This is a genomic window from Streptomyces sp. NPDC018964, assembly GCF_044390325.1.
In the GTDB taxonomy this organism is placed as follows: Bacteria; Actinomycetota; Actinomycetes; order Streptomycetales; family Streptomycetaceae; genus Streptomyces.
This window is the reverse complement of record NZ_JBIRYZ010000004.1, coordinates 165,783-392,488: the sequence shown is the minus strand read 5'-3', so window position 1 is coordinate 392,488 and position 226,706 is coordinate 165,783. Positions and strand designations below refer to the sequence as shown.

202 protein-coding genes, 1 pseudogene and 2 riboswitches (2 of these 205 cut by a window edge) are annotated in these 226,706 nt (G+C 72.8%); of the genes and pseudogenes, 87 read left to right on the top strand and 116 right to left on the bottom strand.

Features of this window, described 5'->3' with window-relative positions:
• The 6 genes from ACH5AO_RS09540 to ACH5AO_RS09515 all read left to right on the top strand — a co-directional run.
• Positions 1-988, top strand: partial view of an AAA family ATPase gene (locus ACH5AO_RS09540; protein ID WP_398923496.1) — the 3' portion only. The gene continues 209 nt to the left of window position 1, outside the view; only the last 988 of its 1,197 coding nucleotides appear in the window; its start codon lies beyond the left edge, outside the window; its stop codon occupies positions 986-988.
• 36 nt (positions 989-1,024) lie between these two features.
• Positions 1,025-2,662, top strand: coding sequence for a VWA domain-containing protein (locus ACH5AO_RS09535; protein WP_398923494.1), 1,638 nt, complete (start codon positions 1,025-1,027; stop codon positions 2,660-2,662).
• A gap of 154 nt (positions 2,663-2,816) precedes the next feature.
• Positions 2,817-3,893, top strand: coding sequence for a hypothetical protein (locus tag ACH5AO_RS09530; protein WP_398923492.1), 1,077 nt, complete (start codon positions 2,817-2,819; stop codon positions 3,891-3,893).
• A gap of 15 nt (positions 3,894-3,908) precedes the next feature.
• Positions 3,909-5,084, top strand: coding sequence for a toxic anion resistance protein (locus tag ACH5AO_RS09525; protein WP_398923491.1), 1,176 nt, complete (start codon positions 3,909-3,911; stop codon positions 5,082-5,084).
• A complete protein-coding gene (locus ACH5AO_RS09520; protein ID WP_398923489.1) occupies positions 5,081-6,619 on the top strand; it encodes a substrate-binding domain-containing protein in 1,539 nt (512 codons plus the stop codon). The genes ACH5AO_RS09525 and ACH5AO_RS09520 overlap by 4 nt, the downstream gene beginning before the upstream one ends.
• Positions 6,606-7,235 (top strand): hypothetical protein, encoded by a 630-nt coding sequence (locus ACH5AO_RS09515; protein WP_398923487.1) that lies wholly within the window; start codon positions 6,606-6,608, stop codon positions 7,233-7,235. Before ACH5AO_RS09520 ends, ACH5AO_RS09515 begins: the two co-directional genes overlap by 14 nt.
• Positions 7,236-7,527: 292 nt before the next feature.
• Here the strand turns inward: ACH5AO_RS09515 and ACH5AO_RS09510 are convergent, their stop codons facing one another.
• Complete coding sequence (locus tag ACH5AO_RS09510) at positions 7,528-9,348, bottom strand: phosphoenolpyruvate carboxykinase (GTP) (RefSeq protein ID WP_398923485.1); 1,821 nt, start codon at positions 9,346-9,348, stop codon at positions 7,528-7,530.
• A gap of 327 nt (positions 9,349-9,675) precedes the next feature.
• Here ACH5AO_RS09510 and ACH5AO_RS09505 point away from each other — a divergent pair, with 327 nt between their 5' ends.
• The 3 genes from ACH5AO_RS09505 (at position 9,676) to ACH5AO_RS09495 (ending at position 12,005) form a co-directional block, all read left to right on the top strand.
• On the top strand, positions 9,676-10,389 hold the full coding sequence (locus tag ACH5AO_RS09505; protein ID WP_398923483.1) for a hemolysin III family protein: 714 nt from the start codon (positions 9,676-9,678) through the stop codon (positions 10,387-10,389).
• Between the two features lie 206 nt (positions 10,390-10,595).
• A complete protein-coding gene (locus ACH5AO_RS09500; RefSeq protein ID WP_398923481.1) occupies positions 10,596-11,240 on the top strand; it encodes a TetR/AcrR family transcriptional regulator in 645 nt (214 codons plus the stop codon).
• A gap of 33 nt (positions 11,241-11,273) precedes the next feature.
• Positions 11,274-12,005 (top strand): Mut7-C RNAse domain-containing protein, encoded by a 732-nt coding sequence (locus tag ACH5AO_RS09495; RefSeq protein ID WP_398923479.1) that lies wholly within the window; start codon positions 11,274-11,276, stop codon positions 12,003-12,005.
• 383 nt (positions 12,006-12,388) lie between these two features.
• Here ACH5AO_RS09495 and ACH5AO_RS09490 read toward each other — a convergent pair whose 3' ends face one another.
• Positions 12,389-14,476: a thioredoxin domain-containing protein gene (locus ACH5AO_RS09490; protein WP_398923477.1), complete on the bottom strand. Its 2,088-nt coding sequence runs from the start codon at positions 14,474-14,476 to the stop codon at positions 12,389-12,391.
• A gap of 170 nt (positions 14,477-14,646) precedes the next feature.
• Here ACH5AO_RS09490 and ACH5AO_RS09485 point away from each other — a divergent pair, with 170 nt between their 5' ends.
• Positions 14,647-17,847: a tetratricopeptide repeat protein gene (locus ACH5AO_RS09485; RefSeq protein ID WP_398923475.1), complete on the top strand. Its 3,201-nt coding sequence runs from the start codon at positions 14,647-14,649 to the stop codon at positions 17,845-17,847.
• Positions 17,848-18,075: 228 nt separating this feature from the next.
• On the opposite strand, the gene ACH5AO_RS09480 is transcribed toward ACH5AO_RS09485, so the two are convergent.
• Both ACH5AO_RS09480 and mca read right to left on the bottom strand, forming a co-directional pair.
• Positions 18,076-18,318 (bottom strand): hypothetical protein, encoded by a 243-nt coding sequence (locus tag ACH5AO_RS09480; protein ID WP_398923473.1) that lies wholly within the window; start codon positions 18,316-18,318, stop codon positions 18,076-18,078.
• The gene (mca, locus tag ACH5AO_RS09475; RefSeq protein WP_398923471.1) at positions 18,311-19,192 is read right to left on the bottom strand and encodes a mycothiol conjugate amidase Mca; all 882 of its coding nucleotides are present in this window, start codon (positions 19,190-19,192) and stop codon (positions 18,311-18,313) included. Before mca ends, ACH5AO_RS09480 begins: the two co-directional genes overlap by 8 nt.
• A 149-nt stretch (positions 19,193-19,341) precedes the next feature.
• On the opposite strand from mca, the gene ACH5AO_RS09470 reads away from it, so the two are divergent.
• The gene (locus tag ACH5AO_RS09470) at positions 19,342-19,740 is read left to right on the top strand and encodes a DUF4307 domain-containing protein (RefSeq protein ID WP_398923469.1); all 399 of its coding nucleotides are present in this window, start codon (positions 19,342-19,344) and stop codon (positions 19,738-19,740) included.
• Between the two features lie 176 nt (positions 19,741-19,916).
• Complete coding sequence (gene greA, locus ACH5AO_RS09465; protein WP_398923468.1) at positions 19,917-20,414, top strand: transcription elongation factor GreA; 498 nt, start codon at positions 19,917-19,919, stop codon at positions 20,412-20,414.
• A gap of 55 nt (positions 20,415-20,469) precedes the next feature.
• Here the strand turns inward: greA and ACH5AO_RS09460 are convergent, their stop codons facing one another.
• The 3 genes from ACH5AO_RS09460 to ilvA form a co-directional block, all read right to left on the bottom strand.
• Positions 20,470-21,318 carry an ABC transporter permease gene (locus ACH5AO_RS09460; RefSeq protein ID WP_398923466.1) on the bottom strand — a complete coding sequence of 283 codons (849 nt, stop codon included), beginning with the start codon at positions 21,316-21,318 and terminating at the stop codon, positions 20,470-20,472.
• Complete coding sequence (locus ACH5AO_RS09455) at positions 21,315-22,307, bottom strand: ATP-binding cassette domain-containing protein (RefSeq protein WP_398923464.1); 993 nt, start codon at positions 22,305-22,307, stop codon at positions 21,315-21,317. Before ACH5AO_RS09455 ends, ACH5AO_RS09460 begins: the two co-directional genes overlap by 4 nt.
• 183 nt (positions 22,308-22,490) lie before the next feature.
• Entirely contained in the window at positions 22,491-23,720 is a 1,230-nt protein-coding gene (gene ilvA, locus ACH5AO_RS09450) for a threonine ammonia-lyase (RefSeq protein WP_398923462.1), read from the bottom strand.
• Positions 23,721-23,888: 168 nt separating this feature from the next.
• Here ilvA and ACH5AO_RS09445 point away from each other — a divergent pair, with 168 nt between their 5' ends.
• The 3 genes from ACH5AO_RS09445 (at position 23,889) to ACH5AO_RS09435 (ending at position 25,343) form a co-directional block, all read left to right on the top strand.
• The gene (locus ACH5AO_RS09445; protein WP_398923460.1) at positions 23,889-24,383 is read left to right on the top strand and encodes a MarR family winged helix-turn-helix transcriptional regulator; all 495 of its coding nucleotides are present in this window, start codon (positions 23,889-23,891) and stop codon (positions 24,381-24,383) included.
• Between the two features lie 211 nt (positions 24,384-24,594).
• Positions 24,595-25,098: a sigma factor-like helix-turn-helix DNA-binding protein gene (locus ACH5AO_RS09440; protein WP_398923458.1), complete on the top strand. Its 504-nt coding sequence runs from the start codon at positions 24,595-24,597 to the stop codon at positions 25,096-25,098.
• Positions 25,095-25,343 (top strand): hypothetical protein, encoded by a 249-nt coding sequence (locus ACH5AO_RS09435; protein WP_398923456.1) that lies wholly within the window; start codon positions 25,095-25,097, stop codon positions 25,341-25,343. The genes ACH5AO_RS09440 and ACH5AO_RS09435 overlap by 4 nt, the downstream gene beginning before the upstream one ends.
• 3 nt (positions 25,344-25,346) lie before the next feature.
• Here ACH5AO_RS09435 and ACH5AO_RS09430 read toward each other — a convergent pair whose 3' ends face one another.
• A complete protein-coding gene (locus tag ACH5AO_RS09430; RefSeq protein WP_398923454.1) occupies positions 25,347-26,504 on the bottom strand; it encodes a cystathionine gamma-synthase in 1,158 nt (385 codons plus the stop codon).
• Between the two features lie 143 nt (positions 26,505-26,647).
• Here ACH5AO_RS09430 and ACH5AO_RS09425 point away from each other — a divergent pair, with 143 nt between their 5' ends.
• Positions 26,648-27,766 (top strand): hypothetical protein, encoded by a 1,119-nt coding sequence (locus ACH5AO_RS09425; RefSeq protein ID WP_398923452.1) that lies wholly within the window; start codon positions 26,648-26,650, stop codon positions 27,764-27,766.
• A gap of 253 nt (positions 27,767-28,019) precedes the next feature.
• On the opposite strand, the gene ACH5AO_RS09420 is transcribed toward ACH5AO_RS09425, so the two are convergent.
• Complete coding sequence (locus ACH5AO_RS09420; RefSeq protein WP_398923450.1) at positions 28,020-29,063, bottom strand: NAD(P)-dependent alcohol dehydrogenase; 1,044 nt, start codon at positions 29,061-29,063, stop codon at positions 28,020-28,022.
• A 174-nt stretch (positions 29,064-29,237) separates the two neighbouring features.
• Between ACH5AO_RS09420 and ACH5AO_RS09415 the strand changes: the two genes are divergently transcribed.
• Complete coding sequence (locus ACH5AO_RS09415; protein WP_398923448.1) at positions 29,238-30,155, top strand: helix-turn-helix domain-containing protein; 918 nt, start codon at positions 29,238-29,240, stop codon at positions 30,153-30,155.
• A 494-nt stretch (positions 30,156-30,649) separates the two neighbouring features.
• Here ACH5AO_RS09415 and ACH5AO_RS09410 read toward each other — a convergent pair whose 3' ends face one another.
• The 5 genes from ACH5AO_RS09410 to ACH5AO_RS09390 all read right to left on the bottom strand — a co-directional run bounded on the left by ACH5AO_RS09410 (position 30,650) and on the right by ACH5AO_RS09390 (position 38,404).
• Complete coding sequence (locus ACH5AO_RS09410) at positions 30,650-33,973, bottom strand: S8 family peptidase (RefSeq protein WP_398923446.1); 3,324 nt, start codon at positions 33,971-33,973, stop codon at positions 30,650-30,652.
• A gap of 190 nt (positions 33,974-34,163) precedes the next feature.
• Entirely contained in the window at positions 34,164-34,856 is a 693-nt protein-coding gene (locus ACH5AO_RS09405; RefSeq protein WP_398923444.1) for an ABC transporter ATP-binding protein, read from the bottom strand.
• Positions 34,857-34,934: 78 nt separating this feature from the next.
• Positions 34,935-36,407, bottom strand: a complete 1,473-nt coding sequence (locus tag ACH5AO_RS09400; RefSeq protein ID WP_398923442.1) for an ABC transporter permease — start codon at positions 36,405-36,407, stop codon at positions 34,935-34,937.
• Positions 36,408-36,556: 149 nt separating this feature from the next.
• Complete coding sequence (locus tag ACH5AO_RS09395; protein ID WP_398923440.1) at positions 36,557-37,804, bottom strand: Ig-like domain-containing protein; 1,248 nt, start codon at positions 37,802-37,804, stop codon at positions 36,557-36,559.
• Between the two features lie 240 nt (positions 37,805-38,044).
• Positions 38,045-38,404, bottom strand: coding sequence for a hypothetical protein (locus ACH5AO_RS09390; protein WP_398923438.1), 360 nt, complete (start codon positions 38,402-38,404; stop codon positions 38,045-38,047).
• Between the two features lie 109 nt (positions 38,405-38,513).
• Here ACH5AO_RS09390 and ACH5AO_RS09385 point away from each other — a divergent pair, with 109 nt between their 5' ends.
• Positions 38,514-38,828: a hypothetical protein gene (locus tag ACH5AO_RS09385; RefSeq protein WP_398923436.1), complete on the top strand. Its 315-nt coding sequence runs from the start codon at positions 38,514-38,516 to the stop codon at positions 38,826-38,828.
• A gap of 45 nt (positions 38,829-38,873) precedes the next feature.
• Here the strand turns inward: ACH5AO_RS09385 and hutH are convergent, their stop codons facing one another.
• The 3 genes from hutH to ACH5AO_RS09370 form a co-directional block, all read right to left on the bottom strand.
• On the bottom strand, positions 38,874-40,412 hold the full coding sequence (gene hutH, locus ACH5AO_RS09380; RefSeq protein ID WP_398923645.1) for a histidine ammonia-lyase: 1,539 nt from the start codon (positions 40,410-40,412) through the stop codon (positions 38,874-38,876).
• A 75-nt stretch (positions 40,413-40,487) separates the two neighbouring features.
• The gene (locus ACH5AO_RS09375; RefSeq protein WP_398923434.1) at positions 40,488-41,636 is read right to left on the bottom strand and encodes a diguanylate cyclase domain-containing protein; all 1,149 of its coding nucleotides are present in this window, start codon (positions 41,634-41,636) and stop codon (positions 40,488-40,490) included.
• Positions 41,637-41,700: 64 nt separating this feature from the next.
• Entirely contained in the window at positions 41,701-42,501 is an 801-nt protein-coding gene (locus ACH5AO_RS09370; protein WP_398923432.1) for an enoyl-CoA hydratase/isomerase family protein, read from the bottom strand.
• A 215-nt stretch (positions 42,502-42,716) separates the two neighbouring features.
• On the opposite strand from ACH5AO_RS09370, the gene ACH5AO_RS09365 reads away from it, so the two are divergent.
• Positions 42,717-43,337, top strand: coding sequence for a hypothetical protein (locus tag ACH5AO_RS09365; protein ID WP_398923430.1), 621 nt, complete (start codon positions 42,717-42,719; stop codon positions 43,335-43,337).
• A 67-nt stretch (positions 43,338-43,404) separates the two neighbouring features.
• Here the strand turns inward: ACH5AO_RS09365 and ACH5AO_RS09360 are convergent, their stop codons facing one another.
• Both ACH5AO_RS09360 and ACH5AO_RS09355 read right to left on the bottom strand, forming a co-directional pair.
• The gene (locus ACH5AO_RS09360) at positions 43,405-44,511 is read right to left on the bottom strand and encodes an adenylate/guanylate cyclase domain-containing protein (RefSeq protein ID WP_398923428.1); all 1,107 of its coding nucleotides are present in this window, start codon (positions 44,509-44,511) and stop codon (positions 43,405-43,407) included.
• Positions 44,512-44,674: 163 nt separating this feature from the next.
• The gene (locus tag ACH5AO_RS09355; protein WP_398923426.1) at positions 44,675-45,541 is read right to left on the bottom strand and encodes a biotin--[acetyl-CoA-carboxylase] ligase; all 867 of its coding nucleotides are present in this window, start codon (positions 45,539-45,541) and stop codon (positions 44,675-44,677) included.
• A gap of 110 nt (positions 45,542-45,651) precedes the next feature.
• On the opposite strand from ACH5AO_RS09355, the gene ACH5AO_RS09350 reads away from it, so the two are divergent.
• The 4 genes from ACH5AO_RS09350 (at position 45,652) to ACH5AO_RS09335 (ending at position 48,372) form a co-directional block, all read left to right on the top strand.
• Positions 45,652-47,241, top strand: coding sequence for an acyl-CoA carboxylase subunit beta (locus ACH5AO_RS09350; RefSeq protein ID WP_398923424.1), 1,590 nt, complete (start codon positions 45,652-45,654; stop codon positions 47,239-47,241).
• 9 nt (positions 47,242-47,250) lie between these two features.
• On the top strand, positions 47,251-47,457 hold the full coding sequence (locus ACH5AO_RS09345) for an acyl-CoA carboxylase epsilon subunit (protein WP_398923422.1): 207 nt from the start codon (positions 47,251-47,253) through the stop codon (positions 47,455-47,457).
• Between the two features lie 134 nt (positions 47,458-47,591).
• On the top strand, positions 47,592-47,720 hold the full coding sequence (gene mmpB, locus ACH5AO_RS09340) for a morphogenic membrane protein MmpB (protein ID WP_398923420.1): 129 nt from the start codon (positions 47,592-47,594) through the stop codon (positions 47,718-47,720).
• A gap of 31 nt (positions 47,721-47,751) precedes the next feature.
• On the top strand, positions 47,752-48,372 hold the full coding sequence (locus ACH5AO_RS09335) for a Maf family protein (RefSeq protein ID WP_398923418.1): 621 nt from the start codon (positions 47,752-47,754) through the stop codon (positions 48,370-48,372).
• Here the strand turns inward: ACH5AO_RS09335 and ACH5AO_RS09330 are convergent.
• Positions 48,341-48,841 carry a hypothetical protein gene (locus ACH5AO_RS09330; RefSeq protein ID WP_398923416.1) on the bottom strand — a complete coding sequence of 167 codons (501 nt, stop codon included), beginning with the start codon at positions 48,839-48,841 and terminating at the stop codon, positions 48,341-48,343. The two genes, ACH5AO_RS09335 and ACH5AO_RS09330, sit on opposite strands and share 32 nt — an antisense overlap.
• 340 nt (positions 48,842-49,181) lie before the next feature.
• On the opposite strand from ACH5AO_RS09330, the gene ACH5AO_RS09325 reads away from it, so the two are divergent.
• A complete protein-coding gene (locus ACH5AO_RS09325) occupies positions 49,182-50,954 on the top strand; it encodes an acetyl/propionyl/methylcrotonyl-CoA carboxylase subunit alpha (protein WP_398923414.1) in 1,773 nt (590 codons plus the stop codon).
• 611 nt (positions 50,955-51,565) lie between these two features.
• Here ACH5AO_RS09325 and ACH5AO_RS09320 read toward each other — a convergent pair.
• Together ACH5AO_RS09320 and ACH5AO_RS09315 are read right to left on the bottom strand one after the other, a co-directional pair.
• A complete protein-coding gene (locus ACH5AO_RS09320) occupies positions 51,566-52,507 on the bottom strand; it encodes a DeoR/GlpR family DNA-binding transcription regulator (protein WP_398923412.1) in 942 nt (313 codons plus the stop codon).
• A gap of 110 nt (positions 52,508-52,617) precedes the next feature.
• Positions 52,618-54,078: an NAD(P)H-quinone dehydrogenase gene (locus tag ACH5AO_RS09315; protein ID WP_324617161.1), complete on the bottom strand. Its 1,461-nt coding sequence runs from the start codon at positions 54,076-54,078 to the stop codon at positions 52,618-52,620.
• A gap of 86 nt (positions 54,079-54,164) precedes the next feature.
• Here ACH5AO_RS09315 and ACH5AO_RS09310 point away from each other — a divergent pair, with 86 nt between their 5' ends.
• From ACH5AO_RS09310 to ACH5AO_RS09300, 3 genes are all read left to right on the top strand, one after another.
• Positions 54,165-54,605, top strand: coding sequence for a gamma-glutamylcyclotransferase (locus ACH5AO_RS09310; protein WP_398923409.1), 441 nt, complete (start codon positions 54,165-54,167; stop codon positions 54,603-54,605).
• 91 nt (positions 54,606-54,696) lie between these two features.
• Positions 54,697-55,521: a purine-nucleoside phosphorylase gene (locus ACH5AO_RS09305; RefSeq protein ID WP_398923407.1), complete on the top strand. Its 825-nt coding sequence runs from the start codon at positions 54,697-54,699 to the stop codon at positions 55,519-55,521.
• Positions 55,522-56,114: 593 nt separating this feature from the next.
• On the top strand, positions 56,115-57,776 hold the full coding sequence (locus ACH5AO_RS09300; protein ID WP_398923405.1) for a phospho-sugar mutase: 1,662 nt from the start codon (positions 56,115-56,117) through the stop codon (positions 57,774-57,776).
• Between the two features lie 596 nt (positions 57,777-58,372).
• Here ACH5AO_RS09300 and ACH5AO_RS09295 read toward each other — a convergent pair.
• Positions 58,373-59,059, bottom strand: a complete 687-nt coding sequence (locus ACH5AO_RS09295) for a PH domain-containing protein (protein ID WP_398923403.1) — start codon at positions 59,057-59,059, stop codon at positions 58,373-58,375.
• Positions 59,060-59,171: 112 nt separating this feature from the next.
• Here ACH5AO_RS09295 and deoC point away from each other — a divergent pair, with 112 nt between their 5' ends.
• The 4 genes and pseudogenes from deoC to ACH5AO_RS09275 form a co-directional block, all read left to right on the top strand.
• A complete protein-coding gene (gene deoC / locus ACH5AO_RS09290; RefSeq protein WP_398923401.1) occupies positions 59,172-60,125 on the top strand; it encodes a deoxyribose-phosphate aldolase in 954 nt (317 codons plus the stop codon).
• 5 nt (positions 60,126-60,130) lie between these two features.
• Positions 60,131-61,567 carry an aldehyde dehydrogenase family protein gene (locus ACH5AO_RS09285; RefSeq protein ID WP_398923400.1) on the top strand — a complete coding sequence of 479 codons (1,437 nt, stop codon included), beginning with the start codon at positions 60,131-60,133 and terminating at the stop codon, positions 61,565-61,567.
• The gene (locus ACH5AO_RS09280; RefSeq protein WP_398923398.1) at positions 61,560-62,450 is read left to right on the top strand and encodes an aldehyde dehydrogenase family protein; all 891 of its coding nucleotides are present in this window, start codon (positions 61,560-61,562) and stop codon (positions 62,448-62,450) included. The genes ACH5AO_RS09285 and ACH5AO_RS09280 overlap by 8 nt, the downstream gene beginning before the upstream one ends.
• Positions 62,451-62,678: 228 nt before the next feature.
• Positions 62,679-62,783: pseudogene (locus ACH5AO_RS09275) on the top strand (DUF397 domain-containing protein); the annotation flags it as partial.
• Positions 62,784-62,820: 37 nt separating this feature from the next.
• Here the strand turns inward: ACH5AO_RS09275 and ACH5AO_RS09270 are convergent.
• The gene (locus tag ACH5AO_RS09270) at positions 62,821-63,159 is read right to left on the bottom strand and encodes a hypothetical protein (RefSeq protein WP_398923396.1); all 339 of its coding nucleotides are present in this window, start codon (positions 63,157-63,159) and stop codon (positions 62,821-62,823) included.
• A 148-nt stretch (positions 63,160-63,307) separates the two neighbouring features.
• Here ACH5AO_RS09270 and ACH5AO_RS09265 point away from each other — a divergent pair, with 148 nt between their 5' ends.
• The gene (locus tag ACH5AO_RS09265; protein WP_398923394.1) at positions 63,308-63,934 is read left to right on the top strand and encodes a uridine kinase; all 627 of its coding nucleotides are present in this window, start codon (positions 63,308-63,310) and stop codon (positions 63,932-63,934) included.
• A 307-nt stretch (positions 63,935-64,241) separates the two neighbouring features.
• On the opposite strand, the gene ACH5AO_RS09260 is transcribed toward ACH5AO_RS09265, so the two are convergent.
• Complete coding sequence (locus ACH5AO_RS09260; RefSeq protein ID WP_398923392.1) at positions 64,242-64,979, bottom strand: SigE family RNA polymerase sigma factor; 738 nt, start codon at positions 64,977-64,979, stop codon at positions 64,242-64,244.
• 243 nt (positions 64,980-65,222) lie between these two features.
• Between ACH5AO_RS09260 and afsQ1 the strand changes: the two genes are divergently transcribed.
• The 5 genes from afsQ1 to ACH5AO_RS09235 all read left to right on the top strand — a co-directional run bounded on the left by afsQ1 (position 65,223) and on the right by ACH5AO_RS09235 (position 69,039).
• On the top strand, positions 65,223-65,900 hold the full coding sequence (afsQ1, locus tag ACH5AO_RS09255; RefSeq protein ID WP_389086546.1) for a two-component system response regulator AfsQ1: 678 nt from the start codon (positions 65,223-65,225) through the stop codon (positions 65,898-65,900).
• Positions 65,897-67,492 carry an ATP-binding protein gene (locus tag ACH5AO_RS09250; RefSeq protein ID WP_398923390.1) on the top strand — a complete coding sequence of 532 codons (1,596 nt, stop codon included), beginning with the start codon at positions 65,897-65,899 and terminating at the stop codon, positions 67,490-67,492. The genes afsQ1 and ACH5AO_RS09250 overlap by 4 nt, the downstream gene beginning before the upstream one ends.
• The gene (locus ACH5AO_RS09245) at positions 67,492-68,115 is read left to right on the top strand and encodes a hypothetical protein (RefSeq protein WP_398923388.1); all 624 of its coding nucleotides are present in this window, start codon (positions 67,492-67,494) and stop codon (positions 68,113-68,115) included. The genes ACH5AO_RS09250 and ACH5AO_RS09245 overlap by 1 nt, the downstream gene beginning before the upstream one ends.
• Before the next feature lie 82 nt (positions 68,116-68,197).
• Positions 68,198-68,779, top strand: coding sequence for a VanZ family protein (locus ACH5AO_RS09240; RefSeq protein WP_398923386.1), 582 nt, complete (start codon positions 68,198-68,200; stop codon positions 68,777-68,779).
• A gap of 59 nt (positions 68,780-68,838) precedes the next feature.
• Positions 68,839-69,039 (top strand): PspC domain-containing protein, encoded by a 201-nt coding sequence (locus tag ACH5AO_RS09235; RefSeq protein WP_398923384.1) that lies wholly within the window; start codon positions 68,839-68,841, stop codon positions 69,037-69,039.
• Positions 69,040-69,129: 90 nt separating this feature from the next.
• On the opposite strand, the gene ACH5AO_RS09230 is transcribed toward ACH5AO_RS09235, so the two are convergent.
• On the bottom strand, positions 69,130-69,480 hold the full coding sequence (locus tag ACH5AO_RS09230; RefSeq protein ID WP_398923382.1) for an ATP-binding protein: 351 nt from the start codon (positions 69,478-69,480) through the stop codon (positions 69,130-69,132).
• Positions 69,481-69,669: 189 nt separating this feature from the next.
• Positions 69,670-69,957, bottom strand: coding sequence for a hypothetical protein (locus ACH5AO_RS09225; RefSeq protein WP_398923380.1), 288 nt, complete (start codon positions 69,955-69,957; stop codon positions 69,670-69,672).
• 124 nt (positions 69,958-70,081) lie between these two features.
• On the opposite strand from ACH5AO_RS09225, the gene ACH5AO_RS09220 reads away from it, so the two are divergent.
• Positions 70,082-70,843 (top strand): alpha/beta hydrolase, encoded by a 762-nt coding sequence (locus ACH5AO_RS09220; RefSeq protein WP_398923378.1) that lies wholly within the window; start codon positions 70,082-70,084, stop codon positions 70,841-70,843.
• Between the two features lie 136 nt (positions 70,844-70,979).
• On the opposite strand, the gene ACH5AO_RS09215 is transcribed toward ACH5AO_RS09220, so the two are convergent.
• Positions 70,980-71,942, bottom strand: coding sequence for a LysR substrate-binding domain-containing protein (locus tag ACH5AO_RS09215; RefSeq protein ID WP_398923376.1), 963 nt, complete (start codon positions 71,940-71,942; stop codon positions 70,980-70,982).
• Positions 71,943-72,005: 63 nt separating this feature from the next.
• Here ACH5AO_RS09215 and ACH5AO_RS09210 point away from each other — a divergent pair, with 63 nt between their 5' ends.
• The gene (locus ACH5AO_RS09210; RefSeq protein WP_398923374.1) at positions 72,006-73,289 is read left to right on the top strand and encodes an MFS transporter; all 1,284 of its coding nucleotides are present in this window, start codon (positions 72,006-72,008) and stop codon (positions 73,287-73,289) included.
• Positions 73,290-73,528: 239 nt separating this feature from the next.
• Positions 73,529-74,545 carry a sigma-70 family RNA polymerase sigma factor gene (locus ACH5AO_RS09205; protein WP_398923372.1) on the top strand — a complete coding sequence of 339 codons (1,017 nt, stop codon included), beginning with the start codon at positions 73,529-73,531 and terminating at the stop codon, positions 74,543-74,545.
• Here the strand turns inward: ACH5AO_RS09205 and ACH5AO_RS09200 are convergent.
• The gene (locus tag ACH5AO_RS09200) at positions 74,429-74,839 is read right to left on the bottom strand and encodes an STAS domain-containing protein (protein ID WP_398923370.1); all 411 of its coding nucleotides are present in this window, start codon (positions 74,837-74,839) and stop codon (positions 74,429-74,431) included. The genes ACH5AO_RS09205 and ACH5AO_RS09200 overlap by 117 nt on opposite strands.
• A 127-nt stretch (positions 74,840-74,966) precedes the next feature.
• Here ACH5AO_RS09200 and ACH5AO_RS09195 point away from each other — a divergent pair, with 127 nt between their 5' ends.
• Positions 74,967-75,887: an AEC family transporter gene (locus ACH5AO_RS09195; RefSeq protein WP_398923368.1), complete on the top strand. Its 921-nt coding sequence runs from the start codon at positions 74,967-74,969 to the stop codon at positions 75,885-75,887.
• Positions 75,888-75,947: 60 nt separating this feature from the next.
• Here ACH5AO_RS09195 and ACH5AO_RS09190 read toward each other — a convergent pair whose 3' ends face one another.
• The 14 genes from ACH5AO_RS09190 to ACH5AO_RS09125 form a co-directional block, all read right to left on the bottom strand.
• A complete protein-coding gene (locus ACH5AO_RS09190; protein WP_398923643.1) occupies positions 75,948-77,225 on the bottom strand; it encodes a thymidine phosphorylase in 1,278 nt (425 codons plus the stop codon).
• Between the two features lie 100 nt (positions 77,226-77,325).
• A complete protein-coding gene (locus tag ACH5AO_RS09185) occupies positions 77,326-77,739 on the bottom strand; it encodes a cytidine deaminase (RefSeq protein WP_398923366.1) in 414 nt (137 codons plus the stop codon).
• On the bottom strand, positions 77,736-79,010 hold the full coding sequence (locus ACH5AO_RS09180; RefSeq protein WP_398923364.1) for an ABC transporter permease: 1,275 nt from the start codon (positions 79,008-79,010) through the stop codon (positions 77,736-77,738). The genes ACH5AO_RS09185 and ACH5AO_RS09180 overlap by 4 nt, the downstream gene beginning before the upstream one ends.
• On the bottom strand, positions 79,007-80,131 hold the full coding sequence (locus tag ACH5AO_RS09175; RefSeq protein WP_398923362.1) for an ABC transporter permease: 1,125 nt from the start codon (positions 80,129-80,131) through the stop codon (positions 79,007-79,009). Before ACH5AO_RS09175 ends, ACH5AO_RS09180 begins: the two co-directional genes overlap by 4 nt.
• A complete protein-coding gene (locus ACH5AO_RS09170; RefSeq protein ID WP_398923360.1) occupies positions 80,131-81,690 on the bottom strand; it encodes an ABC transporter ATP-binding protein in 1,560 nt (519 codons plus the stop codon). The genes ACH5AO_RS09175 and ACH5AO_RS09170 overlap by 1 nt, the downstream gene beginning before the upstream one ends.
• A gap of 200 nt (positions 81,691-81,890) precedes the next feature.
• Positions 81,891-82,940 carry a BMP family protein gene (locus ACH5AO_RS09165; RefSeq protein WP_398923358.1) on the bottom strand — a complete coding sequence of 350 codons (1,050 nt, stop codon included), beginning with the start codon at positions 82,938-82,940 and terminating at the stop codon, positions 81,891-81,893.
• 288 nt (positions 82,941-83,228) lie between these two features.
• The gene (locus ACH5AO_RS09160; protein WP_398923356.1) at positions 83,229-84,278 is read right to left on the bottom strand and encodes a BMP family protein; all 1,050 of its coding nucleotides are present in this window, start codon (positions 84,276-84,278) and stop codon (positions 83,229-83,231) included.
• A gap of 430 nt (positions 84,279-84,708) precedes the next feature.
• Positions 84,709-85,938, bottom strand: a complete 1,230-nt coding sequence (locus ACH5AO_RS09155; RefSeq protein WP_398923641.1) for a M20 family metallopeptidase — start codon at positions 85,936-85,938, stop codon at positions 84,709-84,711.
• Positions 85,939-86,228: 290 nt separating this feature from the next.
• Positions 86,229-86,633 (bottom strand): type II toxin-antitoxin system VapC family toxin, encoded by a 405-nt coding sequence (locus ACH5AO_RS09150; protein ID WP_398923354.1) that lies wholly within the window; start codon positions 86,631-86,633, stop codon positions 86,229-86,231.
• 9 nt (positions 86,634-86,642) lie between these two features.
• Entirely contained in the window at positions 86,643-86,840 is a 198-nt protein-coding gene (locus ACH5AO_RS09145; protein WP_398923352.1) for a hypothetical protein, read from the bottom strand.
• A 124-nt stretch (positions 86,841-86,964) separates the two neighbouring features.
• The gene (locus tag ACH5AO_RS09140; RefSeq protein ID WP_398923350.1) at positions 86,965-88,029 is read right to left on the bottom strand and encodes a hypothetical protein; all 1,065 of its coding nucleotides are present in this window, start codon (positions 88,027-88,029) and stop codon (positions 86,965-86,967) included.
• 89 nt (positions 88,030-88,118) lie between these two features.
• Positions 88,119-89,057, bottom strand: a complete 939-nt coding sequence (locus ACH5AO_RS09135) for an N-acetylneuraminate synthase family protein (protein WP_398923348.1) — start codon at positions 89,055-89,057, stop codon at positions 88,119-88,121.
• Positions 89,058-89,071: 14 nt separating this feature from the next.
• Positions 89,072-90,298: a cytidylyltransferase domain-containing protein gene (locus ACH5AO_RS09130; protein WP_398923346.1), complete on the bottom strand. Its 1,227-nt coding sequence runs from the start codon at positions 90,296-90,298 to the stop codon at positions 89,072-89,074.
• A 32-nt stretch (positions 90,299-90,330) separates the two neighbouring features.
• On the bottom strand, positions 90,331-91,671 hold the full coding sequence (locus tag ACH5AO_RS09125) for a DUF6716 putative glycosyltransferase (RefSeq protein WP_398923344.1): 1,341 nt from the start codon (positions 91,669-91,671) through the stop codon (positions 90,331-90,333).
• 199 nt (positions 91,672-91,870) lie between these two features.
• Here ACH5AO_RS09125 and ACH5AO_RS09120 point away from each other — a divergent pair, with 199 nt between their 5' ends.
• From ACH5AO_RS09120 to ACH5AO_RS09085, 8 genes are all read left to right on the top strand, one after another.
• Positions 91,871-92,857: a glycosyltransferase family 2 protein gene (locus ACH5AO_RS09120; RefSeq protein WP_398923342.1), complete on the top strand. Its 987-nt coding sequence runs from the start codon at positions 91,871-91,873 to the stop codon at positions 92,855-92,857.
• Positions 92,857-94,206, top strand: coding sequence for a polysialyltransferase family glycosyltransferase (locus ACH5AO_RS09115; protein WP_398923340.1), 1,350 nt, complete (start codon positions 92,857-92,859; stop codon positions 94,204-94,206). Before ACH5AO_RS09120 ends, ACH5AO_RS09115 begins: the two co-directional genes overlap by 1 nt.
• Positions 94,207-94,327: 121 nt before the next feature.
• Positions 94,328-95,584: a tetratricopeptide repeat protein gene (locus tag ACH5AO_RS09110; protein ID WP_398923338.1), complete on the top strand. Its 1,257-nt coding sequence runs from the start codon at positions 94,328-94,330 to the stop codon at positions 95,582-95,584.
• On the top strand, positions 95,581-97,779 hold the full coding sequence (locus ACH5AO_RS09105; protein WP_398923336.1) for a polysaccharide pyruvyl transferase family protein: 2,199 nt from the start codon (positions 95,581-95,583) through the stop codon (positions 97,777-97,779). The genes ACH5AO_RS09110 and ACH5AO_RS09105 overlap by 4 nt, the downstream gene beginning before the upstream one ends.
• A 44-nt stretch (positions 97,780-97,823) precedes the next feature.
• Complete coding sequence (locus ACH5AO_RS09100) at positions 97,824-98,789, top strand: glycosyltransferase family 2 protein (protein ID WP_398923334.1); 966 nt, start codon at positions 97,824-97,826, stop codon at positions 98,787-98,789.
• 3 nt (positions 98,790-98,792) lie between these two features.
• Positions 98,793-100,148 carry a polysialyltransferase family glycosyltransferase gene (locus ACH5AO_RS09095; RefSeq protein ID WP_398923332.1) on the top strand — a complete coding sequence of 452 codons (1,356 nt, stop codon included), beginning with the start codon at positions 98,793-98,795 and terminating at the stop codon, positions 100,146-100,148.
• A gap of 210 nt (positions 100,149-100,358) precedes the next feature.
• Entirely contained in the window at positions 100,359-101,447 is a 1,089-nt protein-coding gene (locus tag ACH5AO_RS09090) for an acyltransferase (RefSeq protein WP_398923330.1), read from the top strand.
• Positions 101,448-101,612: 165 nt separating this feature from the next.
• A complete protein-coding gene (locus ACH5AO_RS09085) occupies positions 101,613-102,539 on the top strand; it encodes a class I SAM-dependent methyltransferase (protein ID WP_398923328.1) in 927 nt (308 codons plus the stop codon).
• Between the two features lie 2 nt (positions 102,540-102,541).
• Here ACH5AO_RS09085 and ACH5AO_RS09080 read toward each other — a convergent pair whose 3' ends face one another.
• Positions 102,542-103,192 (bottom strand): TetR/AcrR family transcriptional regulator, encoded by a 651-nt coding sequence (locus tag ACH5AO_RS09080; protein WP_398923326.1) that lies wholly within the window; start codon positions 103,190-103,192, stop codon positions 102,542-102,544.
• 71 nt (positions 103,193-103,263) lie between these two features.
• Here ACH5AO_RS09080 and ACH5AO_RS09075 point away from each other — a divergent pair, with 71 nt between their 5' ends.
• Positions 103,264-104,667 carry an FAD-dependent oxidoreductase gene (locus tag ACH5AO_RS09075; RefSeq protein ID WP_398923324.1) on the top strand — a complete coding sequence of 468 codons (1,404 nt, stop codon included), beginning with the start codon at positions 103,264-103,266 and terminating at the stop codon, positions 104,665-104,667.
• A 3-nt stretch (positions 104,668-104,670) separates the two neighbouring features.
• Here the strand turns inward: ACH5AO_RS09075 and leuE are convergent, their stop codons facing one another.
• From leuE to ACH5AO_RS09060, 3 genes are all read right to left on the bottom strand, one after another.
• Entirely contained in the window at positions 104,671-105,321 is a 651-nt protein-coding gene (leuE, locus tag ACH5AO_RS09070; protein ID WP_398923322.1) for a leucine efflux protein LeuE, read from the bottom strand.
• A gap of 42 nt (positions 105,322-105,363) precedes the next feature.
• A complete protein-coding gene (locus ACH5AO_RS09065) occupies positions 105,364-105,939 on the bottom strand; it encodes a Uma2 family endonuclease (RefSeq protein WP_398923320.1) in 576 nt (191 codons plus the stop codon).
• A gap of 92 nt (positions 105,940-106,031) precedes the next feature.
• On the bottom strand, positions 106,032-107,630 hold the full coding sequence (locus ACH5AO_RS09060; RefSeq protein WP_398923318.1) for a methylmalonyl-CoA mutase: 1,599 nt from the start codon (positions 107,628-107,630) through the stop codon (positions 106,032-106,034).
• A 297-nt stretch (positions 107,631-107,927) separates the two neighbouring features.
• Here ACH5AO_RS09060 and ACH5AO_RS09055 point away from each other — a divergent pair, with 297 nt between their 5' ends.
• Positions 107,928-108,797: a L,D-transpeptidase family protein gene (locus ACH5AO_RS09055; RefSeq protein WP_398923316.1), complete on the top strand. Its 870-nt coding sequence runs from the start codon at positions 107,928-107,930 to the stop codon at positions 108,795-108,797.
• 206 nt (positions 108,798-109,003) lie between these two features.
• Here the strand turns inward: ACH5AO_RS09055 and ACH5AO_RS09050 are convergent, their stop codons facing one another.
• The 19 genes from ACH5AO_RS09050 to ACH5AO_RS08960 form a co-directional block, all read right to left on the bottom strand.
• Positions 109,004-110,125, bottom strand: a complete 1,122-nt coding sequence (locus ACH5AO_RS09050) for a hypothetical protein (RefSeq protein WP_398923314.1) — start codon at positions 110,123-110,125, stop codon at positions 109,004-109,006.
• Positions 110,125-110,799: an RNA polymerase sigma factor gene (locus tag ACH5AO_RS09045; RefSeq protein WP_398923312.1), complete on the bottom strand. Its 675-nt coding sequence runs from the start codon at positions 110,797-110,799 to the stop codon at positions 110,125-110,127. Before ACH5AO_RS09045 ends, ACH5AO_RS09050 begins: the two co-directional genes overlap by 1 nt.
• Positions 110,800-111,172: 373 nt before the next feature.
• Entirely contained in the window at positions 111,173-112,489 is a 1,317-nt protein-coding gene (locus tag ACH5AO_RS09040; RefSeq protein WP_398923310.1) for an NADase-type glycan-binding domain-containing protein, read from the bottom strand.
• Between the two features lie 603 nt (positions 112,490-113,092).
• Positions 113,093-113,656 (bottom strand): phage tail protein, encoded by a 564-nt coding sequence (locus ACH5AO_RS09035; RefSeq protein WP_398923308.1) that lies wholly within the window; start codon positions 113,654-113,656, stop codon positions 113,093-113,095.
• Positions 113,653-115,614, bottom strand: coding sequence for a putative baseplate assembly protein (locus ACH5AO_RS09030; protein WP_398923306.1), 1,962 nt, complete (start codon positions 115,612-115,614; stop codon positions 113,653-113,655). The genes ACH5AO_RS09035 and ACH5AO_RS09030 overlap by 4 nt, the downstream gene beginning before the upstream one ends.
• Positions 115,614-116,036: a GPW/gp25 family protein gene (locus tag ACH5AO_RS09025; protein WP_030229539.1), complete on the bottom strand. Its 423-nt coding sequence runs from the start codon at positions 116,034-116,036 to the stop codon at positions 115,614-115,616. Before ACH5AO_RS09025 ends, ACH5AO_RS09030 begins: the two co-directional genes overlap by 1 nt.
• On the bottom strand, positions 116,033-116,353 hold the full coding sequence (locus tag ACH5AO_RS09020) for a PAAR domain-containing protein (RefSeq protein ID WP_398923304.1): 321 nt from the start codon (positions 116,351-116,353) through the stop codon (positions 116,033-116,035). The genes ACH5AO_RS09025 and ACH5AO_RS09020 overlap by 4 nt, the downstream gene beginning before the upstream one ends.
• A gap of 43 nt (positions 116,354-116,396) precedes the next feature.
• A complete protein-coding gene (locus ACH5AO_RS09015; RefSeq protein ID WP_398923302.1) occupies positions 116,397-118,226 on the bottom strand; it encodes a VgrG-related protein in 1,830 nt (609 codons plus the stop codon).
• Positions 118,223-118,945 carry a LysM peptidoglycan-binding domain-containing protein gene (locus ACH5AO_RS09010; protein WP_030871414.1) on the bottom strand — a complete coding sequence of 241 codons (723 nt, stop codon included), beginning with the start codon at positions 118,943-118,945 and terminating at the stop codon, positions 118,223-118,225. Before ACH5AO_RS09010 ends, ACH5AO_RS09015 begins: the two co-directional genes overlap by 4 nt.
• Positions 118,946-119,026: 81 nt before the next feature.
• The gene (locus tag ACH5AO_RS09005; protein WP_398923299.1) at positions 119,027-119,452 is read right to left on the bottom strand and encodes a phage tail protein; all 426 of its coding nucleotides are present in this window, start codon (positions 119,450-119,452) and stop codon (positions 119,027-119,029) included.
• Positions 119,453-119,481: 29 nt separating this feature from the next.
• Entirely contained in the window at positions 119,482-122,703 is a 3,222-nt protein-coding gene (locus ACH5AO_RS09000) for a hypothetical protein (protein ID WP_398923298.1), read from the bottom strand.
• Between the two features lie 4 nt (positions 122,704-122,707).
• Positions 122,708-122,866: a DUF6760 family protein gene (locus ACH5AO_RS08995; RefSeq protein WP_163014002.1), complete on the bottom strand. Its 159-nt coding sequence runs from the start codon at positions 122,864-122,866 to the stop codon at positions 122,708-122,710.
• Positions 122,863-123,360 (bottom strand): hypothetical protein, encoded by a 498-nt coding sequence (locus ACH5AO_RS08990; protein WP_398923295.1) that lies wholly within the window; start codon positions 123,358-123,360, stop codon positions 122,863-122,865. Before ACH5AO_RS08990 ends, ACH5AO_RS08995 begins: the two co-directional genes overlap by 4 nt.
• Positions 123,357-123,797 carry a phage tail protein gene (locus ACH5AO_RS08985; protein WP_030829861.1) on the bottom strand — a complete coding sequence of 147 codons (441 nt, stop codon included), beginning with the start codon at positions 123,795-123,797 and terminating at the stop codon, positions 123,357-123,359. The genes ACH5AO_RS08990 and ACH5AO_RS08985 overlap by 4 nt, the downstream gene beginning before the upstream one ends.
• Positions 123,798-123,832: 35 nt before the next feature.
• On the bottom strand, positions 123,833-125,395 hold the full coding sequence (locus ACH5AO_RS08980; RefSeq protein WP_398923293.1) for a phage tail sheath family protein: 1,563 nt from the start codon (positions 125,393-125,395) through the stop codon (positions 123,833-123,835).
• Between the two features lie 558 nt (positions 125,396-125,953).
• Positions 125,954-128,050 (bottom strand): ATP-binding protein, encoded by a 2,097-nt coding sequence (locus ACH5AO_RS08975; RefSeq protein WP_398923639.1) that lies wholly within the window; start codon positions 128,048-128,050, stop codon positions 125,954-125,956.
• Between the two features lie 110 nt (positions 128,051-128,160).
• Positions 128,161-128,868: a DUF4255 domain-containing protein gene (locus ACH5AO_RS08970; protein ID WP_398923291.1), complete on the bottom strand. Its 708-nt coding sequence runs from the start codon at positions 128,866-128,868 to the stop codon at positions 128,161-128,163.
• Positions 128,865-132,089, bottom strand: coding sequence for a hypothetical protein (locus ACH5AO_RS08965; RefSeq protein WP_398923289.1), 3,225 nt, complete (start codon positions 132,087-132,089; stop codon positions 128,865-128,867). Before ACH5AO_RS08965 ends, ACH5AO_RS08970 begins: the two co-directional genes overlap by 4 nt.
• Positions 132,090-132,258: 169 nt before the next feature.
• On the bottom strand, positions 132,259-132,951 hold the full coding sequence (locus tag ACH5AO_RS08960) for a LuxR C-terminal-related transcriptional regulator (protein ID WP_398923287.1): 693 nt from the start codon (positions 132,949-132,951) through the stop codon (positions 132,259-132,261).
• A gap of 233 nt (positions 132,952-133,184) precedes the next feature.
• Here ACH5AO_RS08960 and ACH5AO_RS08955 point away from each other — a divergent pair, with 233 nt between their 5' ends.
• Positions 133,185-134,549 (top strand): hydrolytic protein, encoded by a 1,365-nt coding sequence (locus tag ACH5AO_RS08955; RefSeq protein WP_398923285.1) that lies wholly within the window; start codon positions 133,185-133,187, stop codon positions 134,547-134,549.
• 262 nt (positions 134,550-134,811) lie between these two features.
• On the opposite strand, the gene ACH5AO_RS08950 is transcribed toward ACH5AO_RS08955, so the two are convergent.
• From ACH5AO_RS08950 to ACH5AO_RS08925, 6 genes are all read right to left on the bottom strand, one after another.
• The gene (locus ACH5AO_RS08950; RefSeq protein WP_398923283.1) at positions 134,812-135,741 is read right to left on the bottom strand and encodes a hypothetical protein; all 930 of its coding nucleotides are present in this window, start codon (positions 135,739-135,741) and stop codon (positions 134,812-134,814) included.
• A gap of 237 nt (positions 135,742-135,978) precedes the next feature.
• Positions 135,979-136,596 carry an RNA polymerase sigma factor gene (locus ACH5AO_RS08945; RefSeq protein WP_398923281.1) on the bottom strand — a complete coding sequence of 206 codons (618 nt, stop codon included), beginning with the start codon at positions 136,594-136,596 and terminating at the stop codon, positions 135,979-135,981.
• A 484-nt stretch (positions 136,597-137,080) separates the two neighbouring features.
• Positions 137,081-137,473 carry a hypothetical protein gene (locus tag ACH5AO_RS08940; RefSeq protein WP_398923279.1) on the bottom strand — a complete coding sequence of 131 codons (393 nt, stop codon included), beginning with the start codon at positions 137,471-137,473 and terminating at the stop codon, positions 137,081-137,083.
• A gap of 74 nt (positions 137,474-137,547) precedes the next feature.
• Positions 137,548-138,105 carry a hypothetical protein gene (locus ACH5AO_RS08935; protein ID WP_398923277.1) on the bottom strand — a complete coding sequence of 186 codons (558 nt, stop codon included), beginning with the start codon at positions 138,103-138,105 and terminating at the stop codon, positions 137,548-137,550.
• Positions 138,106-138,212: 107 nt separating this feature from the next.
• Positions 138,213-138,719: a hypothetical protein gene (locus ACH5AO_RS08930; protein WP_398923275.1), complete on the bottom strand. Its 507-nt coding sequence runs from the start codon at positions 138,717-138,719 to the stop codon at positions 138,213-138,215.
• 118 nt (positions 138,720-138,837) lie between these two features.
• Positions 138,838-140,421: a glycoside hydrolase family 20 protein gene (locus tag ACH5AO_RS08925; protein WP_398923637.1), complete on the bottom strand. Its 1,584-nt coding sequence runs from the start codon at positions 140,419-140,421 to the stop codon at positions 138,838-138,840.
• A 215-nt stretch (positions 140,422-140,636) separates the two neighbouring features.
• Here ACH5AO_RS08925 and ACH5AO_RS08920 point away from each other — a divergent pair, with 215 nt between their 5' ends.
• The 9 genes from ACH5AO_RS08920 (at position 140,637) to ACH5AO_RS08880 (ending at position 147,547) form a co-directional block, all read left to right on the top strand.
• Positions 140,637-141,230 carry a 2-oxo-4-hydroxy-4-carboxy-5-ureidoimidazoline decarboxylase gene (locus ACH5AO_RS08920; RefSeq protein WP_398923273.1) on the top strand — a complete coding sequence of 198 codons (594 nt, stop codon included), beginning with the start codon at positions 140,637-140,639 and terminating at the stop codon, positions 141,228-141,230.
• A 277-nt stretch (positions 141,231-141,507) separates the two neighbouring features.
• A complete protein-coding gene (gene sdhC, locus ACH5AO_RS08915) occupies positions 141,508-141,888 on the top strand; it encodes a succinate dehydrogenase, cytochrome b556 subunit (RefSeq protein WP_085571045.1) in 381 nt (126 codons plus the stop codon).
• Positions 141,889-141,893: 5 nt separating this feature from the next.
• The gene (locus ACH5AO_RS08910; protein WP_398923271.1) at positions 141,894-142,376 is read left to right on the top strand and encodes a succinate dehydrogenase hydrophobic membrane anchor subunit; all 483 of its coding nucleotides are present in this window, start codon (positions 141,894-141,896) and stop codon (positions 142,374-142,376) included.
• A 19-nt stretch (positions 142,377-142,395) separates the two neighbouring features.
• Positions 142,396-144,150 (top strand): succinate dehydrogenase flavoprotein subunit, encoded by a 1,755-nt coding sequence (gene sdhA, locus ACH5AO_RS08905; protein WP_398923269.1) that lies wholly within the window; start codon positions 142,396-142,398, stop codon positions 144,148-144,150.
• Positions 144,150-144,929, top strand: a complete 780-nt coding sequence (locus tag ACH5AO_RS08900) for a succinate dehydrogenase iron-sulfur subunit (RefSeq protein ID WP_030829816.1) — start codon at positions 144,150-144,152, stop codon at positions 144,927-144,929. Before sdhA ends, ACH5AO_RS08900 begins: the two co-directional genes overlap by 1 nt.
• Positions 144,930-145,087: 158 nt before the next feature.
• The gene (locus ACH5AO_RS08895) at positions 145,088-145,699 is read left to right on the top strand and encodes a Uma2 family endonuclease (protein ID WP_398923267.1); all 612 of its coding nucleotides are present in this window, start codon (positions 145,088-145,090) and stop codon (positions 145,697-145,699) included.
• A gap of 126 nt (positions 145,700-145,825) precedes the next feature.
• Positions 145,826-146,242 carry a hypothetical protein gene (locus tag ACH5AO_RS08890; RefSeq protein ID WP_398923265.1) on the top strand — a complete coding sequence of 139 codons (417 nt, stop codon included), beginning with the start codon at positions 145,826-145,828 and terminating at the stop codon, positions 146,240-146,242.
• Positions 146,239-146,742, top strand: a complete 504-nt coding sequence (locus ACH5AO_RS08885) for a thiol-disulfide oxidoreductase DCC family protein (RefSeq protein ID WP_398923263.1) — start codon at positions 146,239-146,241, stop codon at positions 146,740-146,742. The genes ACH5AO_RS08890 and ACH5AO_RS08885 overlap by 4 nt, the downstream gene beginning before the upstream one ends.
• Positions 146,743-146,773: 31 nt before the next feature.
• A complete protein-coding gene (locus tag ACH5AO_RS08880) occupies positions 146,774-147,547 on the top strand; it encodes a TetR/AcrR family transcriptional regulator (RefSeq protein ID WP_398923261.1) in 774 nt (257 codons plus the stop codon).
• Here ACH5AO_RS08880 and ACH5AO_RS08875 read toward each other — a convergent pair.
• The gene (locus ACH5AO_RS08875; protein WP_398923635.1) at positions 147,540-149,957 is read right to left on the bottom strand and encodes an MMPL family transporter; all 2,418 of its coding nucleotides are present in this window, start codon (positions 149,955-149,957) and stop codon (positions 147,540-147,542) included. The genes ACH5AO_RS08880 and ACH5AO_RS08875 overlap by 8 nt on opposite strands.
• Before the next feature lie 162 nt (positions 149,958-150,119).
• Between ACH5AO_RS08875 and ACH5AO_RS08870 the strand changes: the two genes are divergently transcribed.
• Both ACH5AO_RS08870 and ACH5AO_RS08865 read left to right on the top strand, forming a co-directional pair.
• Complete coding sequence (locus tag ACH5AO_RS08870) at positions 150,120-150,809, top strand: response regulator transcription factor (RefSeq protein WP_398923259.1); 690 nt, start codon at positions 150,120-150,122, stop codon at positions 150,807-150,809.
• Complete coding sequence (locus ACH5AO_RS08865) at positions 150,806-152,320, top strand: sensor histidine kinase (RefSeq protein ID WP_398923257.1); 1,515 nt, start codon at positions 150,806-150,808, stop codon at positions 152,318-152,320. Before ACH5AO_RS08870 ends, ACH5AO_RS08865 begins: the two co-directional genes overlap by 4 nt.
• A 194-nt stretch (positions 152,321-152,514) precedes the next feature.
• Here the strand turns inward: ACH5AO_RS08865 and ACH5AO_RS08860 are convergent, their stop codons facing one another.
• Together ACH5AO_RS08860 and ACH5AO_RS08855 are read right to left on the bottom strand one after the other, a co-directional pair.
• Entirely contained in the window at positions 152,515-153,825 is a 1,311-nt protein-coding gene (locus tag ACH5AO_RS08860; protein ID WP_398923255.1) for a metallophosphoesterase, read from the bottom strand.
• A 24-nt stretch (positions 153,826-153,849) separates the two neighbouring features.
• Positions 153,850-154,098 carry an SCO4848 family membrane protein gene (locus ACH5AO_RS08855; RefSeq protein WP_030829790.1) on the bottom strand — a complete coding sequence of 83 codons (249 nt, stop codon included), beginning with the start codon at positions 154,096-154,098 and terminating at the stop codon, positions 153,850-153,852.
• 91 nt (positions 154,099-154,189) lie between these two features.
• Here ACH5AO_RS08855 and ACH5AO_RS08850 point away from each other — a divergent pair, with 91 nt between their 5' ends.
• Complete coding sequence (locus tag ACH5AO_RS08850; RefSeq protein ID WP_398923253.1) at positions 154,190-155,479, top strand: D-alanyl-D-alanine carboxypeptidase family protein; 1,290 nt, start codon at positions 154,190-154,192, stop codon at positions 155,477-155,479.
• Here the strand turns inward: ACH5AO_RS08850 and ACH5AO_RS08845 are convergent.
• From ACH5AO_RS08845 to ACH5AO_RS08835, 3 genes are all read right to left on the bottom strand, one after another.
• A complete protein-coding gene (locus ACH5AO_RS08845) occupies positions 155,427-156,344 on the bottom strand; it encodes a YihY/virulence factor BrkB family protein (RefSeq protein ID WP_398923251.1) in 918 nt (305 codons plus the stop codon). The two genes, ACH5AO_RS08850 and ACH5AO_RS08845, sit on opposite strands and share 53 nt — an antisense overlap.
• Before the next feature lie 102 nt (positions 156,345-156,446).
• Complete coding sequence (locus ACH5AO_RS08840) at positions 156,447-157,385, bottom strand: decaprenyl-phosphate phosphoribosyltransferase (protein ID WP_398923249.1); 939 nt, start codon at positions 157,383-157,385, stop codon at positions 156,447-156,449.
• The gene (locus ACH5AO_RS08835; RefSeq protein WP_398923633.1) at positions 157,382-157,915 is read right to left on the bottom strand and encodes a phosphatase PAP2 family protein; all 534 of its coding nucleotides are present in this window, start codon (positions 157,913-157,915) and stop codon (positions 157,382-157,384) included. Before ACH5AO_RS08835 ends, ACH5AO_RS08840 begins: the two co-directional genes overlap by 4 nt.
• Before the next feature lie 158 nt (positions 157,916-158,073).
• Here ACH5AO_RS08835 and ACH5AO_RS08830 point away from each other — a divergent pair, with 158 nt between their 5' ends.
• Together ACH5AO_RS08830 and ACH5AO_RS08825 are read left to right on the top strand one after the other, a co-directional pair.
• Positions 158,074-159,429, top strand: a complete 1,356-nt coding sequence (locus ACH5AO_RS08830; RefSeq protein ID WP_398923247.1) for an FAD-binding protein — start codon at positions 158,074-158,076, stop codon at positions 159,427-159,429.
• A 19-nt stretch (positions 159,430-159,448) separates the two neighbouring features.
• Positions 159,449-160,204, top strand: a complete 756-nt coding sequence (locus ACH5AO_RS08825; protein WP_398923245.1) for a decaprenylphospho-beta-D-erythro-pentofuranosid-2-ulose 2-reductase — start codon at positions 159,449-159,451, stop codon at positions 160,202-160,204.
• A gap of 11 nt (positions 160,205-160,215) precedes the next feature.
• Here the strand turns inward: ACH5AO_RS08825 and ACH5AO_RS08820 are convergent, their stop codons facing one another.
• The 7 genes from ACH5AO_RS08820 to ACH5AO_RS08790 all read right to left on the bottom strand — a co-directional run bounded on the left by ACH5AO_RS08820 (position 160,216) and on the right by ACH5AO_RS08790 (position 167,448).
• On the bottom strand, positions 160,216-160,794 hold the full coding sequence (locus ACH5AO_RS08820) for a 2'-5' RNA ligase family protein (protein ID WP_398923243.1): 579 nt from the start codon (positions 160,792-160,794) through the stop codon (positions 160,216-160,218).
• A 202-nt stretch (positions 160,795-160,996) separates the two neighbouring features.
• Positions 160,997-162,010 (bottom strand): tryptophan--tRNA ligase, encoded by a 1,014-nt coding sequence (gene trpS, locus ACH5AO_RS08815; protein ID WP_398923241.1) that lies wholly within the window; start codon positions 162,008-162,010, stop codon positions 160,997-160,999.
• Between the two features lie 186 nt (positions 162,011-162,196).
• Positions 162,197-163,642 carry a glycine hydroxymethyltransferase gene (locus tag ACH5AO_RS08810; RefSeq protein ID WP_398923239.1) on the bottom strand — a complete coding sequence of 482 codons (1,446 nt, stop codon included), beginning with the start codon at positions 163,640-163,642 and terminating at the stop codon, positions 162,197-162,199.
• A gap of 29 nt (positions 163,643-163,671) precedes the next feature.
• Positions 163,672-163,772, bottom strand: a riboswitch (ZMP/ZTP riboswitch).
• Between the two features lie 111 nt (positions 163,773-163,883).
• Complete coding sequence (locus ACH5AO_RS08805) at positions 163,884-165,068, bottom strand: glutathionylspermidine synthase family protein (protein ID WP_398923237.1); 1,185 nt, start codon at positions 165,066-165,068, stop codon at positions 163,884-163,886.
• Positions 165,069-165,075: 7 nt separating this feature from the next.
• The gene (locus tag ACH5AO_RS08800) at positions 165,076-165,384 is read right to left on the bottom strand and encodes a hypothetical protein (RefSeq protein WP_398923235.1); all 309 of its coding nucleotides are present in this window, start codon (positions 165,382-165,384) and stop codon (positions 165,076-165,078) included.
• A gap of 58 nt (positions 165,385-165,442) precedes the next feature.
• Positions 165,443-165,937: a hypothetical protein gene (locus ACH5AO_RS08795; RefSeq protein ID WP_398923233.1), complete on the bottom strand. Its 495-nt coding sequence runs from the start codon at positions 165,935-165,937 to the stop codon at positions 165,443-165,445.
• A gap of 125 nt (positions 165,938-166,062) precedes the next feature.
• Positions 166,063-167,448: a PLP-dependent aminotransferase family protein gene (locus ACH5AO_RS08790; protein ID WP_398923231.1), complete on the bottom strand. Its 1,386-nt coding sequence runs from the start codon at positions 167,446-167,448 to the stop codon at positions 166,063-166,065.
• 46 nt (positions 167,449-167,494) lie between these two features.
• Here ACH5AO_RS08790 and ACH5AO_RS08785 point away from each other — a divergent pair, with 46 nt between their 5' ends.
• Complete coding sequence (locus tag ACH5AO_RS08785) at positions 167,495-167,995, top strand: carboxymuconolactone decarboxylase family protein (protein WP_398923229.1); 501 nt, start codon at positions 167,495-167,497, stop codon at positions 167,993-167,995.
• Positions 167,992-168,453, top strand: coding sequence for a carboxymuconolactone decarboxylase family protein (locus ACH5AO_RS08780; protein ID WP_398923227.1), 462 nt, complete (start codon positions 167,992-167,994; stop codon positions 168,451-168,453). The genes ACH5AO_RS08785 and ACH5AO_RS08780 overlap by 4 nt, the downstream gene beginning before the upstream one ends.
• 113 nt (positions 168,454-168,566) lie before the next feature.
• Here ACH5AO_RS08780 and ACH5AO_RS08775 read toward each other — a convergent pair whose 3' ends face one another.
• The 7 genes from ACH5AO_RS08775 to ACH5AO_RS08745 form a co-directional block, all read right to left on the bottom strand.
• Positions 168,567-169,643: a hypothetical protein gene (locus ACH5AO_RS08775; protein ID WP_398923225.1), complete on the bottom strand. Its 1,077-nt coding sequence runs from the start codon at positions 169,641-169,643 to the stop codon at positions 168,567-168,569.
• Positions 169,644-169,653: 10 nt separating this feature from the next.
• On the bottom strand, positions 169,654-170,007 hold the full coding sequence (locus ACH5AO_RS08770) for a hypothetical protein (protein WP_398923223.1): 354 nt from the start codon (positions 170,005-170,007) through the stop codon (positions 169,654-169,656).
• 2 nt (positions 170,008-170,009) lie between these two features.
• Entirely contained in the window at positions 170,010-171,731 is a 1,722-nt protein-coding gene (locus tag ACH5AO_RS08765) for a hypothetical protein (RefSeq protein WP_398923221.1), read from the bottom strand.
• A gap of 302 nt (positions 171,732-172,033) precedes the next feature.
• Complete coding sequence (locus ACH5AO_RS08760; protein ID WP_398923219.1) at positions 172,034-173,023, bottom strand: malate dehydrogenase; 990 nt, start codon at positions 173,021-173,023, stop codon at positions 172,034-172,036.
• A gap of 447 nt (positions 173,024-173,470) precedes the next feature.
• Positions 173,471-174,649, bottom strand: coding sequence for a DUF2690 domain-containing protein (locus tag ACH5AO_RS08755; RefSeq protein WP_398923217.1), 1,179 nt, complete (start codon positions 174,647-174,649; stop codon positions 173,471-173,473).
• A gap of 517 nt (positions 174,650-175,166) precedes the next feature.
• A complete protein-coding gene (locus tag ACH5AO_RS08750; protein WP_398923631.1) occupies positions 175,167-175,640 on the bottom strand; it encodes a DUF3017 domain-containing protein in 474 nt (157 codons plus the stop codon).
• Positions 175,641-175,701: 61 nt separating this feature from the next.
• Positions 175,702-176,556, bottom strand: coding sequence for a bifunctional methylenetetrahydrofolate dehydrogenase/methenyltetrahydrofolate cyclohydrolase (locus ACH5AO_RS08745; RefSeq protein ID WP_217128069.1), 855 nt, complete (start codon positions 176,554-176,556; stop codon positions 175,702-175,704).
• A gap of 282 nt (positions 176,557-176,838) precedes the next feature.
• On the opposite strand from ACH5AO_RS08745, the gene ACH5AO_RS08740 reads away from it, so the two are divergent.
• Both ACH5AO_RS08740 and ACH5AO_RS08735 read left to right on the top strand, forming a co-directional pair.
• The gene (locus ACH5AO_RS08740) at positions 176,839-177,426 is read left to right on the top strand and encodes a proline-rich domain-containing protein (protein WP_398923215.1); all 588 of its coding nucleotides are present in this window, start codon (positions 176,839-176,841) and stop codon (positions 177,424-177,426) included.
• A gap of 281 nt (positions 177,427-177,707) precedes the next feature.
• Positions 177,708-178,448 (top strand): ALF repeat-containing protein, encoded by a 741-nt coding sequence (locus ACH5AO_RS08735; RefSeq protein ID WP_398923213.1) that lies wholly within the window; start codon positions 177,708-177,710, stop codon positions 178,446-178,448.
• 50 nt (positions 178,449-178,498) lie between these two features.
• Here ACH5AO_RS08735 and purH read toward each other — a convergent pair whose 3' ends face one another.
• The gene (purH, locus tag ACH5AO_RS08730; RefSeq protein WP_398923211.1) at positions 178,499-180,061 is read right to left on the bottom strand and encodes a bifunctional phosphoribosylaminoimidazolecarboxamide formyltransferase/IMP cyclohydrolase; all 1,563 of its coding nucleotides are present in this window, start codon (positions 180,059-180,061) and stop codon (positions 178,499-178,501) included.
• Positions 180,058-180,696, bottom strand: a complete 639-nt coding sequence (gene purN, locus ACH5AO_RS08725) for a phosphoribosylglycinamide formyltransferase (protein WP_398923209.1) — start codon at positions 180,694-180,696, stop codon at positions 180,058-180,060. Before purN ends, purH begins: the two co-directional genes overlap by 4 nt.
• 374 nt (positions 180,697-181,070) lie before the next feature.
• On the opposite strand from purN, the gene ACH5AO_RS08720 reads away from it, so the two are divergent.
• Entirely contained in the window at positions 181,071-181,838 is a 768-nt protein-coding gene (locus tag ACH5AO_RS08720; RefSeq protein ID WP_398923207.1) for a hypothetical protein, read from the top strand.
• Between the two features lie 10 nt (positions 181,839-181,848).
• Here the strand turns inward: ACH5AO_RS08720 and ACH5AO_RS08715 are convergent, their stop codons facing one another.
• On the bottom strand, positions 181,849-183,456 hold the full coding sequence (locus ACH5AO_RS08715; protein WP_398923205.1) for a DUF6350 family protein: 1,608 nt from the start codon (positions 183,454-183,456) through the stop codon (positions 181,849-181,851).
• A 96-nt stretch (positions 183,457-183,552) separates the two neighbouring features.
• Between ACH5AO_RS08715 and ACH5AO_RS08710 the strand changes: the two genes are divergently transcribed.
• Positions 183,553-184,704, top strand: a complete 1,152-nt coding sequence (locus ACH5AO_RS08710; RefSeq protein WP_398923203.1) for a helix-turn-helix domain-containing protein — start codon at positions 183,553-183,555, stop codon at positions 184,702-184,704.
• Positions 184,705-185,122: 418 nt separating this feature from the next.
• Here the strand turns inward: ACH5AO_RS08710 and sucD are convergent, their stop codons facing one another.
• From sucD to ACH5AO_RS08680, 6 genes are all read right to left on the bottom strand, one after another.
• A complete protein-coding gene (sucD, locus tag ACH5AO_RS08705) occupies positions 185,123-186,007 on the bottom strand; it encodes a succinate--CoA ligase subunit alpha (protein ID WP_030871259.1) in 885 nt (294 codons plus the stop codon).
• A gap of 21 nt (positions 186,008-186,028) precedes the next feature.
• Positions 186,029-187,210, bottom strand: a complete 1,182-nt coding sequence (gene sucC, locus ACH5AO_RS08700) for an ADP-forming succinate--CoA ligase subunit beta (protein WP_398923201.1) — start codon at positions 187,208-187,210, stop codon at positions 186,029-186,031.
• A gap of 599 nt (positions 187,211-187,809) precedes the next feature.
• The gene (locus ACH5AO_RS08695; RefSeq protein WP_398923199.1) at positions 187,810-188,790 is read right to left on the bottom strand and encodes a hypothetical protein; all 981 of its coding nucleotides are present in this window, start codon (positions 188,788-188,790) and stop codon (positions 187,810-187,812) included.
• A 228-nt stretch (positions 188,791-189,018) separates the two neighbouring features.
• Positions 189,019-190,200 carry a VWA domain-containing protein gene (locus tag ACH5AO_RS08690; RefSeq protein ID WP_398923197.1) on the bottom strand — a complete coding sequence of 394 codons (1,182 nt, stop codon included), beginning with the start codon at positions 190,198-190,200 and terminating at the stop codon, positions 189,019-189,021.
• Positions 190,197-192,551 carry a DUF5682 family protein gene (locus tag ACH5AO_RS08685; protein ID WP_398923195.1) on the bottom strand — a complete coding sequence of 785 codons (2,355 nt, stop codon included), beginning with the start codon at positions 192,549-192,551 and terminating at the stop codon, positions 190,197-190,199. Before ACH5AO_RS08685 ends, ACH5AO_RS08690 begins: the two co-directional genes overlap by 4 nt.
• Before the next feature lie 43 nt (positions 192,552-192,594).
• On the bottom strand, positions 192,595-193,752 hold the full coding sequence (locus ACH5AO_RS08680; protein WP_398923193.1) for an AAA family ATPase: 1,158 nt from the start codon (positions 193,750-193,752) through the stop codon (positions 192,595-192,597).
• 132 nt (positions 193,753-193,884) lie between these two features.
• Here ACH5AO_RS08680 and ACH5AO_RS08675 point away from each other — a divergent pair, with 132 nt between their 5' ends.
• Both ACH5AO_RS08675 and ACH5AO_RS08670 read left to right on the top strand, forming a co-directional pair.
• The gene (locus tag ACH5AO_RS08675; RefSeq protein WP_398923191.1) at positions 193,885-195,240 is read left to right on the top strand and encodes an SWIM zinc finger family protein; all 1,356 of its coding nucleotides are present in this window, start codon (positions 193,885-193,887) and stop codon (positions 195,238-195,240) included.
• Positions 195,241-195,352: 112 nt separating this feature from the next.
• Positions 195,353-196,981 carry a DUF5691 domain-containing protein gene (locus tag ACH5AO_RS08670; RefSeq protein ID WP_398923189.1) on the top strand — a complete coding sequence of 543 codons (1,629 nt, stop codon included), beginning with the start codon at positions 195,353-195,355 and terminating at the stop codon, positions 196,979-196,981.
• A gap of 242 nt (positions 196,982-197,223) precedes the next feature.
• On the opposite strand, the gene ACH5AO_RS08665 is transcribed toward ACH5AO_RS08670, so the two are convergent.
• Positions 197,224-197,640 carry a cobalamin B12-binding domain-containing protein gene (locus tag ACH5AO_RS08665; RefSeq protein WP_030829691.1) on the bottom strand — a complete coding sequence of 139 codons (417 nt, stop codon included), beginning with the start codon at positions 197,638-197,640 and terminating at the stop codon, positions 197,224-197,226.
• Positions 197,641-198,053: 413 nt separating this feature from the next.
• On the opposite strand from ACH5AO_RS08665, the gene ACH5AO_RS08660 reads away from it, so the two are divergent.
• Both ACH5AO_RS08660 and ACH5AO_RS08655 read left to right on the top strand, forming a co-directional pair.
• A complete protein-coding gene (locus tag ACH5AO_RS08660; RefSeq protein ID WP_398923187.1) occupies positions 198,054-198,920 on the top strand; it encodes an esterase/lipase family protein in 867 nt (288 codons plus the stop codon).
• 343 nt (positions 198,921-199,263) lie between these two features.
• On the top strand, positions 199,264-200,805 hold the full coding sequence (locus ACH5AO_RS08655) for a peptidoglycan DD-metalloendopeptidase family protein (RefSeq protein WP_398923185.1): 1,542 nt from the start codon (positions 199,264-199,266) through the stop codon (positions 200,803-200,805).
• Between the two features lie 34 nt (positions 200,806-200,839).
• On the opposite strand, the gene pcrA is transcribed toward ACH5AO_RS08655, so the two are convergent.
• Positions 200,840-203,320, bottom strand: coding sequence for a DNA helicase PcrA (gene pcrA, locus ACH5AO_RS08650; protein ID WP_398923183.1), 2,481 nt, complete (start codon positions 203,318-203,320; stop codon positions 200,840-200,842).
• Between the two features lie 240 nt (positions 203,321-203,560).
• Positions 203,561-203,732: riboswitch (cyclic di-AMP (ydaO/yuaA leader) on the top strand.
• A gap of 7 nt (positions 203,733-203,739) precedes the next feature.
• Here pcrA and ACH5AO_RS08645 point away from each other — a divergent pair.
• The 4 genes from ACH5AO_RS08645 to ACH5AO_RS08630 all read left to right on the top strand — a co-directional run bounded on the left by ACH5AO_RS08645 (position 203,740) and on the right by ACH5AO_RS08630 (position 207,529).
• Complete coding sequence (locus ACH5AO_RS08645) at positions 203,740-204,906, top strand: NlpC/P60 family protein (RefSeq protein ID WP_398923181.1); 1,167 nt, start codon at positions 203,740-203,742, stop codon at positions 204,904-204,906.
• Positions 204,907-205,154: 248 nt separating this feature from the next.
• Positions 205,155-205,964 carry an ABC transporter ATP-binding protein gene (locus tag ACH5AO_RS08640; RefSeq protein WP_398923179.1) on the top strand — a complete coding sequence of 270 codons (810 nt, stop codon included), beginning with the start codon at positions 205,155-205,157 and terminating at the stop codon, positions 205,962-205,964.
• Complete coding sequence (locus tag ACH5AO_RS08635; protein WP_398923177.1) at positions 205,961-206,722, top strand: ABC transporter permease; 762 nt, start codon at positions 205,961-205,963, stop codon at positions 206,720-206,722. Before ACH5AO_RS08640 ends, ACH5AO_RS08635 begins: the two co-directional genes overlap by 4 nt.
• Positions 206,723-206,737: 15 nt before the next feature.
• Positions 206,738-207,529: a MerR family transcriptional regulator gene (locus ACH5AO_RS08630; RefSeq protein WP_398923175.1), complete on the top strand. Its 792-nt coding sequence runs from the start codon at positions 206,738-206,740 to the stop codon at positions 207,527-207,529.
• A gap of 124 nt (positions 207,530-207,653) precedes the next feature.
• Here the strand turns inward: ACH5AO_RS08630 and ACH5AO_RS08625 are convergent, their stop codons facing one another.
• Positions 207,654-208,007, bottom strand: a complete 354-nt coding sequence (locus tag ACH5AO_RS08625; RefSeq protein ID WP_398923173.1) for a hypothetical protein — start codon at positions 208,005-208,007, stop codon at positions 207,654-207,656.
• Positions 208,008-208,362: 355 nt separating this feature from the next.
• On the opposite strand from ACH5AO_RS08625, the gene ACH5AO_RS08620 reads away from it, so the two are divergent.
• Positions 208,363-208,542, top strand: coding sequence for a hypothetical protein (locus tag ACH5AO_RS08620; protein ID WP_398923171.1), 180 nt, complete (start codon positions 208,363-208,365; stop codon positions 208,540-208,542).
• Between the two features lie 45 nt (positions 208,543-208,587).
• On the opposite strand, the gene ACH5AO_RS08615 is transcribed toward ACH5AO_RS08620, so the two are convergent.
• The 3 genes from ACH5AO_RS08615 to ACH5AO_RS08605 all read right to left on the bottom strand — a co-directional run bounded on the left by ACH5AO_RS08615 (position 208,588) and on the right by ACH5AO_RS08605 (position 210,871).
• Positions 208,588-209,565, bottom strand: a complete 978-nt coding sequence (locus ACH5AO_RS08615; RefSeq protein ID WP_398923169.1) for a MarR family transcriptional regulator — start codon at positions 209,563-209,565, stop codon at positions 208,588-208,590.
• A 242-nt stretch (positions 209,566-209,807) separates the two neighbouring features.
• Positions 209,808-210,056: a DUF397 domain-containing protein gene (locus ACH5AO_RS08610; RefSeq protein ID WP_398923167.1), complete on the bottom strand. Its 249-nt coding sequence runs from the start codon at positions 210,054-210,056 to the stop codon at positions 209,808-209,810.
• On the bottom strand, positions 210,053-210,871 hold the full coding sequence (locus ACH5AO_RS08605; protein ID WP_398923165.1) for a helix-turn-helix domain-containing protein: 819 nt from the start codon (positions 210,869-210,871) through the stop codon (positions 210,053-210,055). The genes ACH5AO_RS08610 and ACH5AO_RS08605 overlap by 4 nt, the downstream gene beginning before the upstream one ends.
• A 129-nt stretch (positions 210,872-211,000) precedes the next feature.
• Here ACH5AO_RS08605 and ACH5AO_RS08600 point away from each other — a divergent pair, with 129 nt between their 5' ends.
• Positions 211,001-211,435: an ATP-binding protein gene (locus ACH5AO_RS08600; protein WP_398923163.1), complete on the top strand. Its 435-nt coding sequence runs from the start codon at positions 211,001-211,003 to the stop codon at positions 211,433-211,435.
• A gap of 22 nt (positions 211,436-211,457) precedes the next feature.
• On the opposite strand, the gene ACH5AO_RS08595 is transcribed toward ACH5AO_RS08600, so the two are convergent.
• The gene (locus tag ACH5AO_RS08595; RefSeq protein ID WP_398923161.1) at positions 211,458-212,171 is read right to left on the bottom strand and encodes a LuxR C-terminal-related transcriptional regulator; all 714 of its coding nucleotides are present in this window, start codon (positions 212,169-212,171) and stop codon (positions 211,458-211,460) included.
• Positions 212,168-213,460 carry a PspC domain-containing protein gene (locus ACH5AO_RS08590; RefSeq protein ID WP_398923159.1) on the bottom strand — a complete coding sequence of 431 codons (1,293 nt, stop codon included), beginning with the start codon at positions 213,458-213,460 and terminating at the stop codon, positions 212,168-212,170. Before ACH5AO_RS08590 ends, ACH5AO_RS08595 begins: the two co-directional genes overlap by 4 nt.
• Positions 213,461-213,639: 179 nt before the next feature.
• Here ACH5AO_RS08590 and ACH5AO_RS08585 point away from each other — a divergent pair, with 179 nt between their 5' ends.
• Positions 213,640-214,998: a PspC domain-containing protein gene (locus ACH5AO_RS08585; RefSeq protein ID WP_398923157.1), complete on the top strand. Its 1,359-nt coding sequence runs from the start codon at positions 213,640-213,642 to the stop codon at positions 214,996-214,998.
• The gene (locus ACH5AO_RS08580) at positions 214,985-215,221 is read left to right on the top strand and encodes a hypothetical protein (RefSeq protein ID WP_398923155.1); all 237 of its coding nucleotides are present in this window, start codon (positions 214,985-214,987) and stop codon (positions 215,219-215,221) included. The genes ACH5AO_RS08585 and ACH5AO_RS08580 overlap by 14 nt, the downstream gene beginning before the upstream one ends.
• Positions 215,222-215,228: 7 nt before the next feature.
• On the opposite strand, the gene ACH5AO_RS08575 is transcribed toward ACH5AO_RS08580, so the two are convergent.
• From ACH5AO_RS08575 to ACH5AO_RS08565, 3 genes are all read right to left on the bottom strand, one after another.
• Positions 215,229-215,756 (bottom strand): DoxX family membrane protein, encoded by a 528-nt coding sequence (locus ACH5AO_RS08575; protein ID WP_398923153.1) that lies wholly within the window; start codon positions 215,754-215,756, stop codon positions 215,229-215,231.
• A 484-nt stretch (positions 215,757-216,240) separates the two neighbouring features.
• On the bottom strand, positions 216,241-217,521 hold the full coding sequence (locus ACH5AO_RS08570) for a hypothetical protein (protein WP_398923151.1): 1,281 nt from the start codon (positions 217,519-217,521) through the stop codon (positions 216,241-216,243).
• Between the two features lie 226 nt (positions 217,522-217,747).
• On the bottom strand, positions 217,748-218,542 hold the full coding sequence (locus ACH5AO_RS08565) for a class II aldolase/adducin family protein (RefSeq protein ID WP_398923149.1): 795 nt from the start codon (positions 218,540-218,542) through the stop codon (positions 217,748-217,750).
• 183 nt (positions 218,543-218,725) lie between these two features.
• Between ACH5AO_RS08565 and ACH5AO_RS08560 the strand changes: the two genes are divergently transcribed.
• Positions 218,726-219,205 carry a pyridoxamine 5'-phosphate oxidase family protein gene (locus tag ACH5AO_RS08560; RefSeq protein ID WP_398923147.1) on the top strand — a complete coding sequence of 160 codons (480 nt, stop codon included), beginning with the start codon at positions 218,726-218,728 and terminating at the stop codon, positions 219,203-219,205.
• Positions 219,206-219,218: 13 nt separating this feature from the next.
• Here the strand turns inward: ACH5AO_RS08560 and guaA are convergent, their stop codons facing one another.
• Entirely contained in the window at positions 219,219-220,799 is a 1,581-nt protein-coding gene (guaA, locus tag ACH5AO_RS08555) for a glutamine-hydrolyzing GMP synthase (RefSeq protein WP_398923145.1), read from the bottom strand.
• A 338-nt stretch (positions 220,800-221,137) separates the two neighbouring features.
• On the opposite strand from guaA, the gene ACH5AO_RS08550 reads away from it, so the two are divergent.
• A complete protein-coding gene (locus ACH5AO_RS08550) occupies positions 221,138-221,434 on the top strand; it encodes a chorismate mutase (protein WP_398923143.1) in 297 nt (98 codons plus the stop codon).
• 285 nt (positions 221,435-221,719) lie between these two features.
• Here ACH5AO_RS08550 and ACH5AO_RS08545 read toward each other — a convergent pair whose 3' ends face one another.
• Positions 221,720-223,018, bottom strand: coding sequence for a hypothetical protein (locus ACH5AO_RS08545; protein ID WP_398923141.1), 1,299 nt, complete (start codon positions 223,016-223,018; stop codon positions 221,720-221,722).
• Positions 223,019-223,190: 172 nt separating this feature from the next.
• On the opposite strand from ACH5AO_RS08545, the gene ACH5AO_RS08540 reads away from it, so the two are divergent.
• Positions 223,191-224,189 carry an LAETG motif-containing sortase-dependent surface protein gene (locus tag ACH5AO_RS08540; protein ID WP_398923629.1) on the top strand — a complete coding sequence of 333 codons (999 nt, stop codon included), beginning with the start codon at positions 223,191-223,193 and terminating at the stop codon, positions 224,187-224,189.
• An 85-nt stretch (positions 224,190-224,274) separates the two neighbouring features.
• Here ACH5AO_RS08540 and ACH5AO_RS08535 read toward each other — a convergent pair whose 3' ends face one another.
• A complete protein-coding gene (locus ACH5AO_RS08535; RefSeq protein WP_398923139.1) occupies positions 224,275-226,083 on the bottom strand; it encodes a GMC oxidoreductase in 1,809 nt (602 codons plus the stop codon).
• 75 nt (positions 226,084-226,158) lie between these two features.
• On the bottom strand, positions 226,159-226,706 hold the 3' portion of the coding sequence (locus ACH5AO_RS08530) for a succinic semialdehyde dehydrogenase (protein ID WP_398923137.1). Its footprint extends 1,066 nt past the window's final position; only the last 548 of its 1,614 coding nucleotides appear in the window; its start codon lies beyond the right edge, outside the window — the gene reads right to left on this strand; the stop codon is at positions 226,159-226,161.

The following is a 226,706-nucleotide window of genomic DNA, read 5'->3' as shown; positions in this document are numbered from 1 at the left end:
GATCCTGCTGTCGAAGTTCACCGCGCCGACGCGGATGTTCGGGCCGATCGACGTCGCCGCGCTGGCGCGGGGCGAGTACCGGCAGGTGTACGACGGGCGCGCGACGACCGCGCACATCGCGTTCATCGACGAGATCTTCAAGTGCTCCACGGCCGCGCTCAACGAGACGCTGGGCTACCTCAACGAGCGGATCTACCACCCCGAGAACGGGGGCGCCCCGATCCGCTGCCCCCTGATCGGGGCCATCACCGCGAGCAACGAGCTCCCCGACGGGGAGGACTCCGCCGCGATCTACGACCGGCTGCTGGTGCGGATCGAGGTCGGCTATCTGGAGGACCCCTCGAACTTCGCCGCGCTGGTGCGTTCCGCCGTCGGCCGCCCGGTGGCACCGGCGCCGCCGACCACCGTCGGGCTGGCCGCGTTGCAGTACGCCGTGACGGAGGCCGTCCCGGCCGTGGAGGTGCCGGACGTGATCGTGGACGCGGTGGTGACGCTGCGGGCCGCCCTGCGCCGCAAGGAACTCGTCGCCTCCGACCGGCGGTGGCGGCAGGCGGTGGGACTGCTCCAGGCGTCCGCGTACCTCGACGGGCGTACGACGGTGGCGGAGACCGACCTGTCGGTGCTGACGCACGTGCTGTGGGACTCCCCCGCCCAACGCCCGGTCGTGGAGCGGGAGGTGCTGCACCTGGTCAACCCGGACGCCAAGGAGGCGCTCGACCTGGCCGACGTCATCGAGGAGCTGGAGGCGCAGCTCGACGCGATGGCCGGGCAGTCCCGGGAGGCGCTGAGCGAGTGGGTCATCAAGAACGCCCACAACAAGCTCGCCATGGCGGGCAAGCGCCTGGAGAGGCTGCGGGAGGAGGCGGCGAACGCCGGGCGTTCCACCGCCGCCATCGACCGGGTCACCGGCCGTCAGCGCGCCGTCCGCGCCCGTGTCCTCACCGAGGCCCTCGGTATGGACGCGAGCATGGTGCGGGCCCAGCTCTGAGGCGGCACGATGGGTGACACAGACAACACGGGTCATATGGGTCACGCGGGTAGCACGGGTGACCCGTGCAGCGGACTCGGCGAGCTGGCGGGGCGCGCCGGGAAGTGGCTGGCCCTGTCCGCCGCCGCCGAGCGGCACACGGCGGCCGTGGTCGCGGGCCCGTTCGACCGGGTCGTGTGGCGGGACGTGTACGAGCGGTCGGCGGGGTTGCGCGAGCTGGCGGCGGAGCTGCGCTCCCGTCACGACCACACCACCGACCTCCTCACGGACGTGTTCCTGGCCGCGTACCAGGCGGCCCCGCGGCTGCGCGACCGTACGGAGATGGCCGCCTCCCACTCGGTCAACCACCAGGTCGTCGCCGCCCTGCTGCACTCCCCGGAGTCCGCCGGACTGCGCCGGGAGACGGCGGGCGACTCCTACGCCGCCGCGATGGCCGTACTCGCCCAGGCCTCCGCGCTGCGCGGGCTCCTGGAGCGCTGCCGGGACGCCCGGGACCGGGCCGGGCGGGCGGACAGGGCCCGGCGGGACGCCTCGGCCGCCGCGGCCGCCGTGAGCGAGGCGCTGCGGCGGGCCGCCGACGAGGCCGACGAGGACGGTGCCGTCCCCGCCCCGGCCGCCGACGCCGTACGGCGGGCGATCGGGGCCGCCGAAGCCGCCGAGGCCGGCGCCCGGCAGGAGGCCCGGACCGCCGCGCAGGCCCTCGCGGCGGCGCTCCCCGGTATCCGTGCCGCCGCCCGGGACGCGGCGGCGACGGCGGCGACCGCCGTCCGGCAGGAGGCGGCGCTGATGCGGGCGTGGGGCGTCGGCGCCGGGGAGCTGGAGCGGATGCCGTTCGACGAGCGCGCGCGGCTCGCCGAGCGGCTGCGTGCCGGACGGCTCGCCCGGTGGGCCGAACTGATCGGCCGCTTCCGGCGGATGGCCGACGGCGAGCGCGCCCGCAAGGTGGAGAACGCCACGGGTGAACTGGTCGGCGTCACCCTCGGCGACGACCTCTCCCGGGTCGTCCCCTCCGAGCTGGCGGTCCTCGGCGTGCCGGAGCTGCGCGCGGTGTTCGCCGCGCGGTACGCGGCCGGGGAGCTGATGCTGTACGACAGCCAGGGCGAGCAGACCACCGGGCAGGGCGCGATCATCGCGTGCGTGGACACCTCGCACTCCATGTACGCGGAGGGGCCCGGCGGCGTCACCCGGGAGGCGTGGTCCAAGGCGTGCGCCCTGGCCCTGCTCGACCAGGCCCGCCACGCCGGGCGTGACTTCGTCGGCGTCCTGTTCTCCGCCGCCGACAAGATCCGGGTCTTCCGCTTCCCGGGCGGCCGGCCCGCCGAGGTCGCCGACGTCCTGGACTTCGCGGAGACCTTCCTCGGCGGCGGCACCGACTTCCAGCGGCCGCTGGGTGCGGCCGTGGACGTGCTGGAGGAGGAGTTCGACGACACGGCCCGCGGACGCGGCGACATCGTGCTGATCACCGACGACGCCTGCGAGGTCACGGAGGAGTGGGTGCGCGGCTGGAACGACGCCAAGCGCCGCCTGGGCTTCCGCCTCTTCGGCGTGGCCGTCGCCACCCCGGACACCGCCACCGGGGCCGGGTCGGTCCTGGAGTCCCTGTGCGACAACCTCCGCACCGTCGAGGACCTGACGGACGTCCACACGGCCGCCGACCTGTTCCGCGTCATCTGACCCGGTTCACCACCGGGGTTGCGGGACGGGCACGCGGACCGGCCGCGGAGTAACTGCGGAGTGGCCGGTTCCCGTTGCGTACCGGTATCGCCCGGACACCGGCCGTTCACCGGCACCGCCGCGGAACGTTGGGTTCCGCAGGGATGCTCCGGACGTGAGACGAATCATGGGAATCGTCCTCGCGGTGCTGCTGGTCGGTGGCGTGGTGGCCGCCGTCGTCGCGGGCCGGGACGACGAGGAATCAGGCACGGCAACGAAGACCGTGCGCATGGTGATCGGATCGGAGAAGGCCGATTTCTTCGCCGATCCGGACGTGGTGGAGGCCCTCGCCGCCAAGGGCTACACCGTCGAGGCCGAGACCGCCGGGTCCTGGGCCATGGAAGGGCTGGACCTCGAGGGGTACGACCTCGCCTTCCCGTCCAGCCGGGCGCCCGCCGCCGAGCTGGCCGAGAAGCACGGGGTCCGGGGGATGCTCCCGCGCCCCTTCTACTCGCCCCTCGTCGTCGTGTCCCGCCGCGGGGCCGCCGAGGTGCTGGCCGCGAACGGGCTGGCCGAGCTCGACGAGGAGAACCCGGGCACGCTGAAGATGGCGGCCTACCTCGACGCGGCCGAGCGCGACCGCACCTGGCAGCAGCTCGAGGGGTCCGGGAAGTACGGGGAGCTGACCGGCACCCTCTACATCTCCAGCACCGACCCGGAGAGCTCCAACTCCGGCGCACTGTACCTGGCCGCCGCCTCCTACGTCGCCAACGGCGGCAAGGTGGTCGCGAGCGACGCCGAGGTGGAACGCACCGCTCCGCTGCTGCGCAAGCTGGTCGGCGTCCAGGGCGCCCAGCAGACCGGCACGGACGCGGCGTTCCGGGACTTCGTCAGCGGCGCCGGCAACCCGCTCGTCCTGGTCTACGAGTCCCAGGTGGCGGCGCTCCTCGACGAGCAGCAGAACGCGGACGACCTCGTCGTCCTCTACCCGGACACCACGGTCAACAGCGACCACACCGTCGTCCCGCTCACCGACGACGGCCGGGAACTGGCCGGACTCCTCGGCACCGACCCCGACTTGCGCAAGCTGGCCGTCCGGCACGGCTTCCGCCCGCAGGGCGACATGGCCGAGTTCGCGGCCGCCGCCGTGGGCCGCACCGCCTACCTCAAGCAGCGACTGACCGGCGTCCGCCAAGCGCCCGTGCCCACCTCCGCGGTGCTGCGCGAGCTGGCGCGACGGGCGCGCGGATAAGGGGGATCACACCGGATGACGAACACCGAAGGGGACTTCGTCCTCACACCGCCCGAGGCCGTCACGCCCGTGCCGCGGGAGAAGGCCGGCGGGCTCGTGCCCGTCGACGACGGCGTGCGCGCCGACATGGCGGCCAAGGCCGCCGCGTACGTCGAGGGGCTGGCCGCCCTCGATCCCCGCTCGCCCGAGTTCGCCGGCAAGGTCGGCGAGATCACCACCCTGGGCGGCGGCGAGATGCGCGCCGCCACCGCGCAGTCCAACCGCATGCTGGAACGCACCGTCCGCAGCCTGCCCGACAAGGGCCAGGACGCCCGGTCCAAGGTCGCCGGGTCGCTGGTCGAACTGCGGCGCGTGGTGGAGGACCTGGACCCGCGGGACCTGTCCGCGGGCAGGGGCCGCAAGCTCCTGTCCCGGCTGCCGGGCGGCAACAAGCTGCGCGACCACGTCGCCAAGTACGCCTCCGCGCAGGGCACCCTGAACCGGATCGTGGGCTCCCTGCGCGGCGGGCAGGACGAACTGCGCCGCGACAACGCCGCGTTGCAGACGGAGCGGGTCCGGCTGTGGGAGACCATGGGCAAGCTCCAGGAGTACGTCGTCCTGACCGAGGCCCTGGACACGGCCGTCGAGCGGCACATCGCCGGGGTCGAGGCGGCCGACTCCGCACAGGCCGACTCGCTCCGGGCCGACGTCCTCTTCCCCGTCCGGCAGAAGCACCAGGACCTGCTCACCCAGCTCGCCGTGTGCGCGCAGGGCTACCTCGCCATGGACGTCGTACGCCGCAACAACGACGAGCTGATCAAGGGCGTGGACCGGGCGGCCACCACCACCGTGTCCGCGCTGCGGATCTCCGTGATGCTGGCGTCCGCGCTGGACCACCAGAAGAAGGTGGTCGAGCAGGTCGACGCCCTGCGCGGCACCACCGAGGAGCTGATCCGGGGCAACGCGGAGATGCTGGCGACGCAGAGCGGGGAGATCCAGCGCATCGCCGCCGACCCGGCGGTCGGGGCGGAGACGCTGCGGTCGGCGTTCCAGCAGATCTACCGCACCCTCGACGCCATCGACACCTACAAGGTGCAGGCGACCGAGGCGATGGCGGTGACGGTGGAGAACCTGACCTCCGAACTCCGGCATGCCAGTGCCTACCTGGAACGCAGCCGGTCGCAGGGCGCGCTGGAAGGGGGGCTCGGATGAGACGCCGGTCCCTGGCCGCGCTGCTCGTCGCCGGAGCGGCCCTGCTGAGCGCGTGCACCGCCGCGCCGGAGGAGGAGAAGGACCCGTACGCCGCCGAGCCGGGCACCCTGCGGGTCCTGGCCTCCAGCGAGCTCAGCGACATGACGGAGGTGCTGGAACGGGTCGAGAAGGACACCGGCGTCACCGTCCGGCCGACCTGGACCGGCACCCTCGACGCCGTGGACATGCTGGCCGCGGGGAAGACGGACGGCAGGTACGACGCGGTGTGGCTGTCCTCCAACGACTACCTGCGGCTGCGCCCCGAGGCGGCGAAGAAGGTCGTCTCGGAGACGCCCGTGATGTCCAGCCCGGTCGCCATCGGCGTCCGGCCGGCCACCGTGCGGCGGCTGGGCTGGAAGCCGGAGGACGTCACCTGGTCCCAGGTCGACCGGGCCGTGCGGGAGGGGGAGCTCACCTACGGCATGACCGACCCGGCCCGTTCCAACTCCGGTTTCGCCACGCTGGTCTCGGTCGCCTCGGCGCTCTCCGGAGCCCAGTCCGCGCTCACCGACGCCGACGTGACGAAGGCGCGCCCGCGGCTGAAGGAGTTCTTCCGGGGGCAGAAGCTGACCTCGGGCTCGTCGGGCTGGCTGGCCGCCGCCTACTCCCGCCGCGGCGACATCGACGCGCTCCTCAACTACGAGTCCGTCCTGAAGGGGTTCGAGAACCTGACGGTGATCCGCCCGAAGGACGGTGTCGTCACCGCCGACTACCCGCTGTCGTCGCTCGCCGCCACGGACAAGGAGACCCGCGACGACGTGCGCCGGGTGGCCGAGGCGCTGCGCACGGACGGTGTGCAGCGGCTGATCACCGACCGCACGTTCCGCCGGCCGGTCGTCGCCTCCGTACCGCCGGCCGCCGGCCTCGACACGAGCAGACGGCGCGAACTGCCCTTCCCTGGCGACCTCTCCGTCGCCGACGGCCTGCTCGACGCCTACGAGAACGAGCTGCGCCGCCCCTCGCGGACCGTGTACGTCCTCGACACCTCCGGCTCGATGGAGGGCGAGCGCCTCAGCCGGCTGAAGCAGGCGCTGACCCGGCTCACCGGGGACTTCCGTGACCGGGAGGAGGTCACCCTGATGCCGTTCGGGTCGGCGGTGAAGAGCGTGCGCACCCACGTCGTCGAGCCGGACGACCCGCGGCGAGGTCTGGAGGCGATCCGCCGGGACACCGCGGCGCTGCGGGCCGAGGGCGAGACGGCGATCTACACGTCCCTGGAGAAGGCCTACGACCACCTCGGCACCGGCGGGGACACGTTCACCTCGATCGTGCTGATGACGGACGGCGAGAACACGGTCGGCGACGGGGCGGGCGACTTCGACTCCTTCTACCGGGAGCTGTCCGGCGACCGCCGCGACACCCCTGTCTTCCCCATCCTGTTCGGCGACTCCGACCGGGCCGAGCTGGAACACATCGCCGAACTGACCGGCGGCCGGCTGTTCGACGGGCAGGGCTCGCTCGACGGAGCGTTCGAGGAGATCCGTGGCTACCAATAGGGCGCTGGCGTACCTCGAGTCCCGCAAGAACCTGGTCGGGGGCGCGGGCGGGCTGGCGGGGCTGGTGCTGACGTTCACGGGCGTGGCGGGTCCGTACTGGCCGGTCGTGGTGGCGGGGCTGTACGGGGCCGGGGCGCTGGTCGCCCCGCCCGAGCGGCCCGCGCCGCCCGACTTCCCCGACCCGTCCGCGCAGTTGGACGAGGTGCGGGCGGACTTCGAACGGCTGCGTGACTACCTCGCGGACGTCGATCCGCCGCCCGCCGCGCGGGACCGGCTCACCGGACTGACGGAGCTGCTGGCCGCGTTGCTGGATCCCGGGTGGGCGACCGAGATCATCGCCCAGGACCCGGAGGCCGTCCACACGCTGTCGCGGGCCGTGCGGCAGGACGTGCCGGAAGCCGTCGACGCCTACGTCCGCACCCGCTGGTGGACGCGGCTGACGCCGGGGCAGACGCCTCCGGAGCAGCACCTGGTGCGTCAGCTGGAGCTGCTGCGCGCGGAGGCGGAGCGGCTGGCGCAGGGCCTGCGGGAGACGGAGGCGCGGCGACAGGAGTCGCACACGCGGTACCTGGAGGACCGGGGGCCGGTTGGGGAGGGCGGACTCGGCGGGGCGTGATGTCCGGGACCGGTGACGGTCCGGGACCGGTAAGGGTCCGGGGTTCCGCGGCGCGCCGTCGCCGTCGCCGCCGTCGCTGCCTGTGTCGCTTGCGTCGCCGGAAGGCGGGTCCGGGCCTGCCGCCGCCGTGCCCGTCGGGGCGGACGGGGACGGCGCGTGGCGGCAGGCCCGAACCCCGCACGCCGTTGTGCGGGGCCCCGCCGGTGTGTTCCGCGGCCGGTCGTGGCGTGACGATCGCTGGTCAGGGCATCCTCAAACCGAGTGGCGACCGGCCGCGGGGTCTGTGCGGGCGTCAGCCCAGGCGCTTCACCAGCGCGTGGTACTGGTCCCACAGTTCCTTGGGGGTGTGGTCGCCGAAGGTGTTCAGGTGGTCGGGGACCAGGGCGGCCTCCTCGCGCCACACCTCCTTGTCGACGGTGAGCAGGAAGTCCAGGTCGGCCTCGGAGAGGTCCAGCCCGTCGGTGTCCAGCGCGCCCTTGGCCGGCAGCACGCCGATCGGGGTCTCGACGCCCTCCGCGCGGCCCTCCAGGCGCTCCACGATCCACTTCAGGACGCGGGAGTTCTCACCGAAGCCGGGCCAGACGAACCGGCCCTCGTCGTTCTTGCGGAACCAGTTGACGTAGTAGATCCTCGGCAGCTTGGACGGGTCCTTGTCCTTGGCCACGTCGATCCAGTGCGCCATGTAGTCGCCCATGTTGTAGCCGCAGAACGGCAGCATGGCGAACGGGTCGCGGCGCAGCTCACCGACCTTGCCCTCGGCGGCGGCGGTCTTCTCGCTGGCCACGTTGGCGCCGAGGAAGACGCCGTGGTTCCAGTCGAAGGACTCCGTGACGAGGGGTACGGCGCTGGCGCGGCGCCCGCCGAAGAGGATCGCGGAGATCGGCACGCCCTTGGGGTCCTCCCACTCCGGCGCGATGATCGGGCACTGGGCGGCCGGGGTGGTGAAGCGGGCGTTGGGGTGGGCGGCGGGGGTGCCGGACTCGGGGGTCCAGTCGTTGCCCCTCCAGTCGGTGAGGTGGGCCGGGGTCTCCTCGGTCATGCCCTCCCACCACACGTCGCCGTCGTCGGTGAGGGCGACGTTGGTGAAGACGGAGTTGCCCCACAGGGTCTTCATGGCGTTGGCGTTGGTGTGCTCGCCGGTGCCGGGGGCGACGCCGAAGAAGCCGGCCTCGGGGTTGATGGCGTACAGGCGGCCGTCCTCGCCGAAGCGCATCCAGGCGATGTCGTCGCCGATCGTCTCGACCGTCCAGCCGGAGACCGTGGGCTCCAGCATGGCGAGGTTGGTCTTGCCGCAGGCGGACGGGAAGGCGGCGGCGACGTACTTGGACTCGCCGGTGGGCGGGGTGAGCTTCAGGATGAGCATGTGCTCGGCCAGCCAGCCCTCGTCGCGGGCCATGACGGAGGCGATGCGCAGGGCGTAGCACTTCTTGCCGAGCAGGGCGTTGCCGCCGTAGCCGGAGCCGTAGGACCAGATCTCGCGGTCCTCGGGGAAGTGGGAGATGTACTTGGTGCTGTTGCAGGGCCAGGGGACGTCCTCCTGGCCGGGCTCCAGCGGGGCGCCGACCGAGTGCACGGCCTTGACGAAGAAGCCGTCGGAGCCGAGCTCGTCCAGGACCGGGCGGCCCATCCGGGTCATGGTGCGCATGGAGACGGCGACGTACGCGGAGTCGGTGATCTCGACGCCGATCGCGGACAGCGGCGAGCCGAGGGGGCCCATGCAGAAGGGCACGACGTACAGGGTGCGGCCGCGCATGGAGCCGCGGAAGACGCCCTTCTCGCCCTGGAAGATCTCCCGCATCTCGGCGGGGGCCTTCCAGTGGTTGGTCGGGCCGGCGTCCTCCTCCTTCTCGGAGCAGATGAAGGTCCGGTCCTCGACGCGGGCGACGTCGGTGGGGTCGGAGGCCGCGTAGTAGGAGTTGGGGCGCTTGACCGGGTCGAGTTTGCGGAAGGTGCCCTGGGCGACGAGCTCCTCGCACAGGCGTTCGTACTCGGCCTCCGAGCCGTCGCACCAGACCACCCGGTCCGGCTGCGTCAGGTCTGCGATCTCGTCGACCCAGGAGATCAGTCCCTGGTGGGTGGTGGGGACGCCGGGTTCCGCGATGTCGCGCGCCACGATTGCTCCTAAATGAGGGTTTTTTTGTTGGGAGGCCCCGTGGGGGCTGCGACCCGGATGCCGCACGGTGGTGCGCTACGCGCTCATCCGGTGTCGACCGCACTCATTTGATCATCCGACGAGAGCGCCCATCTGTCCAGAGGGCCGCACAGGTGAGCAACGTGACGCCGGACACGGTTCTCCCAGGGGCTTTACGCGCGCGTTGGGCACACCTGACGATTTCTTTGCGTGACGCCCCGGTCGAGCAGCGTGAGATGATGGCCACTCGGCGGACCCAATCGGCCGCCGCGAGGCATAACTTACGGTTCCGTAGGTACGATGCGAGACATGACTGCGTTCGCCCCCGACGCGCCCACGGACCCGCCGGCCGACGGCCGCGGTCCGGTGGCGACCTCCCTCCCGCATCCGGTCAAGCCCAAGCTCCGCGGCTGGCTGCACCTGGGCATGTTCCCCGCCGCCCTGGTCGCCGGCCTGGCGCTCACCGCCTTCGCCGACTCGGCCCGCGGACGCCTCGCCTGCGGGGTGTACGCCCTCACGGCCTGCCTGCTGTTCGGCGTGAGTGCGCTCTACCACCGGGGCGACTGGAGCCCCCGCATGGACGGGGTGCTGCGCCGCCTCGACCACGCCAACATCTTCCTGATCATCGCGGGCACCTACACCCCGCTGACCATCCTGCTGCTGCCGCATTCCAAGGGGCAGTGGCTGCTGTGGGGCATCTGGGCGGCGGCGGCCGCCGGGATCGTCTTCCGGGTCTTCTGGGTCGGCGCCCCCCGCTGGCTCTACACGCCCTGCTACATCGCGATGGGCTGGGCGGCCGTCTTCTTCCTGCCGGACTTCATGCGCACCGGCGGCATCGCCGTACTCGTCCTGGTCGTCGTGGGCGGCCTGCTCTACAGCGTCGGCGGGGTGATCTACGGCATCAAGAAGCCCAACCCGTCACCGCGCTGGTTCGGCTTCCACGAGGTCTTCCACTCCCTCACCCTGGCCGCCTTCATCGCCCACTACATCGGCATCTCCCTGGTGGCCTACCAGCACGCGTAGCGGTTCCCCAGGACTCCCGAACCCCCGAACGGCCCCGGCCCGACGAGCCGGGGCCGCTTCCGTTTCCGTACGCCCGGAATCCCGGCGCCGGTGGGCCCTCACCGCGCCGGTCACCGCCCTGTCGGCGGCCTCGCTCCCGCCGGGCGGGCGGCGGCGGAAGCGGGTACCGCACCGGCCGTGGCCCCGCCCCCGACGGATGTCCGACAATGATCCGCATGACGGCCGCACGCTCCCGCCTCTCCCCCGCCGACCGCCCGCAGCCGGGCCTGCGGGAACGGAAGAAGATCAAAACCCGTGAGGCGATCCGCACCGCGGCCTACGGGCTGATCCGGGAGCAGGGATACGACGCCACGACGGTCGAGCAGATCGCCGACCGCGCCGAGGTGTCGCCGTCGACCGTCTTCCGCTACTTCCCGGCCAAGGAGGACATCGTCCTCACGGACGAGTACGACACGGTCCTCACGGAGGAGTTCTCGGCCCGGCCCGCCGACGAACCGTGGGCGGTCTCCCTGCGGCACGTCATGCGCAAGGCCATCGCGCTCGGGGTCGGCGAGGAGCGCGAGGTGACCCGGCTGCGGACACGGCTGCTGGCCGAGGTCCCCGCGGTGCGCTCACGGATGCTGGAGAGCATGTCGGCCACCGGCCGCATGCTCGCCCACGTCATCGCCGGGCGCACCGGCCTCGACCCCGACGGCCTGGAGGCGCGGGTCCTGTCGATAGCGCTGACCGGCGGCCTGATGGAAACCTCCCAGTACTGGGCCGAGCACGGCCACCGCGACGACCTGGCCGACCTGGTCGACCGCGCCCTGGACGTCCTCGAGAACGGTCTGTCCGCCGCCGGGAAGACCTGAGGCCATGTCCCCGCGCCATGGCATCCTGACCAGGTGAACGGTCCTGAGATCCACGTCGCGTTCGACCCCGGACTGCTGCTCTTCGTGCCCCGGGCACGGCCCACCGGCACCACCAGGGCGGCCACCGACGGTGTCTCCAGCCTCGGCCACGTCGTCGAGTCCCTCGGAGTCCCGCTGACCGAGGTCGGCGCGCTGCTCGTGGACGGCCGCGAGGTGCCGGCCGGCCACGTGCCGGCCGCGGGCGAGTCGGTGACGGTGCGGGCCGTCGAACACCCCCAGCGGGTACCGGGCGCTCCCCTGCGCTTCCTGCTCGACGTGCACCTCGGCACGCTGGCGCGCCGGCTGCGGCTGCTGGGCGTGGACACGGCGTACGAGTCCACGGACATCGGCGATCCGGCGCTGGCCGCGCGGTCGGCTGCGGAACGGCGGGTGATGCTCAGCCGGGACCGGGGACTGCTGCGGCGGCGGGAGCTGTGGGCGGGGGCGTTCGTGTACAGCACCCGGCCCGAGGAGCAACTCACGTACGTACTGGACCGGTTCCGTCCCGAGCTGCGGCCGTGGAGCCGGTGCACCGCCTGCAACGGGCTGCTGCGGCAGGTCACCAAGGACGAGGTCGCCGACCAGTTGAGGAGCGGGACGCACCGCACGTACGACGTGTTCGCCCAGTGCGCGGAGTGCGGCCGCGCGTACTGGAAGGGCGCGCACCACGAGCAACTGGTCGCGATCGTGGAACGAGCGGTCGCGTCGCAGCCGGAGCGGGGCTGACGCGGTAACGCCGCGGGGGACCCGGGGCGCGGGGCGCGGGGAACCCCGGGCCCGGAGCGGGGAAACCGCAGGCCCGGAGCACGGACCTACGGAACCGGGGCACGGACCCACGAACCCAAAGCACGGAGAACCACAGACCCAGGGCGCGGGAAACCACAGCCCCAGAGCACGGACCCACGGAACCGGGGCGCGGAGAACCGCAGGCCCAGCGCGGCCGAGCACCCTCGCGGGGGTGCTCGGCGCACCGTCGGCCGTTCCTGCCCTGCCGCGGGCTGGGCCGTCACGGTTCTCGCCGAGGGCTGCGGGCGGCGGGCGGCTGAACCGGCGGGCAGCCGGTACGACGGCCGGTACGGCGCCGGCATGACCGCCGGTACGGCGTCGGTTCAGCCGCCCAGTGCCGCCCGCAGCCGGTCGGCGTCGGTCGTCGGCGCGTCGCAGGTGAAGTTGCGGCAGACGTAGGCGGCCGGTCCGCCCTGGACCAGCGGACGGTCGGCGAGCAGCGGGAACTCGTCGCTCCCCGGCGACCCGACGGCGACCACCGCGCCGGGCGCGGAACCCAGGAGCGCCGTACGGTGCAGGGCGGCCGTGGCCGGGTCGTCGAGCGCCGGACCGACCACCGCGACCTCCCGCGGCCCGTCCAGTACGGCCTCGGCGACCGCGAGCCCCCACCCGATGAACCGCGGGACCCGCGGGCCGAGCGCCTTCACCACGCCCAGTGCCCGTTCGGCGGCGGTACGGTGCGGCTCGGAACCGGTGTGCGCGGCATAGCCCAGCAGGGCGCCCGCGGCGGCGGTCCAGCCGGACGGGGCGGCGTTGTCGGTCGGGTCCTGCGGACGCCGGATGAGCCGCTCCGCGTCGGACGCCGTGTCGTACAGGGCGCCCGACTCCGGATCGGTGAAGCGGGCGAGCACCTGGTCGAGCAGCAGTCCGGCGAACTCCAGCCACACCCCCTCCCCCGTCACCGACGCCAGCGCCAGGAAGCCCTCGGCGACATCGGCGTAGTCCTCCAGCACCCCCGCGTTGGCGCCCACCCGGCCGTCCTTGCTGGTGCGGGCGATGCGGGCCCGGTCGTCCAGGTGCAGCCGGACCAGCAGGTCACCGGCGGCGACGGCGGCCTCGACCAGGTCCGGCCGGTCGAAGTAGGCGCCGGTCTCGGCGAGCGCGGCGATCGCCAGCCCGTTCCAGGCGGCGACCACCTTGTCGTCCCGGCCGGGCGCGGGCCGCGCGGAACGCGCCGCGAGCAGCCGCTCCCTGATGCCGCCGATCCGCGCGGCGTCGAACACCTCGTCCCGCTGCGGGAGTTGCAGCACCGAGGCGCCCTCCTCGAAGGTGCCCTCCACGGTCACCCCGAAGTACCGCGCGGCGAGTTCCGCGTCCTCCTCCCCGAGGACCTCGCGCAACTGCGCGGGCGTCCAGACGTAATACGCCCCCTCGACGTGACGCCCCGTACCGCCCTCCCGTCGCCCGCCACCACCCTTCTGATGACGCCCTTCGGGCGACACCACCTCTTCGCTGTCGGCGTCCAGCGCGGACGCGAACCCTCCCTCGGGCGTGCGCAGTTCGCGCACCATGAAGTCGGCGGTGTCCAGCGCCACCCGGCGGGCGAGCTCCGAGCCGGTGGCCCGCCACAGGTGGGCGTAGACCCGGCACAGCAGGGCGTTGTCGTAGAGCATCTTCTCGAAGTGCGGCACCACCCAGTCCCGGTCCACGGAGTAGCGCGCGAAGCCGCCGCCGAGCTGGTCGTGGATCCCGCCGCGCGCCATGCGCTCACAGGTGTCCGCCGCCATCTGCAGCGCGCCCTCGGAGCCGGTGCGGGCGTGGTGGCGCAGCAGGAACTCGATCACCATGGACGGCGGGAACTTCGGCGCCCCGCCGAACCCGCCGCGCTGCGGGTCGTACTCGCGGGTCAGCCCGAGCAGCGCCTGCGCGAGCTCCTGCTCGCCGGGCAGCCGGTCGTCGCCGTAGGACAGCTCCCGCCCCGCCAGGTCCCGGGTGATCTTCCCCGCCACCTCGTCGACCTCGCCGCGCCGCTCGGCCCACGCCTGGTGGACACCCTGGAGCACCTGCCGGAAGGACGGCATGCCGTGCCGGGGGGCGGGCGGGAAGTACGTACCGAAGTAGAACGGCTCGGCGTCCGGGGTGAGGAACACGGTCATGGGCCAGCCGCCCTGCCCGGTCGCCGCCTGCACCGCCTCCATGTAGACGGCGTCCACGTCAGGGCGCTCCTCGCGGTCCACCTTGATGCTGACGAAGTGCGCGTTCATGTCGTCGGCGGTGGCCTGGTCCTCGAAGGACTCGTGCGCCATCACGTGGCACCAGTGGCAGCTCGAGTAGCCGACGCTCAGCAGCACCGGCACATCGCGCCGCCGCGCCTCGGCGAAGGCCTCCTCGGACCAGGACCACCAGTCGACGGGATTGTCGGCGTGCTGGAGGAGGTAGGGGGACGTGGCCTGCGCAAGTCGGTTCGCCATGCCCTCCATCCTCGCGCACCCGGCGGTACCTCGCGTGTCCTCCGGTCCGTCCCGCCTCCGGCCGTGCCTTCGTCACCGGCCCGCAACCGTTGATCGCCGCCCTCTCGCGCTGACGGTTCGTAAGAAGCACACTCGTGGGCAAAGGAGTCGCCGCCGGAAGGGGACATGTCATGCGGGACAGTCAACGGGCGGACGCCGAGCGGTTGTTGGTGCGGGCCGTGGAGGAGGAGGTGCGCAGATCGGGCGGGCGCACCGACGGCAGGGTGCTGCTCGCGCGGGCGCGCGGAGCGCTGGACGCGATGGTGCGGACGACGGCCGAGGAGTACGAGGCCTACACGCGCGCCCTGGACGAGGCGGAGGCCGGGCGGCTCACCTTCCGGCAGCGCTACGCCCGCGAGGGCGCCGGGACCCCGCTGCTGGTGGCCGGGGTGGCGGGGGTCGCGGCGGTGGTCGCCGACATGGCGCTGGGGACGGGCACCGGGACGGCGCTGGGCGCGGGTGTGACCGCCGGGGTCGTCGGCGCGGCGGCGACGGTGGTGAAGGTGGCGGGCACGCACGTGCCCGCCGCGCACCACCGGGCCGGTGCGGTGAGCCAGCCGGGCGGGCCGGAACAGTTGCGGCTGCAGTGGCTGACGGCGCTGGAGGTGCGGGGGATCCGGCCGTTCCTGGACCAGCAGCGGGTGCTGGCCGCGTCCGCCGGGCCGAAGCAGGCGGGGCCCCGGCTGCGCGGCACGGACAAGAGCGCGGCGGCCCGCGGGCGGAGCGTGCTGGAGCAGTCGTTCGGGCAACTGCCGGAGCCGCTGGGGCCGTTCGCGGGACGGCGGCGGGAGATGGAGCGCATCCGGCAGTGGGTGCGGGCGGCCCGCGCGACCACGGAGACCCGGCCGACGGTGGTCGTGCTGCACGGGGTGCCCGGCAGTGGCCGTACGACGCTCGCGGTGCGCGCCGCGCACGACCTGAAGGACCACTTCCGCGGGGCCTGCCTCGTCGACCTGCGCGGTGACGGCACGGGAGAGCCCCCGCTGTCCACCCGGGATGCGCTGCTGCACCTGCTGAACCGGCTCGGGGCGCCGCGCGAGCAGTTGCTGTTCCGCGAGCGGTCCTCCCCCGACCAGCAGGTCAAGCGGCTGAGCGAGCTGTACCACCAGCATCTGACCGGGATGCCGGTCACGATCGTCCTGGACGACGCCTCCGACCCGCAGCAGGTCCGCGCGCTGATCCCGGAACGGTCCGACAGCCTCGTCCTCGTCACTTCCCGCGCGCCACTCGGGCTGCCGGACGACCTGCCGGCCCGGGTGTACCAGCTGCCGGTGGAGCCGCTGGACCCCGCCGGTGCGGAGGAGCTGCTGGCGGCCGCCGCGCAGGACTCCTCGGGGCCCTACGACGCCGAGTCCACCGAGCGGGTGCGGGAGCTGTGCGGGGGGCTGCCGCTGGCGCTGCGGGCCGCCGGTGCGGCCCTGGGTCCGCGCTCGCCGCTCGCGCTCGCCACCGACCTGGACGCGTACGGGCCCGTCGAGCCGGTCGAGCGTGCCCTGTGGCTGCGCTACACCGACCTGCCGGAGACCCCGCGGCGGCTGCTGCGGCGGCTCGCCCTGGCCGGCCGGGCCTCGCTGGGCGCCGCCGCGGCCGCGGCCCTCCTCGCCACCGACGAGGCGGAGGCGACCCGGCACCTGGCCGCCCTGCACCGCGCCGGTCTGATCGACCGCGTCCGGCACAGCCGCTACCGGCTGCACGACCTCGTCCGCGCCTTCGCCCTCGCCCGCCTCCTCGACGAGGAGGACCCCGCCGAGCGCGCCGCCGCGCAGGAGCGGCTGATCGTGAACTACGCCGAGCTGGCCGACTCGGTGCTGCGGCTGGTCGACGGCAACATGTCGACCCGCTCGGACCGCTTCGGCCCGTACGGCTTCACCTCGCTGGACGAGGCGCTGCGCTGGCTGGACGACGAGTCGAGCTTCATCACGGCGGCGCTGCGGCACGCGGAGGGCGTCGACCGGCGGGCGGTGCTGAACCTGCTCGGCGCGCTGTGCGACTACTGCCTGCTGCGCGGGGACCTGTACCGGCTGGGTGAGATCAACGAGCTGGCGCAGACCGTGGACGAGGGGCTGCTGGTGCGCTCGGTGCAGTGGCGCACGGGGATCGCGGCACGGCAGCTGGGCGAGCTGGACACGGCGCGGACCACGCTGACGTCGGTGGTGGACCTGTACCGGGAGTCGCGGCACGACGCGGGCGCGGCGCGGGCGCTGACCTCGCTCGGGATCACGCTGCACCACCAGGGCAACCTGACGGAGGCGTCGGCGAGACTGCGGGAGGCGCTGGATCTGCAGGCCGCGCCCGAGCTGGCCACGGACCGCGCCTGGACGATGCACGCGCTGGCGGCGGTCGAACGGGACCGGGCCAACCTGGCCGAGGCGCTGGACCTGCTGACCGGGTCGCTGGTGCTGCACCGCGCGGGCGAGTCCGTGCACGGGCAGGCGTGGGCGCACTTCCAGCTGGGCCAGCTGAACCTGCGCAGGGGCGACGTCCCGCACGCCGAGGCCGAGCTGCGCACCGCCCTGGAGCTGTACGGCCGTACCCGTGACGCCCGCGGTGAGGCGTGGGCGCTGACCGAGCTGGCGCGGGCCCGGCTGGTCGACGGGGACGCCCCGCCGGCGGTGGAGGACCTGCGGCAAGCCGCCGCCCGGCACCGGGACAACGAGGACGTGCGCGGTGAGGCGTGGACGCTGTACTACCTGGGCCAGGCGCTGGAGGAGACCGGTGACCTGGACCGGGCGGTGCGGGAGCTGGAACGCGCCCGCACGATGTTCTCCCGGATGCGGGACGTGTACGGCCTGGCCTGCGCCCGGCACCACTCGGCGCGGGTGACCCGCGACCAGCGGGCCGCCCTGACGGGGTCGCTGCGCAACTCCGGGTTCGCCCGGCAGCTCCTGGTGGACGCGCGCGCGGACTTCCAGCGCATCGGGGTGGCGCACGGCGAGGCGTGGTCCTGCCTGGAGCTGGCGGTCGTCGACGCGGGCAACGCGCGCACCCAGCAGGCGCTGGCGCTGTGCGACGAGGCGGTGTCGCTGTTCGTGTCGTACGGCGACCGGCGCGGCGAGGACTGGGCGCGCTTCCTGCGCTGCACGCTGCTGCCGTACGCGGCGCCGGGCGGTACGGAGGTCGGTACGGCGGTGGCGCAGGAGGAGCTGTCCCGGCTGGGCCGGGCCGGCCACGCCTCGCGCGACGGGAAACTGGCCGACTACGTGGAGGCGTACCAGCTCCTCCTGGAGCGTGGCGTCAGCCTGGAGGCCGGCTGGCAGGCCTGGCGCCTGGGCATGGTCCCGGGCCGCCATGCCCGGGAGGTGATGGGCGTACCGGTGGACGGGAAGGCGTAGGGCGCGCCGGTCGCCCACCGGTGGTTGTGGGCAGTCGTTCCGCAGGGCGACGGGGGTACCTCCCATGCCTTTCGGGCCATGGGGGAGGGTGTGCACGACCACCCCGCAGCCGGCACCCGGCGTCGGTGCCGGCCGGGGGTGTCCGCGCAGCCCGGCGCTTACGAGGTGCCGCCGCGCCCACCCGTGCCGCCCCAGCGGCACGACTGCCCGCGGTCGCACCGGCCGGCGTCAGCCCCGCTTCTCCGCGGCCGTCGCCTCGGCCTTTTCGGCCCCCGGGTCCTCGGACTCGGCGAAGTCGACGCGGCCCATGTGGCGGTTCATGGACTTCATCAGGGCCCACACCGCCAGAGCCATCACCGCGAACACGACGAACCCGAGGACACCGGGGGTCACCTTGTCCTCGTCGAGTTCCTTGGCCAGAGGCACCAGGTGGGTCATTGCCAGGCTTGCGCTTGCGCTCATGTCAGGCATTGTCCCGGATGCCCGCGAAGAGGTCGTCCTCGGGGAGGGACGTATCGACGAGCGACTTCGCGAGCTCGTACTCCTCCGTCGGCCAGACCTCGCGCTGGAGGTCCATCGGCACCCGGAACCAGCCCCCGTCGGGGTCGATCTGCGTCGCGTGCGCGATCAGTGCCTTGTCACGGATCTCGAAGAAGTCGGCGCACGGCACGTGCGTGGTGAGCGTGCGCTCCTTGCGCTCGAACTCGCTCCAGCGCTTCAGCCAGTCCCCGTACGGCGACTCCAGGCCGCGGTCCAGCATCGCCTGGTGCAGCGCCTCGGTGCGGGGACGGTTGAAGCCCTGGTTGTAGTACACCTTCAGCGGCTGGTAGGCCGGGCCGTACTCGCCCTCCGGGTACTTCTCGGTGTCCGCCGCGCCCTCGAACGCCACCATCGTGATCTTGTGGGTCATGATGTGGTCGGGGTGCGGGTAGCCGCCGTTCTCGTCATAGGTGGTGATCACCTGGGGGCGGAAGGAGCGGATCTTGCGCACCAGCTCACCGGCCGCCTTGTCGACGTCCTCCAGGGCGAAGCAGCCCTCCGGCAGCGGCGGCAGCGGGTCGCCCTCGGGCAGCCCGGAGTCGACGAACCCGAGCCACTCCTGCTTCACGCCCAGGATCTCCCGGGCCTCGTCCATCTCCTTCCTGCGTACCTCGTGGATGTTCTCCTCGATGTAGGGGTCGCCCTGAAGTTTCGGGTTGAGGATGGAGCCGCGCTCCCCGCCCGTGCAGGTCACCACCAGCACGTCCACCCCCTCGGACACGTACTTCGCCATGGTGGCCGCGCCCTTGCTCGACTCGTCGTCGGGGTGGGCGTGCACGGCCATCAGTCGCAGCTGGTCAGTCAAGACTCAATCCTCAAGTCGGTCGGCGCCCTCAGTGCGGCGGCGCAGTAGCAGGCTTCTATAGTGACCGAATCGGGGGGCGAATAATTCCGGGGTTCTCCGCTCCGGGGCCTGCCCGGGAACACCGGTTCCCTCCTGCCGAGGAGACGATCATGAGTACGCCGAGCGCGCGGCTGCCCGAGGGCCGTTACGGCCGCTCCTCCGACCAGCAGGCCGACCGCACCCTCAAGGCCGTCGGCGCCGTGCTGTCGGTGCTGATGGTGGCGTTGATCGGCTGGTTCGGCTACCACCACGTCGTCCAGAACGAGATCAGCGCCGAGGTGATCGGTTTCGACGTCGCCGAGGACTCGGTGAAGGTGCACCTGGAGGTGCACAAGGACGCGGGGTCCGCCGGCTACTGCACGGTCCGCTCCCAGGCCGAGGACGGCGCCGAGGTGGGCCGCGCCGACTTCCGCTTCGACGAGGACGCCACGCGCGTCGACGAGGTCGTCACGCTCCGCACCACCTCCCGGGGCACCTCGGCCGAGCTCGTCGGCTGTCACGCGGACTGACACCACTGACACCACGGGGAATACCCGGCCACTGACCTGCGCTGACATGAGTCCGGTGGCATATGTCCTCCCCCTGCGGGCACTCAATTGTTAGGCTCGTGGTTTCGCCCATCCCTGAAGGAACATCCTTCAGAGAGGGCGATGCTTTGTATTCCCAGCACCTACGAGGAGCACCTGTGACCCAGACCAGCGAGAACGTCACCTGGCTGACCCAGGAGGCGTACAACAAGCTCAAGGACGAGCTTGCGTACCTTACTGGTCCCGCGCGCACGGAGATCGCCGCCAAGATCGCCGCAGCGCGCGAGGAGGGCGACCTGCGGGAGAACGGCGGGTACCACGCGGCCAAGGAGGAGCAGGGCAAGCAGGAGCTCCGTGTGCGCCAGCTCACCCAGCTCCTCGAGAGCGCCAAGGTCGGCGAGGCCCCGGCGGCCGACGGTGTCGTGGCGCCCGGCATGGTCGTGACGATCGCCTTCGACGGCGACGAGGACGACACCCTGTCCTTCCTGCTCGCCTCCCGCGAGTACGCGAGCGCCGACATCGAGACCTACTCACCGCAGTCCCCGCTCGGCTCGGGCGTCATCGGCCACAAGGTCGGCGAGGACGCGGAGTACGAGCTGCCGAACGGCAAGAAGGCCTCGGTGAAGATCCTGGAGGCGAAGCCGTACACCGGCTGACCCATCCCGCGAGTCCCTGACGGGCCCCCGGCACCCCGCGGTGCCGGGGGCTCCGTCATGCCGCCGAGCGGTACTTGCGCACGGCGAGCGTCCGGAAGAACGCGATGATCAGGACCGACCAGATCAACGAGGCCCAGACGGGGTGCTGCATGGGCCACGCGTCGGGTGTCCGGAAGCCCGGGGGAAGGTTGCCGAACATCTCACGGCAGGCCTGCACGGTGGCGCTGAACGGGTTCCACTCGGCGATGTGCCGGAGGAAGGACGGCATCTGGTTCGCGTCCACGAACGCGTTCGAGATGAACGTCAGTGGAAACAGCCAGATCAGGCCGCCCGAGGTCGCCGCTTCGGGAGTGCGCACGGACAGGCCGATGAGCGCGCCGATCCACGAGAACGCGTACCCGAGCAGCAGGAGCAGGCCGAATCCGACGAGCACCTTGCCGAAGTTCTCGTGCGTGCGCCAGCCGACGAGCACGGCGACCACCGCCAGCACGACGAGGGTGAGCGCCGTCTGTACCAGGTCGGCCATGGTGCGGCCGGTCAGCACCGCGCCCCGCGACATGGGCAGGGAGCGGAAGCGGTCGATGAGGCCCTTGTGCATGTCGTCGGCGATGCCCGCTCCCGCGCCCGCCGTGGCGAACGTGACGGTCTGGGCGAAGATGCCGGCCATCAGGAACTCGCGGTAGGCCTGGGTGGAGCTGGACGAGCCGACCTGGATCGAGCCGCCGAACACGTAGGTGAACAGCACCACGAACATGATGGGCTGGAACAGCCCGAAGATGAGCATCTCGGGAATCCGGGCCATGCGGATCAGATTCCTGCGGGCGACGACCAGGGAGTCCCGGATCGACCGGCCGACGGGGTTGCCGGGGGCCGTGACCCGGACGGTGTCGGTGACGGCGCTCATTTCGCGGTCTCCTTGGTGTCCTCGTCGTCCTTGGCCTCCGCGACATGGCCGGTGAGGGAGAGGAAGACGTCGTCGAGGGTGGGGCGGCGCAGGCCGATGTCGTCGATCTCGATGCCGTTGGTGTCGAGGTCGCGGATGATCTCGGCGAGGAGCTTGGCGCCGCCGGAGACCGGTGTGGTGATCTTGCGCATGTGGTCCTCGACCGTGGTGTCGCCCTGGCCGGCGCCGCGCAGGCTGTACTTGTCGAGGAGGGCGGACGCCGACCGGATGTGCTCGCGCTCGTGCACCACGACCTCGACGCGTTCGCCGCCGGTGCGGGCCTTGAGCTGGTCGGAGGTGCCCTGGGCGATGACCTTGCCGTGGTCGACGACCGCGATGTCGTGCGCGAGGTGGTCGGCCTCCTCCAGGTACTGGGTGGTGAGCAGCAGTGTCGTACCGTCGGAGACGAGCTGTTTGATCACCTCCCACAGTTGCTGGCGGTTGCGCGGGTCAAGGCCGGTGGTCGGCTCGTCCATGAACATCACGGGCGGTGAGACGACCAGGGCGGCGGCGAGGTCGAGGCGGCGGCGCATGCCCCCGGAGTAGGTCTTGGCGGTGCGGTCGGCGGCGTCCGCGAGGTGGAACTGCTCCAGCAGTTCGTCCGCGCGGGCCTTCGCCGCCTTCGCCTTCAACTGGTAGAGCTGTCCGACCATCCGCAGGTTCTCGCGGCCGGTCAGGTACTCGTCGACGGCGGCGAACTGGCCGGACAGGCCGATGGAGCGGCGTACGGCGTCGGGCTGTTTCAGCACGTCGAGGCCGGCGACGACCGCCTTGCCGCTGTCGGGCCGCAGCAGGGTGGTCAGGCAGCGGACGGTGGTGGTCTTCCCCGCGCCGTTGGGCCCGAGCAGGCCCAGGACGGTGCCCTCGGGGACCTCCAGGTCGACGCCGTCCAGTGCCCTTACGTTCCCGAAGGTCTTGACCAGACCTTCGGCATAGATGGCGCCTGGCATATGAGTCTCCACGTCATCGTGATTCTTCGGAAAGCCTAGGTTTGCGCGCTGTGGTGTGCTCGGATTTTTCGCCGGGCGCGGGCGGCGGGACGGACGGCGGCCACCCGGCGGCAGGACACACAATAACGCGATGTATCGCGTCTCACAATGGAGTCACCCGAAGGAGTGACACCCCGCCGGGCGTCAGTCCATGACCGTGTAACCCGCCTCGCGCAAAGCCCTGTTGACCTCCGCGCAGTGCTCCGGGCCCTTGGTCTCCAGGTGCAGCTCGACCTCCGCCTCCGTGAGCCCGAGCCGTGGGTCGGTCCGTACATGGCTCACGTCGAGGACGTTGGCGTCCGCCACTGACAACGCCCCCAGAAGCGAGGCGAGCGCGCCCGGCCGATCCGTCAGCCTCAGCCGTACGGCCAGGTAGCGGCCCTGCGCGGCCATGCCGTGCCGCAGCACCCGCTCCATCAGCACCGGGTCCACGTTGCCACCGGACAGCACCGCGACGACCGGCCCCTCGAAGGCCCCGGGCCGGCTCAGCAGCGCCGCGACCGGACTCGCCCCGGCCGGCTCGACGACCAGCTTGGCCCGCTCCAGGCAGAGCAGCAGCGCGGCCGACAGCTCGTCCTCGGTGACCGTGCACACCTCGTCCACCAGCTCGCCGACGATCCCGAACGGCACGTCGCCGGGCCGTCCCACCTTGATCCCGTCGGCCATCGTCGCCGGGTCGCGCACCGACACCGGGCGCCCGGCCGCCAGCGAGGGCGGGTACGCCGCCGCGCCCGCCGCCTGCACGCCGACGATCCGCACGTCGGGCCGCAGCGCCTTCACCGCGACCGCGATCCCGGCGGCCAGCCCGCCCCCGCCGACCCCGACGACGATCGTGCGCACCTCGGGGCACTGGTCCAGGATCTCCAGGCCCACCGTGCCCTGGCCCGCGATGACGTCCGGGTGGTCGAAGGGGTGGACGAACACGGCGCCCGTCTCGCGCGCGTACTCCGTCGCCGCCGCCAGCGTCTCGTCGACCACCTGGCCCCGCAGGCGCACCTCGGCGCCGTACTCCCGGGTCGCGCTGATCTTCGGCAGCGGGGCGCCCTTCGGCATGAACACCGTGGACCGCACCCCCAGCAGGGAGGACGCCAGCGCGACGCCCTGCGCATGGTTGCCGGCGCTCGCCGCGACGACGCCGGCGGCCCGCTCCTCGGGCAGCAGCCCGGCGATCCGGACGTACGCGCCGCGCAGTTTGAACGACCCCGTCCGCTGGAGGTTCTCGCACTTCAGGTGCACCGGCGCACCCACTCGCCGGGACAGGTACCGGCTGCCCTCCAGAGCGGTCGTCCGTGCCACGCCCGACAGCATCTTCCGGGCGCCGCGCACGTCGTCGAGGGTGACGGTCCGCAGGTGTTCGGCCGTGCTGTAGCTCATGGCTCCAGGATCGCAGTTCGCCGCCGGCGGCGGCCGGTGTGACCAACCCGCGGACTCGGCTTTGCGCAGCGCCGGTACGGGCCGTCGTCCGGCCGCGTACCCTGTCCCCCAATTAGCAGCCCTCCACGAAGTGAGCCCCCGGCCATGCCCACAACACCTGATATGTCGATGGACATGAGGACGGACCTGACGGCCGTCGGTGACACCGGTCTTCTCGACACGCTGCAGCACGAGGTGGCGTTGTTCGCGCGCCGTGCCGAACAGACGCGTCTGGGCGGGGTCGGCCAGGTGCGCAACTCGATGGACCGCGCCGCGTACCTGCTGCTCAACCGCCTCGACAAGGAAGGCCCGATGGGCGTCAAGGCGCTCGCCTCGAGCATGGGTATCGACTCCTCGACGGTCACCCGTCAGGTCGCCCCGCTCGTGGACACCGGCCTGGTCAAACGGACCTCGCACCCCGAGGACGGACGCGCGGTCGTGCTCCAGCTGTCCCCGCGCGGGCAGGCGCGCCTGGAGGAAGTGCGCTCCTCCCGCCGCCAGTTGATGGCCGAACTGACCCAGGACTGGGACGCGGAGGAACGTGAGGCGTTCTGCAGGCTCCTGACGCGCTTCAACGGCGCGCTGTCGGCTCGGATGTCCACCCCCGAGCGGGTCGACTCCTGACTCTCCGGGGGCTGTTTCCAGCCCCCGGACGGGCTGATAAAAGCCCCTCCGGCGTTTGAGGAGCGGGGGTCCGGGGGCAGCGCCCCCGGGACGGGAAAGGGCGGCGGGGGCGAAAAACCCGGAGCGCCGCGCGTGCACGTCCCTTGACCGGGGGACGCCCCCTGGCCTGATATGAGAGCCAAGGGCTCTCAGGGGCGGCGGGGAGGCGCGGTTGCGACGACGGCACACGTCCCAGGACGACCTCCGCGCCCGCGAGTTCGAGGCGTACGTCGCGGGCGCCGGCACCCGGCTGCTGCACACCGCGACCCTGCTCACCGCCGAGTCCCCGGACGACAACCCGCACGCGCGGCACCTGCTGACCCTGGCGCTGGCCCACACGTACGCGGGCTGGCACCGGCTGCGCGGCGGGGACCCCTACGCCCACACCCGCCGGTACCTGGCGACCCGCTTCGCGCACGACGCCTGGCACCGCCGCGGCGGACTGTTCCCCTCCCGTGCCCGCCCGGGAGGCCCGCTGGCCCGGCTCTCCCCGCAGGAACGCCTGATCCTGGTGCTGCGGCTGCACGAGGGGATCGCCGAGGAACAGACGGCAGCGCTGCTCGGCCTGTCCGCGGAGCGCGTACGGACCGTCTTCCACCGCGCGATGGCCGCCGTACTGCGCCCGCCCCCGGGACCGGCCCCCGCGGTGGGCGGCGTCGAGGCGGTGCCGTCGTGACCCGGATGAGGCGTGAGGCGGCCGTACGGCGGATGCTGGAGCAGTCACCGCCGTCCGTGCCGCCCGAGCTGCACGCGGAGGCGGCGCGCCGCGGGGCCCGCATCCTGCGCCGCAGGACGCTCGCCCGCCGCGCGATGTGGCTGCTGTTGCTGGCGGGGAGCGTGGCGTTCGTGGTGTGGGCGCTGACGGCCCGCCCCTGGGTGGAGCCGCCGCCGGAGCCGGCTCCACCGCTCGTGGGCTGGTGACCGTCAGCGTCCGAGCGCCTGCTGAAGGTCTTCGAGCAGGTCGTCGACGTTCTCGATGCCCACGGAGAGGCGCACCAGGTCGGCGGGGACCTCGAGCGCGGAACCGGCCGCGGACGCGTGCGTCATCCGCCCGGGGTGCTCGATCAGCGACTCGACACCGCCCAGGGACTCGCCGAGCGTGAACACCTTGGCCCTGTCGCAGACCTCGACGGCCGCCTCCTCGCCGCCCTCCACGCGGAAGGAGACCATGCCGCCGAAGGCACGCATCTGCTTGGCGGCGACCTCGTGGCCGGGGTGGTCGGGCAGCCCCGGGTACAGGACGCGCGTCACACGCGCGTGACGGGTGAGCATGTCGGCGACCTTCGTGGCGTTCTCGCTGTGCCGGTCCATGCGGACCGAGAGCGTCTTGGTGCCGCGCAGCACCAGCCAGGAGTCGAAGGGTCCGGCGACCGCGCCCATCGCGTTCTGGTGGAAGGCGAGCTCCTCGCCCAGCTCCGCGTCACCGGTGATCAGGGCGCCGCCGACGACGTCGGAGTGGCCGCCCATGTACTTGGTCAGGGAGTGCACGACGACGTCCGCGCCGAGCGCGAGCGGCTGCTGGAGGTAGGGCGTGGCGAAGGTGTTGTCGACGACGAGCCGGGCGCCCGCGTCCCGGGCGACCTGGGCCACGGCGGCGATGTCGGTGATGCCGAGCAGCGGGTTGGAGGGGGTCTCCACCCAGACGGCCTTGGTCTTCGGGGTGAGGGCGGCCCGCACGGCGGCCGGGTCGGAGGTGTCGGCCACCGACCACTCCACGCCCCACCGCGCGACGACCTTGGCGAAGAGGCGGAACGTGCCGCCGTAGGCGTCGTTCGGGATCACCACGTGGTCGCCGGGGCTGAGCAGCGTGCGCAACAGGCAGTCCTCGGCCGCCAGTCCGGACGCGAACGCGAGGCCGCGGCGGCCGCCCTCCAGGGCGGCGAGGTTCTCCTCCAGGGCGGTCCTGGTCGGATTGGCGCTGCGGCTGTACTCGTAGCCGCCGCGCAGGCCGCCGACGCCGTCCTGCTTGTAGGTGGACACCTGGTAGATCGGCGGGACGACCGCGCCCGTCAGGGGGTCGGCGGTGTTGCCCGCGTGGATCGCGAGCGTCTCGAAGTGCTGACTGATGTGCCTGTCGCTCATGGGCACCGAGGGTAGTGCGCGCACGGTGCGGATGGCGGACGCGGAGCGGGCGGGGCGGGTCATGGAGGCGGGCGCCGGGGGTTTTCCACAGGGTTCGGTACCGGGTTGGCCAATTGTCGGCGTGGTCTGGTTCGCTTGGTGGCATGGAGATTCTCTGGGTCCTGATCGCGCTCGTCATGCTCGGCTTCGTGGTGGTGCCGTATCTGAGGCGCGGGCGTGGGGCGATCACGCAGGTCCCCGCCGGCCACCCGGACGCGGCGGACCCGGCGGCCTACGGCTTCGCCCGCGAGGAGGAGCTGGACGTCCGCATGCCCGGCCCCGACCAGGACCTGCTGGACGTCCTGGACCTGGTGCAGCGCACCCAGGACTACCGCGCGGCGCAGCAGCTGCTGGCCGGCACGGACGCGGAGGACGAGCGGCGCTGGCAGCGCGTCCAGGCGTTCGCGGGCGCGGCCTCGCTGGAGCTGAAGCAGCGGCCCGGCGGGGTGGGCGAGGCGCCGGGCGGGCAGTGGCTGCGGGTGTGGCGGACCGAGATGCCCAAGGACGCCGGGGGAGCAGCGGTGCACGCCGAGTTCCTGGTGCAGCAGGCGTGGCGTACGGCGACGCCCGGGACGGACGAGTTCCGGATCATCATGGAGGAGGCGAAGGCGGCGTGCGGCGAGGCCGCGCTGCTGGCTCCCGGTGACCCGGTCCCGTACATCGTGGAGCTGTCGGTGGCGCGGGGACTCGGCTACTCCCAGCAGGACTTCGAGCAGCTCTGGCTGAAGATCCTGGACCGTGCCCCGGCCCACATGGGGGCGCACCTGGCCGCGCTGCACTACTGGTGCGAGAAGTGGCACGGCTCGCGGCAGCAGGCGTACGCGTTCGCGGAGGCCGCGGCGGCGCGGGCGCCCCAGGGCTCCCTCCTCGCCGCCCTGCCGCTCTTCGCGGTGTTCGAGCACCTGCCCGAGGTGAACCTGGTCGCCGGTTTCCACCGGAGCGAGACCGTCACCAAGGCGGTGCACGGCGCGCTGCACGCGGTGCACTCGGCCCGGCCCGACGACCCGATGTCGGCGCACGTGCGGCACCTGCTGGTCTTCTTCCTGGTGCGCGGCGAGCGCTGGGCGGAGGCCATGAGCCAGCTCATACACATCGACGGCCACGTGGGCGCCCTCCCCTGGACCCTCTCCCCCGACCCGGCCGCCGAGTTCGCCGTCCACCGCGCCCTGGCGGTGGCCGGCTACGAGGCGAACGGCGGCAGCCCGGCGACACTCCCGCACTGACCGTCGCGGTACGGATCCCGGCGGAGCGCCTCGTCGGCCGGCTCGTCGACCTGGCCGGTACGGGTGTCGACGTCAGCGACTTCGGCAACGGCCCCCGACCGGGCGGCCCGCACCGCACGGACGCGGCCGGCGGCTGGTTCTCCCCCTGGTGGCGCCCCGTGAGCCGCTCGTCGTCATCGTCCGGATCGTGCCCCCGTTCGCGGCACTGCGACCGGCGCGCCCCCGCGTCGGCGACGAGGGGGCGTGCCAGGCGTCAGATCGTCGCCGTGTCGATCACGAAGCGGTAGCGGACGTCGCTGTTCAGGACGCGCTCGTACGCCTCGTTGATCTCGGCCGCGCCGATCAGCTCGATCTCCGCGCCGATGCCGTGCTCGGCGCAGAAGTCCAGCATCTCCTGGGTCTCGGCGATGCCGCCGATCATCGAACCGGCGAGGGTCTTGCCGCCCCCGAGCAGCGAGAAGAGGTTGAGGGCGACCGGCTCCTCGGGAGCTCCCACGTTCGCCAGCGTGCCCTCCGTCCTCAGCAGGGACAGGTAGGCGTTGAAGTCCAGCGGGGCCGACACCGTCGACACGATCAGGTCGAAGGTGCCCCGCAGCTCCTCGAAGGTCTTCGGGTCGCTGGTGGCGTGGTAGTGGTCGGCGCCCAGCTTGAGGCCGTCGTCCTTCTTGCGCAGGGACTGCGACAGCACCGTCACCTCGGCGCCCAGCGCGTGCGCGATCTTGACGCCCATGTGGCCGAGGCCGCCCATGCCGAGGACCGCGACCTTCTTGCCGGGGCCGGCGCCCCAGCGCTTCAGCGGGGAGTACAGGGTGATGCCGGCGCACAGCAGGGGCGCGGCGACGTCGAGGGCCAGCCCGTCGGGGATGCGGACGACGTAGTTCTCGTCGACGACGATCTTCTCCGAGTAGCCGCCGTAGGTGGGCTCGCCGTTCCGGTCCACGGCGTTGTACGTGCCGACCATGCCGCTGCCGGTGCAGTACTGCTCCCGTCCGGCCCTGCAGTTGTCGCACTCCCGGCAGGAGTCGACCATGCAGCCGACGCCCACGCGGTCACCCACCTGGTACCGGGTGACGCCGGGGCCGACCTCGGACACCACACCGGCGATCTCGTGGCCGGGGACCATCGGGAAGATCGCCTCGCCCCAGCCCTCACGGGCCTGGTGGATGTCGGAGTGGCAGATGCCCGCGAACTTGATGTCGATCAGGACGTCGTGCTCGCCGACCGCGCGCCGCTCGACGGTCGTCCGCTCCAGCGGAGCCTTGGCGGCGGGTACGGCGTATGCGGCAACAGTGGTCATGCCGGAGGTTCTCCTCGTGAGGTCGTGCGCCCGGCTGCCTTCTGTCCGGCCGGGCACGGCCTCCAGCCTGCGACGACGTCCCCGGCTTACCCAGACCACGCTTCTGCCTACGTTGGCTGTGCGTACCACTGACGGGGACAGGATGCCGTGCGTACGACCGGGAATACTGGAGACATGGACGAACGGCACACCCACCCGGCCGGCCCCGCGGGCGGCGGCCTCGACCCACGGGCGGAACTCAGCGAGTTCCTGCGCACCCGGCGGGCCCGGCTGAAGCCGGAGGACGTGGGCCTGCCGGACTTCGGACGGCACCGCCGGGTGCCGGGCCTGCGCCGCGAGGAGCTGGCCCAGCTCGCCGGGGTGTCCGTGGCGTACTACACGCGCCTGGAGCAGGGCAACGGGCGGAACGTGTCGGCGGAGGTGCTGGACTCGATCGCGCGCGCCCTGCGTCTCACCGACGCCGAGCGGTCCCACCTCACGCACCTGGCGAAGCCGAGGCAGCAGCGGCGGAAGCCGGCGGCCCGGGCCCAGCAGGCCCGCCCGGCGCTGCGGCACCTGCTGGAGTCGATGGACGCGGTCCCGGCGTACGTGGTGGGCCGGCGCTCGGAGATCCTCGCCTGGAACCGGATGGCGGCGGCGGTCTTCGGGGACTGGGGCCGGCTCCCGGCGCAGGAGCGGAACTGGGCGCGGCTGGTGTTCCTGCACCCGGACCAGCGGGAGCTGTTCGTGGAGTGGGAGCAGAAGGCGTACGACATGGTCGCCTACCTCCGCATGGACGCGGGCCTCCATCCGGACGATCCGCAGCTGTCCTCGCTGGTGGGCGAGCTGTCCGTGAAGAGCGAGGAGTTCCGCAGGCTGTGGGCGGCGCACGACGTCAAGGAGAAGAGCCACGGCGTCAAGCGCGTCCGGCATCCGCTGGCCGGTGAGCTGACGCTGCTGTGGGAGTCGTTCCGCCCGGCCGGTGACGACACCGGGCAGTCGCTGGTCACGTACTTCGCGGAGCCGGGTTCGCCGTCGGCGGAGGCCCTGAGGCTGCTGTGCAGCTGGGGCACGGACGCCCGACGGGCCGGGGCGGACGCCACGGCCCCCTGAGACGGACGGCCACGACTCCCCGGGGCCGGGCGGGCCGCGACTCCCCCGGGCCTGAACACCACACCCCCCCCCTGAGACGGACCACCACACGCCCTTCGGGACGGACGGGTCACAACTCCCCCGAGCCGGAACACCACACCCCTGGGACGAACCACCACAACCCCCTGGGTCGGGCGGGCCACGGCTCTCCGGGGCCGGAACACCACAGCCCTCTGAGACGCCCCCCGGGACGGACGCATGACTCCCCCGGGCCGGACCAGCACAGCCTCCGGGACAGGCAGCCACAGCCCCCGGGCCGGGCGGTGGTCCTCGGTCCTCGGCGTCCGGGGCCTCCCGCGTCGGCCTCCGTGCCGTCGGCAGCCGGGGCCCGGCGTCACGGAGGTGGCGCCGGGCCCTTCGCCCCGCTCCGCGGGAACGGGCGTCCGCCCCGGCCCCGGAGAACGCGGAACGGCCCGCCGGAAGGGAAGTCCTCCGGCGGGCCGTCCGCTCACGGACTACTTGCCGTAGTACGCGTTGTAGATCGAGATCGTCGACTTGTTGCCCTTCTTGTCGGCGATCTTGGCGTGGAAGGAGACGGCCTTCCCCTTCGACGGGTTCTTGAAGGTGATCTTCCCCTTCGTGACCGTGGTCTTCTTCCAGGTCTTGCCGTAGTCGTAGGACACGTACACCGACAGGGACTTGAGGTTCTTGCCCTTGGCGGCGCCCTCGACGGTGACCGGGACCGTGACCTTCTTGCCGGCCGTCACCTTGCTGTCCAGCCCGGTGGCCGCCTGGAAGCGGACCGTGGAGGCGGGCAGCTGCTTGAGGTCGGCGGTCTTCTTGGAGCGGAAGGTCCAGCTCGCGTCGATCCGCGTGGAGGCGGCGGCGACCTTGGCGCTGCGCTTGACCGAGGTGGTCAGCTTGTAGGAGGCGTCCGCGGACGGGACCTTGAACTCCTTCTCGCCGAACAGCGGGTCGTCGTGCGAACCGACCTTCTTGCCGTTGCGGTAGAGGCTGGTGGTGGCCGACGTGAACACCGAGGAGCCGGGGTGGCCCTTGCCGTCGGCGAACAGCGGGACCAGCCCGGAGATGCTGTTGCCGTCACGGAAGATGCCGTAGTCGGAGGTGAGGCTCGGCCCGAAGACGGCCGTGTTCACGGTCTCCTTGTACGTCTTGCCGCCCTTGTAGCCCTTCGCGTACCCGATGACGTAGCCGGCCTCCCAGATCGGCCAGCCCTCGGCGTCGACACCGCCCTGCTGCTCGAAGTCGAGGTCCCACTTCACCCCGGACACGGTGGACAGGTGCAGCGTGCGGGTACCGGGCAGGCTCTGCGGGCTGCCGAACGAGGAGGCGCCGCTGCTCCCGGGCAACGTGCCGAAGGCGCTGACGGCACCCTTCTTGCCGCTCGCCGCGGCGCCCATGCCGACCTTCACCGTGGCGAACTCGCCGGCCTTGTAGTTCCGGGTGTACCCGGTGGCGAGGTTCTTCACCTTGGCGCCGGTGACGGCGCTGTACTGCTCCTTGGTGCCCTTGCCGAAGTGGGCGTCCCACTGCTGGTACAGCGAGCCGTCGGTGATCTGCGGGCCGAGGTGGGCGGAGCGGAAGTTGTCGTACGAGTCCAGCCACCAGCCGAAGCCGTGGGCCGAGTTCTTCGTCTCGACGGTGTAGTCGGCGGAGGCGAATCCCTGCTTGGCCGCCTTGTCCGGCACGGTGATCCTCACCGGCTTGGCCTTGCGGGCGTCCAGCGTGATCGTCGTGTCCTTGGTGACGTTCAGCTTCGGCTGGGCGAGCCAGTCGACGCCCTCGTACTCCTCCGAGGCGGGGTCGGGGTTGACGAAGACGCCGGTGTCCAGGACGTAACCGCCCTTGGGCACGCGGACGGTGACGGTGCCGTCGGCCTCGTAGGGCTGGTACCACCGGTTGGCGGCCAGGCCGGAGATGCCGGAGAGGTTGGCGACGTAGTTGGGGGCCGGCTTGCCCGCGCGGTCGAGGAACTTCAGCGTCACGTCGTACGACTCGACCTCGCGCTGCACCGCGGCCGCGGTGCGCACGGTCTGCCCGCCGCCCGTCGCGACCACGTACGCGGAGTAGGCGCCGTCGAGGGTGCCGCCGAGCCGGGTGTCGACCGTGAGGTCCACGGAGGCCCTGCCGCCCGCGGGGACGGTGACCGTGGTGGCACCGAGCTTGAAGAAGCCGGCCGGGGCCGCCTTGCCCTTGGGGCCGGTCGCCGTCGACGTCAGCTTCAGCGTGACGTCCGTCGTGCCGAGGTTGCGGTAGGTCAGCTCCTTGGTCACCGGCTTGTCGTCGGTGTGCGGCCACTGCTGGACGCCGAAGCTCAGCGACACCGGGTCGGCGATCACGGTCTGCTTGATGGCCTTGTCGACCTGGACGCGGCCCGACCCCTGTTCGAACGGCGTGTACGCGCCGCCCTTGGTGGAGCCGGTGAGCGCGCCCTTCAGCTCCGCGTAGGTCCACTCCGGGTGCTGCTGCTTGAGGATCGCCGCCGCGCCCGCGACGTGCGGGGTCGCCATCGACGTACCGGAGATGGTCATGTAGCCGGCCGGGCTCTCGCCGACCTCCTTGGCGATGTCGTTGCCCTTCGCCGAGGCGGCCGTGATGTCGACGCCGGGAGCGGTGACGTCCGGCTTGACGGCGCCGTCGCCGACACGCGGGCCGGTGGAGGAGAAGTCGGCGAGCGCGTCCTTGTCGTCGACGGCACCGACCGTGAGGGCGGCGTCCGCGCTGCCGGGCGAACCGACCGACTGCGGGCCCTCGTTGCCGGCCGCGATGGCGAACAGGACGCCCTTCTCGGCGGAGAGCTTGTTGACGGCCGCTTCCAGCGGGTCGACCTCGGCGGTGTCCATGCCGCCCAGGCTCATGTTGACGACGTCGGCGCCCTGCGCGGCCGCCCACTCCATGCCGGCGAGGATGCCGGAGTCGTCGCCGAAGCCGGAGTCGTCGAGGACCTTGCCGTTGAGGATCTTCGCGCCGGGAGCGACGCCCTTGTACTTGCCCTTGGACTGGGCGCCCGTGCCGGCCGCGATGGAGGCGACGTGGGTGCCGTGGCCGACCTTGTCGCCGGCGGTGGCCGCGGAGGTGAAGTTCTTGGACTCGGTCACCTGGCCCTTGAGGTCCGGGTGGGTGCCGTCGACGCCGGTGTCGAGGACGGCGATCTTCACGCCCTTGCCGTCGTAGCCGGCCGCCCATGCCTTCGGGGTGCCGATCTGCGCCACCGACGTGTCGAGGGAGGCCTTGCGGACCCCGTCGAGCCAGACGTGGGCGATGCCGGAGGCGGTGCGGTCGCCGTCGGTGACGGCGTCCCACAGCTCGGGCGTCTCCTCGTGCGGGGTCTGCACCGCGTCCGCGTTCAGGGACTTCAGGGTCCGGCGGACCGTGCCCGCGTCCCGGACGTCGGCCTTGGCGCTCGCCGCGGCGCCCTTGTAGCCGACGATGACCTTCAGGCCCCGCTTCTGGGAGCCGCGGGTCGTGGCCTTGTTCAGTTCGGTGACGTCGAACAGCCGCTGGTCCAGCCTGCCGCTCGCGATCAGCCGGGCGGCGTCGGCCGGCACCACCAGGGTGTGGCCGCCGGTGCGGCGGACCTGCACGGGTATGTGCTCCCGGCCCTCGGCCCGCTCCAGGCCGACCACGCGGCCCTTGGCGTCCACCGCGACCCGGTCACCCGTGATCAGCGTGATCCGGTGCTTGGCCTTCAGCGAGGACGCCTCCGTCGCCGAGGCGGCGGTCGTGCGCTCCCCCTTCGCCGACGCCGGGCCGGCCATGCCCGCCGCGAGTGCCACGGCGGTCGCCGTGGCGATCGTGGCCGCGCACGCTCTCTTCACTTGTCTGTGCAAGGTTCCCCCTAGCGAAGTCGCCGGGCGAACTCGACGTCACCCGGCCGGGGGTGGTCTCGTACGTATGCGCGCACCCCCCGGAACACGCAGTATGCCGAGGGGTGATCAAGCGCCTCAAGGGATGCCGGGAAGGGTGCGGAAGTCGCCGGGTGGCTGTAACACCACCGACGGAACTCCGTTACACGATCGTGCTCTTGGGGTTCTCCTTCACGGTGATCCGCCCCTTGCGGATCGTCGCCAGGCGCGGGGCCGCCTTCGCGATGGCCGAGTCGTGGGTGACCATGACGAAGGTCAGTCCCAGCTCCTTCCACATGCGGACGAGCACGTCCATGATCTCGTCGCGCGTCGACTCGTCGAGGTTGCCGGTGGGTTCGTCGGCGAGCAGCACCTTCGGTTCCTTCACCAGCGCCCGCGCGATGGCCACGCGCTGCTGCTGACCGCCGGACATCTCGCCGGGCAGGTGGCCCAGCCGCTCGCCCAGACCGACCGACGCCAGCGCCTCGGCGGCCTTCTCCCGGCGCTCCTTGGCCTTCACGCCGAGCGGGACGAGCGCGGTCTCGACGTTCTCCTGCGCGGTGAGCGTGGGGATCAGGTTGAACGACTGGAAGACGAAGCCGATGTTCTCGCTGCGGACCCGGGTGAGCCGGGCCTCGGGCAGCCTGGCCAGGTCGGTGCCGTCGAGGACGATCTCGCCGGAGGTGGGCCGGTCGAGGCCGCCGAGCATCTGCAGCAGCGTGGACTTGCCGCCGCCGGTGGGGCCCTGGATGACGAGCCGGTCGCCGTCGGGGATGGTCAGGTCGACCCCGTCGAGGGCGTGGACGGTCTCCTTGCCGCGCGTGTAGCGCCGGGTGACGCCTCTGAGTTCGTACATGGTTCTGCTCCTGGATCGCGTACGGGGGTGGGGCCCGTCCGCTGCGGGCGGGCCCCGGTTGCCGGTGCCGGGCGGGTGCTACTCGACGCGGCGGAACGCGTCGGCCGGCCGCAGCCGGGAGGCGCGCCAGCCGCCGAAGGCGCCGGCGACGAGGCCGCCGGCCACGGCGAGGCCGACCGCGAGGGCGACGGTGGTGAGGCTGACGGGCGCGGTGAGCGCGATGTCGAGGGTCTTGGCGGCGGTCTGCCGCCCGGGGCCGCCCGTCCCGCCACCGCCAGGTCCGCCCATGCCGCCGGCGCCACCGGTGCCGCCGCCGAGCTGGGCCTGCAGGGTGGGGCTGACGGCGGTGACGGCGTAGGCGCCCGCCAGGCCGAGCGCGATGCCGAGGGCGCCGCCGATCAGGCCCTGGACCATGGACTCGCCGACCACCTGCCGGGTTACCCGGCCGGACTTCCAGCCCAGCGCCTTGAGGGTGCCGAACTCGCGCACCCGGCGGGAGACGGCGGAGGAGGTGAGCAGGCCGGCGACGAGGAACGCCGCCACGAGGACCACGACGGACAGCCACTTACCGACGCCGGCGGCGAGCGAGGAGGCGGTGGACAGGGAGCCGGAGACGGTGTCGGCGAGGTCGGCGGAGGTCGTGACGGTCGTACCGGAGATGTTCTTCTGGATGCCGGACTTGACGCTGTCGATCCGCTGGGAGTCGGTCACCTGGACGTAGATCGTGGTGACCTTGTCCTCGGCGTCGGCGAGGGTCTGCGCCTGCTTCAGCGGCAGGTAGAGGTTGGCCGCGGCGTCCCCGCTGGTGGCGGTGGCGATGCCGATGACCTTGTACTCGGTGCCCTTGACGGTGACGGTGTCGCCGGTCTCGAGCTCCTTCTCCTTGGCGTAGGCGGAGTCGGCGACGGCGACCTTCGCGTCGGTCTCGGTCGTCTTGAAGGTGCGTCCGTCCGTGATCTCGGAGGAGGTCAGCGGGCCGAGGGCGGGCTCGGTGACGTCGGTGCCGTAGACGGAGTAGCTGTTGACGTCGAAGTTGGCGCCGCCGCCCTCGATCCGCCCCTGCGGGGAGGACTGGCCGCCGCCGGGACCGGCGCCCTGGCCGCCCTCGGCGCCCTGGCCGTCCTGCTGGAACTGGCCCCGGGTGAACTCACCGCTCACCTTCATGACTTGGAGACTCAGCCCGCCCACCGCGCCGGCGACGCCGTCCTGCTCGCCGACCTTGTCCACGGTGGAGCTCGCCAGGGTCTGGAAGCCCTGCACCATGACGCGGTCGCTGCTCTGCTCCTCGCCGGAGTCGTCGTCCTGGGCGTCGAACCGGAACCGGGGGCGTTCGCCGGTGGTCCCGGACTGGGCCTCCGCGGCCTTGGTGACCGTCATGTCCGTGCCGAGCCCGTACAGGGACTCCAGGACCTTCTCCTGCGCCTTGCTCATGCCGGAGGACACGGAGGTGACCACGACGACCAGGGCGATGCCCAGGGCGAGGCCGGAGGCGACGACGAGGGCCGCCTTTCTGCGGCGGCGCAGCTCGCGCCTCAGGTAGGTGAAGAACATGGCGGCAAGCTAGGGACGGCGGGTGATGAAGCGATAAGCGCTCCATAAGAGCCCCATGAGAAGGCCGATGCCGCCGTCCGCTCCCCGAAGGGGCGGACGGCGGCATCGGCCGGGTGGTGGGGTGGAGCGCCGCGCGTGCGCGGCCGGCGTCAGACCGCCGAGCCCGCCTTCCACTCCTCCCAGCTCATGTTCCAGCCGTTGAGGCCGTTGTCCGGGGCGATGGTCTTGTCGCCGGTGTTCTGGACGACGACCACGTCACCGATGATCGAGTTGTCGTAGAACCAGGCGCCCGGCGTGCTCGGGTCGTTCGCGCCCTTGGTGTCGGACAGGCCCACGCAGCCGTGGCTGGTGTTGACGCTGCCGAAGATGGACTTGGCGCCCCAGTAGTTGCCGTGGATGAAGGTGCCGGAGGTGGACAGGCGCATGGCGTGCGGCACGTCCTTGATGTCGTACTCGCCCTTGCCGTCGTCGTCGGTGAAGCCGACCGTCGCGCCGTTCATCCGGGTCTCCTTGAACTTCTCGGAGATCACCATCTGGCCCTCGTACGTCTTGTTCTCGGGCGCCCCGGCGGAGATCGGGATGGTGCGGACGGTCTTGCCGTCCTGCGTGACCTTCATCTGCTTGGTCTTGGCGTCGACGTACGTCACCTGGTTGCGGCCGATCTTGAAGGTGACCGTCTTCTGCTGGACGCCGACGACGCCTTCGGCGCCCTCGACACCGTCGAGCGCCAGCTTCAGCGTGACGGTGGAGTTCTCCTTCCAGTACTCGTCGGGCCGGCAGTCCATGCGGTTGGCGTTGAACCAGTGGCAGACGACCTCCTGGCCGCTGCTGCTGGTGACGGTGATGCCCTTCTGCACCTCGGCCTTGTTGGTGATGGCCTTGTCGAAGTTGATCGACACCGGCATGCCGACGCCGACGGTGGTGCCGTCGTCCGGGGTGAAGGTGCCGATGAAGCTGTTGTCCGGGGCGACCGTGGTGAACGAGGCGTTCTCGTGGGCGGCGAGGCCCGCGGCGTCCTCGGCGGTGGCCGACAGCTTGTAGGTGGTGGCGCGCTCGAGCTGGGCGCTGGGCTTCCAGCTCTTCTTGTCGGCGGATATCTCACCGTCGACGGCGGTGCCGTCGGCGGTGGTCATCTTCACCTCGGTGAGCGTGCCCTTGGCCACGGTCACGGTGGCGGAGTTGTTGATGGAGGCGTTGTTGGAGCCGTCCTTCGGCGTGATCTTGATCTGCGCCTCGGAGGACTTCTTGGCCGCCGCCTCGTCGACCTGGGCCTGCGAATCGCCCTTGCCGTCGCCCGCGGCACTGCTGTCGCCGCCTGAACACGCCGAGAGCACCAGCACTCCGCCGAGCAGGGCGGACGCGGCCGCCAGACCCCTGCGCCGCTTACCGTCCGTCATCACACGCTTCTCCATCGTTGCCGAATCCCGACCCCACGAGTCCCCGGCGCGAAGCCGAAGGAGCTCGTCCACAACCTTCAACGCTACGACCGGGTGCTCCCGTTCCCCACGGCCCGCGGGTGTGGGGCTCGCCACGTCCACCGGGGCCGGTGATGAGGGCGCCGGTCGGTGCGCCGTGGCTTGAGACGTCATCACCCGGGCGGCGGTTGCCGCCCGGGGTCACGATTTCCCCAAAACGCCTCAGCCGACCCTCCCCGCACCCTCCTCGTCGTCGCCGTAGGGCTCGCCGTCATCGTCCTCGTCGAGGTCCCACTCCGGGGAGTCGGGGTCGTAGTCGATCTCCTCGCCGCTCCAGGAGGCCTGCAGCAGCTCCACGCCCGGTACCTCGTCGATCAGGGCGAACGGATCGACGAGCTGGGCGAGGGCCTCCGCGGTGTCCTCCGTCACGGCGCTCTCGGCGTGCGCCCGTTCCTCGTCCGGCATGTCGCCGTCGTCCGCGATCCTGCGCAACGCGGCCCCGGTCACCGCCTCCTCGTCGTCGATCTCGAGGACGAGTTCCACGCGAAGCCGTACGAATCGTGATGTCTCTGGGGTGCTCATGCCCGGAGCGTACGGCTTCGGACCCCCGTCGCTTTCCCGTGACCCGCGCTGTTCACTAACATCGCCCCACACGGCCAATTCGCCAGTAACGCAAGGGGATCGATATTCCGTGTCATCCGCGCTCCGTCCGTTGCTGACCGCCACCGCCGCGGGCACCCTGCTGTGCGCCCTGTGGTTCGTCCCGTCCGCGAACGCGACCTCGAACACACCGGTGGCGGACACGGTCTCGGCAACTCCGTCGCCGCAGGTCACGGAGCAGGCGAGAGTCATGTCGACGTCCGTCGACAGTGCCGGCGAGGACGTCCGCCTCGCGGACACCGGCAGCTTCGACAGCACTCCGTACATCGTCGGCGGCACCACCTGCCTCGCCCTCGGCGCCGGCTTCATCGTCTACTCGGTCCGCCGGGAACACCTGGGTCTGTAGCCGCGCACCGGGGCCCGGCGGAACCACCGCCGGGCCCCGGCCGGTTCAGCCCAGCGGCCCGGTGACCGCCTCCACGGCCGCCACCAGCCGCCCGTCCCGCACGAACGCGTCCGCCGCGGCGAGGTCGGGGGCGAGGTGACGGTCGGGCCCGGGTCCGCCCACGCCCGCCGCCCGTACGGCCTCGACGACCGCCCGCGTGGCCGGTGCCGGGGTCAGTCCCTCGCGCAGTTCCACGGCCCGGGTGGCGGCGTACAGCTCGACGGCGAGGACCCAGGTGAGGTTGTCGACGGCCGTCCGCAGTTTCCGCGCCGCCGACCAGCCCATGGAGACGTGGTCCTCCTGCATCGCGGAGGACGGGATGGAGTCCGCCGACGCCGGTACGGCGAGCCGCTTCAACTCGCCGACCAGGGCGGCCTGCGTGTACTGGGCGATCATCAGACCGGAGTCCACGCCGGGGTCGTCGGCGAGGAAGGGCGGCAGCCCGTGGCTGCGGTTCTTGTCCAGCAGCCGGTCGGTGCGGCGCTCGGTGATGGAGGCGAGGTCGGCGACGGCGATGGCGAGGAAGTCCAGTACGTAGGCGACCGGCGCCCCGTGGAAGTTGCCGTTGGACTCCACCCGCCCGTCGGGCAGCACCACCGGATTGTCGACGGCGGCCGCGAGTTCGCGTTCGGCGACCAGCCGGGCGTGCGCCAGGGTGTCCCGGCCGGCGCCGGCGACCTGCGGGGCGCAGCGCACCGAGTAGGCGTCCTGGACGCGGGGCGCGTCGTCCTGGTGATGTCCCGTCAGCCCGGACCCCTCGAGTACGGCCAGCATGTTGGCGGCGCTGGCGGCCTGGCCGGGGTGCGGGCGGATGGCGTGCAGCTCGGGGGCGAGCACCTTGTCGGTGCCGAGCAGCGCCTCCAGGGTCAGGGCGGCCGTGACGTCGGCGGACTTGTACAGCAGGTCCAGGTCGGCGAGGGCCATGACCAGCATGCCGAGCATGCCGTCGGTGCCGTTGAGGAGGGCGAGCCCCTCCTTCTCGCGCAGTTCGACGGGCTGGATGCCGTGCTCGGCGAGCAGTTCGCCGGCCGGCCGCACGCTGCCGTCGGGGCCCTCCGCCTCCCCCTCGCCCATCAGGGCGAGGGCGCAGTGGGACAGCGGGGCGAGGTCGCCGGAGCAGCCCAGGGAGCCGTACTCGTGCACGACCGGGGTGATCCCGGCGTTCAGCACGTCGGCCATGGTCCGCGCGACCTCGGGCCGGACGCCGGTGCGTCCGGAGCAGACCGTCTTCAACCGCAGGAACATCAGGGCGCGGACGACCTCCCGCTCCACGCGGGGTCCCATGCCGGCGGCGTGCGAACGGACGATGTTGCGCTGCAGCTGGGCGCGGAGCTCGGGGCTGATGTGCCGGGTCGCCAGGGCGCCGAATCCGGTGCTCACCCCGTAGACGGGCTCCGGCTTCGCGGCCAGGGCGTCCACGATCTCGCGGGACGCGGCGAGGGCGGCCACCGCCTCCGCGGACAGTTCGACGCGGGCACCGCCGCGCGCCACGGCGAGCACGTCGGACGCGGTCGTCCCGGACGTCCCCACCACCACGGTATGCATACTCATATTCAGGAGCGTACGCACTGAATTCAATGGTGTCACCCCTGGATGCCGCCGTCACCCCTTACCGGAGCGCTACGGCGAATGCCGCCCCCGGAACCGGCGCCGCTCCCCGTCCGCCGCCCGCGACGGCTCGTCCGCGAGCCGTACGACGGGATCGCCGGGGCCCTCCCGTCCGGCCACGACGGGGTGCGCGGCGCGCTCGGCCTTGGCCCGGTACTGCGCCGCGTCGGCCAGCCGGAACAGCCGCCGGGCGGAGTGCACCGGCCCGACGGGATCCCCGGTGGACGCCACCCCGCAGGCGACACCGTCCCCGATGTCCAGTTCCACGGCCCGCCGGCACACCTCGTCGGCCGCCTTGACGACCTCGTCGGCCGGCGGCCCCACGGCCAGCAGGCAGAACTCGTCCCCGCCGAGCCGTGCCGCCAGGGCCCCCGGCAGCATGGCCCCGCACAGTGACAGCACGGTCCCGAACCGCTCGAGGAGCCGGTCGCCCACGGCGTGCCCCAGCGTGTCGTTGACCCGCTTCAGTCCGTTCACATCGCACACCACGAGGCTGACGACGGCCCCGTCGCGACGGTGCCGCTCGACGGCCTCGTCGAGCCGCGCGTCCACGGCGCGCCGGTTGGCCAGCCCGGTCAGCGAGTCCGTGTACGCCAGCCGCCGGGCCTCCTCCAACCGCTCGGTCTGCGCCAGCCCGGCGGCCACGACGGCGGCCAGGACCGTCGCGAAGTCGGCGTCGCCCCGCCCGAAGACGGGCGCGCCGACCGGCCGGGCCACGTACAGCTCGCCCCAGGCCCGCCCGTGCAGCACGACCGGCGCGACCACGCAGCACCCGCGCCCCCGCCGCCTGAGCGCGGCCACCCGCTGGTGGCGGTACCCGGCGCGGCCCGTCGGGGGCTCCTCGGCGGTCTCCACCCACGCGTCGGGCTCACCGCCCCCCGCCCACCGCTCGTGCAGGAACTCGGTGATCTCGGCGAACTGGTGCACCGGGTAGGACTCGTCCTCCGGGAACTCCTCCTCGCCCTCGGCCAGCTCGCCGACGTTCACCAGGACCCGCAGCCGCCCGAGCTCCCGCTCCCACACCGACAGGGCGGCGAAGCTCCCGCCCAGCGCCCGGCAGGCCCCGCGGGCCGCGGCCCGCCAGGCGTCCCGCGAACCGTGCGCGGCGGCCATGCCCTGGGCCAGCGCCACCACGGCCGCCAGCCGGCTCTCCTCACCCATGAACCCAGACTAGGGAGATTCACCACCAACCGGTACATCGAGGACGTGGGCGTGGGATGCTCCGCTACTCCCCGGGCCACTCCGGTCTGCGCTTCTCGTTGAAGGCGGCGACCCCCTCCGCCCGGTCCCCCGAGAACGCCACCGACCGCCAGGCGGCGTCCTCGACCTCCAGCCCGGCGGACAGGTCCAGCCCGTGCCCGAGCCGCAGCGCCCGCTTGGCCGCCCGCAGTCCCACCGGCGAGTTCCCGGCGATCCGGGACGCCAGGGCTAGGGCCTCCTCCCGGTCCCGGCCCTCCTCCACCAGCTCGTCGACGAGGCCCAGCTCCCGGGCCTCGGCGGCCTCCACCCGCCGCGCCGTGAAGATCAGCTCGGCGGCCCGCGCCGCCCCCACCCGCCGGGGCAGCAGCTGCGTACCGCCCCCGCCCGGAATCACCCCGACCGACACCTCGGGCAGCCCCACGACGGCCGTGCGGTCGGCGACGATCACGTCGCACGACAGGGCCAGCTCGAACCCGCCGCCGAGCGCGAACCCGTGCACCGCCGCCACCGTCGGCACGGGCAGCTCGAGCACCCCGGTGTACGCCCCGCGCGCCACGGGCCGCTGACGCACCAGATCGGCGTCGCTGAAGGAATTGCGCTCCTTCAGATCGGCCCCCACGCAGAACGCCCGCTCGTGCGAGGAGCTCAGCACCACCACCCGTACGTCCCGGTCCTCCCCCAGCGCCGCGCAGGCACCGGCGATGGAGCGGGCCATCCCGGTCGACACGGCGTTCATGGCCTTCGGGCGGTCGAGGACGAGCTCCGCGACACGCCCCCGCTCGTGCCGGCGCACCAGCACGAACTCCCCGAACCGTTCCTCACTCATCGACACCCTCCGGTTAACGCGGGTTAACTTCCACTCGTCCCGATCATCGCAGCCCGCGCCCACCGGGGAAAAGAGCGCGCGTACGGTTCCCTCGTCACCCCCCGTCCACCCGTTCGAGTGACATCACCCCGACTTCCCGGCCCGGCCCCTCACGGAAGCGCATAGCGTGCGCACACCGCGGCGCGTCGGGGGCGCACGCAGGGGAGGGGATCACGATGACATCGACCGTACCGATCGAGGAGCCGCCGGCAGGCACCTCCCGCCTCCGGGGCCGCCACCGCAAGCCCCGCCCCCGCAAGGCCCTGCTGGCCGCGGGAGGCCTGGCCGTGGCCGCGAGCGCCGTGACCCTGGTCCGCCTGGTCACCACCCAGGGCGACGGCACGGACGTCGGCGCGGAGGCGGGCCCGCACCCCGTCCTCCACACGGACACCGGCACACCCACCGGTTCCTCCACAGCTTCCCCCGCGAGGAGCGCGGCCGCCGGGCCCGCCCCCGAGGCGAGCCCGTCCTCCCCGACGGCCCTGGGCGGCAAGGACCGGGCCCCGCTCACCGCATCCGAACCGTCGTCCACGGCCCGGCCCCCGACGACCGTCCCGGCCACGGCGAGCGACCCGGCCACCCGGCCCCCGGCCGCCCGGCGGTCCCAGCCGCCCGCGCCCCCGTCACCGAGCCCCCCGGGAACACCCCCGCCGGCACCCCGGGACCCGGCACCGGAACGGCCGGACGGACCGGACCCCGGCCCCGGCCACGACCCCGACGCCGACCCCGGCGGCCTGTGCGTACCGATCATCGGTCTCTGCGTGGGCGGCGGCCTGGACCTCGGCGGCCGGGACTAGGACGGGACTGGAACGAGGCGGCCGGGACCAGGCCGAGACAGCCGGAACCACGCCGGGACCGCCGGGACTAGGACGAGACGGAAGCCCCGTTCCGGCGCGTGAGCAGCCAGGGCTCCACCACGCCGAGGCCGCGCACGGGCCGCTGCCACATCGGCTGGAGCGCGAACCGGTAGCCCGGCGGCTCCACGCCCTCCTTCTCCGCCGCGGCCACCGCCTCGGCCGCCGCCGCCTCGGAGGCGGGGGCGTCACCGGTGCGGATCAGCTCCTCGGCGAAGGCGCTGTCGACGAGCACGGCATCGCGCGGGGCTATGGACGTGAGCCGGGACGCCAGGTTCACGGTCGTACCGAACACATCACCCATCCGGGTGGTCACCGTGCCGAACGCCATGCCGACCCGCAGCTCCGGCATGGTCTCGTCGTTCGCCATGGTCTCGATCAGCCGCATCGCGATGTCCGCGGCGACACCGGCGTCGTCGGCGGCGTAGAGCACCTCGTCGCCCAGCGTCTTGATGAGCCGCCCGCCCCGCGCGGCGACCAGGTCGGCGGCCGTGGTCTCGAAGGCCTCGACGAGCTCGCCGAGCTCCTCCTCCTCCATCCGCCGGGTCAGCCGGGTGAACCCCACGAGGTCCGCGAAGGCGACGGCGAGCCTCCGGTCGACCATCTCCTCGTCGTCGGCGCCCTGCACGACCCGCCCGGCCGACGCGGCGAGCTGCCGCCGCCAGACGTACACGAGGAACTCCTCCAGCTCGGGCAGGAGCAGCTCGACGATCGGATACGTCACCTCGGTACGGGTCATGCCCGGCTCGGGCGGCTCGGTCAGCCCCTCCAGGAAGGAGTCGATCTGCCACTCGGCCAGCCGGGCGGTGGTCTGCCCGGTGGACCGCGCCACCTGGACCGCCATGGCCTCGCTCAGCAGGCCCGCCTCCACCAGACCGGCGAGCCGGCGCAGCGCGAGTACGTCGGCCTCGGTGAGGGCCTTGGCCTGGCCCACGTCGGCGAAACCCATCGCCCGCCAGAAGCGGGTGGCCAGCTCCATGGTGACGCCGGCGCTGCGGGCCGCCTGGAACGGTGTGTAACGGCGCTCGGCCCCCAGGATGAGCTGTTCGAGGCGCAGGGCAAGCGGATCCTCGCCGGCGCCCTGCGCGTCCGTGGAACCCGAGTCGTCGACGGTCACGCGTGCCCTTCCGATCTGCCATGGCCAGGTATCGACCGGGCTCAACTCTACGGCAGGTGTGCGCCAGCTCACTGTCGTCGGGTCGAGCCGCGGTACGGGGCGATCGGCGCCGCCCCGGAGGCCGGGACCGGGCGCGGAACCCGGCGTTCCCGCCGCCCCGGCGTCAGCGTGCGCGCAGGTGGACGATGTCGCCCGCGCCCACCGGTTCCTGCACGCCCTCCCCCGTGGCCAGCACCAACCGGCCGTCGCCGTCCACCGCGACCGCCTCCCCCACCAGCTCCCGGTCCCCGGGCAGCTCCGCCCGCACCGCCCGCCCCAGCGTCGCGCACCCCGCGGCGTACGTCTCCTGCAGTCCGCTCGGCCCCGGGTCGCCCCCCGCCGCCCGCCACCGCCCGTACCAGTCCTCCAGCGACCGCAGCACCCCCCGCAGCAGCGGGTCCCGGTCCGTGCTCACCGCCCCCGCCAGCACCAGCGATCCCGCGGTCGGCACCGGCAGCTCGTCGTCCCGGAGGCTCACGTTGATCCCGACACCGATCACCACCCCGTCGTCACCGGCCCGCTCCGCCAGGATCCCGCCGGCCTTCCGCTCCTCGCCGCCCACCGTGACCAGCAGGTCGTTGGGCCACTTCAACGCCGTGTCGACGCCCGCGACCCGTGACAGCCCGGTCGCCACCGCGACGCCGGTCAGCAACGGCAGCCAGCCCCACCGCGCCACGGGCACCTCGGCGGGCCGCAACAGCACGGAGAAGAACAGCCCCGACCGGGCCGGCGCCGTCCACCGCCGGTCGAGACGCCCGCGCGCGGCGGTCTGTTCCTCGGCGACGAGGACGACGCCCTCCTCGAGCGGCCCCCCGGCGGCCCGCGCCACCAGGTCGGAGTTGGTGGAACCGGTGCGCCGCACCACGTCCAGCTGCGTCCACAGTCCGCCCGCGCGCACCAGCCCTCGGCGCAGGCCGGCGGCGTTCAACGGCGGGCGGTCGAGGTCGGACCACCGGCTGTGGGCGGATTCGGAGTCATCTCGGGGCGTCATGCAACCCACACTAAGTGTGGGAAAGACCGCACTGCCGAACGGAGGGCCCCCCACTACTCTACGGATGAGTAACCGTCCCCCCTTTTGAGCAGGCAGGGAGCCGCATCCCGATGTCCGAGCCGGAAGAGCAGCAGCCCGACATCCACACGACCGCGGGCAAGCTCGCGGATCTCACGCGCCGTATCGAGGAGGCGACGCACGTCGGCTCCGCACGCGCCGTCGAGAAGCAGCACGCCAAGGGCAAGCTGACGGCCCGTGAGCGGATCGGCCTCCTGCTCGACGAGGGCTCCTTCGTCGAACTGGACGAGTTCGCCCGGCACCGCTCCACCCACTTCGGCCTGGAGGCCAACCGCCCCTACGGCGACGGCGTCGTCACCGGCTACGGCACCGTCGACGGCCGCCCGGTCGCCGTCTTCTCCCAGGACTTCACCGTCTTCGGCGGGGCGCTGGGCGAGACGTACGGGCAGAAGATCTGCAAGGTGATGGACTTCGCGCTGAAGACCGGCTGCCCGGTCATCGGCATCAACGACTCCGGCGGCGCCCGCATCCAGGAGGGCGTGGCCTCGCTGGGCGCGTACGGCGAGATCTTCCGCCGCAACACCCACGCCTCCGGGGTGATCCCGCAGATCAGCCTGGTCGTCGGCCCGTGCGCGGGCGGCGCGGTGTACTCCCCCGCGATCACCGACTTCACGGTCATGGTCGACCAGACGTCCCACATGTTCATCACGGGACCGGACGTCATCAAGACGGTCACCGGCGAGGACGTCGGCTTCGAGGAACTCGGCGGTGCCCGCACCCACAACACCGCCTCCGGCGTCGCCCACCACATGGCCGGTGACGAGAAGGACGCGATCGAGTACGTCAAGCAGCTCCTGTCCTACCTGCCGTCGAACAACCTCTCCGACCCCCCGGCGTTCCCGGAGGAGGCGGACCTGACGGTCACCGACGAGGACCTCGAACTCGACACGCTCGTACCGGACTCGGCGAACCAGCCCTACGACATGCACACCGTCGTCGAGCACGTCCTCGACGACGCCGAGTTCTTCGAGACCCAGCCGCTGTTCGCGCCGAACATCCTCACCGGTTACGGCCGCGTCGAGGGCCGCCCCGTCGGCGTCGTCGCCAACCAGCCGATGCAGTTCGCCGGTTGCCTGGACATCGCCGCCTCCGAGAAGGCAGCCCGCTTCGTGCGCACCTGCGACGCCTTCAACATCCCGGTGCTCACCTTCGTGGACGTCCCCGGCTTCCTGCCCGGCGTCGGCCAGGAGCACGACGGCATCATCCGCCGCGGCGCCAAACTGATCTTCGCCTACGCCGAGGCCACCGTCCCCCTCATCACGGTCATCACCCGCAAGGCGTTCGGCGGCGCGTACGACGTCATGGGCTCCAAGCACCTGGGCGCCGACCTCAACCTGGCCTGGCCGACGGCCCAGATCGCGGTGATGGGCGCGCAGGGCGCGGTCAACATCCTGCACCGCCGCACCATCGCCGGGGCGGACGACCCGGAGGAGACCCGCGCGCGGCTGATGCGGGAGTACGAGGACGCCCTGCTCAACCCCTACGTCGCGGCCGAGCGCGGCTACGTCGACGCGGTGGTCATGCCGTCCGACACCCGCCGGCACATCGTCCGCGGGCTGCGTCAGCTGCGGACGAAGCGGGAATCCCTGCCTCCGAAGAAGCACGGCAACATCCCCCTGTAAGGAGCCGACGTGATCAAGGTCGTACGGGGCAACCCCACACCGGAGGAGCTGGCCGCCGCACTGGCGGTGGTCCGGGCGCGCGCCGCGGCGGCGTCGGCCGTGCCGCCCGGCGCGCCCGCCCCCCGTGACGCGTGGTCCGACCCGTCCCGCCTCGCGACCCGGAGCGTCCCGAGCCCGGGCCCGGCGTCCTGGGCCCGCACCTACTGGCCGGGCTAGCGGCGACCGGCTCAGGGACGCGGGACCGTGCCCCTGAGCCGTTCCGCGCGCGGGCGCACGGCACGGCGGCCCCGCGTCCCCACTTGAGTACGCGTACTCAGGCATCCCGGCCGGCCAGGCCGCACGCTGGTGACATGCTGTGGTCCGACCCCGAGAACGAGCCGCCCGAGGACCTGCGGAACACGCAGGACATGCTGCGGCGGCTGGGCGTTCTCATGGCGCTGGCCATGGTGCTCGCCATGCTCGTGATCGGCGTGAGGTGAGGCATCGGGGCCATGTCGATACGCTGATCGCATGACAGATCAGCCGCGCCGCCGACTCGTGCTCGCCTCCCAGTCCCCCGCCCGGCTCGGGCTGCTCCGCCAGGCCGGGCTGGACCCCGAGGTGATCGTCAGCGGGGTCGACGAGGACGCCGTCACCGCCCCCACCCCCGCCGAACTGGCGCTCGCCCTGGCCGAGGCCAAGGCCTCCGTCGTCGCCGCGAAGCCCGAGGTCAAGGGTGCGCTGGTGATCGGCTGCGACTCGGTCCTGGAACTGGACGGCCAGGCCCTCGGCAAGCCCGCGGACCCCGAGGAGGCCACCGCGCGCTGGAAGTCCATGCGGGGCCGCGCGGGGACACTGCAGACCGGTCACTGCGTCTACGACACCCTCAGCGGCCGTTACGTCTCCGCCACCGCCTCCACCGTGGTCCGTTTCGGTGATCCCAGCGACGAGGAGATCGCCGCCTACGTGGCCTCCGGCGAACCGCTCCACGTCGCCGGGGCGTTCACCCTGGACGGCCGCTCCGCCCCGTTCATCGACGGCATCGACGGCGACCACGGCAACGTCATCGGCATCAGCCTGCCCCTGGTCCGGCGCCTCCTCGCCGACCTCGGTGTCGGCATCACGGAGCTGTGGGCGCCGCCGGAGGAGTGACCGGGGGCGTGACCGGAGAGCCGTCACCGGGAGCGGCGTCGGCCGGCCGCTCCGGGCGGCCGTCGTACGTCATCAGCAGCAGCACGATCAGCCCGAGGACGACCACCATCCAGAGGAACGCGAGCGGGCCGACCAGGCTCCACGCGACCGCGCCCAGCAGCGCGTGCGTCACCGCCGCGCTGATCAGCAGCGCCCGGCCGAGCCCGGCGGGCGACCGGTCGCGTACGGCCGCGAGCAGGGCCACCAGGCCGCACAGCGCGAAGTAGAGCCCGAAGACGATGCCGCCGGTCTTCGAGGCCGTCGACATCATGTCCGGGTCGAGCCCGGCCAGCGACATGCCCTGGCGGTCGACGACGGAGGCCAGGACCCAGTTCAGCGCCGCGACGCCGAGCGCCTCCACGAACAGGACGAGCGCCACGACCCCCGCCACCGGTCTGCGCACCACCGACCCCCACCCACTTTCGAGCACGCTTGCGGTTACCCCGAGTACGTTCGGGGCGACGCGAAGGCTACTAACCGGTAAACCTCGGCACAAGGGATCTGTGCGGGGCAAAGAATCGTTGGGCCATTCGTAGGGACTCCACAAAGAAACGGAGCGGGCCGCAGCGCGCTCTCACAGAGACCTCGACCACACAGGACGGCTAGGGTTTCCGGGAGGAGCCCTGCGTACCGAGGTGCGACAAGGGCTTTCGCGGGTCGAGCGAGCCTCGTATCACGCTCCGTGTGGGCAAGCTCACCAGTGGGGACGGGTCGAAGTGCCGTGTCGGCAGTCCCTAAACTCGGCTTGTTTCAAGGAGGGAGCCTCAATCGTGCGCAAGGTGCTCATCGCCAATCGTGGCGAAATCGCTGTCCGCGTGGCCCGGGCCTGCCGGGATGCCGGAATCGCGAGCGTTGCCGTCTACGCCGACCCGGACCGGGACGCTCTGCATGTCCGCGCGGCGGATGAGGCGTTCGCCCTGGGCGGTGACACTCCGGCCACCAGTTACCTCGACATCGACAAGGTGTTGAACGCCGCGCGCGAGTCGGGCGCGGACGCCATCCATCCGGGGTACGGCTTCCTCTCCGAGAACGCGGAGTTCGCGCAGGCGGTGCTGGACGCGGGGCTGATCTGGATCGGTCCGCCGCCGCAGGCGATCCGCGACCTGGGTGACAAGGTCGCCGCCCGGCACATCGCGCAGCGCGCGGGCGCTCCGCTGGTGGCGGGTACGCCCGATCCGGTGAGCGGTGCGGAGGAGGTCGTCGCCTTCGCCGAGGAACACGGGCTGCCGATCGCGATCAAGGCCGCCTTCGGTGGCGGCGGGCGCGGTCTGAAGGTGGCGCGGACGCTGGAGGAGGTGCCGGAGCTGTACGACTCCGCGGTGCGCGAGGCGGTCGCCGCCTTCGGTCGCGGGGAGTGCTTCGTCGAGCGCTACCTGGACAAGCCGCGGCACGTGGAGACGCAGTGCCTGGCCGACAGTCACGGCAACGTGGTCGTGGTCTCCACGCGTGACTGCTCGCTGCAGCGCCGCCACCAGAAGCTGGTGGAGGAGGCGCCGGCGCCGTTCCTGTCGGACGCCCAGATGGAGGAGCTGTACTCCGCCTCCAAGGCGATCCTGAAGGAGGCCGGCTACGTCGGCGCGGGCACGGTGGAGTTCCTCGTCGGCCTGGACGGCACGATCTCCTTCCTGGAGGTGAACACGCGTCTGCAGGTGGAGCACCCGGTGACCGAGGAGGTCGCCGGCATCGACCTGGTGCGGGAGATGTTCCGCATCGCCGACGGTGAGGAGCTGGGGTACGGCGACCCGGTGCTGCGGGGGCACTCGTTCGAGTTCCGGATCAACGGTGAGGACCCGGGGCGGAACTTCCTGCCGGCTCCCGGTACCGTCACCCGTTTCGACGCGCCGTCGGGGCCGGGTGTACGACTGGACGCGGGCGTGGAGTCGGGTTCCGTGATCGGGCCGGCGTGGGACTCGCTGCTGGCGAAGCTGATCGTGACCGGGCGCACCCGTAAGGAGGCGCTGGAGCGGGCCTCCCGTGCGCTCGAGGAGTTCCGGGTCGAGGGCATGGCCACGGCCATCCCGTTCCACCGTGCGGTGGTGCGGGACGCGGCGTTCGCGCCCGAGCTCACCGGTTCGGCCGAACCGTTCACGGTGCACACGCGGTGGATCGAGACGGAGTTCGTCAACGAGATCAAGCCGTTCGCCGCCGCGGTCGACGCGGGGGCGGAGGAGGAGGCCGACCGCGAGACGGTCGTCGTCGAGGTCGGCGGCAAGCGTCTGGAGGTCTCGCTCCCGGCCTCGCTGGGCATGTCCCTGGCCCGTACGGGGCTGGCGGCGGGCGCGAAGCCGAAGCGGCGGGCGGCGAAGAAGTCGGGCCCGGCGGTCTCGGGCGACACGCTCGCCTCCCCGATGCAGGGCACGATCGTCAAGCTCGCCGTGGAGGAGGGGCAGGAGGTCCAGGAGGGCGACCTGGTCGTCGTCCTGGAGGCCATGAAGATGGAGCAGCCCATCAACGCCCACCGGTCCGGCACGATCAAGGGCCTGAGCGCGGAGGTCGGCGCCTCCATCACGTCCGGCGCGACGATCTGCGAGATCAAGGACTGACGCATCTGCCGCTCGCGGCGCCGCTGTTCGCCCCGGTGGGGGTGAGGGTCTTGTGCCTGCGGCGCCGCTTTCGGTTCGGTGGGGGCGGGTGTAGCGCCCATGGTCGGTGGGTGGGTCGGGGCCGTGTCGGGGGTGTCCGTCCTCGGACCGGCGCGGATCACGTTTCTCGGAGGGGTGCGGGGTGCGGACGCGCCGGCCACTGCGGGCGGCCACCCCCGCCCCGCCCCCTTCCCGCCGTACGCGCCTGACGGCCGCTACTCCCGTCCTCCGCGGGCAGCCGCACGCCGCATCAGCCGCGCGGGCAGCCGTACGCCGCCCCGCCGCTCCCGCTGGCAGCCGTACCGCCGTCCCCCCGCTCCCGCTGGCAGCCGTACCGCCGGGGCGGCACGGGTGGGCGATGGGGGTACCTCCCGCTCATGGGGGTCCCCCCGCTCGAGCGGAGTCGAGAGTGGGGGAGAAGCCGAGAGTGGGGGAGGCACCCCGCCAGCGCCGGGCCGCGCGAACACTCCCCGACCCGCACCAACATGGGGCACCCATGAAACGCCGGGCTGTGAAGCCACCCCGGCCCGCAGCAAGCGCAGGGTGCCCACGAGGCACCCCCGAGCGAACCGTCAGCGCCTCCGCAGGTCCGCCACCCGAGCCCGCTCGGCCCCCTGGGCCGACTCCGCCGCCCCCAGCGGCACAGCCGTACGCAGCCCGCCGGCCCCCTGTCGCCGCGGCCCGGGGAGAGGAACGTCCCGGCGCTGGCGTCCCGCCGAACCCCCCTCACCCCCCGCCCCCGCGACAGTGATCTGCACACCCTGGTCGGCCAGCGCCTGCAACTCGGTCGACGCCCGCTCGTCGTGCCCGGCCGGCTCGTCCGTCACCAGCCGCGTGATCAGGTCCGTGGGCACCGTCTGGAACATCGTGTCCGTACCGAGCTTGGTGTGGTCCGCGAGGACCACCACCTCCGCCGCGGCCTGCACCAGTGCCCGGTCGACCGACGCCGACAGCATGTTGGACGTGGACAGCCCGCGCTCGGCGGTGAGGCCGCTCCCGGAGAGGAACGCCCGGGACACCCGCAACCCCTGCAGGGACTGCTCGGCACCACTGCCCACGAGGGCGTAGTTCGAGCCGCGGAGCGTGCCGCCGGTCATCACGACCTCCACCCGGTTGGCGTGGGCCAACGCCTGGGCGACCAGCAGGGAGTTGGTGACGACCGTCAGGCCGGGCACCCGGGCCAGCCGGCGGGCCAGCTCCTGCGTGGTGGTACCCGCGCCGACCACGATCGCCTCGCCCTCTTCCACGAGGTTCGCGGCGAGGTCGGCGATGGCGGTCTTCTCGGCGGTCGCGAGATGAGACTTCTGCGGGAAACCGGACTCTCGCGTGAAACCGCCCGGCAGTACCGCACCGCCGTGCCGGCGGTCGAGGAGTCCTTCTGCCTCCAGCGCGCGCACGTCCCGCCGTACGGTCACTTCGGAGGTCTGGACGACGCGGGCGAGCTCACGGAGCGACACGGCCCCGTTCGCTCGCACCATTTCGAGGATCAATTGGCGACGTTCTGCAGCGAACACGAAACTGACAGTAACGCCGACGACCGTCTGCTTTCAGCAGTTTGCGCTGAATAGCAGAAGTTGTTCGCACGGCCCCGCACCAAGTGGTATAGGGCCGTCGTTCCGGACCGTCAGGCCTCCGCGCCGGCCTTCCGGGTGTGCAACTGCCGTGCCACCTCGGCGATCGAGCCCGACAGCGAGGGGTAGACCGTGAAGGCGTTCGCGATCTGTTCCACCGTCAGATTGTTGTCGACCGCGATCGAGATGGGGTGGATGAGTTCCGAGGCGCGCGGCGCGACGACCACGCCGCCCACCACGATGCCGGTGCCCGGACGGCAGAAGATCTTGACGAATCCGTCGCGGATGCCCTGCATCTTCGCGCGCGGGTTGCGCAGCAGCGGCAGCTTCACCACGCGGGCGTCGATCTTGCCGGCGTCGACGTCGGCCTGGGAGTAGCCGACGGTGGCGATCTCGGGGTCGGTGAAGACGTTCGACGAGACCGTCTTCAGGTTCAGCGGGGCCACCGCGTCGCCCAGGAAGTGGTACATGGCGATGCGGCCCTGCATCGCCGCCACCGAGGCGAGCGCGAAGACGCCGGTGACGTCACCGGCGGCGTAGACGCCGGGAGCCGTGGTGCGGGAGACCTTGTCGGTCCAGATGTGGCCGGACTCGCGCAGCCGGACCCCGGCCTCCTCCAGGCCCATGCCCTCGGAGTTGGGGATGGCGCCCACGGCCATCAGGCAGTGCGAGCCGGTGATGACGCGGCCGTCGGCGAGCGTCACCTCCACCCGGTCCCCGACCCGCTTCGCGGACTGGGCCCGCGAGCGCGCCATGACGTTCATGCCACGACGGCGGAAGACGTCCTCCAGCACGGCGGCGGCGTCCGGGTCCTCGCCCGGCAGCACCCGGTCGCGCGAGGAGACGAGCGTCACCTTCGACCCGAGCGCCTGGTAGGCGCCGGCGAACTCGGCGCCCGTGACACCGGATCCGACCACGATGAGCTCCTCGGGGAGCTCGTCCAGGTCGTACACCTGGGTCCAGTTCAGGATCCGCTCGCCGTCGGGGCGGGCGTCCGGCAGCTCGCGCGGGTGGCCGCCGGTCGCGATCAGCACGGCGTCGGCGGTGAGCGTCTCCTCGGTCCCGTCCGCGGCGCGGACGACGACCTTCCGCGATCCGTCGAGCGCCTGCATGCCCTCCAGCCGGCCCCGGCCGCGCAGCACGCGCGCGCCGGCCCGGGTCACCGAGGCGGTGATGTCGTGGGACTGGGCCAGCGCGAGCCGCTTCACCCGCCGGTTGACCTTGCCGAGGTCCACGCCCACCACCCGGGCGGCCTGCTCCATGGGCGGGGTGTCGTCGGCGACGATGATGCCCAGCTCCTCGTACGAGGAGTCGAAGGTGGTCATCACCTCGGCCGTGGCGATCAGGGTCTTGGACGGCACGCAGTCGGTGAGCACCGACGCCCCGCCCAGGCCGTCGCAGTCGACGACGGTCACCTCCGCGCCGAGCTGTGCGGCGACCAGCGCCGCTTCGTATCCGCCGGGTCCGCCACCGATGATCACGATCCGAGTCACGTACTCCATTGTCCCGCACACTTCACCGTGCGACCGCCCGGGGGCCTCGGCCGTGGCCCCCCTGTTACCGGAGTGGCGCCGGTTCCGGCTGCCGTACCCTTCCCCACATGTCGCTCTACGCCGCGTACGCCGCCCATCTCGACGCGCGGCTGATGTCCCGCCGCGCCCCGCACTCGCCGCTGCGCGCCACCGGCTGGCTGAACGGGTGGAGGCTGACGTTCGGGGGCGAGCACATGGGGTGGGAGGGTGCGCTGGCCACTCTGGTCGAGGACCCGATCTCGACGGTCTTCGTCGCCCTCTACGACATCGCCCCGATGGACGAGGAGCCCCTGGACCGCTGGGAGGGCGCGGGCGACCTGGACCTCTACCGCCGCACCCGGGTGCGCGTGCACACCCTGGACGGCGAGGAGCCTGCCTGGACGTACGTCCTCAACGGTTACGAGGGCGGCCTCCCCGCGGCCCGCTACCTGGGCGAGATCGCCGACGCGGCCGAGTCCGCGGGCGCGCCCCACGACTACGTGATGGAGCTCCGCAAGCGTCCCTGCTGACGCCCCCTCGCAGGAAACGACAAGACAACGATCGCCAACCCGTCAGCCCAGACATCTACGCGCGTAGGCGAATACCGGATACCCTCTTCGCGTGAACGCTTCTCTTCTTCCGGACGACATCCAGGGCGACCCGTACGCCGCAGCCGACGCCGCCGCCGCGCGCCTGCGCGAACTCACCGGCGCCGAGACCCACGACGTCGCCCTCGTGATGGGCTCCGGCTGGGCCCCGGCCGTGGACGCCCTCGGCACGCCCGAGGCCGAGTTCCCGGTCACCGAGCTGCCCGGCTTCCCGCCGCCGGCGGTCGAGGGCCACGGCGGCAAGATCCGCTCGTACGCCATCGGTGCGAAGCGGGCCCTGGTGTTCCTGGGCCGTACGCACTACTACGAGGGACGCGGGGTCGCGGCCGTCGCCCACGGCGTCCGTACGGCCGTGGCCGCGGGGGCGAAGACGATCGTCCTGACCAACGGCTGCGGGGGCCTGCGCGCGGGCATGCGCCCCGGCCAGCCGGTCCTGATCAGCGACCACATCAACCTCACGGCGACCTCCCCGATCGTCGGCGCGAACTTCGTCGACCTGACGGACCTGTACTCGCCGCGGCTGCGGGCGCTGTGCAAGGAGGTCGACCCGACCCTGGAGGAGGGCGTGTACGCGCAGTTCCCCGGGCCGCACTACGAGACTCCGGCGGAGATCCGGATGGCCCGGGTGATCGGGGCGGACCTGGTCGGCATGTCGACGGTCCTCGAGGCCATCGCCGCGCGGGAGGCGGGGGCGGAGGTGCTGGGCATCTCCCTGGTCACCAACCTGGCCGCGGGGATGACGGGCGAACCGCTCAACCACGAGGAGGTCCTCCAGGCGGGCCGCGACTCCGCCACGCGGATGGGGTCGCTGCTGGGGCAGGTGCTCGGGCGGCTGTAGGGCGCGGGGCCGGTTCGCGCACCTGGCGCTTGCAGCGTGCCCCGCGCTGGGGTGGGTCGGGGGGTGTTCGCGCAGCCCGGCGCTTGCGGGGTGCCTCCCCCACTCTCGGCTTCTCCCCCACTCTCGACTCCGCTCGAGCGGGGGGACCCCCATGAGCGGGAGGTACCCCCATCGCCCTGGGGGTACCTCCCAGGCCCTTAAGGCACTGGGGGAGGCACGACTGCCCGCGGGAACGGCGGCATGCGGCTGACCGCGGGAGTGGCGGGGCGGTAGCGGTAGTGGCAGGCGCGTACGGCGGGAAGGGGACGGGGCGGGGGTGGCCGCCCGCAGTGGCCGGCGCGTCCGCACCCCGCACCCCTCCGAGAAACGTGATCCGCGCCGGTCCGAGGACGGACACCCCCGACACGGCCACGACCCACCCACCGACCATGGGCGCTACACCCGCCCCCACTGAACCGAAAGCGGCGCCGCAGGCACAAGACCCGCACCCCCACCGGACCGAACGCCACACCACAGGCGCAAGCCCCGCACCCCCCACCGGCCCGAACACCACGCCGCAGGCACACCCCCCGCACCCCATGAAATCCTGACCGATGACCAACGAGAGAGGCCGACCGACCGTGCAAGACGACGCCCTCATCGCACAGGCCCAGGCGTGGCTCGCCGAGGACCCCGACCCGGACACCCGCGAGGAACTCGCCCGCCTCATCGACACCGGCGACCACACCGAGATCGCCGCCCGTTTCAGCGGTACCCTCCAGTTCGGCACCGCCGGCCTCAGGGGCGAACTCGGCGCCGGCCCGATGCGCATGAACCGCTCCGTCGTCATCCGCGCGGCCGCCGGCCTCGCCGCGTACCTGAAGAAGCACGGCCACACCGACGGCCTCGTCGTCATCGGCTACGACGCCCGCCACAAGTCCCGCGACTTCGCCGAGGACACCGCCGCCGTCATGACCGGCGCAGGCCTCAGGGCAGCCGTCCTGAACCGCCCCCTCCCCACCCCCGTCCTCGCCTTCGCCATCCGGCACCTCGGCGCCGTCGCCGGAGTGGAGGTCACCGCCAGCCACAACCCGCCCCGCGACAACGGCTACAAGGTGTACCTCGGCGACGGCTCCCAGATCGTCCCCCCGGCCGACACGGAGATCGCCGCCGAGATCGAGGCCGTGGCGTCCCTCACCACGGTCCCCCGCCCCACCGAAGGCTGGGAGACCCTCGACGACACCGTCCTGGACGCCTACCTGGCCCGCACGGACGCGGTCCTGTCCAAGGACTCCCCCCGCACCGCCCGCACCGTCTACACGGCGATGCACGGCGTCGGCAAGGACGTCCTCCTCGCCGCCTTCGCACGGGCCGGCTTCCCGGAGCCCGTCCTCGTCGCCGAGCAGGCCGACCCCGACCCGGAGTTCCCGACCGTCGCGTTCCCCAACCCGGAGGAGCCCGGCGCGATGGACCTGGCCTTCGCGAAGGCCCGCGCCACCGACCCCGACCTGGTCATCGCCAACGACCCCGACGCCGACCGCTGCGCCGCGGCCGTCAAGGACGGCGCGGACTGGCGCATGCTGCGCGGCGACGAGGTCGGCGCGCTGCTCGCCGCCCACCTGGTGCGCCGCGGAGCGACCGGCACGTTCGCGGAGTCGATCGTCTCGTCGAGCCTCCTCGGCCGCATCGCCGGGAAGGCCGGCCTCCGCCACACCGAGACCCTCACCGGCTTCAAGTGGATCGCCCGCGCCGAGGGCCTGCGCTACGGCTACGAGGAGGCCCTCGGCTACTGCGTCGACCCCGACGGCGTGCGCGACAAGGACGGCATCACCGCGGCGCTCCTGATCACGGAGCTGGCGTCCACCCTCAAGGAGGAGGGCCGCACCCTCCTCGACCTGCTCGACGACCTCGCCGTCGAGCACGGCCTGCACGTCACCGACCAGCTCTCGGTCCGCGTCGAGGACCTCTCCGTCATCGCCGGCGCGATGCGCCGCCTGCGCGAGCGGCCCCCGACCCGCCTCGCCGGCCTGCCGATCACCAGCGCCGAGGATCTCACCCGCGGCACGGAGACGCTCCCGCCCACCGACGGCCTGCGCTACACCCTCGACGGCGCCCGCGTCATCGTCCGCCCCAGCGGCACGGAGCCGAAGCTGAAGTGCTACCTGGAGGTGGTCGTCCCGGTCTGCACGCACGCCGACCTCCCGGCGGCACGGGCCCGCGCGGCCGACCTGCTGGCGGCGCTGAAGCGCGACTTCGCCACCGCGGCCGGTATCTGAGAGCCGCACGGCAGACCGGCACGAGCGCACACCCCGGCGCATGCTCCGGCGTCCATCGAGGCGTACGCCGGAGCATGCGCCGGTTCACGGGGAGTTGGACCGTCGCACGCACCCCGGCCACCCCACCCCACCCCGCACCCTGAAAACGCTCAGTGAACCTTTCTCATCCTGAACAGCCCAGGTCAGCAGGACATGGACGGCTTGGACGGTGCGGCTGACGCAGCAGGTGGAGGAGCATGAGCAGCGCCTGGTCGAAGCAGCCGAGCTTCCGCCGGCGGGTACCGCGCGCGGCAATGCTCGTACAGCAGCCAGACAACATGCTCGACCAGCTCATGCGGGACGTCACAGACAGACCTCGCCCGCCGGCGCTGATCCACCCGCGCGAACGGATCGAACATCTCCGCCGCGAAGTCCTCCAGATCACCCCGGACGGCGGCCGACTCCCTCACCCGGCACACCCGGTCAGACGGACCCGCCACCGGCTGATGAACCTGACCAAGCACTACCAGGACGGGGCCCCGGAGGCACATTCCCCGAGGACGGGACGGGAAGGACCGGCGGGGGCGAACCCACTCCGCCCGGCACCACCCCCACCCTCACCCGACGGCGAACAGGACCGCCAGCAGTACCGCCCCCGCGACGGCGGGCGCCGCGATCTCGTAGGCCCACCGCACGGTCACCTCGCCCTGCGCGGCCTCGGCACCCTGCCGCCGCTCGTGCAGCTCACGCATCTCGTCCATCGCCAGGTCGCTCTCGTGCCGCCGCGGCCCCCCGGCCGGGCCCTCCGCACCCCGGCCGCCCCGACCGCCCCGACCGCCCCCGCGGGCGGCCTGCGCCGCGGCCCGCGCCTCCTGCCGGTGCGCCTTGCTGCGGGCCCGCAGCGACACCGGAAGGGCCCACAGCTGGTACTTCGCGCCGGACTCGGTGAAGACCTCGTTGGTGAAACCGGACCGCAGCGAGGCGACCCGCCCCCAGGGCAGCACGATCACGCGGAACGGGTTGCGGACGCGCAGCCGGTCGTCGTTCACGTACACGGCGGGGCGCAGCGTGTAGGCGACGACCAGCGGTACGAGGAAGAGCATCGCGGCGAGGGCCAGCCACGGGGTGCGGCCCTCTCCGGCGAACACCGCGTCGACCCCGAGCCATCCGATGACGGCGAGCAGCAGCACACCGCCGACGAGGGCCGCGGGTGAGCGGTAGATGCGGTCCTGGTACCGGGGCTCCGCGGACCCGGTCGGCTTCGTGGGCTCCGGGTCGGGCGACTGGTGCTCGGGGGAGGTCATGCTCCCGATTCTGCACGACGCCTCGGAGGACGCCGTACGCGGTGGAAGCCGTACGCGATCCCGCACGGGGCTGTACAGCCGCTACGCGCGTAGATATGCTCGTCTGGTGACCATGCCCACCACTGCACCACACGCTCTCAGCGACGTCACCGCGTCCGACGGCACGCTGCGCCGCTTCCTCCACGGGCTGCCCGGCGTCGACGCGGTCGGCCTGGAGGCGCGCGCCGCCTCCCTCGGTACCCGTTCGATCAAGACGACCGCGAAGGCGTACGCCATCGACCTCGCCATCTCGATGGTCGACCTGACGACGCTGGAAGGCGCGGACACCCCGGGCAAGGTCCGGGCGCTCGGCGCGAAGGCGGTCCGCCCCGACCCGACCGACCGCACCACGCCCGCCACGGCCGCGGTCTGCGTCTACCCCGACATGGTGGCCACGGCGAAGGAGGCCGTCGCCGGCTCCGGCGTCAAGGTCGCCTCCGTCGCCACCGCCTTCCCGGCCGGCCGCGCCCCGATCGCCGTGAAGCTGGCGGACGTCCGCGAGGCCGTCGCCGCCGGTGCGGACGAGATCGACATGGTCATCGACCGCGGGGCGTTCCTCGCGGGGAACTACGGGAAGGTGTACGACGAGATCACCGCCGTGAAGGAGGCCTGCGGGACGAGCGCCCGCCTCAAGGTCATCTTCGAGACCGGTGAGCTGTCGACGTACGACAACATCCGCCGCGCCAGCTGGCTCGGCATGCTGGCCGGGGCGGACTTCATCAAGACCTCGACCGGCAAGGTCGCCGTCAACGCGACCCCCGCGAACACCCTCCTCATGCTGGAGGCGGTCCGCGACTTCCGCGCTCAGACCGGCGTCCAGGTCGGCGTGAAGCCGGCCGGCGGCATCCGCACGTCGAAGGACGCCGTCAAGTTCCTGGTCCTGGTCAACGAGACCGCGGGCGAGGACTGGCTGGACAACCACTGGTTCCGCTTCGGCGCCTCCTCGCTGCTGAACGATCTGCTGATGCAGCGCCAGAAGCTGGCCACCGGCCGCTACTCCGGTCCCGACTACGTGACGGTGGACTGATCACCATGGCATCCGCATTCGAGTACGCACCGGCGCCCGAGTCCCGCTCGGTCGTCGACATCGCCCCGTCGTACGGCCTGTTCATCGACGGCGAGTTCACCGAGGCCGCCGACGGCAAGGTCTTCAAGACCGTCTCCCCCTCCACCGAGGAGGTCCTCTCCGAGGTCGCCGAGGCCGGTGAGGCGGACGTCGACCGCGCCGTGAAGGCCGCCCGCAAGGCCTTCGAGAAGTGGTCGGCGCTCCCGGGCTCCGAGCGCGCGAAGTACCTCTTCCGCATCGCCCGCGTCATCCAGGAACGCAGCCGCGAGCTCGCCGTCCTCGAGACCCTCGACAACGGCAAGCCGATCAGGGAGACCCGCGACGCGGACCTCCCCCTGGTGGCCGCGCACTTCTTCTACTACGCGGGCTGGGCCGACAAGCTCGACCACGCCGGCTACGGCGCGAACCCGCGGCCGCTGGGCGTCGCGGGCCAGGTCATCCCCTGGAACTTCCCGCTGCTGATGCTGGCGTGGAAGATCGCCCCGGCGCTGGCGACCGGCAACACGGTGGTCCTGAAGCCCGCCGAGACGACCCCCCTCTCCGCGCTCTTCTTCGCGGACATCTGCCGTCAGGCCGGGCTCCCCAAGGGCGTCGTCAACATCGTCACCGGCGACGGCCGCACCGGCGCCGCGCTGATCGCCCACCCCGACGTGAACAAGGTCGCCTTCACGGGCTCCACGGCCGTCGGCAAGGAGATCGCGCGCACGGTCGCGGGCACCCGCAAGAAGCTCACCCTCGAACTGGGCGGCAAGGGCGCCAACATCGTCTTCGACGACGCCCCCATCGACCAGGCCGTCGAGGGCATCGTCAATGGCATCTTCTTCAACCAGGGCCAGGTCTGCTGCGCGGGCTCCCGCCTGCTGGTCCAGGAGTCGATCCACGACGAGCTCCTCGACTCCCTCAAGCGCCGCTTGTCCACGCTCCGCCTCGGCGACCCGCTGGACAAGAACACCGACATCGGCGCGATCAACTCCGCCGAGCAGCTCGCCCGGATCACCGCGCTGGCCGACCAGGGCGAGGCGGAGGGCGCCGAGCGCTGGTCCCCGGTCTGCGAACTGCCGTCGTCCGGCTACTGGTTCGCCCCGACGCTCTTCACGAACGTCACCCAGGCGCACACGGTCGCCCGCGACGAGATCTTCGGCCCGGTGCTGTCGGTCCTCACCTTCCGCACGCCGGACGAGGCGGTCGCCAAGGCCAACAACACCCCGTACGGCCTGTCGGCGGGCATCTGGACGGAGAAGGGTTCGCGCATCCTGGCGGTCGCGAACAAGCTCCGCGCGGGCGTCGTCTGGTCCAACACGTTCAACAAGTTCGACCCGACCTCGCCGTTCGGCGGCTACAAGGAGTCGGGCTTCGGTCGCGAGGGCGGCCGCCACGGCCTGGAGGCGTACCTCGATGTCTGACGCACGACTTTCCGTACTGAAGACCTACAAGCTGTACGTCGGCGGGAAGTTCCCGCGTTCCGAGAGCGGCCGGGTGTACGAGGTGACCGACTCGAAGGGCAAGTGGCTGGCGAACGCCCCGCTCTCCTCCCGCAAGGACGCCCGTGACGCGGTGGTCGCCGCGCGCAAGGCGTTCGGCGGCTGGTCCGGCGCGACGGCGTACAACCGCGGCCAGATCCTGTACCGGATCGCGGAGATGCTGGAGGGCCGCCGCGACCAGTACGTCGCGGAGGTCGCCGACGCCGAGGGCCTGTCGAAGTCGAAGGCGGCGGCGCAGGTCGACGCGGCGATCGACCGCTGGGTCTGGTACGCGGGCTGGACCGACAAGATCGCCCAGGTGGTCGGCGGCGGCAACCCGGTCGCGGGCCCGTACTTCAACCTCTCCTCCCCCGAGCCGACGGGCGTGGTCGCCGTGCTGGCCCCCCAGGAGTCGTCCTTCCTGGGCCTGGTCTCGGTGGTGGCCCCGGTGATCGCGACGGGCAACACGGCGGTCGTGATCGCCTCGGAGAAGTCCCCCCTCCCCGCCCTCTCCCTCGGCGAGGTCCTGGCCACCTCCGACCTCCCCGGCGGAGTCGTCAACATCCTCTCCGGCCGTACGGCGGAGATCGCCACCCCGCTCGCCTCTCACCAGGACGTCAACGCGATCGACCTCGCGGGCGCCGACGAGGCGCTGGCGAAGGAGCTGGAGATCGCGGCGGCGGACAACCTCAAGCGCGTCCTTCGTCCACAGCCTGTGGACGACTGGTCGGCAACGCCCGGCACGGACCGCCTGACGGCGTTCCTGGAGACCAAGACGGTCTGGCACCCGACGGGTTCCCTGGGCGCGTCGGGCTCCGCCTACTGACCGAGTGACCCCGGCGGCTCCCGACACCGCCGGGAACTCCCCGGACAACGGCCAGACCTCCGCCCCGGCACCACGATGGGAGCGTTCCTCCAGACGCGATATCGCTCACGCGGCATTTCGCTTGGAGAAACGCTCCCACCACCGAACGGTGACGGCACGCACCGACACCATCCGGTCCACTGACCGGGGCCGCTCCGGGCGCGTGTCCAGGGCGACGACTTCCCCGGTACGGTCCCCGTTCGCGACGGCAAGAACCCGGCCGGTCCTGTGATGGTGCTGGACGGGGTGGCCTGGCGGTTCTTCGTCGACGGCGTCAAGGGCGGTTCCCTGTAGGGCGGTGACGCGGAACGCGCCCCGCCCGGGTCGGTGCTCAGTCCCTCAACAGGTCCGTCGCCCGGCCGACCCCCGGAATGCTGTCCACCGAGCGTGCCTGGGCGACCGGTCCCGTCACCTCCCGCGAGTTCACCGGCGCGAAGTCGGCGACCTGGGTGCCGGCGCCGTTGTCGAGGGGGTCGACGCCCGTACCGGCCAGGGGGTTGGGCTTGAGGTCCGCGAGCGCGCCGACGGAGCCGCGTGCGTCGTCGAGGAGCGTTCCGGAGTCCGCGGCCGACGCTGCCGACGCGCCCGCCCCGAGCGTCGCCGCGGCCGTCGCGAGGACGGTCAGGGCGCGTCGGGCGGTCGGCGCCTTGGGTGCCTTGTGTCGGGCCATCGCTCTGCCACCTGCCGCCTTCAATGGGTGATCGGACCGACGCGAAGAGTAGTCGAGGTGTGACGCGCGCTTCAAAGCCGTACCGCGGGGCGTACGTCGTGCGGGCGATGCCTCAAACTGGTGTCCCGTGAGCTCCTCCCAGTCGTCCATGTCCGCTCGAGTCGTGCTGCTCTGTGGCCCCTCCGGCTCCGGCAAGTCCCTCATCGCGGCCCGTTCCGGTCTGCCCGTGCTGCGCCTCGACGATTTCTACAAGGAGGGCGACGACCCGACCCTCCCCCTCGTGGCGGGCAGCACGGACATCGACTGGGACCACCCCGGCTCCTGGGACGCGGACACCGCCGTCGCCGCGATCGAGCGGCTGTGCCGCACGCGCCGTACGCCGGTTCCCGTCTACGACATCTCGCTGAGCGCCCGCACCGGCGAGACGGCCGTCGACATCGGCGGGACCCCGCTGTTCATCGCCGAGGGCATCTTCGCCGCGGAGATCGTCGAGCGCTGCCGTGAACTCGGCCTGCTGGCCGACGCGCTGTGCCTGAACCGCGGTCCGGTGCGGACGTTCCGGCGGCGGTTCCTGCGGGACCTGAAGGAGGGCCGCAAGTCGGTGCCGTTCCTGCTGCGGCGCGGCTGGCGGCTGATGCGGCTGGAGCGGTCGATCGTGGCCCGCCAGACGGCGCTGGGCGCGTACGCCTGCGACCGGGACGAGGCGCTGGGCCGCCTCGCGAGGGCGGCGGTCGCCGGGCGCACGGCGCCGACGGGTACGAGCACGCCGGCCTAGCGGCCCCGGCGCACATACGAAAGGCGGGACTGGGCGGGCCCCCCGGCCCTCCAGTCCCGCTGTTTCGCACTCCCCCGTGTTCTCCCCGGGATCCCTCTTGTTCCCCCGTGATCTTCCCCCCGGATCCGCGGAGGTCCCCCGTGACCCCCTCGTGCTTCCCCCCTCCGGTCCCCCCGTTCGTCACGGCGGCGTCCCCCGACGCCCCCGCGCTCCCCCCACGTGCCACGGCGACGTCCCCCGACATCCCCGCGACTCCCCCGTTCGTCACGGCGACGCCCCCCGGCACCCCCGCGACTCCCCCGTACCCTCAGGCGACAAGCTCCCCGAAGGCGTTCTCCTCGTCACGGCCGAAGCTGAGGACCTCGTCCTCGCGCAACCGGCGGAGCGACCGCCAGATGCTGGACTTCACCGTGCCGACACTGATGCCGAGGATGTCCGCGATCTCCGGGTCCGTGCGGCCCTCGTAGTAGCGCAGGACCAGCATGGTGCGCTGGAGCTCGGGCAGCCGGGCCAGCGCCTGCCACAGCACGGCGCGCAGCTCGGTGCCGCGCATCGCGTCCGTGTCACCGGCCGTCTCCGGCAGTTCCTCGGTCGGGTACTCGTTCAGCTTGCGGCGGCGCCACGCGCTGATGTGCAGGTTGGTCATGGTGCGGCGGAGGTATCCGCCGACCGCCGCCTTGTCGCTGATCCGGTCCCACGCCCGATAGGTCGAGAACAGCGCGCTCTGCAGCAGGTCCTCGGCCTCGAAGCGGTCGCCGGTCAGGTGGTAGGCGGTGGCGTACAGGGAGGCGCGGCGCTCCTGGACGTAGGCGGTGAACTCCGCCTCCGACAGCGAGCGCTGCTCCCCCGAGCCCTCCCCGTACGCGTTCCCCCCGTCCGTGTCCCCCGTAGGCGCGTCAACCACCGTCATGATCGTGGTGTGCTGACGCCCGGTGCCGCGGGCGCACCCCCGCATGCCCGCCGCACCGGACTTCTCACAACCCCGGTGCACGTCGTGCAGTCGCGTGATCACTGCGCTGGTGCTGGTGCCGTGCAGCGTGTTCATCTCGCGCCCCCCGTCGTGGACTTCCGGTGTTCTGCCGTGCTGTTGTGCTTGTGCCGAAAAGCTTGCCCGGGGACCTTCATGGCCGTGTCAGCCGACTGTCACAGGCGTGTCACAGAGGTCGGTCACGCCGGGTCCACGGGTTCCCCACAGGTGTCCGTGCACGTAGCGGCACGTATGCGGGCCCAATGGGCATCTGTCGCCCACGGGTCGAACAGGGGGCCCTCCATGGGCCAGAATGAGCCCGTGCCTTCCCTGTTGCTGATCGAGGACGACGACGCCATCCGCACGGCCCTGGAGCTCTCACTGACGCGCCAGGGCCACCGGGTGGCGACCGCTGCCAGCGGTGAGGACGGTCTGAAGCTGCTGCGTGAGCAGCGGCCGGATCTGATCGTGCTGGACGTGATGCTGCCCGGCATCGACGGGTTCGAGGTGTGCCGGCGCATCCGGCGCACGGACCAGTTGCCGATCATCCTGCTGACCGCGCGCAACGACGACATCGACGTGGTGGTCGGGCTGGAGTCCGGCGCCGACGACTACGTCGTCAAACCGGTGCAGGGACGGGTGCTGGACGCCCGGATCCGGGCGGTGCTGCGGCGCGGGGAGCGGGAGTCCAGCGACTCGGCGGCCTTCGGCAGCCTGGTCATCGACCGTTCGGCGATGACGGTGACGAAGAACGGCGAGGACCTCCAGCTGACGCCGACCGAGCTGCGGCTGCTGCTCGAGCTGAGCCGGCGGCCGGGTCAGGCGCTGTCCCGGCAGCAGTTGCTGCGGCTGGTGTGGGAGCACGACTACCTGGGCGACTCGCGCCTGGTGGACGCGTGTGTCCAGCGGCTGCGCGCCAAGGTCGAGGACGTGCCGTCGTCCCCGACCCTGATCCGTACCGTGCGCGGTGTCGGCTACCGACTGGACCCGCCTCAGTGACACAGGAGCACGACGGGGAGACCCGCGGCTGGTCCGCGGCGCGCAAGGGAGTCTGGTCACGGCTGCGCTTCACCAGCCTGCGGCTGCGGCTGGTCGTGGTGTTCGGGCTGGTCGCGCTCACCGCGGCGGTGTCCGCGTCCGGCATCGCGTACTGGCTGAACCGCGAGTCGGTGCTGACCCGTACCCAGGACGCGGTGCTGCGCGACTTCGAGCAGGAGATGCGCAACCGGGCGGGCGCGCTGCCCGAGCGTCCGACACAGGACGAACTGCAGCGCACCGCCGGACAGATGGCGACCAGCAGTCAGCGCTTCACCGTGCTGCTGGTCGCCGAGAACCCCGACGGGCACACCGTGTACGGCAGTTCGGGCGGGCTGAACGGCTTCTCGCTGCGGGACGTGCCGGTCTCGCTGCGCGAGGCGGTGACCGAGCGGCAGAAGATCACATCGAACAACGCGTACCCGCACCACCTGTACTGGCAGCGGATCGTCGACGGCGACACCCCGTACCTGGTGGCGGGGACGCGGGTGATCGGCGGCGGGCCGACCGGCTACATGCTGAAGTCGCTGGAGCCGGAGGCCAAGGACCTCAACTCGCTGGCCTGGTCGCTGGGGATCGCCACCGGGCTGGCGCTGATAGGCGCCGCGCTGCTCGCGCACGCGGCGGCCACGACGGTGCTGAAGCCGGTGCAGCGGCTCGGCGTGGCCGCCCGGCGGCTCGGCGAGGGGAAGCTGGACACCCGGCTCAGGGTGTCGGGCACCGATGAACTGGCCGACCTGTCGCGGACGTTCAACAAGGCGGCCGAGGCGCTGGAGAAGCGTGTGGCGGACATGGCGGGGCGCGACGAGGCGTCCCGGCGGTTCGTGGCGGACATGAGCCACGAGCTGCGTACGCCGCTGACCGCGATCACGGCGGTGACCGAGGTCCTGGAGGAGGAGCTGGAGTCCGAGGGCGGCGGCATCGACCCGATGATCGAGCCCGCGGTGCGGCTGGTGGTGAGCGAGACCCGGCGGCTGAACGACCTGGTGGAGAACCTGATGGAGGTGACCCGCTTCGACGCGGGCACCGCCCGGCTGGTCCTCGACGACGTGGACATCGCCGACCAGATCACCGCCTGCATCGACGCGCGCGCCTGGCTGGACGCGGTCGACCTGGACGCCGAGCGCGGCATCCACGCCCGGATCGACCCGCGCCGGCTGGACGTGATCCTGGCGAACCTGATCGGGAACGCGCTCAAGCACGGCGGGTCGCCGGTGCGGGTCTCGGTGCGGGAGGACGGCGCGGAGGGCGCCGAGGACGGGGGCGTGGTGGTCATCGAGGTGCGGGACCACGGTCCCGGCATCCCGGAGGAGGTCCTGCCGCACGTCTTCGACCGCTTCTACAAGGCGAGCGCCTCACGGCCGCGTTCCGAGGGCAGCGGCCTGGGCCTGTCCATCGCGCTGGAGAACGCCCACATCCACGGTGGCGAGATCACCGCGGCCAACTCCCCCGAGGGCGGTGCCGTGTTCACCCTGCGGCTGCCGCGGGACGTGTCCGCGCGGAGCGCTTCGGAGAAGGACGGCGAGACCGGGGACGAGGGCGCTGAGGGGGCCTGATGAACGTACGACGGACTGCCGTGCGCCGTGTGCCGGTACTGCTGGCCGCGGGAGCGCTCGGGGCGCTGCTCGCCGGGTGCGGGATACGGGCCACGGAGGTGCCGACCGACTTCGGTCCCGCGCCGTCGCGGGTGAGCTGCTCCCCTGCCGGGCAGGAGGCGCCGTCGCAGGCGGAGCGGGGACTGCCGGTGCGGGTGTTCCTGCTGTGCGGGTCGTCGCTGGTGGCCGTGGACCGGACGGTGCGGGTGCCGGACGGGGCGGCGGACGCGCGGCGCGTGCTGGTGGCACAGGGGCTGCTGGACGAGTTGTCGCGGGAGCCGTCGGCCGCCGAGCAGCAGGCCGGGTACGGCACGCGGGTACGGAGCGGGACGACCGTGAGCGGTCCGCGGTCCGGCGATCCGGAGGACACGCTGCGGCTGAGCACCGCGCCCGGGAACCTCACCCCCGCCGGGCTCGCGCAGGTCGTGTGCACCTTCTCCGACTCGGCGGCGGCCGAGGGCGACGGCTCGGTGATCCTGGGCGGCCCCGACGACGCCCGGCCGCTGCGCTACGCGTGCACGGACGAGGTCCGGTCCCGTCCGTACGACGAGGAACCGCCGTCCTCGGAGGGCACCGACGGGTGAGCCCGCGTTGTGGCGCACGCCTCATGCGGTGAACGGGTGACGTCCCGGAACCGATCGTGCCGGAGGCCGCGTCTAGGGGGGCGTGCAGCGTCAAGGCCTCATCGGCAGCTCCGCCGCGACCCGTATCCGTGTGACAGGGGGTCTCCTCCTGGCCGCGTATCTCGCGTTCGTCGCCTGGTACACGCTGCGTCCCCTGGACGTCCCCTGGGTGATGCCCGCCAATCTGCGGCCGCTGGACGGCATCCGGGGCGACTTCGCGCTGGGCTGGGCGACGGGGGTGCGCCGGGTCTGCGAGGGGCTGGCGCTGCTCGCGCCGCTGGGGGTGCTGCTGCCGATGGCCGGGGGCCGGCTGGTCGTCTCACGGCTGGGTTCGCTGATCCGCACCGCGGCGGCGACCGCGCTGGTGTCGCTGGCCGTCGAGATGTTGCAGACGGCGGTGCCGGGCCAGGTCGTGGACGTCGACTCGCTGCTGCTCAACACGGCGGGCGCGGCGCTCGCGCATGTGGCGGTGGTGCCGGCGGGCCGTGCCCGGCTGCACCGCCGGGCGGTACGGCGGTCCGTCACGGCCCTCCTCGCGGAGGAGCCGTCTCAGGGGAGGACCCCGACGATTACCAGGGTCGGGATCGCCCCGTGGAGTGACGCTTTGCCCCCTTCGTCTCCGTAGCGTGGAGTGTACGGAGGCAGCCGTCCGGGCGGCCTCGTACCGCTCACGAAGGAGTCGCGATGAGCCGCCTCGCCCGCCCCACCAACGACCGCAAGATCGGCGGAGTGTGCGCCGCGCTGGCCCGGCGCTTCGGCACCTCGGCGACCACGATGCGGGTGATCTTCGTGCTGTCGTGTCTGCTTCCGGGGCCGCAGTTCCTGCTGTACCTGGCGCTGTGGATCCTGTTGCCGTCGGAGGGCAAGGCCCGCGCGGCCTGGTGACTCCGCGGCGCCGTCTCCCGCGCGTACGCACGCCGATGGGGCGCGACCCGGTTCCGGGCGCGCCCCATCGGTGCGTTTCCGCCTGGCGGGTCAGGCGCCGACCGGCATCCCGTTGAGGGAGAGGCCCTGGGTGGGCAGCTCCTGCAGCGGCAGGCCGCCGAGGAGACCGGTGGTCGGGGCCTCCTGCGGGCTCGCCTGCTGGGCGACCGGCTGCACGGTCTCCAGGCCGCTGTCGGCCAGCTCCTGCCCTGTCGCCAGCACCTTCTCCGAGTCGGGCAGCGTGGCGGTCACCTTCTCCGCCGGTACGGCCTGACCGACGGTGTCCAGCACCGGAGCGGCGTCCGGGACGGCCGGGGCCGCGGTGGCGGCGCCGGCACCGGCGGCGGCGAAGGCGGCACCCAGCACGGCGACACCGAGGGTCTTGGCAGCAGACTGCTTCATGTAAACGCGTCCTCGAAATGGAATACGGGGGGTGAGCGGTGCTGAGACCGTAAGCACGGGGCCCCTCCCGCCGCAAACATCGAAATACGGACGACTTGTGAACGCCGACGGTGTCCGCGTTTTCCGCAGGCGTCGACCTCAGTTCTCCTTTACCGGAGAACCGCTGGTGGAAGCCGTCTGGTGGAACAATTATTCGGGTTTCTGATCGGCGCGTCCGGGCTTTCCGACGTCATCGTTCGCGGCCGGCCGTTCATCGAAAGGGATGAAGGCGTACTTCACGGAATTGACGGAGAATCGTCGGAGGTCGTCGCGCGCGCGAGCGAATGCGTCGGCCGGGTGCTCGAATTCCCGGCTCACGGTGGTGCGGGGCATCGGGCGGCCGGCGGTGCTCGCCGTGAACCGGAAGCGCGGCCGGTGCGACAGGTCGAGGGACGTCCGGCGGATCCGCTCCGGCGTCGGGTGCGGAAGCGACGGCACGGCTCGTCGCTTCCACGCCCCAACCCCCTGTGCGCGTAGAGCGCTTGGCGGGCGAACGCGTCGATACGCAACGGTGACCGCACGGTCGGGTGGAGTACACCCGCACTTCTGAGAATGTTCTGTCATGGCACAGGAAGCGACGCCGGTTCGCACGGCCCGGCTGGGGAGGGCGCTCGGCCCGGAGCCGACAGCGGTGGGCGGAGTGGTGCTGCTGCTCCCCGGCGGCGAGGAGGTGTCCGGCCGCAGACCGTCCGCCGTGCTGGCGGCCGCCTCCGTACGCGCCTTGGGGCGCCGCCTCACCCGCGCGGGCCGGGACCGGGGGCTCGCCGCCCATGTCGTCCACTACCGCTACCGGGGCTGGAACGGCAGCGAGGCACATCTCGCGCGCGACGCCGCATGGGCCGCCGACGAGGCCGTACGGCGCTACGGGGACGTCCCCGTCTGCCTCGCCGGGATCGGCATGGGCGGCAGGGCCGCGCTCCGCGCGGGGGGCCACGAGGCCGTCAACTCCGTTCTGGCACTGGCCCCCTGGCTGCCGGACGAGGACGTGGCGGCACCGCCCGAACCGGTGAAACAGCTCGCCGGGCGGCAGGTGCTGATCGTGCACGGCACGAACGACACGCGCAGCGATCCCGAGCTGTCGTTCCGGCTGGCGGCGCGGGCGAAGAAGGCGAACCGGGAGGTGTGCCGGTTCGAAGTCCACTCGGACGGGCACGCCTTGAACCAGTACCGGGACGAAGTGCTCGCGCTGGCCGAGGACTTCGTGATGGGGGTGCTGTTCGGGCGGGCGTTCTCGCGGCCCGTGCGGGACGCCTTGGCGGCGCCTCCGCCGCTGGGGTTGCGGATGCCGTTGGCTGTCGGGTTCGGGAAGTCTCTGCGGCGGTAGCGCGGGTGGGGTTTCCGCCTGTCGGCGGGTGCGGGTCCGTTGTGGCTCGCCGCGCCCGCGCGGCGGAGCCGCGGACCGGTACAGCCCCGCGCCCCTGGGTGCGCCGCCCCCGCGTCGGCGGCCGGTCGCCCCCTTCTCACGTGGGCAGCAAGGTGCCCCTCTTGCCGAGCAGGAACTTCTTGAAGGCCGCCACCGGGGGTGTGTCCGGACGGCCCGCCAGCCAGGCCACGCCGATCTCCCTGGCCGCCCTGGGGGCCGTGACCGTCAGTTCCACCACCCCGGGGCGGGGGAAGGCCGGCGGGGGGAGGAGGGCCACGCCCAGGCCCGCCGCCACCAGGCCGCGCAGGGTCTCGGCCTCCTCGCCCTCGAAGGCGATGCGGGGTCCGAAACCGGCCTGCGCGCAGAGGTCGTCGGTGATGCGGCGCAGGCCGTAGCCGGGTTCCAGGGTCACGAAGGTCTCGTCGGCGGCCTCGGCCAGGCGGATGCGGCGGCGGCCGGCGAGGCGGTGGTCGACGGGGACGACCAGGCGCAGCTTCTGTTCGTCGAGGCGGCGGGCGACGAGGTCGGGGGCGTCGGGCACCGGGGAGGTCAGGCACAGGTCGAGTTCGCCCGCGCGGAGGCGTTCCAGCATGGCCTCGCCGTAGTTCTGGACCAGGCTGAAGCGGATGCGCGGGTGGTCGGCGCGGAAGGCGTGCAGCAGGCCGGGTACGGTCTCGGCGCCCATGGTGTGCAGGAAGCCGAAGGCGACCTTGCCGGTGGCGGGGTCGGCGTCGGCGCGCACCTCGTCGGCGGCGCGCCGGATCTCGGCGAGGGCGCGTTCGACGGAGGTGAGGAAGGTGCGGCCGGCCGGGGTGAGGGAGACGGTGCGGCCGTGGCGGGCGAACAGTTCGACCCCCAGGTCCTGTTCCAGGCGGACCATCGCGCGGGAGAGGGTGGACTGCGGGACCTGCATCTCCTGCGCGGCGCGGGTGACGTGCTCGGTGCGGGCGACGCCGGCGAAGTGGGCGAGGCGGGGGGCGAGCAGCCTCGCCATGTCGTCCGTGTCTCGTGTGTCACTGCTCCGTGACAGCCGGCTCCGTGACCTCTGCTCATGCGCCATGGGAACGATTATGACGATTCCGTGCATTGGACGGATGAGCGGGGGCGTACGTAGCTTCGAGGCATGACTCCCGCCAGTACCGGGGCGTCCACCAGTGTGGGCGCCGTCGCATCCGTTCCCTCCGTCCAGCCGCCCGTCTCCGAGTCCCGGATGTCCCCGGGCGGGCCCGGTTACCGCCGGATGAGTCTCGCCCTGTTCCTCGCGGGCGTCGCGACCTTCGCGCTGCTGTACTCCACCCAGGCCCTGCTGCCGCTGATCTCCGGCGACTTCGCGGTGAGCGCGGGTGACGCGAGCTGGACGGTGGCGGCGGCCACCGGCGGCCTGGCCCTGTTCGTGCTGCCGATGAGCGCGCTGTCGGAGCGCTACGGACGGCGTACGGTCATGACGGCCTCGCTGGCCGTCGCGGTGACCGTCGGACTGCTGGTGCCGTTCGCGCCGTCGCTGGGCGCGCTGGTGGCGCTGCGCGCGCTGCAGGGGGCGGCGCTGGCCGGGCTGCCGGCGTCGGCGACCGCGTACCTCGCGGAGGAGGTCACGCCGAAGGCGCTGGTGACCGCGATCGGGCTGTTCGTGGCCGGCAACAGCGTCGGCGGGATGAGCGGCCGGGTGATCACCGGCTGGGTGGCGCAGGAGTGGGGCTGGCGGGTCGCCGTCGGGGTGATCGGCGTGGTCGCGGTGGCGTGCGCGGTGGCGTTCCGGCTGCTGCTGCCGGCGCCGAGGCACTTCCGGGCGGGCTCGCTGCGGCCGGGTGTGCTGGTGCGGACCGTCCGCGGCCATCTCGCCGACCCGCTGCTGCGGCGGCTGTACGCGATCGGCGCGCTGTTCATGACGGTGTTCGGCGGTGTCTACACGGTCATCGGCTACCGGCTGACCGAGGCGCCGTTCTCGCTGCCGCAGGGCATCGTGGGCTCGATCTTCCTGGTGTACCTGGTCGGCACGGTCTCGGCGTCGGCGGCGGGGCGGCTGGTGGGCCGGCTGGGCCGCCGGGGCGCGCTGTACGCGGGCGGCGGGACGACCGCGGCGGGGCTGCTGCTGTCGCTGGCGGGCTCGTTGCCGGTGGTGCTGCTGGGGCTGGTGCTGATCACGGCGGGGTTCTTCGCGGGGCACGCGGTGGCGTCGTCGGCGGTCGGGAAGACGGCGACGGTGGGGCGGGCGCAGGCGTCGGCCCTGTACCAGTCCGCGTACTACGTCGGGTCCAGCGCGGGCAGCACGGTGGGGGCGCTCGCGTTCCACTCGGGGGGCTGGGGCGGGACGGTGGCGGTCGGGCTGGTGGCGGTGGCCGGGGTCGTGGCGATCACCCTGGCCGGGACGCGGGCGGCGGCGCGGGCTGCCGTGGTCCGGCCGGCCTGATTTCCTCGCCCCCGCCGCCCCTTCCCGTCCCGTCCCGGGGGCGCCGCCCCCGGACCCCCGCTCCTCAAACGCCGGAGGGGCTGGGTCTCAGCTGGGGAGCGGGTCGAGGGAACTTCTGCGTCAACAGCTCTGACCTGCACCTTCGTTCGCGTGGCGGGCCGTTGTCAGTGGGCTGGGGTAGCTTCCGGAGTGGTGGGTGCGATGGTGCGCCACGAGAGGCCACATGGGGTGAGTGGACGATGACGAACGGCACCGCGACGACGACCGACCTGGACGCCAGGCTGGAGGCGCACCGGGTCGAACTGACCGGGTACTGCTACCGGATGCTGGGCTCCTCCTTCGAGGCGGAGGACGCGGTACAGGACACGATGATCCGCGCCTGGCGCAGCTTCGACAGGTTCGAGGGCCGTTCCAGCCTGCGCTCGTGGCTCTACCGCATCGCGACCAACGTCTGCCTGGACATGCTGGCGGCGGGCAACAAGCGGGCGAGGCCGATGGATCTGACCGAGTCCACCCCGCTGGCGCAGGCGGCGCTCTCCCCCCGCCCGGACAGCACGTGGCTGGAGCCGATGCCCGACTCCCGGGTGCTGCCCACGCCGGCCGACCCGGCGGAGGCGGCGGTCGCCAAGGAGTCGGTGCGGCTCGCCTTCATGGCCGCGCTCCAGCAGCTGCCGGCCAGGCAGCGGGCGGTGCTGATCCTGCGGGAGGTGCTGGCCTGGAAGGCGAGCGAGGTCGCCGAGCTGCTGGGCACGTCGGTCGCGTCGGTGAACAGCGCGCTCCAGCGGGCCCGGGCCACACTGGCGGAGCAGCGGCAACCGGGCGCCGACGCGTCGGTGTCCGACCCGCTGGACGAGGAGCAGCAGAAGCTGCTCGAGCGCTATGTGGCGGCGTTCGAGGGGTACGACATGTCGGCGCTGACCGCGCTGCTGCACGAGGACGCCCTCATGACGATGCCGCCGTTCGACCTCTGGCTGACCGGCGTCGACGACATCACGGGCTTCATGACGACGCTGGGCGCCCCGTGCGCGGGTTCGCGGCTGGTGCCGGTGGAGGTCAACGGACTGCCGGGGTTCGCGCAGTACAAGCCCGACCCGGAGACCGGCGGTTTCATGCCCTGGGCGGTCCAGGTGCTGGAGATATCAGGCGGCCGGATCACCGGGTTCCACTGTTTCCTCGACACCCAACGGTGGTTCCCGCTGTTCGGGCTGCCCCTCCGTCTCGAAGCGGAGGCCGACCAAATCGAGCAGAGCGCATAGCGCCGGGGAAGGGTCGCGCAGCCGTATCCGGCCGCCGGACCGGCGGGCGGTGAGCTGGAGCCGTGCGAGCAGGTTCACGGCGGCGAGACCGGCCGGCCCCAGCCCGGCGACATCGCACACGACCACCCTGCCCGAGCCACCACCGCCGCCACCGCCGCCTCCCCCGTCCAGCAGCGCCCGCAGCTCGTCGCAGGGCCCGCTCACCTCGTCCCGGGTGAGGGGGCCGCTGAGTACGAGTACGGGCGGTGTCATGGCGTCCACGACCGGTAGACCGGGCGGCGGCGCGTAACTCATCGCGGGGGTCGGCGCCGCAAGGATCACATTGACCTGGACACGCCCTTCCCCGGAGGGTTGGGTGTATGCGCCATAGATCATCCCCGCCCGCGGTGTCCGGTGCCCTTCGCCTGCGCGAGGAGCTGCCGTGCAGGGGGTGCTGAGCGGGTTCCTGGTGATCGCCGTCGTCATCGGCGTCGGCTATGTCATCGGCCGCCGGGGGTACCTCGGCGCACAGGGCCGCGAGGTCCTGACGAAGCTGGCGTTCCACGTGGCGTCGCCCGCGCTGCTGTTCACCACGCTCGCCCGGGCCGACCTGTCGGTGGTCTTCTCCAGCCGGCTGCTGGTCACCGCGCTGAGCACGGCGGCGGTGGCGGGCGTCTTCGTCGCGGTGGGTGTCGTACGGGGCTGGGGCGTGGGCCGCACCACCATCGGCGCCCTGTGCTCCAGTTACGTCAACTCCGGCAACCTGGGCATCCCGATCGCCGTGTACGTGCTGGGTGACGCCTCGCTGGTGGCGCCGGTGCTGCTGTTCCAGCTGGTCGGGGTCACGCCGGTCGCGCTGACGATCCTCGACCTGTCGACGGCGGGCGAGAAGCAGCCGCTGTGGCGGCGGATCCTGACCCCGTTGCGCAATCCGATCGCGGTGGGGTCGCTGGCGGGAGTGGCGGTGTCGGCGGCCGGGGTCGGGATACCGGGGCCGGTGTGGGACCCGGTGACCCTGATCGGCAACATGGCGGTCCCCGCCGTGCTGCTCGCCTTCGGCATCTCGCTGCGCGGCAGCACGCTGCCCCTGCGGGGCGGTGACCGGGGCGCCGTCCTGCTCGCCGTGGGCCTGAAGGCGGTGGGCCAGCCGCTGGCCGCCTGGGCGCTGGCGGTGGGCGTCTTCGGGCTGCGCGGCGCGCACCTGCTGGACGTGGTGGTGACCTCGGCCCTCCCGGCCGCCCAGAACCTCTTCACCTACGCGAGCAGCTACCGGGTGGGCGAGAAGCTGGCCCGGGAGGCGATCCTGGTGTCGACGGTGCTGTCGGTGCCGGTGCTGGTGGTGGTGGCGGCGCTGCTGGGGTGACGTGGAACGGGACCGGTGGGGGTCCACCGGTCCCGTTCACCCGGATGGGGAAACTCCAGGTCAGGCGATACGTTCCAGTACGACCGGCGTGGCCGTGAAGGCCGTGCCGGGGGTCTCGATGTCGTAGGAGCCCTCGATGGACCGGAGGGCGTAGTCGAAGCGGTCCGGGGTGTCCGTGTGGAGGGTGAGGAGGGGCTGGCCCTCGGTCACGGTGTCGCCGGGCCTGGCGTGGAGTTCGACGCCCGCGCCCGCCTGCACCGGGTCCTCCTTGCGGGCGCGGCCCGCGCCGAGGCGCCAGGCGGCGACGCCGATGTCGTAGGCGTCGAGGCGGGTCAGGACGCCGGAGGACGGGGCCTTGACGACGTGCTGTTCCCGGGCGACCGGGAGGGCCGCGTCCGGGTCGCCGCCCTGCGCGCTGATCATGCGGCGCCAGACGTCCATGGCGGAGCCGTCGGCGAGGGCCTTCGCCGGGTCGGCGTCCTTCAGGCCGGCCGCGTCCAGCATCTCGCGGGCCAGGGCGAGGGTCAGCTCGACGACGTCCGCGGGGCCGCCGCCCGCCAGGACCTCGACCGACTCGCGGACCTCGAGGGCGTTGCCGGCGGTCAGGCCGAGCGGGGTGGACATGTCGGTGAGGAGGGCGACGGTCTTCACGCCGGAGTCGGTGCCCAGGCCGACCATGGTGCGGGCCAGTTCGCGGGCGTCGTCGATCGTCTTCATGAAGGCACCGGTGCCGACCTTCACGTCCAGGACGAGGGAGCCGGTGCCCTCCGCGATCTTCTTCGACATGATCGAGGAGGCGATCAGCGGGATCGCCTCGACCGTGCCCGTGACGTCCCGGAGGGCGTACAGCTTCTTGTCCGCCGGGGCCAGTCCGTCGCCCGCCGCGCAGATCACGGCGCCGGTGCCGTCCAGCACCGACAGCATCTCCTCGTTGGAGAGCAGCGCGCGCCAGCCGGGGATGGACTCCAGCTTGTCGAGGGTGCCGCCGGTGTGGCCGAGGCCGCGGCCGGAGAGCTGGGGGACGGCCGCGCCGCAGGCCGCGACGAGGGGGGCCAGCGGGAGGGTGATCTTGTCGCCGACGCCGCCGGTGGAGTGCTTGTCGGCGGTGGGGCGGGACAGCGAGGAGAAGTCCATGCGCTCGCCGGAGGCGATCATCGCGGCCGTCCAGCGGGCGATCTCGCTCCGGTTCATGCCGTTGAGGAGGATCGCCATGGCGAGGGCCGACATCTGCTCGTCGGCCACCTCCCCGCGGGTGTACGCGTCGATCACCCAGTCGATCTGCTCGTCGCTGAGTTCGCCGCGGTCCCGCTTGGTGCGGATGACGGAGATGGCGTCCATGGCCATGGCTGGCGTTCCTTCCGGAGGTGCGAAGGGTGCGGCCCCTCCGGACGACGGTATCGGCGGATACCGGCAGCCGCTCGGAGGGGCCGTACGGGAGTTACTTGGTGAGGTGCTGCGGGCCGAAGGCCTGGGGCAGCATCTCGGAGAGCGGCAGGATGCCCGCCGGGGTCTCCAGGAGCAGGCCGGGGCCGCCGAACTCGTACAGCAGCTGGCGGCAGCGGCCGCACGGGACGAGGATCTCGCCGTCGCCGTCCACGCAGGTGAAGTGGGTGAGCCGGCCGCCCCCGGTGCGCTGGAGCTCGGAGACCAGTCCGCACTCGGCGCACAGGCCGAGCCCGTACGAGGCGTTCTCGACGTTGCAGCCGGAGACCGTGCGTCCGTCGTCGACCAGGGCCGCCACGCCGACCGGGTAGCCCGAGTAGGGGGCGTAGGCGTGGGTCATGGCGTCCCGTGCCACGGCGCGCAGCGCCTCCCAGTCGGTGTCGGCCGCGGTGGGCCCGGCGGAGGTCACTTGCCCTGTCCCTTCCGGTACGGCATGCCGTCCGCCTTGGGCATGCGCAGCCGCTGGGCGGAGAGGGCGAGGACAACGAGGGTGATGACGTACGGGGTGGCGGCGACGACCTGGTTGGGGACCTCGTTGGTGGTGGCGTACCAGGTCCAGACGAGGGCGCCGATGACCAGGGTGACCACCGCGTGGACGTACTTCTTGCGGACGGCCAGCCAGATCGCGCCGATGACCAGCAGCAGCGCGCCGAGCAGCAGCAGGGCGTGCACGTTGGCGGAGCCGCCGCGCAGGTTGAGGCTGTCGGTGTAGCCGAAGAGGCCGGCGCCGATGGCGAGGCCGCCCGGCATCCAGTTGCCGAAGATCATCGCGGCGAGGCCGATGTAGCCGCGGCCGCTGGTCTGGCCCTCCAGGTAGAAGGGGTTGGCCACGATGGAGAGGAAGACGCCGCCGAGGCCGGCCAGGCCGCCGGAGATGATCACGGCCAGGTACTTGTACTTGTAGACGTTGACGCCGAGGGACTCGGCGGCGACCGGGTTCTCGCCGCAGGAGCGCAGGCGCAGGCCGAAGGCCGTGCGCCACAGGATCCACCAGGAGGCGGGGATGAGCGCGACGGCGATCAGGGTCAGCCAGGAGACGTCGGTGACCAGTCCGCCGAGCAGGCCGGCGATGTCCGAGACGAGGAACCAGCCCTTGTCGTTGAGGTCGCTGAGTCCGTCGGACAGTCCCGGCACGGTGAAGTGGCCGAGGGACTCGACCGCCGGGGACTGCTTGGCGGAGCCGCCCTGGTGGCCCTCGAAGGCGAGGGGGGCGAGGTAGCGGGTGGCGCCGAGGGCGAGGATGTTGAGGGCCACACCGGAGACGATGTGGTTGACGTTGAAGGTGACGGTGACGATCGCGTGCAGCAGGCCGCCGAGGCAGCCGCCGATGATGCCGACGAGGACGCCGGTCCACGGGCCCCACTGGAATCCGGCCCAGGCGCCGAACCAGGTGCCGAGGATCAGCATGCCCTCGAGGCCGATGTTGACGACGCCCGCGCGTTCGGCCCACAGGCCGCCGAGACCGGCGAGGCCGATGGGGACGGCGAGCTGGAGGGCGGTGGACATCTGGCTGACGTTGGTGATGCCGTCCGCGCCGGTGATGATGCGGACGATCGAGACCAGGGCCAGGGCTCCGGCGACGACCAGGAGCAGGACGGGCCACGACATGCGGCGGCCGGTCGGCGGGGCGTGTTCCAGCGACGGCTGGTTGACGTCGGTCGCTGTGGTCGGAGCGGTCATCGGCCGGCCACCTCCTTCGTGGTGTTGTTGTCGGCGCCCAGGACGTGTCCCGCGGCGAGTTCCGCGCCGACCCGGCGCTGCTGGCGGCGCAGGCCCCACTCGCGGACGGCCTCGTAGGAGACGACCACCGAGAGGACGATCAGGCCCTGCATGATGACCGCGATCTCCTTGTCGTAACCGTGGAAGTCCAGCTCGGGCGAGGCCTTGTCGAGCCAGGCCCACAGCAGGGCGGCGAAGGCGATGCCGACCGGGCTGTTGCGGCCGAGCAGGGCGATGCCGATGCCGAGGAAGCCGATGCCGGTGGGGAAGTTGAGGTTGTAGGTGTGGGAGTCGCCGAGGAGGATCGGCAGGCCCGCGAGGCCGGCGATGGCGCCGGAGAGCAGCATGGCGGTGAGGACCATGCGCTTGGGGTCGACGCCGCTGGCGGAGGCGGCGGACTCGGAGGCGCCGGAGGCGCGCAGGTCGAAGCCGAAGCGGGTGCGGTTGAGGGTGACCCAGTAGCCGATGCCGAGCAGGGCGGCGAGGATCACCAGGCCGTAGATCTCGCCGGCCGCGCCCATGTCGATGCCGGGGATCCAGCCGGACTCGTGCATCTCGCCGGTGGTGCTGTTGTTGCCGATCTTGACGCCGAAGACGTCCGGCTTCCACATGTAGACGATGAGCGAGGTGGCGATCGCGTTGAGCATGATCGTGGCGACGACCTCGCTGACGCCGCGGGTGACCTTGAGGACGCCGGCGATGCTGGCCCAGAAGGCGCCGGTGAGCACGGCGGTCAGCAGCAGCAGCGGGACCTGGAGGAACGCCGGAAGGTTCGCGTGGGCGCCGACGACGGCGGCCATGAAGGCGCCGAGCTGGTACTGGCCGTCGACACCGATGTTGAACAGGTTCATGCGGAAGCCGATGGCGACCGCGAGGGCGGCGATGTAGTACATCGAGGCCTGGTTGATGATCAGGACCTGGATGTCGGAGAAACCGGCCTGCTCGAACATCAGGGCGAACGGTTCGACCGGGTTCTTGCCGGAGGCGAGCAGCACGATCGCGCTGAGCACGAAGGCCACGGCGAGCGCGATGACCGGCCCGGCCACCGCGAGGAGCACGCGCTCCTTGTCGAACTTCTTCATCAGCGGGCCTCGTCTTCCGCACCCGGGCCGCCGTCGGCCGGGGTCTCTTCGTGCTCCAGGTGTCCGGAGGCGGCGCCGGTCATGGCGGTGCCGAGTTCCTCCGGGGTGATGGTGGCCGGGTCGGCGTCCGCGACCAGCTTGCCGTCGTAGATCACCCGGAGGGTGTCGGACAGGCCGATGAGCTCGTCCAGGTCGGCGGAGATCAGCAGCACGGCCAGGCCCTCGCGGCGGGCCTCGCGGATGTGGTCCCAGATGGCGGCCTGCGCGCCGACGTCCACACCGCGGGTGGGGTGGGCGGCGATCAGGAAGCGCGGCTTGTGGCTCATCTCGCGGCCGACGATCAGCTTCTGCTGGTTGCCGCCGGACAGGGAGGCCGCGGTGACGTCGATGCCGGGGGTGCGGACGTCGTACTCGGTGACGATCCGGCGGGTGTCCTCCTGGGCGGCCTTCGGGTCGAGCCAGACGCCCTTGGCGTTGGGCTTCTCGGTGACGTGGCCGAGGATGCGGTTCTCCCAGAGGGGGGATTCCAGGAGCAGGCCGTGGCGGTGGCGGTCCTCGGGGATGTAGCCGATGCCCTGCTCGCGGCGCTTGCGGGTGGCCCAGGAGGTGATCTCCTCGTCGGCCAGCCGGATGACGCCGGAGTCGGCGTGCCGCAGGCCGATGAGCGCGTCGACCAGCTCGGTCTGGCCGTTGCCCTCCACACCGGCGATGCCGAGGACCTCGCCCGCGTGGATGGTGAAGCTGATGTCGTCGAGCAGGGCCTTGCCGCCGGGGGCCGCCAGGCGCAGCTTCTCGACGGTGAGGACCGGGCGGTCGGTGACCGTGGACTCGGCCGTCTCGGGGGTGGGCAGCTCGCTGCCGACCATCAGCTCGGCGAGCTGGCGCGGGGTCGTCTCGGCGGGGACGGCCGTGCCGACCGTGGTGCCGCGGCGGATGACGGTGATGTCGTCGGCGACGGAGAGGACCTCGCCCAGCTTGTGGGAGATGAAGATGACCGACAGGCCCTCGGCCTTCAGCTCGCGCAGGTTGTCGAAGAGCGCGTCGACCTCCTGCGGGACGAGGACGGCGGTGGGCTCGTCGAGGATCAGGGTGGTGGCGCCGCGGTAGAGGACCTTGAGGATCTCCACGCGCTGGCGGGCGGCGACGCCGAGCTCCTCGACCAGGACGTCGGGGCGGACGCCGAGGCCGTAGCGGTCGGAGAGCTCCTTGATCTTGCGGCGGGCCTTGGAGCCGATGCCGTAGAGCTTCTCGCTGCCGAGGACGACGTTCTCGAGGACGGTGAGGTTGTCGGCGAGCATGAAGTGCTGGTGCACCATGCCGATGCCGCGGACGATGGCGTCGGCGGGCGAGGAGAAGCTCACCTGTTCGCCGTGGATCGCGATGGTGCCCTCGTCCGGCTTCTGCATGCCGTAGAGGATCTTCATCAGGGTCGACTTGCCGGCGCCGTTCTCACCGACGAGGGCGTGGACGGTGCCCTTGCGGACGGTGAGGTGGATGTCGTGGTTGGCCACGACACCCGGGAAGCGCTTGGTGATGCCGGCGAGTTCGACGGCGGTCACCGAATCGTTGACCGCCGCTCCGGCCGGAGGGCTGCTGGACGCGTTGATGACGCACTCTCCTGGGGACGGGGGCCGTCTACGCGCGTAGTGCCCCTACGGCATGCAGAGGGGTGGCGCACTCGACCGACGGGGTACGAGGAGCCGGGCTCCTCGTACCCCGTCGAGCGGACGCGACCCCGGGTTGTTCGGGGTGACGTGCCTCAGCTCGACTTGACCTTGATCTCGCCGCTGACGATCTTCTCCTTGGCCGTCTCGATGGCTTCCTGGAGCTCGGCGTCGTCCGCGAACTTCGGGTTGGAGTTCGACAGGCTCACCTCACCCGTCTTCAGATCGCCCTTGACGATACCGGTCGTGGGCTTGCCGTCCTCCACCGACTTCGCCAGGTTGTACACCGCCTTGGCGACGTCCTTCATCGCCGAGGTGAGGATCGAGTCCTTGTACGCGGCGAGGGCTTCCTGCTTGTACTGGTCGGAGTCGACGCCGATCGCCCACACCTTGTTGGCGGCGGCGGCCTCGATGACGCCCTGGCCGGACAGGCCGGCGGCCGCGTAGATCACGTCGGCCTTCTTCTCGATCTGACCCTCGGCGGCCGACTTGCCCTTGTCGGGGCTGGAGAAGCCGCCCTCCTCCGCCGTCTGCGTCAGGTACTGCGGGATCACCTTGACCTTGGGGTCGGTGTCCTTGACGCCCTGCTCGTAACCGGCCTGGAACTTGTGGATCAGCGGGATGTCCACACCGCCCACGAAGCCGACCGTCTTCGTCTTGGTGCTCTTCGCGGCGGCGACACCGGCGAGGTAGGAGGCCTGCTCCTCGGAGAAGACCAGGTCCGCGACGTTCTTCGCCTCGATCGTGGCGTCGTCGACGATGCCGAAGGTGGTGTCCGGGTACTTCTCGGCGGCACCCTTCACCGCGGCGGCGTACGCGTAGCCGACACCGACGACCGGGTTGTAGCCCTGCTTCGCCAGCGAGACCAGGCGCTGCTCCTTGTCGGCGTCCGTCTCGCCGTCGGTGGGCTCGACGTCGGCCGTCTCGTAGCTGAACTCCTTCTTCGCCTGCTCCAGGCCCGCGTACGCGGCGTCGTTGAAGGACTGGTCGCCCTTGCCGCCGACGTCGTAGGCGATGGCGAGACCCTTGTCACCCTTCGACTCCGAGGAGCTCGAGGAGGTGGAGGTGGAACCGCAGGCGGAGAGTGCGAGGGCCAGGGAGGCGGTCGCCGCGCCTGCGACCGTGATCCGGGAAATCCGGCGCATGTGTGGTGCTCCTAGTCGTACAAGCGCCGGGACGTGTTCAGCTACGGCGCTGGCTCTGCCGCAGATTAACGCGCGTAGACCTGCCTGAAAACCCCTTCTGTCCACCTTGTTATGCGGCCGTGGCCAACACCACTCCGAGCCGTGGTCGGCGCATCGCCGACCGCGAACGGAGGGTGGCGGTGGGTGAGCGGAGGCGGGGACGGCGGAGCGGGCGGGCACCTGTGAGTGCCCGCCCGCTCCGTGGGTCCGCGCCGGGTCCGTCACCCGGTCTCCCCCGCACGGTCTCCCCTACTCGGTCTTCACCTTGATGGAGCCGTCGACGATGCCTTCCTCGGCCTTGGTCACGGCGTCCGTCAGGCCGGGGACCTCGGCCATCTTCGGGTTGCTCTCGGAGAGGCCGACGCCGTCCGCCTTGAGGTCGAAGACCTGGGTGCCGGTCAGCGGCTTGCCGTCCTCGACCGACTTGGCCAGGGCGTACACCGAGCCGCCGACGTCCTTCAGGGCGGAGGTGAGGATGTAGTCCTTGTACGCGGCGAGGGCTTCCTGCTTGTACTGGTCGGAGTCGACGCCGATCGCCCAGACCTTCGCCTTGGCGGCGGCCTCGATGACGCCCTGGCCGGAGAGGCCGGCCGCCTGGTAGATGACGTCGGCCTTCTTCTCGATCTGGCCCTCGGCGGCGGCCTTGCCCTTGTCGGGGCTGGAGAAGCCGCCCTCCTCCGCCGTCTGCGTCAGGTACTGCGGGATCACCTTGACCTTGGGGTCGGTCGCCTTGACGCCCTGCTCGTAGCCGGCCTGGAACTTGTGGATCAGCGGGATGTCCACACCGCCCACGAAGCCGACCGTCTTCGTCTTGGTGGCCTTGGCGGCGGCGACGCCGGCGAGGTAGGAGGCCTGCTCCTCGGCGAAGACGAGGGAGGCGACGTTGTCGCCCTCGACGACGGAGTCGACGATGCCGAAGGTGGTCTTCGGGTACTTCTCGGCGACGGCCTTCATCGCGGGGCCGTAGGCGAAGCCGACGCCGATGACCGGGTTGTAGCCCTGGCGGGCCAGCGAGGCCAGGCGCTGCTCCTTGTCCGCGTCGGTCTCGCCCTCGGTGGGCTCCACGTCGGCGGTCTTGTAGCCGAACTCGTCCTTGGCCTTGGTGAGGCCGGCGAAGGCGGCGTCGTTGAAGGACTGGTCGCCCTTGCCCCCGATGTCGTAGGCGATGGCGAGGCCGAGGTTCTCCTTGGAGCCGCCGCTGTCACCGTTGTCACCGCTGGTGCCGCCGCAGGCGGTGGCGGCGAGTGCGAGCGAGGCGACCCCCACCGCGACGCGGGTCAGTCTGGATATCCGACGCATCTGAAGTTCCCCATTCTCCAAAGCCCCGCAGTGGGCGCTCGGTTCGGCGCACATTAACGCGCGTAGACACTCCTGGGAACGGGATCGGGCGGGGCCGTTATCCATTCGTGCCGGTGGCCGGTTACAGCCCTGTGAACCAGAGGGCCGTACGGGGCCGAACCGGGCGATCGGTGCGGGGTTCGTGGGTGCACGGGGCCCACGCTGCCTCTGGTGTGCGGGGGGCGCAAGCGGGGGTGTGCGAGTGGGGTGGGTGGGGCGGGTGGGGCGGGTGGGTGCCGGGTCGGGTTTTCGCCCCCGCCGCCCCTTCCCGTCCCGACCCTGGGGCTCCGCCCCAGACCCCGCTCCTCAAACGCCGGAGGGGCTGGATCGGGGCGGAGGAGCTGGGGCGGGCGGAGGGCTGGGCGGGCGGAGGGAGGCTGGGGTGGGGTGGCTAGCGGAGGGCGTCCAGGAGGGCGGCGCCGGTGAAGAGTTCCACTCCTACGGTGATGGCGTGCTCGTCGACGTCGAAGTCGCCCTGGTGCAGGTCGCGCACGGTGCGCTCGCCCGGGGGGCGGACGCCGAGGCGGGCCATGGCGCCGGGGACGCGCTCCAGGTACCAGGAGAAGTCCTCGCCGCCGAGGCTCTGCTCGGTGCCCTCGACGGACTCCGCCCCGCGTCGCGCGATCATGGCGTCGCGCAGCAGCTCGGTGGCGCCGGCCTCGTTGACGACCGGCGGGACGCCGCGCACGTAGGTGATCTCCGACTTGGCGCGGTGCAGGTTGGCCACCTCGTCGATGGCGGCGACCACGATGTCGGGGGCCTGCCGCCAGGTCTCCAGGTCCAGGCAGCGCACGGTGCCGGAGAGCTCGGCGTGCTGCGGGATGACGTTGGGCGCGTGGCCCGACTCGACCCGGCCCCAGGTCACGGCGAGTCCGCTGCGGCTGTCGACGCGCCGGCCGACCAGGGCGGGCACGTCGGTGACGACCCGCGCGGCGGCGGTGACCAGGTCGGTGGTCAGGTGCGGGCGGGCGGTGTGGCCGCCGGGGCCGTCGAGGGCGATCTCCAGCCGGTCGCAGGCGGAGGTGATGGGACCCTCGCGCAGGCCGATCTTCCCGGCGTCGACGCGGGGGTCGCAGTGCACGGCGAGGATCCGGCCGATGCCGTCGAGTCCGCCGTCCTCGACGACCTCGGCGGCGCCGCCGGGCAGCACCTCCTCGGCGGGCTGGAAGATCAGCCGCACGGGGCGGGGCAGCAGGCCCTGGCGGTGCAGTTCGGCGAGGACCAGGCCGGCACCGAGCACGACGGTGGTGTGCACGTCGTGGCCGCAGGCGTGGGCCCGGTCGGGCACGGTGGAGCGGTAGGGGCAGCCGGCCTTCATGTCGGGGATGGGCAGGCCGTCGATGTCGGCGCGCAGGGCGAGCATCGCCGAGTCCGTGCCGGCCTCGTCGTCGGTTCCGATGTCACAGATCAGGCCGGTGCCGCCGGAGAGGACGCGCGGCCGCAGACCGGCCTGCTCGAGTCGTTCCTTGATCGCCGCGGTGGTGCGGAACTCCTGGTGACCGAGCTCCGGGTGCATGTGCAGGTCGCGCCGGAAGGCCACGAGTTCGGCACGCAGGGCCTCGGGCAACGCGCCGGGAAGTACCGCTCCCCCGGGGAGATCGATCTCGGACTCCAGTGACATCAGTGGTTTCACCCTTTGAAGGGTAGGGCGCCGGAGTGGTTCGCCGCCCCCCGATCAAGAAAAATCAATCCGTTGGAGGGAGAAAAACCGGCTGCCCTACGCATAGTTGTGTATTGAGGTGGGTACACTCACCGCCTTTTTGCGAGGGTATAGGCCGTTGGCCTGCCGGTCCATGAGGCCGATCACAATCCGGGACATGGTTCCGGCACCCGTCCACTCCTCACGGTTACCACGCTCGGCCGAAGGCACGCGGGCCGGTTCATTCGGCGGATGCCGGCAGGCGACGGCTGCTATTCGGCACCGAGGACGCGAAGGCCGTGGTGAAGGCGGAAGTCCTCGTAGTCCTTGAGGTTGGGAGTGGCCAGCGGCAGGTCGTAGGTGAGGGCGCTGGCGGCGATCCACATGTCGTTGGTGGGGCGGGGCCGGCCACGCCGTATCCCGGCGGCGGACAGTCGCCCCCAGGTGGCGGCGACGGCTTCGTCACCGGGAAGGACAGGGACGTCGGCGAGCCAGTCGGCGAGTTCCTGGCGGCTTCGGGTGCCCCAGTGACGGATCTCCATCCACTTCGTGAGCTCGCCGTAGGTCACGAAGGTGATCAGCGGTTTGCGGCCGATCAGGCGGGTCGCCAGTGGTCCGGTCAGCTTGCGCTTGTGCAGCAGGGAGGCGACGTCGGTGTCGAGGACGACGGGTTGCATGCGGCGGGCTCAGGCGGCGTCGCGCCGGCGCTCGGCGTAGGTGAAGGCGAGGAACTCCTCCAGCTCCTCGTCCGACTCGAAGGTGTCGGCGGCGAGGTCCTCCAGGGAACGGATCGGCTGGGTGTTCTTCGCCGACAGCAGTTCCTCGACCGACACGCGTGGCCTCGGCTGCGGGTGGTCGAGGCCGTCGGATGCGGACATGCTCATCGGGACCTCCAGCAAGGCGAGAACCGGCTCAACGGCCAGCATACGGGCGCTCTCACCTGGTGCCATCGGGTTTCGCCGACACGAGCGGGCGCTCGAACATCCGCTCCCTTCCGGCGGCCGGGGCTCAGACCGCCGGTACCGTCCGCAGGTGGTGGGCGGACCTGGCCGTGTCGGTGACGTTGGCCAGGAAGCCCTGGGCGCGGGGGGAGGCGTTCTTGGTCAGCCAGGCGGGGTCTATGTCGCACACCGCGACGCGGACGCCGGTGCCGGCGAGGGCGAGGGGCAGGGTGTGGACGACCGTGGAGGGGAAGCTGACGATCGTACGGCCGATGGGGCCGCGCCGGGCGATGAGCTCCAGCGGCAGCTCCGGGCGGACGATCTCCAGTCCCGTCCCGACGGCGAGCCGGTGGAGTTTCTCCGTGCTCTCGCGGCGGTGGGCGAAGTAGCGCTTGGCGCCGTGCGCGGCGACCAGGGCGCCCACGGCCTCCAGGTAGGCGTCGGCGTCCACCACGCCGGTCTCCACCAGGGAGGTGCCGACCAGGTCGGCGCCCCGGGTGACGCCGGGCGGGCCGAAGCGGTCCCGGGTCCAGGCGAAGGTGTGGGGGCTGACGGTGACCCCGGGCGGGACGTCCTGCATGGGCATGGAGGTGAAGACCTCCACCGTGCGCTTCCCCCCGGGGGTGAGCCGGCGCCGGGCGGCGGCGGACACGGGGGCGAGGACGAGTTCGCGGGGGCCCGGGCGGCCGCCCTTGCGGTGCCAGCGCACCAGGCGTTCGCCCCGGGCCAGCTGGCCGACGAACTCCATGGTCGCGGTGCCGTCGTCGACGACGACGACCTCACGGGCGCTGGTGATCGTCAGCAGCAGCTGGACGTAGCGGGAGAAGGGGTCGCCCAGGACGACGCGGGTGGCCCGGCGGAGCGGGGCGGTCAGACCGCCGACCGTCTGGAACGGTGCGCCCGCTCCTCCCCGCGCCTCCTCCCAGCGGACCTCGTGGCCCTCCTCGCGGGCCAGCTCCGCCATGCGGCGCAGCTGGCCCCGGGTCATGGGGTCGACCGGGGACAGCACCACGAGGGTGAGCCCCACGCCGGGCGCACGCGTGTGCGCCCACTCCAGCACGTTGAGCAGTTGTACCGGGCTCTCGACGAAGGCGAGAGTGTGGGGGCCGGGCCGGCCGGCGCGGGGGCTCATCGACGTACGACCATTCCCGTCGTCGTAGGGGGTGGGGGGTGCGGTCCGCTCAGACCGGCGGCGGTCCGAGCGGACCGACAGCGGTTCGCTCAGACCGACAGCGGTTCGCCCGCCGCCGCCGCGATCTCCGCCTCGGCGACCACGCCGCTGACGCGGCGCAGCTTCTTCATCGGGCCGAGCTCGGAGTCGTAGACCTTCTTGACGCCGTCGCCGAGGGAGGCCTCGATGGTGCGGATGTCGCGGACCAGGCGCGTGAGGCCCTGCGGCTCGACGGAGGCGGCCTGGTCGGAACCCCACATGGCGCGGTCGAGGGTGATGTGGCGCTCGACGAAGACGGCGCCGAGGGCGACGGCGGCGAGGGTGGTCTGCAGGCCGGTCTCGTGGCCGGAGTAACCGATCGGGACGTTCGGGTACTCCTGCTGGAGGGTGTTGATGACCCGCAGGTTCAGCTCCTCGGCCTTCGCCGGGTAGGTGGAGGTGGCGTGGCAGAGCAGGATGTTGTCGCTGCCCAGGACCTCGACGGCGTGGCGGATCTGCTTCGGGGTGGACATGCCGGTGGAGAGGATGATCGTGCGGCCGGTGGCGCGCAGGGCGCGCAGCAGCTCGTCGTCGGTGAGGGAGGCGGAGGCCACCTTGTGGGCGGGGACGTCGAACTTCTCCAGGAAGGCGACGGCCTCGGTGTCCCACGGGGAGGCGAACCAGTCGATCCCCTTCTCCTTGCAGTACTCGTCGATCCGGCGGTACTCGTCCTCTCCGAACTCCACGCGGTGGCGGTAGTCGATGTACGTCATCCGGCCCCAGGGGGTGTCGCGCTCGATGTCCCACTGGTCGCGCGGGGTGCAGATCTCGGGGGTGCGCTTCTGGAACTTGACCGCGTCGCAGCCGGCCTCGGCGGCGGCGTCGATCAGCTTGAAGGCGTTCTCGAGGTCACCGTTGTGGTTGATGCCGATCTCGCCGGTGACGTACACGGGGCGGCCGGGGCCGGCCTCGCGGGAACCGAGGGTGCGGATGCGGGAGTTGGTGCTCATTGTCCGGGGTTTCCTTACTTGGGGAGGGAGTCGAGAGAGGGACCGAGGATCCAGCCGGCGATCTCTCGGATCGCGCCGTCGCCGCCGGGGAGGGTGGTGACCGCGCGTGCGGCGCCGCGTACGACGTCGTGGGCGCTCGCGACCGCCACGGGCCAGCCGACGAGGGCGAAGCACGGGAGGTCATTGACGTCGTTGCCGACGTAGAGCACGCGCTCGGGCGCGATGCCCTGTTCCTCGCACCACTGCTTGAGGGCGAGGTCCTTGCGGTCGATGCCGTGCAGCACGGGGATCTTGAGCTTGCGTGCGCGGGCGGCGACGACCGGGTTCTGCTCCGTGGACAGGATCAGCAGCCTCAGGCCGCTGCGGCGCAGGGCCGCGATGCCGAGTCCGTCCCCGCGGTGCACGGAGACGAACTCCCGTCCGTCGGAGTCGATCAGCACCCTGTCGTCGGTCTGGGTGCCGTCGAAGTCGAGGACGACCGCGTCGATGTCGTCGGCGGTCGGGAGGGCGCCGGGCCGCTCCGCGTCGAAGAGCGGGGCGAGGGCACGGGCCCGGGCGAGGTCGTGCGGGTCGTCGATCTCCAGGACGCGGGCCGGGTCGGTGCGCACGAGTTCGGTGCGGCCGAAGAACCGGTGCTGGTGCTCGCGGAAGCCGGCCGCGTCCATGGCGTAGGCGGCGCCGGTCTCCAGGAAGTCCTGGGGGCGGTCCTGGCGGCGGGGGCGGAAGGACTTGTCGTGGTTGACGCCGTGGCCTCCGGCGGCGGCCCCGTCCGTCCCGTCCGCCCCGTCGCGCCAGACGAAGCCGTGGAACGGGGCGACCGTCACCGCCGTGTCGGCGCCCTGGTCGACGACCGCGCCGGCGACGGCGTCGACGTCCTCGCGGACCAGGAAGGGGCTGGTGCACTGCACGAGCAGGACGACGTCCACGGGGGCGCCGTGCAGGGCCTCGTGGGTGTCCATCGCGTGCAGGACGGCGGCCTCGGAGGTGGCGGTGTCGCCGGCGATGGCGGCGGGCCGCAGCACGACCTCGGCGCCGGCCTGCCGGGCGGCGGCCGCGATGGCCTGGTCGTCGGTGGAGACGACGACGTCCGTGACGTACCGCGTGGCCCGGCACTCGCGCACGGCGCGCGCCACCAGCGGGACGCCGCCGACGGGGGCGAGGTTCTTCGCGGGGACGCCCTTGGAGCCGCCGCGCGCGGGGATCACGGCGAGCACGCGGCGCACCGTCGGCGGGTGGGACATGGGATCAGCTCCTCGATCAGGGGTCGGGCCGGTCACAGCTCCCCCATCCGGCGGATCACCGGGGCCACGCGCTGCACGCCGTGCCGGTAGGCGCCGCGCGCCGCCCGGCGCACGATCTGCCGGACCGGTCCGGGCTCCTTGTCGGCGGCGGGGGCGCCGGGCAGGGGGGTGCCGTCCGGGCCGAGGTGGTGGCGGGCGAGGATGCCGGGCAGGTAGCCGGGCGCGGTGACGGGCGTGTAGTAGGGGGTGAGGGGCGGCAGTCCGCCGGGGCGGTCGAGCAGCCCGGCGATGCGGGCGCGGGCCGCGTCGAAGGCCGTCCCGTACGAGCCGTCCGACGCGACACCCTGCCGGGCCACCCACTCCGCGTCGGGCACCGGGCGGTGTCCGTCGTCGAGCTGGTCCCAGGAGGCGAGGCAGCCGGAGCCGAGGAAGTGGTGGTTGCCGAGGGACTCCCGGACGCCGAGGTCGGTGAGGACCGCGGTCGGGATGCGGCGGTGCAGCGACTCCAGGGCGGCCGTGGAGCTGACGGTGACGAGCAGGTCGGTCCGGTCGAGGACCTCGCCCATGTGCCCGTAGACCAGGCGGAAGTTGGGGGGGAGGTCCAGTCGCTGGGACAGCTTCTGGTAGGGCAGTTCCTCGATGTGCGTGGTGTGTTCGCCGGGCTTGGAGCGCAGCTTCAGCAGCACCTCGCGCCCGGGGTGCCGGCGGGCGTGCTCCACCAGCCGGTTCAGCAGGTACGTACGGTCCTTGCGGCTCTCCGGGACGGAGGGCTGGGCGGCGAAGACAACCGTGTAGGGGTCGTGTTCGCCCTCGTAGGGGGCTCCGCCGAGGAACGGCAGCGCGACCTCGGTCACCGAGGAGGCGTCGGCGCCCACTCCCTCGTACACGGCGCGGAAACGGTCCGCGTCCTGGCGGGAGTTGGCGAGCACCAGGTCGGCGCCGTGGCGCAGCAGGAGGCCGTCGGCGAGCTTCTCGTAGACGACGCCGACGTACCCGGTGACGACGACGGGCCGCCGCGGCCGGTCCTCCCAGACCCGCTTGAGTCCGTGCAGCATGGCCTGCACGCCGCCGCCGACCAGGGCGAGCACGAGGAGGTCGTACGACTCCTCGCGCATGGCGCGCAGGAACTCGACGGCGGTGACCTCGCGGAGCGAGTCCGCGGTGACGCCGACCTCGCCGAGCTGGCGGGCGGTGGGGGTGGCGCGGCCCCGCAGGAGGTATCCGTCCAGACGGACGTCCCGGCCGGCCGGGGCTCCCGGGGCTCCGGGTTCCGACGGCGCGACGCGGTTCGCGGTGAGCGCGCCCCATTTCCACCGGGTGTCGGAATCCGCGAGGACCGCGACCCTGAGGGGCTTCGTTGCACTTGCTGGCACGCCGGAGACGCTAGGAAGCGAATTCTAGGTATGGCCCAACCGTGGATCAACGAAGAGTTAACAACGCCCCACCGGGAGCCGAATCGGCTCGTGGGGGCGCGGTACGTAGGCCTGGTGCACCGTACGGACACATGGAGTTCACCCCCTGGACGGCCACCGGAAAGTCGCCCGGCCGGACGGGCCTCCTAGTGTTCCGCGGGTGCCAAAGCTTTCCGTGATCGTCCCGTTCTTCAACGTCCGGCGATACGCCCCCGACACCGTGCGGAGTCTTCGTGCGAACGCCCGGCCGGATTTCGAGTTCGTCCTGGTCGACGACCATTCCGAGGACGGCACCCCGGCGATCCTCGAGCGTGCGGCCGAGGACCTCGAGAAGGTCGCTCAGGTGCGCTACATCCGCCACGACAAGAATGCCGGGATCGCCACCGCGCGCAACACCGGGCTGGACGCGGCGCGGGGCGAGTACCTGGCCTTCCTGGACGGCGACGACTGGTTCGCTCCGGGGTACCTGTCCGAGCTGGTGGCGGCCGTCGAGGGGCTGGGCTGCGACTTCGTGCGCACCGACCACGTGCGGGTGACCGGCAGGGACCGGTCGGTGCAGCGGGTCCCGGTCGGCCTGCGCGGCGAGGTGCTGGACCCGCGGGACGCGATCCTGCCCGCGGACCGGACGACCGCGGTGGACTACGTGTCCGTCTGGGCCGGCGCCTACCACCGGCGGCTGCTGGAGCGGGGGCTGCTGCACTTCGCCGAGGGGCTGCACACGGCCGAGGACCGGCCGTGGACCTGGAAGCTGCACCGGGAGGCGGAGTCGTTCGCCGTGGTCGGCCTGCTGGGCGTGTTCTACCGGCGCGGGGTCGCCTCCTCCCTCACCCGGATCGGTGACGTCCGCCAGCTCGACTTCATCCGCGCCTTCGACCTGATCGTCGAGGAGACGGCGGCGGACCGGGACGCCGGCCGGCTGCTGCCCAAGGCGGTGCGGCAGTACTGCGCGATCATGGCCCATCATCTGGCCGAGGAGGACAAGTTCGAACCGGCCGTGGCCAGGCGGCTGCGGGCGATGAGCGCGGCGGCGCTCGACCGGCTGCCGCAGGACCTGCTCGGAGAGGTGCTGGGGGCCATGGACATCGATCGTTCCGCCCGGCTGCGGCGGCTGCGGCGCCGCAGCGGCGCGGGGAAGGGGGCCGCGTGATGTCCCGTACCACCCAGATCTTCTGCGCCTCGTCACCGTACGGGCTGGCCACACTGGCGGCCGCGATCGAGTCCGGCTGCTTCGCGGACGCGGAGCGGCGGGTCCTGCTGGTGTGCGACGACTCCGCGGTCCCGGAGGGCGCTCCGTCCCTGGACGAGATGCCGGGCTTCGCGCCGCTGCGCGACCGCTTCGACGACGTGCTCTCCTGGAACGAGGCCATCGCCCCCTTCCACCCGGCGGCCTGGACGCCGCGCCCCGCCGACGTCCCGCTCCTGGAGCGGCACCTGCGGCGGCTGTGGGGGCTCGGCGACGACCGGGTGGAACTGGTCCTGGAGTCCGTCGCGGTCGCCCCCGCCCTCGCGGTGGCCCAGGTGTTCACCGGGGCCCCGGTCCACGTCCACGCCGACGGGCTGATGAGCTACGGTCCCACCCGCGCCCGGCTCGACCCGCTCGTGGGCACGCGGGTGCGGCAGGTGCTCCACCCGGACCTGGTGCCGGGCCTCGCGCCGCTGCTGCTGACCGAGTTCGGCGTGCCGGCGCGGGTGGTGCCGGCGGACGCCTTCCGGCGGGTGGTCGGTGAACTGTCCGAGGCGGTCGGCGGGTTGTCCGAGGCGGCCGGCGGGCTGCCCGGGCTTCCGGACGGCGCGGCGCTGCTGGTCGGCCAGTGCCTGTCCGGGCTCGGCGTCCTCTCCGCCGATGAGGAGGACGGCCTGCACGCGCGGATGCTGCGGGGGGCGGTCGAACGCGGCCACCGCGCCGTCGTGTTCAAGCCGCACCCCCTCGCGCCGCTCCGCCACGGCCGCGTACTGGCCGCGGAGGCGGAGCGGCTCGGGGTGGACCTCACCGTCGTCGACACCCCCGTACCCGCCGAGGTGCTGTTCGAGAGGTCCCGGCCCGCGCTGGTCGTCGGCTGCTTCTCGACCGCGCTGTTCACGGCGTCCGCGCTCTACGGCCTGCCGGTGGCCCGTACCGGTACCGAGCGGGTCCTGGAGCGGCTGACGCCCTACCAGAACGGCGACCGGGTACCGGCGGTCCTGGCCGACGCGCTGCTGCCGCCCCTGGAGCCCGGCGGCGGGAGCGCCGTGCCCGCCGACGAGCTGGACGACCTGGTCGCCACGCTCGGCTTCACCATGCAGCCGCAGATCCACCCCTCCCTGCGTCCGGTCGCCGAGCGTTACCTCGCACGGCGCTTCGGGCCGCGCACCCGGCACTGGTTCAAGCGCAAGCGGCTCACCTCGCTGGGGCTTCCCGGCGGCATTCCGAAACGGCTGGCGTTCCTGCCCCGCAGCGCCGCCGCGCGCCGGGTGGTGCGGCGGGCGCGGACCCTGAGGAAGGCCGTACGGCGCTGAGGAACCCACGACGCCGGGCCGCCTGTTCAAAAGGGAGTGTTCACCCGTTGTCCACCCGGAGGCCACCGCCGGCCCGCCGCGCTGGGGCACATTCGGCCTCCGATCGGAGGACGGTGGAAGCATGACGAACCCCCTGGCGGGATTGTTCACGGCACGGCAGAAGGAGGCCGCCAGGCGGGATCTGTACGCCCGGAGCCTGCGCCTGTGCGGTGAGTACCTCGCGTCGCGGGAGGGCCGTCCCACCGCCCGGGACACCCGCCTCGTGCAGGCGATCGGCGTCCTCACCGGCTCGCTCGACGACCCGTCGGCCGATCCCTTCGACGCCCTGCTCAAGGTCGGCGAGCGCGCGCTGGAGGCCGGTGGGGACGACGGACTCGCCCTGGCCCTGGACATCGCCGAGGTGTCGACCGGGATCCGGCAGCGGTCCCGGGGCGCGTGGCGGCTGCGCGGCCGGGCGCTGGACGGGCTCGGCCGCGGCGACGAGGCGCTGGAGTGCTACGAACGCCACCTCGCGCTGCTGCGGGACGGCGAGGCGGCCGAGGAGGTCTCCCGCAGGATCGGCACGCTGCGGCGCCGGAAGGAGTGCCTGGAGGAGGCCGCCGCGCTGTTCCCCGGCTCGGGCGACGCGCTGCGCGGCCTGTCCCGGAAGCCCACCGCGGTCGCGGCACCGGAGTTCGACGCCCACGTACGGGCGCGGGTGGCCGAGCACGGCGCGGGCGACCCGGCCGTACGGCGCCTGCTCGCGCTGTACGGCACCCACCGGCGGCTCGTCGAGCGGTCCGGGATGTCCGACCCGCTGCTCGGTGGGAGCACCCCGGTCGGGGTCGGCGGGCTGCGCGGCCTGATCGCGGGGCGGACGGTGTGCCTGGTGTCGAACGCCGCCGAGGTCGCCGAGAGCGCGCTGGGCGCCGAGATCGACCGCTACGACCTGGTGGTGCGCTGCGACTCCTTCCGTCTCCACGCGGAGGGCACCGGCGCGCGCACCGGTCTGCACGCCGTCTCGCTGCGGGGCGACACCCCGTGGGACGGGCCCGCCTGGGCGCAACCGGCCGGTATCCGGCTGGTGTTCGGCGACCCGGCCGCCGCGTGGCGGCGCGCCACGCGGCAGCGGCTCGTGGCCGGGGCGCAGGAGCACATCGGTGACGCCTCCCTGCGCCGGCCGCTCAGCGACCCGGCGCTGCTGGGCGAGGACCACTGGGGTCCGGGGGTCACCACCGCCTTCACCGTCCTGCGGCTGCTGGACTTCCTGGACGTCAGCCCCCGCCTGGACCTCATCGGCTTCGACAAGCCCGGCCGGCTGCGGCCGGACGAGGCCGAGTGGGTCATGGACCGCGCGACGCACGTCGACGACAGCAAGATGAGGATCGCCCTGCGATGACCCACGCCTCCTCCGCGGACGACCGGAGCACCGTCACCGGCAGGCGCCGGATCGCCTTCGCCGTCCACACCGGCACCGACGGCCTGCCCGCCCTGCCCACGCTGCTGCGCAGCCTGGCGCTCACCAATCCGGGCGTGTGCGAGGACTTCGTGGTGCTGCACCCCGGCCTGCCGGACTCCTCCTTCGAGGAGTTGCGCCGGCTGCACCCGCGTGTGGTGACGCGCCGGGCGGACGGCCGTGGTGACGTCCTCCGGCTGGAGGGCTACGACACCGTCGTCGCGTTCACCCCGGCCATGGTGGTGCTGGGCGACATCGGCGAGCTGCTGCGGATGCGGCACGGGGTGGGCGCCGTACCGCAGCTGCTCTGCGACGAGGAGGGGCGGGAGCGGCGTGCGGTCCTGCCGGACGGGCTGCTGGTCGTGCAGCGCGCCGACGCGGACGGCACGGCGGCGGCCGGGCCGGATCCGGTGCCCGAGAAGGTCCTGGCTCCGCTCGACGCGCGGTACGACTTCCTCACCCGCCGGCTGTACGACGACGCCCCGGTGCCCCCGCGGGTCGCCGTCCTGCACTTCACCGGCCCGTTCGACGAGCCCGGGTACGGTCCGGCCGCCGAGGCCCGGCGCCGCTTCGAGATGGGCGACGAGGAGTTCCGGGCCGCCTACTGCGCCCTGCCCGGCGAGAAGCACCCCGACCTCCTGGCGCACCTCGCGCCGCCCCTGCTGCGGGCCCGCCCCTCGCTCGGCCTCGCCCGCACGGTCGCCGACGTGTACCGCAGGCAGGGCCGCTACGACGAGGCCGTCGACGTCCTCGCCCCGGTCGTCGGCGACCGGCTGGACGCGCCGCGCTGCCAGGAGACGCTCGGCGTCTGCCTGATGGCGCTGTCCCGCTACGACGAGGCCGAGGCGCACCTGCTCCTGGCGGCGGCCTCGCCCGACGTCGCTCCGCGCGCCTTCGCCCAGCTCGCCCGTCTGGCGTGGCTGTGCGGGCGGGAGGAGGACGCGCACGCCTACGCCCGCGACGGGCTGGAGGCCGACCCCACCGACGCCGGGTGTCACGCCTGGTACGTCCGTACCCGCGCGAAGGCCCCGGAGGCGGAGCCGCTGCCCGCCGCGGAGCAGCTGGCGCACGTGGCGCTGTTCGCCGAGGGCCAGGAGAACGCGGGCGACAAGGTCCTGCCCGAGGCCGTGCGCATGTGCTTCGACACCGACACCGGCCCGCGCCGCTGGTACCAGCAGCCGGTGCACCGGCTGGTCGACGAGGCGGCGCTGGAGGAACTGAACGCGCGGCGCGGGGTGGTCGTGGGCGGCGGCGGGCTCTTCCTGCCGGACACCTCCCCCAACGGCAACAGCCACTGGCAGTGGAACGTCCCGGACGACGTGCTGGCCCGGCTGACCGCGCCGCTGGCGGTGTTCGCGGTCGGCTACAACGTGTTCGACGGGCAGCTCTACCGCCGCGGCCGGTTCGCCGAGAGCCTGCGGGTCCTCGTCGAGCGGTCGGCGTTCTTCGGGCTGCGCAACCACGGCTCGATCGAGCGGGTCCGCGAGCTGCTGCCCGGGGAGCTGCGGGACCGGGTCCGCTACCAGCCCTGCCCGACCACGGTGGCCCGGTACCTCGTCCCCGGCTGGCTCGACCCGGTGGAGCGGGACGACACCGTCCTGGTCAACTGCGCGTACGACCGCGCGGGACTGCGCTTCGGCCACGACTACGGCCACTTCCTCGGCCAGATGGCCGCCGCGCTGAAGACCCTGCGGGGCAGGGCCGACGTGCGGTACGCGGCCCACATGCCCGCCGACGAGAAGTTCGTGCACGACCTGCGCCGGGAGCACGGCGTCGCGCTGCCCGTGGAGCAGCTGTACGACATGACGAACGACGGGATCCGTGAGCTGTACCGCCGGTCGCGGCTGGTGATCGGGATGCGCGGGCACGCGGGGATGATCCCGTTCGGCTGCGGCACCCCGATCCTCAGCCTCGTCTCCCACCCGAAGCTCGCCTACTTCCTGTCCGACATCGGGCGCGAGGAGTGGGGGCTGTCCGTGCACGACCGGGACCTCGGCTCCCGGCTCGCGGAACGGGCGGCGGCGCTCCTCGACGACCACGCCGCCGCGGTGGCGGACGTGCACGGTGCGCAGAAGCTCCTGTGGGAGACCACCCGGTCGAACCTCGACGGGCTCCGGGAGACCTTCGGCCCGGCCTGAGCCCCGTACCACCGCCGCTTCGAGCTTCCGAAAGAGAGAACCACGTGCCGAAACTGTCCGTCGTCGTCCCGATGCACAATGTGGAGGCCTTCGCCGAGAGCACCCTGCGCAGTCTCGCCGCCAACGCGCACCCGGACTACGAGTTCCTGCTCGTCGACGACTGCTCCACGGACGCCACGCCCTGGGTGATCGACCGGTGGGCGGAGAAGCTCCCGGGCGCCCGGGTGATCCGGCACGAGACGAACAGGGGCATCGCGCAGGCGCGCAACAGCGGCATCGACGCGGCCGAGGGCGAGTTCGTCACGTTCCTCGACGGCGACGACTGGTACGGGCCGCGCCACCTCGCCGGAATGGTGCGGGCCATGGAGGAGCTGGGCTGCGACTTCGCCCGTACCGATCACGTCCAGGCCACCGGCACCGAGCGGGTGATCCGGCGGCCCCCGGCGCAGGTCCGCAACGCGGTGATGGACCCGCGCGACGGGATCGCGCCGGCCGACACGGAGACGATGGTCGACTACCCCTTCGTCTGGGCGGGGATCTACCGCCGGCACCTCTTCGCCGACGGCGGCATGCGCTTCGCGACCGAACTCCGCACGGCCGAGGACCGGTTGTGGATCTGGCGGCTGCACCTGACGGCCCGTACGTACGCGTCCCTGGGGCTGCACGGGGTGTTCTACCGGCGGGGCGTGGCGACCTCGCTCACCCAGATCAAGGACGACCGCCAGCTGGACTTCATCCCCGCGTACGACACGCTGCTGCGGGAGGTGCGGCAGGACCGGGAGGCCGACCGGTTCCTCCTCAAGGCCGTGCGCACCTACTGCGCCATGATCGCCTTCCACATCGGCAAGGCGAACGAGTACGAGCCCGCGGCGGCGCAGCGGCTGCGGCGCGAGACGCGGGCCGCCCTCCAGCGGATGCCCGAGCAGGCGCTGGAGGAGACGCTCAAGACCATCGACAGCACACGGAGCAGGTTGCTCAGCCGCCTGCGCGACGGGCGGAAGGCTGCCTGATCCATGCCCCACACGACCCAGATCTTCCAGGTCTCGACCCTGTACGGAGCGGCCACCCTCGCCGCGGCGCTGGACGCGGGCCGGTACGGACCGCGCGGCGGGGCCCGGCGCATCCTGCTGGTCTCCAACAACGCCGCCGTGCCGGAGACGGCGCTGCGCCTGGACGAGATGCACGGGTACGAGCCGATAGCCGGCCGGTTCGACTCGGTCATCAGCTGGAACGAGTCGATCAGCCCGTACCACCCGAGCACCTGGGGTCCGCGCGGCAACGACACGGTGCTGTGGCAGCGGGCGTTCCGTCTCCAGTGGGAGATCGACGAGCGGGACACGATCGAGCTCGCCGTCGAGTCGATCCAGGTCAACCCGGCGCGCGCGCTGGCGGCGATCTTCTCCGAGGCCGTCGTCGACGTGTACGCCGACGGGCTGATGAGCTACGGCCCGACCCGGGAGAAGCTGCCGCTGACGCTCGCGCGCCGCATCCGGCGGCTGCTGCACCTCGACCTGATCCCCGGTCTGCGGCCGCTGCTGCTGTCCGAGTACGGGGTGGAGCCCGAGATCGTCCCGGACGAGGCGTTCCGGGGCATGCTCGACGAGATCTCCGTGGAGGCGGCGGACGACCCGCGGCTGGCCCCCGTCCTCGACGAGGCGCCGACGGCGGTCCTGCTCGGCCAGTACCTGGCGGCGATCAACATCCTGAGCGCGCAGGAGGAGGAGGACCTGCACGTCCGCATGCTCACCGGGGCCGTGCGGGCCGGGCACCGGTCCATCGTCTTCAAGCCGCATCCGACGGCTCCCGCCGGCTACTCGGCGGCGCTGAGCAAGGCGGCGGCGGACGCGGGGGTGCGGCTCACCGTGCTGGACGCCCCGCTGCTGGCCGAGACGCTGTACGACCGCTGCCGTCCCGAGCTCGTCGTCGGCTGCTTCTCGACGGCGATGGTGACCGCCTCCGCCTACTACGACGTGCCCGTCGCCCGGGTCGGGACCTCGCTGGTGATGCAGCGCCTGAAGCCCTACCCGAACAGCAACCGCGTCCCGCTGGCCGTGGTCGACCACCTGGTGCCCGACCTGGAGCGCGAGGAGACCCCGACGGTCGTCGGCGCGGCTCCGGAGACGTTGTCGCCGCTGGTCCGGGCGATCGGCTTCTGCATGCAGCCCAAGACGTACCCGGCCCTGCGCGAGGCGACCGCGGACTGGCTGCGCGCCCACCTGGCGGGCGCCCCCGCCTACTACTTCCCCGCGTCGCGCCTGGCCGAGCTGCGCCTCCCCGGCAGCAGCCCCCGCGCCCGGGCGAGGGTCCAGGCGGGGCGCGCGAAGCGTGTGGTGGGCCGGGCGGTGCGCCGGAACACGCGCAGGAAGTAGCGCACCACCCCACGCGACCGCGGCCGCCGCGCCTCCCGACGCCCGACGCCCCGAGGGCCCGGGAGGCGCTGCCTGGTGTGCCGGAGGCCGAGGGGGCGGTGTGCGGGTGGCGGGGCGCACGCGGCACGGGAGGGCAACCGAGACGCACCGGTCACGGAAGTGCCACCCGTCCGTCAACTCCCGTACACCACATCGTCCGACAGTTGCGCGGTGCCGAACGACATCGCCGTACGCCTGCCGCAGCAACAGGGCAGCCCCGCCCAGGAACAGACCGCCGCCCCCGCGCGCGAACACCGCTTCGACATCGATCTGATGCGGCTCGTCTGCTCCGCCACCATCATGCTGGGCCACGTGGGCGCCCAGTTCATCCGTGCCACCGGCAACGACCCGGACAACGGGGCGGGTTCGTACTGGGCGGGCCACATCGCCGAGGCGATCAACCCCTTCGCCGTCCCCCTGTACTTCGCCATAGCCGGCTGGGCCGTACTGGTCGGCGCGCCCCCGCGGGACAGCGCCCGCATGTGGCAGCGCGTCGTCCGCAACACCGTCCCGCTCTTCGCCTGGACGGCGGTCTACCTGGTCTGGGCATGGCTGCGGAACCGCAACGACCGCCCCATGGCCGAGCTGGCGGAGCACTCCCTCTTCGGCTCCGTGCAGCCCGCGTACCACCTGTGGTTCATGTACACCTACATCCCGATCATCATGCTGCTCGCCTTCGCGATGCTGATCAAGGCGGGGAAGCGGCCCTACGGGCTGGGAGCGGCGCTGCTCGGCATGGCGGTCCTGCCCAGCGTGCTGACCACGATCAGCGAGCTCACGGATCGCGAGATGGCGCCGGTGGCCTGGGGCTTCGGCACCTACTCGCTGGTGTACGCGGTCGGCGGCGCGCTGCTGTTCGCCCTTCCCGCCGGGGTCGTGCGCAAGCGGTGGCCGCTGTACGTGGTGCTGCCGCTCACCATGGCGGGCGCCCTCTGGTACAACACCCAGATCCACTATGTGATGCCCAACGCGCACCTGTTCGTCGCCGCCATGAGCGTCTGCGTCCTGCTCCTGATCAGCAGGGTCCGGGTGCCCGAGAAGTGGCAGCCGCCGCTGAAGCGGCTGGCCGACGCCGCGCTCGGCGCGTACATGGTGCACGTGCTGTTCGTCGAGGAGATCGTCGGCCCGCTCGTGTCGCCGGATCTGAGCGGGCCGGTGGCGGGGCTGCTGCTGGTCGGTCTGGTCGCCACGGTCATGGCGCTGTCGTTCGCCGCCAGCCTGCTGTGGGGGAAGCTGAACCTGCGGCGGCTGTTCGGCTGACCCGGCCGGCGCGCGCACCCGCGGTCTCCACGCGGAGTTCACCACCTGTTCGCGCGCCGCTCGACTCCGTACCGCCTGTGCACAGCGGCCCCGTGCCTAGCCTGTTCCCCACCGCGAACCGCACCACTCTCACCCTGCCTTCCGACGGATTGAGGTACCCGGTTCATGAACAGCCGTGCCCTGCTGACCAGTTCCGCTTCCCGGCGTCTGCTGCGCCCGGTCGCCGAGCTCATCGACCGGCGCATCGACCGGCGCCTGCGCGCGGCGGCCGCCGCCGAGGCGGCGGGCAGGAGGGAGCTCCGGGACACGGTCGAGGCGGTGAAGCGCCAGCAGCTCACCCTCGACCTGCTGCTCGGTCCGTCCGGCCGCGGGCTGTCCCGGATCGTGAGCCCCGGCCCGCTGAACCGGCTGCACTCCGAGGTGGCGGAGCTGGCCGGGGACCGGGACGCCGCCGTCCGCAACGTCGCCACCGCGTACCGGCTGCTGGTCGCGCTGGAGTCCCTGGGGTCGGGCCGGATCGCGGGCGGCACCATGAACATCTGCGGCAAGCTCGGCACCATCCCGCTGCTCGACCCGCCGAACGACGAGATCCTGGAGATCGGCACCCTCTACGGCATGTTCTCCGCCGGTCTGATCCGGATGATGGAGCGCGACGGCCGCAGCCCGAGCGTGACGATCGTCGACCCGTTCGCCGGTGTGCAGCTCCAGCCCGGCACGCCGCGGCGCTCCGACCCCTCCGGCACCCCGGTCGACGAGCACGCCGTGCGCACCAACCTCGCGCTGGCCGGTCCGGCGGGCGTGGCCGCCCGGATCCGGAAGGGCTTCTCCGAGGACCCCGAGACCCGCGCGGCCGTCTCGGACCGGTCCTACGGCGTGATCGTCGTCGACGGCGACCACTCGGCCGAGGGCGTCGCGAAGGACCTCGCGTGGGCGGAGGAGATCGCCGCCCCGGGCGCGATCGTCGTCCTGGACGACTTCGGCGACCCCAAGTGGCCCGGCATCGAGGAGGCGCTGGACAAGCACCTCGCGGGCACCACCCGCTTCACCTACCTCGGCAAGGCCTCGCTCTCGGCCTTCCTGCGCGCCTCCTGACCTCAGCGCGCCCCGTGGAGGGCCTCGATCCCCGTGATGATCAGGGCGAGGCCCTCCTCGAAGTTCCGGTCGTAGTTCTCGAAGAGTTCCCCGCCGGCCTGGGCCGCCAGGGGGTAGGCGGCCATCATGCGGGTGCGTTCCTCCAGGTCGAAGCCCTCCCGGCGTTCCCCGGGCAGGGGAACTACGCCCTGTTCCTCGGTGACGAAGCCGAGGGTGTACAGGTAGGTCGTGTTGAACGCGCGGGTGGCCCGGGCGAGGGTGAAGCCCGCCGTGGTGAGCAGCCGCAGCATGTCCTCCATCTGCTCGGCGTGCTCGATCCCGGTGAAGCGTGAGCCGCTGAACACCTTCGCGCCGTCGCGGTAGGCGAGCAGCGTCGCGCGCAGGTTCCGGTTGGCCTTGAGCAGCCGCTCCTGCCAGGTGTCGTCCGGGTCGGGCGAGTCCCGGGCGATCATCCGGCGGTACATCTCCGTCGCCATCTCGTCGAGCAGCGCCTGCTTGTCCTTGAAGTGCCAGTAGAGGGCGGGCGCCTTGACGTCCAGTTCCCTGGCGATCGTGCGCAGCGTCAGGCCGTCCAGGCCGACCTCGTTCAGCAGTCTCAGCGCCGTGTCGGCGACCCGTCGGCGGTCCAGGGGGATGCGTCGTCCAGAGCTCACGCTTGACAACTTAACACCGTTAGGGAGACGCTCTGGACGCACGCCACTTAACAACGTTAAGGAGAGTGGTCATGAGCGACACCGATGTGCTGGTCGTGGGCGCCGGACCGACCGGCCTCGCCCTCGGCATCGACCTGGCCCGGCGCGGGGTTCCCGCGCTGGTGGTGGAGCGGGCGGGTTGGCTGTTCCCGGGTTCGCGCGGCAAGGGGATCCAGCCGCGCACCATGGAGGTCTTCGACGATCTGGGCGTGCTGGACGCGATCCACGCGGCCGGCGGCGGCTACCCGGCCGGGATGATCTGGCGCGGCGGGAAGCGGGTCGGCGAGCACCACATGTTCGACCCGGCCGAGCCGAGCGAGGACGCGCCGTACAACGAGCCGTGGATGGTCCCGCAGTGGCGCACCCAGCGGATCCTGATGGAGCGTCTGGAGGAGCTCGGCGGCAAGGTCGCCTTCGGCCGGGAGGTCACCGGCGTGGTCCAGGACGAGGACGGGGTGACCGCGCGCTTCGCCTCCGGCGGGCCGGTGCGCGCCCGGTACCTCGTCGCGGCGGACGGGGGCCGTTCCGTGGTGCGCCGGGCGGTGGGCGTCGGCATGACCGGGGAGGAGGTGGATCCGTTCCCCATGCTGGTGGCGGACGTGCGGATCACCGGCCTGGACCGGGACAACTGGCACTTCTTCCCGCAGGGTGAGGGCGCCGAGGACCTCCTGGCGATCTGCCCGCTGGCCGGGACGGAGGACTTCCAGCTGGTCGCCCGGTTCGCGGAGGGCAGGGAGGTGGACCTCTCCCTGGAGGGCGTACGGCGGGTCGTCGCCGCCCGCTCGCACCTCGCCGCCGAGGACGTCACGGAGGTCCGCTGGGCCTCGGACTTCCGTCCGCGGGCCGCGCTCGCCGACCGGTTCCGGGTGGGCCGGGTCTTCCTCGCGGGCGACGCGGCGCATGTGCACTCCCCGGCCGGTGGCCAGGGCCTCAACACCAGTGTCCAGGACGCCTACAACCTGGGCTGGAAGCTGGGCGCGGTGCTGGGCGACGGGGCCCCGGCGGCGCTGCTGGACACGTACGAGGAGGAGCGGCGCCCGGTCGCCGCGCGGATGCTGGGCCTGTCCACCAGCGTCCACCGGGGGGAGACCCGGCGGGGCGGGGCCACCCGGCAACTGGACCTCGGCTACCCCGCGTCGACGCTCACCGCGGAGACGCGGACGGCGCCCGGCCCGGTGCGCGCGGGCGACCGGGCGCCGGACGCCACGGTGGACGGCGTACGGCTCTTCGACGCGTTCCGGGGGCCGCACTGGACGTTGCTGGCGCTGGGCGCGGACGCCCCCGAGCCGCCCGCCGCCGTACGGGTGGTGCGCGGTCCGGCGCACGAGACGTACGGGGCAGGGCTGTTCCTCGTCCGCCCGGACGGCCATGTGGGCTGGGCCGGGGACACGCCGGCCGGGCTCCCGGAGTACCTGGCCCGGTTCGGCGGGTGCTGACCGCTACACGCTCGCCAGCGACAGCTTCGCCGCGAAGCCCAGGAAGAGGGCGCCGGCCGCCGAGGTCGCCCCCGCCGACAGGCGACGGCGGCGGCGGAAGGCCGCGGCGAGCCTCGTGCCGCCGAATATCAGCGCGCTGAGGTAGAGCACGCTGGCGATCTGGGCGAAGGCGCCGAGGACGACGAAGGAGAGCGCCGGGTAGGCGTAGGCCGGGTCGACGAACTGCACGAAGAAGGCGATGAAGAACAGGATCGCCTTGGGGTTGAGGAGGCTGACGACCAGGGCCCGGCGGAACGGGCGCTCACCGGGCGGGGCGGCGGCGGGGGCCTCGGTCACGTCCTTGTCCCGCCGCGTCCGCCACATCCCCCACGCGGCCCGCAGCATTCCGACGGCCAGCCAGGTCAGATATCCGGCGCCCGCGTACTTCACGATCCCGAACAGTACGGCGTTGGCCTGGAGCAGCGAGGCGACCCCGGCGGCCGAGAGGGTCATCAGCACGGTGTCCCCGCACCAGACGCCGGCGGCGGCCGTGTATCCGGAGCGCACACCGCGACGGGCGGCGACGGAGAGGACGTAGAGGGAGTTGGGGCCGGGCAGCAGGACGATGAGGATCAGTCCTGCCAGGTAGGTGGGGAGGTCGATGACGCCGAACATGGGGGGAGTGTCGCACGGGGTTCGACACTCCGCTCCGGTGTTTCAGCCGTCGAGAAGGGTGTCCGCCAGGATCTCGACGGATACGCCGACCGAATCCGGCACGGTCACGTCCTGGCCCCGCTTGAAGCGCCGGGGGTCGGGGTACTTGCCATCGGCCGGATCGGCGTAGAGCAGGACCTCGTCGTGTTTGCGATCCACGATCAGGTAGGCCGGAATACCGGCCTGGGCATAGCACTCGACTTTGGGGCCAAGGTCGTCGGACCAGTTCGACGACGTGACCTCGACGACCATGCGGAAGACGTTTGGAGAGTAGTAGTTCTTCGTGACGTGGGCGTCGTGAATGTCCTCGTCCACGATGGACAGGTCAGGGATCGCGAAGTCCTGCGGCAACGCGGGAAGCCACAGGCCCACGCCCTGGATCCAGTCCGCACCGCTTCCCTCGATGCCGGCCCGCTCGAGCGCCCTGCAGAACTTCGTCAGCGACATCCCGTGCGAGCTGTCCGGCGGCGGTGTCACAGTGAGCCTCCCCTGGAGAATCTCCACGCGGTGGCCAGGCAGTGCACGGGCGAGCTGGTCGGCAGCCTCGCCCAGGGTCAGCTCCTGCTGCAGTACGGCCATGGCGTCCTCCTTTTCGGGGTCCACTCTCCACGAGAGTAACCGGGGACGGACGGCTTCCGCCCGTGATCACTCATACGGGGCAACTGGCCAGGTCAGAAGGCGTCCGACGGCACGTAAGTACCCCACACCTCCCGCAGCGCGTTGCACACCTCGCCCACCGTCGCCCGTGCCTTCAGGGCGTCCTTCATCGGGTAGAGGACGTTGTCCTCGCCCTCCGCCGCCTTCTTCAGGGCGGTCAGCGCCGAGTCGACCGCCTGCTGGTCGCGTTCCGCGCGGAGTTTCGCCAGGCGTTCGGCCTGCTGGGCCTCGATGGCGGGGTCGACGCGGAGCGGCTCGTAGGGCTCCTCGGCGTCGAGCTGGAAGCGGTTGACGCCGACGACGACGCGTTCGCCGGAGTCGGTCTCCTGGGCGATGCGGTAGGCGGAGCGCTCGATCTCGTTCTTCTGGAAGCCGTGCTCGATGGCGTTGACCGCGCCGCCGAGGTCCTCGACCTTCTGCATCAGTTCCAGCGTCGCCGCCTCGACGTCGTCGGTCATCTTCTCGACGACGTAGGAGCCGGCGAAGGGGTCGACGGTCGCGGTCACGTCCGTCTCGTGGGCGAGGACCTGCTGGGTGCGCAGGGCGAGGCGGGCGGACTTGTCGGTCGGCAGCGCGATGGCCTCGTCGAAGGAGTTGGTGTGCAGCGACTGGGTGCCGCCGAGGACGGCCGCCAGGCCCTGGACGGCGACGCGGACCAGGTTCACCTCGGGCTGCTGGGCGGTCAGCTGCACCCCGGCCGTCTGCGTGTGGAAGCGCAGCATCAGCGACTTGGGGTTCTTCGCGCCGAACTCCTCCTTCATCACCCGCGCCCAGATCCTGCGCGCCGCGCGGAACTTGGCGACCTCCTCCAGGATCGTCGTACGGGCCACGAAGAAGAAGGACAGGCGCGGGGCGAAGTCGTCGACGTCCATGCCGGCCGCGACGGCCGTGCGGACGTACTCGATGCCGTCGGCGAGGGTGAAGGCGATCTCCTGCGCGGGAGAGGCTCCCGCCTCGGCCATGTGGTAGCCGGAGATCGAGATCGTGTTCCACTTCGGGATCTCGGCCTTGCAGTACTTGAAGATGTCGGCGATCAGGCGGAGGGAGGGCTTGGGCGGGAAGATGTACGTGCCCCGCGCGATGTACTCCTTCAGCACGTCGTTCTGGATCGTGCCGGTGAGCCTGTCGGCCGCAACGCCCTGCTCCTCGGCGACCAGTTGGTACAGCAGGAGCAGCAGGGCGGCGGGGGCGTTGATCGTCATCGACGTGGAGACCTTGTCCAGCGGGATGCCGTCGAACAGCACCCGCATGTCGTCGATCGAGTCGATGGCGACGCCCACCTTGCCGACCTCGCCGTGCGCGATGGGGGCGTCGGAGTCGTGGCCCATCTGGGTGGGCAGGTCGAAGGCGACCGACAGGCCCATCGTGCCGTTGGCGATGAGCTGCTGGTAGCGGGCGTTGGACTCGGTCGCCGTGCCGAAACCGGCGTACTGGCGCATCGTCCAGGGCCGGCCCGTGTACATGGTCGGGTACACGCCCCGGGTGAAGGGGTACGCCCCCGGCTCACCCAGTTTCTCGGCCGGGTCCCAGTTCTCGAGGGCCTCCGGACCGTAGACCGGTTCGATGGGCAGTCCACTCTCGGTGGATCGGGCACTGCCCGACTCGCGCGCCATGGTGTGATGCCTCCCGCTGAGCGGCGTTGCTCGACTCGGTCGCCCGGTACCCGTCGGTCACTCGTCGGTTACTCGTCGGTACGGGTCGACCCCTCGACGGACTGTAGCGGTGCGCGCGCGGTCCGGTGGAGGGGCGCACGCTGGGACCTTCCTCACAGCCCCGGCGGGGCCCCGCTCACAGTACCGCCGCGGCGGTCCTCTTCCGGTCACTCACCACCATGCCCCCTTGTTCGCCGGTGGTCACTTCCGGGGAACATCTCAGGTGACGGCCGGGCGGCCGGTGGGCGGAGGAGGGGCATGGGGAGGAAAGGGATCGCGGGTCTCGCGGCGCTGGCCGTCCTCGCGGGGGGTGCGGCCGGTTGCACGGTGCGGCCGGCCGGGGCGGACGGGAGGTCCGGGCCGCCGGTGCGCATCGAGGTGCCGAGCCGGACGTCCTCCGCGCCGACGCCGAAGTCACCGGCCCCGAAGTCACCGGCCCCGGCGTCACGGGTTCCGGACGGCGGCGGGGAGTCCTCCCGTCCCGGCGCCCCGGCACCGCGCGTGCTGTGGTCCCCCGGTGACTCCGGGCGCGACATACGCGAACTCCAGGCCCGGCTGCGGCAGGTCGCCTGGATCTTCCACGGGCCGACGGGGACGTACGACGACCTGACGGTGAAGGCGGTCCGGGGCTTCCAGGGCAAGCGCGGACTGCCGATGACCGGGGTGACCGACTCCGTCACCTGGCAGCGGCTGCTCGGCATGACGCGCGAACCGGGCAAGTGGGAGCTGTACCTGATGGGTGGTCAGCCGGCCGACGCGCCCGACCCGCGCTGCCGGACCGGCCGCGCGCTGTGCATCAGCAAGTCGAGCCGCACCCTGCGCTGGATGATCGACGGGCGGACGGTGTCGACGATGCCGGTGCGCTTCGGTTCCGAGTACACGCCGACCCGTGAGGGTGTCTTCCAGGTCTACTGGAAGTCCCGGCACCACGTGTCCACGCTCTACGACTCGCCCATGCCGTACGCCATGTTCTTCAGCGGTGGCCAGGCCGTGCACTTCTCGGCCGACTTCGCCGCGCGGGGATACGCCGGCGCCTCGCACGGCTGCGTCAACGTACGGGACGAGGCGGCCGTCGCCCGGCTGTACGCGCAGGTGCGGAACGGGGACAAGGTCGTCGTGCACTGGTGAGACGGGGCGCGGGCGGGACCGGGGGAACGTGCCCCGCCCGCGCCGAATGCACGAGCCCTGGGTACGGGGGGAACCCCGGCTCCGTGCGACAGCCGATGACCAGTCGGCTCACTCATTACTGCGTCACGAGGGCCGAAAGTGTCACACCTGCCGGAAAAAAATTTAGCGGTCAACAAAGAAAGCAGGTCAGAGCCGGTCAGGGGCGGTCACGGGCTCTTCCCGCCGCCCGTGCCGTTGCTGCCCCTCGTGCCGCTTTCACCGTCACCGTTGTCGCTCTTCTTGGCGCTGTTGCCGTTGTCGCCGTTGCTGCCGCCGTTGCCCTGGCCCTGGCCCTGGCTTTGACTCTGGCCCTGGCCTTGGCCCTGGCTCTGGTTCTGGTTCTGGCTCTGGCCTTGACCCTGGCCCTGACTCTGGCCCTGGCCCTGCCCTTGACCCTGGCCCCCGCCCTTGCTCTCGCCGCCGGTTCTCCCGTCGCCGTTGCCCTTGTGGGCTCCCGCGTCGGTGCCGGGCGTGCCGGACGACGCACCGGACGACGCACCGGACGTGTCCGGCGGGGACAGTACGTCCTCGCAGTACGGGCCGACCCGGGAGGAGCCGCCCGCCGCGTCCTCGAGGAGGTGCTCGCGCTTGCCGTTCAGCGCCTTGCCGTCGCGCCACGCGCGGCAGGCCGCGGCGATCTGCTTCCCGCCGCGGCCGGAGCGGGCCGCGGCGTCCCCCGTGTCCGCACCGGGCTCCTCCGAGGCGCGGGACCCGGCGGCGTCCCCGGCGGCGCTCTCGGAGTGCCGGCTCCCGGGCGTGCCTCCGCCCGGTGCGCCGCCCTTGGAGGGAGGGGACACCGGCGGGTGCTCGGGGTGCGTGACGGAGGCCGCCGGGTCGGACCGGGAGCCTTCGGGCGGGGACAGGACTCCGGTTCCGGTCAGGACCGCGGCGCCCCCGGCCATGCCGGCGACCAGAGCGGCGGCCAGCCCGAGGTACCGGGGGCTCCCCCGCCGGAGTCCGTTCGCGATTCCGGAACGATCACCGTGCGGGGCGCCGATACGGATCGGCCCGATGTCGGAGGACCGTGTTCCGGCTGGTTCGCCCGCGTCGTGGGCCGTCTCGGCCCGCTTCTCCCGTTCCTCGCGCGACGCGCGGAAGGCGGCCAGGGCGGCCGCCTCTCCGGGGAGTTCCGCACCGTCCGCGGGGGGCGGCGCGGAGAGCGCGCGCAGGGTTCCGGCGAGCCTTCGGGCCTGGTCACGGGCGACGGGGTCGGCAGGTTCCGGAGGCTCTCCGCTCAGTAAACGCTCCGCGGTCCCGCGGTCCAGCCACCTGTGCTGCTCGTCGGCCATCACATGTCCTTCTGCGTCCGCGTTCGCGTCTGCGCGACACCCGCGGACGTCACCGTACGACGGCGTGGTTCTCTCTGGGGAGGCAGGGCGTCGAGCACCCCGGTGGATTCCGATCGGGCTTCCGGATCACCACCGATCAGCTCGGCCAGGCGCTTCAGCCCCCGGTGTGCGGCCGTCCGTACGGCGCCCGGTCGTTTGCCCAGGGTCTCGGCGGCGGACTTGGCGTCGAGGCCCACGACCACGCGCAGGACGACGGCCTCGGCCTGGTCCTGGGGCAGCCGGGATATGAGGGAGAACGCGCCGTCGGTGGCCAGCGCCTCGATGGCCTCACCGGCGGTGTCGGACTCGGCGGCCCGCCCGGTCAGTTCGGTCTCGTCGCCGCCGATCGCGGGGCGGCGTCCGCGCATGCGTATGTGGTCCAGCGCGCGGTTGCGTGCGATGCGGGCGGCCCAGCCGCGGAACCGGTCCGCGTCGCCGGTGAACCGCTCCAGGTCGCGGGCTATCTGCAGCCACGCCTCGGACGTCACGTCCTCGGCGTCGGGCTCCCCGACCAGTGTCCGTACGTATCCCAGCAGCCTCGGGTGCACAGCGCGGTACACAGTCCGGAACGCGGTCTCGTCCCCGTCCTGTGCCGCGCGCACCGCGGCGGTCAGCTCCGCGTCGTCCCCCAGCACACGCGCGCGCCCTTCTGCGCCTCAACCGGCACCGCTCTCGCGGACCGGGTTCTCGCCGTCGTGGTTGTTCGATCAGTGGTTGCGGTCTCGAGGCCGCGGGCGGTTCGTGGTCATGTGTCCGTCGTGGCCTGGCGCGAAAGGCACGTTACGGCCTGAATCCTCTCCCCGTCCACATCCGTCCAAGATGCAACTAACCCGTGACACAGGCGGGTGTGACAGAAAACGTACTCATGGCGCTGTAGGAAGTACGGGTCGCCGCGCGGCCCGTGCCGCGCGACGGCCGGGGCCTCTCCTGTGGGGGGTGGCGGCCCCGGCCGTTGCCTTGGCCTCTCCCCCCGCCGGGAAGACGGGCCCGGCCACGGACGGCGCTTCGTCAACTCCGCTGGAAGAATTCCACCTCCGCCAGGGCCAGATGACGTCCCGAAGTCAGGCCAACGGGTGAACGCAGTACCAGGCGTATCGCCTTCACGTCGCTGATGCCGGTGGGGATCGTCTGCGGGCCCGGCTTGTCGCTGAGGGTGATCTCCTTGTCGTGCTTCGTGCCGTCCTCCGCCGTCACCTCCATGTCCACCTGGAGCGCGCGTGCCTGGCGGGCGTACTCCTCGGGAGACGCGGACGCCCCGTTGGTGATGATCAGGTCGACCAGCCGGAACGGCTTGCGGAAGGTGTAGGTCACCGAGGCGCCCGGTCCGGGCGCGCCCCAGTAGTGGTTGTTCAGGCCGTCCGTGGTGTCCGTGGCCGGATGCCCGGACACCGCGCCGCTCGCCTCGATGTCCGCCGGGGTCACGGGTGCGGCCTTGCCCAGTTTGTCCCGGGTGTCCTCGATCAGGGCCCGTCCGGCGGGCAGCAGCAGGAAACCGGCCGCGCACAGCGCCAGCACCACGGCCAGGATCACGAAGAACCGGAACGCCGAGCCCGAACCCGCCCTCGTCCGGCGCCGGAACGGCCACACCGTCCGCCACCACGGCAGCGGGGCGGGCTTCTCGGCGGGCCTCAACTCGGCCGCGCAGCGCCGGCAGAACCGGCGCTCGGGCGGGTTGGGCGTACCGCAGGCGGGACACGGCCGTCCCGCCACGTCACCCTCCACCGCCGCCGCGGGACGTACGACGGGACGGGGGGCCACCGGCTTCGCCGGGAGGACGGGGCGTACGGGGGCGGGGTCGGAGTCGGAGTCGCGGTCGGTGGGCGACGCGGCCGGGGGGCGGGGAGCCGTCGGGGAGGCCGGGGCGGTGGGGGGCCGGGGAGCGGTCGGGGAAACGGGGGGAACGGCGGCCGCGGGCGCCTCCGGCGAGGGGGCCGTGGCCTCCTCACCGGGAACGGGAGCCGGGGAGCCCGTGCGGGAAGCGGTGGGCGCGGCGGGGGCGCGGCCTTCGTCGGTGCCGGACCTCTGACCGGTGCCGGCTCCGTCGTCGGCGTCGGCGTCGGGCCTGTCGTCGGCGTCGGTGCGGGAGGTCGCGGGATCCGTGGCCGGGGTTTCCGGGACAGCCTCGGCCAAGAGGTCCGCAGGAGCGGCCAGGATGTCCGGGAGGCTCGCCCCGTCAGGCGCACGGCCCGTGAGCCGGGAGCGCAGCGACGCTCCGAGGGCACGCGCGGCCGCCAGGGGCCCGCCCTCCGCGAGGGCCGCCGCGGACGCCTCCGTCGAGGTGACGTCCGGGAGCGCCGGGGGCGCCGGGACGGCCGGAGGGTCCATGGACGCGGGGAGCGCGGGGACGGCCGCTGAGAGGTCGGTGGGGGCCGGGTCCGCATCGGGCTCCCCGGCAGCCGGACGAGCGGCCGGACGGTCCGTACCCGCGGCGGCTGTACCGGCCGAGGCAGCCGTACCCGCCGGGGTGGCCGCACCCGCCGAGGTGGCCGGTCGCTCCGGGACGGCCGGAGAGTCCGAGCCCGCCGAAGGCTTCTCGGCAACCGGACGAGCGGCCGAACCACCCGTACCCGCCGAGGTGGCCGACCGCTCCGGGTCCGCCGAAGGCTCCCCAGCAGTCGGACGACCCGTACCCGCCGAAGCGGTTGTACCGGCCGAGGCGGCCGCACCCGTCGAAGTGGCCGGCCGCTCCGGGACGGCCGAGTCCAGGCCCGCCGGAGGCTCCGCGGCAGCCGGACGAGCGGTCGGACGGTCCGTACCCGCCGGAGGGTCCGCGGGCTCCGTGGCCGCCGGAACCTCCGGTATCGGCGGCGTCGTGGTGCGGTTCGTCGTGGGTGGTGTGTCCGACCAGCCCAGGTACGTGCCGCAGTTGCCGCAGAAGTCGTCCGTGGGGCCGTTGGACGCCCCGCACGCGGGACATGCGCGCATGCGTCAGTTCCCTTCCTCGGCGGGCGGGCCGGACAGGACCTCCACCCGGAACGCCGTGTGCACCGGACACATGGTCCGGACGATCTCGTGGACCCCGTCCACGTCCACCGGTGTGCCGCCGGCCGGCCAGACCCGGACCAGCGCCTCGGCGGCCGGCTCCGGCGGCAGGCCGGAGCTGGCGGTGCGCGACCACACCGCGCCGCCGTCGCCGGTCACGTCGGCGTGCACGCCGAGCGCCAGCCGCAGGGCCTCGACCAGCCCGCGCCGGGTGCCGCGCCACCGGTGCAGCTCCACCGCGCGGACGACGGCCTCGCGGCGCCGCTCCACCGGCCACTGCGGGTCGTCCCCGGCCCCCACCCAGGACGCCAGCCACACCAGGAAGTCGACCGGCGCCACCCGGGGGTCGAGATAGGCGGGCAGGTTGTCGAGGGTCGAGAACACCGGGGCGAGGACGGTGTCGAGCCCGGCGGTGAACCGCTGCGCGAAGTCGTCGTCGGCGTACAGCGCGGGCAGTTGCCCGCCGATCGGGTACCTGCTCGGCAGGCCGGGTATCGCGGCCCTGCTCATCCCCGGCCCTCCGCCCCGACCGCCGTCACGACCACCTGGTGCTGGTACGAGAAGACCAGCGCGCCCGCGGACAGGTCGATGCGGTCCGTCGGGGCGCCGCGCCGGCCGGTGACGGGGTCGGCGGGGAACAGCCGGATCTCCTCGACCAGCGCGTTGCCGGCGGCGCGTTGCAGCACGCCGAAGACCTCGCCGTACTGGACGGGCCGTCCGAAGGGCCAGCCGGTGCCGTCCGGGCCGCCGACCAGCGGGTTGAGGTGGGCGTAGAGCGCGTCGAGGGCGGCGGCACGGACCCGGTCGGTGTCACCGGGGGCCGCGGAGAGCCGGGCCACCACGGTGACGCCCTGGTAGACCGGCGGCTCCACCACGAGCCGGGTGCCGATCAGCCGCCGTTCGTCGAGGCTCGCGGTGATCGCCGCGAGGACCTGGTCCGAGGGGATCAGCTGCTCGAAGCGCAGCCGGTCGTCGCCCTCGTCGGCCACCGCGTCCGGCACCACCAGGACCCGTACCGCGCCGGGCGCGTCCGCGGCCGGCAGACAGCGCACCCGGCGCACCGAGGGCGCGGCCTGGCGGCTGATGATCTCGTAGTCCTCGGCGGTCACCGCGCGGTCCTGCATGCGCAGCGCCTCCGGGGCGCGCCGCCTGGCGTTCTCGACGGTCTCCCCGGCCACCCCGCCGCGCGCCGCCTCCCGGTTGACGACCTGGGCGATGTACGGCACGGAGCTGAGCAGGACGGAGATCGCGCCGCGGGCCACGTTGCCCGCGGGTCCGCCGCCGGTGCGGTAGCGGGCCACCCGGATCCGGGCGCCCTTGGGCGGCACCGCGCCGCACTGCCGCAGCGTGCCGTCGGGTTCGCGCAGCGCCGGGGGGAAGAGGAACTCACCGGTGGTGGCGTCGACCCGGACGTGCCGGTCGGCGGGTCCGGAGCGGCCGAAGTGCTCCACCACCTCCCAGCGCTGCCACCCCTCGTCGGAGGAGACCTCCACCACGGGCGGCCCGGCGTCGAGGAGGACCGGCGGGCGGCCGAGCCGGAAGGTCTGTCCGGCGACGCCCTCCGAGGTGCCGAGCGGCACGTCGGTCACGGTCTCGGCGTGCTCGACGGACATGGTGCCGCCGACGGTGAACACCGCCGCCTCGCGCACCGTCGGGGACTCCGAGTAGAACGGCTGGCCCGGTTCCGCCTCGGTGACCCGGCAGCGCAGCCAGCCGGCCCGGGTGCCGCCGATCACCGACGCCGTGTGCCCGGCCGGTACGTACACGATGACCTCGCCGGGCCGGTTCAGGCCGCCGGTGGTGTCGTCGCCGGTCTCGCACGGCTGCCAGCCACCGCCGTCCCAGGCCTCCCACACCAGCGGGGGCTGGCGCGGGTCCACGCCGATGCCCTCGACCCGGCTGTCCAGGCGGACCGCGACGATGCAGCGCGGCACCGCCGTCGGCAGGCCGAACAGCAGCGCGTCGCCGGGCTCGGGCCTCGTCTGGAAGCAGGGGATGTCGAGGCCGTCGGCGAGCATGCCGGTCCGGTCGCTCTGCTCACCCGTCTTCGGCGCGGTGACCAGGCGGATCAACTCGCTGGGCAGGATGCGCAGTTCGTCGGTGGTGGTGAAGACCACGGGTTCGTCCGCCTCGCCGCGCGCCGTGGTCACCTCGGTGCCCGGGGGCAGCGCGACCGTGTCGGGCTGCGGCGCCGAGAGCCAGAAGTCGACGTCGGCGGAGGCGGCCGTCGGCGGGAACAGGCCGATGCCCAGCAGGTCGAGGAAGGCGGTGTAGTTCTTGTCCGGGACCCGGTTCAGCCGGTACAGCAGCTGGTCCACGAGGTAGGCGAACGTCTCGATCAGGGTGACGCCCGGGTCGGAGACGTTGTGGTCGGTCCACTCCGGGGCGCGCTGCTGCACGTACCGCTTGGCCTCGTCGACGAGTTGCTGGAACCGCCGGTCGTCCAGGTTCGGGGAGGGCAGGGCCATCAGTCCGCGCCCGCTTCCTCGGCCCCCTCCTCGGAGGGGATCGTGTAGAAGGGAAAGACCAGGTTGCGCCGGTCGTTGGTGGATCGCAGGGTGTAGTGCACGTCGATGTAGAGGGTGCCGTCCTCGACCGCGTCGAAGGCGACGACCACGTCGTCCACGGCGATCCGCGGCTCCCACCGTTCCAGGGCCTCGCGCACCTGCTGCGCGATGCGTCCGGCGGTGGCGCCGTCGCCGGGGGCGAAGACGTAGTCGTGGATGCCGCAGCCGAACTCCGGGCGCATGGGGCGCTCGCCGGGCGCGGTGCCGAGCACCAGCCGGATCGCCTCCTCGATCTCCCGTTCCCGTTCGACCAGGGCGATCCCGCCGGTGGGTCCGACCCGCAGCGGGAACCCCCAGCCGCGGCCGATGAACCGCTCGCTCACACCGCACCGCCGATCACGACGTTCAGGGCGCCGGGCAGGACCGTCGCGCCGCACGTCGTCCGGTCGCGCGCCCGCGCGGCCGGCAGCCCGCCGATGAGGACCTGTCCCGAGGCGAGCCCCGCCGGGTTGGGCATGATCACGTTGGCGGGCCCCATGACCGCGTGCTGGGGCATCACGCAGACGTGCAGGCTGCCCACGACGGCGGCGGGGCGGCCGCCGATCAGGACGGTCGCCACCGACCGCGCGGCGGCGGGCGGCGGGGTGGTGATCCGGCCGCCGTGGTCGGTGGGGTCACCGGTGCGGGCTGCGGCTGGCATGCGGCTCTCCTCGGAGGATGTCGGAAGGGGGCGTCGGGCGGGGTCAGTTGATCCGGATGAGCTTGGCCTTGAGGACGCCGAGCAGGCCGCCGTCGACGGTGACGCCCGAGCTTCCGGTGACGTTCACGTTGCGGCCGCCGACCTTCACGTCGACCCGGCCCTGGATGTCCACGTTGCGGCCGGACACGCTCACGTCGCCCCGTCCCGCGTCCAGGGTGATGCCCTTCTTGTCGAGCACGACGGAACTGAGGGGCTTGCGGGCCGTGCCCTTGCCGGAGTACACGGTCAGCTCGATCCGGTCCTGGCGGTCGTCGAGGAACACCTCCATGTGCTCGTCGGCGGTCAGCAGCCGTACCCCCGAGCGGCCGGGCGCCCGCGCGTCCAGCAGTTCCACCCGATGGCCCGAACGCGACACGACGGAACGGCGGTTGACCTTCCCGGTGGTCTTGTCGATCAGCGGCACGTCGTGCGGCGAGGGCTTGTCCACGCCGTTGTAGAGCCCGCCGATGACGTACGGGCTGTCCAGCAGGCCCTGTTCGAAGCCGACCAGGACCTCGTCGTTGACCTCGGGGCTCACCACTCCCCCGCCGCCCTTGCCGCCCCACTGCACGGTGCGCACCCAGTCGGTGACGTAGGTGTCGTCCAGCCAGGGGAACTTGAGCTTCACGGCGCCGCTCTCGGCGCCACCGGGCTCACGCACGTCGGTCACCACGCCGATCGCCAGGCCGGGGATGCGTGGACCGCGGGAGGGCGCGTTGGCGCCGGTGACCAGACCGGTCAGGGAGCGGTCCGGGCTGGCGCTCACCCACACCGTCGTACGGTAGCCGCCGTGCGGTTCGAGGACGTGCTGCACGGCCGTCGCCGTGTACTTGCCGGTGAAGGCCTGACCGACGTTGCCGAGCGCCACGGGCTTGCCCGCCCGCAGCTTCGGGTTGCCCTCGGCCAGCACCTCCAGCTCGCCGAACCCGGCGCTCACCTGGTCGGCCACCGCGTCCGCGACCGCCTTCGTCTCGGCCTGGGTGCGGTACGGGGTGTCGGTGACCGTCAGCTTCGACTTCCCGAACCGGGCGGCGAACGCCGGGCTCAGTCCCGGCACCACCACGTCACTGTCCACCGAGGGCCGGGTGGCCACCAGCGGCCGCTTCGTGGTGACGTCCCAGCCGCGCACCTCCACCTGCTGCGCCCCGTCCGCGGCCGACAGGGAGGCCCGTATCGCCAGCAGGTTCCGCCCGTACTCCAGCACCATCGGGTTCCGGGTGGCCGACGTGGACGGCGAGGGCGCGCCGGAGGCCTTCTCCGGCTTGGTGAACTGGAGCAGGCCCTGGTCGTCGACGCGCACCTGCGCGCCGCTCTCGGCGGCCAGGAACTGGAGGAAGTCCCAGTCGGACACGTTCGCCTGCGACAGCTGCTGGTAGGTGACCGGCGCGGCCTGCACGGTGCCGCAGGTCAGGCCCGCCCCGGCGGCCACCTTGCGGACGATGGCCGCCGCCGTCATGTTCCGGTACGCCACCACCTTCCGGCCGCGCTGGAGGCGGTGCGCCTTGGAGTAGGCGCGCACCACCGTGAACGAGCCGGTGCGGTCCCGGTCCAGTTCCAGGGCCGTCACCTCGCCGTTGAACAGCCGCTCGCGCGCCTGCCCGGACACCGTCTCCACCGACACCTTCAGCGGGGTGCCGATGGTGATGCCGGTCTTCTGGAGGAACTCGTGGTCGGGGTCGCGGAAGGTGAGCACCGCCGCGTCCGGCAGGCCCACGTTCTCGTCCACCACGCAGCTCACCAGCTGGGCGGCCCAGATCTGCGGGAGTTCGCCGGGCGTCTCCACGATCGGGTCCGCGGCGAAGGACCGGCCGCCCCGTTCCACGGCAGTGCTCACTGCTCCTCCTCACCGTCCGCGTCCCGCAGCCCGGGCACCACCAGTTCGGTGCCGGGCACGAGGGCCATCGGATCGTCGATCCCGTTCGCCTCCGCGATGACCCGCCAGGCCGTCGCGTCGCCGTACTCCCGCCAGGCCAGCAGGGCCAGGCTGTCGCCCGCCACGACGGTGTGCGTGCTGCGGGCGGTGCGGGAGCCGGAGGTCGGGTTCTGGCCCGCCGGGTCGACGCTCGCCTCCTCGATCGACAGCTGGCAGGTGGCCCGCAGCGGCTTCCCGTCCACGTCGAACAGCGTGTACGACACCGACAGGCTGGAGAGCACCCCGTCGAACGAGGTCGTGCGCGCGGTGCCCCACTCGAACCGCACCCACGGACTGGCCGGCTTCTTGCGGCCGATGCTCGCCGGGGTCGGCACGCATCCCTTCATCAGCTTCTCCACCGCCTGCTCCACGGAGTTGTCGTGCTTGGCGGTGGCGTCCAGGAACACTTCCAGGGACAGCGTGCGCGGGCCGCTGCCGACGAACTCGGGCAGCGCCGACTGCCCGGCCATCCGGGACGGGGTGCGCCGCCACTCGGTGGTCTTCTGCAACTGGAGCGTGTTCGGGTTGAACTGGAGGTTCAGCCGCGCGATCGTCCCGCCCGGCTTCGCCCCGACGGAGGCCGGGGGCTCCTTCAGCGTCAGCTGGGCCCTGGCGCGACTGGCGCGGGACACGGTGGACATGCCGGGACTTCCTTTCCGGGGCGGGTGCGGGTGGGGCGGGTGCGGGAGTGCGGGTGGGGCGGGGTGGTCGGCGGGGCCGGGTCAGGAGGGGCGCAGTCCCTCGTGGGCGATCTCCAGGGTCTCCACCGCGGCCTGCGAGTTGCTGGGGTCGAAGGACGGTCCCTGCCAGCGCACCGGCACGATCCCGAACACCTGCCAGCTGATGATCCGGCTGAGGTCCGGCCTCAGCGCCACGATCTCGCCGTCCTTGGGCCGCACCCGCTTCAGGGTCTCGTCCAGCCAGCGGCCGATCTTCGCCGTGTCGGCGGTGACCGGCCGGGTGAGCGTGATGTTCGACCAGGTCACGCGGCCGGGCAGCTGCCAGGCGAAGCCGTTGTTGCCGCCCTCCGCGTAGCTCTCGATCTCCACCTCGGCGCCCATGCCGGAGCAGGTGTTGAAGGCGCCCAGGTCGTTGCCGCCGATCGTGAGCTGGAAGAACACGCTGCTCGCGAAGATGTTGTCCGTCATCAGTCCGTCATCCGTTCCGTGCCGTGCCCTCAGCGGCGTCCGTCGTAGGGGCGGCCCGTACGTTCCCGGCCGCGTCGCAGTTCGGTGCGGAGCAGGCGGGCCAGCGGGTCGATCAGGCGGCGCGCCAGGTCGTCCAGGTCGGCGCCGGGGTTCTGCGGGGAATCGGCCGACCGGTCCGCGCCCCTGCCGTGGCCCTCGGGCACCGCGAGGTCGCCGGCGGCGGAGACCGACGACGAACGGGCGCGTCCCGGGCCCGACGTGGCCGGTCCGGCCTTGACCGGTACGCCCTTGGCCACGGCGAGGTCACCGGCGGGGGAGACGTCGCGCTGGACCGGGGGCGTCGCGCGGCCGGTGCCGCCGCCCGCCGCCGGTCCCGGCGTCACGGTCCTCGGGCGGACCACGGGGACGGGTCCCACCGGCGCGGGTGCCGGTGCCGTCGTGGCCGACGGGCCGTGGGCGAGAGGGGCGGTCTGGAGGGCGGTCACGGGGAGGGACCGCGCCGGTGCGGGGGCGGCCGCCGCACCGGGGGCCGTACCGGGGGCCGTGCGGGGCGGCTCGGGCTTGACGACGGGGACGCGCCGGCCGGTACCGGTGCCCCGAGGAGCCGTACCGGTGCCCCGAGAGCCGGTACCGGTACTGGTGCTCCGAGGGCCGGTCGGTCCGCCGGCCCGTGCCGCGGGGTCGGGGCGCCGCGCGCCCGGGTCCTGCGGCCGGTGCGTCGTCACGGCCCGCTGGACGTGCGGCGGGGTCGCCGGGGAGCCCGGCGACGGGGCGGGTGCCGGGCGCGCGGGCGCGCCGGTGGGCGCGGCGGGGCCGGCGCCGGGGACGGCCGGGGTCGTGGTCCAACGCGCGGCCACGACGGGACGGCCGCCGCCGGTACGGGACGCGGCCGCCGGTGCCGCGCCTTCGGGGAGCCGGGTGTTGAGGCTGAGCGGGCGGGCGGGGAGCAGCGCGAGGGTGCGGGGGGCCGCGGGGATGGTGGCGGGTCGGGCCGGCGCGGTGCTCCTGGCCGTGGGACGGGTGGCTCCTGGGCCGCCTGTCGTGGAACCCGCGCTCGCCGTCCTCCCGGCGCCGGTCGTGGAGCCCGTGCGCGCCGTGGAGCCCGTGTTCGTCGTGCCACCGGGTGTGGTGCGGGCGCCCGTGGGGGTCGCTCCCGCGGCGGGGCTCACGGCACGGGCGACGACAGGACCCGGGCCCGGTCCGGCCGACGCCGACGCCGCTGCCGACGTGGGGCGTACGGCGTTCCCGGCCGGGCCTTCCGGTGCCGGACCCGGGGACGCGGCGGACGGAGCCGGCGTCACCAGAGGCGTGGTCGGCCCGCTGCCGTGAGGACCCGCGGGACCGGGTGACGGGGTGCTCGGCGTACTCGGTGTGCTCGGCGGGGCGGAGTGGTCCGCGAGGCTGCGCTGAACGCCGACGGTCCCCAGCAGCGGTGCGGCGGCCGCCGCACCCCCTTCCCGTGCCGGGGACGCCTCGGCGGGCGTCCGGGCGTCGGACGTCGTACGGGGGGCCCGGGCGCCGGACGCGGTGGCACCGGGCAGGTCGGCGCTGGGGGGCAGCGCGGGCAGGGGCGCGCCCAGACCGCCGCGTGCGCGGGCACCGGAACGACGGGGAACGGAACCCGGCTCCGAGGGACTGCTGTCGGGGCCGGCGCCCGGAGCCGTTCCCCGTACGCCCCTGTCGGACGGGGCGCCGGCCGTGTCCTCGGCCTGGCGCTGGACGACGGGGAGCGCGGGGCCGGAAGCGGGCCCCGTGGCGGACACGGCGGGAGCGTCCTTCGCCAACGGCGTCGCCGTGGGCGGCAGTTCGGTGAGCGGAGCGCCCAGGGGCGGCCGGCCGGCCGCGCGTTGGACGGGGGCGGCCGGGGGTGCCTGGGGGGCGGCCGGTGCGGTCGGGGCGGGGGCGGCCGAGCCGGATGGTCCGGAGGCCGTGGCGTCGCCCGGCGCAGGGGCGGTGGTGGTGGCGGCGGCGGTCGTGGTGGGGCGCAGGGCGGGTACCCGGCGTACGGGCACGGCCACGCGGCGGGCGACGGTCAGCCGGGGGCCCACCGGTCGCGGCCGGGCGACCGGGCGGGACGCCTCGGCGTCGAGGGCCCGGGAGGCCTCCGGGAGGCCGCCGCCGCTCCGTTCGGACGACTCCCCCGTGACGGTGCGCCGTGCGGACGGCCCGGACGCGGACCCGGGGTTCGCGGCGTGTCCCCCTGAGGGAGTCCGCGAGGAAGCGGAGGCGGCGGCGCCGGAAGCGGGCCGTGCGCCGGCTCCCCCGGCGGACGCACCGGGGACCACGGAGACGCGTCGTACGAGTGGAATCGGCGGAGTGGCCGGCGGGCGGCCGGAATCGGAGGGGGCCACGACCGGGGGGCTGCCCGGTGCCACGGCCCGCTGCACGGCGGGAGCCGACGAGGAGAGCACGGCGGGGGACGCCGTGGACGTGATGCCGCGGGTCCGCGGGGCGCCGTCCGGACTCCCCGTGCCGGAACCGCTGCCGGTGCCGTCGGCGGAACGGGCCACCACGGTCTCCGCCCCGGAACCCGTACCCGCCGCCCGCGCACCACCCGAGCCACCGCGGGACGCCCCCGCACCGGAGGACGCCGGACCGGAGGGCGCCGGACCGGACGGCTCGGGGCCAAAAGCCCCGGAGCCGGAAGACGCAGAGCCGGAAGACGCAGAGCCCGAGGTCCTCGAACCCGAAGACCCGGAGCCCGAAGACCCCGGACCGGACGAGCGCCCCCGGCGCGCGACCGGTGTGGCCGACGCCGCGCCGTCCGCACGCACCGTGTCCGGCCGTACCGCGTCCGGCGCACCGTCCTGCGGGCCGTCCCCCTCCCTCCGTACCGCGCGGAGCAGCAGTGGCCCCCCGCCTGTGCCGGTGGCCCGCGGGGTGGCCGGGCGCGTGACCCCCCGTACCAGGCCGGTCGGGGCGTCGGGCAGCAGGGCGTGGCCGAGGCCGCCGTCGAAGGACGGGTTCTGCCAGGCGGCGAGCCCCGCGCGGAAGGAGAGGCCGTCGCTCACGCCCAGCGGGGCGCGGGAGACGGTGAGCGGGGGCGCGGCGGTGCGGCGCCAGCCGCCGTCCCAGTCGGCGGGCACGGCGGGACCGGAACCGCCGGGCGCGGCGGGACCCGGGCCGTCGCCGGGCGCGGCAGCGGCCGGGACGCCGTCGGCGCCCCGGTCCGCGCCCGCGCCGGACGCGCCGGACCGGCCGCCCGCCGACGGGCCCGTGGCCCGGCGGCGCAGCCTGTCCCGCCATGCCATGTGCTCAACCGCCTTCGTTCATGCGGGTGTTGATACGGGCGATCTCGGCCACCCACTGCTGGCGTTCGCCGTGGGTCAGGTCGAGGATCTCCTCGCGCTGCCAGTGGAAGTGGTAGGCGATGTACGCGATCTCCTCCCGGAGCCGGGGAAGCGCGTACGTCACGATTCCCCCAGGCGCCCACCCGAGAGGTCGACCTCGAAGCCGCCCTCGCAGTGCGGACAGGTCACCGCCGCGCGGGTGTGGCCCTCGCTGTTGATGCGGCGGTAGAAGTCCTGGAGGAAGGCGACGTCGGTGGCGTACATCCGCTCCACGACCCCGGCGTGCACATCGGTGATCGAGCCGAGCTGGGTGATCACCTGGCTCAGCAGCACCACGCTCAGGTACGCCGGGTTCTCCTTGACCCGCAGGTCGATCTGGGGCCGCAGTTCGTCGCGGGCGGTGGCCAGGCGCATCGTGCCGTGCCGGTGCACCGTGCCCTCGTCGTCCACGTAGCCGCGCGGCAGCTCGAACTCGAACTCGGTGCGCAGTCCGTGGTCCTCCCGGCGCGGCGGGGCGGCGGGGGCCGGGGCGGCCGCCGCCTGCTCCGACGCCTGGGCGGGCGCCGTCGCCTGGAGGAGTTCCTCCAGGTTGCCCGCCGTGACCGTACGACGCCTCATTCGACGACGATCTCCTCGAACACGATCGTGACGGACTCGGTGGCCGGGGAGGACTCGCCCGCCTTCAGCGAGGGGCCCTCCCACTTGGAGGCCCAGCCCTGCAGCAGCTGGATGCGGCGGACCGTGTTGCCCTCGGTGTCCTTGATCTCGATCGTGAGGTTCTGGCGCGCGGAGTTCACGGCCCCGTTGTTCAGGGTCTCCTTGATCCAGTTGGTGAACTCGCTGCTCTGGTCGAGTCCCCGGGTGATCGTGATCTCGCCGGCCTGCCGGGCGCCCGGCTGCTTGCGGATGATCTGCTTGCCCTCCGAGGTCACCTGCTTGACCTCGACGACATCCTCCTCGACGGTGAACCCGCTGATCTCCTGGATCGATTCGACCAGGTACCCGCCGAGCTGCACGCCGAAGACGTGGGTGGAAAGAGCGTCGCCCGTTGCCATGACTGTCTGTCAACCTTCCCTTGCGGACCCGCGGGTCACTCGTCGATGAGGCTGGTGGTGTCGGAGAACTGGGCCAGCCGGAACACCACGAACTCCGCGGGCTTGACCGGCGCGACGCCGATCTCGCAGACGACCCGGCCCTGGTCGATGGACTCCTGCGGGTTGTTGTCGCGGTCGCACTTCACGTAGAACGCCTCGGCGGCGGTCCGGCCGAACAGCGCGCCCCGGCGCCACTCCTCCTGGAGGAACGCGGTGACGTTGCGCCGGATGCTCGACCACAGGCGGTCGTCGTTCGGCTCGAACACCACCCACTGGGTGCCGAGCAGGATGGACTCTTCGAGGTAGTTGAACAGACGGCGCACGTTCAGGTAGCGCCAGGCCGGGTCGGAGGAGAGGGTACGGGCGCCCCAGATCCGGATGCCGCGGCCGGGGAAGGCCCGGATGCAGTTCACGCCGATCGGGTTGAGCAGGTCCTGCTCGCCCTTGCTGAGCCGCAGCTCCAGGTCGACCGCGCCGCGGATGACCTCGTTGGCGGGCGCCTTGTGCACACCGCGCTCGGCGTCGCTGCGCGCCCACACACCGGCGACGTGACCGCTCGGCGGGACGGTGGTGTTGCGTCCGAGGGCCGGGTCGAAGACCCGCACCCACGGGTAGTACAGGGTGGCGTAGCGGGAGTCGTAGCCGGCCTCGTCGTTGCGCCAGGTGCGCACCTGCTGGGCGGACATCCCGGGCGGGGCGTCGAGGACGGCGACCCGGTCGCCCATCTGCTCGCAGTGCGAGATGACGGCGAGCTGCACGGTGCGCACGCCCTCGGCGTCGATGTCGCCGCGCTGGTAGGCGCCCATCAGGTCCGGCACCGCGACCATGGTGATCTCGTCGATGGTCTCCAGGCCGCCGAACCCGGTGCGGGCCGCCGCGTCGCCGACGTACTCGGCGGGGTCGAGGCGGGCCGGTTCGCCGGAGCCGTTCACGGCCGGCGCGCCCGGGGCGTCGGGGACCGCCACGGTCTGCGCGGCGGGCTTGGTCTGGCCGGCGCCGCGCTGCTCGGTGACCTCGATCAGCGCGGAGGAGCGGGCCTGGGTTACCAGGTACCCCTTGACGTTCTTGCGGGTGGAGGCCTCGTAGGTCTCCACCACCTGGTCGCCGCGGCGGACCAGGACCTTGAAGCGGTCCTCCGGCGGGTTCTCGCCGTCCGCGTCGGCGATCTCCACCGACACCCCGGTCACGCCCGGCTTGGCCGCGATCAGGAAGCCGCCGAGCTCCACCGGCTGCACGGCCCGGCCGGCTCCGCGCGGACGGCCGTCGCCCGCCGCCGGGGCGGAGGTGTCCTCGGCGGACCCGCCGATGCGCACCACGTACGCGGCGCCGCCGCCGTTGGCGAAGTACCCGTAGACGGCGTGGGCCAGATAGGTGCCCTCGGTGAAGCCGCCGAACAGCTGGGAGTACTGGTCCCAGCTGGTGACCAGCGTCGGCGCGTGGAACGGGCCCTTCTCGGCGAAACCGACGAACGCGGCGACGGCCGTGCCGACCCCTTCGATCGGCCGGGCACCGGACTGCACCTCCTCCACGTACACGCCCGGGGTGAGGTACGTCGGCATGCTCGCTCCTTAACGTCCTTGCGGTCACCTGTGTCCAGGCCGAGTCTGCGCGGTGCGCCGGGCGGGGCGGCAGGGACGTGCGGACCTGCCCGGGGGCAAGACGTCTGCCTTTCCGGGCGCCCCCCGCTGACCGTCCGGGCGTCACCCGCCCCTGCCCCCGCACTGCCCGTACGGACCTGGACGCCCCGCCGGGCCGCACGGGCATCCGGACGGGGAGCCGCCGCGACGTGCGCGACGGGACGGACGTGCGCGACGGGACGGCACGGTCACGGTCGTCAGGTCGGCCGTCCACGACCCGTCGCCCGCTGTCCTGGCGCCGATCGGCGCCGAGGTGTCCGGGTCTTCGGGATCACCGGGATCGTCGAGGTCGGGGCGGGCCTCCGTCTCGGCCCGCACCGGTTCGTCCGGCGGCCGTCCGGTCGGCTCACGGTTCTGCCCTGACGGCGGCATCGTCCGGGAACAGCGCCGCCCGGGGTGCGCGGACGCCGTCCGTGGAGGCGGGGTTCGCCGCCCGCCCGGGCGGGCTCCCCGCGGGGCCCGGCGCTCCCGGGCACCCGTTCAGGCACCGGTGGCCTCCGCCAGGTACGGACCGAACTCGCTCTCCAGGACCAGGCGCCCCAGCTTGCGGTACTCCTGGGCGATCGCGGTGACCGTCTGCCGCATGGTGAGCGGTTCGCCGGACTCCGCGGCGAGGTAGGCCGCGGTGACCGCGCAGGCCCGGATGGAGCCGCCGGCCAGTTCGAAGCGGTCCGCGCAGAAGGCGAGGTCGAGGTCGTCGGCCCGGGGCAGCCGGTCGCCCAGGCACCGCTCCCACAGGGCGAGGCGCTGGCCGGTGTCCGGCATCGGGAAGTCCGCCACCACGTCCAGGCGGCGGGTGAACGCCTCGTCCAGGTTGGCCCGCAGGTTGGTGGTGAGCACCGCGATCCCGTCGAACGACTCCATGCGCTGGAGCAGGTACGCCGACTCGATGTTGGCGTGCCGGTCGTGCGCGTCCTTCACCTCCGAGCGCTTGCCGAAGATCGCGTCGGCCTCGTCGAAGAGCAGCACCGCGTTGACCGCCGACGCCTCGGTGAAGATGCGCTCCAGGTTCTTCTCGGTCTCCCCGATGTACTTGTCCACCACCGTGGACAGGTCCACCACGTACAGGTCCATGCCGAGGTCCGCGGCGATGACCTCGGCGGACATGGTCTTGCCGGTGCCGGACTCGCCGGCGAACAGCGCGATGACGCCGCGCCCCCGGCCGCCGCCGGGCCGCATCCCCCACTGCCCGAGCACCTGCTCGCGGTGGCGGGCGCGCAGCGCGAGTTCCCGCAGCCGCCGGTGGGTGGTGGGCGGCAGCACCAGGTCGTCCCAGCCGACGCCCGGCTCCAGCCGCCGGGCGAGCCGGTCCAGTCCCGCGCCGTTCTGGGCGCGTACGGCGACGCGCAGGTCGTCCGGCCCGACGGGGCGGCCTTCGAGGGCGGCGGTGCGCACCGCCGCGTCGGCGGCCCGGCGCAACTGCCCGGCGTCCAGCCGGTGCGCGGCGACGGCTCGCGCGAGCTCCTCGACGTCACCGACCGGGACGACGTCACCGGGGGCCGGGCGGCGGGCGGTCCCGGCGGCACCGCTCACGGTGGGTTCGCCGGTCGGGTCGGCCGTGCCGGCCGCCCGGGTGAGGGCGTGTCGCCAGCGGGCGGCCTGGCGGTCCGGGGAGGGGGCCCGTACGGTCAGGACGACGGGGGTGTCGGCCGCCCAGGCCGGGTCCCAGCCCGTGGTGCCGTGCGTGAACAGGGGGATGCCCCGCAGTCCGGCGCAGAGCGCGCTGAGCGTGCGGGTCCGTTCGGCGGGCTCGCCGGGCAGTGCCGCCAGCGGGCCGAGCACCACACCGGCGCCGGTCAGACGGGCTTCGAGGGCGATCACCCGGGCCAGCGCCGGCACGTCGGCCGGGCGCCGGGCGAGCGCCGCCGCGTCCAGGACGAGCGGGCGCAGGCCGGCCAGGCGCAGGGCCGCGGTGGCCAGTCCCTCGGCGTCGCCGCCCCGGCTGCGCAGATGGACGAGGCCGGTCCCGGTCCCGGCCGCGGCCGCCGCCCGGTGGACCTCGGCGGCCTCGGCGGTGGGGTCCTCCCGGACCTCGTCGAGGACACCGGTGAGCCGGGCGTCGGGCCGTGTGTCGCCCAGGAGGTGGCCGGTGACCCGGTCGGGGACCACCAGGACGCGGGAGAGCGGGGGCCGTTCCGGTTCGGTGACCTCCAGCAGGCCGCCCGCGACCAGCGGGGCCCCGGGGGCGAGGCGGAACCGGGCGGGCGACGCGCCGCCGAGCCCGCACAGCTCCAGCGCGAGCCCGACCGTGGGCCGACGGCGTGTCAGGTCGTCGTTGAGGTAGCCGTAGAGCCGCTCGAACCGTGCGTCCAGATCGGGCGCCAGGGCGATCAGCAGCAGGTCCAGGTCGAGCGGTGACAGCCCGAACCGCCGGGCGAGCGTGCCGAGGACGGAGCCGTCCGGTGGCTGCCAGGGCTCCCGCGCGGGCACGTCGAGCCCGCCCGGCCCGTCCAGGATCCGCGCCACCGCCTCCGGCGTGAGGTACTGGCCGCGGTAGGGGTCGTCGGGATCCGGGTCGGCGTCCCGCCGCACCGCCACGGCCTCCCGCACCCGCCTCTCGACCGCCCCGAGCCGCACCCAGAGGGCGTCGGGACCGGCGAAGGGGACGTCGGCGTCACCGTCCCGGCCGGTTCCGCCGTCCCCTCCCCCGACGTGGTCGTCGTCGAGCGCGGGTTCCACGGTGTGTGTCACGGCTGGCGGTCTCCCTTGCGGCGGCGTCGGGCCGGGGCCGGCGGGCGTTCGCGCGGGCCGGTGAAGCCGTCCGGGCCCGGGTCGCTCGCCTCCGTGTAGCGCAGCCGGCGTCCCGGGCTCGCCGCCGCGCCCTCGCGCGCGGCGGCGGAGCGCACGACGAGGCCTTCGGTGACCGGCGGCGCGACGGCTCTGGTCACCCCGGCGAGCGGGGCCAGCACCCGGACCCCGAGGGACGCCTTCAGTTCCCCGCCGAGCGCCGACCACACGTCGGCGGCGGCCGGGGCGTCCATCCCGGTCCCGGCGGTGTCCAGGCCCACGGTCAGGCCGAGTTCGGCGAGCGAGCCGGTGAGCAGCGCCGGGGGCAGCACGTCGTGGGCCACCAGGGTGCCGAGCACCTGCGACAGCAGCCGGTGCTCGTCCTGCGGGCGGCTCGCCCACGCCGTGACGAGGTACGTCAGCTGGAACCAGCGCGGTGGGGAGCGCCGGGCGACGAGGTGCCCGTCCTCGTCGTACACCTCCCCGGCGCCGGTGCCGCGCCGCAGGGCGTCCTCCCGGATGTCGTACAGGAAGACGCAGACGGTCGGGGCGCTGCGCCGCGCCGCCCAGTCCCGGGTGGGGGCGTCGAAGACCACGTCGACGCCCGACGCCTCGAGACCGCTTCCGGCGAGCAGCCGGCGCAGCCCCTCGTCGACCTCGTGGATCACCGGCGGGTCACCTCGTCCGGCGGCTGCACGCTGCCGCTGACGACCAGGAAGTCGGTCTTCACCGGGGAGAATCCGGGGCCGCTGGCGGTGATGACGCGCGGTCCGGTCTGGTCCTTGGCGAGGATCAGCAGCTGGCCGGTGAACGTGCCGTCGGCCAGCGGGACGGTCGGCGCCGCCGCCGCGGTGATGCCCGGCTTCCACTTGAAGCGCACCGGCGCTCCCGGCGGGAAGTCCTTGCCGCGCACGGAGGTGACGAAGCCGGGCTTGCCGATGTCCGGCACCGCGACGATGCGCGGCTGGAGGACGCGCAGCCGCTGCCGGGCGGTGTTGTCGCTCCGGTCGGCGTCCGTGCCGGTGGTGGTGAGCACGCCGCTGACCTGGCCGGTCATCGCCTTGTCCGGGCTGAGCACGACCCGTACGACGGTGCTCGCGCCGGGCGTGAGGTCGGGCAGCGCGCACACCCAGTTCCGGTCGCAGCCGGCCGGGCGCCCGCTGTTGGGAACGCCCGCGGGCAGGGTGACGCGCAGCCGCAGTCCGGTGGCGAGTGCGTTGCGGCCGTTGCGGACGGTGTACGTCACGACGACGCGTCCGCCGACGTAGCCGGGGTTCGGCTGGGCGGTGACCCGCACTCCGGGGCCGGCCTCGGGCTCCTCCGGCTCCGGAGGCACCGTGGGGGTCGGCGTCGGGGCGGGGGGCGTGGGCGGCGCGGGGGTCGGGGACGCGGGCGGCGTCGTGGGGGTCGGGGTGGGCGTGGGGGTCGGGGTGGGCGTCGGCGTGGCCTCGGCCACCGGCACCACGGTCCGGCCCGCGTTGTCACTGGGCCGCGGGTCGATGACCGTACCGGCGACCGACCAGTCGACCGGCGCGTCGCCGGGGACGACTCCGGTGAGCGTGACGTCCACCGGGACGGTGGTGCCGGGCTCCACCACTCCGAGGTCGCACTGGAGGGAGGCGGCGTCGCAGGTGCCGTCGGGCCGGCTGATCCGGGTGACCCGCACGCCGGCCGGCGGGGCGATCGTCAGCCGGGTGCCGGGGGAGGCGGCGGGGCCATTGTTGACCACCTCCACGGTGACCGTGGTGGTGTCGCCGACGGTGACCGGCGGGGCGGTGCCGGGCGCCCGGACGACGAGGTCCACGGACTGCTGGACGGCGGGTTCCTTCTGCCGGCCCGCGAGGTCGCCGGTGAGCGTGGTGATGTCGCCGGAGGCGATGTCGAGGCGGTTCAGCTTCTCGGGGCTGTTGGCCGCGACCGCGGCGCGGGAGCTGAACACGAGCCCCTTGCCGTCGGCGGTCCAGGCGGCGTCGCGGGGCTGGTGCGGGCCGGTGACCGAGGTGTCCGGCAGTGCCCGGCCGCAGGCGCCGGGCACACCGCGGGCGGCGGCCGGCAGCAGCACCTGGCAGGTGTCGCCGGACAGGGAGGTGAGCAGGATGCCGTTCTTCTCGTCGATCAGGCCGGCGCCGTTCTTGCGGTTGAAGGCGATGCCGCGGCCGTCCGGGGAGAACGCGGGGCTGTCGTCGATGACCTCGCAGTCGTCCGGGCAGTTTTCCTCGCTCAGGTCGTCCTGCTGGGACAGGCCGTCCTGCTGGGGCAGGTTCTCCACCGACACGGTCCACACGTGCTTGTTGCCGCCGGCCCCGTTGATCTCCATGGCGCGGGTGAAGGCCAGGGTGGTGCCGTCGGGGGACCAGGTGGGCTGGGCGTCCCGGCCGGTGAGTTCTCCGTCCGGCGGGACGACCTCGCCGATGATCGCGCCGTCGTCGACGTCCGCGATGAGGATGCGGCTGTCTTTGCCGACGCCGCCGGGCGAGATCCGGGTGAAGGCGAGGTACTTGCCGTCCGGGGAGAACGTCGGGTCGGTGTCCCAGTCCGTGTCGGCGCGTCCCTGGAGGTTCATGGGCTCCGGCTTGGAGCCGTCGGCGTCCACCGTCCAGATCCGCTGGATCCGGCGGCCCTGGGGGTCGGTCTCGAAGCGGGTGACGACGATCCGGCGGCCGTCGGGCGTGTAGTTCTGCCGTTCGGTCCACGGGTCGTAGCCGGACCCGGGATCGAACAGCGGGTCCTTGGCGGGGTCGATGTTGGTGTCGGCCGCCGGGTCCTCCTCGAGGATCGTCAGCCCCAGGTCGCGGGGGTCGGAGCCGTCCGCCCGGGCGTCCTGGAGCGTCACCGTGTGCGGGCCGGCCGCGGAGGTGCGCTCGACCACCGCGTGGCCGCCGTCGAGGGAGCCGAACCAGGTGGGCGAGAGGACGTCCCGGTTCTCGTTGAGGACCAGTGAGGGGACCCGGTCGGAGTGGGCGGTGGACCGGAACACGTGGTCCCAGTCGCTCTGGCACTCACAGGTGTTCTCGGGGCTGAGGAACACCAGACCGTCCCCGTCGGGCAGCCACGCCGCCCCGTGGGCCTCCCAGTCGGCCGTCGCGCCCCCGAACAGCGGCTCGTCGGCCGTCCCGTCGGTGATCCGCAACTGACGCTCGGGCTTCCCGTACTCGGTCTTGGTGGAGGTGTACGCGATCCAGCCGCGGTTGACGCCGTCGTCGACCGGGTTCCACGCCGGTTCGGAGGCGGTGCCGTTCGCGGGGTCGGTGAACCGGGTGGCGGTGCCGCCGTCCAGGTCCTCCACGTAGATCTGGCGGCCGGCCGTCGAGTCACGGTCGGAGACGTACGCGATGCGCTTCCCGTCGGGGGAGACCGTCGGGTCCTCCTCGTCGACGGTCGAGGTGTCGGTCAGCCGGTCCAGACCGGTGCCGTCGGTGTGCACCAGCCACAGGTCGCGCTGCGTCCCGCCGCCCGCGGCGGACTCGGCCGCGTCGAACACCACGGACTTCCCGTCGGGCGTCAGCTGGGGGTGTGCCGCGTCCATGCCGGTGGTGAGCCGCAGTGTCGAACCGTCGGCGGCCCGCAGGTAGATCTGCGGGTTCTTCTCGTCGCGGCGACTGGCGAAGACCAGCCGGTCGCCGAGGGCGGACGGCTGCACGTCGTAGTGGACCGGCCCCTCGCCGGACAGCGCGGTGCTGGAGGTGGTGGTGGTGACCTCGCCGAGACTGCGGTGCCCGGTGCCGGCGTACGCGATCCGGGTCTGGGCGGCGTCCGCCGCGTCCGTCGGCCGCGGATCGGCGCTGCCCGGGCCGGCCGCCGCCGTCACCCCGAGGAGGGGTACGACCAGCAGCAGCGACATGCCGAGTCTCCCCAGGCGGTACCGCCCGCCGGAGCCAGCGGTTTCCATCACGGTCCCCTTCGCAGTCTGGTGCGGCAGCTGGATGTGCCCTCCCCACCGTGCACCGGCCGCGCGCACGGCGGCAGGGCGGTGGGTCCGCACCCGGGGGAAGCGCGGGGTGTGCTTTCGGGCAGCGCGGGGTTCCCCGGCGTCGTCGACGGGGTCGCCCGGCCGTCCCTCAGATCAGCCCGTTGCGCAGCGCGTAGCCCACGGCGTGCGCCCGGTTGCGCAGTTGCAACCGGGTGATGACCTCGTGCAGGACGTTCTTGACGGTGCGTTCGGAGTACGAGGTCTTGCGGGCTATCTCCGCCGTGTCCAGGCCCTCCGACACCAGGCGCAGCATGTCCGCCTCGCGCGTGGTGAGGGTGGACAGGGACAGGGCCCCGGGGTCGAGCGCGGAGCGCTGGAGGCTGCCGACGTGGTTGAGCAGTTCGCCGAGCAGGTCGCCGGGCAGCATCCCCTCGCCGTTGCCCGTCGCCAGGACCAGGCGCAGCAGCTGGTCCTGGTCGGCCTCGTCGCGGCGCAGCACGGCCGCCACACCGCACTCGATGACGCGTTGCAGCCCGCCGGTCCCGAGGGTGCCTATCACCAGTCCGGTGCGGGTGGCGCTGTTGTGCCGCAGCCGGTTGAGGAGGGCGGCCACCTCGTCGTCGACGGTGTCGACCACCACCAGCGACACCTGGGCCGAGTCGGCGTCGTCGGCGTCGACCAGGTCGATCTCGGGGCGGTGCCGCAACTGCTGGACGACGCCCACCCGCAGCACGGGGTCGGCGGCGTAGACGGCCAGGGTCACCCTGGCCGGGCGCTCGGTGCGAGAGCCGTGGAGGACCGAGCCGGCCCGGACGGAGTCACGGGGTGCGGCATCGGACAAGGCGGATCTGTTCTCTTCCACGTGGAGCATGACTACCTGTTTCATGAGTCGGTGGGGGGTAAGGAATGCAAGGGGAGGCGATCACGGGGCGGGAGGTGCGCGGGAGGCGGCTCGCCACATTAAGGAGCCGCCGTTACAGGTGAGTTGACATTGGCCGGCCGGGCAGCGTCACTGCCCGCACGTTGCCCTCGCGTTCCTGGCCGCGCTTCGGGGCGCGCTCCTACGGTGGGGGCGTGACGCCTTCCACAGCCTCTTCCGGTCCCGGTGCGCCCGGCCTCGACATCCCGGCCGTGACGGTGACTCCGGGCGACACCGCCACCACCACCCTGACGGTGCGCAACGACAGCGACATCGTCGAGGCGTACGACCTGCGGGTCGTCGGGGACTGCGCCGCCTGGACCACGGTGGAACCGGCGCGCGTCTCCCTGTATCCCGGCACCTCCGAGACGGTGACGCTCCGTCTGGAGCCGCCGCGGTCCCCGGAGATCCGGGCCGGCGAGATGCCCCTCGGTGTGCGGGTGCTGCCCAACGAGCACCCCGACGCGGTGCGGGTCCTCGAGACCACCGTGCACATCGGGGAGTTCCACGAGCTCAAGACCGAGCTGTCCCCGCGCCGTCGGCGCGGCTGGCTGCGCGGCCGCTACCGGCTGGCCGTGCGCAACCAGGGCAACACCGCCGTGCAGGTGCGCTTCACCCCCGGACAGGCGGGTGAGGAGCTGGGGTTCGCCTTCGCCCCGGCGCAGCCGAAGCTGGAGCCCGGCGAGTCGGCGGAGGTCGGGCTGCGGGTCCGTACCGCCAAGCCGGTGTGGTTCGGCGACCCCGTGGTGTGGCCGTTCACCGTGGACACCACGGAGGCCGGCGAGCAGGAGGAGCCGGCGGAGGCCCGCTGGGACGATCCCGTCGTACGGCCGCCGCTGGACGCGGAGTTCGTCCAGATCCCGATCTTCCCCAAGTGGCTGCTGGTGCTGCTCGCCGCGCTGCTCGCGCTGTTGCTCGCCTGGTTCACGCTGGTCCGTCCCGCGGTGCGCAGCGCCGCCGAGGAGGCGGCCACCGAGGCGGTCCAGCCGCGGCCGACGCCGGCCGGGGAGCAGGAGGCCGGCGGAGGGTCCCCCGGCACCGGCGCGGACAGCCGGCCCGGAGGCGGCGGCCAGGAGTCGGGTGCGGGCGCGGAGGCGGGCGCTGCCGGGTCGGGCGGCGACGGGAGCGGTGCCCCGGCCGGGGGCGGGACCCTGGCCGGTGGCCAGCAGAGTTCGGCGACCATCGACCTGAAGACGGGCACCGGGGCGACCAGGACCGGCACCTACAAGGTGCCCGAGAACAGCGTCTTCGGGGTCACGGACATCGTCGTCGCCAACTTCCAGGGCGACGAGGGCGTGATGACGATCAGCTTCGGCGACCGCAAGATCACCACGATCGCGCTGGAGACGTTCCGCAACCAGGACTACCACTGGGTCACCCCCATCAAGATCTCCGAGAACGATACGGTGACCATCAACGTGACCTGCGCGAAGCCCGGTACTCCGGCGACGGGTCGTCAGGCTTCGGAGTGTCATGAGGTCTTGAACGTGAGCGGAGTGCTGAGCACCACCACGCAGTGAATCGGACGCTCTACCTCCGAACTCATCCTCAGCCAGCGGTGACCGAGTTCGTAAAGCGTCGAAAGGGTTTCGGCCTGAAATCGACAGCCTCGGTCTCAAAACCGGCATTCGACCACAGGAGCCCCGTAGGGCACAGGTCTTTGACGGAGTGGTGAAGCGGGCGGCGGGTCACACGATCCGCCGCCCGCGCGCGTCCGGCGCGGCCGCCGCGAGCCGCACACCGTGACGGCGGGCCGGCGGGCCGGCGGGCCGGCCGGGTGCGCTACGGGCGATCGGCTCCCGGGTTCCCGGACTTCCCCGTGCTGCCACCCGAGCCGTTGCCCGTGGCGCCGGAACCATTGCCCGAGTTGTCGCCCGCGGTGCCGGAACCGTTGCCCGAGCCGTTGCCCCCGGCGCCCGAGCCGTTGCCCGCCCTGCGCGTGGCGTTGTCGCCCGGGGCGCCGGAAGATCCGTTTCCGGACCGGTCGGCCGAACCGCCGTCCTTCCTCTCCGGCGCCGGGGTGCCGCCGGGCCGCTCCTCGGCCCCCGCCGTCCCTCCCTGCCGCCCGGCGCAGTAGGCGTCGACGTTCGCCGCACCGCCCGCCGCCTCCGTCAGCCGCTTCCAGGCCGTCGAGTCCAGCGCCTTGCCGCGCCCCCGTACCTCTTCGTAGGCGCGGCAGTGGGCCTCGGTCCCCCCGGCGGTCCCCGGGAGGCCCGGCCGTCCGATACCGGTGCCCGGGCCCGCGCCCGGACCCGCGGAGTCTTTGGTGGACGGGCCGGTGGTGCCGGGCGAGGGGGCGTGGGTGCGCCTGCCGTCCTCCGCCGGACCGTCCGTGGACGAGTCCGTCGCGCCGATGCCGGCGACCGCGACCCCGCTCAGGGTGAGACCGGCGACCACCACGGAGAGCGTGGCCTTCAGCGAGTGACGGCCGAACCGGCTCCGCCGGGCCCGCCAGTCGTCCCGGCTCCGGGTGCGCGCGCCCCGCGTCCCCGACTCCCGGGCGGCCAGGAACGCGGCGACGGCCCGCTGCTCGGCCCCGGCGTCCACGCCGCGGCGGATCAGCGCGGCGGCGAGCAGCGCCTCCAGGTCGGCGGCGTCGACGACCCGGCGCCCGCCGGTGACGGGATCCGGGCCGATGCGTCCGGACGGCGCGCCCCCAGGGTGCACACGCCGACGGCCGCCCGGCCCGCCGTCGTTCCGCCGTTCACCCATGCCCGATCCCGTCCCTGCTCGTTCCACCTGATCACACGCTGCCGACGCGGCCCGTCCGGCCCACCGCACCCGTACGGGCCGGACCCGCGGGCGGTACCTCCCGGACCGACGGATACGTTCCGCACGTCCGGCCCGTTCAGCCGGTGGCCCTGGGGGGCCGTCGTGGACCGCCGGGCGCGGACGGCCCGGGTCGCGCGTCGCCGCGCCGACCGCCGTGTCCGCCGTCCCGGCCGACGTTCATGTCGACTCACCCAGCGTCCGCGACGCCTCATCCGTCACACTCTCGGCGCCGAGCTGCTTCGCCAGCCGCTTCAGCCCCCGGTACGCGGCCGTCCGCACCGCGCCCGGCCGCTTGCCGAGGACGCGGGCGGCGGCCGGGCCGTCGAGGCCGACGACCACCCGCAGCAGCACGGCCTCGGCCTGGTCGCGCGGCAGCCCGCCGACCAGTTCGAGGGCGTACTCGGTGGACATGGCCTCCATGGCCTGGTCGTGGGTGCTCTGCGGCCCGGGCAGCTCCAGGACGTCCTGCTCCAGCACCGACGGCCGGGGCCGTACCCGCTGCCGGCGCAGATGGTCCAGCGCCCGGTGCCGGGCGATGGTCGCCGTCCAGCCCCGGAACCCGGCCCCGTCGCCCTTGAACCTCCCCAGGTCGCGGGCTATCTCCAGCCAGGCGTCCGACATCACGTCCTCGGCGTCGTCCCCGACGAGCCCGCGCACGTAGGCGAGCAGGCCGGGCTGTACGAGCCGGTAGGCCACGGCGAAGGCGGCCTCCTCCCCCTCCTGGGCCCGCGCGACGGCCGCGCCCAGTTCCCCGTCGTACGCCTGTGCGCGGCGGGGTTCCCCTCCGTGGCCCAAGAACCGTCCTCGTCCGTACCGGGCGCGTAGCGCACCGCTGTCGCTTGGCGTGACCACGCCGAACGCGCCCACACCCCCACGGTCATCAGCGTCCGGCGCCACGAAAGTGTCACAGCCCGTCACACGCCCCGTACGGCACCCGCGGGCGGGCGGTCCGCCCGCGCTCCCCGGCAACCGGGCGGCCGTCGGGCGGCGGTCGCCACGGGCCACGGACGCGGCGATCACCCCACGACCGGCCCGCGGATTCCGTACAGCCCTTCGCCTCCCGCACATCCATGGGGCCCACCGGGCCATGCGCGGGTCCGGCGACTCCCCGTGTGACGTCCGGCCCACCCCCGGTCCCGGAGGAGTGCCACCTGAGGGACAGACGGCGCCCACACAGGACCCCGACCGTCACACGCGCCGAGCTCCCGCGCCGTGCGAAACTCCGGCCGTCACAGGCGTCAGGCCCCCGCTCCGCCCGAAACCCCCACCACCCCAGACGTCAACCCCGCACACCGTCCGACGCGTCGCGGCACAGTAGGCGGAGGGAGCCGTCGCCCGTGTAGCAGCGGCGGGCCTCGTCGATGGGGTCCCAGAGGCGGCCGTCGGGGGTGCGGACCCAGTGGTCGCCCCCGGAGGACCACCACTCGCCGCCGGTCTGGCGGGCGATCACCTCGCCGGCGTAGGCGCCGAACCCGCGCAGCACCAGTTCCACGGCGGCGAGCGGGGCCGCCTCCTGGCGTATGTCCTCGATCATCCGGTCGACGCTCCACAGACTGCGCGCCGAGTAGTCGAGGCGCAGCCGTGCTCCTTCGCGCATCGCCGCCACCGCGTCCGCCGCCCAGCGGACCGGCTTGGTCGCGGCCGAGGGCCTGGTCTCCTGCTGTGTGGTCACAGTCGTCGCAGTCGTCACACCCTGCTAAGCGATCCGGCGAAGCGTTTCGTCACCCTGCTGCCGCGGGCGGCGGCTCAGCCGTCCCGGCGGCTGCGGCGGGACACCGCGGCGCGCAGGACCCGGCGTCCCTCCGTCGAGACCTCGAGGGCTCTGCGCAGGCCCGCCGGGCCGTGGGCGGTGAGGAGTTCCAGGACCGTGAGCTGGCGGCGCAGTTCGGCGGCGAGCAGCGGCGACAGGCCGTCGGAGCGTCCGTCACGGCGGGCGTCGGCGAGGCCCGAGTCGTCGGCGGCGCCGTCCAGCAGCCGGTGGATCCGCAGCGCGGCGACGGAGCAGCCGTCGGTCCACTCCCGCAGCCCGGCGGCGGACCACCCGGCGGGGGCGTCGGCGAGCATCCGGTGCGCGAGCGTCACGGCCTCGTCCGCGCCGGTGTCCACCGCGTCCAGCGCGCCCCGGACCTGCTCCAGCCGCTGGGCCCAGTCACCGGCGGGCGCGGCCGGGGAGAGGCTCGCCCACAGCGGCCGCAGCGCCTCGTCGTCGCCGCCCAGCAGCGGCACGCACCGATCCAAACAAGCCAGCCCGCTCACGGCCAGCCCGCGCTCGTCGGCCCGCTCGATCAGTTCCACCAGGCTCATCCACGCCCCCTCAGGGAATGTTCCCGGGCCCCCGAACGAGGCCCTCACGTGCCCCGTCCCTCACGGAGCCCGCATTTCCCCTTACTGCGTGCGACGGGCCAGGAGTGTCACAGGGGCACCACGCCGAGCCGGTCGAGGAGGCGGAAGAGCAGGTTTTCGGCCACCAGTTCGGGGTCGGCGGTCAGCACCTCGGCCAGGTCCTCGGCGGAGACGGTGTGCCCCGCCTCCTCGGCCCAGAAGACGGCCCGCTCGGCGGCGTCGGAGGGATCCAGGAAGTAGTCCTCCAGCGTGAGCCCCTCCCGCTGCCCCTCGAGGTAGCCGGCCATGCGGGCCCGCGCCAGGCAGGTCGTCCACGCCCCGCTCTCCGGCGACGCCGCCTCCACCACCACGCAGTCGCTGTTCATGACGTACCCGAAGAGCGCGGGCGCGCCGGTCTCCCGGGCCAGGTCGTTCATGTTCCCGATGTCGCCCCGGCCGTCCGGGTACTCCCACACCTGCCAGCCGCCGGGCGCCGAGGTGTGCAGGGTCATGCCCCCGGCCGCGCCGGCCAGCGTGTCCAGTTCGGCGAGCGGCCGCTCCCCGCGGCCCACGACGAAATACCCCCAGTAGCCCATGTGCCGGTGTTCCCCCCTGGTGTCGCGGTCGGTCCGTCAGAACACCACCACAGCCGTACGGGAGTCCGCAGCCGTATGCGGCAATCCGTCCCGCGGCACGGGCCCGTCCGGGGGCCGGTCAGTCCAGCCTGTCCGCCAGGTCCCGGAACCGCGCCCAGGACAGCTCCGGTTCGTCCGGGTCCCAGAGCTTCTGGACGGTCGCCCGCAGCGGCATCCTGATCCCGTCCGCGACCTGGTCCTGGGTCTGGGCCCCGGGGATGTCGCCCCAGACCGCGAAGGACCCGCCGAGGATCCGGTCGTCGTACCGCTCCGGGACGGCGGTGGTGCCGCGCAGCACCAGGGGTGTCCACTGCTCGTAGATCCGCTCGCCCGTCGGGTAGACGAAGGTCAGGGGCTCCCCGAGGACGTAGTAGAGGAACTCGTCGTTGTAGTTGACGACCTCGCGGCCCTCGCTCAGGTACTCCGCGGGCTGCCGGGCGCCGATCTCCTTGCCGGTCCAGTAGGCGACCCGGATGTCCTCGGCCGCCCGCACCGAGCCGCCCCGGAAGAAGCCGTCGTTCCAGGCGCGGGGCGTGCGGTCGTGGGCGCGGACGGTGGCGGCCCGGTCGTTGAGCCAGCCGGTGGTCAGGTCCTCCACGGTCGCGCCGGAGCCGTACTTCTCCCGCGCGGCGGCGGCAAGGCCCGGGAACGACGCCTCGGGGTCGGGGACCACCAGCGCCTGGTACTCGTCGCCGCCCAGGTGCCACTGCCCACCCGGGAAGAGCCCGGCGTACTCGTCCAGCAGGTCGTCGACGATCTCGGCGGACCCGGGCTTCGAGATGTCGATCGCGCCGCGTACCGCGCCCCCGTTCACGTCGCGCAGCTGGAGGTCCGGGTGGGCGGCGAGGACCGCACCGAGGTGTCCGGGCGAGTCGATCTCGGGGACGACGGTGATGTGCCGGCTCTCCGCGAGGTCGACGATCCTCTTCACCTGCGCCTTGGTCAGGTGGTCCGCGGACACGATCTCCGGGTGCGAGCCGGACTCGATACGGAAGCCCTGGTCGTCGGAGAAGTGCAGGCCGATCTCGTTGAACTTCAGATCGCCCAGCTCGCGGATCCGGTCCTCGATCCAGCCGGCGTCGTAGTGCTTGCGCGCGATGTCCAGCATCAGTCCGCGCCGCGGCTTGGCGGGCTCGTCGCGCACCACGCCCTCGGGGGCGGCGCCGGTCCCCCTGATCTCCTGCTTGAGGGTGCGGGTGCCGTAGAACGCGCCCGCCTCGCCGGGGGCGCTGACGGTCACCCGCCCGTCCCGCACGGTCATCGTGTACGACTCGGGGTTCGCGCCCGCGTCCCGGTTCAGCTCCAGCCGCAGGTCCCCGGCCCGCCGGTCGTCCTTCTCCCCCGCGTACGCCAGTCCCAGCTCGCCGGCTATCAGGCGTCCCTCGTCGGCCAGCGCGGGATCGTCCACGACCACCCGGTGGTCCTTCGCGGGGCGCCAGCCCGGACCGCGCTCCGCGGTGTGGTCGCGTACGGCGGGTATGGTGCGCGGCGTCCGCGACAGCGGGTAGGTGCGGCTGGGGCTCGGACTCGGGCTCTTCGCGGGGGAGGCCGCCGCCCGGCTCGCGGACGCGCCGTCGCCGTCGCCGTCCGAGGCCGTCCAGAGGCCGAGGCCCACGCCGGACGCGGCCACCAGCGCGCCCGCGGCGACGGCCACGACCGGCACCCACCGCCGCCGCGCCGCCCCCGCCCCCGTCACCGCGCGGCGCCCGTGCCGCCCGTGCCGCCCGTGCTCTCCGTGATGTCCGTGCTGCCTGTGCTGACTCACCCGGCCAACGTACGACCCGAACGGGTGAAGGGGGCGGATGAGCCGCCTTCAAACTCTGCCGTCCGGGTGAATTCGGGATACCGATCGGACACGTCTCGGACGCACTCGATAACGTGTCGTCACAACTCTCACAGCATCTTCCATCGACACATACGCGACGCCCACGAGGACCCACGCTGCCTGCGCACCGTCTCCCAGACCTCCCCGGCCGAGTCGCCATACCCGGGCAGTCCCGCGGCGCACCCGGCGCCCCGCCCGCGCTCGAGCGGTTCAACACCGCTCCCGCCGAGGACGCCGAGCGCGCCCTCCTGGCCTGCCTGCGCAGCCTGCGCTGGGCCCTGCGCCTCTCCGGCCACCGCCCCTACCCCGACCTGCCGTCCCTCCTGGCCGCCTCCGACGAGGCGGCGTACGACCTCTCCCCCGGGGAACTGACGGAGGCCCTGGCCGCCGAATCCCTCCCCGCCCTCCCCGACGGCACCTACTCCGCCGCCCACACGGCCCTGACCGCGGCCCACACGGCGTACGAGGCCAAGTTCGGCCACGTCTTCGTCATCTGCCTGGACGGCGTCCCCGAGGAGGAGGCCCTGGACCGGGTCCTGGAGAGCATCCGGTCACGATTGGCGAACGATCCGGACGACGAACGGGCGGTGGCGGCGGAAGAACTCCGCCGCCTGGCACGGGCCAGGCTGGTGAACATCCTCGGGTGAGCGCCCCCGGGGGCGCGGGGCCGCGACGGTCCGCGGCTCCGCCGCGCGAGCGCGACCAGCCACGACGGCGCCGTACCCGGCAAAAGACCGCATACCCCCACCACGGTGGCCGTCGATAGTCCGTAAGCGTGCCAGTTCGATCACACCGGCAGGCCCCCTGTCAGTGCCGCGGACATCCGTCGCTACGATGCTGAGGGCCGGTGGACCGTACCCGGCCGGGCCCGACCGACAAGGAAAGCCGGCGCGGCCCCGAACCCCGCTCCCGGAGGAAACTTCCGTGCCGGCTGGAACGCTGTACCGCGGCCGGGAAGGAATGTGGTCCTGGGTGGCTCACCGAGTCACCGGCGTCCTCATTTTCTTCTTCCTGTTCGTTCACGTGCTGGACACCGCCCTCGTGCGGGTGTCCCCCGAGGCCTACGACACCGTCGTGGCCACGTACAAGACGCCGATCGTCGCGCTGCTGGAGTACGGCCTCGTCGCCGCCATCCTGTTCCACGCGCTCAACGGCCTGCGTGTCATCGCCGTCGACTTCTGGGTCAAGGGCGCCCGCTACCAGAAGCAGATGCTCTGGACCGTCGTCGCCATCTGGGTCGTGCTGATGCTCGGGGCGATCTACCCCGTCCTCGGCCACGCCGCTCGTGAACTGTTCGGGAGCTGACACCCATGTCCACGACTGACACCACCGCCTCGGGCATCGGCCCCGTCGAGGGCGCCTCGCTCTACTCCGTCGACAACCCGGCGCCGGTCATCGAGCCCCCGCGCAAGCGGACCAAGAAGACCCCGAAGGCCACCCGTGGCAACTTCGAGCTGGCCGCCTGGCTGTTCATGCGCCTGTCCGGCGTCGTCCTGGTCGTCCTCGTCATCGGCCACCTGCTGATCCAGCTGGTCCTCGACGGCGGCGTCTCCAAGATCGGCTTCGCCTTCGTGGCCGGCCGCTGGGCCTCGCCGTTCTGGCAGGTCTGGGACCTGCTGATGCTGTGGCTGGCGATGCTGCACGGCGCCAACGGCCTGCGCACGGTCATCAACGACTACGCGGAGCGGCCGAACACCCGGCTGTGGCTCAAGGGCCTGCTCTACACCGCCACGGTGTTCACCATCCTGCTGGGCACGCTGGTGATCTTCACCTTCGACCCGAACATCCGCTAGGCACGGGGCTGCGAGAACTATGAAGATCCACAAGTACGACACCGTCATCGTCGGCGCCGGTGGCGCCGGCATGCGCGCGGCCATCGAGTCGACCAAGCGCAGCCGCACCGCCGTCCTGACCAAGCTCTACCCCACCCGCTCCCACACGGGCGCCGCGCAGGGCGGCATGGCCGCCGCGCTGGCCAACGTGGAGGAGGACAACTGGGAGTGGCACACCTTCGACACGGTCAAGGGCGGTGACTACCTGGTCGACCAGGACGCCGCCGAGATCCTGGCGAAGGAGGCCATCGACTCCGTCCTCGACCTGGAGAAGATGGGCCTGCCGTTCAACCGGACCCCGAACGGCACCATCGACCAGCGCCGCTTCGGCGGTCACAGCCGCAACCACGGCGAGGCCCCGGTCCGCCGCTCCTGCTACGCGGCCGACCGCACCGGTCACATGATCCTCCAGACGCTGTACCAGAACTGCGTCAAGGAGGGCGTGGAGTTCTTCAACGAGTTCTACGTCCTGGACCAGCTGATCACCGAGGTCGACGGCGTCAAGAAGTCCGCCGGCGTGGTCGCGTACGAGCTGGCCACCGGCGAGATCCACGTCTTCCAGGCGAAGGCCGTGATCTACGCGTCCGGCGGCACCGGCAAGTTCTTCAAGGTGACGTCGAACGCGCACACGCTGACCGGTGACGGCCAGGCCGCCGTGTACCGGCGCGGGCTGCCGCTGGAGGACATGGAGTTCTTCCAGTTCCACCCGACCGGCATCTGGCGCATGGGCATCCTGCTGACGGAGGGCGCCCGCGGTGAGGGCGGCATCCTGCGCAACAAGGACGGCGAGCGCTTCATGGAGAAGTACGCGCCGGTCATGAAGGACCTCGCCTCGCGTGACGTCGTCTCGCGCTCCATCTACACGGAGATCCGCGAGGGCCGCGGCTGCGGTCCCGAGGGCGACCACGTCTACCTGGACCTCACGCACCTCCCGCCGGAGCAGCTCGACGCCAAGCTGCCCGACATCACGGAGTTCGCGCGGACCTACCTCGGCATCGAGCCGTACACGGACCCGATCCCGATCCAGCCGACCGCGCACTACGCGATGGGCGGCATCCCGACCAACGTCCAGGGTGAGGTCCTCGCGGACAACACCACCGTCGTGCCGGGTCTGTACGCGGCCGGCGAGGTCGCCTGCGTCTCCGTGCACGGCGCCAACCGCCTGGGCACCAACTCGCTGCTGGACATCAACGTCTTCGGCAAGCGGGCCGGCATCGCGGCGGCGGAGTACTCGCAGAAGGCCGACTTCGTCGAGCTGCCGGAGGACCCGGAGTCGTTCGTCGTCGGGCAGATCGAGCGGCTGCGGTCCTCCACCGGCAACGAGCGGGTGGCCACCATCCGCCGTGAGCTGCAGGAGACCATGGACGCCAACGTCATGGTGTTCCGCACCGAGCAGACGATCAAGACGGCGGTCGAGAAGATCGCCGAGCTGCGCGAGCGCTACAAGAACGTCGCCATCCAGGACAAGGGCAAGCGGTTCAACACGGACCTGCTGGAAGCGATCGAGCTGGGCAACCTGCTGGACCTCGCCGAGGTCATGGCGGTGTCGGCCCTCGCCCGCAAGGAGTCCCGCGGCGGTCACTACCGCGAGGACTATCCGAACCGCGACGACGTCAACTTCATGCGCCACACGATGGCGTACCGCGAGGTCGGCGCCGACGGCACCGAGACCGTCCGTCTGGACTACAAGCCGGTCGTCCAGACCCGCTACCAGCCGATGGAGCGTAAGTACTGATGGCTACCCCTGTTCTGGACAAGGCGGACGCGGCCGGTTCCCCCGAGCCCGGTTTCGCCGACTCCCCGTACATCACCGTCACGATGCGGATCCGCCGGTTCAACCCGGAGGTCTCGGCGGAGGCGGTCTGGGAAGACTTCCAGCTGGAGATCGACCCCAAGGAGCGTGTCCTCGACGCGCTGCACAAGATCAAGTGGGACCTGGACGGCACGCTGACCTTCCGCCGTTCCTGCGCCCACGGCATCTGCGGCTCCGACGCCATGCGGATCAACGGCAAGAACCGCCTGGCGTGCAAGACGCTGATCAAGGACATCAACCCCGAGAAGCCGATCACGGTCGAGGCCATCAAGGGCCTGACGGTCCTCAAGGACCTGGTCGTGGACATGGAGCCGTTCTTCCAGGCGTACCGGGACGTGATGCCCTTCCTGATCACGAAGGACACCAACGAGCCGACGCGCGAGCGGCTGCAGTCCGCCGAGGACCGCGAGCGCTTCGACGACACGACCAAGTGCATCCTGTGCGCCGCGTGCACGTCGTCGTGCCCGGTGTTCTGGAACGACGGGCAGTACTTCGGCCCGGCGGCCATCGTCAACGCGCACCGCTTCATCTTCGACTCGCGTGACGAGGCCGGCGAGCAGCGCCTGGAGATCCTCAACGACCGCGACGGCGTCTGGCGCTGCCGCACGACCTTCAACTGCACGGACGCCTGCCCGCGCGGCATCGAGGTCACGAAGGCGATCGCGGAAGTGAAGCGCGCGCTGATCACGCGTCGCTACTGAGGTACGTCGTTCGTTCACGTCCGTGAGGGCCCCGTCTCCGCTGGAGACGGGGCCCTCTGGCATATGCCACCCGTTGGGGTGAAGCCTCCGGAAGAGTGTCGCGAGCATCATGCGGTCCGCATGAGGATGCTTCAGGTTCCAGCCCCGAGGAGGCACGCATGCCCGCGACATCCGGCGACCAGCGCCACAACGAGCGTCCGCTGACCGCGTGGGTGAATCATCTTGAGGACCGCTGTCCGGGATGCCGCTTCGAGATCATCGAAGGCCAGATCCTCGTGTCTCCGCTGCGGGACGGCACGCACTCCCACATCCTGACCGACTTCATGGTCACCTTCATCGCGGCGGGGCTGGCCGACGGTGACACGGAGGTCGTCCAGGGCATCGGGCTCTGGCTGCCCACCGGTGTCGAGGACTACGCCGTCCCGGACCTCTCGCTGGTGAACACGGACATCGACAGGCATCTCGTCGAGAACAACTGCTACGACCCGGCCTGCTTCAGGCTCGTCCTCGAGGTCACCTCGGAGAACTGGGCGGCCGACCTCAGGACCAAGGTCGCCGCCTACGCCGAGGCCAAGGTCCCCGTCTACGTCGTCGTCGACCGCGAGCACCAGCGCCTCCACGTCCTGACCGACCCTGCGGGAGGCAAGTACGCCACCCACCGCACCCACTCCCCCGGCCAGCAGGTCACCCTCCCCGACTCGATCGGCGCCAAGGTCACCCTGGACGTGACCGAGATCCTTCGGGCGGGACAGCCCCGCACGTCCGACTGAGCCGCACACAGAGCACGGCCGATTCGTGACGCAGCCCACTGCGCCCTTGAGTTGAACACGTTCAAAAGATGGGTCTAGAGTCTCTCCTGTCAGCGTTTTGAACGTGTTCAAGAAGGGCTGGGGGACATGGACCGTACGGTCATCGCCTATGTCATCTACCTGGTGGTCAGCATCGGGCTGACCGTGTGGGTGGCTCGCACGCTCAGCAGCAACGGGCGGATCTTCCTGTCCGACGTGCTGCACGGCAACGAGAAGCTCGCCGACGCCGTCAACCACCTCCTGGTGGTCGGCTTCTACCTCGTCAACCTCGGGTTCGTCGCGCTGTACCTGAGCGACGACGAGACGATCACCGACACGCGCGGCATCTTCGAGGCCCTGTCCACCAAGCTCGGCGTGGTGCTGCTGGTGCTCGGCGTGATGCACCTGGGCAACGTGTACGTGCTCAACAAGATCCGGCGGCGCGGGGTGATGGAGCGGGAGCAGGTCCCGCCGGTGCCGCCGCAGGGCTGGGCGGCCCCGGCGGCCCCGCAGGCCGGGGCGTGAGCGGCGTGGCAACCGCACACGGGGACCGGGACGCCGCGCGCGTCCCGGTCCGCCGGCTCACCGTGCTGTACGACGCCGAGTGCTCCCTGTGCGCCTTCGTACGGGACTGGCTGGTGCGCCAGCCCCAGCTGGTGCCCCTGGAGCTGGTCCCGGCGGCCTCGGAGGCGGCGCGGGCCCGCTTCCCCGGCCTCGACCACGCCTCCACCCTGGAGGAGATCACCGTGGTCGGTGACGGCGGGCAGGTGTACCGGGGCGCCGCCGCCTGGGTCGTCACCCTGTGGGCGCTGCGCGAGTACCGGCGGCTGGCCCACCGGCTGAGCACCCCGTCCGGCGCCCTGCTCGCCAAGGGCGCGGTGCTGGCCGCCGCCAAGTGGCGCGGGGCGGTGTCCGGGTGGGGCGGCGGCGTGTACCGCCGGGGCGACGGGTGGACGTACGATCCGCGCGACGGCTGGAGCTACACCGCGCCGGGCTGCGGCGCGGGCACCTGCACCGCCCCGTAGGGCGGGCCCTCCCTGGCGTTAGGCTCCTTCCGTGCCCGCGAAGAACGACGGCCCCGGCGACGGCGCCACCCTCAGCAAGTCCGAGCAGACCCGCGCCCTGATCCTGGAGACCGCCATGCGGCTCTTCCAGGAGCGCGGGTACGACAAGACGACCATGCGGGCCATCGCCAAGGAGGCGGGGGTCTCCGTCGGCAACGCGTACTACTACTTCGAGGGCAAGGAACACCTGATCCAGGGCTTCTACGACCGGATCGCCGCCGAGCACCAGGTGGCCGTCCGGGAGGTCCTGCGCCGGGAGACCGACCTGGAGGCCCGGCTCGCGGGCGTGCTGAAGGCGTGGCTGGACATTGCCACGCCGTACCACGAGTTCGCGGTGCAGTTCTTCAAGAACGCCGCCGACCCGGACAGCCCGCTCAGCCCCTTCTCCCCCGAGTCGGAGCACGCGCGCGTGGAGGCGATCAGCGTCCACCGCGCGGTGCTCGCCGGGACGAAGGGCAAGGTGCCCGAGGAGCTGCGGGACATCCTGCCCGAGCTGATGTGGCTGTCCCAGATGGGGCTCGTCCTGTACTGGATCTTCGACCGCACCGAGGGCCGGGAGCGCAGCTACCGGCTGGCCGAGCGCGGCGCCCGGATCACCGCGCGGGGCATCGCCCTGGCCCGTTTCCGGGTGCTACGGCCCCTGGTGCGCGAGGTGCACGAACTGTTCACGGAGTTCCTGCCCGGGATGACCAAGGCGCTCCCCGACCCGGCGAGGAAGGGGAACGGGGCGCCCGCCGGCGACGGGCGCCCCGACGCCGTCAGTTGACGGCGTCCACCTCACCGGGCACGAGTTCCACGTCGTGCGTCAGGGGACCGTCCGTCACGGTCACCTGGGCCGCGCGGGAGCCGAGCGAGGCCGCCGTGGCCGCGAGCAGATAGGTGCCCGGAGCCGGCACGGAGACGATGTACGCGCCGTCGGCGAGGGAGACCACGCGGTCCAGTTGACGGCCGCCCGAGGTCAGCAGGGTGACGGCCGCGCCCTCGACGGGTTCGCCGTCGGCGGTGCGGACGAAGCCGTGGACCACCGAGGAGGGGCCCTCGTCCCGGGCGGGGACCCGCTCGGCCGCCACGGCCTCCTCCTCCTTCGGTTCGACCGCCAGGTGCGGCAGCCGCTTCTCCAGACCGGCCGGCAGCCACCAGTTGGACTTCCCGAGCAGGTGCATCACGGCCGGCACCAGTGCCGTACGGAGGATGAACGCGTCCAGGGCGACCGCGGCGGCCAGCCCCACGCCCGCCATGGCGGCGCCGTAGTCGCCGCTGAGCACGAAGGCGAGGAAGACGCAGACCATGATCAGGGCCGCGGAGTTGATGACGCGGCTGGTCTCCGCGAGGCCGACGCGCACCGCGCGGGCGTTGTCCCGGGTGTGCACCCACTCCTCGTGCATCCGGCTCACCAGGAACACCTGGTAGTCCATGGAGAGCCCGAACAGCAGCGACAGCATGATGATCGGCAGGAAGGACGCGATGGGGCCCTCCTCGCCGAGGCCCAGCAGGTCCAGGCCGTAGCCCCACTGGAAGATCATCACCAGGACGCCGAAGGAGGCCGCCGCCGCGAGCAGGTTCATCACGGCGGCCGTCAGCGGCACCACCAGGGAACGGAACGCGAGCAGCAGGAGCAGGAAGCCCAGGCCGATGATCGTGCCGATGAACAGCGGCAGCCGCTCGCCGGTCACCGTCGCGAAGTCCTTGGACACCGCGGTCACCCCGCCGACGTGGGCCTCGACGCCCGCCTCCGGGATGACGTCGTCGCGCAGGGTGTCGATGAGCCGGTCCGTCTCCGCGTCCTGCGGGGAGGTGGCGGGGACGACCTGGATGACGGTGACGCCGTTCGCGGGCGGTACGGCGGCGACCTGGGCGACGCCCTCGGTCTCCTTCAGGACGGTCACCAGGTTGTCGGACGCCTCGCCGTCCACGACCACCTGGAGCGGGCCGTTGAAGCCGGGTCCGAAGCCCTCGGCGAGCAGGTCGTAGGCCTTCCTGGTGGTCATGGAGGCGTCGTCGTTGCCCTGGTCCACGGTGCCCAGGCGCAGCGACAGCAGCGGGACCGCGAGCGCCGCCATCAAAACCACGGCGAGGACGGCCACGGACCGCGGGCGGCGCTGGACGCCGGCGGACCAGCGCGCGGCGAGACCGCTCGTCGTCTCGGTCCGCGGGCCCTGCTCCGCGAGCCCGCGGCGCTGGCGGCGGCTGAGCACCCGGTGGCCGAGCAGGCCGAGCAGCGCGGGCAGCAGGGTGACGGCGGCGAGCACGCTCAGCACGACGGTGAGGGTGGTGCCGATGACCACGCCGTCCAGGAACCGCAGGTTCGTCACCAGCATCCCGGCGAGCGCGATGCACACCGTGCCGCCCGCGAACAGCACCGCGCGGCCGGAGGTGTTGAGGGCGGTGACCGCCGCCTCCTCCGGGTCGGCGCCGCGCAGGATGCCGCGCCGGTGCCGGGTGACGATGAACAGGGCGTAGTCGATGCCGACGCCGAGGCCGATCAGCGTGGACAGCAGCGTGGCGAGTTCGGGGACGTTGGTGACGTGGCTGAGCAGCTGCGTGCCGAACATGCCGGTGCCGACGCCGAAGACGGCGACCACGATCGGCAGCAGCATCGCGAAGAGCGACCCGAAGGCCACGAACAGCACGACGGCGGCGGCCAGGATGCCGACCAGTTCGGCGGTGCCCGTCGGCGGTTCCTGGACGCGTGTGATGGCCTGGCCGCCCAGCTCCACCTGGAGCCCGTCGCGCGCGGCGTCCTGCGCCGTGTCGACGACGTCCTGGACCAGCTCCTTCGGCACGGCGTCCGCCTGCTCGGCGAACGTGACCTGCGCGTAGGCGATCCGCCCGTCCTCGCTGATCTGCGCCGCGCCCTGCTCGCCGTAGGGGTTGGTGACGGCGCCGACGCCCTCCATGCGTCCGATCTCCGTCAGCGCCGGCTCGATCCGGGACCGTACGGAGTCGTCCCGCACGGAGCCCTCGTCGACCTTCCACACCACGGTGTCGGTGTCGCCGGCGCGTTCCGGGAACGCCCGCTCCATCAGGTCGTACGCCCGCTTGGAGTCGGTGTCCGGCAGCGAGAAGACCTCCGCGTAGTTCGTGCCCGCGCTGCTCGCCGAGACCCCCAGTCCGAGCAGCGCCCCCACCCACAGCAACAGGACCACCAGCCGATGCCGATAGCACCAGCGTGCCAATACCGCCACTTCAAGCTCCTTCGTCGCTCGGTCGGTCCCCCAGGTCCTGGGCAGCAGCATCGACGGCGGCACCCGCGCGGGGACACGACCGGCGCGGGACTCTCAAGGAACTCCAAAGAGAAGTCCCGTACGTCCACGGGGAGTCGAGCCGATACTGGGGGCATGACGACAGCTCCCGGCACCGTGCTGGTCGTGGAGGACGAGGAGAGCATCGCAGACGTCCTCGCCATCGCCCTGCGCTACCACCGTTTCGAGGTCATGACCGCGGGCACGGTCCGCGAGGCGCTCGCGCTGACCGAGCACACCCGCCCCGACTGCGCCCTCCTCGACGTGATGCTGCCGGACGGCGACGGCCGCGCCCTGGGGCGTGAACTGCGCTCCCGCCGGCCGGAGCTGGCGCTGGTGTTCCTCACCGCGCGGGACGCGCCCGCCGAGGTCGTCGGCGCGCTCGGCTTCGGCGACGACTACATCACCAAGCCGTTCAACATCGACGAGGTCGTCGCCCGGATCACCGCCGTACTGCGCCGCACCCGCCCCGCCGACGTCCTCCCGCAGCGGGCGCCGCTGCGCCACGGCGACCTGGAACTGGACGAGACGACGTACTCGGTGCGCCGCGCGGGCCGCTCGGTGGAGCTCACCCCCACCGAGTACGCGCTGCTGCGCTTCCTGGTGCGCAACGGCGGCCGGATCGTGCCGAAGGAGCAACTGCTGCGCCACGTCTGGCAGTACGAGCACGCCCCGGCCGAGTCGACCGTCGTCGAGACCTACATCAGCTATCTGCGGCGCAAACTCGACACCCTGGGCCCGCCGGTGATCACCACCCGGCGCGGGGTCGGGTACGGCCTGGCATGAGGCTCCCGATCCGGAAGCCGGGCCGCGGGCGGGGCGTCCACTCGCTGCGCGGGGCGCTGACCCTGGCGAACGTGGTGCTGCTGGCCCTCGGCATCGTGGCGGCCACCGCGGTGAGCGTGATGGGCATGCGCTACTACCTGCTGGACCAGATCGACACGGAGCTGACCCGCACCCGGGACTCGCTGGGCGGCACGGAGCTGACGCTGCGGCAGATCGACTCGCTGAGCGTGCTGAGCTTCTTCCGCGACCGGGTGGACCCGGACTGGAACCGGGAGGAGGACCCGGACTCGATCTTCGCCGCCGTGAACACCCGGGGCGAGCCCGTCGGCGTCCTCGGCTTCGAACCGACGAAGGCCCAGCGCGACCTGGCCGACGCGGTGGGTGACGCGCGCACCCTGCTCCAGGACCCGGAACCGCACGACGTCACCGTGCGCGGCTCCGCCTACCGCGTCACCGCCGCCCGGCTCGCGGACGGCACGTACATCCTGATCGCCGGCTCCACCGAGGTGGTGCACCACGCCATCGCCAAGGCGGTCAAGTTCGACCTGGCCATCGGGACGCTGCTGTTGCTGCTGCTGGCCTGCCTGACCATGTTCAGCGTGCGGCGGCGGATGCGGCCGCTGGAGGACATGGTGGAGACCTCGTCGGCGATCGCGGAGGGGGACCTGACCCGGCGGGTGCCCTCCAGCCGGGAGACGATCCTCGAGGTGGAGCAGCTGCGGCTCGCCCTCAACTCGATGCTCCAGCAGGTCGAGTCGGCGTACCGCACGCGCGAGCGCAGCGCGGCCCAGCTGCGGCGGTTCGTCGCCGACGCCTCGCACGAGCTGCGGACGCCGCTGGCCGCGATACGCGGCTACCTCCAGCTGTACGACCGGGGGATGCTGCGGGAGCCGACGGAGCGCAGGCGGGCCTGGGACAGGATGCTGGCGGAGTCCGACCGCATGGGGCGGCTCGTCGACGAACTGCTGGTGCTGGCCCGGCTGGACCAGCGTCCCGAACTGCGGCTGCGGAACGTGGACGTGTGCCGGCTGGTGCGGGACGCGGCGGAGGACCTGCGGGTGCAGCAGCCGGAGCGGGCGGTGAGCGTGGACGCGGACGGCTCGGTACTGGTGCGCGCGGACGAGTCGGGGCTGCGGCAGGTCCTGGGGAACCTGCTGGGCAATGTGCGGACGCACACTCCGGCGGACGTCGCGGTACGGCTCGGGGTGGTCCGCGCGGACGGGGTGGTGCGGCTGTCCGTGGCGGACGACGGGCCGGGACTCGCGGCGGAGGACGCGGCGCGCGTCTTCGACCGCTTCTTCCGCGCGGGCGGGGGCGCGGGGAGCGGCCTCGGCATGGCGATCGTGCAGGGCGTGGTGCGGGCCCACGGGGGTGAGGTGGCGGTGCGGACGGCGCCGGGCGAGGGGCTGAAGGTGACCGTGACCCTGCCGGCCCGCCCGGGAGCGTGCCCGACGGACGACGGCACGACGCCCCCCGTCCCAGAACCCACCCCCGCGAGCCGCACGGCGTGAGACCGGTTCACTCCCCGACGGCCGCGAGGCCAGCGACCCGACCGGCTTCCAGGACACCCCCATTAACTGCGGGCAATCGTGCCTCCCCCAGTGCCTTGAAGGCCTGGGAGGTGCCCCCAGGGCGGCACGGGTGGGCGCGGCGGCACCCCGTGAGCGCGGGTAAGCGAAACCCACCCCCGGCCCGCGCCAGCGCCTCAGGCCTGCTTGGAGGCCAACTCGATCACCGTGATGTCCGACGGCGCCCCCACCCGCGTGGGCGGCCCCCACGCACCGGCCCCCCTGCTGACGTACAACTGCGTGTCCCCGTACCGCTCGAGTCCCGCGAGGGTGGGATTGGCCAGACCGGCCACGAGGTTGCCGGGGAACAGCTGCCCGCCGTGGGTGTGGCCGGACAACTGGAGGTCGACACCGTGGTCGACGGCGTCATGGATCTGCACCGGCTGGTGGGCGAGCAGCACACACGCCCGCCCCCGGTCCCGGTCCCCGAGCGCCTTCGCGTAGTCCGGGCCCTGCCCCTCGTCCTCTCCGGACACGTCGTTGACTCCCGCCAGGTCGAAGTGCGGCAGCTCCGTGCGGGCGTTCTCCAGCGGGTTCAGCCCGAGCCGCCGCACCTCCTCGACCCACTGCTCGGCACCGGAGAAGTACTCGTGGTTGCCGGTGACGAAGAACGAGCCGTGACGTGCCCTCAGCTGCGCCAGCGGGGCCGCGGCCGGGCCGAGGTCCTTCACGCTCCCGTCCACCAGGTCGCCGACGACCGCGATCAGGTCCGCCTGGGTCGAGTTGACCGTGTCGACGACCTTCTGCGCGAAGCCGCGTCCGAGCACCGGCCCGAGGTGGATGTCGCTGACCACCGCGATGCGGTAACCGTGCGCCGCGCGGGGAAGCTTGGCGAGCGGCACGGTGACCCGCTTCACCCGCGGGCCGCGCAGCACGCCGTACGTCCCGTAGCCGACGGTCCCCACGGCCGCCGCCGCGGCGGCCCCGCCGACGACACGGGAGACGAACAGACGCCGGGAGGGGGCGGCAGGCGTCTCCCGCGGGCCGGGGGCGGCGCTGTCTGCCGCCGGACCGTCCCCGTCCGTCCCGCCGTCCGTCCCGCTGTCAGGACCGCGCCCCGCGCCCTGCCCGGCCGCTATCGGCTCCGGCCGCGCGGGGACGGGTACCGCCTCCTCCGACGCCCCCGCCCGCCGCTCCAGGATCCGCCGCAGCACCGGGCGCACCAGTTCGCCCGCGAGCACCGCCAGCAGCAGGTACAGGGCCAGGGCCAGCCACAGGTATCCGGGCCAGGCCAGGACCTGCTTGAGCCAGAAGGGGGCCCCGCCGCGCCCGGCGACGAAGGCCCCGACGGTCAGCGCCCAGCCGCCGACGAACAGCACGGCGCCCGCGCGGCGCACCGCGCCCGGCCCCTCCGTGGTGTCCCGGAACAGGCGCCGCCACACGTACCAGTTGCCCGTCACCAGGACGGCCACGACCAGTAGCGCGATGAGTACGAAAACGATGGCCACGAGGCGGAGTTCCCCTGTTCCCGGTCAGGACGTCCGTGACGTCCGGCTCAGTGCGCGCAGTCCGCGCAACCCGATGCCCCCGATGACCGTCCCCAGTACGAAGGAGACGACGGCGAGCGTCAGGTGAACGAAGAAGTACGCCGTCGGGTGCCCGTCCTCGAACGCGAGTCCGCTGCTGTCCTTGACCAGGTTCTTGACGAAAGTGACCCAAATGACCCAGCTCCACACCCCGAAGGCGAGCAGGAACCAGGAGACGGGGCGGCTGAGCTTCATACGCCCAGTATCACCGGGCGGTGTCCGGATCCTTGCCCGGGGTGGGGGCCTGCCCGGGACTTCGTCAGGCATGGCATGTACGTTTCCGGTCGTGCCCGCACCCAAGAACACCGTCCGGCGATCGCTGCTGGTCGCCTCCGCCGTCCTGCTCTCCACCGCGCTGACCGCGCCCGTCGCGCTCGCGGCCCCGAAACCGTCGACGAGTCCGTCGGCCACTCCCCCGGCGAAGATGTCCATCGTGGGCGGTACCCGGCTCGGTCAGGCGGGGACGCAGGTCAACCTCGCGAGCGGGGTGCCGGTGCTGCCGAAGGGGCTGTCGGCCCGCTCCTGGATCGTCGCCGACGCCGAGTCCGGCGAGGTGCTCGCCGCCCACAACGCGCACTGGCGGCTGGCCCCCGCGAGCACGCTGAAGATGCTGTTCGCGGACACGCTGCTGCCGAAGTGGCCCAGGACGACGAAGCACAAGGTCGAGCCGTCCGACCTGGCCGGGGTCGGCTCCGGTTCCAGCATGGTCGGCATCAAGGAGAACGAGACGTACACCGTCCACGACCTGTGGCTGGGCGTCTTCCTCCGCTCCGGCAACGACGCGGTGCACGTGCTGTCGGCGATGAACGGCGGAGTCGAGGACACCGTCGACGAGATGAACGCGCACGCCGAGGAGCTCCAGGCGCTCGACACCTTCGTGGTCAGCCCCGACGGCTACGACGCCCCGAAGCAGGTGTCGTCCGCGTACGACCTGACGCTGATCGCCCGTTCCGGGCTGCAGAAGAAGGACTTCCGGGAGTACGCCTCGACGGTCAGGGCGCAGTTCCCCGGTGAGACGAAGAAGAACAAGAAGGGCAAGAAGGTCCGCGAGTCCTTCGAGATCCAGAACACCAACCGGCTGCTGGCCGGCGACACCGACGTGCCGGTCTACCAGGGCATAGCCGGGGTGAAGAACGGCTACACCACCAACGCGGGCAACACCTTCACCGGTGTCGCCGAGCGGGACGGCAAGGTGCTGCTGGTCACCGTGATGAACCCGTCGAAGAACGAGCACAACGAGGCCTACAAGGAGACCGCGAAGCTCTTCGACTGGGGTTTCAAGGCGGCCGGCAAGGTCGAGCCGGTGGGTGAGCTGGTGCGGCCGAGGAGCGCGACGCAGGCCGATGCCCAGCCGGGCCCGTCCGCCTCCCCGGGTGAGGCCGGGGGCACCGGGGACGGTGCCGTCGCGGCCGGTTCGAAGCCGGTGGCGAGTGCCGCGTCGGGCGGCGGAACCGACGGCGTCGGGGTCGCGCTGGGCATCGCCGGCGGAGTGGTGGTGCTGCTGGCGGGGGGCGCCTTCCTGGTCAACCGGCGCTGGCCGCTGCCGGACCTGGTGCGCCGCCGCTCGCGTCCGTGACCCCGGGGACCTCGTCCCGCTTGCTCCCCGTCGCCGTCCAGGCGGCGCAGAACAGGACCAGTTTCGAGGTGAGGTTGATCCACAGCAGCAGGGCCACCGGGACGCCGAACGCGCCGTACATGCTCTTCGTGGCCACGCCCTGCAGATAGCCGCTGAGCAGCAGCTTCAGCAGTTCGAAGCCGACCGCGCCGGTGAGGGCGGCGACGATCAGGCGGTGCCGGGCGGGTTCGACGCCGGGCAGCAGGGTGAGGACGTACAGCAGGAGCAGGACGTCGGCACCGACGGCGACGGCGAACGCCGCCACGTGCAGGACGATCCCGCCCCAGCCGCCCTCCTCGAGCCCGAGGGCACCGCTGATCCGGCCGACCATCGCGGAGGCGACGGCGGAGGCGGCCAGGGTGATCAGCACCGCGCCGCCCAGGCCGACGAGGACGCCCAAGTCCTTGCCCTTGCGCAGGAAGGGGTTCTCCTCCTCGTCGGGCAGTTCCCACACCGCGCGCAGGCACGCGCGCGTGGAACCGGCCCAGCTGACGCCGGTGAACAGCAGCGCGGCACCGGCGATGAGCCCGACGGTGCCGGCGTTCTCCACCAGGTCCCCGATGTCCAGCTGGTCGGAGATGCCGGGCACCTGGTCGGTGATCCTGTCCTGGAGGGTCTCCCGCTGTTCCCGGCCGAGGGTGGCGGCGCCGATCGAGGCGGCCACGGTGAGCAGCGGGAACAGCGCGACGAAACTGGTGAACGTCATCGCGGCGGCCAGCCGCGCCCAGTGCACCCGGTCCAGGCGCTCGTACGACCGCCACGCGTGCGTGAGCATCAGCCGGGCCGTCCACGGCCCGACGACCGGAAGCCTTTTCAGCCAGTCCATGATCCGACCCTGCCCCGTCCCGGAGGCCCCATGTCCCGGCGCCCCCGTGTCCTGGTACCCCGGGACCGGTTTTCCACGGCCGGTGGCGGAGCGGACGGTTCCTCACCAGCCGGCCGCCGCCAGGGCGTACATCGCCGCCCAGACCAGGCCGATGACGGCGAGCGCGCGGTCGCCCAGCACCACGTCCTCGGGTTCGCCGGCGGTCCCGCGGTCGGCGAAGACGGCGTAGCGGAGGACGGCGAGGACGAAGGCGACCACGGACAGCTGCCGCCAGGGCAGCACGCCGGCGTGCGGCACGCCGCTGCCCTCCTCCAGGGCCCACAGGCAGTAGCCGAGGACGGCGACACCGGCGGCGAGCTGCCAGACGAAGCGGAGGTAGCCGGTGGTGTACTCGGTGAGCAGCGCGCGCGTGGCGCCCTCCTTCCCGGTCATCCGCACGGCCTCGGAGTAGCGCTTGGCGGCGACCATGAACAGCGCGCCGAACCCGGTGGTGATGAGGAACCAGCGGGACAGGGGGATGCCGAGGGCGAGTCCGCCGATCACCGCGCGCATCACGAAGCCGGTGGTGACGACGACGAGGTCGACGACGAGGACGTGCTTGAGGCTGACGCAGTACGCCAGTTGCATGACGAGGTAGGCGGTCAGCAGCGCGGCGGCCTCCGGGGGGCACAGCCGGGCCGCGACGACGGGCGCGAGGACGCCGAGGGCGGCTCCGGCGGCGTAGGCGGCCGGTACGGGGACCTGGCCGGCGGCGACCGGGCGGCGGCACTTGACGGGGTGGGCGCGGTCGGCGTCGGCGTCGCGCGCGTCGTTGACGAGGTAGACGGCGGCGGCGCAGGCGGTGAACAGGACGAAGACCAGGGCGAGCCGGGTCAGGGCGTGGACGGAGAACAGTTCGCCGGCGGCGGCCGGGGCGGCGATCACCAGGACGTTCTTGACCCACTGCTTGGGCCGCGCGGTCAGCAGCAGGCCCCTGAGCAGGCCGCCCCTGCCGGGCGGTGCGCCCTGCCGCCGGTCGGAGCGCTCGCGCAGGAGGGTCACGCGGGGCCTCCCGTCATCCAGCGGGCGCCGAGGCGGGCCGTGAGCGCGCCGAGGGCGGCGCCGGCCGCCACGTCCGACGGGTAGTGGACGCCGGCCACCAGGCGGGAGACGCAGACGGCGACGGCGAGCGGGGGCACCGCGCGGGCGCCCAGCGCGCCGAAGGCGACGGCGGCGGCCGCCGCCGAGGTGGCGTGCGAGCTGGGGAAGGAGTGCCGGCCGACCGCGGTGACCAGGGGTTCGACGTGCGCGGGGCGCGGACGGCGCACGACCCGTTTCAGCACCGAGCCGGCGACGTGGGCGCCCGCGGTGAGCGCGGTGCCGCGCAGCCAGGCGCCGCGCCGGGGCCGGTCGACGACGGCTCCGGCGAGCCCCGCGGCGAGCCACACCGCCCCGTGCTCCCCCGCCCGGGACAGGAGCCGCGCGGCACCGGCCACGCGGGGGTCCGCGCCGTACGCCCTGCAGGCCGAGACGATCCGGTGGTCCATGCCGCGGGGACCGCGGGTGCGGGGGAGGCCGTGGAGGTCGTCCATGGGGAGGTCGTGGAGGTCGTCCATGGGGACCCACTGTTCACGCTCCGCGGGCCGGAATTCCCGTCGTCCGGGAGCGACATCCCATTAATCACCCGTTTCAGGGACGGGGGTCACGTTTCAAAACTAAAAAGTCACATAGGGACGATACGGTCACCGTCATGCCTGCCGACACCGTTCCCGTCACGGGGTGGGGCCGCACCGCTCCCACCGCCGCCCGGCTGGTCCGCCCACGGACGTACGAGGAGGCCGCCCTGGCCGTCCGGGAGTGCGGGTCCCGCGGGGGCATCGCGCGGGGGCTGGGACGGGCGTACGGGGACGCGGCGCAGAACGCGGGCGGCGCCGTGCTCGACATGACGGGCCTGGACCGCGTGCACGCGATCGACGCCGACGGCGGCACCGTGCTGTGCGACGCGGGCGTCTCCCTGCACCGGCTGATGGAGGTGCTGCTGCCGCTCGGCTGGTTCGTGCCGGTGACGCCGGGCACGCGCTACGTGACGGTCGGCGGGGCGATCGGCGCCGACATCCACGGCAAGAACCACCACGTCTCCGGTTCCTTCTCCCGCCACGTGCTCTCCCTGGAGCTGCTCACCGCCGACGGCCGGGTCCGTACGGTCGTGCCGGGCACGCCGCTGTTCGAGGCGACCGCGGGCGGCATGGGCCTGACCGGGGTGATCCTCACCGCGACGATCCGGCTCCAGCCGGTCGAGACCTCGCTGATGCGCGTCGACACCGAGCGCGCGAACGACCTCGACGACCTGATGGCCCGCCTCGCCGACACCGACCACCGCTACCGCTACTCGGTCGCCTGGATCGATCTGCTGGCCCGCGGCGCCGCCACCGGCCGCGCGGTGCTCACGCGCGGCGACCACGCCCCCCTGGACGCCCTGCCCCGGAACGCACGCGCGCGCGGGGAACCCCTCTCCTTCCGCACCTCCCGCCTCCCGGCCGCCCCCTCCTTCCTCCCCGGGGGCCTGCTCAGCCGCACCACCGTGGGACTGTTCAACGAACTCTGGTACCGCAAGGCCCCCCGCGCTCGCACGGGACAGCTCCAGCGGATCCCCGCGTTCTTCCACCCCCTGGACGGCGTGCCGCACTGGAACCGCGTCTACGGCCGGGGCGGCTTCGTGCAGTACCAGTTCGTCGTCGGGCACGGCCGGGAGGACGTCCTGCGCCGGATCGTGCGCCGGATCTCCGAGCGCCGCTGCCCGTCCTTCCTCGCCGTCCTCAAGCGCTTCGGGGAGGCCGACCCCGGCTGGCTGTCCTTCCCGGTGCCGGGCTGGACCCTGGCCCTGGACGTCCCGGCCTCGCTGCCCGGTCTCGGCGGCTTCCTCGACGAACTCGACGAGGAGGTCGCCGGCGCCGGCGGGCGCGTCTACCTCGCCAAGGACTCCCGGCTGCGCCCGGAGCTGCTCGCGGCCATGTACCCCCGCCTGGACGACTTCCGCGCGCTGCGCGCCGCACTGGACCCGCGCGGGGTGTTCGTCTCCGACCTGGCCCGCCGCCTCCACCTCTAGACACCCCCCAGGAGCCGTCATGAAGGACGCCTTCGGCCTCCCCCAGTCCCTGCTCGTCCTCGGCGGTACGTCCGGGATCGCGCTGGCCACCGCGCGGCGGCTGATCGCCCGCCGCACCCGCACGGTGTGGCTGGCCGGCCGCCCCTCCCCCGGCCTGGAGGAGGCCGCGGAACAGCTGCGCGGCCTCGGCGCCGAGGTGCGCACGGTCGCCTTCGACGCGCTCGACCCCGCCGCCCACGAGGACGCCCTCGGCAAGGTCTTCGCCGAGGGCGACGTCGACATGGTGCTGCTCGCCTTCGGCACCCTGGGCGACCAGGCGCACGACGAACGGGACCCGTCGGCCGCGGTGCGGGTCGCGCAGACCAACTACACCGGCGCGGTCTCGTCGGGCCTGGTGTGCGCGAGCGCCCTCCAGGCGCAGGGCCACGGCTCGCTGGTGGTGCTCTCCTCCGTGGCGGGCGAGCGGGCCCGCCGCGCCAACTTCATCTACGGCTCCAGCAAGGCCGGCCTGGACGCCTTCGCCCAGGGCCTCGGCGACGCGCTGTACGGCACGGGGGTGCACGTCATGGTCGTACGCCCCGGTTTCGTCCGTACCCGGATGACCGCCGGGCTTCCCGAGGCGCCGCTGGCCACCACGCCGGAGGCGGTCGCGGCGGCCGTCGAGCTGGGGCTGCGGCGCCGCGCGGAGACCGTGTGGGTGCCGGGCGCGCTGCGGGTGGTGATGTCGGCGCTGCGGCACCTGCCGCGCGGGGTGTTCCGCCGGCTGCCGGTCTGAGGGCCGGGGGCTCAGTGGGCGGAGACGGATCCCCGGTCCACGCTCCCGGACTGCGGGGGCACCACCACGGTGCCGAAGGGGAACTCGCGCAGCTTGCGCCACACCCCGTCGGCGCCCTGTTCGTAGAGCGCGAAGCCGGTGCAGGGCCACTCGGCCTCGTAGCCGGCGAGCTCCTCGAAGGCGCGGTCCATGGCCGCCTCCTCGATGCCGTGCGCCACGGTGACGTGCGGGTGGTACGGGAACGGCAGCTCGCGGGCGACCGGGCCGGAGGCGTCGCGGACCTGCTTCTGCAGCCAGGTGCACGCCTCGCCGCCGTCGACGACCCGGACGTACACCACCGGCGAGAGCGGCCGGAAGGTGCCGGTGCCGGACAGCCGCATCGGGAACGGGCGGCCCGCCGCGGCGACCTCGCCGAGGTGCGCCTCGACGGCCACCAGGTCGGCCTCGTCTATCTCGGTCGGCGGCAGCAGGGTGACGTGCGTGGGGATGCCGTGAGCGGCGGCGTCGCCGAAGCCCGCGCGCAGCTGCTGAAGCCGGCTGCCGTGAGGCTCCGGGACCGCGATCGACACACCGATCGTTACGGTCCCCACGTCGTCTCCTGTCGTTGTGGTGGTGAAGCGCGGTGGTGGAACTGCGGTGAGCACCGGGTGACCGCCCGAGCGGTCACCCTGTCATCGACTGTACGACCACGACCCGGATGCGGGCAGGCGCAACCGGAGTGATGTGCAGCGCTGTGCGGTGGTACGGACGGCGGCCGTGGGCCGGTTCAGCGCCGGTGCGGCGGCCGGTGGTTCAGTGCTTGGCGGGCAGGAAACCGACCCGGTCGTACGCCCGGGAGAGGGTCTCCGCGGCGACGGCGCGCGCCTTCTCCGCGCCCTTGGCCAGGATCGAGTCGAGCGTCTCGGGGTCGTCCAGGTACTGCCGGGTGCGCTCCTGGAACGGGGTCACGAACTCGACCATGACCTCGGCGAGGTCCGTCTTGAGCGCGCCGTAGCCCTTGCCCTCGTACCGCTGCTCCAGTTCGGGGATGTCCGCCCCGGTGAGGGTCGAGTAGATCGTGAGGAGATTGCTCACCCCGGGCTTCTCCACGACGTCGTAGCGGATCACCGTGTCGGTGTCGGTGACCGCGCTCTTCACCTTCTTGGCGGTGGTCCTCGGCTCGTCCAGGAGGTTGATGAGGCCCTTCGGCGTGGACGCCGACTTGCTCATCTTGACCGCCGGGTCCTGGAGGTCGTAGATCTTCGCCGTCTCCTTGAGGATGTACGGCTTCGGCATCGTGAACGTCTCGCCGAACCGGCCGTTGAAGCGGTCGGCGAGGTCGCGGGTGAGCTCGATGTGCTGGCGCTGGTCCTCGCCCACCGGCACCTCGTCGGCCTGGTAGAGCAGGATGTCCGCGACCTGCAGGACCGGGTACGTGAACAGGCCGACGGAGGCGCGGTCGGCGCCCTGCTTGGCGGACTTGTCCTTGAACTGGGTCATGCGGGAGGCCTCGCCGAAGCCGGTGAGGCAGTTCATGACCCAGGCGAGCTGGGCGTGCTCGGGGACGTGACTCTGCACGAAGAGCGTGCAGCGCTCCGGGTCCAGACCGGCGGCCAGCAGCTGGGCGGCGGCCAGCCGGGTGTTGGCGCGCAGCTCGGCGGGGTCCTGCGGGACCGTGATCGCGTGCAGGTCGACGACCATGTAGAACGCGTCGTGGGTCTCCTGCAGGGCCACCCACTGACGGACGGCGCCGAGGTAGTTGCCGAGGTGGAACGAGCCTGCGGTGGGCTGGATTCCGGAGAGCACGCGGGGTCGGTCAGTCGCCATGCCCACTATTCTCTCAGGCTTCCGGGGTCGCTCGGGCACGGGTCCGGAACAGGATGTTCCGGTCCGTGCCCGGTGGTACGGCGAGGGCTCGCGGCCGGGATCGCCGGAGCTCCGGCCGGTGCGCCGCACGGCGGCCCGGTGGGTGACCGGGCCGCCGCGGGGCGCGTCGGGCAGGGCCGGGCCGCCTCAGCCGAGGTCGACCTCCGGGTAGAGCGGGAAGCCGGCGACGAGGTCGGTGGCGCGGCGGGAGATCTCGTCGGCGACCTTCGCGTCGAGGACGTGGGCGGCCTTGGAGGGGGCGCCGGACTTGGTGGTGCCCGGCTCCGTGCTGGTCAGGACGCGGTCGATGAGACCCGCGACCTCGTCCATCTCGGCGGCGCCCAGGCCGCGCGTGGTCAGCGCGGGGGTGCCGACGCGGATGCCGGAGGTGTACCAGGCGCCGTTGGGGTCGGCCGGGATGGCGTTGCGGTTGGTGACGACGCCCGAGTCGAGCAGGGCGGCCTCGGCCTGGCGGCCGGTGAGGCCGTAGGAGGTGGCGACGTCGATCAGGTTGAGGTGGTTGTCGGTGCCGCCGGTGACCAGGGTGGCGCCGCGCCGCATCAGGCCCTCGGCGAGGGCGCGGGAGTTGTCGACGATGCGCCGGGCGTAGTCCTGGAAGGCGGGCTGCCGGGCCTCGGCGAGGGCGACGGCCTTGGCGGCCATGACGTGCGGGAGCGGGCCGCCGAGGACCATCGGGCAGCCGCGGTCGACCTGGTCCTTGAGGGAGTCGTCGCACAGCACCATGCCGCCGCGCGGGCCGCGCAGCGACTTGTGGGTGGTGGTGGTGACGATCTGGGCGTGCGGGACGGGGTCGAAGTCGCCGGTGAGGACCTTGCCGGCGACGAGACCGGCGAAGTGGGCCATGTCGACCATGAGCGTGGCGCCGACCTCGTCGGCGATCTCCCGCATGATCCGGAAGTTCACCAGACGGGGGTAGGCGGAGTAGCCGGCGACGATGATCAGCGGCTTGAACTCGCGGGCGGAGGCGCGCAGGGCCTCGTAGTCGATCAGGCCGGTGGCCGGGTCGGTGCCGTAGGAGCGCTGGTCGAACATCTTGCCGGAGATGTTCGGGCGGAAGCCGTGGGTGAGGTGGCCGCCGGCGTCCAGGGACATGCCGAGCATGCGCTGGTTGCCGAAGGCCTGGCGCAGCTCGGCCCAGTCGGCCTCGGAAAGGTCGTTGACCTGGCGGGCGCCGGTCTTCTCCAGGAAGGGGGCCTCGACGCGGTCGGCGAGGACGGCCCAGAAGGCGACGAGGTTGGCGTCGATGCCGGAGTGCGGCTGGACGTAGGCGTGGCGGGCGCCGAAGAGCTCCTTGGCGTGCTCGGCGGCGAGCGACTCGACGGTGTCGACGTTGCGGCAGCCGGCGTAGAAGCGGCGGCCGACGGTGCCCTCGGCGTACTTGTCGCTGAACCAGTTGCCCATCGCCAGGAGGGTGGCCGGGGAGGCGTAGTTCTCGGAGGCGATCAGCTTGAGCATCTCGCGCTGGTCGGCGACCTCCTGGCCGATGGCGTCGGCGACGCGCGGCTCGACGGCGCGGATCACGTCGAGGGCGGAGCGGAAGGCGGTGGAAGCGGGGGTGGGCTCGGCTGGCATGGGGACCTCCGGACGTTGTGGTCGGCGTTCGGGTCGGCCCAGGCGCACGGCACATGTTTCGGGCCCGAGGGGTCCGGGGCCGCTTCCCGATGGTTGTTCCCATCCTTGCGCGCCAGTCACGGCCCACGGTCACATTACCGGGTGGCACGAAGTGCCACGGGGAGGCGTCCACCATGCGGGCGTCGGCCTCCGCCTCGTCGGCGCGGGCGGCGCGGGCGGCGCGGGCGGCGCGGGCGGCGCGCTAGAGGATCACGTGGGGCAGGAAGCGGGCGTACTCGTCCGTCACCAGGCCCGACGACTCCCGGATGCCCAGGCCCGCCGACTCGTTCTCCACCACCCAGGTGCCGAGGACGACGTGGTTGCCGTCGAAGGTGGGGAGCGGGGCCAGCTGCTGGTAGCAGCAGGGTTCGTCGCGGAGCACGGGGGCGGAGCCGGGCTCGTGGAGGGTGACGCCGGCGCCCTCGCGGCCGAGCAGGGGCTTGGCGACCCAGCCGGTGGTGTCGGCCAGTTCCCGCGGGCCGTCCAGGTAGGCGGGGAGGAGGTGGGGGTGGCCGGGGTAGAGCTCCCAGAGGATCGCCAGGAGGGCCTTGTTGCTGAGGAGCATCTTCCAGGCCGGCTCGATCCACAGGGTGGAGCCGGTGCCGCCGCCGTTGTCGAGCGTGTCGAGGACGTGGTCGGCGAAGCGGTCGGTGGTGAGCCACTCCCAGGGGTACAGCTTGAAGATGCTGCGGATGAACCGGAGGCCCTTGTCGACGAAGCGGCCGGAGAGACGGTCCCAGCCGATCTCCTCCATGGAGATCCAGTCGGTGTCGAGGCCGGCCTGTTCGGCGGTCTCCTTGAGGTAGGCGACGGTCATGAGGTCCTCGCCGTACTCGTCGGCGGAGGAGTGGGCGAAGTACAGGGGGCTGCCCGGCGGGAGGAGGGCGGCCTGTCTCCTCCAGGCGTCGACGAGGCGTTCGTGGAGGGAGTTCCACTGGTCGGCGCCGGGGAAGCGTTCCTCCATCCAGAACCACTGGGGGGAGGCGGCCTCCACCAGGGAGGTGGGGGTGTCGGCGTTGTACTCCAGGAGTTTCGCCGGGCCGGTGCCGTCGTAGCGCAGGTCGAAACGGCCGTAGACGGAGGGGAGTTCGGCGCGCCGGTGCCAGGCCTCGGCGACCGCGCGGGCGATGCGCGGGTCGGTGATGCCGAGGTCGGCGAAGCGGTCGGCGGTGACGATGTGCCCGGCGGCGGCGAGGCACATGCCGTGCAACTCCTCGACGACCTCCTCCAGCGCCTCGACCTCGTCCAGGCCGAAGACGTAGTAGGCGCTCTCGTCCCAGTAGGGGCGCAGGGATCCGTCCGGGTGGCGGGTGAGCGGGTAGACGAGCCCCTGCTCCTCGACGGTCTCCTGCCAGCCGGGGCGGGGCTCGGTCGTACGTCGTTCCATGATCCGGTCAGCCGCCGCTGCTGCCGGAGCCCGAGCAGCCGAAGCCGCCCCGGTCGACGGCCTCGCTGCGGCTGAAGGTGCCGTAGTCGGCGTAGCCGTTGCTGACGTCGGCGTCGTAGTACCAGTCGGCGTCGCCGGTGCTCTTCTTGCAGTTCCTGTCGGCGACGACCTTGTAGCCGTTGGCGTAGTCGTAGCTGTCCCGGTCCACGCACCGCCGGTCCGGATCCGACCCGCACGAGGTCAGCGCCGCCGCGAGGACACCCATCCCCCCGAGCACCACCGTGCTGGACCTCAACCGCCGTCGTGACTCCGCCATGTCCTTCACTCCCCCTCGTACTTCCCCGGGTCACCTTCCCCGGCTCGCGGCGGACAGCCTAGAGACCGCCCGGCGGGCGCACGCGGGAGCCCCCGCTCCCGCCCCTCCCGCCGCCGCCCTTTCGCCCCCTTTGGCACACATGGGCCGATTCCGTGGCTCGTGGTGCGCCCCGCGCGGCCTCCACCTGTCCGTTTCCTCCCCGGGACGCGTGCCGGCGTTCCCGGCGAAGACGGCGCCGCAGCCGGTACCGGCTCTTCCGCCTGCCCGCCCCGGTCACCGCGTCCAGGACCAGTGCCAGGGCGAGAAGCACGGCCAGGACCGCCTGGGACACGGCGGCCACCCGCAGACCGGCCCGCCAGAGACCGTGGCCGATCGCCGCCGAGGAGACCGCTCCCCCGCTCACCACCAGGAAGAACCGCCTCGCCGCACCGGGAACGGGCCCTCCCCTGGCCCACTGCTTCAGGCCTTCGACGAACCAGAAGGCGACCAGCGCCGCCCCTTCGAGCCCGGACAGCAGGACCGCCGAGCCGAGGTCCAGGACCCACGTCAGCATGCCCACCATGCTGACGCGGACGGGCAGCCGCACGCCTGAGTACGGCTACTCGGATCCGAGTGGTCCCGGCGGGGAGCCACCGGCCGCGTCCCCTCCGCCGACGGCACCCGCGCACCTCCGGTGCGTCAGGGCAGCGCCCGGCACAGGGCGTCCAGGGTGCTCGCCCAGGCGTGGTCCGGCGGGGTGGCGTAGCCGACCACCAGGGCGTCGCCCGCCTCGGTGCCGGCGGCGGGGTGGCGGAAGCGGGAGAGGCCGTGGACGGCGAGGTTCTGCCAGGTGGCGGCCTGGACCACGGACCGCTCGGTGCCGGGCGGGAGTCGCAGGACGGCGTGCAGGCCGGCCGCGATGCCGGTGACCCGGACGTCGGGGGCCCGGGCGGCGAGGGACTCGACCAGCAGGTCGCGGCGGCGGCGGTAGCGCAGGCGGGCGGCCCGGACGTGGCGGTCGTAGGCGCCGGAGGTGAGGAACTCGGCGAGGGTGAGCTGTTCGAGGACGCCGACGCGGTGGCCGCCGCCGTGGGCGACGACGTCCGGGAGCAGGGACGGGGGCAGGACCATCCAGCCGAGGCGGAGGCCGGGGGCGAGGGACTTGCTGGCCGTGCCGAGGTAGACCACGTGGTCGGGGTCGAGGTCCTGGAGCGCGCCGACGGCCTGGCGGTCGTAGCGGAACTCGCCGTCGTAGTCGTCCTCCAGGATCAGTCCGCCGGTGCGGCGCGCCCAGTCGACGACGGCGGCGCGGCGCTCGGGGCGCAGGGCACCGCCGAGGGGGAACTGGTGGGCCGGGCTGAGCAGGACCGCGTCGGCGGCGCCCGGGTCCTGTGCGAGGGTGCCGAGGGAGTCGAAGGGGAGCGGGACGGTGGTCAGGCCGGCGCGGGCGGCCAGGTCCCAGTGGGTGTCCAGTCCGTAGGACTCCACGGCCAGGGTGCGGGCGCCACGGGCGCGCAGGACCTCGCAGAGGAGGCGGAGGCCGCCGGCGAAACCGGCGCAGACGACGATCCGTTCGGGAGCGGTGCGTACGCCGCGCACCCGGGCGAGGTAGTCCGCGAGGGCCGTGCGCAGTTCGGGCCGGCCGCGCGGGTCGCCGTAGCCGAGGGCGTCGTGCGGGGCGGTGGCGAGGGCGCGGCGGGTGGCCCTGAGCCATTCGGCGCGGGGGAAGGAGGAGAGGTCGGGGGTGCCCGGGACGAGGTCGTACGTGAGCCGGCCGGGGGCCCGGCGCGGGGACGGCCGGCGGGTCGGCGGGGTGGGCACCGCGCGGTCGGCGACCCGGGTGCCGGAGCCCTGCCGGGCGGTGAGCCAGCCCTCGGCGACCAGGTCGGCGTAGGCGTCGGCGACGGTGTTGCGGGCGATGCCCAGGTCTGCGGCGAGGGAGCGGGAGGAGGGCAACCGGGTGCCGGGGGCGAGCCGGCCGGTGCGGACGGCCTCGCGCAGGGCCTCGGTCAGGCCGCGGCGCAGGCCGGGCCCGGCCGGTTCGAGGTGGAGGTCGATGCCGAAAGTGGCCCAGCGTTCCGCCATGGAAATGGACCATACCCCTGGGCTGCCCCGCTCCTAGGGTCGAGGCATGATCGCTCCTGAGACGAACACCGAGTACGCCCCCGAGCCGCCCGTCCGGCTGGAGTGGGCCCGGCACGCCCCCGAGGTCTACAAGGCGATGGTCCGGCTGGACTCCGCCGCCAGGAAGGGGCTCGACGCCAAGCTGTACGAGCTGGTGAAGATCCGCGCTTCGCAGCTCAACCACTGCGCCTTCTGCCTGGACATGCACACCAAGGACGCGCTCGCGGCGGGCGAGAGCGTCGAGCGGATCATCCAGCTCGGCGCCTGGGAGGAGTCGCGGCACTTCTACACGGAGAAGGAGCTCGCGGCGATCGAGCTGACCGACGCGGTCACCGTGCTGACGGACGGCTTCGTGCCGGACGAGGTGTACGAGCGGGCCGCCAAGTGGTTCGAGGAGCCGGAGCTGGCGCAGCTCATCGCCGCGATCGCGGTGATCAACGCGTGGAACCGGTTCGGTGTGACCTGCCGGATGGCCCCGGGCCACTACACGCCGGGACAGCGCGGGTGACGACCCGTACGCCCCGTACGACCCGTCTCGACGCCGGTGTCCGCAGCGCGCTGCGGGCGGTGAGCGCCGCCGCCACGAAGGGCCTCGGCGACCCCGGGCTGGCCGAGCTGGTGCAGATCCGGGCCTCGCAGCTCAACCGCTGCGCGTTCTGCCTCGACATGCACCTCGCCCTCGCCCGCCGGGGCGGGGCGGTGCGCGAGGCCCAGCTCGACCTCCTGGACGCCTGGAGCGAGGCCGGGGACGACGTCTTCGACGCGCGGGAGCGGGCCGCGCTGGAGCTGACCGAGGCGGTCACGGTGCTGACCGAGGGTTTCGTGCCCGACGAGGTGTACGAGCGGGCGGCCCGGCACTTCGACGCCGCCCGGCTCGCCCACCTGATCGCCCTGATCACCGCCGTCAACGGCTGGAACCGGCTGATGGTCGCCCGCCGCATCCCCGCGGGCTCCACCGAGTGGTGAACTCCGGTCGCCGGTGCGTGCGCGGTCCATGACCGGCGGTGCTCCGGGGAGCGGGGTGCGGCGGAACGACGCAGCGGGACAGGGGTGCCGGGTGCGGCCGGGAAGTCCTCGGGTCAGCCCTGTTCACAGGTGGTGTCCGGGGGGCAGAAGTGGGCGACGGCCGTCAGTACCAGGTCCAGTTCGGGGTCGATGCCGTCGGTGGGCGGGCCGTACGCGGTGATCGCGTACGTCCTGCCGTCGCCCGGAGCGCGGAAGCGCACGTCCTGGACGTGCCAGCTGCCGACGTCCGGCTCGCCCCGCAGGGAGTCGGCCCGGTACTCCAGCCGCTGCCCGGAGACGCCGGCCTCGTCGACCGGCTCCAGGGAGACCTTCTCGAAACCTTCGGCCTTCGGCGTGCTGTCGGACAGGAACAGGTCGAAGGACTCCTCGGGGGAGGACTCCGCGACCTCGTACACCTGGAGACGGCGGTATCCGTCGGCGCTGCGGTAGTTGACGACGTCCATGCCGTGCTGGGAGGCCACCGCCTCGCGCGTCCAGCCCAGCGGGCGGGCGATGGTGAAGCCCTCGGCGTCGGTGTGGAGCTCGTAGTCGGCGGGGAGTCCGGACGCCCGACCGGAGGGGGAGCCGGTGTCGTCGCCGGTGGGTTCGACGGCGGCCGTGCCCACGTCCGACGGGCTGGGGGTCACGTCGGACGTCGGCGCCGGGCCGGAGGTGGCCGCGTGGTCGTCGCGGGAGCCGGGCCCGCCGTCCGCCGCGTCGTCGTCGACGACCAGCGTCAGCAGCAGCGCCACGGCGGCCCCGGCCGCGGCGGCTCCGCCCAGCACGCCCCACAGGAGCCGTCGGCCGGGGCCCCGGCCGACGGGCGGTGCCGGCTCGGCGGGCGGCCAGGCCACGCCGTTCGGCGGTTCGGGGACGGACCATGCTCCGTGACCTCCGTGACCCGCGGCGGGCCCCGGTATGCCGCCGCCCGCCGGTATGCCACCCGTCGGTATGCCGCCCGCCGGTACGGTGACCGTCGGCACGTCGTCCGGCGCGTCCGGGGAGCCCGCCGAAGCACCCGTCGGCGCGTCCGGCTCGAGCGGCAGGAACTCCGGGAGCGGCGGGGGCGGCGGGGTGACCGGTGCGGCGCCGTCGCCGCCGTCCTCCCAGCGCTGGGCGTCCTCGTTCCAGTACCGCTGTCCCCCGCTCATCGCGTCCCTCTCACATTCCCAGCAGGCCGGCGACGGCTCCCGCCGACGCGAACAGCGTCACGATGTTCTGGGCGTCCGTGAGCACCTCGCGCAGCCGCCGGAGGCGGCCCTCACCGGCCGTTCCGGTCCGGGCGATCTCCTCCTCGGTCTCGGCGAGGGTCTCGTCCAGCCGCGCGGCCTGCTCGTTCTCCCGCAGCCTGGCCAGGTCACCGCGGAGTTCCCGCACGGCCGCCAGCAGCTGCTCGGCGGACTCGTCGCGTGACGCCGGGGCGCTGTTGTGGGTCGCGGCCCGGGCGTTGTCGCCGAAGGCGAAGGAGGAGTTGTCGGCGCGGTTGATGCTGATGTTCGGCTCGTTGACCGCCATCGCTAGTCGGATCCCTTCTGCGGCCGGGGGCCGCCGGTCGTGGTCTCGGCGCGCGCGTGGTCACCGAAGGCGAAGGAGGAGTTGTCGGCGCGGCCGATGTGCACCGCGCCGTTGCTGATGTTGACGATCTTCTGCACGAACTCGCCGGTCTCGTAGCCGGCCTCCGCCAGGGCCAGCCGCACCCCGCGCCCGATGCGGTCCTGGACGCTCCTGAGGTACCGGGCGACGTCCATCTCCTGGAAGGTGGACCCGGAGGGCGCCGAGGCCAGTTCCCGCACCGAGAGGGCCGGACCGTCGGGCAGCGCGTGCGCGTGTCCGCCGGTCAGCATCCGCCACAGGTAGACCGCGCCCCGGCCGAGTGTCACCAGCGAGCGGCCCGCGGAGCCGGGCACCAGGACGGCGGCGCCGGCGATCCGGCCGGCCGGGTTGTCGTGGAGGAACCGGTGCGAGGTGCGGTCGGCGTCCTTGAAGTCCGCGCGGACCGGCCTCAGTACGTGCGGGGCGATCTCCAGCATGAGCATCCGGCCCTGGGTGTGGACGCGCACGAAGACCGTGACGACCAGTTCCTCCTCCCAGCCGCCGACGCGGATGCGCAGGAAGTGCCGGCGCTTCTCGCCGCCCTCCTCGACGGCCCTCCCCCGGTGCTGCTCGAACTCCGCCGGGCCGTAGGGCGCCTGGTCGCGGCTGAGGAGCCCTTCGACGGGCAGGAACACGCACTCGTCGATCTCCAGTCGGCGCAACCGGTCCCGTACGCCGGGGCCCGCGTACTCGGCGGGCACGCGCAGCTGCTCCAGCAGCGGCCGGATCCGCTCGAGGATCGCGCGGTTGCTGAGCGGCTGCTGCTTCTTCTCCTCGTCCGGCCGCAGTTCCACGGCGAGCACCCAGGTGTCGTACGCCTCGCCCGCCCCGCAGAACGGGCGCGCCTCGTGGTACATGACCAGGGGTGTGTGCTGTTCCAGCCGGATGCGGTGCGCCAGCCGCCGCAGCCGCTCCCCGTCGGCCCGCTCGGCGGGGTCGCCGGCGGCGTCCGGAAAACGCCGCGGGGACAGTTCGTCGGCGAGGGCGCGGGCGAACTGGTTGCGCTGGGCCGCCGTGCACAGGCCGACGCAGACGAGCACACCGATCCCGAGCCAGGCCTGCCACGGTTCGGCCAGGGTTCCGAAGGTGTCGCCGAGCAGCTCCATCGCGTCGTCTCCGCCGGAGCCGTACGAGGACTCGTACCCGGAGTCGTCGTCCGTGCCGCCGCCGAAGGCGACCGTCCCCAGCGTCAGCAGGGCGAGCCCGGTGAGCACCCGGCCGGTCCAGCGTGCCAGGAACGCGGCGAGCCAGCGGTACCAGGGCGGCTGCGCCGCCCGCCCGCGGAGCAGGGGCGCGGCGGCGAGCAGCAGGCCGGGCCAGAGGAAGAAGACGAGCAGGCCACCGCTGAGCGGTCCGCCCACCACCCACAGCCCGAGGACGGCCGCCGCCCACAGCAGCTCGTGGCGCCGGGCGCGCAGCGCGTGCGCGAGGACGCGGGCGGCGTCGAAGCCGAGCGAGGGCGCGACGACGCGCTGCTCGTTGAGGTAGAGCTGCTCGATGACCTGGTCGCGGTAACCGGAGTCCAGGTAGACGCCCGCGCACAGCAGGCGGGACGCCTCGCTGGCGTGCGGTGGTGTGGGCGGCGGGTCGGACGGCGACGCCGGGCCGGTGTGCTGTGGCTGCTGCGGCACGTATGCGGTGCTCACGCGGATCCCCCGATACGCGAATGGAAGCGACCGGCACTCAAAGTGACGGGGGATCAGCATAGGGGAAGCGGAGGTACCTGCGAACCGGATTACCGAGCGAAATCATGTTCGGGGTGCCGGGCACGCATGGAGGCCGAACACGCGCGGAGGCCCGGCACGCACGGAAGCCGGACACGCGCGGAGGCCCGGCACGCACGGAAGCCGGACACGCGCGGAGGCCCGGCACGCACGGAAGCCGGACACGCGCGGAGGCCCCGCGCCGGACGAACCGGCGCGGGGCCCCGCGGAGACCTGGGTCCCGGTCAGATGAGGCCGAGGCCGCGGACCGCCTCGCGCTCCTCCTCGAGCTCCTTGACGGAGGCGTCGATGCGGGCGCGGGAGAACTCGTTGATCTCCAGGCCCTGGACGATCTCGTACTTCCCGTCCTTCACGGTGACCGGGAAGGAGGAGATCAGGCCTTCCGGGACGCCGTAGGAGCCGTCCGACGGGATGCCCATGGAGGCCCAGTCGCCGTCGGCGGTGCCGTTGACCCAGGTGTACACGTGGTCGATGGCGGCGTTGGCGGCGGAGGCGGCCGAGGAGGCGCCACGGGCCTCGATGATCGCGGCACCGCGCTTGGCGACGGTCGGGATGAAGTCCTCGGCCAGCCACTTCTCGTCGTTGACGGCCTCGGCGGCGTTCTTGCCGGCGACCGTGGCGTGGAAGATGTCGGGGTACTGGGTGGCGGAGTGGTTGCCCCAGATCGTCAGCTTCTTGATCTCGGAGACCGGGACGCCGGTCTTCTTCGACAGCTGGGTCAGCGCGCGGTTGTGGTCCAGGCGGGTCATGGCGGTGAACCGCTCGGCGGGCACGTCCGGGGCGGCGGCCTGGGCGATCAGGGCGTTGGTGTTGGCCGGGTTGCCGACGACCAGGACCTTGATGTCGTCCGCGGCGTGGGCGTTGATGGCCTGGCCCTGCGGCTTGAAGATGCCGCCGTTGGCCTCGAGGAGGTCACCGCGCTCCATGCCCTTGGTACGCGGGCGGGCGCCCACGAGGAGCGCGACGTTGGCGCCGTCGAAGGCCACGTTCGGGTCGTCCGTGATGTCGATGCCCTGCAGGAGCGGGAACGCGCAGTCGTCCAGCTCCATGGCCGTGCCCTCGGCGGCCTTCAGCGCCGGGGTGATCTCCAGCAGGCGCAGCCTGACCGGCACGTCCGCGCCGAGCAGCTGGCCGGAGGCGATGCGGAAGAGCAGGGCGTAACCGATCTGGCCGGCCGCGCCGGTGACGGTGACGTTCACGGGAGTGCGAGTCATGGCGTTCTCCGTATGACAGCTGGCGGTGGGGCGGTCCCTGCCCCGGGGTGCGGGATCCCGCTCCGGCTCGTGACCGGCGTCCACCACGATGATCGATCATCGGTTCGAATGATCGATCTCTTGGCGTCAAGAGAGATCCAGCGGTCAGGCTATCGCGCATCCACGACGGCGGACGGCCGGGCTCCCTGTGGCCCGCCCCACAGAGTGACGGTCCCGGTACGCGGGCGGTCCGGACGGGCACACGAAAGGGCGGCCGTCCCGTCCGGGAGAGGTGGGGACGGGCCGGCCGCCGTCGGGGACCGACCGTGCCGGACTCCCGTGGGGGTACTTCTCGCGTGCCCGTCTTTCGCCGCGTCATGCGCGTCCCCACGCTTTCCCCACATGTATGAACCCGTACGGCCCCGTGCGCGCGACGCGACGCGGCGCGCCGGGCCGGGCGCGGGGACGCTACTCGGTGCAGCCCTTCTCGCCGGTGGCGGCCAGTACCGCGCACGCCTTCGCGTCCGCCGCGTCCTCGACCGGCACCATCGGGGTGTACGCCACCGTGTCGCCGGCGGCGGTGATGCTGTCGCTCTGCTTCTTGGCCGTGCCCGCGCCGACCTCGACCCTGTCCCCCTGCGCGCCCTGGGTGATGCGTCCCCAGGCCGCGGCACAGGTCTCGCTGTAGCGGACCTCCACCGTGACGGTGCCGACGGTCGCGGTCCCGGTCGTGGTCACCAGGTCGCCGCTGCACCCCATGACCTCGGCGTCCTTGCCCGCGCAGCTGTCGCCGCTGCACTTCACGCCGGGGGGCAGGTCGACAGGGGCGGTGGCGGTGGGCGAGGGGGACTTCCGGGCCTCGTCCTTGCCCTTGTCGTCCTCGGTGCCGGTGACGTAGAAGGCGGCGGCGATCACCACCAGCGCTCCCACCGCTCCGGCGATGAACGTCGACGTCCGCCGCTTGCCGCCGGAACGTCCGGAGCCGTCCGGGCGGCCCTGCCCGGACGCGTCCGGGGACGGCGCGCCGTACGCGCCCGAGGGCGGTGCGCCGTACGCGCCCGGTGAGCGCTCGCCCACGGGAGGGGGTACGGTCCCGGCTCCGGAACCGCGACGGCCCGGCTGCGGCGACCCGGCGGGGGCGGCGACCCCCCAGGAGTTCGTCCCGGGCGAACCGTCCCGCACGCCGCCGGTGGCGTCCCGCACGTCCGAGGCGGTCGGCTGCGGCGGCACGCTCGCCGCGACCCCGGCCGGCCCCGCGGCCCCGCCCTTGCGGGCGGACCCGCCGCCGGAGCCGGAGGACGGGCCGGCGACCTCGCTGAGCGCGGCGCGCGCCTGCGAGATCCGGATCGCCTCCATCGTCATGTCGTGGCGCATCTCCGAGCGGCTCCAGGCGCGCTCGGCGAGCTCCCACATGGTGGTGAGGTGCATCGGGTTGGTCCCGGTGACCTCGGCCAGGGCCACGATCGCACCCTTGGGCGCGAGCAGCCGGCCGTTCAGATAACGCTCCCAGGACGTCTTGCTGTAGCCCGTGCTGTCGGAGACCGACGCGACGCTCAGACCGCTGCGGTCCACGACCCTTCTGAGCTGGCTCGTGAACTCCCTGATCTGTGGATCGAGCTCATCCGGCAAGGCCTTCCAACGAGGCATTGCTTCCCCCCTCTTCCCCCCGGTTGGTGCTGGTCGTTCCCTCGTGCATGGTGCCCCTCGCCGAGTCCCCGTTGTGGCTACCCACGAGGATGTCGCCAGGCAGGGTCTCAGTTCCCGGAGCGGGGGCGCACGGGAGCATCAGGGCCGCGGGCGGGCGCCGTCACGCGCCCGCTCACTCGCGGTCCAGTGTCCCATCGGTCGCCCCCTCGGCCGAACGGAACCAGGCACCCGCAGCGGGACGTTCGGACCGTCCCGTTTGTTCACGCCGGTCCACTGTCCCACTACTTCGTCGCACAAGCGCGTGTTTGTCAATACATCGACACCACTCGGTCACATACGGAGCCGTCACAGCGCTGTACGGGGATTCCGGAGGCGTAGCGGAACGGTCACTTCCGTGCCACAGCGGCCGGACAGCCGTTGAACGGGTCCTTCGCCGTGCAGGAGTGTGGTGCGGGGCGGCGGCCCGTCCTCTCACGGGGGTGAGGACGGGCCGCCGTGCACAGCGCTTCGCCTCCGGCTAACCGTCGACCGTGAAGTGCAGCGTGTCCTTCAGGAACGGGATCTCCAGCAGCGGGTTCGGCTGCACCATCAGCGCCAGCAGCGCGATCGCCAGGCCCAGCCCGCCGTACGTGACGATGTCCGTGAAGCGGGAGCGCACCGCGAGCATGCCGACGTCCGGCACCAGCCAGCGCAGTACGGCCCCGGCCAGCAGGGCCACGCCGACCAGCAGTGTGCCCAGCCGGAACTGGTCCAGCGCGGTCAGCAGCAGCCCCAGTCCGACCGCGAGCAGCACGGCGAGGATCGGCCACTGCCGGGCGGGCGCGGGGGCGTCGCGGGGGGCCGCCCGGCCACCGCCCTCGGGGCGCGCGGTGTCCCTGGTGAACAGGGGGAACCGGCGGGTGGCGCGGCGCGGCCTGCCCTCGGCGTCGGGCGCGCTGACGGGGTCACGGACCGTGATGTCCTCGGCCCGCTCCTCGGCGGCGTCCGGTATGTCCGTGGCGTCCGGTGCGTCCGCGGCGTCCGCGGCGTCCGTGGCGTCCTTGGAGTTCCGCTCAGCCGACACTGCGCTCCGCCGCCTCGACCACGTTGACCAGCAGCTGGGCCCGGGTCATCGGGCCGACGCCGCCGGGGTTCGGGGCGACCCAGCCGGCCACCTCGGCCACACCCGGGTGGACGTCGCCCATGATCTTGCCCTCGGCGTTGCGGGAGACACCGACGTCGAGGACGGCCGCGCCCGGCTTGACGTCCTCGGGACGGATCAGATGGGCGCTGCCCGCGGCGGCCACGATGATGTCCGCGCGCCGGAGGTGGGCCGACAGGTCGCGGGTGCCGGTGTGGCACTGGGTCACCGTGGCGTTCTCGCTGCGCCGGGTCAGCAGCAGGGGCATCGGGCGGCCGATGGTCACGCCGCGGCCGACGACCACCACCTCGGCGCCCTTGATCTCCACGCCGTGGCGGCGCAGCAGCGTGATGATGCCGTTGGGGGTGCAGGGCAGGGGGGCCGGCTCGTTGAGGACGAGACGGCCGAGGTTCATCGGGTGGAGGCCGTCGGCGTCCTTGCCCGGGTCCATCAGTTCGAGGATGCGGTTCTCGTCGATGCCCTTGGGCAGCGGCAGCTGCACGATGTAACCGGTGCAGGCGGGGTCCTCGTTCAGTTCGCGGACGACCGCCTCGATCTCCTCCTGCGTGGCCGTGCCCGGCAGTTCGCGCTGGATGGAGGCGATGCCCACCTGGGCGCAGTCGCGGTGCTTCCCGGCGACGTACTTCTGGCTGCCGGGGTCCTCCCCGACGAGGATCGTGCCGAGGCCGGGCGTGACGCCCTTCTCCTTCAGCGCCGCCACGCGGGCGGTCAGATCGGACTTGATCTCGGCTGCGGTGGCCTTGCCATCGAGAATCTGGGCGGTCATGGCCCCATCCTCGCGGATGACCGGGCCCTGGTTCCAATCCGCCCGCATTCCGGGCGGCCGCGGCGCCCCCGGATCACGTACCGCCCGTTTCCGGTGAAGATCGTGATGTTGCACTTGCACAACACATACGGCCTGCGCCTGGACAAGGAAAGGAACGGTCAAGAACGATGGGAGCACAGTGCCGCGGGCAGAACCGGGGGGACGGACCGCATCTGTAGAACTTCCTCCGTGCCGAGCCTCGCGTCGTCCCCGCACCTGAAGCGCAACGGAGGAAGAACCGCCATGAGTTTCGGCGACCCGAACAACCCCTATGGTGCCCCGCAGGGTCAGCCGCCCGGCTACGGCCACCCGCAGCAGCCCGGCCAGCCCTCCTACGGATACCCCTCGGCCCCGCCCATGCAGCCCTACGGCCAGCCCGCCCCGCCGGTGTTCATGCCCGGCGGTGTCAAGGCCGCGCGCGTGATGCTGTACGTGCTCGGCGGCTTCCAGGTGCTCGGCGGGGTGCTGATGATGGCCGCCAGCGCCTGGTTCGCCGATTACTTCGAGGACATCGCCTCCTCCGAGCCGACCATCTCCGCCGAGGACGCGGACACCGTCGCCAGCGTCGGCGCCGGCGTCATGATCGCGATCGGTGTCATCGTGCTGGCGTTCGCGTTCTGGGCGATCTTCACTGCCGCCAAGTTCTCCAAGGGCCGCGGCGGCGTGCGCGTCTCCGCCATCGTCTACGCCTCGCTGGTCACGCTGTTCAGCGTCATCAGCCTGCTCGCCACCAACATATTCGCGCTGGTCAGCCTGGTGCTCGGCATCCTGATCATCGTGTTCTGCGCCAACAGGAACGGCGGGTACTGGTTCAACCGCCCGCAGTACTGAGCCGGCTCCGGCCGACACACACCAGGGCCGTGTCCCACCCGCACGAGGGGGACACGGCCCTGACACGTCCGGGACCACCGGCCCGGACCCTCACACCCGGCTCGCCCCGCACCGTCCCGGCACGGACGACGAGTCGGGCCGCGGCACCACGACCGGCAATGACGGCGCGTCAGGGCTGCCGGGTTGCGGCAGTGATCCTCGGTCCGGAATGGTGAAAGGATGTTCGAGACGGCACTCGTCCGTCTTCCGTGAAGACCCTTACCCAGAAGGCAGGTTCACGCATGAGACTGACCCACGGTGTTCTGCTGGCGGCCGCCACCGCGCTGACGCCGGCCCTCCTCCTCACCGGCCCGGCCTTCGCCGCGGACGCGGCGCCCGCTCCCGTCGCCGTCACGGCGGCGGCCGACCCCGGTACGCCGGTGGACGAGATGTCGGAGGAGGAGCTGCGTGCCGCCATCGCCGGCATCCTGGCCGACCCGGACTCCGGCAGGGGCGTCGAGCGGGAGGCGAACGAGGCCCTCGACGGCACCGTGGAGGACATGCGCGAGTTCCTGAGGACCGGCTACCGCCTGGCCCAGTTCGAGGACGACAAGGTCGCCATCGTCACCATCCTCGGCAAGCCCTACGCCGGAAAGCGCGTCAAGCAGGAGATCAACGCACTCCTCGACGCACCCACCCCCGAAAAGCTCCGCACCTGGCTGGAGACCGGCTACCGGCTCGCCCAGTTCGAGGACGACAAGGTCGCCATCGTCACCATCCTCGGCAAGCCCTACGCCGGAAAGCGCGTCACGCGGGAGATCAACGCACTCCTCGACGCACCCACCCCCGAAAAGCTCCGCACCTGGCTGGAGTCCGGCTACCGCCTCGCGCAGGCCGAGGACGACCGGGTCGCCGTCTTCCGCATCCTCGCCGACCCGGACATCAGCGACGCGCTCCGCGCGGCGGCCGAGGCGGTCGTCGACGGTACGCCCGAGGAGCTGCGGTACTTCCTCGAGGTCGGCCAGTACGAGGTGGACAAGTAGGACTTCCGTCCGCCCGGCCGCCGATACGGTCGGCCGGGCGGACGGACCCGTCAGTGGAAGAAGTGGCGCGTGCCCGTGAAGTACATGGTCACGCCCGCCTTCTGCGCGGCCTCGACGACCTGCTCGTCGCGGACCGAACCGCCGGGCTGGACCACGGCCTTCACGCCGGCCGCGGTGAGGATCTCCAGCCCGTCGGGGAACGGGAAGAACGCGTCCGAGGCGGCGTAGGAACCGGCCGCGCGCTCGGCGCCCGCCCGCTCCACCGCCAGCTTCGCGGAGTCGACGCGGTTGACCTGGCCCATGCCGACGCCGACGGAGGCGCCGTCCTTGGCGAGCAGGATCGCGTTGGACTTCACCGCGCGGCAGGCCCTCCAGGCGAAGGCCAGCTCGGCCAGCTCCGCCTCGCTCAGCGCCTCGCCGGTCGCGAGGGTCCAGGTGGCCGGGTCGTCGCCCTCGGCCTGGAGGCGGTCGGTGACCTGGAGGAGCGCGCCGCCGTCGATCGGCTTGACCTCGACCGGGTGGTCGGGGCGGCCCGGGGCACGCAGCACGCGGATGTTCTTCTTCTTGGCGAGGGCCTCCAGCGCGCCGTCCTCGTAGTCGGGCGCGACGATGACCTCGGTGAAGATCTCGGCGACCTGCTCGGCCATCTCCTTCGACACCGGGCGGTTGACCGCGATCACGCCGCCGAACGCCGACAGCGGGTCGCAGGCGTGCGCCTTGCGGTGCGCCTCGGCGACGTCCGCGCCGGTCGCGATGCCGCAGGGGTTGGCGTGCTTGATGATCGCCACGCACGGCTCGTCGTGGTCGTACGCGGCACGGCGCGCGGCGTCCGTGTCCGTGTAGTTGTTGTACGACATCTCCTTGCCGTGCAGCTGCTCCGCCTCGGCCAGACCGCCCGTGCCCGCGGTGTAGAGGGCGGCGGGCTGGTGCGGGTTCTCGCCGTAGCGCAGGGTGCGGGAGCGCTCCAGGCTGGTGGCGAGGAACCCGGGGAACGGCGAGTCGTCGGCGGGCGCGTAGGCGGAGGCGAACCAGGTGGAGACGGCGATGTCGTACTCGGCCGTGTGCCGGAAGGCCTCCGCGGCGAGCCGCTTGCGGGTGGCGAGGTCGAAGCCGCCGTCCTGGACCGCGGCGAGGACGTCCGCGTAGCGGGCCGGGCTGGTGACGACGGCGACCGAGGGGTGGTTCTTGGCGGCGGCGCGCACCATGGACGGGCCGCCGATGTCGATCTGCTCCACGCACTCGTCGGGCGAGGCGCCGGAGGCGACGGTCTCGCGGAACGGGTAGAGGTTCACGACGACGAGGTCGAACGGCTCCACGCCCAGCTCGGCGAGCTGGTTGCGGTGGTCCTCCAGGCGCAGGTCGGCGAGGATGCCGGCGTGGACCTTGGGGTGCAGGGTCTTGACGCGGCCGTCCAGGCACTCGGGGAAGCCGGTGAGCTCCTCGACCTTGGTGACGGGGACGCCCGCGGCGGCGATCCTCGCGGCGGTGGACCCGGTGGAGACGAGCTCCACGCCGGCCTCGTGCAGGCCGCGCGCGAGGTCCTCGAGGCCGGTCTTGTCGTAGACGGAGACGAGCGCCCGTCGGATGGCCCGCTTGTTGCTCTCGGCGGTCACTGGATAACTACCTTTCGTCCCTCAATGCGGTAGCCGTTGCGGGCGAGGAGCCCCACGACCTCGACGAGCAGCCTTCGCTCGACGTCCTTGATGCGCTCGTGCAGAGCGCTCTCGTCGTCCTCGTCCCGGACCTCCACCACGCCCTGCGCGATGATCGGTCCGGTGTCGACGCCGTCGTCGACGAAGTGGACGGTGCAGCCGGTGACCTTGGCGCCGTACGCGAGCGCGTCCCGTACGCCGTGGGCCCCGGGGAAACTGGGCAGCAGGGCGGGGTGGGTGTTGACGATCCGCCCGCCGAAGCGTGCGAGGAACTCCTTCCCCACGATCTTCATGAACCCGGCGGACACCACGAGGTCGGGTTCGTGGGCGGCGACGGCCTCGGTGAGCGCCGCGTCCCACTCCTCGCGGGTGGCGTGGTCCTTGACCTTGCAGACGAAGGTCGGCAGTCCGGCGCGCTCGGCGCGGGCCAGTCCCTCGATGCCCTCGCGGTCGGCGCCGACGGCCACGACCTCGGCCCCGTACGCCTCGGCGCCGACGGCGTCGATCTCGTCGAGGAGCGCCTGGAGGTTGGTGCCGGATCCGGAGACCAGCACGACGAGACGCCTGGCGCGCTCGGCCACGGGCTTGGCGGCCACGGTGGGGCCCTTTCTCGGGGAGCGTCCGTGCGGTCGACGGCACAGCGCTTTGTGTATTCGTACGAATGCTTCGGTCCCCCGGATACGGGGAAGCCTACGAAGCGGCCGACCGTCAGCAACGATACCGGCACACCGGGCGGCCCCCACGGGACGGGGGCGTGGCCGGAAGGTAGCGTCTGGGAGGAGCCGGTCCTGGAACGTCGGGGCGCGTGGGAACGCGAACCGCGCACCGGGCGTTCACAGGATGACGGACCCGGGCCACGACAGAGCCGACGGGAACGCGCCGGTTCACCAGCCCAGTCGTAGTCGATACGTCGTGCGAGGCGGTCGCGCCGGACCACGCCGTGTTTCATTAAGGGGAAGACGCTCACTTGATGCCGGACCGCAGCCCGCGACTTCTCACGTTCCCCCAGCAGTCCGCCCGGGGAGGAGAGCGGGGCGCCGTGCTGCTGCGGGAGCGCCCCGCCTCGCCGCCCGACGCCTCCCGGGGTGACGACGGACGCCGCGGGGCCCAGGGCTCCCAGGAGCCGCAGGACGACAACCCGTTCGCGCCGCCGCCGGAGGGGGCCCCCGACCGGCCCTGGCAGCCGAGGCACCCGTCCGGCGAGGAGGGCGGCGACCGCCCCTCCTGGGGCCGGAACTGGAGCGACCGGCAGCCCGGCCGCTCCCCCGGCGGTTTCGGCGAGCGCCCGCGCGGCCCCGAGGGGCAGGGCGGCGGCGGCCCTCAGGGGCCCGGCATGCGCTGGGACCCCACGGACCCGGCCCAGCGCCGGGCGCGGTACGCCCTGTTGTCCGGCATGTGGGCCTTCTTCTTCGGCCTCTTCAGCTGGCCGTACGTCGCGCTGCTGCTGGGCGCGCTCGCCCTGTACTGGGGCATCAGCGCCCTGCGCGCCAAGCCCCGTGCGCAGGAGCCGGACGCCCAGGCGGCCGAGCCGAAGGGCCGCCCGCAGACCACGGCCGCGGTGAGCGGAGTGGTCACGGGGTCGCTGGCGCTCGCCCTGGTCGCCGCCTCCTTCACGGCCCAGCTGGTCTACAGCGACTACTACACCTGCACCGCTGACGCCCTCACCCAGGAGGCCCGCCAGTCCTGCGGCGACCTCCTCCCCGAGCAGCTGCGTGACCTGCTGGGCACGACCGACTGACCTGCGCGCTTCACTCCCGGGGGCCGGGCGGGGGCTCTTCCTCTCCGGGCGGGGGCTCCTCCTCCCGGGGCGCGGTGACCGCGTCCCGCACGCCGAACGGCATGTCCCAGTCCCACGGGCCGGACGCGGAGTCCCGTGTGCGGGCGGAGTCACCGGTGCGGTGGGGCGCGTCGGGGTCGTCGCGCGGGGGTGGCGGGACCGGCCGGCGGTGTACGGGCGGCATCGGCCTCGCCTCCTGTAGGGCACGGCGGTCCCGTGGTGCACCGGGCCCCGGTAGCCGGTCCCCGGGGGCGTCCTCGGGGGCGTCCTCGGACGAGCGGCGGCGCCAGGCGCGTACCGCCAGCGCCGCAGGGACCGCCACCGGCGTGAGCCACGCCAGCGCCGCGGCCCCCACCTGCCACCCCACCGGGCCGAACCGGGCGAGCGCGGCCGCCCCCAGCGGCCCGCCCGCGAGCGCGGCGAGCACGGACAGCAGGGCCGCGCACAGCACGGCCGCCAGTACCGCCGCCCCGGCGGTTCGGCCGCCGGTCCAGACCGGGGCGTGCGCCGGTCCGCTCCGCGCGGCGCCCCGTCCCACGAACCACCCCACCACCAGTCCGGCCGTCACCGGCAGGGCCGCCGCCGCCCAGTTCGGCGCGGTCCCCGCACCCACGTCCGGCACCGCCGCGAGCAGCGGGAACGGCGGCAGCGGCGGGGCGGGCGGGGAGGACAGCGGGGTCACCTGAGTGCCGGTGCCGAGGAGGAAGCCGGGGCCGAGGGCGTACGCCGCCGCCCACACCGCGGCGTTCGGCGTCAGCGTGACGCAGAGCAGCAGCACCGCCAGCCACCCCGACCAGCCCTCCGTCAACCGCAGGAACCCCCGCCCGGCCTCCTCGGCGTGCCATCCCAGCGACACCGCGAACAGCAGCGCCCCGCCACCGGCCAGCACCGTCGCCCCGGCCACCGCCGCCCGGGTCACGGCCCCGGGACGGCCGCCCGGTCCGAGGACCAGATGGCGCGCGCCCCTGGGCAGCACCGCGCCCAGCATCCGCTCCAGGGGTCCGCTCGGACGGCCGTACGCCGTCCACACCCCCGCCCCCGCGGCCGCTCCGGCGACCAGCGGCACGCACACCGTGGTCCCCCACGCCGGCCGCAGCCCACCGCCCGCGCAGGAGAGCACGGCGGGCGCGCCGACGGCGAGGTAGCCGAGGAGGACGCCCGCCCACACCGTACGGCCGGGGACGAGCGGGGCCTCGCCCCTCGCACTCCTCGCACCGCCCTCCCCCACGTCACGGGCCGCCCGGTGCAGCAGCAGCACCGGCAGCGCGAGCAGCAGCAGGGGCGGGACTCCCACGGGCGCGGGGACACCGGACAGCGTGTCGGTGCGGACCAGTTCGGCGCCGTGCGCCAGCAGCCACAGCGCCGCCGCGACGCGCAGGGCGCCGCCGGGCCCGCTGTCGGGGTAGGGCGAGCTGACCCACAGCAGGATCACGAGCACGGCGAACACCGCGAGTCCCAGTCCGGCCGCGAGGGCGCCGCCGAGGAGGCCGGGGACGAGCCCCGGCGGGCGGTCGCGCACACGGGCGAGCAGGGCGGCCGGCGTCGTACGGCGAGTGGTCGTCTGGGTCACGTCCGCCATGCTCCCAACGACACGCGCCTTCCCGTCGTAACGGGCAAAAAATGGCTGTGTCGCCCAATATACGTTTATGTACTTTTCTGGACGGAGGGGCTCCCCGTGACACGGAGCCCCACCACCCCGCTCCCCCCGCCCGGTGAACGCCGGCGCCTGCGCGAGACGGCCTCGCTGACGCGCCCTCAGCTCGCGAGGCGCATGGGCGTCCGGCCCGAGACGGTACGCGCGTGGGAGTCCGGCCGCAGCACACCCCACGGCCGGAGCCGGGAGGCGTACGCGAGGCTGCTGGCCGGCCTGGCGAAGGGGACCGCCGACGCGGGGACGCCGGAGTCCGTACCCGTCCGTCGGGAGAAGGAGGTCGCAGCGGTGGTGACGGTGTGTCTGGACAAGCCGGGCGGCGACGGCCGTCCCGAAGCGTTCGCGCAGGCACCCCCGCCGGACTCCGCCCCCTCCCCTGGCCTCACGCCCGCTCAGGCCTTCGACGACCTGTACTCCTTCTGCGCCCCCGCCCTCGCCCGGCAGGCCTACCTGCTCACCGGCCGCCGCGCGCTCGCCCGCGAGTCCGTGGAGCGGGCCTTCCAACTGGCCTGGGACCGCTGGCCCGAGGTGGCCCGGGACCCGGACCCGGCCGGCTGGGTGCGCGCGGCGGCGCACGAGTGGGCGCTCTCCCCGTGGCACCGGTTCCGCCGCCGTTACCGGCAGCCCGAACCACTGCCCTCTGAGGAGGACGACCGGGCGCTCCTGGAGGTGCTGCTGCGCCTCCCGCCGCCGTACCGCCGCACGCTCCTGCTGTACGACGGGGTCGGCCTCGGTCTGCCCGAGACGGCGGCGGAGACGGAGGCCAGCACCCGGGCGGCGGCCGGCCGGCTGACGTACGCGCGTGAGGCCGTCGCCGCCCGGCTCCCGGACCTGTCGGACCCGCGGGAGCTGCACCGGCGGCTGGCCGAACTGGCCTCCGCCGGGCGGCTGCGGGCGGCCGAGCCGCCGGTGGTGCGCGGCGGCAGCGAGCGCCGGGCCCGGTTCTGGACCCGGGCCGCCGTCGCGTTCACGGTCGCGTTGATCGGCACCACGGCGCTCACCCTGCGCACGGCCCCGACCCGCTACGAGCCGCCCGTGCCGCCGGGCGAGACGGTGCGGGGCGTTCCGCCGCGGGTGGCACCCGGTCCCTTGTCGGAGGAGGAGCGGGAGCTGCGCACCCGACTGCGGGAGAAGCTGCCGCGGGGCCCGGAGCGGCTGGCACCGCAGACACGGTGACCGGGGCACGGCAGCCGGAGGCGTGGCGACCGGAGGCGCGGTGACCGGGGCGGCTGGCACCGCAGGCGCGATGACCGAGGCGCGACAGCCGGAGGCGTGGTGACCGGGGCGGCTGGCACCGCAGGCGCGATGACCGAGGCGCGACAGCCGGAGGCGCGGTGACCGGGGCGGCTGGCACCGCAGGCGCGATGACCGAGGCGCGACAGCCGGAGGCGCGGTGACCGGGGCGTGACTACCGGAGCACGGTAGTTGGAGGCGCGGCAGCCGGGGCGCGACGGCCGGAAACGCGGTGACCGGAGGTGCGGTAGCCGGGACGCGGTGACCGGAGGCGCGGTGGCCGGGGGCGGAGACGACGGGGGGCCCGTCCCCCACTGCGGGGAACGGGCCCACCCGTACGGTGTCGCTCGGTGTCGCCTGCTCAGCCGGCGAGGATGGCGCGCGCCAGCTTCGCCGTCTCGGTCGGGGTCTTGCCGACCTTGACGCCGGCGGCCTCGAGGGCCTCCTTCTTCGCGGCGGCCGTGCCGGAGGAACCGGAGACGATGGCGCCGGCGTGGCCCATGGTCTTGCCCTCGGGCGCGGTGAAGCCCGCGACGTAGCCGACGACCGGCTTCTTCACGTTCTCCTTGATGAACGCCGCGGCCCGCTCCTCGGCGTCGCCGCCGATCTCGCCGATCATCACGATCAGGTCGGTGTCGGGGTCGGCCTCGAACGCGGCGAGCGCGTCGATGTGCGTGGTGCCGATGACCGGGTCGCCACCGATGCCGACGGCGGAGGAGAAGCCGATGTCACGCAGCTCGTACATCATCTGGTACGTCAGAGTGCCGGACTTCGAGACCAGGCCGATGCGGCCCGGCTTGGTGATGTCGCCCGGGATGATGCCGGCGTTCGACTGACCGGGGGTGATCAGACCCGGGCAGTTCGGGCCGATGATCCGGGTCTTGTTGCCCTTCTCCACGGCGTACGCGTAGAACGCGGCGGAGTCGTGCACCGCGATGCCCTCGGTGATGACGACCGCGAGCGGGATCTCGGCGTCGATGGCCTCGACGACGGCGGCCTTGGCGAAGGCCGGCGGGACGAAGAGGACGGACACGTTGGCGCCCGTCTTCTCCATCGCCTCGGCGACCGTGCCGAAGACCGGGATCTCGTTGCCGTCGATGTCGACGGACGTGCCGGCCTTGCGCGGGTTCACGCCACCGACGATGTTCGTGCCGTCGGCCAGCATGAGCTTGGTGTGCTTCATGCCCGTGGCACCGGTCATGCCCTGGACGATGACCTTGGAGTCCTTGTTGAGGAAGATAGCCATGGCTGTGTAGTCCCTCGTCCCTTACTTCGCAGCAGCCGCGAGCTCGGCGGCCTTGTCGGCCGCGCCGTCCATGGTGTCCACGCGCTGCACCAGCGGGTGGTTGGCGTCGGAGAGGATCTTGCGACCCAGCTCGGCGTTGTTGCCGTCGAGACGGACGACGAGGGGCTTGGTGACTTCCTCGCCCTTGTCCGCGAGCAGCTGCAGCGCCTGCACGATGCCGTTGGCGACCTCGTCGCAGGCGGTGATGCCGCCGAAGACGTTGACGAAGACGGACTTGACGTCCGGGTCGCCGAGGATGATCTCCAGGCCGTTCGCCATGACGGCGGCGGAGGCGCCACCACCGATGTCGAGGAAGTTGGCGGGCTTGACGCCGCCGTGCGCCTCACCGGCGTAGGCGACGACGTCCAGGGTGCTCATGACGAGACCCGCGCCGTTGCCGATGATGCCGACCTCGCCGTCGAGCTTGACGTAGTTGAGGTTCTTCTCCTTGGCCGCGGCCTCGAGCGGGTTGGCCGACGCCTTGTCCTGGAGGGCCTCGTGCTCCGGCTGGCGGAACTCGGCGTTCTCGTCCAGGGAGACCTTGCCGTCCAGGGCGATGACGTCACCGGAGGCGACCTTGGCCAGCGGGTTGACCTCGACGAGGAGGGCGTCCTCGGCGACGAAGGTCTTCCACAGGGTGACCAGGACGTCGGCGACCTTGTCGGCGACCTCGGCCGGGAAGTTCGCGGCCTCGACGATCTCGCGGGCCTTGGCGGGGGTCACACCCTCGTTGGCGTCGATCGGGGTCTTGGCGACGGCCTCGGGGCGGGTGGCCGCCACCTCCTCGATCTCCATGCCGCCCTCGACGGAGGCGATGGAGAGGAAGGTGCGGTTGGCACGGTCGAGGAGGAAGGAGACGTAGTACTCCTCGACGATCTCCGGGGCGGTCTCGGCGATCATCACCTTGTGGACCGTGTGGCCCTTGATGTCCATGCCGAGGATGTTGGTCGCGTGCTCGACCGCCTCGTCGGGGGTGGCGGCGAGCTTGACGCCACCGGCCTTCCCGCGGCCACCGACCTTCACCTGGGCTTTGACGACGGACTTGCCGCCGAGACGCTCAGTGGCTGCGCGGGCTGCCTCAGGCGTGTCGATGACTTCACCGGCCAGCACCGGTACATCGTGCTTGGCGAAGAGGTCCCTCGCCTGGTACTCGAACAGGTCCACGCGCTTCCGTCCCTATCAGTGATCTCGCGGTTCGTTGGATGCGTGGGCGTGCCGCGAAGGGCAACGTGACGTCCGCTGTGTCACAAGGGAGGCGCACACGGTGTCCGAGCGCGCGGCATGTCCGTCTCGCAGGTTATCTCCGCATGGGTGACCTCTCTAAATCGCGCGTCACACGTGAGCGGTGATACCTGTCACATGATGCCGCCATCTCTGGCACGGCGTGCCGGACGTGAGGGGCCTCACCGGGCTGGGGTTGGCCCGGTGAGGCCCTGTCGAACAGCCCGGAGGGGCGGTGAACGCCCTGTTCTCCGGGATGCGGGGTGACCGGGTCCCCACCCCAATGGGGGCCGGTCGCCCCTCCACGAGGTTCCGGCCGGACAGACCGACGGCTTTCGGCTGTCCGGGTCCTGATGCCCCGCGGAGTCCTTCGCCACCTGTGCGTCAGGTGCGGATGGGGGCGCGGGCGTGTGCGCGTGCGGCCGGACCGGCGTGAGGGGTCCGCGGCGGCTTCGCCTCCGCCGGGACACGGAGGTGCCCGGGCGGGCGGGCCGCCGCGCCGCCCCCGCGCGCACGCGTCCGCGGCGAGGGAGGGGGGGTTCCTAGGCGGGTGAGACCGGGACGTCCCGGTACGGGGCACGCGTACCGGCCGCCTCGGCGCGCACGGTGTCGCCGGGTACGAGCCGGAGCGGCGGCCGGTGGTGCGCGGTGACGGCGCACGCGTCACCGTGCCGCGGCGCGCCGTGGTCCGCGGCCGGGCGGTTGCCCGTCGTGCCGTCCGGCTGACCGGCGGGGGCGCCGGGAGCGTGCGGTGCGGGGGCCGGGCCGGCGTCCACGACGTGCACGGCGTCCCGCGCGGGCCGATGTCCCCGGTCCACGCGGGTCGCGAGGCCGGCACGGACGAGCGCCGGGCCGTGGGCTCCGGGGCCCGCGGCCCGCTCCGGGGGCCCGGACGGTCCGTCCGGCCCCTTCGGCCCGTCCTGGGCGTCCTCGTCCTGCCCGGGCGCGCCGGACGGCGGTGCCGAGGTGTCCGGTCTCGGGGCGGACGTGCCCGGCAGCGGGGCGGGCGTGCTCGGCTCGGGGAGCGTCTGCTCCGGCGCGTCGGGCAGGTGCGGGAGCTCCGGCAGCGGTACGGGCTGCTCCGGGGCGGGAAGCGTGGGCAGGGCGGGAAGCGCGGGGAGGGCAGGGAGCGCCGGCAGCTCCGGGAGTCGCCCCGGTGTCACCTCGTACGGCCGGTCGGTCACCGCGCCGACCAGGTCCCCGACCGGCCGTACGATCCGCTCGTCCACGGACCGGACCACCGTCTCGGCCGACGGGAGGACCGGATCGGTCACGTCGGGGCGCGGCACGGTGAAAGCCTCGACGACCGGCGCGAGGCCGCTCGGGCCGTGCTCGGTGCCCGAGCCGGTCGACACCGAGGACCCGAGGGTGGAGGGGATCCGCTCGACCGGCCCGCCGTCCGCCGCCCGCGCCCGCTCCCCGCACAGCACGCCGAGCACGAACACCGCGCCCACCAGCAGCGCCAACAGGACCGCACGCCGCCCCGCCGCCGTGCGCATCGCGCGCAGAGCGGCACCGGGCAAGGCTGCTGACCGGATCAAGAGGGGCTGGTCCTCCCGGACGACGGGACGGCTGAACGGTTGAACGAGGGACGGCTGAACGACGGGACAACTGGACGGCTGGACGACTGGGGACGCTTCACGGGTCCTTCATCGAACGGCGCCGATCCTTGCACGTGACTCCCGAGGTCGCGCAAGCCCTCCGTTACCGATGGGTACTCATGTCCGTTTTCACCGGCCCGAGTCCGCTCCTCACGCCGTGTCCGGTATCGGCAACGGCCGCTTCTCGATCGCCGCCGCCATCACCTCCGGGAACAGGTCGGGTGTGCAGGCGAACGCCGGTGCGCCCAGCGCGGCGAGCGCCGCCGCGTGCTCCCTGTCGTACGCGGGCGCCCCCTCGTCGGACAGCGCGAGCAGCGTCACGAACCGCACGCCCGACGCCTTCATCGCCGCCACCCGCTTGAGCATCTCGTCGCGTATCCCCCCTTCGTAGAGGTCGCTGATCAGCACGACCACCGTCTCCGCCGGCCGGGTGATCCGCGCCTGGCAGTAGGCCAGCGCCCGGTTGATGTCCGTACCGCCGCCGAGCCGGGTGCCGAAGAGGACGTCGACGGGGTCGTCGAGCCGGTCGGTGAGGTCGACGACCGCCGTGTCGAAGACGACGAGCCGGGTGTCGACCGACCGCATCGACGCGAGCACCGCCCCGAACACCGACGCGTACACGACGGACGCCGCCATCGATCCGGACTGGTCGACGCAGAGGACGACCTCCTTCCGCACCGACCGCGAGGCACGCCCGTGGCCGACGAGCCGCTCGGGCACGACCGTCCGGTGCTCCGGCAGGTAGTGCTTGAGGTTGGCGGCGATCGTGCGGTTCCAGTCGATGTCGTGGTGGCGGGGCCTGCTGACGCGGGCGCTGCGGTCGAGGGCGCCGGTGAGGGTGGCCCGGGTGCGGGTGGCGAGCCTCTTCTCCAGGTCCTCGACGACCTTGCGCACGACCGCCCGTGCCGTCTCCTTCGTCGTCTCCGGCATCGCCTTGTCGAGCGACAGCAGCGTGCCGACGAGGTGGACGTCGGCCTCGACGGCCTCCAGCATCTCCGGTTCCAGCAGGAGCGTGGCGAGGTCCAGCCGGTCGATGGCGTCGCGCTGCATGACCTGGACGACGGAGGAGGGGAAGTAGGTCCGGATGTCCCCGAGCCAGCGGGCCACCGACGGTGCCGACGCGCCGAGCCCCGCCGAACGGTCCCGGCCCGCCCGCGGCGCGTCCCCCTTGCCGTAGAGCGCGGCGAGCGCCCCGTCCATCGCGGCATCCCGCCCGGACAGGGCGTGTCCGGTCCCGTCGGCCGGGTCGCCGCCGAGCACGAGCCGCCAGCGCCGCAGGCGCTCCCGCGCCGGGTCCGTCGTCGTGGCCGCCTCGCCCCGTGTGTCCGTCATCCCGTCACCTCCGCCCGTCCGTCGCGCGCTTCCTCGTCCCCGTCCCTGTCCTCGTCCCCGTCCTCCCCGTCCGGCCCGAGCAGCAGCCGCAGGACCGGCAGCACGGCGTCCGCGCGGGCGGTGTCGGGGTCGGGGGCGAAACCGGGGACGCCGGACACCGCGGCAGCCGTGCCGCCGCGTGCCCCCGGTCCGCGCCGGACCAGCTCACCGAGGGTGCGCCGCACCCCCGGCTCGTACGCCGAGAACGTCCGCCGCAGCAGCGGCAGCACGTCCGTGAACGCCTCCGCCGGTACGCCCGTCAGCCACGCGTCGACCAGTCCGAGCAGCCGCTCGTCGTGGACCAGGAGCAGTCCGCCGCCGGGACCGCCGCCGACGAAGCCCTCGATCCACGCGACCGCGTCCGCCGGCGGCGTGCCCGGTGACAGCACGAGCCCCATGAGCCGCGCCGCCTCGTCCCGCGGCAGCTCCCCGTCGTCCAGCAGCAGCCGCACGGACCGCCCCCGTATGACACCGGGCACGGTGTCCCGTGCGGACAGGGTCCGCAGCACCGACTGCCAGCGGGCGCGCAGCCTCCCGTGGCCCGGTGCGGGGGCGTCACCGAGGAGGCCCACCGCGCCGTGCACCGCGTCGACGTGGCGCCGCATCTCGTCGGCGGCGTCCGCGTCCAGCGCGGCGCAGGCCGGGGGCAGTCCGACGAAGACCCGCTCGGCGAGCCCGGCGGCGACCTCGGCCAGCGCCGCGGTGTCGGTGCCGCGCACGTCGCCGTAGCGCAATGAGCGGACCAGGGCGGGCAGCGCCTGGGCAAGGTGGCCGACGTCGGTGTCGAGGGCCGCCCGGTCGGTGAGGACCCGCATCACCGTGGGCAGCGCCTCGTGCAGGGAGGCCAGCAGGCAGCGCTCGGCGAGCCCGGTGACCTCGGCGAGCCCCCGCGCGCCGACGGCGTCCGCCTCCGCCTTCGCGGTCGCGGCGGCGCGTACGGTCGTCCCCCAGACCCCGGCCTCGGCGACCCGCACGGACAGCTCGGGCTCCCAGCGCAGCCGCCAGGTCTCCCGGAAGGTCCCCGTGCCGCCGCGTGCGGCGGCCGGCTCTCCCCAGCCGATGCCGAGCAGCCGCAGCCGGTGCAGCAGTCTGCCGCGCTCCGCGTCGGTCTCCTTGCGCAGGTCGAGCTCCAGCTCCCGCTCCCCGGCCTCGGGTTTCAGCCGCAGCCGGCGCTGGATCCGCGTGAGGTCCCGCTGCAGCGGGACGGCGGGTGCCGTCGCCGGCACCTCCCCGAGCACGTCGCCGACGACCAGCCGGTCGCGCACCAGTGCCAGCGGCACGTCGGAGCCCTCGCACATCACCGCCCGTACGGCGTCGGTCGTCTCGCTCAGGCCGGGCAGCGGGCGTCCGCGCAGCGCCGCGAGGGTCTCCGCCAGCCGTACGGCCTCGATGACGTGCGCGGGGGAGACGGTCTGGTCCTCGGCCCGCAGCAGCCCGGCCACCTTGGTCAGCCACCGCTCGACCGGCCGGTCCGGGGCGCCGAACAGATGCCCGTACCAGCCCGGGGAGTCGATGCCCGCGCCGTAGCCGCTCGTCCGGGAGAGCCTGCGGTGGGTCCAGGGCACCCAGGTCATGTCCGTCCTCACCTTGGGAAGCCCCTTCACCAGGGCGCGGTCGGCGGCGACGGTGGTCCTGTGCCGCAGCGCCGGCACGTGCCAGGCCCCGCAGACCACGGCCACGCCGTCCTCGAACTCCCGCCGCGCCGCCCGGACCCGCAACCGCATGTGCGCCTCGCGCACGAGGTCCCGCCGGTGCCCCCCGCTTCCGTACTCCTCCCGCAGCGCGGTCATGGCCTCCTCGAGCGCGGTGAACGGCGCGACCGCGTCCCCCTCGCCCACGCCCCGGTGCTCGACGACGTCCTCCCACCACCGCTCCGCGTCGTCGTACCCGGCGGCTTCGGCGAGCACCCCCAGGGGGTCGACCCGCACGTCCTCGTCGCCCGCGCCGGGTCCGGGGTCCTCGTCGTCCTCCCAGGCCAGGGTGTGCGCGGCCGGCAGGTCGATGAAACGGGCCGGAACTCCGTGCTCCAGCGCCCAGCGGAGCGCGACCCACTCCGGGGAGAACTCGGCCAGCGGCCAGAAGGCCGAGCGGCCGGGCTCGTCCACCGCGTGGGCGAGCAGCGCGACGGGCGGCCGCATGTCCTCCTCGGCGGCGAGCGGGAGCAGCGCGTCCGCCTCCGGTGGGCCCTCGATCAGCACGACGTCCGGCCGGGCCTCCTCCAGTACCGCCCGCACCGCCCGCGCGGACCCCGGCCCGTGATGCCGCACGCCGAGCAGCAGCGGCCCCGCGGTGTCCGCCTTCCTGCCGTCCATCCGAGTCCTTTCGTGGGTACCCCGCCTCCGGGCGGGGAAAAAATCAACCGCTGACCTCCCGGCAGGCCCGGTAGAAGTCCTTCCAGCCGTCGCGCTCGCGGACCACGGTCTCCAGGTACTCCCGCCAGACGACGCGGTCCGCCGCCGGGTCGCGGACGACCGCGCCGAGGATGCCCGCGGCGACGTCCCCGGCCCGCAGCACGCCGTCGCCGAAGTGGGCGGCCAGCGCCAGCCCGCCCGTGACGACGGATATCGCCTCGGCCGTCGACAGGGTGCCGCTGGGCGACTTGAGCCTCGTCCTGCCGTCGGTGGTGACTCCGTCGCGCAGCTCGCGGAAGACGGTGACGACCCGGCGGATCTCCTCGATGCCGTCGGGCACGGCCGGCAGGTCGAGGGAGCGGCCGATCTGGTCGACCCGCCGCGAGACGATGTCGACCTCCTCCTCCGGGGTCTCCGGCAGCGGCAGCACCACGGTGTTGAAGCGGCGGCGCAGGGCGCTGGACAGGTCGTTGATCCCCCGGTCGCGGTCGTTGGCCGTGGCGATCAGGTTGAAGCCGCGGACCGCCTGCACCTCCTGGCCCAGCTCCGGTATCGGCAGCGTCTTCTCCGACAGGATGGTGATCAGCGTGTCCTGGACGTCGGCCGGAATGCGGGTCAGCTCCTCGACGCGGGCCGTCATGCCCTCCGCCATGGCCCGCATCACCGGGCTGGGCACGAGGGCGTCGCGGCTGGGGCCGTGGGCGAGCAGCCGGGCGTAGTTCCAGCCGTAGCGGATGGCCTCCTCCGGGGTGCCGGCCGTGCCCTGCACGAGCAGGGTGGAGTCGCCGCTGACCGCGGCGGCCAGGTGCTCGGAGACCCAGGTCTTCGCGGTGCCGGGCACGCCGAGCAGGAGCAGGGCGCGGTCGGTGGCGAGGGTGGTCACCGCGACCTCGACGATGCGGCGCGGACCGATGTACTTCGGGGTGACGACCGTGCCGTCCGGCAGCGTGCCGCCGAGCAGGTAGGTGGCGACGGCCCACGGCGACAGCCGCCAGCGGGCGGGCCGGGGACGGTCGTCCTGGGCCGCGAGCGCGGCGAGTTCGGCGGCGAAGGCGTCCTCGGCGTGCGGTCGCAGCGTCCGTGTCTCCGCCGCCGTCGTGTCCGCGGGCGCGGAGCCGTCCCGGCTCGGGTCGACGGACGTCGGTTCAACAGAGACAGGCATGGTTGAGTCCCCCTCCAGCTCGGCCGGTTCGGATCTGCCACCAACCGTGCACCACGCCACTGACAATCGCTCTGACCTGCGTGAACGCTCCGGCCAGGGCGATTGTCAGTGCCGGGATCTAGTTTCGGTGGCATGACTGAGCAGGGGGTGCGCTGGACCGCGGACCAGGTGCTGGCACTGGCGCCTGACGCCGCGTCACGCGCGGCGGGAGGCCGGCTCGGCGCGGCCGGTCCGTGGTCCGGGACCGGCAGTTCGGGCGAGGGGACGGTGTGGGGTCTGTGCGCGGGCGGCGGGAGCACTCCGTACCGGACGGTCGTCGACGTCGCGGACGTCTCCGGGCCCGCGTACCACTGCAGTTGCTCGAGCCGTAAGTCCCCGTGCAAGCACGCGCTCGGCCTGCTGCTGCTCTGGTCGGGCGGGGACGGAGCGGTGCCGCGGGGCCGGGCGCCCGAGTGGGCCGAGCAGTGGATCGCGGGCCGGCGCGGGCGGGCGGGACGGGAGCGGGCCGAGGGCTCCCCGAGCTCCTCGGGTGCCGCCGGCCCGGAGGCGGCGCGGCGCAGGGCGGAGCGCCGGGCCGAGCGGGTGACGGCGGGCGCGGTGGAGCTGGAGCAGCGCCTGGCGGATCTGCTCCGCGGCGGCCTGGTGGCGGCCGCGGAGCAGTCGGGGGACGGGCTGTGGGAGGAGACGGCGGCCCGCATGGTCGACGCCCAGGCGCCAGGGCTGGCCGCCCGGGTGCGGGAGCTGGGGGCGCTCGCGGGCACCGGGCCGGGCGGGCCGGTGCGGCTGCTGGAGGAGTGCGCGCTGCTCCACCTCCTCGGCCGGGGCTGGCTGCGCCGGGAGCGGCTGCCGGAGGGCCTGGCCGCGACGGTCCGTTCCCGCGTCGGCCTGCCCGCGCCGGCGGACGGTCCGGCGGTACGGGACCGCTGGCTGGTCCTCGCCCAGTACGACACGGCGGACAGCCGGCTGACGACCCGCCGCGTCTGGCTGTACGGCACGGACTCGGGACGCACGGCGCTGCTTCTTTCCTACGGGGCGGCGGGCCGCGCCCCGGAGCTCGCGCTGCCGGTCGGGCTGGCCCTCGACGCGGAGCTGTCCGCGTACCCGGGCGCGGGGCAGCCGCGGGCGGCCCTGGGTGAGCGGTTCGCGCCGCCCGCCCCGACGGACGTACGGCCGCCGGGGACGACGACGGCCCGGGCGGCCGCCCGCTACGGCGAGGCGCTGCGCGACGACCCCTGGCTGGAATCGGTCCCGGTGACACTGGACCGGGTGGTACCGGCTCCGGACGGTGACGGCTGGCAGCTGGCCGACGCCGACGAGGACGCGGCCCTGCCGCTCACGCCGGCCGCGCGGTCCCGCCCCGGTCTGTGGCGTCTGGTCGCCCTGTCCGGCGGCGCCCCGGTCAAGGTCTTCGGCGAGTGCGGCCACCAGGGATTCACTCCGTTGGCGGCCTGGCCGGAGGGGCCCGGTGAGGCGGTGCCGCTGTGCTGAGCGGTGCGCTCGTCCCCGTTCCCGTCCACCTCGGGAATCTTTCGGACATCACTGGACACTCGGTGCGCGTGAGTCTTCGACCGTGCCGGGACGCCCGTCGGAAAGGAAGCTCATGAGCAGGACGACCACCACCGGGGGCGCCGCCCTCCCGGACTCCTGGGAGGAGCTGGTGACCACGGCCCTGCTGGGGACGGACCGGCGCACCCCGGCGGGCTCCGCGCCCGGGCCGGGCGCGCCGTCGGCCCTGCTGGACGCGGCGGCCGTGGCGACCGTACGGCGACGTGCCGGGCTGCGGCCGGCACGGGCCGCGGAGCGTCCGCGGCCGGCCCCCGAGGACCCGCGACCTCCGCTGCCGTCCGCCGCCGCGCGCCGGCTCACGATGCTGCTCGCCGACCGCCCCGGCGCCTCCGGCGGTGGCCGCCGGGGCGCGGCTCCGGACCTCATGGAGCTGCTGCCCCAGTGGCTGGCGGCGGCGAACGCCCGCGGTTTCGCGGCACCCCCGGCCGCGCTGCCCGCTCTGCTCGACGCCGCGCGGGGACGGACCGACCTGCGGCCGGCGGCGCTGCGGTTCGCGGGGCCGCGTGCCCTGTGGCTGGCCCGGTTCAACCCGGACTGGCGGTTCGCCCTGCGTTCCACACCGGGCGGGGGCCCGTCCGTGCCCCGCCTCCACGACACGGAGGGCGTACGGCGGCTCTGGCAGGAGGGCCTCTTCGCCGAGCGGGTCGCCCTCCTCACCGCCCTGCGCTCCCGCGAGCCGGCCACCGGGAGGGAGCTCCTCGCGGCGAGCTGGGCGACGGAGCGGGCGGAGGACCGCCTGATGTTCCTGGACTCGCTGCGCACCGGACTCGGCCCGGACGACGAGCCGTTCCTGGAGCGGGCCCTGGCCGACCGCAGCCGCAACGTGCGGGCGACGGCGGCGGAGCTGCTGTCGGCGCTGCCCGGCTCGGCGCTGGCGGAACGCATGGCGGTCCGGGCCGGGGCGTGTGTGGCCGTCGACCGCACGCGGGACACGCCGACGATCGTCGTCGAGGCGCCGCACGAATGCGACGCGGGCATGGAACGCGACGGCGTGGTGGCCAGGGCTCCGGCGGGCCGTGGCGAACGGTTCTGGTGGCTCGGCCAGTTGGTGGAGGCGGCGCCCCTGGGCAGTTGGTCGCGGCGGCTCGGCGGGCGTACGCCGCGGGAGATCGTGGCGCTGCCGGTGGCGGACGACTGGCAGGGCGAACTGCACGCGGCCTGGTGCCGGGCGGCGGTACGACAGCGCGATGCGGCGTGGTCCCGGGCGCTGCTCGGTGAGCCCTCCGCGCCGGAGGCGGGCGGCCCGGGGGCGGTGTCCCTGGCCGAACGCGCCAAGCTGCTCGGCACGCTGGACGCCGCCGAACGGGCCGCGTGGGTGGCCGGGTTCATCGAGACGCACGGCCTGTCCGAGGCGTTCCAGCTGCTCGGGGTGTGTGCCGTGCCCTGGGCCGCGCCGGTCGGACGGGCGGTGGTCGACGCGCTCAACATCGCGCGTGACGCAGGGAGTTATCCATGGAGTTTCAGCGGAGTCATGGGCCTGGCCGAACGCTGCCTCGACCCGTCCGAGGCCGGCCGCCTCGACGCGCTCCTGGCGGTACCGGACGAGCCGGAGGACGCGTCGCCCGGAGCCGGCGGCTACTGGTCGGAGGCCTTCCAGCGCCTGGTCACCACCCTGCGCCTGCGCGCGGCCATGCTCAAAGAACTGACCCCGCCCACTCCCTGACCCACCCCGCCGTCCCCACAGGCAGCCGCCCCGCCGTCCCCGCGGGCAGCCGCCCCGCCGTTCCCGCAGGCAGTCGCCCCGCCGTTCCCGCGGGCAGTCGTGCCGCTGGGGCGGCACGGGTGGGCGCGACGGCACCCGGTAAGCGCCGGGCAGCGCGACACACTCCCGCCCGGCACCGGCTCCGGGGTGCCGGGGCCGATGCCCCGGCCCGGACGCGGCGCGCGACGCGCCACGAGCGCGCCCTACGCCTCCGCGGGCTGCCGCACGTTCGCCCGCACCCAGTCCACGATGGAAGCCGTGGTGGCCCCCGGCGTGAAGATCTCCGCGACGCCCTTCTCCTTCAGCGGGGCGATGTCCGCCTCGGGGATGATCCCGCCACCGAAGACCAGGATGTCCGCCGCGTCCCGCTGCCGGAGCAGTTCGATGACGGCCGCGAAGAGCGTGTTGTGCGCCCCGGAGAGGATGGACAGGCCGATCGCGTCGGCGTCCTCCTGGATCGCGGTGTCGACGATCTGCTCGGGGGTCTGGTGAAGCCCGGTGTAGATCACCTCCATACCGGCGTCGCGCAGCGCCCGCGCGATCACCTTGGCCCCGCGATCGTGGCCGTCGAGCCCCGGCTTGGCCACCACCACGCGGATCGGACCGGCTGCCACACCCATCACTGCCTCCATGAAGCGACTACATCCATCCGTACCGACAAGTACCGCACACATCCGCCGTGCCGTACACGCCGCTCGGGCACCCCGGCCCGAACCGGCCGGAGAAGTGAACGAACGTTATCTCCAGCATCCCGCAACCGGCAGTTTCGCGGTGCGCGGCGAGGGGCAAATCACACGGAGGGACACGTTCACCGCGCAGCGTTCCCGGGCTCCGGGCCCCGCACACCGTGCGCCCGTGCACCACTCGGGCAACGGTGGGAACATGCGCACAAGGGATTCGTACCGAGGCCGCCGCACCGCCGCGCCCCCTCCACGCACCGTACGCGCGCACCGTCGACCGCTCTCGTAACGATTTCCCATGAGGGCACACGGGGGACAGGGTTGTCCTTCCGCGTGCCGACAGGAGGTCGGCCATGAAGGTCACCGAGGCAGCTCTCCCCTTCCTGCCGCTCTGCCGGCGTCTTCTGCCGACCCGGCTGGCGGATCTCTCCCTGGCCCTGCTGAAGGCGACCGCCCTGGAGCTGGCGATCCTGGCGGGTCACCTCCTGCTCTATCCCGCCGGCATCGTCCAGGAGCGCCGGGGTGCGGGCCCCGCGCTGCCCGCCCCGGGCGGCGCCGCGCAGCTGCCGGCCCAGGCCAAGCCCCCGGTGGTGCTGCTGCACGGCTTCATCGACAACCGGTCGGTCTTCGTCCTGCTGCGCCGCAGCCTCGCCCAGCACGGCAGGCAGCAGATCGAGTCGCTCAACTACTCGCCGCTGACCTGCGACATCCGCATCGCGGCCGAACTGCTCGGCCGGCACATAGAGCAAGTGTGCGAACGCACGGGCAGCCGCCGGGTCGACGTGGTCGGGCACAGCCTCGGCGGACTCATCGCGCGTTACTACGTACAGCGACTGGGCGGCGACGCCCGCGTGCGGACGCTCGTCACACTCGGCACCCCGCACTCCGGCACCCGCGTCGCGCCGCTGGCCAACGCGCACCCCATCGTGCGCCAGATGCGCCCCGGCTCGCCGGTGCTCGAGGAGCTCACCCGGCCCGCGCCGGGCTGCCGTACGCACTTCGTCGCCTTCTGGAGCGACCTCGACCACATCATGGACCCGCTGGAGTCGGCGTGCATCGAGCACCCCGACCTGACGGCGGTGAACGTGCGGGTGAGCGGCGTGGGCCACCTCGCCCTGCCCGTGCACCCCGCCGTGGCGACCCGCATACGGCAGGCCCTGGACACGGCGCTTCCCGGAGAGCCGTCCACCGGCCGCCCGGAAGGCCTGACGGTGGCCTGACGGCCGGCCGGCCGGCCGCCCCTCCGTTCCACCGTCGCGCCGCGCGCCGGTGCCGCGACACGCCCGGCACCGGCGCCGCGGGGCGGCCGGGACCGCGCGCCTCGTCGACAGCAATCCGAACAATGACGGTCCGAGACGGCCCACTTACCGCCACCAACGCTTCATCATTTCGAACAAGCCTCGAACAAAAAGCCAAGACCGCGCCCGCCGTCCGCCAAAAGACGACCGATTGCCCGTTTCCTGCGTGCGCGAAACCTGCGGAAGATTGTCGTGCCCGCGTACCGCCGGGTACAGTCGCCGCACTGCTCTGGCAGCCCCTGTTGTCGAGGCGAAAGAGAAGTTGGTGAACGACCGTCACCCGTCGGGGACCATGGACCCGACCCCGGCTTCCGATGCCGCCTCGGCGCCCTACGCGTCGTACGGCAGCCAGGAGGCCCCGTACGGCGACTTCACCACGTACGGCGAGTACGACGCCACCGGTTTTGCCGCCACCCACTTCGGAACCGGTGGCCACACCACCGGAACCTTCACCGCCGACCCCCTCTTCGGCGACCTCCCCGGCGGCGGTCACGACACGGGCGCGTACGAGACCGGGCACTGGCCCGCGAGCGGTCACGACACCGGGCAGTACGACACCTACGCGGATCCGTACCCGTCCGCGTACGACACCGGCGGCTACGACACGACCGCCTGGGGCACCGGCCATCACCCGCTGACGGTGATCCCGCCGCAGGCCACCCCGTCGGAGACCAGCGGGCAGTGGGACGCCGGCGAGTGGCTCCAGCCCGATCAGGCCGGGAACCCCGCCGACCAAACCCAGCAGTGGGACTGGGGCACGCAGACCTTCGACAGCGGTGTCTACGACGCCACCCAGTGGAACTCCGACGGCGGCGACACCACCGCCCCGGCGACCGCGTCCGATTCCCACGAACCGCAGACCGGGTCCCCCGAGCACCGGGCCGAGTCCTACGAGCACCAGGCCGAGTCCTACGAGCCGCAGGCCGAGCCGTTCGACCGGGAGCCCTACGAGGCTCCCGTCGCCGACGAGCCGGCCGACACCGGTGAGCTGCCCGCGGTGCACCTGCTCGAGGAGCAGGAGGAGACCGTCCCCGCCCCGACGTCGCGCGCGGCCTCGCGCTCCGGGTCCCGTTCCCGCCGCCGCACGCCCGCCAAGCGTTCCGCGCTGCTGACGGTGGCCGTGCCCTCGGCGTGCGTGATGGGTGTCGCCGGCATCGCCGCGGCCTCGGTCGGCGACCTGACCGGCGACGGCGGCCAGGAGACGAAGACGACCGCGGCGGACGCCCAGCCGGTGAAACCGTCCGCCGCCAACATCAAGCTGGACACCCAGCTGGAGAGCCTCGCCGCCGGCGCCGACGACTTCGCCGACCGGGCCAGCCGTACCCAGGAGCGCATCGACCTCAAGGCGCAGCAGGCGGCCGAGCGCAGGGCGGCCGCGGAAGAGGCGGCCCGCAAGGAACGGCTGCGCCCGAAGTTCGCGCTCCCGGTCGCGCAGCACGGACTCAGCGCCTACTACGGCCAGTCCGGCATCAACTGGATGTCCGTCCACACCGGCATCGACTTCCCCGTCTCGTACGGCGCGAAGGTCATGGCCGCGACCGACGGCACGGTGCGCACGCAGTACAACTCCGCCTACGGCAACATGATGATCGTGACCGCGATGGACGGCACGGAGACGTGGTACTGCCACCTCTCCACCTACCAGGTCGCCTCCGGTACGACGGTGAAGGCCGGCGACACGATCGCGTTCTCCGGGAACTCCGGCAACTCGACCGGCCCGCACCTGCACTTCGAGGTGCGCCCCGGCGGCGGCTCGGCGGTCGACCCGCTCGCCTGGTTCCGCAGCCACGGCCTCGACCCGTCGTAGGGGCCGTCCCCCCGACGGGTCCCGGCCCGCTCCGCTACAGCTTCTCCACCGGCGCGTACCGCAGCAGCAGCCGCTTGGGCTTGGTGTCCCCGAAGTCGATCGTCGCCTCCGTGTTCGCGCCCGTGCCCTTCACCGCGACCACGGTGCCGAGACCGAACTGGTCGTGCGTGACCCGGTCCCCGACCGCCAGCGACACCACGGACTTCTCCTCCGTCCGCCGGGTGGCGAAACCGGAGGCACCCGCCGCCGACGAACGGGAACGGGACGACGACAGCGAGGCCGCCACCCCCGACGCCGGACCGGACGACACGGGCGAACTCGCCCCCGTCCGCCTCCACTCCAGGTGGGCGGCCGGAATCTCCTCCAGGAACCGTGAGGGCGGGTTGTAGGACGGCTGGCCCCACGCGCTGCGCAGCGTCGACCGGGTCAGGTACAGCCGCTCCCGCGCGCGCGTGATGCCGACGTACGCCAGCCGCCGCTCCTCCTCCAGCTCCTTGGTCTGGCCCAGGGCGCGCATGTGCGGGAAGACGCCGTCCTCCATGCCGGTGAGGAAGACGACCGGGAACTCCAGGCCCTTGGCGGTGTGCAGGGTCATCAGGGTGATGACGCCGGAGCCGTCCTCGTCCTCGTCGGGGATCTGGTCGGAGTCGGCGACCAGGGCGACCTGCTCCAGGAAGTCGGACAGCGCGACCGACTCGCCCTCGCCGCGCTCCTGCTCGAACTCCAGGGCGACGGCCGCGAGTTCCTGGAGGTTCTCGATGCGGGTCTCGTCCTGCGGGTCGGTGGAGGCCTGCAACTCGGCGAGGTAGCCGGTGCGTTCGAGGATCGCCTCCAGGACCGTCGCCGGGCCCGCACCGGACTCGACGACCGTACGGAGGTCCTCCATCAGCGTGTTGAACCGCTTCACGGCGTTCGTCGAGCGCGCGGCCATGCCGTACGCCTCGTCGACGCGCCTCAGCGCCTGCGGGAAGCTGATCCTCTCGCGCTGCGCGAGGGCGTCGATCATGGCCTCCGCGCGGTCGCCGATGCCCCGCTTGGGCACGTTGAGGATGCGGCGCAGCGGCACCGAGTCCTCGGGGTTGGCGAGCACCCGCAGGTAGGCCAGGACGTCCCGGACCTCCTTGCGCTCGTAGAAGCGGACGCCGCCGACGACCTTGTAGGGCAGGCCGACGCGGATGAAGATCTCCTCGAAGACGCGGGACTGGGCGTTGGTGCGGTAGAAGACGGCGACGTCTCCCGCCTTGGCCTCGCCCGCGTCGGTGAGGCGGTCTATCTCGTCGGCGACGAACTGGGCCTCGTCGTGCTCGGTGTCCGCGACGTACCCGGTGATCCGCGCGCCCGCGCCGGCGTTGGTCCACAGGTTCTTGGGTCGGCGGGACTCGTTGCGCTCGATGACGGCGTTGGCGGCGCTCAGGATGGTCTGCGTGGAGCGGTAGTTCTGCTCCAGCAGGATCGTGGTCGCGTCCGGGTAGTCCTCCTCGAACTGGAGGATGTTGCGGATCGTCGCGCCGCGGAAGGCGTAGATCGACTGGTCGGCGTCACCCACCACGCACAGCTCGGCGGGCGGGACCTCGGCCCCGGGCGGGGTGTCGGCGGGGGGCCCGGAGGGGCCGACGAGCTCACGCACCAGGGCGTACTGGGCGTGGTTGGTGTCCTGGTACTCGTCGACCATGACGTGCCGGAAGCGGCGGCGGTAGTGCTCGGCGACGTCCGGGAAGGCGCGGAGCAGGTTGACCGTCGTCATGATCAGGTCGTCGAAGTCGAGGGCGTTGGCCTCCCGCAGCCGCGACTGGTAGAGCGCGTAGGCCTGGGCGAGGGTCTTCTCGAAGCCGTCGGCGGCCCGGGCGGCGAAGTCCTCCTCGTCGATCAGCTCGTTCTTCAGGTTGCTGATCTTGGCGCTGAAGGACTTCGGCGGGAAGCGCTTGGGGTCGAGGTCCAGATCGCGGCAGACCAGGGCCATCAGGCGCTTGGAGTCGGCGGCGTCGTAGATCGAGAACGACGAGGTGAAGCCGAGCCTCTTGCTCTCGCGGCGCAGGATGCGCACGCACGCGCTGTGGAACGTCATGACCCACATGGCGCCCGCGCGCGGGCCGACGAGCTGCTCGACGCGCTCCTTCATCTCGCCCGCGGCCTTGTTGGTGAAGGTGATCGCGAGGATCTGGCCCGGGTGGACGTGCCGCTCGGCCAGCAGGTGGGCGATGCGGTGGGTGAGCACGCGGGTCTTGCCGGAGCCCGCGCCGGCCACGATGAGCAGCGGGGAGCCGGAGTGCACGACGGCGGCGCGCTGGTTGTCGTTCAGCCCCTCCAGCAGCGCGGCGGCGTCGATCACCGGGCGCGGGGCGCCGTCGCGGTAGTAGGCGTCCCTGTCCGGCGGCACGTCGAACTTCCCGCCGAACAGGTCGTCCGGGATCTGCTCCGGTACGTGCTCGTCCTCGGGCGGTGGCGGGGGCTCGTCCGCGGGGCCCCGCTGGGCCTGGAGGTCCGCCAGGAAGCTGTCGTCAAAGAGGCTGCTCATCGCTCTCCGAGTCTAGGCCGCTCCACCGACAACCCGGAGCCGCCCCGGAAACATCCCCGGCCTCCGACGGCCGGAACGGGGCACGCACCCCCTGGAACCATTCCCTCACCCCACGTGACCGCGTGCGTAAGGTCACGAAAATGTATCGGGCATATCACCCATCAACCTTCACAGGGGCCACACCAGTTGGCTACGGTGCGGGCGGGCCGTACGACCCCCACCGGCGAACCCCGCCGGGCCGCGCGGCCTCCGCCGAGTCCGTCACTGCCCCCGCGGCAGCCGGAGCCGGGGACCCACCGAGACCACGGGGTGAATCGGCCCACTCCCTCGCGGAGCGGCCGTAGGGCAACCCTTCCGAACCACCCGCCCGAACCCGACAGCTAACCCGGTAGGCGGAGCTTTGGAAGGAGTCGCCTCCCTTGGCGTCGCACCGCAAGTCGCGCACCCCCGGCACGCGCGTGACAGGCATACGGACCCCGGCCCTCGCCACGGCCGCCCTGACCTCCGTGGCCCTGCTCTCCCAGACGGCCACCGCCGCCCCCTCCGACGACGGCAAGCCGAGCCTGGAGGAGGTCGAGAAGAAGGTCGACGACCTCTACCGCCAGGCGGAGTCGGCGACCGAGAAGTACAACGCGGCCAGGGAGAAGACCGCGAAGCAGCGCAAGCAGGTGGACACGCTCCTCGACGACGTGGCCAAGCGCACCCAGAAGCTCAACGAGGCGCGGGCGGAGCTGGGTTCCTTCGCCGCCGCCCAGTACCGGACCGGCGCCGGCGTCCCCGACACCGCGACCTTCCTGCTCGCGGACACGCCGCAGGACATCTTCGACCAGCGCCAGGTGATGGACCGGATGACCGGCCGCCAGAAGGAAGCGGTCGACGACTACGTCACCCAGCAGTCCGAGACGATGAAGAAGCGCCAGGAGGCCACCGAGAGCCTCCAGACGCTCACCGAGACCCAGGGCGACCTGAAGACGGCCAAGGCCACGGTCCAGAAGAAGCTCACCGACGCGCGCGAGCTGATGGCGAAGCTGACCGCCGAGGAGAAGGCGCGGCTCGCGGCGATCGAGAAGGAGAAGCAGAAGGAGGCCGCCCGCAAGGCCGCCGAGCTCGCCGAGCAGCAGAAGGCCCGGGAGAAGGCGGCCGCCGCTCAGCAGGACGGCGGCACCTCGGGCAGCACCTCCGGATCCTCCGGCTCGACCACCTCACCGTCGACGGACTCCTCGTACACCACCAAGGCCGAGAAGGCCCTCGCCTTCGCCCGCGCGCAGATCGGCAAGCCGTACGTCTGGGGCGCCACCGGCCCCGGCTCCTACGACTGCTCCGGCCTCACCCAGGCCGCCTGGAAGGCCGCCGGCGTCACCCTCCCGCGCACCACCTACGACCAGGTGAACGCGGGCACGACGGTCCCCGTCTCCCAGGCTCAACCCGGTGACCTGGTCTTCTTCTACGACGACGTCACCCACGTGGGCGTCTACATCGGCAACGGGATGATGATCCACGCGCCGAAGCCCGGCACGTACGTCCGCGAGGAGTCGATCTACTACGACGGCGAGTCCTCGATCCACAGCGTGGTCCGCCCGGCCTGACCCTCCGCAGGGCCGCTTCAGGTCCGTCGGGTTCCCGGCGATCTGTCGCCGGCTGTCGTCCGCGACGGATTGCCGGGAACCACTCCATGAAGCGGCTCCCGGCTCCTCGGAGCGTTCTCCCGCTTCCCGGACGCACGGGACGCCGTGGTCGGAACCGGCTTGACCTTGACGCCGGGTCAACCCTCCATCCTCCCCTCAGGAGCTTCCCCACAACCGACCGGGAAGCTCCGCGAAGGAGGAAGATGACCATGGTGACCCCATCGATCGTCGGTCCGGCGATTCGCGTGCGGGGCCTGGAGAAGTCGTACGGGAAGCTCGAAGTCCTCCGGGGCGTGGACTTCGACGTGGCACCGGGCAGCATCTTCGCCCTGCTCGGCTCCAACGGGGCGGGCAAGACCACCACCGTGAGGATCCTCGCCACGCTCCTGAAGCCCGACGCGGGGACAGCAGGCGTCCACGGCTTCGACGTCGTCACACAGTCGGCGCATGTGCGGGAGTCCATCAGCCTCACCGGGCAGTTCGCGGCCGTCGACGAGATCCTCAGCGGCCGGGAGAACCTCGTACTCGTCGCCCGGCTGCGCCACCTCGAGGACCCGGGCGCGATCGCGGACGGCCTGCTGAGACGTTTCTCGCTGACCGACGCCGGCCCGCGGAAGGTGGCCACGTACTCGGGCGGGATGCGCCGCCGGCTGGACATCGCGATGAGCCTCATCGGGAACCCGCCGGTGATCTTCCTGGACGAGCCGACGACCGGACTCGATCCCGAGGCGCGCATCGAGGTGTGGAACGCGGTCAAGGAGCTCGCCGGCCACGGCACGACGGTGCTGCTCACCACGCAGTACCTGGACGAGGCCGAGCAGCTGGCCGACCGGATCGCGATCCTTCACCAGGGCCGGATCATCGTGAACGGCACCCTCGCCGAGCTCAAGCGGCTCTTCCCGCCCGCCAAGGTCGAGTACGTCGAGAAGCAGCCGACCCTGGAGGAGATCTTCCTTTCGGTCATCGGCGGCGGCGAGAAGAGCGACACCACTGGCACGACAACGGGGGGACAGGCATGACCGCGTACTTCTTCAGCGACACCACCGCGCTCACGGGGCGGACCCTGCGCCATGTCACACGCAGCATGGACACCATCATCACGACCGTCATCACGCCGGTCGCCATGATGCTGATGTTCGTCTACGTGTTCGGAGGCGCCATCGACACCGGGCCGGTTCCGTACGTGAACTACATGCTGCCCGGCATCCTGCTCATGACCATCGCATCGGGCATCTCCTACACGGCGTACCGGCTGTTCACCGATGTGCGGAGCGGGATCTTCGAGCGCTTCCAGTCCATGCCGATCGCACGGTCGGGTGTGCTGTGGGCGCATGTCGTCACCTCGCTGGTCGCCAACCTGATCGCGCTCGTGCTCGTCGTGGGCGTCGCTCTGCTCATGGGCTTCCGCTCGGGGGCGGGAGTGTCGGCATGGCTCGCGGTCACCGGCATCCTGCTCCTGTTCACCCTGGCGCTGACCTGGCTCGCCGTGATCCCCGGGCTCTCCGCGTCGTCGGTCGAGGGAGCGGGCGCGTTCGCCTACCCGCTCATCTTCCTGCCGTTCGTCAGCTCGGCGTTCGTGCCCACGAGGACGATGCCCGGCCCGGTGCGCTGGTTCGCCGAGAACCAGCCGGTGACGTCGATCGTCAACACGATCCGCGCCCTGTTCGCCCAGCGGCCGGTCGGCGACGACATCTGGACCGCCCTCGCCTGGTGCGTCGGCATCCTCGTCGTGGCGTACGTCTTCGCGATGGCCGCCTACCGCCGGAAGATCGCCTGAGGCAGGCTGGGACCCATGCTCACCATCAGCCGGCTCGCGGCGTACGCCGGGGTGACGGTACGGGCGGTACGCCACTACCACAAGGTCGGGCTGCTGCCCGAACCCGAGCGCGACCGGTCCGGGTACCGGACCTACGATGCCGCCGCGGTCGTGCGACTGATCCGGATCCGCACCCTGGCCGACGCGGGCGTGCCACTGGCCAGGGTGCAGGAACTCCTCGACGCCGGCCCGGAGGAGTTCGCCGACGGTGTCCAGGAGATCGACAAGGATCTACGGGCCGAGATCCGGCGGCTGCGGGACACCCGCAGCCGGCTCGCCCGGCTCGCCGCCGGGGAGCACCTGGCGCTTCCGCAGAGCGTCGTGGGCTACCTCGACCGGCTGCGCGGTCTCGGCGTCGGGGAGCGGTACATCGAGCTGGAGCGGGATGCCTGGATCCTGATCTCCGCGCAGGTGCCGGACCTGATCGACTCCGTGATCGCCAAGAAGCACGAGGAGCTGGACGACCCCGACATGGTGAGGCTCTACGGCTTCTTCACCGGGGAGCTCGACTGGCCGGCCGACGATCCACGGATCGTCGAACTCGCCGACACCCTGGAGCGCCTGATGATTCGCGCCGTGAAGGCCGGCGAGGTGGGTGCCGACGACCTCGACGATCAGTTCGTCGCCCTGATGGACTCGACCATGCTCGAGTCCGCACCGAGCGCCGAACTGGTGCTGGCGATCCTGAAGGAGCGTGGCTGGAGTGGCTGGACCCGCATCGAGCGCGTTCCCGCCGACAGGCTCGACACCGAACTGCCGCCGTCTTGAAGGCAGGTCAGGGCCCTGACGCGACGTCGTTCGGGGTGGGCGGCGGCGCTGTCCGCGTCCACCGCCGTCGGGGCGGTCGCCTCCGCGCGGACCGCGGTCACGTCCGGACCCGTGGAGCCGCAGGTCAGGTCCACAGCACGGCGATGAAGATGTTCGCCGTGGTCAGCAGGCCGACCAGACCGAACAGGCCCTTGTCCACCTTCTCGTCGTCCCGCTTCACGTACACCAGGCCGAGGATCACGATCAGCAGGGCCAGCTTCACGCCGATCTTGATGTTGTCGACGGAGTAGTCCTGGGCCTGGTTGAGGCCGACCAGGACCACACCGGTGACCAGCATCGTCAGCGCGCCGTGCAGCATCGCCGGGACGAACCGGGCGGTGCCCGCGCCCATCGCCTTCATCTGGGTGAGGAAACCGCCGAGGAGCGACGCGATGCCGATGATGTGCAGACCGACGAAGAGGTGGATGAGTACGTCCATGAGGCCGGAGCCTAGCCATAGCCGTCTCGTAGCACTCCGGCGCCCTCGCCCGTCCCTCCTCCGGCATATCGGTCATCACCCTGGGTGAAGACGGCCAAGCCGGAACGGAATCACGGCCACTCCCGGTCACCGGCGGTCCGCTCACGCCACTTCCGCACAACCCGTCACCAAGGTGGCGCGGCCGAGCCTAGCGTTCTCCTCGGTGACCGGAGCTCCACCGCCGCCCTGTCCGGGGCGGCAGCCGGACACCACCGCCGAGTAGGTCCGGCGGCGGACGCTCCCCCGTGCACCCGCCGCCGGACCGCCCGCCGGCGGTCCGCTCCGCGCGGTCGTCGGAAAGGACGCGGAAGTCCAGGTGTCAGCGCACCGCAGGGCCCGACAGCGCACGGCTCGCGGCAACACGACCCGCGCGGCGGCCGCCGCCATCGTCCTCACCGACACCGGCCGCCGCGTCCCCGGTCCGGACTCCTCGGCCCCGGTCCGCACGGCCCCGATCGACGAGATGCCGTTCACGGGCGCGACGCGCGTGATGTGAGGCCGGAGGTCATCCGACTCCCCCGGCGCTCCTCGTGCGTGAGGGCTACGGCTGGAGGGCCGTGTCCCGACGGCAGTCGACCGGTTGTCGACGGTCGCGGGCGGCCAGTACGGCTTCGCGGGCGAGGGCCGCGAAGGCCGACGCCCGGTATACGACGCCTTGCGTGCTGCGGCCCGGCGCGACGGTACGACAGCCTTGGCACAGGCCGCCGACGAAGGCGGCAGGGCGGCCCGGCACGCCGCACTCGGTGCACTCCGGCATGAGGCGGCCGAGGAGGCGGGGTTCGGGGGCGTCAGGTGTCATCAGTTCCGGCGTGGGCACGGGTGGCAGCTTGTCGCGCAGACGGCGGGCGACGAAGCCGCGCGGGGCGTGGACGGCGTCGGGCAGGCCGGCGGTGAGGGCCTTCATCAGGGAGACGGGACCGGCCCCTCGTTCGAGCCAGGGCACGACCAGCTCGGTGAGGGCGTGGCAGTCGGCGTCGGAGAGGGCGAGACGGGGTTCGACACGGCCGAGGCGAGCGAGGGTGCGGTAGGCGGTGGCGCGGTGCGTGTCGGGGGTGGTGGGCGCGGGCTCGGGCTCACTCGCCGGGGCGACCTCGACCGGTGCCGCGGCCTCCACGGCGACGTCACCGCCCAGGAACCCCGCCCACCAGGCGCTGTCCCGCGCGGTGCCGGACCAGAACGTACGGAACACCCAGCGCGTGCCGCCGTCGCCGGAGGCGGCAAGGCCCCGGACGCGGTGGAGGTGCCCGGCGCGGGAGAGGAAGTCGAGCGCGCTGCGCACGGCCTGCTGGCCGTAGAGCGGGAGCGCCTTGGCGAGGCTCTTCACGTCCATCGCGGCGCCCTCGGGGAGCCGGTGCACGTAGGCGGCGATGTAGGCCTCGCGGGCGGGCAGGTGCGAGAAGTCGACGGGCCGGAAGGCGGCACCGGGCTCGGCGGGGACGGTGCGTTTGCCGTAGCCGGGATTGGCCATGGGATGAGCTGCGGGTGCGGGCAGGACGGCGATAGAGTTTTCGTCAGCCACGAGATCGTTCCTTGGGTTGTGATCTTGGGGTCAGACCCCGGCGAGTGTTGTGAGCACTCGACCGGGGTCGTTTCGTTGCTGCGCACGCTAGAGGGCGGTGACGCCGCGTCGCAATCTGATCACAACTAGTCATACCGGCTGGCAGAGCGGCCGGTTGCCGCCGGGAGGGTGGGTGGTGGGTTTAACCCCACCACCCATTCCATACAAACGCCGCTCGGAACCCGAGCCTCGCCGCTCGAAGCTCAGGCGCCGGTACGGGCGTAGGCGACGAACGCCGTCCAGGCGACCCCGGCGACGGCGAACCGGGGGCTTTGGGTGCCGAGCTTCGAGTCTCGGACGTGGACGGTGTGGGGGCAGGGGGCTACTTCGACGCAACTGCCGCCCCGGCTGTCGCTATGGCTGGACTTGCGCCAATCCAGGGCTATCTCCAGGCAGTTGCTGCCTTCACTGTCGCTATAGCTGGACTTGAACCATGCCAGATGATCGTTCACTGCCCCTCCGTCATCTCTCTGATGAACTCGGCAGACTCCTCGACGCTCAGAGCGTGCATGCGGATCATGCCATGCTTGCGCGACAGCTCACTGACCTTGCCAGGGTTGACATACAAGGCACTCGTCCCCTGCCCCTCGGCAAAGGCATAAAGCTCATGCTCCTCAGTCTCAAGCAGAACGATCGGGCCGCCGAGTGCAACTCCTCCGCAACGGCCGAACGGCAAGATCTGGATCGACACGTTGCGAAGCTGGCCAACTTCCATCAGGTGCTGCAACTGCTGACGCATGACCTCCTTCCCGCCTACACCGGTATGTAGCGCAGCCTCGTAGATGAGGAAGCCATACATCACGCCTACTTTGCGCTTCAACGCCTCGGCTCTACGCAGCCTGGCGGCAACGCGTTCCTTCACCGTCTCGTCATCCAGCGGCGGGCAACTGCTCCCGATCAACGCTTGGGCGTACTCCTCAGTCTGCAAAAGACCCGGGATCAGGAGGGGCTCAAAGCAGGAGAAGCTGATGGCCTCGGCCTCGATGGCCATGAACTCCTGCGAACGCGCCGGAAACGGCTCCGGCTTCAGATACTCCTGAGCCGCGACGAGCTTCCCGCCCGCCCCGCACAGCTGATCCGCGATCTGCAGGAACCGCAGCGTGGGCCGACGGCGCCCGTTCTCCATCGACTTGACGTACTCGTAGTCGTACCCGGCCTCTTTGGCCAGCGCGTCCCGGCCGACACCGGCCTCCGCGCGCCACATCTTGATCTGGCTGCCGCAGTACCGCCACGCGATCGGCGGCTGGGAGTTCACCTCGGTCGCCATACACACCCCCGCAGGTCCACGCAGGGTACGGCCACGCACCGTACCCACTCCGTCACTCGCGACGCTACGCGCGAGCCGGGACGGTGTTCTCGCCAACCGCGAAACATCAGCGCAAGGGATGAACCGCACATGCACAGCCCCCGGCTTCCGCTGCCCACGACCGCCCCGCAGGACATCGAGTGGCGACTCCCCCGTCACGCCCGCAGCGTCGGCCGCGCACGCACCCTGTTCCGCGAACAGGCGGCCTCCTGGATGCTCCCGCAAGACGTGACCGAGACGGCGGAACTCCTCCTGAGCGAACTGATGACCAACGCGTACCGCCACGCAAAGGCCCCGGCCGGCCGCGAGATCCGGGCCCGATGCGCCCTCACCGACAACCGCCTCCGCATCACGGTCACGGACGCCGACGACACGCTCCCGACGCCGAGTACGGCTTGCCCGGACGACGAGTCAGGCCGAGGCCTCGCACTGGTGGCGACACTGGCGGACGACTGGGGCGCGGAGAAAAGGGAGCGCGGCATCGGCAAAAAGGTGTGGTTCGAGCTGGCGCTCAATGCCACGTAAGTACTCCGCCACTATCAGATGGTCACACCAGTCGCCGTGCCGTCGCCCAGCGGGTCAGTTCGTGGCGGTTGGAGAGCTGGAGCTTGCGCAGGACCGCCGAGACGTGGGACTCGACCGTCTTCACCGAGATGAACAGCTGCTTGGCGATCTCCTTGTAGGCGTAGCCGCGGGCGATCAGCCGCAGCACCTCCCGCTCGCGCTGGGTGAGGCGGTCCATGTCCTCGTCGACCGGCGGGGCGTCGGTCGAGGCGAAGGCGTCCAGGACGAAGCCGGCCAGGCGGGGGGAGAAGACGGCGTCCCCCTCCTGGACCCGGAAGATCGAGTCGACCAGGTCGGTCCCGGTGATCGTCTTGGTCACGTAGCCGCGGGCACCGCCCCGGATCACGCCGATCACGTCCTCCGCCGCGTCCGACACGGACAGGGCGAGGAAACGGACCGGCTGCTCGGCGTCGCTCATCAACGGGGCGCAGCGGCGCAGCACCTCGACGCCGCCGCCGCCGGGCAGGTGCACGTCGAGCAGGACCACCTCGGGCCGGGTCGCGGTGATGACCGTGACCGCCTGGTCGACGTCGGCGGCCTCGCCGACCACCTCGACACCCGTCTGCGCGGTCTGCCCTATCTCCGCCTGGACGCCCGTGCGGAACATGCGGTGGTCGTCGACGAGGACCACCCGCACATGACGCCCGGCGCCCTGTGCCGGTCCCGTCGTTCCGTTCGCCTCGGTCGGCTCGCTCATGACGTCTTCTCCGCCCTCTCCATCTCCAGCTCGACCTCCGTGCCACCGTCCGGCACCGCGCGCAGCCGCGCCGTGCCGCCGTTGCGCTCCATGCGGCCGATGATCGATTCTCTGACGCCCATGCGGTCGGCGGGTATCGAGTCCAGGTCGAAGCCGGGGCCGCGGTCCCGGACGGACACGAAGACCGTCCTTCCCTCGACTTCGGCGTAGACCTGCACCGCGCCTCCCTCGCCACCGTACTTGGCGGCGTTGACCATCGCTTCGCGCGCGGCCTGCATCTGTGCGCCGATTCTCTCGTCGAGCGGGCAGTCGCCGACGACCACCACCTCGAGGGGGACGCCGTGCTTGTCCTCCACCTCGGCGGCGTTGCGCTTCACCGCCTCGGCGAGGGTGGCGGGTTCGTCGTCCTCGTCCTTGCCGTTGCCCTCCGGCTTGTAGAGCCAGGCGCGCAGGTCGCGCTCCTGGGCCCGGGCCAGGCGGCGCACCTCGCCCGCGTTGTCCGCGTTGCGCTGGATCAGGGTGAGGGTGTGCAGCACCGAGTCGTGGACGTGGGCGGCGACCTCCGCGCGTTCCTGCGCCCGGATGCGCATCAGGCGCTCCTCGGAGAGGTCCTGGGTCATGCGCACGAGGTAGGGGCCGGCGAGGAGGGTGACGCCGACGAGGACCGCGAGGGCCGCTTGGAGCACCGAGCCGAGGTGGCTGCCGGAGCCCCGCAGGACGAAGATGCCCGAGGCGCCCGCCGTCACCAGGAGCACACCGGCCCCGGCCCGCAGCAGCGTGACCGTGCGCCGGCGGCGGCCGACCTCCATCCAGCGGGCCCGGCGGGCGTTGTCCGCCTGCCGCCAGACCAGGGCGACGCCCGCGCCGACCAGCACGGTCGGCCAGAGGTAGGCCTTGGCCCCGTTGGTCAGGTTCACATTGCCCACGAAGATCATGGCCACGACGACCATGAGGAGCAGGGCGACGATCTGCCCCTTGTCCGGTTTCCGGGTGACGAGTCTGCGCCGGCCGTCCGGCGAGGTCTCCGTCGTCACCAGCGAGGGCGGCTTCTGCGCGTCCACACCGCCGACGCCCAGCGGTACGAAGAACCAGAACGCGGCGTACAGCAGCGCGCCGAGACCGTCGGCCATGAACAGGCCGACGAAGACGAGACGTACCCAGATCACGGGCAGCCCGAGGTGTCCGGCGAGCCCCCGCGCCACACCACCGAGCCAGCGTCCGTCACTGCTGCGGTAGAGCTTGCGCGGCGGCCGCGGCTCGACTACGGGCGCTGCTGCGGCTTCCGACATGCCATTGATGGTCACACGCCCGGAGTACCGGAGCATCAGGGTCGGCCCCGGAGACTCCCCTGATCTCCGCGGTCCGGGTCCGTCGAACGCTCCCCCGGTCCCGCTCGGGGACCGATATCAGGGTCCGGCCAGGGTCGTACCGACTGCCGCCGCGGCGGCTCGCCCGTCACCATGGACCCATGACCGATCATCAGCACGCCACGACGGGTCCGGGACCCGCATCGGGCCCGGGGGGAGCGACCGCCTCGCCACCGGAGCCGGCCGACGAGAGCGGGCCCTTCCGGCGCGACCGCCGGCACCAGCTGCTCGGCGGGGTGTGCGCGGGGCTCGGTCGGCAGTGCGACATGGACCCGGTGATCTTCCGGATCACGCTCGCGGTCCTGTCCGCCACCGGCGGCATCGGCCTCATCTTCTACGGCTTCGCCTGGCTCTTCGTCCCGTACGAGGACGAGGAGGAGAACGGGATCCGCCGGCTGCTGACCGGCCGGGTCGACGGCCACACCCTGACGGCCGTGCTGTTCGCGCTGGTCGGCTGCGGCGTCTTCCTCACCATGCTGAGCAACGACGGGGTGCTGAGCTTCGCCGTCATACTGTCCCTGCTGCTCGCCGGCGCCGGGTACTGGTCACGGCGGCGCGGTGTGCCCGGACCCGACCCCATAGCCGCCCAGGCCGTGGCCGACGCCCCGCCGGAGCCCCAGGCGCCGCCGGCCCCCTCCGCCTTCCCGTCGTGGTGGCGTGACCCCATCGTCAAGGACGGCACGCACGTCGGGGGCACGGGCTATCTGTGGGGCCCCCTGGACGCCCGCGACACGGACATCGCCGCCGCCGTCGACATCGGCCTCGATCCCCGTACCCGTACCCGTGACACCGCGTACGCGCCGCTCCGCCGGCCGCCGGAGCCGCACGGCCCCCGCGGAATCGGCGGCCGGATCTTCCTGCTCGCCCTGCTCGCCGGCGGCCTCGGCACCGGGTTGACGTGGGAGCAGCACCCCCTCGGCACCAGCCTGCAGGCCGGCCTCGCCTGCGCGCTCGCCGTCTTCGGCATCGGTGTGGCCGTCAGCGCGTTCCTCGGCCGCACCGGGGCGGGATCGATCGTCCTGGCGGTCGTCACGGCGGGCCTGCTCGCCGGATCGGCCGCCCTGCCCAAGGACATCGGCACCGACTGGACGCGCACGACCTGGGAGCCCACCTCGGTCACGCAGATACGCCCGGCCTACGACCTGGGCACCGGCGAGGGCGTCCTGGACCTGTCGGCGATACGCGTGCCCGCGGACGGAACCGTCTCGACCCGGGCCGATGTCGGCCTGGGCCGGATCCACGTGATCGTGCCCAGGGACGTGACCGTGAGGCTGAGCATCGATGTCGGAGTGGGCGACATCCAGTTGCCGGGCGACAGGAAGAAGGACGTGGACGTGGCACCGGGCAAGCACAAGGAGGTGACCCTGGAGCCGTCGGCCGGCGTCGAGGAGGCGGGCACGCTCGACCTCGATCTCCAGGTCGGTGCGGGACAGGCGGAGGTGAGCCGTGCTGCGTCATGAGTTCCAGCCCGGCAGGCTGGTCGCCGGTGCCTTCCTCACCCTCGCCGCGGTGATCTACGCCGGCGACGCGGGCGGCATCTGGGAGACCCCGTGGTTCGTGGTGATCCCCGTGGTCGTCGGCGGGCTCTGCCTGGCCGGCGCGGTGGGTTCCCTGACCGGCCTCATACGCCGTCGTCGAGGCAGGTCGGTCCCCCGGGGGACCGCCCCGGAGACGACCGCCTGAGCAGGAGTCACCGGTACTCCTCCGTCCGTCGCCGCCTCGCCCGCAGAGCGGCGTCCACGGACAGCAACGGAGCACCCGCCAGCACCAGCGGAATCCAGGCCATCAGATACGGGAGGTCATTGCCGTAGTAGTACGGATCGGCGGCCCAGCTCACGGTCAGCCACAGGCTGAGGGAGATCAGCGCGCCGCCCAGGGCGGCCAGGCGGGTGAGCAGGCCGAGCAGGGTGCCGATCCCGACGGCCAGCTCCCCGAGCGCGATGGCGTAACCGAACGCGACCGGGCTCTCCAGCGCCATGTCGACCAGCGCGGGAACGGCGGAGGAATCGCGGACGGCGCGCATCATGTCACCGATCGATCCGGCACCGGCGTCCTTCATGAACGCGCTGTCCGTGAGTTTGTCGAGACCGGCGTAGAGAAAGGTGATGCCCAGAAAGATACGCAGAGGCACGAGGGCGTAGCGGGTGGCGGTGTCCCGCCAGTCCCTGTCGCCGCCGGAGCGTGGGGAGTGCGTGTCCGTTCGCATACCGTGAGTCATCACTGTCCGCCACCTCTCACCGCCGTGCCGGGGCCTCCACGTCAGTCCATACGTACGACAATCGTTCACGGCTCAACCCCGAACACGAGGTCTTTCTCAAGAAGCAGCGTGGGTGTGTACGGGCCGGGGAATGCCTTCCCCGCTCTCAACTCCGCTCGAGCGGTAGGCACGACCGCCCACGAAAGCAACGGTGCGGCGGCAGTGACAGAGCCGCGTACGGCGGGAAGGGGACGGGGCGGGGGTGGCCGCCCGCAGTGGCCGGCGCGTCCGCACCCTTGACCCCACCGGGCAACGTGATCCGCGCCGGTCCGAGGACGGACACCCCCGACACGGCCCCGACCCACCCACCGACCGTGGGCGCTACCTCAGCCCCCACCGGACCGAACCCTACGCCGCAGGCATCCCACCCACCGGGGCGAACAGCCGCCCCGCAGGCACACGCCCCCACCGGCCCAGACGCCGCGCCGCAGGCACCCGCTCCGGCCTACTCCGTCACATCGATCGCGTACCGGTTCGTCTCCACGCCCGCCGCCGTGACGACCTGCACCTCCACCCGCCCCGGTTCCACCTCCGCCGGCACGGGCACGGTCAGCAGCGCGTCCGTCGGGTTGTCGAAGCCACCCGTCACAGGGACCAGCGGCACATGCACGTTCACCGGCCCCACCCGCACCACCATCCGCGACAACCGGTCCGCCCCCTGCGCCCCCACCGGCACGAACCCGGCCCCCCGGATCTCGATGTCGTCCCCGGTCCGGATCGGCGCGTCCAGATCGCCGGCCTCCCGCGCCCGCACCACCGACAGAATGACCGGACGCCCGCCCTCCGCGTACTTCCCGGCGAGATACGTCGCCGCCGACACCAGCACCACCACCGCGAGCCCCCACGGCAGGTCCGGCAACTGGTCCGGCCGCCGGGCCAGCCGCACCGCCGCGAACGCCAGGGCGACACCGCTGATCACGACGTACTGGATGTCGGCGAAGTTCCCCCGCCCCGAGTCGTCGGTCAGCAGGTCCGCCGCCCTGGGCCGGTACGCGCGCACCTTCTGCAGCCGCTGCCCCAGCACCCGCAGCCCGACCACCCGCCGCACCAGCACGGCGATCCCGCACACCACGGCCAGCACGGTCACCACACCGGCACCGCGGGCGAGTTCCAGCCCGTCGATCAGGGCGTCCCGCTCCCGGCCGCCGGAGGCGGCCGCGAGCCGCCCCACCAGAACGAGCACCGCGAACGCCAGGAACAGCACCCAGCACGCGGCCACCGCACGGGAGGTGGAGAGCCGGTTGTCCTCCCCGATCACCGGCGCCAGCACACCCCCGCGCGCCCGGTGGAACCACGACGCGGCGGTCAGCGCCCCGGCCACCACCAGCGCGGCCAGCAACCCGGCGGTGCGCGCGGCGGTCCACCCCGCGCCGATCGCCGTGAGCGCCTGTCCCAGGAGCAGCAGTACGACGCCCGCCCACACCACAGCCGCGGTCCGTCGCCACAGCCGTACCAGCCACGCCGCGCCCTCGGCCCGCCCCCGTTCGGCGACGATCTCCGCGGCCTGCGTGAGCTCCTCCGACACCCATTGCCGGGAGGCGGAGGCGGAGTGGGCCACCGCGGCCGGCACTCCGTGTCCGGCCGCGAACTCGTCCCGCTTCAGCAGGAACGCGGCGACCGCGCGCCGATGCCCCTCACGCGCCCCGTGCGGACAGTCCCCGCAGGTGCAGCCGCCCCCGTGGGCGCCCATGTCGGGGCCGCCCTGCCTCGCCTCCTGCACCGCCACGCCCGAAGCCCGCCTTCCCCACCGTCACAACCACGAATCGGCCCACGATCACTGTCACCGCCCCGTACAAGTCCCCGGTGACGACAGCGAATTGTGCCCTACCCCGTCCCCTCCCCGTCCGGCAGGCCCGTCCCGTACGGGTGAACTTCACGACGCCGGATTGACCCACCGCCCAAGCCACCCGCCGCCCAAGCCACCCGTCACCCGCCCCCACGTCACCCGCCGCCTATGTCAGCAGATCCGGCTCGCTCCGGCTGATGTCCTGCCACATCGGCTGGTAGTTGATCCACGCCACCAGGTCCCCGCCCAACTGCTCCCGCGTCGCCACCGCCTGCCGGTGGTCGATGAGGACGGGCCGGCCCGCAGCCCGCGCGGCGAGCTGCACCTGGCAGGACCGCTCCATCGCCACGAACCACCAGGCCGCCGCGTCCACCGAGTCGCCCACGGTGAGCAGCCCGTGGTTGCGCAGCACCAGCGCCTTGCGGGAGCCGAGCACGTCCGCGATCCGCCTCCCCTCCTCGGCGTCGACGGTGACGCCGCTGTAGGCGTCGTAGAGGGCGTGGTCCTCGTAGAAGGCGCAGCTCTCCTGGGTGATCGGGTCGAGCAGGCCGCCGAGGGCGGCGAGGGCGCGGCCGTGCACCGAGTGGCAGTGGGCGACGGCGACGACGTCGGGCCGGGCCGCGTGCACCTGGGCGTGCACGGTGAACGCGGCCTGGTTGACGTGGTGGCCGCCCTCGACGACCTGGCCGTCCCGGTTGGCGAGCACCAGGTCGCTCACGGTGACCTGCCGGAAGGACATCCCGAACGGGTTGACCCAGAAGCAGTCGCTGAACTCCGGGTCGCGTGCGGTGATGTGCCCGGAGACGCCGTCCTCGAAGCCGAGCCGTCCGAAGAGCCGCAGCGCGCCCGCGAGCCGCTCCTTGCGGTGCCGGCGCTCGTCCTCGGCCGACTCGTGCCGGGGCGGCATGGCGAAGCGCAGTCTGTCGGTGGGCAGCGGCATGGGCGGCGTGGGCCCGTGCATGAGTCCTCCCGCGGGGGTTGCGTACGGGGCGGAAGTTACCGGCGGGCAGCCCCGGACGACAGCTCTCTTCGATAAAGAAGGGGCGCGGGCCTGAAAGAAGCGTCGCGGGCCCCGCTGCTCCGTCCGGAGGACACCGCCGATATCCGACACAAGGTGTCCGGTATCCCCGCCACACTCGACGTCATGAACACGAACTGGGGGGCTTTCGCCGCCGCCGAACCGGACTTCGCGAAGACCGTGGAGGAACGCTTCGCCGCATACACCCACCACGTCCTCGCGACCCTGCGCAAGGACGGCTCACCGCGCACCACCGGCCTGGAGGTCCGCTTCCTGAACGGAGAACTCTGGCTCGGCATGATGCCGGACTCGCTCAAGGCGCTCGATCTGCGCCGCGACCCGCGCTTCGCGCTCCAGGCGAACCCCGGCGACGGCACGGGCATGGGCGGCGGGGACGTCCGGATCGGCGGCCGGGCGGTGGAGATCGCCGACGACGACACGGAGACCCGGCGCCGGTACGCCGAAGAGGTGGAACCGCCGGAGCCGTTCCACCTCTTCCGCACCGAGCTGACGGAGGTCGTGAGGACCTACGTGGAGGACGAGAAGTACCTCGTCGTCCAGGTCTGGAAGCCCGGAGAGCCGGTGCGCACCCTCAAACGGACCTGAGGACCCTGAAGGGTCACTCCCACTCGATGGTGCCCGGCGGCTTGGAGGTCACGTCGAGGACGACGCGGTTGACGTCCCGCACCTCGTTGGTGATCCGGGTCGAGATCTTCGCGAGGACGTCGTACGGCAGCCGGGACCAGTCGGCGGTCATGGCGTCCTCGCTGGAGACGGGGCGCAGCACGATCGGGTGACCGTAGGTGCGGCCGTCGCCCTGGACGCCCACCGAGCGCACGTCCGCGAGCAGGACGACCGGGCACTGCCAGATGTCCCGGTCGAGTCCGGCCGCGGTCAGCTCCTCGCGGGCGATGGCGTCGGCCTCGCGGAGCAGGTCGAGCCGCTCCTTGGTGACCTCGCCGACGATCCGGATGCCGAGCCCCGGGCCGGGGAACGGCTGGCGTTGGACGATCTCCTCCGGCAGGCCGAGCTCCTGGCCGACCATCCGGACCTCGTCCTTGAACAGCTTGCGCAGCGGCTCGATCAGCTTGAACTCGAGGTCCTCGGGCAGGCCGCCCACGTTGTGGTGGGACTTGATGTTGGCGGTGCCGGTGCCGCCGCCGGACTCGACGACGTCCGGGTAGAGGGTGCCCTGCACCAGGAACTCCACCGCCGGGCCCTCGTCCGCGATGATCTCGGCCTGGGCCTGCTCGAAGACCCGGATGAACTCCCGGCCGATGATCTTCCGCTTCTCCTCGGGGTCGGAGACGCCCTTCAGGGCCGTGAGGAACCGCTCCTGCGCGTCCACGACCTTCAGCTGGACGCCGGTCGCGGCCACGAAGTCCTTCTCGACCTGCTCGGTCTCGCCCTTGCGCATCAGGCCGTGGTCGACGTACACGCAGGTCAGCTGGGAGCCGATGGCCTTCTGGACGAGGGCGGCGGCGACGGCGGAGTCCACGCCGCCGGACAGACCGCAGATGGCGCGCTTGTCGCCGACCAGCTCGCGGATCGCGGCGACCTGCTCGTCGATGACGTTGCCGGTGGTCCAGTCCGGGGTGAGGCCCGCGCCCCGGTACAGGAAGTGCTCCAGCACCTGCTGCCCGTGCGTGGAGTGCATCACCTCGGGGTGGTACTGGACGCCGTAGAGCTTCTTCTCGTCGTTCTCGAACGCGGCGACCGGGACGACGTCCGTCGAGGCGGTGACGGAGAAGCCCTCGGGGGCGGCGGAGCAGGCGTCGCCGTGCGACATCCAGACGGCCTGCTCGTCCGGGGTGCCCTCGAAGAGGGTGGAGGAGTTCTTGGAGACGTGCAGGTCGGTACGGCCGTACTCACGGGCGCCGGTGTTGTCCACCTGGCCGCCCAGGCTCTGGGCCATGAGCTGGAAGCCGTAGCACATGCCGAAGACGGGGACGCCGGCCTCAAAGATCTCGCGGTCGAGACGGGGGGCGCCCTCCTCGTACACGGACGAGGGGCCGCCGGACAGGATGATCGCCGCGGGGTTCTTGGCGAGGATCTCCTCGACCGGCATGGTGCTCGGCACGATCTCGCTGTAGACCCGCGCCTCGCGGACGCGACGGGCGATGAGCTGGGCGTACTGCGCGCCGAAGTCGACGACCAGGACGGTGTCGGGCGCGTTGGCAGCGGGGGACGCTGATGACACGAGGTGCCTTCCGGCGGTGGGGCGGGGGTCTTGTGCCTCCCAATTCTACCGAGACGGCGGCGGGACGGGTCCCGCCGCCGGAACCGGGGCCCGTCTCACCATGCGACCCGTGTTGGACAGCCGCGGCGGGCCGGGCATACTTGCCCCATGCTCACGCACCCGACCTACCTCTTTACCTATGGCGACCGGCCCGCCGGCTGCCATGGTCGTGCTGCTTGAGCAACTGACAAGCGACTTCCCAGGCGCCCCGGGCCGACAAGGTCCGGGGCGCCTGGCGTTTTCCTCCGGACCCTGTCGCTCCGGGGCACCGCACCCACCCATCCACGAGGAGCCCCGGCATGACCACCACCACGACGGAGTCGACCGAGAAGACCGGCGCCCGCACCACCGAGGCCGCCGAGCTGATCACCGGCGCCCGTGAGCGGATCGACGCGCTCGACGACCGGATCATCGGTCTGGTGCAGGAACGGATGGCCGTGTCGGCCGTCATCCAGAAGGAGCGGATCGCCTCCGGCGGGCGGCGAGTGAACCTGTCCCGCGAGATGGAGGTCCTCGCCCACTTCAGGGACGCCCTGGGCAAGCCGGGCACCGCGCTCGCGATGACCCTGCTGGAGCTGTGCCGCGGCAGGATCTGACGCCGCGTGCGCGGTACGGACGTACGCGCACTCCTCACCCGTACGGCGCGTGACCGGTACCGGCACCGCTTCGTTGGTACCGGTGTCCGCGTCGGCCAGGGGCAGACCCGAGCAGTACCACGCGTGACTCGCCGGAGCGATGAGGCGTGCGGATCGTGCCGCACGTCGTGGGACCTCGTTCCGGGGAAGTGACCGGACGGCAGGGGACAGCGGCCCGGTCACCCCAGAGAACGGCCGGTCCCGGGGACGCCCGGGACCGGCCGGCCCGCATCTCCGCCGTACGCCTCAGGTGCGGGTCACGACTCCGCAGTCCGCCTCGCCGCCGGCCGGCTCCAGGTCCTTGCTGCGGTCGTACGGGTCGCGGGCCGGGCCGGTCGGCTCGGGGCGTCCCCGCCGGTCGGCGAGGAACTGCGGGCGGATGACCCCGTCGCCGTCCCGGCAGTCGTCGTTGGATATCTCGCCGTTGACGTCGGTGATCCAGATGTGCCCCTCGTCGGCCCGGAACCTGGCGGGGTCCACGGCGTCCACCTCGATCGTCCGGCGGACGATGGCCCTGCTCACCTCGTCACCGCCGCCGACGCGGGCCATCGGGTACACGAAGGTGTAGTCGGCCTTGACCAGGGCCCGCCCGGCGGTTCCCTTCACGGCCTCGACCGTCATACGGCCCCGCACCCGCACCTCGCCCACGAGTTCGACCTCCGCGGGGTCGAACCGGGTGAACGTCCACACCGGGTCGTTCTTCTCCGTGGGCTCGCGCAGGGCGTCGCGCAGATCGGCGAGGTACTCCTTCTCCGCCGGGTCCACGAGCTCCAGTGCCTTCGTCGGCCGCTCGCCCTTCAATACGGCGGGGTCGAGGTTGGCGGCGACCAGGAACTCCTTCGTCCCCTTCAGCGCGGCCCGGATCCGGTCGGCGGGGACCCCGCCCACGGCCTCCGCCTCGGGCAGCCGGATGGCGTCCGCCCCCGCCTCCCACCGGGCGGCCGGGGAGCCGGCGAACGGTTCCTTCCGCGTCGGGACGCCGGCGGGGGCCTCGGAGGGTGCGGCGCCAGGGCGGGCCGTCTCGGGCGCCAGCGGCGTGGCGTCGGCCGCCCGCTCCCCGTCCGACGTGCCGGAATCCTCGCCGAGGCCACCGGGCAACCAGGACAGCGCGGCGGACGGATTGACGGCGACCACCGCCAGCGCCACGGCCGTCACGATCCCGACCGCGCTCCAGATCCGGCGCCGGCGCGACGAGCGGCGCTCCAGGACCTGCAGGGGCGGGCCCGTGCGCCACCCCTCGGGCGGGGCGGGCCGCGCCGCCTTCCGCTTCCTGCCCGTGCGGCGCTTGCCGTCCGCGGCCGTCCCGGCCTGCGCCTCGTCCATGGCCCGCAGCCGCTCGGTCACCATGCGGGCCCGCGCCGACGGTTCCTTGGGAGCGGAGGCACGGATGTCGCGCTCGCTGTCCTGGATGAACTTCTCCCAGACGTCATCGGGGAGGGACGAGGGCTCCGGTCCGGACTCTTCGGACGGCTGTTCGGCCACGGGGTCGCGGGCTTTCTCTCGGTGGCGGACGTAGGCGGACGAGCGTACGTCAACGACGATCACCCATCCTGTGATCCACCTCACATAAGAATTCCGTGAAGGGCGGGACAACCATCCACCGGCCTTGTTGATCGAACTCACCGAATCCTCATGGATCACACCCGTGGCCCCTCCGTGGAGGAGCCTCCCCTCTCGTACCACGCCCGAGCAGTACGCCGGACTCACCGAGGTCTTCATGAAGCTTCGCCGCGCCGTGGCCGCAGCGGCCGCGACGGCCGTCATCGCGCCGCTGGCCCTGTTCTCGGCTCCGGCGGCCTTCGCGACCGGCGGCGAGGAGGCGCCGGGCACGTCGACGAGCACGTCCGCCGGGGAGGAGAGCCTTCCGGCGGACGGCGAGAACCCGCCCACCGAAGACGAGAACCCCCCGGCGGACGACGAGAACCCGCCCACCGAAGACGAGAACCCCCCGGCGGACGACGAGAACCCTCCCACCGAAGACGAGAACCCCCCGGCGGACGACGAGGACGATGTCGAGCTCTGCCTCGACGAGGAGGGCAAGAGCACCACCGAGCTCAGCGCCGACCTGCACAGCGGTCTGTCGGGGTTGCCCGAGACGATCGTCGCCGGCAGCGGCTGGACGACGTTCTCGTTCGACGTGTCCAACCGCGGCGACGACGAGATCAAGGACATCAGGCCGCTGATCGGCGTCACGGCCCTCGGCTGGGACGAGAAGGACCACTCCGGCCAGGTCACGGTCCAGGTCCTCGACAAGGCCACCGGCACGTGGAACACGCTCGCGGACGCCGCCGGTGAGGGCGGTACGTTCGCCGCGTTCTCGCTCGGTGCCGGTCGGTCGGTCTCGTACCAGCTGCGGCTGAGCGTCAGCGGCAAGGCGCCCGACGCGCTCGGCCTCGTCGGCGGTTTCGCCGAGTACGCGGACGACGAGGGCTGCTGGATCGCCGACGACTCCAACGGCTGGATCTACTTCTTCGACATCCTGGCCGCCGGCTCCGACCCCGGTGAGCCGAACGACGCCGAGCCGCAGACCGGCGGCAAGGTCGAGATCGACGAGGCGCTCGACGAGGTGAAGGACGTCGAGGTCACCGGCAGCCTCGCCGAGACCGGTTCGAGCTCCGCCCTGCCGATGATCGGCCTGGCCGGCGGTGTCGCCGTCGTGGCCGGTGCCGGTGCGGTGTTCGTGGTGCGCCGGCGCCAGGCCGGTCCGGTGGCGTAACGCCGCCCGGCCGCACCGCGTGCGGCATCACCCAGGACAAGGGAAGAGGACCTGAGCTCGGAGGGGGGCACAGGTCCTCTTCCCTCTACTTCTCCGGCGGCACCGCTTCCTTCTTCGGCGGCACCGCCGGCATCCCCAGGAACGGCAGCCGCAGCGCGCCGAACGCCTCCGCCGGGACCGCCGGGGACTTCGGCTCGACCGGTGCCAGACGCCGGTAGGGCTCCCCCTGCGCGGGGCGCGGATCGGCCTCGCCCTTGTTGGGCCAGTACGACATCGCCCGCTCGGCCTGCGCCGTGATGGTCAGGGAGGGGTTGACCCCGAGGTTCGCCGAGACCGCCGCCCCGTCCACGACCGAGATGCCGGGGTGGCCGTAGAGGCGGTGGTACGGGTCGATCACACCGGTCTCACGGGACGCGCCGATCGGGCAGCCGCCCAGGAAGTGGGCGGTCAGCGGCATCCCCGTCAGCTCACCGACGTTGGAGCCCGCGAAGCCGTTGATCTCGGCCGCCAGCGCCGACGCGCCGTCCGTGGCCGCCTTGATCTGCTTGGGGTTGGGGGCACCGTGGCCCTGCCGGGCGGTGAGCAGCCCGCGGCCGGCCCCGGACGGCTTGAGGTACGTCGTCAGGGAGTTGTCCAGCGACTGCATCACCAGCCCGATGATGGTCCGCTCCGACCAGCGCCGGTTGGACAGCGAACGCAGCAGCAGCCAGGGGTGCTTCGCCGCGTTGCCCAGCCAGCCGAGCACCCGGGCGGCGCCCGAGCCGCCGCCCGCGTACGGGACCTGGAGGATGGACAGCCCGCCCATCGAGTTGGAGCCGCGGCCGTAGCGGACCGGCTCGATGTGGGTGTTCGCGTCGGGGTGGATCGACGACGTGATGGCCACACCGCGGGTGAAGTCGGCCCTCGGCGCGCCGGTGGCCCTGCGGTAGCGGCGGTCGTCGGTCTGCGCGCCGACGAGGGCCTCGGAGTTGGTGCGGGTCAGCTCGCCCAGTTTCTCCGAGAGGTACGGCAGCTGGCCGCCCGCCTTCATGCGGTGCAGCAGGGTCTGGGTGCCGTAGGTGCCGGCGGCCAGGACGACCCGGCGGGCGCGGAAGGTGCGGCCCTCGCCCTTGCGGCGGTCGTCGGTCGGCAGGGTGGCGACGGCGAACCCGCCCCGGGAGTCCTCCGTGACCGACACGGCCGTCGTCATGGGGTGCACGACCGCGCCCGCCTTCTCGGCGAGGTGGAGGTAGTTCTCGTTGAGGGTGTTCTTCGCGCCGTGCCGGCAGCCGGTCATGCACTCGCCGCACTCGGCACAGGCCCGCCGCGACGGCCCCGCCCCGCCGAAGTACGGGTCGGGCACCTCCTGTCCCGGCTTCGCCCGCGCCTTCCCGTCGGCGTCCTCGCCGTCGCCGAAGAAGACGCCGACCGGGGCCATGTGGAAGGTGTCGCCCACGCCCATCCGCTCGGCCGCCGCCTTCAGGTGCACGTCCGACGGGGTCATCGTCGGGTTGAGCCGTACGCCGAGCATGCGCTTCGCCTGGTCGTAGTACGGGGCCAGCTCCTCCCGCCAGTCGGTGATGTGCCCCCACTGCGGGTCCTCGAAGAACGGCTCCGGCGGTACGTAGAGGGTGTTGGCGTAGTTGAGCGAGCCGCCGCCGACGCCCGCGCCGGCCAGCACCATGACGTTGCCCAGCAGGTGGATGCGCTGGATGCCGTACATGCCGAGCCTCGGCGCCCAGAGGTAGTTCCTCAGGTCCCAGGAGTTCTTCGGCAGGGTGTCGCGGGTGAAGCGGCGGCCGGCTTCCAGGACGCCGACGGTGTAACCCTTCTCCGTCAGGCGGAGAGCGGTCACGGAGCCGCCGAAGCCGGAGCCGACGACGAGGACGTCGTAGTCGTAAGCGTCTTGAGGCACGGAGGGCTCCCCTTTGAGTTCGCGTGCGGGTCGTGTGTGGCTGGTCGCGCGGTTCCCCGCGCCCCTTCGGGCATCTCACCTGAACCGGAGTGTCTTCATGAGGCGCAGGCTGCGGCTCATGAAGGCCGCGTACTTCTCGTCGTCCATGCCCAGCGAGGGCGCCATCGGGAGGAGGCGCTGGTGGGCGATCGTCTGGGCCTCGGTGTACTTGAGGATGCCCTCGGAGCCGTGACGGCGGCCGAGGCCGGAGTCCTTCATGCCGCCCATCGGCGACTGGACGCTGCCGTACGCGGAGGCGTACCCCTCGTTGATGTTGACCGTGCCGGTGCGCAGGCGCGCGGCGACCGCGCGGCCGCGCCGGGCGTTCCTGGTCCAGACGGAGGAGTTCAGGCCGTACGGGGTGGAGTTGGCGCGTTCGACCGCCTCGTCGTCGGAGGTGAAGCGGTAGACCGAGACGACCGGGCCGAAGGTCTCCTCGGAGCAGACGCTCATGGGGGCCTCGACGCCGTCGAGGACGGTCGGCTCGTAGAAGTAGGGGCCGATGTCCGGGCGGGCCGTGCCGCCCGCGAGCACCCTGGCGCCCTTGGCGACGGCGTCGTCGACGTGCCGGGTGACGGCGTCGA

Excerpts from the sequence above, each read along its gene's own strand:
- ACH5AO_RS08685 (WP_398923195.1), bottom strand. The coding sequence starts at position 192,551 with ATGGACGGCAGGAAGGCGGACACCGCGGGGCCGCTGCTGCTCGGCGTG.
- ACH5AO_RS08740 (WP_398923215.1), top strand. The coding sequence starts at position 176,839 with ATGAGTTTCGGCGACCCGAACAACCCCTATGGTGCCCCGCAGGGTCAG.
- ACH5AO_RS09480 (WP_398923473.1), bottom strand. The coding sequence starts at position 18,318 with ATGCCTGACATGAGCGCAAGCGCAAGCCTGGCAATGACCCACCTGGTG.
- ACH5AO_RS08540 (WP_398923629.1), top strand. The coding sequence starts at position 223,191 with ATGAAGCTTCGCCGCGCCGTGGCCGCAGCGGCCGCGACGGCCGTCATC.
- ACH5AO_RS09365 (WP_398923430.1), top strand. The coding sequence starts at position 42,717 with ATGACATCGACCGTACCGATCGAGGAGCCGCCGGCAGGCACCTCCCGC.
- ACH5AO_RS08770 (WP_398923223.1), bottom strand. The coding sequence starts at position 170,007 with ATGGCGGTCAACGAGCCGAACATCAGCATCAACCGCGCCGACAACTCC.
- ACH5AO_RS09095 (WP_398923332.1), top strand. The coding sequence starts at position 98,793 with ATGCCCCACACGACCCAGATCTTCCAGGTCTCGACCCTGTACGGAGCG.
- ACH5AO_RS09505 (WP_398923483.1), top strand. The coding sequence starts at position 9,676 with ATGACTGCGTTCGCCCCCGACGCGCCCACGGACCCGCCGGCCGACGGC.
- ACH5AO_RS08985 (WP_030829861.1), bottom strand. The coding sequence starts at position 123,797 with ATGGCAACGGGCGACGCTCTTTCCACCCACGTCTTCGGCGTGCAGCTC.
- ACH5AO_RS09140 (WP_398923350.1), bottom strand. The coding sequence starts at position 88,029 with ATGAGCCCCCGCGCCGGCCGGCCCGGCCCCCACACTCTCGCCTTCGTC.
- ACH5AO_RS08785 (WP_398923229.1), top strand. The coding sequence starts at position 167,495 with ATGATCGCTCCTGAGACGAACACCGAGTACGCCCCCGAGCCGCCCGTC.
- ACH5AO_RS08690 (WP_398923197.1), bottom strand. The coding sequence starts at position 190,200 with ATGACGGACACACGGGGCGAGGCGGCCACGACGACGGACCCGGCGCGG.
- ACH5AO_RS09010 (WP_030871414.1), bottom strand. The coding sequence starts at position 118,945 with ATGTCCACCGTGTCCCGCGCCAGTCGCGCCAGGGCCCAGCTGACGCTG.
- ACH5AO_RS09535 (WP_398923494.1), top strand. The coding sequence starts at position 1,025 with ATGGGTCACGCGGGTAGCACGGGTGACCCGTGCAGCGGACTCGGCGAG.
- ACH5AO_RS08890 (WP_398923265.1), top strand. The coding sequence starts at position 145,826 with ATGGACCGTACGGTCATCGCCTATGTCATCTACCTGGTGGTCAGCATC.
- ACH5AO_RS09175 (WP_398923362.1), bottom strand. The coding sequence starts at position 80,131 with ATGAAGAAGTTCGACAAGGAGCGCGTGCTCCTCGCGGTGGCCGGGCCG.
- trpS (WP_398923241.1), bottom strand. The coding sequence starts at position 162,010 with ATGGCGACTGACCGACCCCGCGTGCTCTCCGGAATCCAGCCCACCGCA.
- ACH5AO_RS08775 (WP_398923225.1), bottom strand. The coding sequence starts at position 169,643 with ATGAGCGGGGGACAGCGGTACTGGAACGAGGACGCCCAGCGCTGGGAG.
- ACH5AO_RS08790 (WP_398923231.1), bottom strand. The coding sequence starts at position 167,448 with ATGGCGGAACGCTGGGCCACTTTCGGCATCGACCTCCACCTCGAACCG.
- ACH5AO_RS08805 (WP_398923237.1), bottom strand. The coding sequence starts at position 165,068 with ATGGAACGACGTACGACCGAGCCCCGCCCCGGCTGGCAGGAGACCGTC.
- sucD (WP_030871259.1), bottom strand. The coding sequence starts at position 186,007 with ATGGCTATCTTCCTCAACAAGGACTCCAAGGTCATCGTCCAGGGCATG.
- ACH5AO_RS09370 (WP_398923432.1), bottom strand. The coding sequence starts at position 42,501 with ATGAGTGAGGAACGGTTCGGGGAGTTCGTGCTGGTGCGCCGGCACGAG.
- ACH5AO_RS09160 (WP_398923356.1), bottom strand. The coding sequence starts at position 84,278 with ATGCGTCGGATATCCAGACTGACCCGCGTCGCGGTGGGGGTCGCCTCG.
- ACH5AO_RS08895 (WP_398923267.1), top strand. The coding sequence starts at position 145,088 with ATGCCCGCGACATCCGGCGACCAGCGCCACAACGAGCGTCCGCTGACC.
- ACH5AO_RS08625 (WP_398923173.1), bottom strand. The coding sequence starts at position 208,007 with ATGGACGTACTCATCCACCTCTTCGTCGGTCTGCACATCATCGGCATC.
- ACH5AO_RS09390 (WP_398923438.1), bottom strand. The coding sequence starts at position 38,404 with ATGAGCACCCCAGAGACATCACGATTCGTACGGCTTCGCGTGGAACTC.
- ACH5AO_RS09230 (WP_398923382.1), bottom strand. The coding sequence starts at position 69,480 with ATGAAGCAGTCTGCTGCCAAGACCCTCGGTGTCGCCGTGCTGGGTGCC.
- ACH5AO_RS08600 (WP_398923163.1), top strand. The coding sequence starts at position 211,001 with ATGCACAGCCCCCGGCTTCCGCTGCCCACGACCGCCCCGCAGGACATC.
- ACH5AO_RS09455 (WP_398923464.1), bottom strand. The coding sequence starts at position 22,307 with ATGCCAGGCGCCATCTATGCCGAAGGTCTGGTCAAGACCTTCGGGAAC.
- ACH5AO_RS09280 (WP_398923398.1), top strand. The coding sequence starts at position 61,560 with ATGTCTGACGCACGACTTTCCGTACTGAAGACCTACAAGCTGTACGTC.
- ACH5AO_RS08755 (WP_398923217.1), bottom strand. The coding sequence starts at position 174,649 with ATGCCTCGTTGGAAGGCCTTGCCGGATGAGCTCGATCCACAGATCAGG.
- ACH5AO_RS08550 (WP_398923143.1), top strand. The coding sequence starts at position 221,138 with ATGACCACCACCACGACGGAGTCGACCGAGAAGACCGGCGCCCGCACC.
- ACH5AO_RS09190 (WP_398923643.1), bottom strand. The coding sequence starts at position 77,225 with ATGGACGCCATCTCCGTCATCCGCACCAAGCGGGACCGCGGCGAACTC.
- ACH5AO_RS08660 (WP_398923187.1), top strand. The coding sequence starts at position 198,054 with ATGAAGGTCACCGAGGCAGCTCTCCCCTTCCTGCCGCTCTGCCGGCGT.
- ACH5AO_RS09155 (WP_398923641.1), bottom strand. The coding sequence starts at position 85,938 with ATGTCACTGGAGTCCGAGATCGATCTCCCCGGGGGAGCGGTACTTCCC.
- ACH5AO_RS08855 (WP_030829790.1), bottom strand. The coding sequence starts at position 154,098 with ATGAAGCTCAGCCGCCCCGTCTCCTGGTTCCTGCTCGCCTTCGGGGTG.
- pcrA (WP_398923183.1), bottom strand. The coding sequence starts at position 203,320 with ATGAGCAGCCTCTTTGACGACAGCTTCCTGGCGGACCTCCAGGCCCAG.
- ACH5AO_RS08930 (WP_398923275.1), bottom strand. The coding sequence starts at position 138,719 with ATGGGCTACTGGGGGTATTTCGTCGTGGGCCGCGGGGAGCGGCCGCTC.
- ACH5AO_RS09220 (WP_398923378.1), top strand. The coding sequence starts at position 70,082 with ATGGCACAGGAAGCGACGCCGGTTCGCACGGCCCGGCTGGGGAGGGCG.
- ACH5AO_RS09135 (WP_398923348.1), bottom strand. The coding sequence starts at position 89,057 with ATGAGCACCAACTCCCGCATCCGCACCCTCGGTTCCCGCGAGGCCGGC.
- ACH5AO_RS09020 (WP_398923304.1), bottom strand. The coding sequence starts at position 116,353 with ATGCCAGCCGCAGCCCGCACCGGTGACCCCACCGACCACGGCGGCCGG.
- ACH5AO_RS08935 (WP_398923277.1), bottom strand. The coding sequence starts at position 138,105 with ATGAGCCTGGTGGAACTGATCGAGCGGGCCGACGAGCGCGGGCTGGCC.
- ACH5AO_RS09445 (WP_398923460.1), top strand. The coding sequence starts at position 23,889 with ATGGACATGAGGACGGACCTGACGGCCGTCGGTGACACCGGTCTTCTC.
- ACH5AO_RS08675 (WP_398923191.1), top strand. The coding sequence starts at position 193,885 with ATGACTGAGCAGGGGGTGCGCTGGACCGCGGACCAGGTGCTGGCACTG.
- ACH5AO_RS09235 (WP_398923384.1), top strand. The coding sequence starts at position 68,839 with ATGAGCCGCCTCGCCCGCCCCACCAACGACCGCAAGATCGGCGGAGTG.
- ACH5AO_RS08980 (WP_398923293.1), bottom strand. The coding sequence starts at position 125,395 with ATGCCGACGTACCTCACCCCGGGCGTGTACGTGGAGGAGGTGCAGTCC.
- ACH5AO_RS09075 (WP_398923324.1), top strand. The coding sequence starts at position 103,264 with ATGAGCGACACCGATGTGCTGGTCGTGGGCGCCGGACCGACCGGCCTC.
- ACH5AO_RS09500 (WP_398923481.1), top strand. The coding sequence starts at position 10,596 with ATGATCCGCATGACGGCCGCACGCTCCCGCCTCTCCCCCGCCGACCGC.
- ACH5AO_RS09215 (WP_398923376.1), bottom strand. The coding sequence starts at position 71,942 with ATGGCGCATGAGCAGAGGTCACGGAGCCGGCTGTCACGGAGCAGTGAC.
- ACH5AO_RS09350 (WP_398923424.1), top strand. The coding sequence starts at position 45,652 with ATGTCCGAGCCGGAAGAGCAGCAGCCCGACATCCACACGACCGCGGGC.
- ACH5AO_RS09165 (WP_398923358.1), bottom strand. The coding sequence starts at position 82,940 with ATGCGCCGGATTTCCCGGATCACGGTCGCAGGCGCGGCGACCGCCTCC.
- ACH5AO_RS09355 (WP_398923426.1), bottom strand. The coding sequence starts at position 45,541 with ATGACGCCCCGAGATGACTCCGAATCCGCCCACAGCCGGTGGTCCGAC.
- ACH5AO_RS09000 (WP_398923298.1), bottom strand. The coding sequence starts at position 122,703 with ATGGCATGGCGGGACAGGCTGCGCCGCCGGGCCACGGGCCCGTCGGCG.
- ACH5AO_RS09525 (WP_398923491.1), top strand. The coding sequence starts at position 3,909 with ATGACGAACACCGAAGGGGACTTCGTCCTCACACCGCCCGAGGCCGTC.
- ACH5AO_RS08640 (WP_398923179.1), top strand. The coding sequence starts at position 205,155 with ATGGTGACCCCATCGATCGTCGGTCCGGCGATTCGCGTGCGGGGCCTG.
- leuE (WP_398923322.1), bottom strand. The coding sequence starts at position 105,321 with ATGTTCGGCGTCATCGACCTCCCCACCTACCTGGCAGGACTGATCCTC.
- ACH5AO_RS08810 (WP_398923239.1), bottom strand. The coding sequence starts at position 163,642 with ATGCCAGCCGAGCCCACCCCCGCTTCCACCGCCTTCCGCTCCGCCCTC.
- ACH5AO_RS09205 (WP_398923372.1), top strand. The coding sequence starts at position 73,529 with ATGACGAACGGCACCGCGACGACGACCGACCTGGACGCCAGGCTGGAG.
- ACH5AO_RS08870 (WP_398923259.1), top strand. The coding sequence starts at position 150,120 with ATGACGACAGCTCCCGGCACCGTGCTGGTCGTGGAGGACGAGGAGAGC.
- ACH5AO_RS09430 (WP_398923454.1), bottom strand. The coding sequence starts at position 26,504 with ATGAGCGACAGGCACATCAGTCAGCACTTCGAGACGCTCGCGATCCAC.
- ACH5AO_RS09415 (WP_398923448.1), top strand. The coding sequence starts at position 29,238 with ATGGACGAACGGCACACCCACCCGGCCGGCCCCGCGGGCGGCGGCCTC.
- ACH5AO_RS08605 (WP_398923165.1), bottom strand. The coding sequence starts at position 210,871 with ATGGCGACCGAGGTGAACTCCCAGCCGCCGATCGCGTGGCGGTACTGC.
- sdhA (WP_398923269.1), top strand. The coding sequence starts at position 142,396 with ATGAAGATCCACAAGTACGACACCGTCATCGTCGGCGCCGGTGGCGCC.
- ACH5AO_RS09470 (WP_398923469.1), top strand. The coding sequence starts at position 19,342 with ATGAGTACGCCGAGCGCGCGGCTGCCCGAGGGCCGTTACGGCCGCTCC.
- ACH5AO_RS09335 (WP_398923418.1), top strand. The coding sequence starts at position 47,752 with ATGACAGATCAGCCGCGCCGCCGACTCGTGCTCGCCTCCCAGTCCCCC.
- hutH (WP_398923645.1), bottom strand. The coding sequence starts at position 40,412 with ATGCATACCGTGGTGGTGGGGACGTCCGGGACGACCGCGTCCGACGTG.
- ACH5AO_RS08745 (WP_217128069.1), bottom strand. The coding sequence starts at position 176,556 with ATGACCGCCCAGATTCTCGATGGCAAGGCCACCGCAGCCGAGATCAAG.
- ACH5AO_RS09405 (WP_398923444.1), bottom strand. The coding sequence starts at position 34,856 with ATGTACGAACTCAGAGGCGTCACCCGGCGCTACACGCGCGGCAAGGAG.
- ACH5AO_RS08825 (WP_398923245.1), top strand. The coding sequence starts at position 159,449 with ATGAAGGACGCCTTCGGCCTCCCCCAGTCCCTGCTCGTCCTCGGCGGT.
- ACH5AO_RS08795 (WP_398923233.1), bottom strand. The coding sequence starts at position 165,937 with ATGCTGACGTGGGTCCTGGACCTCGGCTCGGCGGTCCTGCTGTCCGGG.
- ACH5AO_RS08715 (WP_398923205.1), bottom strand. The coding sequence starts at position 183,456 with ATGGCGGACGTGACCCAGACGACCACTCGCCGTACGACGCCGGCCGCC.
- ACH5AO_RS08735 (WP_398923213.1), top strand. The coding sequence starts at position 177,708 with ATGAGACTGACCCACGGTGTTCTGCTGGCGGCCGCCACCGCGCTGACG.
- ACH5AO_RS09485 (WP_398923475.1), top strand. The coding sequence starts at position 14,647 with ATGCGGGACAGTCAACGGGCGGACGCCGAGCGGTTGTTGGTGCGGGCC.
- ACH5AO_RS09145 (WP_398923352.1), bottom strand. The coding sequence starts at position 86,840 with ATGAGCATGTCCGCATCCGACGGCCTCGACCACCCGCAGCCGAGGCCA.
- ACH5AO_RS09150 (WP_398923354.1), bottom strand. The coding sequence starts at position 86,633 with ATGCAACCCGTCGTCCTCGACACCGACGTCGCCTCCCTGCTGCACAAG.
- ACH5AO_RS08950 (WP_398923283.1), bottom strand. The coding sequence starts at position 135,741 with ATGGGTGAACGGCGGAACGACGGCGGGCCGGGCGGCCGTCGGCGTGTG.
- ACH5AO_RS09265 (WP_398923394.1), top strand. The coding sequence starts at position 63,308 with ATGTCCGCTCGAGTCGTGCTGCTCTGTGGCCCCTCCGGCTCCGGCAAG.
- ACH5AO_RS09375 (WP_398923434.1), bottom strand. The coding sequence starts at position 41,636 with ATGGGTGAGGAGAGCCGGCTGGCGGCCGTGGTGGCGCTGGCCCAGGGC.
- ACH5AO_RS09050 (WP_398923314.1), bottom strand. The coding sequence starts at position 110,125 with ATGGCCGACGAGCAGCACAGGTGGCTGGACCGCGGGACCGCGGAGCGT.
- ACH5AO_RS09270 (WP_398923396.1), bottom strand. The coding sequence starts at position 63,159 with ATGGCCCGACACAAGGCACCCAAGGCGCCGACCGCCCGACGCGCCCTG.
- ACH5AO_RS09085 (WP_398923328.1), top strand. The coding sequence starts at position 101,613 with ATGAACAGCCGTGCCCTGCTGACCAGTTCCGCTTCCCGGCGTCTGCTG.
- ACH5AO_RS08670 (WP_398923189.1), top strand. The coding sequence starts at position 195,353 with ATGAGCAGGACGACCACCACCGGGGGCGCCGCCCTCCCGGACTCCTGG.
- ACH5AO_RS08800 (WP_398923235.1), bottom strand. The coding sequence starts at position 165,384 with ATGGCGGAGTCACGACGGCGGTTGAGGTCCAGCACGGTGGTGCTCGGG.
- ACH5AO_RS08845 (WP_398923251.1), bottom strand. The coding sequence starts at position 156,344 with ATGGACTGGCTGAAAAGGCTTCCGGTCGTCGGGCCGTGGACGGCCCGG.
- ACH5AO_RS08560 (WP_398923147.1), top strand. The coding sequence starts at position 218,726 with ATGAACACGAACTGGGGGGCTTTCGCCGCCGCCGAACCGGACTTCGCG.
- ACH5AO_RS09285 (WP_398923400.1), top strand. The coding sequence starts at position 60,131 with ATGGCATCCGCATTCGAGTACGCACCGGCGCCCGAGTCCCGCTCGGTC.
- ACH5AO_RS09200 (WP_398923370.1), bottom strand. The coding sequence starts at position 74,839 with ATGAGTTACGCGCCGCCGCCCGGTCTACCGGTCGTGGACGCCATGACA.
- ACH5AO_RS08590 (WP_398923159.1), bottom strand. The coding sequence starts at position 213,460 with ATGTCGGAAGCCGCAGCAGCGCCCGTAGTCGAGCCGCGGCCGCCGCGC.
- mmpB (WP_398923420.1), top strand. The coding sequence starts at position 47,592 with ATGCTGTGGTCCGACCCCGAGAACGAGCCGCCCGAGGACCTGCGGAAC.
- ACH5AO_RS09210 (WP_398923374.1), top strand. The coding sequence starts at position 72,006 with ATGACTCCCGCCAGTACCGGGGCGTCCACCAGTGTGGGCGCCGTCGCA.
- ACH5AO_RS09400 (WP_398923442.1), bottom strand. The coding sequence starts at position 36,407 with ATGTTCTTCACCTACCTGAGGCGCGAGCTGCGCCGCCGCAGAAAGGCG.
- ACH5AO_RS08900 (WP_030829816.1), top strand. The coding sequence starts at position 144,150 with ATGGCTACCCCTGTTCTGGACAAGGCGGACGCGGCCGGTTCCCCCGAG.
- ACH5AO_RS09310 (WP_398923409.1), top strand. The coding sequence starts at position 54,165 with ATGTCGCTCTACGCCGCGTACGCCGCCCATCTCGACGCGCGGCTGATG.
- ACH5AO_RS08990 (WP_398923295.1), bottom strand. The coding sequence starts at position 123,360 with ATGAGGCGTCGTACGGTCACGGCGGGCAACCTGGAGGAACTCCTCCAG.
- deoC (WP_398923401.1), top strand. The coding sequence starts at position 59,172 with ATGCCCACCACTGCACCACACGCTCTCAGCGACGTCACCGCGTCCGAC.
- ACH5AO_RS08760 (WP_398923219.1), bottom strand. The coding sequence starts at position 173,023 with ATGACTCGCACTCCCGTGAACGTCACCGTCACCGGCGCGGCCGGCCAG.
- ACH5AO_RS09245 (WP_398923388.1), top strand. The coding sequence starts at position 67,492 with ATGAACGTACGACGGACTGCCGTGCGCCGTGTGCCGGTACTGCTGGCC.
- ACH5AO_RS09295 (WP_398923403.1), bottom strand. The coding sequence starts at position 59,059 with ATGACCTCCCCCGAGCACCAGTCGCCCGACCCGGAGCCCACGAAGCCG.
- ACH5AO_RS09460 (WP_398923466.1), bottom strand. The coding sequence starts at position 21,318 with ATGAGCGCCGTCACCGACACCGTCCGGGTCACGGCCCCCGGCAACCCC.
- ACH5AO_RS08720 (WP_398923207.1), top strand. The coding sequence starts at position 181,071 with ATGCCGGACCGCAGCCCGCGACTTCTCACGTTCCCCCAGCAGTCCGCC.
- ACH5AO_RS09490 (WP_398923477.1), bottom strand. The coding sequence starts at position 14,476 with ATGGCGAACCGACTTGCGCAGGCCACGTCCCCCTACCTCCTCCAGCAC.
- ACH5AO_RS08630 (WP_398923175.1), top strand. The coding sequence starts at position 206,738 with ATGCTCACCATCAGCCGGCTCGCGGCGTACGCCGGGGTGACGGTACGG.
- ACH5AO_RS08680 (WP_398923193.1), bottom strand. The coding sequence starts at position 193,752 with ATGCCTGTCTCTGTTGAACCGACGTCCGTCGACCCGAGCCGGGACGGC.
- ACH5AO_RS08565 (WP_398923149.1), bottom strand. The coding sequence starts at position 218,542 with ATGCACGGGCCCACGCCGCCCATGCCGCTGCCCACCGACAGACTGCGC.
- ACH5AO_RS09005 (WP_398923299.1), bottom strand. The coding sequence starts at position 119,452 with ATGACGGACAACATCTTCGCGAGCAGCGTGTTCTTCCAGCTCACGATC.
- ACH5AO_RS09420 (WP_398923450.1), bottom strand. The coding sequence starts at position 29,063 with ATGACCACTGTTGCCGCATACGCCGTACCCGCCGCCAAGGCTCCGCTG.
- ACH5AO_RS09130 (WP_398923346.1), bottom strand. The coding sequence starts at position 90,298 with ATGTCCCACCCGCCGACGGTGCGCCGCGTGCTCGCCGTGATCCCCGCG.
- ACH5AO_RS08910 (WP_398923271.1), top strand. The coding sequence starts at position 141,894 with ATGTCCACGACTGACACCACCGCCTCGGGCATCGGCCCCGTCGAGGGC.
- ACH5AO_RS08965 (WP_398923289.1), bottom strand. The coding sequence starts at position 132,089 with ATGGAAACCGCTGGCTCCGGCGGGCGGTACCGCCTGGGGAGACTCGGC.
- ACH5AO_RS09030 (WP_398923306.1), bottom strand. The coding sequence starts at position 115,614 with ATGGCCCTGCCCTCCCCGAACCTGGACGACCGGCGGTTCCAGCAACTC.
- ACH5AO_RS09395 (WP_398923440.1), bottom strand. The coding sequence starts at position 37,804 with ATGACGGACGGTAAGCGGCGCAGGGGTCTGGCGGCCGCGTCCGCCCTG.
- ACH5AO_RS08635 (WP_398923177.1), top strand. The coding sequence starts at position 205,961 with ATGACCGCGTACTTCTTCAGCGACACCACCGCGCTCACGGGGCGGACC.
- ACH5AO_RS08575 (WP_398923153.1), bottom strand. The coding sequence starts at position 215,756 with ATGACTCACGGTATGCGAACGGACACGCACTCCCCACGCTCCGGCGGC.
- ACH5AO_RS09105 (WP_398923336.1), top strand. The coding sequence starts at position 95,581 with ATGACCCACGCCTCCTCCGCGGACGACCGGAGCACCGTCACCGGCAGG.
- ACH5AO_RS08835 (WP_398923633.1), bottom strand. The coding sequence starts at position 157,915 with ATGGACGACCTCCACGGCCTCCCCCGCACCCGCGGTCCCCGCGGCATG.
- ACH5AO_RS09425 (WP_398923452.1), top strand. The coding sequence starts at position 26,648 with ATGGAGATTCTCTGGGTCCTGATCGCGCTCGTCATGCTCGGCTTCGTG.
- ACH5AO_RS09110 (WP_398923338.1), top strand. The coding sequence starts at position 94,328 with ATGACGAACCCCCTGGCGGGATTGTTCACGGCACGGCAGAAGGAGGCC.
- ACH5AO_RS09040 (WP_398923310.1), bottom strand. The coding sequence starts at position 112,489 with ATGGACCCTCCGGCCGTCCCGGCGCCCCCGGCGCTCCCGGACGTCACC.
- ACH5AO_RS09520 (WP_398923489.1), top strand. The coding sequence starts at position 5,081 with ATGAGACGCCGGTCCCTGGCCGCGCTGCTCGTCGCCGGAGCGGCCCTG.
- ACH5AO_RS09055 (WP_398923316.1), top strand. The coding sequence starts at position 107,928 with ATGGGGAGGAAAGGGATCGCGGGTCTCGCGGCGCTGGCCGTCCTCGCG.
- ACH5AO_RS08665 (WP_030829691.1), bottom strand. The coding sequence starts at position 197,640 with ATGGGTGTGGCAGCCGGTCCGATCCGCGTGGTGGTGGCCAAGCCGGGG.
- ACH5AO_RS09115 (WP_398923340.1), top strand. The coding sequence starts at position 92,857 with ATGTCCCGTACCACCCAGATCTTCTGCGCCTCGTCACCGTACGGGCTG.
- ACH5AO_RS09065 (WP_398923320.1), bottom strand. The coding sequence starts at position 105,939 with ATGGCCGTACTGCAGCAGGAGCTGACCCTGGGCGAGGCTGCCGACCAG.
- ACH5AO_RS09300 (WP_398923405.1), top strand. The coding sequence starts at position 56,115 with ATGACCAACGAGAGAGGCCGACCGACCGTGCAAGACGACGCCCTCATC.
- ACH5AO_RS09060 (WP_398923318.1), bottom strand. The coding sequence starts at position 107,630 with ATGGCGCGCGAGTCGGGCAGTGCCCGATCCACCGAGAGTGGACTGCCC.
- ACH5AO_RS08865 (WP_398923257.1), top strand. The coding sequence starts at position 150,806 with ATGAGGCTCCCGATCCGGAAGCCGGGCCGCGGGCGGGGCGTCCACTCG.
- ACH5AO_RS08585 (WP_398923157.1), top strand. The coding sequence starts at position 213,640 with ATGACCGATCATCAGCACGCCACGACGGGTCCGGGACCCGCATCGGGC.
- ACH5AO_RS09180 (WP_398923364.1), bottom strand. The coding sequence starts at position 79,010 with ATGACCGCTCCGACCACAGCGACCGACGTCAACCAGCCGTCGCTGGAA.
- ilvA (WP_398923462.1), bottom strand. The coding sequence starts at position 23,720 with ATGAGCTACAGCACGGCCGAACACCTGCGGACCGTCACCCTCGACGAC.
- ACH5AO_RS08595 (WP_398923161.1), bottom strand. The coding sequence starts at position 212,171 with ATGAGCGAGCCGACCGAGGCGAACGGAACGACGGGACCGGCACAGGGC.
- ACH5AO_RS08830 (WP_398923247.1), top strand. The coding sequence starts at position 158,074 with ATGCCTGCCGACACCGTTCCCGTCACGGGGTGGGGCCGCACCGCTCCC.
- ACH5AO_RS09260 (WP_398923392.1), bottom strand. The coding sequence starts at position 64,979 with ATGAACACGCTGCACGGCACCAGCACCAGCGCAGTGATCACGCGACTG.
- ACH5AO_RS09035 (WP_398923308.1), bottom strand. The coding sequence starts at position 113,656 with ATGAGCAGGGCCGCGATACCCGGCCTGCCGAGCAGGTACCCGATCGGC.